Here is a 172556-nt window from a genome sequence, read left to right on the forward strand (position 1 = left end):
TGTGGGTCGGGCTGCGCCCGAAGCTGGCCGAGAAGCTGCAGCCGCTCGCGCAGTTCCTCGCCGCGTTCCCGGCGAACCTGCTGTTCCCGGTGTTCGTGATCGTGATCGCGCGCTTCCACCTGAACGCGGATATCTGGCTGTCGCCGCTGATCGTGCTCGGCACGCAGTGGTATATCCTGTTCAACGTGATCGCCGGCGCAACGTCCTACCCGAACGACTATCGCGAAGCGGCGACCAACTTCCGCATTCGCGGCTGGCAGTGGTGGCGTCAGGCGATTCTGCCCGGCATCTTCCCGTACTACGTGACGGGCGCGATCACCGCATCGGGCGGCGCGTGGAACGCGAGCATCGTGTCGGAAGCCGTGCAGTGGGGCAGCACCAGGATCGAGGCGCACGGCCTCGGCGCCTACATCGCGCAGACCACCGCCGCCGGCGATTTTCCGAAGATCATCCTGGGCATCGCCGTGATGTCCCTGTTCGTCACCTTGTTCAACCGCCTGCTGTGGCGCCCGCTGTATGCCTTCGCCGAAGCGAAGCTGCGGCTCGACTGAGACCGATTGAGAGCGAAACGCGATGCACAATCCGAATGCTGTAAACGCCCCCGTCCAGACGTCCCAGCCGCCGCGCCTCGGTGAAGAGATCCTGCGCGTCGATCACGTCTGCCGCGGCTTCAACAAGACGCAGGGCGAATTGCTCGTGCTCGACGATGCGAACCTGTCGCTGCGTGAAGGCGAGATCGTCGGCCTGCTCGGCCGATCGGGCTCGGGCAAGTCGACGCTGCTGCGTATCATCGCCGGCCTGATCGAGCCGACCGACGGCGAGGTGACCTATCTCGGCAAGCCGTTGCGCGGCCCGGCCGAGGGCGTCGCGATGGTGTTCCAGACCTTCGCGCTGTTCCCGTGGCTCACCGTGCTGCAGAACGTGGAAGCCGGGCTCGAGGCGCTCGGCGTCGGCGCGCGCGAACGGCGCGAACGCGCGCTGGCCGCGATCGACCTGATCGGCCTCGACGGCTTCGAGAACGCGTATCCGCGCGAGCTGTCGGGCGGGATGCGCCAGCGCGTGGGCTTTGCGCGCGCGCTCGTCGTCGATCCGACCATTCTGCTGATGGACGAGCCGTTCTCCGCGCTCGACGTGCTGACCGCCGAAACGCTGCGCACCGACTTGCTGGATTTGTGGACGCAGGGCCGCATGCCGATCAAGTCGGTGCTGATCGTCACGCACAACATCGAGGAAGCGGTGTTCATGTGCGACCGGATCCTCGTGCTGTCGTCGAACCCGGGCCGCGTGATCGCCGAGATCAAGGTGCCGTTCAAGCACCCGCGCAATCGTCTCGACCCGGCGTTCCGCAAGCTGGTCGACGACATCTACGCGAAGATGACCGCGCGCCAGACCGGCGAGGCGACGAAGAAGGGGCTCGAGCTCGGCAGCTGGTTGCCGCAGGTGTCGACCAACCTGATGGCCGGCCTGATCGAGACGCTCGCGATGGCGCCGTACCACGGTCGTGCCGACATGCCGGAAATCGCGCGCACGCTGCATCTGGAGGTCGACGACCTGTTCCCGATCGCGGAAGTGCTGCAGTACCTCGGCTTCGCGGACGTGCGCGAAGGCGACGTGTTCCTGACGCCGCCGGGGCGCGTGTTCGCGGAATTCGGCACGCAGGAGCGCAAGCTGATGTTCGCGGATCACCTGCTGAAGCACGTGCCGCTCGCCGCGCGGATCAAGAAGGTGCTGAACGAGCGTCCGGGCCACCGCGCGCCGCGCGTGCGCTTCGAGCAGGAGCTCGAGGACTTCCTGTCGGACGGCGCGGCCGAGGAGACGCTCGACGCGGTGATCGACTGGGGCCGTTACGGCGAGATCTTCTCGTACAACGACCAGACCGAAATCTTCAGCCTGGAGGACGTCGAGTCCTGATCGCGCCGGGCCGGGCCGTGCGACCCGGCCCGGTATTCGCGTGCTTCGAGCATCACGCGCCGCGCACCACGCACCACGTATCGCCCCGTTACTGCAAATTTCCCCACCGATCGACGGCCGGTTCCGCCGACGCCCACTTCCAGTGCGTGCCTTGCTGGCACGCATTCGCGAAATACCAGTCGGCCTTGTCGCCGTCCTTCACCGAGAACGCGAATTCCTTGCACAACGCGAGCGCCGACGAGTACGCGCGTGTGACCCGCACCTCGCCTTCGCCGTTTTCGAGCGGCAGCGTGTTCTTCACCTTCCACGGCTTCACTTCGCCGACGGCGAGACTGCCGGCCGTCTTCGCGATCGCGTCCTGCTGGTTCTGATGGAGCTGCTTCATCGTGCGGTTGACGGCTTCGTCGGTCGCGGCCTGCACGGCGATCCCGACACCGACGCCGACCGCCGGGTTCGCGGTGACGAGGCCCGTCGCCGCACCGGCCAGCGCGCCGCTCGCCGCGCCGACCGACCCGCAGCCCGACAGCACAACCGTCGCCGCGCACAGCGCACCGATCGCCGCGATACGAATCGCGACGCTCATTGCAGCGCGCCCCAGCGTTCGGTCGCCGGTTCGGCCGACGCCCATTTCCACACGGGCCCGTCGCGGCAGATGGTGGCGACGTAGAACGCCGATTGCGCGGCCTTGTCGGCCTTCGCCGGCGTGTCGACCGCGAACACGATTTCCTTGCAGTCGAGCGGACCGACGCTGATCATGCGGCTGACCGTCACGCGGCCCTGCTCGTCGTCCTCGATCGGGAACGAATGGTGCGTCGACCACGGCGCGACGCCGCCGACGTCGAGCGGGCCGGCCGCCTTCGCGATCTGCTCCTGCGTGTAGCGGTGCGCGACGCGTTGCGTATACTGGACGCCGGCCCGCGCGCCGGCGACGGCGCCGAGGCCGATGCCCGTCGCGACGGCGGCGTTGTTGGTGACCTTGGAGGCGATCGCGGCGCCCGCGATACCGGCGCCGGCCGTCGCGCCTTCGCTGTACAACGAATTGCAGCCGGACAGCAGTGCGGCCGTGGCGATCGCGGCCAGCACGACGCGCGCCGGCGTGGCCCGGCGCGGCGATTCGAAACAAATGTTCATCCCTGAGTGCAAGTCCTGTCTGGGTGAGCGGCGACGCGTGCACGCCTGATGCCGCGTCATTGTTTCGCAATTGTCATGGGAAAACTGCAAAGCTTTGACAAATCGCCGTGCGGCAGGCCGCGTGCGCGCGGGCGGCGTTATTGTCGGATAGATGCTCGACGAAGGGTCGAAACGTTACAAATTGAAGGTAATTGTTACCATCGGCCGCGATGACGCGACCTAGACTGTTTTGTTATGGAATGTTTCTACGACGGCCTCGAGCCGCGCCGCATATGAGACACCCAGCCATGCGCCGTTCGAAACGGTTGTCACACCGGCCGCCTGACGCGGCGGCCGGCCATCCGGAAGACCGCCCGCGTCCGCAGACCGACGCGCCATCGGCACCGCCTGCGGGCGCGCCGGACGAGACGCCGTCGGACGGCGATCACAACCAGGGTGGTGCTCGCCCGGAAGGGCTCGACTATCAACGCGACCTCGGTCAGGAGCAGGACGCTTGATACGGTCGTCGCCGCATTCCACCGCCGTATTTCATTGCAATTCTCGGAACTGAGTCGCCGCGCGGCCGCCTTCGGGCCGCCGCGCCTGCTTCGGCGTGCGTTGCGCGCCAGCCAATCGAATCGAGGAGGGGAAGTCGCATGAGCAGATTGATCGTGGTATCGAATCGTGTCGCCGCCGGCGAGGACACGCGCCCGAGCGCGGGCGGTCTGGCCGTCGGCGTGATGGACGCGCTGAAGGAAACGGGCGGCGTCTGGTTCGGCTGGAACGGCGAGATCGTCGGTACGCCGGATGCCGAGCCCGCGATCCAGCGGGACGGCAACGTGACGTATGCGACGGTCGGCCTGACCCGGCGCGACTACGACCAGTACTACCGCGGCTTCTCGAACGCGACGCTGTGGCCGGTGTTCCATTACCGCGGCGATCTCGCGCGCTTCGATCGGCAGGAGTACGCCGGTTACCTGCGCGTGAACGCGATGCTCGCGAAGCAGCTCGCCGCGCTGCTGCGGCCGGACGACCTGATCTGGGTGCACGACTACCACCTGCTGCCGTTCGCGAACTGCTTGCGCGAACTCGGCGTGAAGAACCCGATCGGCTTCTTCCTGCACATCCCGTTTCCGTCGCCGGACATGCTGCGCCTCGTGCCGCCGCACGAGGAACTCGTGAAGTTCATGTGCGCGTACGACGTCGCGGGTTTCCAAACGGAGGCCGACAAGCAGGCCTTCACCGACTACATCGAGCGGCGCGGCATTGGCGCGGCGAGCGACGACGGGATGCTGCACGCGCATGGCCGCGTCGTGAAGGTCGCGGCCTATCCGATCGGCGTGCATCCCGACGCGATCGCGCAGGCGGCCGTCCAGTACGGCACGCGCAAGCCGGTGAAGATGCTGCGCGAGGCGCTGGGCGACCGCAAGCTGGTGATGAGCGTCGACCGTCTCGATTACTCGAAGGGGCTCGTCGAGCGCTTCCAGTCGTTCGAGCGGATGCTCGCGAATGCGCCGGGCTGGCAGGGGCGCGTGTCGCTCCTGCAGATCGCGCCGCCGACGCGTTCCGACGTGCAGACCTATCAGCACATCCGCGAAACGCTCGAAGGCGAGGCCGGCCGGATCAACGGCCGCTTCTCGCAGCTCGACTGGACGCCGATCCAGTACCTGAACCGCAAGTACGAGCGCAACCTGCTGATGGCGTTCTTCCGGATGTCGCAGGTCGGCTACGTGACACCGCTGCGCGACGGGATGAATCTCGTCGCGAAGGAATACGTCGCGTCGCAGGATCCAGCCGATCCGGGCGTGCTCGTGCTGTCGGAATTCGCGGGCGCGGCGGCCGAGCTGACCGGCGCGCTGCTCGTCAATCCGTACGACCTGTCGCAGATGGCCGAGGCGCTCGAACGCGCGCTGTCGATGCCGCTCGCGGAGCGGCAGGCGCGTCACGAGGAGAACCTCGCGCGGCTGCGCGAGAACGACCTGTCGGTCTGGCGCGACACCTTCGTCGCCGACTTGCGCAGCGTCGCCGCCGCGGCGTCTGTCACGCGGCGGGCAGGCCGGCGGGTCGCGCATGCGTGAGTTCGCGCCGGGCGCCGCCGCGCCGGGCGCCGCTGCGCCGCGCGCCGCCGATCGCGACGACGAAGCGGTCGACGACACGACCGGCCGCTTCTTCGTCGTGACGGGCGGCCCGGGTTCGGGCAAGAGCACGTTGCTCGATGCGCTCGAGCGCGCCGGGTTTGCGCGCTCGCAGGAGGCCGGGCGCGGCGTGATCCGCGACCAGATGGCCGTCGACGGCCCGGCGCTGCCGTGGCGCGACCCGGCAGCGTTCGCCGAGCTGATGCTGAGCTGGGAGATGCGGTCCTACCATCTCGCGCGGCAGGCGCGCGGTCCGGTGTTCTTCGACCGCGGCGTGCCGGACGTGATCGGCTATCTGACGCTGACCGGGTTGGCGGTGCCCGCGCACGCGGAAGCCGCGGCGCGGCGTTTCCGCTATCACCGGCGCGTGTTCATCGCACCGCCGTGGCCCGACATCTATGCGCAGGACACCGAGCGGCGGCAGGATTTCGCGGAGGCGGTGCGGACCTACGACGCGATGGTCGATTGCTATACGTCGTACGGCTATCGGCTGATCGAGTTGCCGCGCGTGAGCGTGAAGGCGCGTGTGCGCTTCGTGATGGATACGCTCGACGCCGCATGACGCCCGCCGCCTGTGCGGCGCGCGACGGTGTCAGGCTGCCGTGTCCGGCCGCGGCGATGCGATGCGCAGCACGCTGACGACCGCGGCCACCGCCGCGAACGCCGTGGCGACATAGAGTGCGATCGTCGGCCCGCGGTCCGGCGCGAGCCCGAAAATCAGCGCGACGAGCGCGGCGCCGAGCGTCTGGCCCGTCAGGCGTGCGGTGCTCAGCATGCCGCCGGCGCCGCCGCTGCGTGCGCGCGGCGCCGACGACAGCATCGCGCGATTGTTCGGCGACTGGAACAGCCCGAAGCCCGCGCCGCACAGCGCCATCCGCCATACGATGTCGACCGTGCCCGGGTGCGCGCCGATCGTCGCGAGCGACAGCAGCCCGGCGGCGAACAGCGCGAGCCCGATCCCGCCGAGCATGCCGGCCGAATAGCGGTCCGACAGCACGCCCGCGAGCGGCGCGGCGAACACGATCACGAGCGGCCACGGCGTCATGTAGAGACCCGTCTCGACCTGCGAGAACCCCAGCGAATTCTGCAGCCAGAACGGCAGCGCGACGAACGCGAGCATCTGCGACGTGAACGACGCCGTCGACGTGTAGACCGACAGCGCGAACATCGGGATGCGCATCAGATCGACCGGCAGGAGCGGCGCCGGCTGCGACAACTGACGCTTCACGAAGAAATAGCCGACCACGAACGCGACGGCCAGTTCGGCCGCGACGTACGCATGACCTTCGCCGTGACCGAGCCCGTCGACGGCCGTGATCAGCAGGCCGAATACGCATGCGTTCATCAGCGCGCTCGGGAAGTCGTACGGCGCATCGTGCAGCGGGTTGGCCGGCAGCGCGCGCAGGCTGCCGAGCACGGCCGCGATGCCGATCGGCACGTTGACCGCGAAGAGCCACGGCCACGACGCGAACGACAGGATCGCCGACGCGACCGTCGGCCCGATCGCCGACGACAGCGCGACCACCATCGCGTTGATCGACAGCCCGCGCCCGAGCATCGACGACGGGTAGATCATCCGCACGAGCGCCGCGTTGACGCTCATGATGCCGGCCGCGCCGAACCCCTGGATCACGCGCATCGCGGCCAGCATCGGCAGCGAGCCGGCGAGCGCGCAGCCGAGCGACGCCGCGGTGAACAGCGCGAGCCCGGCGATGTAGATGCGGCGATAGCCGATACGTTCGCCGAGCGACGCGAGCGGCAGCAGCGTGATCGTGACCGCGAGCTGATACGCGTTGACGATCCAGATCGACGCGGCGTCGGACGCGCGCAGGTCGCGCGCGATGGTCGGCAGCGCGACGTTCGCGATGGCGCCGTCGAGCACGGCGAGCGTGATGCCCAGGGCGACGCAGACGATCGCCCAGTAGCGTTGCGGAAGCGGCAGGCCGGTATCGGCGTTCATGACAGGAGCGAGAGCATGGTTGTCCGCGCGCCCGCTTGCCGGTTGCGTGCGCAACCATGTGCAGGGGTGGAGGCGGCGATGAACGGCCCGGCCGGCGCGGCTGCACCGGGACGGGGCCGGTCGAGTGTATCACCGGGCCGCATCGCGCGACGTCGCGCCGCGCGGCCGTCGGCGGGCGCGCGCATTCAGCCTTCGAAGTCGAGGCCGCCGAGCCGCACGAGCGGGTCGGCCTGCGTGCGCGATGCGAGATCGATGTCGCGCGCGCCCTGCCACGCGCCCAGCTTTCTCGGCAGCGCGGCGAGGTAGTGCTCGAAGCGCTGCGGGCCATCGGGTTCCATCAGCCGCTCGATCTCGTCGGTGTCCCACGTCAGTTCGAGATTCAGCGGATGCACGAAGCCACTCACGTGCGCGTGCGGCGCGCTGCGGATCTGCACGCGCGTCGGCTGCCCGTGCCCGCCATAGGGGACGACGTCGGTCTGCACGTGATCGGCGAAGAACGCGGCGATGGCCTGCGCGATGCGCGGTGCGAATTCGGTATCGAAACGGCGGGCGGTTTCGGGCTGCATGACGGCGTCTCCTGTATGCCGAAAATCGTAGCACGGCGACGCCGCGTTTCGGCGGGTGCGATACCGGTAATCGCACGTTACCACTTGCTGCATCTATTACGGTCGCGGACCGCCACAATGCATCGCATCCAGTACCACTTCGCGTGGGAGTCCATCATGAAAAAGATTGCCGCAGTATGTGTCCTTGCCGGTTCGCTCGCGGTCGCGGGCCCGGCGTCCGCGCATGGCCGCGATGGCGGCGCCGTCATCGGCGCATTGATCGGCGGCGCGGTGCTGGGTGCGATCGTGACGTCGGCGATGAATCCGCCCGTCGCATATCAGGCACCCGCGTACCAGGCGCCGGCCTATCAGCCGCCGACCTACTACCAGGCGCCCGCGTACCAGCAGCCTGCCTACCCGACCTATCAGCAGGCGCAGTACCAGGACGACGGCCCGAACTATTGCTACGACCGCTACCAGCGTGCGTATGTGTGTGGGGCGCCGGTGCAGGGTGGCTACGCGCAACCGGCGGGCTGGTAAGCGGCGGCGCGCGAGCGGGTTTGGTGCCCGGCGGCCACGCTCTCGCCGACGTTCGCTTCGACCGGCCGGACGACGAAAGGCCCTCGCTCGATGCGAGGGCCTTTGTCTATTGCGTGGCTGTCCGTTCGCCGGTGTGATGCGCCGCCGGCCATCGGCGGGCCATGCATGGATACAAACGGTTGCAATTGCGCGTCAGTGGCGATGACCGCCGCCGTCGCCGCGACCGTGTCCGCCGCCACCGCCGCCTTCGTTCCAGTCGCCGCGGCGTCCGCCGCCGCGCCACCAACCGTTGCCGCGGTTGCCGCGATCGCCGTCCCAGTGATGGTAGTCGCGCCGGCCGCGATCCCAGTCGCGTCCACCGCCTCCGCCCCAGATGTTGACCGTGCCGTACACGGGAGACGGGGCATACGCATAGCCGGGATCGGAATAGTAGGGCTGCCCGTAGCCGTATCCGGCGTCCGGGGCGACGACGCAGCCGGCCAGCAGGGTGGCGACGCCGGCGGCGGCAATGAGCTTCAGCATGATGTTCTCCGTTGGTTCCGCTATAAGTACCGCGCCCGGGGATTGCCGGCTGTTTGCAATTGTGTCGCCAAATTACAGCCTCGTAAGGTCTTGAGACGAAAGTGTTAGCATCCGGGGCTCATTTGTTTTTCAGGAGCACATCGATGAAATTCGCGATCCGGGCCGCGCTGGCCGCCTTCTGCGTGACGACGGCCGCCGCATGCGTGGCCGCGCCGGCATCCGCACCCGCCGTGCCGGCCGAGTCGATCAAGATGTTTCCGCAGGCAGCCGCCGGCCAGCAGCGCGCCGTGATCGCGCTGCCCGCGCTCGAGAACGAGGGCGATGCGCGCGTCGAGCTGATGATCGGCAAGACGCTGCAGACCGACTGCAACCAGCAGTGGTTCGGCGGCGAGCTGACCGCCGAGGACGTGAAGGGCTGGGGCTACACGTATTACCGGCTCACCGACGTGAAGGGCCCGGCATCGACGCTGATGGCGTGCCCGGGCCAGGCGCCGCAGCAACGATTCGTGCAGGTGCGCGGCGACGGTCAGCTGCTGCGCTACAACAGCCGTCTGCCGCTCGTCGTGTATGTACCGGATGGTTTCGACGTCCGCTATCGCGTGTGGCATGCGTCGAAGGACGTGCAGCAAGCCGCGAAACAGTAATCTCCCCGCGGCGTCCTGCCGCTATCCGCCAGTCGCGCCGGCCGCGCCGCGCGCGCCGACGAGCGCCGGCCATGCGGCCAGCGCGGCCTGCGCGACGGCTTCCAGATCGCGGCGGCTCGCGCCGTCGCGCGCCTGGATCGACATCCCCTGCTGAACCGTCACGTAGTAGCGCGCGATCGCATCGACGTTCGCGTGCGCCGATATTTCGCCGGTCGCGACGCCTTGCGCGAGGCGTTCCCGCAGCGCGTCGACCGTGCCCTCGCGCATCGCGATCAACGTCTGCCGGACCATGTCGGAACGTTCGGCCGGATGCAGCGCCGACAACACGATCAGGCAGCCGGCCGGCTTCGAACGCCGCGTGAACACGCGTGCGGTATCCATCAGGTAGTTCTGCACGGCGTCGTACGCGCTGGCCGCCTGTTCGACGCCCCCCCAGATTTCCCGCCCCTCGGTTGCGCGGTAATGCTCGAGGGCTTGCCGGAACAGCGCTTCCTTGCTGCCGAAGGCCGCATACAGGCTCGGCGACGCGATGCCCATCGCGGCCGTCAAGTCCGTCATCGACGCCCCTTCGTAGCCGAGACGCCAGAACACCTCCATCGCGCGATCCAGCGCCGCTTCCTTGTCGAAGCTTCTCGGTCGGCCTCGTTCAGCCATTGCGTCCGTTCCTTCGTCGATATCTGTATCGATCGATAAAATAAATCAATTGACTGTGCGACGCAACTTGCCACATTCTGTGTCGGTCGTTACATAAATGAGGAAAGGAACCGACATGAACCGACTTCAGGGCAAGCGTGCACTCATTACCGGCGGCAGCCGCGGCATCGGCGCGGCGATCGCCAAACGGCTGGCAGCCGACGGCGCCGACGTGGCGATCACGTATGAAAAATCGGCCGAGCGGGCGCAGGCCGTCGTCGCCGGCATCGAAGCGCTGGGCCGTCGCGCCGTGGCGATCCAGGCCGACAGCGCCGATCCGGTGGCCGTGCGCAACGCGGTCGATCGTGCCGCGCAGGCGTTCGGCGGCCTCGACATCCTCGTCAACAACGCGGGGATTTTCCGGGCCGGCGCGCTGAACGACCTCACGCTCGACGATATCGATGCGACGCTGAACGTGAACGTGCGTGCGGTGATCGTCGCGTCGCAGGCGGCGGCGCGTCATCTCGGGGAGGGCGGGCGCATCGTGTCGACCGGCAGTTGCCTCGCGACGCGTGTGCCCGATGCGGGGATGAGCCTCTATGCGGCGAGCAAGGCCGCATTGATCGGCTGGACGCAAGGGCTCGCGCGCGATCTCGGCTCGCGCGGCATCACGGTGAACATCGTGCATCCGGGCTCCACCGATACCGATATGAATCCGGCCGATGGCGAGCACGCCGATGCGCAGCGTTCGCGGATGGCGATTCAGCAGTACGGCAAGGCCGAAGACGTGGCCGCGCTCGTGGCGTTCGTCGTCGGGCCGGAAGGACGATCGATCACCGGAACCGGGTTGACGATCGACGGCGGGGCGAATGCGTAAACGCCGATGCCCGGCGTAAGTGAGCCGGGTGACGGAGGGTTCGTCGTTGTTCGTTATCGGCAGCCGAGGCGCTGGTGCTCGGCTTCCAGGTCGGCCCGTTTGTCGTAGGCCCGCAGTTCGTTGCGCGGCTTGCCGTCCGGGCCCATCCCGCGCGCGACCTTCCGGCCGCGGTCGGGCGAGTGCATGACCGCGTCGATGCCGGCGGCCAGTTCCCGGCAGCGGGTGTCGGGGGACGTGTTGTCCGGACGCGGGGCTGCCGACGCAGTGACGTTGGCGATGCCCGGGCTGACGTAGCGCTGTTTGGCCGAGGCCGTGTCGGTGTCGGCGGCGTTGGCCGTGCCGGTCATCGCTGAAAGCGCGGCGAGCGCCGCGATCGTCCGAAGCATGGGCGAAGTCCGTGTGCCGAACTGAAGAAAGTTCGGAATTCTACGCAACGTTCAGTGCATATCAGCGGCGAACGGGCGAGGTGCGCGCGTGTGTCGCATATCGTAGTGAATGCTCGATTGCACACATCATTCGTGTGCCGCCTGCGCGCGCCAGCAATATCCCGGACCGTCGAATGAAAAAAAGCCCGCTTGCTTTCGCAAAGGGGGCTTTTTTCGGTATTTGGTTGCGGGGGTAGGATTTGAACCTACGACCTTCGGGTTATGAGCCCGACGAGCTGCCAGACTGCTCCACCCCGCGGCGCGAAGTGTACTTGGGTCGGTGCGCAGAGTCAAACGATTCGTGCGAAGACGGCCCGACTCATATCGGGCCTGTTCCTTGAAACGACTGCAACGCAGGGAGCCGACGCGTACGACCGGAAATTTTTCACCTTCGCCACAATATTCGCGCGCCTGAAACGTCTTCAGACGCATGGAACCGCCACCCACTTCGCACACGATGACCGACCCAGACCGCGACATCACTGCGACGGTGATGCGTGAACGAACGAGGCTAGGGAACTTCATTCGGCGCCGGATACGCGACCCGGACGATGCCGAGGACGTTCTGCAGGATGTGCTTCACGAATTCGTCCAGGCTTATCGGCTTCCTGCGCCGATCGAACAGGCGAGTGCGTGGCTGTTCCGTGCCGCGCGCAACCGCATCATCGATCGTTTTCGCAAAAAGAAGGAGCAGCCGTTGACCGATCTGCTCGATGCCGACGACGAAGCGGACAGCGAGTATCGCCTGGATCTCGCGTTACCGGCGCACGATGCCGGCCCTGAAGCGCGCTACGCTCGCACGCTGTTGCTGAAGGCGTTGCAGGACGCGCTTGACGAGTTGCCGGCGAATCAGCGCGAGGTTTTCATCGCACACGAACTGGAGGGGCTGTCCTTCAAGGAGATGGCCACGCAAAGCGGCGTCACGCTCAATACGCTGCTGGCGCGCAAACGCTACGCGGTCTTGCATCTGCGTGCTCGACTGCAGCCCATTTATGACGAACTGGATAGCTAGAGGAGTCGACGGATGAATTTTCGAATCAGATGTGCGGGCAAGGCGCTGCTCGTGGTGGTAGCCATAGGCGTGCTCGGATGGGTCGTCATGATGCTGTGGAACTGGGTGGTGCCAGCGCTGTTCGTCGGCGCCCGGACGATCGACTTCGCGCATGCGCTGGGCCTGCTCGTATTGAGCCGCATCCTGTTCGGCGGATTTCGCGGACACCGCGGCTGGCACGGCCGGCGCCACTGGCGCAAGTGGGAAGCCATGACACCCGAAGAGCGCGAGCATTTCCGGGCCGCATGGCGATCGCGCGGCAGCCGGCGCACGGAGGAGTGAACATGCGCGAAAAATCAACGGCCGACTGCAAGCAGAAGGCGGGCGTGATCGCGCCGGTCGTCGATCTGAAACGTTGCGAAGGCAAGGGGGATTGCGTCACCGTTTGCCCGGAAAACGTGTTCGAGGTGCGGCGCGTCGATGAGGCCGATTACCTCGACCTCGGGCTGATGCATCGCTTGAAACTGCGCGTGCATGGAATGAAAGTCGCCTACGCGCCGAATGCGCAAGCCTGCCGGTCATGCGGGCTTTGCGTGACTGCGTGTCCCGAACGGGCGATCACGCTTGCCAGAAGGGCATAGCGTCGGCCGTGCTCGCCGATGACGGCACGGTGTCGCAGGCAGTCTGACGGATGGCAGTCGCTGGATACGCCGTTCACATGATCAATCTCGTCAAGGAATGCACTTGGCTTCAACTACCGACGTTCTTTTGCAACGGCTTCATGAAGAAAGCCGGAGCGAAATCATCGCCCGCGCCCGCGCGCAGTTCCAGGGGCCGAACGAGGCGTTTCCGACGCTCGTCGACGAATACGAAACGCTCGTCCCACGGTTGCGAGGGCGCTTTCTCGAAACGTTCGGCCTGTTCAGCGACGACTTCGAATCGTCGGAAAGCGGTGCGCTATCGTTGGCCGTGTCGGCGGAGACGGGAAGATTCTTGCGCAACATCGTGCTGTCGCAACGGTCGGCCAGAATCCTCGAGCTTGGTAGTTCCTGCGGTGTGTCGACCCTGTATTTGGCCGACGCGCTGCGTATGCTGGGCCGTGGCGTGGTCATCGCGACCGAACGTGATGCGCTCAAATGCGCGCGCCTGCGGGCTCACGTCGAAACAGCGGGGCTGGATGCCTATGTCGACGTGCGGGAGGGCGATGTATTCGAGACGGTTGCCGAACTGGACGGGACCGTCGACATGGTGTTTATCGACGTGTGGGCTGACGCGTATCTGAAGCTGTTCAGGCAGATCGAGCGCTTGTTACGGCCGGGATCGGTCGTGCTTGCCGACAATATGTACACGGCCGAGGACGCCGTTCGACCGTACAAGGCTTACCTCGACGAGGATCCGCGTTTTTCGACCACGACGCTGGATTTCGAGTCGGGGGTCGAGTTTACGGTGGTCGTTGCTTGAGCGGGGGGCTGTGAGTCTTGGGGGCGGTTTGGGGCTTGACTGGTCCCCGACAGAATTCATGGTGGTATAGCGGGCGCGCCTTCCGGTTGAATTCGCGCGGCATATGCCCCCCCAAAATGCCCCCAAAGGACGGGCGTGGAGAAGCGGATCTGACCGATTGTGATCGGTATCGACCCCTTATACTAGGTAAACACGCATACCTAGAATTGCCCAATACGGTATGTTTCTGGCAAACCAACAAACGGCATAGACCAACGAGGGGTATGAACTCGAGAGACCAAGGCGCGACGGCAGCGCAGATTAAGAAGGAATTGATCCAGTACCTGGAAGCACTGCGCGCGCGTTCAGATTGCTATCCAGTAAGGTTTGTTACCGCTCGGCTGCGTGCTGCGGCAATGCCGACCGCTCAAGGTTGGCCGCCGCTCTTGGCCAAGTACAACGACGTGGTCATGTCACAGGACAGCCTTATCGCGTGTCGGGATCTGGTTAAGGAAATATATCTAGATTCGCTGCTTGTCGGTGAACGCGCTGTTTCGGTGTTTAAGGTTTCGCCCGCGGAGGCGGTAGAGGCTGGGAAGCGCGTTGTTGCGCTTGTCGATTCCGATTCCGAGTATGCCGAACGCTTTCCTCTGCCGCTGTCGGAATCAAAACTTCGCCGCGCATCGTTTAACGGCGTATTCTGCCATGCGGTAACGCAGGCGGACAAATCGGTACGTGTGTTCGCTTGCTGTAAGCGCGCGTTCCGCATGCGTGAGCCGATTGACTTGACCGAGCTTGATGGCGACGCTCGATCTGCACTGGATGGGTATGACGAGGTGATCGGGGTGCGTAGCGGGTTCGTCCAAGCATTCGATTCGATCATATTTCGACCATCCGGTAGTGTCGAGGTCCAAATCGACATCTCCTGCCGTCTGACAAGGGACGATTTCGCGAAAGCGCGCAATTTCTATACCGAACGGCTGAATAGCTTTTTTGGGGAACGCTTTCAGAATGAGAAGTGGCTGCTACATGCCGAGAACTTTTTTCCGTTGATCGCTAAGCTCTATGCTCAGAACGATGGATTTGTGAACAGTCTTGGTCACGCGACAACTACGCAATCGATCAAAGAGGAGCGTATGCGAGGACGAAAGTCCGATCTCCGTCGAGAACAGTTTCATGAAGAGGGGATGAAAGCGATCAGCGGAGACACGGATGAGTATTCGATCCGAAAAGCGTGGCTTTCGAACGATGGCGCGAGGGCACCAACGGTATCGATTTCCGGGCACTTCTCGATAGCCGGGGGCGCGGACGCACACGTGAGCTATGCTATCGTAGATGGGTGCGCGAATGAGGATGACTTCGCGCTGGTCATGGGCAAACTTGAGTGAATAGGGTTGTGGAAAAGGACATTGCTATCGCACGCATCGAAGAGGATCTCGGGCGCTTGCCCGAGGTTCGTCGCGCGTGCCTTGCGATAGTCGAATATTTTTCACTGCAGAATAAAAGTTACCTTGAACGGATTACATTTGGTCAGCTTAGTAAGATCGCTGGCCTAGCAGATGTGGCGGATATCCTTCCATCTGTCGAGTATCTTTCTGGTGGACGACTGCACCTGCTTGATCCTCGGTTTGAATTCATTGATCAGAAGAGCGATTACATTGAGGAATTGTCGATAGAGGACGTGGCGCAAGCCCGGGATGAATCAATTTTTTACCATCCTAAAACGGGAGAGCCGGTGCCGGATTTCGAACATTCGCTGTTCATGTTCTTCGTGCTTAGCGACGACGCGCGATCATTGGGGCGTGTGTCGTGAGTCTTGACTCAATGTCGCTTGCGGATATCCAGAAATTTGGCGCTATCCGGCCAGACTGGGCGTTGTTTGCCGAGCGGTTGCTTGTTAAGTCTTATGGTGATTTTGTACGGGTTCTGTACAAGGATATCGATCAATGTATCGCAAAGATTGAAGAGGATCCGGGTGTGCGTGCGGATGACGGCGAAGATCGATTGACGGCTGAACTGATCGGAATGCTGTGTTCTCGCACATACGATGCTTCACACGACGAGAAGATCGGTGGTCATTCAGATATCGTCATTCGGCATCTCAATGGATATATCTGGGTTGGTGAGGCAAAAATTCACAAAGATTATGCGTACACCGAGAAAGGATTCAATCAGCTCACTACTAGATATTGTCCGGGCACGCCGAACGCAGACGAGGGGGCATTGATTCTGTATGTGCGAGGCGCAAACTGTTCCGGCGTTCTTGCTAAGTGGCGTGAGCGACTGCAGGGACTAAAGCTGCCGGCATATGAAGAGGCTGAATGCTCCAGCCGTGCCGAGTTGGCCTTCTTCTCGACGCATACTCACGAGGGGTCCGGACGTCCAGTGCGAGTGCGCCACATCGTGGTAAAGCAGTATTTTGACCCGAAGGACAGGAAACCTGTTGCTGATGCCGCATAACACGGACATACCCCACCCGTTGGATCAAGAACGACGTGAAGAAACTCGCAGTCGCTCTCGTTGCATCGATGTTCGTTACAGCCGTATTTGCGCAGGCGATGACGCCGGCTGCGGCACCCGCGAAGACCGGCGCCAAGGCGAAGAAGCACAAGGGTCATAGCAGCAAGCCGTTCACCTTGGACAAGTCGAAGCTCGACAGCGGCGACAAGCTGCCGTGAGTGCGATCTGGCCGAAATGAAGCCCCGCCCCGAGCTGGCCTTTCATTTCTGATCGGGCATGGTTCATGAGCGTGCTACGATCCCTCGGCGGAAAGAGGAGCGAAAGTGACAATCGCGGACGTGGCCGCCCTCGTGCAAGCGGTCGGATCGATTGCAGCGATCATTGCTGCCTTCTGGATCGGAGGAGCCCAAGGGCGCCTGGCCGTGCAGATGCGCCAAGCCGACCGAGCGGAGCGGTTCAATGCGATCGAGAAGATTTTAGCCATGACGCATGAGCGCGCCGAATCATTGCAAGCAGTGATTTTGCGGCTTCCAGCAATCAATGGAGTGAAGCATCCGGACATGCATCTAGTTGACCGACTGCGGATCGTAATGTCGGCAATTGATGAGCTATCTATCGACGGAGTCGCGTCGGCCGATGTTGCAGAAGCACTGATCGAGGCCAAGACCGCGAACGTGCGAGTAGACAGTCACTTGCCCAATACTAATGTCAGGAACCCAGGCGCATACTTTGTCACATCCGACGGAGAGATCGCGGCCTACGTTACGGCGATCGACGGAGCCGCAAAGAAGGTTCGGCATGAGGTCCGGCGGTTAATGTCTACTTTCCCCAAGTCATAACATCAGCTTCATACAACGAGTGCTGAGGCATCCGGTTTCACCTTGGCAGTACACAAGTTGAACGCAGCGGCGTTGGTGAGCGACAGTGTGTCGATCCCAACGACCGCCGCATGCGGTTTTTATGTCTGTTCGTTTCAGGGGCACGGAATGATTGCAACCGAGTTTCTAGAGAAAGCACGGGATCCGATCGCATGGCGCAAACATTCGCGTGCACTCCGCCGCTCGGCAATTGCTCTTTGGAACGTGTTCGAAAGAACGGTCGTCGACGAGGTCGAAGCCGCGGCCGAATCCAAAACCGAGCCGACCTTTGCTGCTGCACTTGAGGCTCTAGAAACGACGAAGCTTCTTTACGGACTCGCTCTCGAGACTGCTCTAAAGGCCTGGATTGTCGAACATCATCCGGCCAAAATCGAGGTGCGAGTTGTGATGGATGGGAAAGGCGAGGCCACCGGGGCTGAACTGCGAGCCTTAGGAGTTCCGACGTCAAACGGACACAATTTGCTTGCGCTTGCCGAGGCCGCCGAGCTTTTTGGCGATCGATTTCGTACCGTCATCCGAACCGATGGTGACGTCCGAACCGTCAAGAATATTTGCAGAGACCTTGGAGAGGTCGTCGTTTGGCGGGGGCGGTATCCGGTACCGCTCACGTCTTCTCAGCCGCAACGATTGGATCCGAATGCGCCGGTAAGGGCGTTGGCGCACTATATGCTTGATTGGCTAGATCCCGTCTTAGATGCGCTCTTGGTTGATGATTCTGAGGTCGGCCGACAGGGCCGCACGAACGACTGACCAAACTATACGACGGCGACAATGAGAAAAATCACTGCATCGATTGCAGCCATGTCCGGTGCGGGCCTCGTGGGATGCTTGCTGTTCCCGCCTTTTGCAGCCCAAGCTGCTCCAATGATGGGGCGGCAACTGGAAAGCTGGATCAATTCGAACGACGGCGCTCTTCATTTGGCCGCCAGTATGTATGTCATGGGAGTCGTAGATGACGACGCGGTGCTGCAGGCCGGCGAGAATCAAAGGCTGACAGAACGATCAAGCGTCGTGCATATGTGCGCCGCTGGCAAAGCAAACGCGACCAAGTTACGACAGATTGTCGGCATGGCGCTCCAGCGAGATCGAGAATTCGGTGCTCAGCCCGCAGTCATTGTCATTCGAAAGGCCGTCGCGGAAGCTTACCCCTGCGACTAGGTCCCTAGTCGTGTGCACGGGAAGCGGTCACATGAACGGCCTGATCAAATTTTGATGGTTTTCAATTTAAGAGTACTGCTCCCACGAAAGTTGTCGTAGTGCTTTTATCTGTCATACGAATAATCTAGCATCGCCCGATGCACCCTAGATCGAGTACCGGGCACTGCGCCCGGCTATCGTTGCCGAAGAATTTCTGCGCTGCCGATGCGGTAGCCGGTAAGACGTCCCCGGCCGGTCGGGAGGGCCTTTGAACCGGGCCTTTGCATTCTTCCAGCGAGTCATCGGCCTAATTCGCAAGCAGCTCGAGCGGATCGCTGGATCGTCCCAGGGCGATCACTCCGTGGAGGATCTGACGAACGAGGCTTGGCTGATCGTTGACGAATTGCACGTTGAGCCGGATGCAAACCCTGACCCTGAAGACGAAGGTGTGCGTGAACTGATCGTCACGCGCCTACAGCGAGAGTTCGGCAGGTTCGTCAACCGTCAGGAGCGCTTCGCCACACGTATCGACCGAGATGATGTCGACGACGACGGCGACTTCATGCCAAACGCCATCGCTGCCCGGCTCTCGGCGCCGGAAAAATATGAGCCGTTGGCATCGATGGAGATGCGCGAGGAGGCCGCCGCAGCGGCGCGCATAATCGGGGAGCGGTTTTCCGAAGCGGTTGCGTATCTGCGGACGTTCGAGCGATTTGACGGCGATAAGGTCGGTGTGGCCCGGCACCTCGCCATTGGCTTGCGGGCGCTCGACCGTCGCGTATCCCGAGCATCACACGTCGAATGGACACAGCCGTCAATGTTCGATGGCATCGAGGCGCTTCCAGCTGATTTCATGCCACACCCTGGCCGTTGGAATGCGCCGCCGCTCGCGCAACAGTATCGGGGTGCGTGTGCGATTGCGTGGCCTGTGCAACTGCAGTTGTTCGTGCGTTCGTGCAAGCTGTTCTTCAGTCGACGATGGAAGGGGTGATGACAAGCAGCGATGGATATGACGAACTGATTCGACGTTTGCGTGCGCGGATGCCCCCTTGGCTTGTATTGGGCAACCTTGGGCAATGATGGCAGCAAAAGTCCAGGCGACACAAGGCTGTGCGCGACTTTTGGGGCAAACTTGGGAGGTATTGGGAACTTAGATGGTCCCCCCGACAGGAATCGAACCTGTATCTAGCGCTTAGGAGGCGCTTGTTCTATCCATTGAACTACGGGGAGAGCCAAGTCCGGGCATTCGCGCAAAAGATGGCGAACCGGACGGCGGTGTGGACAGCGCGCAGAGTATAGCAAACGCGCGGCGCGTCGGCGGGGCGGAATGCACACCGACGCGCGTATCGCGTAATCAACCGCGATCGGAACGGAAAATCAGAAATCGACGACGACGAAATCTTCCTTGCCCACGTCGCACAGCGGGCAGCGCCAGTCGGCGGGAATGTCGGCGAAACGGGTGCCGGCCGCGATACCTTCATCGGGCAAGCCTTCCGCTTCGTTGTAGACCCACCCGCAAATCAGGCAGACCCAGCTCTGGTATTCGGTTACTTCGCTCATGTTGCGCTCGGGACAATGAAAATTCGGCGATGCCGTCCGCAGCCTCGCCGGCGGACGAAAGGCGCAATGGTACCGGAATTTCGCCGAACACCTGCGCAACGTCGTTTTAAACGTACGCATCGCGAACAACCGACGCCGACGCGTCGGCCGGGCACGCGGTGTATGCTTCGTGGGCCTGTCAATCAGAAGGAGGTAACGATGCTCAACAGAAAGTGGATCGCGGGTGCAGTCTGTGTCGCGGCGCTGGCCGTGTCGACGCTCGCGCGCGCCGAAGCGCGTGTGTTCTTCGTCGAGCCGCAGGACGGCGCGACAGTGTCGAGCCCCGTGCACGTGAAGTTCGGTCTCGAAGGCATGGCGCTCAAGCCGGCCGGCGACATGACGCCGGATACCGGTCACCATCACCTGTTGATCGACGGCAAGCCGGTGCCGAAGGGCGACGTGATCCCGGCGACCGACCATTCGCTGCATTTCGGCAAGGCCCAGACCGAAACCGACGTGAAGCTGCCGCCCGGCCAGCACACGTTGACGCTGCAGCTCGGCGACGGCGCGCACCGTTCGTACGGCCCCGAAATGAGCTCGACGATCACGGTCAACGTGAAATAACGGAATAACGGCGCATCCCGCGCAGGCGCCCGATGCGCCGCGCGCGGGATCTGCCGATCGGCCGGCCGCGCGGGCATCCGGCCGGCATTCGGTCGTTTTCGCGGGACGCAAACCGCGGCCGGCATCCGCAGCGGAATCCGGCCGCAACCCGCTCACGGCGGCGCGCCGGCGCGCTTCGAGCGCGACCCGTGGCCGTCGTCCGTCCGGCCGAGCCGATACCGGCCTCCGCGACCGGTACAATGGGCGCTTCCGATTTCTCTCATCGCCGTCCCCCCATGTCGCTCTATTCCATTACCGGCGCGCAGCTCGCGTTCGGTCACGTCGCGTTGCTCGATCACGCGGATTTCTCGCTGGAGGCCGGCGAGCGCGTCGGCCTGATCGGCCGCAACGGCGCGGGCAAGTCGTCGCTGCTGAAGATCGTCGCCGGTCTCGCGAAGGCCGACGACGGGCTGGTCACGCGCCAGCAGGAGCTCGTGACCGTCTACGTGCCGCAAGAGCCCGAATTCGAGCCGGGTGCGACGGTGTTCGACGCGGTCGCGTCGGGGCTGGCGCACACGCGCGAACTGCTCGAAGAATACGATTCGATCGCGCACCGCCTCGCGGAGATACCGGAAGGCGCCGAGCACGATGCGCTGCTCGCGCGGATGAACGCACTGCAGTCGGCGCTGGACGCGCACGACGCATGGAACTGGCGCACGCGCGTATCGATGACGCTCGCGCAGATCGGCCTGCAGGACGGCGACGCCCGCGTCGACGCGCTGTCGGGCGGGATGCAGAAGCGCGTCGCGCTGGCGCGCGCGCTGGTGCTGCAGCCCGACGTGCTGCTGCTCGACGAACCGACCAACCACCTCGATTTCGACGGTATCCGCTGGCTCGAAGAGCTGCTCGTCGCGCAGCGCGCGGGGCTGCTGTTCATCACCCACGATCGCGCGTTTCTCGACCGCGTCGCGACGCGCATCGTCGAGCTCGATCGCGGCCGGCTGCTGTCGTATCCGGGCAATTTCTCCGCGTACCAGACGCGCAAGGCACAGCAGCTCGAAGTCGAGCGCGTGGAGAACGAGAAATTCGACAAGCTGCTCGCGCAGGAAGAAGTGTGGATCCGCAAGGGCGTCGAAGCGCGCCGCACGCGCAGCGTCGGCCGCATCGCGCGGCTCGTGCAGATGCGCAACGAGCGCGCCGAGCGCCGTAATGCGCAGGGCAACGTGAAGCTCGACGTGGCGCAGGGCGAGAAGTCGGGCAAGATCGTCGCGGAGCTGACCGACGTGACGAAGCGTTACGGCGGCCGCACGGTGGTCGACCGTTTCTCGACGACGGTCATGCGCGGCGACAAGATCGGCTTCGTCGGCCCGAACGGCGCCGGCAAGACGACGTTGCTGAAGCTGATCCTCGGCGACCTGAAGCCGGACGAAGGCACGGTGCGCACCGGCACGAACCTGCAGGTCGCGTATTTCGACCAGATGCGCGCGCAGCTCGACCAGGAGAAGAGCCTCGCGGATACGATCAGCCCCGGCAGCGAATGGGTCGAGATCGGCGGCGTGCGCAAGCACGTGATGAGCTATCTCGGCGATTTCCTGTTCGCGCCGGAACGCGCGCGTTCGCCGGTGAAGTCGCTGTCGGGCGGCGAGCGCAACCGGCTGCTGCTCGCGCGCCTGTTCGCGCGCCCGGCCAACGTGCTGGTGCTCGACGAACCGACCAACGACCTCGACATCCCGACGCTCGAACTGCTCGAAGAGCTGCTGGCCGACTACGACGGCACGGTGCTGCTCGTCAGCCACGATCGCGCGTTCCTCGACAACGTCGTGACGTCGGTGATCGCGGCCGAGGGCGACGGCAAGTGGCGCGAATACGTCGGCGGCTTCACCGACTGGCAGATTCAGAGCGCACGTTCGGAGCAGCTCGCGCAGCAGGAGGCGGCGAAGCGCGCGGTCAAGGAAGCGGCACCCGCGAAGGACGAGCCGGCGAAGAGCGCGGCGGGCCGCAACGCGCAGCGTACGGTGAAGCTGTCGTTCAACGAGCAGCGCGAACTCGATTCGCTGCCGGAGAAGATCGCCGCGCTCGAAGCGGAGCAGAAGACGATCAATGCGCAGCTCGAGGACGGCTCGATTTTCGCGAAGGATCCGCAGGAGGGCACGCGCCTGACCGAGCGGTTCGCGGCGATCGACGACGAACTGCTCGCCGCGCTCGAACGGTGGGAAACGCTCGAGGCGAAGCGCAAGCCGGCGTGACGCGTGCGGCGCGCGTCGATCCCGCGATTGGCGCGCCACGCGGAACCAGTAAAATACCGCGCGTTCAGGAGCGCGCCGCGCACGCCGCGCGCCCGCTTTCGGAGCAGTCCAAGCACACCGTTGTTTCGATTCGCTTTTTTACGGAACTCAACGTTTTGTCCACGACGTTATCCACACGAGGTGTGGACAACGTCCCGATGAATGACGAAATTCAGCGCCTATGTCAACGAAGAAACCCAGCGCGGCCTATAGCGAAGCATCGATCAAGGTGCTCAAGGGTCTCGAGCCGGTCAAGCAGCGGCCCGGCATGTACACCCGTACCGAAAATCCGCTGCACATCATCCAGGAAGTCATCGACAACGCGTCCGACGAGGCACTCGGCGGCTACGGCAAGCAGATCACGGTCACGCTGCACACCGACCAGTCGGTGTCGGTCGAAGACGACGGCCGCGGCATCCCGTTCGGCATGCACCCGGAAGAAGGCGTGCCGGTGGTCGAGATCGTGTTCACGCGCCTGCATGCGGGCGGCAAGTTCGACAAGGCCGCCGGCGGCGCGTATACGTTCTCGGGCGGCCTGCACGGGGTGGGCGTGTCGGTGACGAACGCACTCGCGACGCGTCTCGACGTGACGGTCTGGCGCGACGGCAAGATCGCCGAGCTCGGCTTCGCCGACGGCGACGTCGTGAAGCCGCTCGCGACGCAAGCCGCGGGCCGCAGCGAGAAGAAATCCGGCACGCGCGTGCAGGTGTGGCCGAATCCGAAGTATTTCGATTCGCCGAACCTGCCGCTCGGCGAGCTGCAGCGCCTGCTGCGCTCGAAGGCCGTGCTGCTGCCGGGCGTCGAGGTCGTGCTCGTCAACGAAAAGACCGGCGAGCGCCAGACGTGGAAGTATGAAGACGGCCTGCGCGGCTACCTGCTCGACGAAATGAACGGCAGCGAGCTCTTGATCCCGCTGTTCGAAGGCGAGCGTTTCGCCGATTCGCGTTCGACCGACGAAACCTTCGCCGAGGGCGAAGGCGCGTCGTGGGTCGTCGCATGGAGCGAGGAAGGCTCGCTCGTGCGCGAGTCGTACGTGAACCTGATCCCGACGCCGGCAGGCGGCACGCACGAGTCGGGCCTGCGCGACGGTCTCTATCAGGCGGTGAAGAGCTTCGTCGAGCTGCACAACCTGCAGCCGAAGGGCGTGAAGCTGCTCGCGGAAGACGTGTTCGCGCGCGTGTCGTTCGTGCTGTCCGCGAAGGTGCTCGATCCGCAGTTCCAGGGGCAGATCAAGGAGCGGCTGAACAGCCGCGACGCGGTGAAGCTCGTGTCGTCGTTCTCGCGTCCGGCGCTCGAACTGTGGCTGAACCAGCACGTCGAGCACGGCAAGAAGCTCGCGGAGCTCGTGATCAAGCAGGCGCAGGCGCGCACGCGCGCGGGCCAGAAGGTCGAGAAGCGCAAGAGCTCGGGCGTCGCGGTGCTGCCGGGCAAGCTGACCGATTGCGAGACGGAAGATATCGCGCGCAACGAGCTGTTCCTCGTCGAAGGCGATTCGGCGGGCGGCTCTGCGAAGATGGGGCGCGACAAGGAATACCAGGCGATCCTGCCGCTGCGCGGCAAGGTGCTGAACACGTGGGAAACCGAGCGCGACCGCCTGTTCGCGAACAACGAGGTGCACGACATCTCGGTCGCGATCGGCGTCGATCCGCACAGCCCGGACGACTCCGTCGACCTGTCGAACCTGCGCTACGGCAAGATCTGCATCCTGTCGGACGCGGACGTCGACGGCTCGCACATCCAGGTGCTGCTGCTCACGCTGTTCTTCAAGCATTTCCCGCAATTGATCGAGCGCGGCCATGTCTATGTGGCGCGCCCGCCGCTGTTCCGCGTCGACGCGCCCGCGCGCGGCAAGAAGCCCGCGCAGAAGCTCTATGCGCTCGACGACGGCGAGCTCGAAGCGATCCTCGACAAGCTGCGCAAGGACGGCGTGCGCGACACGCAGTGGAGCATCAGCCGCTTCAAGGGTCTCGGCGAAATGAGCGCGGAGCAGCTGTGGGACACGACGATGAACCCCGATACGCGCCGCCTGATGCCCGTGAAGCTCGGCGAGCTCGACTACGAGGCGACCGTCGCGCGGATGACGATGCTGATGGGCAAGGGCGAGGCAGCCGCGCGGCGCGGCTGGCTCGAGGAAAAGGGCAACGACGTCGAAGCGGACATTTAAGCGGATCTGCCGCGCGGCCGGGCATGACGCCCGGTCCGGCCTCACGCCACTTACGAATACGGAATTCAGATGGACGACAATACTTCCGATCTCTTTGCCAGCCCCGACGCGCCGGAGAGCGACGCGCTGACGCTCGGCAACTACGCGGAGCAGGCGTATCTCAGCTACGCGGTCAGCGTCGTGAAGAGCCGCGCGCTGCCCGACGTGTGCGACGGCCAGAAGCCGGTGCAGCGCCGGATTCTCTACGCCATGAACGAAATGGGCCTTGGGCCCGACGCGAAGCCGGTGAAGTCGGCGCGCGTGGTCGGCGACGTGCTCGGTAAATACCATCCGCACGGCGACCAGTCGGCGTACGACGCGCTCGTGCGTCTCGCGCAGGATTTCTCGCTGCGCTATCCGCTGATCGACGGGCAGGGCAACTTCGGCTCGCGCGACGGCGACGGCGCGGCGGCGATGCGTTACACGGAAGCGCGCCTCACGCCGATCGCGAAGCTGCTGCTCGACGAGATCGACCAGGGCACGGTCGACTTCATGCCGAACTACGACGGCTCGTTCGAGGAGCCGAAGACGCTGCCGAGCCGCATGCCGTTCGTGCTGCTGAACGGCGCGTCGGGCATCGCGGTCGGCCTCGCCACCGAAATCCCGTCGCACAACCTGCGCGAAGTGGCGGCCGCGGCGGTCGCGCTGATCCGCAATCCGAAGCTCACGCACGCGGAGCTGATGAACCTGATTCCCGGGCCGGATTTCCCCGGCGGCGGCCAGATCATCTCGAGCGACACCGAAATCTCGGCGGCGTACGAAACGGGCCGCGGCAGCCTGAAGGTGCGGGCGAAGTGGAAGATCGAGGATCTCGCGCGCGGCCAGTGGCAGCTCGTCGTGACCGAGCTGCCGCCGAACACGTCGGGCCAGAAGGTGCTCGAGGAAATCGAGGAGCTGACCAACCCGAAACTCAAGCTCGGCAAGAAGACGCTGACGCCCGAGCAGCTCAACACGAAGAAGGCGATGCTCGACCTGCTCGACGCGGTGCGCGACGAGTCGGGCAAGGAAGCGGCGGTGCGGCTCGTGTTCGAGCCGAAGTCGCGCACGATCGACCAGACGGAATTCGTGAACACGCTGCTCGCGTACACGAGCCTCGAATCGAACGCGACGCTGAACCTCGTGATGATCGGCGCCGATGGCCGGCCGGGCCAGAAGGGCCTGCTGACGATCCTCGACGAATGGGTGAAGTTCCGCCAGTTGACGATGACGCGTCGTTGCCGCCATCGTCTCGCGAAGGTCGACGACCGCATCCACATCCTCGAAGGGCGGATGATCGTCTTCCTGAACATCGACGAGGTGATCCGCATCATCCGCGAGTCGGACGAGCCGAAGGCCGCGTTGATGAGCGCGTTCGGGCTCAGCGAGCGGCAGGCCGAGGACATCCTCGAAATCCGCCTGCGCCAGCTCGCGCGGCTCGAGAAGATCAAGATCGAGAAGGAACTCGAAGCGCTGCGCGACGAGAAGGCGAAGCTCGAGGAACTGCTCGCGAACGAAAGCGCGATGAAGCGGCTGATGATCAAGGAGATCGAGGCCGATGCGAAGCAGTACGGCGACGATCGCCGCACGCTGATCCAGCAGGAAAAGCGCGCGACGTTCGAGGCGAAGGTGGTCGACGAGCCGGTGACGGTGGTCGTATCGCAGAAGGGCTGGGTGCGTGCGCTGAAGGGCCACGGGCTCGACCCGGCCGGCTTCACGTTCAAGGCGGGCGATCACCTGTACGCGGCCTTCCAGTGCCGCACGCCGGATCGGCTGATCGCGTGGGGCAGCAGCGGCCGCGTGTATTCGGTCGACGTGTCGGTGCTGCCGGGCGGGCGCGGCGACGGCGTGCCGGTCACGTCGCTGATCGAGCTCGAGTCGGGCTCGCACCTGATGCACTACTATGCGGCGCCGGCCGACCAGCAACTGCTGCTCGCGTCGAGCAACGGCTTCGGCTTCATCGCGAAGGTCGGCGACATGGTGAGCCGCGTGAAGGCCGGCAAGTCGTTCATGACCATCGATGCGGGCGCGGTGCCGCTCGCGCCGATGCCGGTGCTGCCGAACGCGACGCAGGTCGCGTGCCTGTCGAGCGGCGGGCGCCTGCTCGTGTTCGGGATGGACGAGATGAAGACGCTGTCCGGCGGCGGGCGCGGCGTGATTCTGATGGCGCTCGACGACAAGGAAACGCTCGTGCAGGCGCTGGCGATCGATCCGGCGGGCGTCGTGCTGATCGGCACCGGCCGCGGCGGCAAGGCGCAGGACGACACGCTGTCGTACGCCGGGCTCGCGCCGCACATCGGCAAGCGCGCACGCAAGGGCCGCGCGCCGGAGACGAAGCTCAAGGTCGTCAACGAGCTGCGTCCGCTGCTCGGCTGACGCCGCGCGCGATCGCCCGGTTCAGCCGCGATAGAAGGCCGCACGTCCGCTTCGGCGGGCGTGCGGCCTTTTCTTTTCGGTGCGGGGATGCGGGTAAGCAAGCGTGGCGTTGTCACGCGGAACTTGCAAAATAATGTGAAATCGCGCCGAGGGCCTGAACCGCGACGCGGCTGGCGGGTCGAACGTCGCTTGATGCCGCGTGCGACGCGGCCGTTCGTTGCACCCCACTCATCACAGGATCGTCCCCATGTCCCACGCCGTTGCCGTCGCGCTGTTTCTTCACCTGCTGGCCGTCGCCGTGTGGGTAGGCGGGATGGTCTTCGCCAACTTCTGCCTGCGCCCGGCGCTGTCCGACCTGTCGCCGCAGCTCCGGTTGCCGCTGATCGAAGGCGTGTTCGGCCGCTTCTTCAACTGGGTGTCGGGGGCCGTGATCGTGATCCTGCTGTCCGGCGGGTTCCTGCTGATGAACTTCGGCGGGGCGCACGCGACGTGGTCGCTGCATGCGATGGCCGGGCTCGGCGTCGTGATGATGCTGATCTTCGGGCACATCCGCTTCGCGCTGTTCCCGCGCATTCGCCGTGCGGTGCAGGCGCAGAACTGGCCGGACGGCGCGCGCGCGGTAAACGCGGTGCGCCTGCTCGTCGTCGTGAATCTCGTGCTCGGCGTCGTCACGATCGGCGCGGCCGTGCTGTCGCGCGGTTTCTGAGCGGCCGGCGCCCGCCGCGGCCGCAGGCCGCTGGCCTGGCCGCATGCGCCGCTACGCGGCCAGCATCGCGTCGAGCAGCCATGAGCCGGCCGGCCCGAGCGGCCGGTTGCGCGACCAGACCGCGTCCACCCGCACGCGGCGCGGCCAGCCGCGCGAGCGTAGCTCGCACAGGCGGTCGCGCGCGAAGTGCTCGACCATCCAGCGCGGCAGCTCCGCCCAACCGAACCCCAGTACGGCCATCTCCAGCAGCATCAGGTAGCTCGGCGCCAGCCAGTGCTGCGTGCCGACGACGATCCGGTCGTCGGTGCCGCGGCCTTCCGCCTTCACGTACGTATTGAGGCGCAGTTCGCGCACGTCACGCAGCGCCGCGTGCGGCACCTCGGCGTCGCCGTATTCGGCGAGCGCGTGCTTGCGGCCCACGAACAGCCCGATCTCCGATTCCTCCGCCACCGTCGCCGCGCCGATATCGGCCGGGTAGGCGGCGCGCGCGGCCATCAGCCCGAGTTGCGCGCGGCCTTGCTGGATCAGGTCGAGCACGTCGTCGTGCTCGGCGATCTGGCATTCGAGCTCGAGCGCCGGAAAGCGCCGTTCGAGCGCCATCAACGTCTCTTCGTAGCGCTTCGACTGGTACGTATCGGACACGACGAGCGTGAGCCGCGCTTCCTCGCCGTGCGCGAGCCGCGCGGCCGTGCGGTCGATCGCCGCGCTGGCTTCGAGCGCGCGCTGCACCTGCGGCAGCAGTGCGCGCCCGGCGTCGGTGAGCGTCGGCGTGCGCGTCGAGCGATCGAACAACTGCACGCCGAGATCGATTTCGAGGTTCGCGATCGCCTCCGACACGGTCGACTGACGCTTGCCGAGCTTGCGTGCGGCGGCCGTAAACGAGCCGAGCAGCGCCGCCTCGGCGAATGCGAGCAGGGCTTCCGGGGCGTGGTGCATGCAGTGCTCCTGGCGGCTTCATATCGGTGAAACCGATGATATCAAACTGGATTCATCCGGTATCGCCGATCAAAATGGCCGCCATGAATCAGGTCATGCCTTGGAGGACATCATGAAACAGACGAATAAAACGGTGACGGAACGCCTGCTGCACGCGCTGACGTTCGAACTGGTGGCGATCGCGCTGTGCGCGCCGATCGGCGCGTGGCTGCTCGACATGCCGGTGTCGCACGTCGGTGTGCTGACGGTGATGGTGTCGCTGATCGCGATGGCGTGGAACATGACCTTCAACGCGCTGTTCGACCGCTTCGAGCGGCGAGCCGGGTTGTCGCGCACGCTCGGCATGCGGATCGCGCACGCGGTGACGTTCGAGCTCGGCCTCGTCGCGATGGTGGTGCCGGTTGCCGCGTGGTGGCTGAACGTGAGCCTCGTCGAGGCGCTGCTGCTCGACCTCGGCATCGTGCTGTTCTTCCTGCCTTACACGTTCTGCTTCAACCTCGCATACGACGCGCTGCGCGCGCGCTGGATGGCACGCCGGGTCGCGATGCAGGCCGGTTGACGGAGCCGGGCACGCAGGGCGTTGGCGGGTTGGAGGCGGCCGCCCGTCAGTGCGCGGCGGCCCACAGCCACACGCTGCACGCGACGGCGACCGCGCCGTACACGGCATAGACGGGCACCTTGAAGCGCGTGAAGCACAGCGTCGCGAAGGCGCCCGTCAGCCAGTAGACCGGGTCGGCGGGCTCGCGATGCAGGATCTTCACGACGGCGACCACGAGAAAGCCCGTCGTCGCCGCGCGCAGCAGGCGCATCCCGTGCTCGAAGCGCGAATGGCGCTTGAGCCGGAACAGGTGGTTGTGCGCGAACACGACGAGGCATCCCGACGGGATGAACAGCGCGGCGGTGGCGAGCAGCGCGCCGACCCAGCCGTCGGTCAGGTAGCCGAGAAACGGCACCACGTTCAGCAACGGCCCCGGCGCGACCGGCGACAGCGCGAATGCCAGCGTGAAGTCGTGATCGGAGATGCCTGTTGCCGGCGAGACGAACAGCGTCTTGAGCACCGGCAGCGCGGAGAAGCCGCCGCCGAACAGCGTCATGCCGGCGCCCGCGAGGCGCGGCCACAGCAGCTCCGCCTGGTAATTGCCGGGCAGCGGCACCGCGAACAGCAGGACGAGCACGCCGAGCAGCACGAGCAGGCCGCGGTCGCGCTTGGACAGCGTGAAATCGACCGCGTCGCGTTGCGACGGCCCCGTCAGCCAGCCCGCTGCAAACGCGGCGAACAGAATCCCGACGAAAGCGGCCGGACTATGCGCGAAAGCAAGCAGAATCGTCGATAGCGCGGCAATCGACTGTTCGAGCCGCGTGCGCGCGAGCGAGCGCAACTGCTTGACCCACGTGACGCCGATCAACGCGGCGAGCACCATCCCGAAGTGATTGATCAGCATCGGCGCCGCAAGCGAGCGCACGAGCGGCGTCCGATAGAAGATCGCGAACAGCGTCATCAGGATCGAGAACGGCAGCACGCTGGCAAGACCGGCGACCCATGCGCCGGCACGGCCGTGCAGCGTTTGGCCGACCTGCACGGCGACGTTGCAGCCGACGGGGCCCGGGACGAGCCACGCGAGCGCGACGAGATCGCCGAAGACGTGCGGCTCGATCCGCTGCAGCCGCTCGACGTAATGGCGTTCGAGTTGCGCCATCATCGAAAGCCCGCCCCACGAGACGGCCGAAATGCCGGCGACGACCTTGAACAAGGCCCATAGGGATGCCGGTGCCTCTTCGACACGAGCGGTCGCTTCGATTTCGACGGTTGTCATGATTGTGTGGTTGGCACAGGGCCGGATCTCTCGCGTATGGCCATGCCGGCGGCCCGCCGACACGTAGGCCCTCCCGATTTTCCGCCGCGCATCATGACACTGCCATGCGCGAAAACGCTAGTTAATGAACTCGACGATCGGATCGGAAAACGAAACAATTGCGACGGCGCGCAACGCGCGCCACGGTGCTCAGGCGCCCGTGCTGCCGGTCGCGCGATGCGCGACGACGTTCGGATGATCGCCACGCACGCCGAAGCGTGCGATCAGCGCGGGAATCGCATCGGCCGGCACCGGGCGCGAGAACAGGAAGCCCTGCGCCTCGATTTCGCCGAGCGTGGACAGCCACGTGATCTGCTCCTCGGTCTCCGTGCCCTCGACGACTACGGTCAGCCCGAGCGAGCGCGCGAGATGTACGATCGACGACACCATCACGCACACGCTGCGATCGGTCGGAATCGCCTGCACGAACGAGCGGTCGACCTTCAGCGTGTCGACGGAGAAGCGGTGCAGGTACGACAGCGACGAATAGCCGGTGCCGAAATCGTCGAGCGCGATCCGGATGCCGAGCTTCTTCAGCGCGACGATCTTCTCGGATACGAGTTCCGGATATTCCATCATCGCGGTTTCGGTGATCTCGATCTCGAGCCGGTTCGCGTCGATGCCGGTGTCCTGCAGCGCCTGCGAGATCGTCTCGATCAGGTCGCCGCGCCAGAACTGCACCGGCGAGATGTTGACCGCGAGCGTCAGCGTGTCGTGGCCCTCGTCGCGCCAGCGCGCGATCTGCTCGCACGCGGTGCGGATCACGAAGTCGCCGATCGGCACGATCAGGCCGGTCGATTCGGCGATCGAGATGAACTCGTTCGCGGAGATGACGCCGTGTTCCGGATGATCCCAGCGCGCGAGCGCCTCGAAGCCGGTGATATAGCGGTGCGTGAGGTCGATCTTCGGCTGGTACGCGAGGAACAATTGCCCTTCGGCGAGCGCGACGCGTAATTGCTGTTCCCAGCGCATCAGGTGGTCGGCGCGGTGCGACAGATGCGGCGCATAGAACTGGTAGCAGTTCTTGCCGGCATCCTTCGCGCTGTACATCGCGAGGTCGGCCTTCTTCAGCAGGTCGATCTCGCTCTCGTTCGCGACGGTGTGCAGCGCGATGCCGATGCTCGCATGCAGCACGAACGAACTGCCGCGTACGTCGAACGGCTCGCTGAACATCCGGATGATCGCTTCCGCGAGCCGCACCGCACGCCGCTCGACGTCGTCGCCCTTCATCACGACGACGAACTCGTCGCCGCCGATGCGTGCGAGCGAGCCTTCGTCGCCGACCGCGTCGGCCAGGCGCGACGCGGTCATCTGCAGCACGATGTCGCCGGCGTTGTGGCCGAGCGTGTCGTTGACGGTCTTGAAGTTGTCGAGATCGATGAACAGCAGGCCGAGCCGCGACAGGCTCGCGGGCATCGACACGTCGTTGCGCAGCCCGCGCAGCGTCGCATAGCGGTTCGCGAGGCCGGTGAGCAGATCGTATTCGGCGAGCTGCGTCATTTCGCGCTCGCGGCCGAGCAGCTTGCCGATCAGGCCCGTCGCGACGCCGAAGAACGCGAGCATCGCGAGCGTGATGAAGCTCGTCATCAGCAGGTAGACGTTGCGCGTGTGGTAGTAGTCCGCGAACTCTTCCGTCTGCGACAGCCCGACCATCACCGCGAGCGGGTAGCCGTCGAGGTGGCGGTACGACACGATGCGCGTCACGCCGTCGATCGGATCGATGATCGTGCCCGTCACGCGCTCCGCGATCGGGTAGACGCCCGAGGCCGAAAACGCGCCCGGCGCGTTGCTCACCGAACCCGTGCGCCGTGCGAGCACCGCGCCCGTGTCGGATACGACCGCGATCACGCCTTCCTTGCCGATCGCCGCGTTGTTGTAGAAATCGTTCGTGAAGTAGCTCGGGTCTTCCGACACCACGACGATGCCCGCGAAGCTGCCGTCCGGGTTGTTCAGGCGCCGCGTCATCTGCAGCGTCCAGTGGCTCGACACGCGGCCGAGCACGGGCTTGCTGATGAAGAGGCGGTCGTCGTTGTGCGCGAGATGGACCTTGAAGTGCTCGCGATCGGACAGGTTGATCGGTTGCGGATGGAGTTCGGCGGTGTTCGCGAACAGGATGCCCTTCGCGTTGACGAGCGACACCTGGATCAGCGTGTCGCTCGGCACGACGCCTTTTTCGACGGCGCTCGCGAGATTGAAGCGCGCCGGCGATTTCTCGAATTCGAACTTGACGAAGCGGGTGATCTGGTCGACCTGGTGGATCGCCTTGACCGTATGCTGCTCGAGCGCGGACGACAGGATCGCCGCGGAGGCCGCCGCTTCCTTGTAGGCGCTGTCCTTTTCGACGGACAGACGCGCGATGATCACGGCCCACAGTAGCGCGAGCGCCAGCATCCCGAGCAGCGGGATGGCAAACAACGCACGCCGGCGCGATTTGCGCGGCGCGCGCAGCGGCCGGTTCGGCGGCGTGTGGTTGGACCGGGCGGAGCTCATCGAAGAGGGCGGCGTCCTGCTCGCGTGCGCCATCCGTCTGGATGGCCGGCTATGGTTCGGATTGTCCCGACGTCTGTTCGTTCGCGGGACGCGCAACCATGGACAGACCTCCGAAACAACGGATTAGGCCCGATATTACTGGCTGGAACGTTTTTGCGATAGTTGGGCGAAGCGTAGGGCGCCGGACGAGCCGGCGCCATCGCACATCGCGAAATGTCAGGCGGGCGACCGGAACGTGCCGTCGACGACCGTGACGACGTGGCCGCCGATCCAGGTCGTGCCGTCTTCGTCGTAGCTGACGAAGATGCGGCCGTCGCGACCGATCGCCGTGCCCTGGCGGGCCGTGTACGACTGGCCGGGGCGGCGTTCCTGCCGCGTCAGCAGCCCGGCCAGCGCGGCGTTCGCGCTGCCGGTGACGGGATCCTCGCCGGGGGTGCCGAACTGGCCTCCCGTCATCAGGCAGCGGATCTCGAACGTCGCGGGGCCGCCTTCGGCGTGCGGCGCGTAGGCCGCCACGCCGTGTACGCCGTAGCGGTGCGTAAGCGCCGCGAGCGCGGCCGGATCGGGCGACAGGCCGATGCACGCGTCGGCCGACTTCAGCCGCACGACCAGCCACGGCGCGCCGTTGTCCACCGCGCACGGCTCGGCGTCCAGGTCGAGCGCGTCGCTGTGCAGCGCGGCGGCCAGTGCCGGGTAGTCCGAACGGTCGAGCGGCGTGACGCGCGCCGGCGGCGCGGCGAATGCCCAGCCGCCGGCCTGCTCGCGCAGCGCGACCCGGCCGACCCCGCATTGCTGGATCAGCCGGCCCGGCGTGCGCGGCCGCGCACCGCTTTCCAGGAACGCATGCGCGGTGCCGAGCGTCGGGTGGCCGGCGAACGGCAGTTCGCCGCCCGTCGTGAAGATCCGCACGCGATAGTCGGCTTGCGGATCGGTCGGCGTGCAGAGGAACGTCGTTTCCGACAGGTTCGTCCAGCGGGCGATCTCGAGCATCGCGTCGTCGCCGAGCGCGTCGGCGTCGAACACCACGGCAAGCGGATTGCCCTTGAACGGCACCGACGTGAACACGTCGACCTGCTTGAAGCGAACGAGACGGCCGGGCATCGCGGTGCGTCCGTTACGCGACTTCGGCGATCAGTTCGATTTCGACGCACGCGCCGAGCGGGATCTGCGCGACGCCGAACGCCGAGCGCGCATGCTTGCCCGCATCGCCGAACACTTCGGCGATCAGCTCCGATGCGCCATTCGTCACGACGTGCTGTTCGGTGAAGTCGAGCGTCGAATTGACGAGGCTCATCAGCTTGACGATGCGCGTGACCTTGTTCAGGTCGCCGGTGTGCGCGTGCAGCGTCGCGAGCAGATCGATCGCGATCGAGCGGGCGGCCGCCTTGCCGTCTTCCGTTTGCAGATCCGCACCGAGCTTGCCGGCCCAGACCTTGCCGTCCTTCTTCGCGATATGGCCCGACAGATAGACGGTGTTGCCGCTTTGCGCGCTCATCACGTAGGCGGCGGCCGGTGCGCCGGCGGTCGGGAGCTCGATGCCGAGCGACTTCAGTTTGTCGTAGACGTTAGCCATGCGTTCGATTCCTCGTAGAGAGTCGTGACAGGGAAAAAGGGGATCAGAGGCGCTCGCGCAGCAGCTTGCCGAGGCGCGCGACGCCTTCCTCGATCTTCTCGGGCGGCACCGTCACGAACGACAGACGCAGCGTGTTCTGCTGCGCGTTCTCCGCGAAGAACGGCGCGCCCGGCACGAAGGCGACGTGGTTGTCGACGGCCGCGGCGAGCAGCTTCATGCTGTCGATCTGCGCGGGCAGATTCACCCAGATGAACATCCCGCCTTCCGGACGGTTCCACGTGACGCCTTCCGGCATGTGGCGCGCGAGCGCGCCGAGCATCGCGTCGCACTGCGAGCTGTACAGCTCGCGGATCGTCGGGATGTGCTCGTCGAGGAAGCCGTCCTTGATCACTTCGTGCGCGATGCGCTGCGTGAGCGTCGGCGTGTGCAGGTCGGTGGCCTGCTTGGCCTGCACGAGCTTGAAGTGGAGTTCTTCGGGCGCAATGATGTAGCCGATCCGCAGGCCCGGCGCGAGCACCTTCGAGAACGTGCCGAGGTGCACGACGTGATCGGGCGCCATCGACAGCATCGTCGGCAGCGGCTCGCCCCGGTAGTTCAGCGCGCCGTACGGATCGTCCTCCAGCACCGGAAACGGGCTCGACTGCGCGAACGCGGCGAGCGCGCGGCGGCGCTCGACGGGCAGGCGGCGGCCGGTCGGGTTCTGGAAGTTCGGCTGCGCGTACAGCAGGCGCGCGCCTTGCGTGAGTTCAGGCGTGAGGCCTTCCGGCAGCAGGCCCTGCTCGTCGGTGGGCACCTGCACGTAGCGCGGCTCGTACAGCGAGAACGACTGCAGCGCGCCGAGGTAGGTCGGCGTTTCGACGAGGATCGGGCTGCCCGGGTCGACCAGCGCCTTGCCGAGCAGGTCGAGCGCCTGCTGCGAGCCGGTCGTGATCAGCACCTGCGACACGCGCACGCTGTAGCGTTCGGCGATCCACTCGCGCAGCGGCAGGTAGCCTTCGGTCGCGCTGTACTGGAGCGCGGCGGCCGGCGCGTCGCGCAGCACACGGTCGGCGGCGGCGCGCATGCGTTCCGCCGGGAACGTCGCGGGGGCGGGCAGGCCGCCGGCGAACGAGATGACCTCGGGGCGCTCCGTGACCTTCAGGATCTCGCGGATCGCAGAGCTCGTCAGCTTGCGGGCGCGTTCGGAAAGCTGCCAGTGCGGCGGATGCAGGTCGCTCGGATTCATAGTCTCCTCGTTCGGGTATCGTGGTCAGTCAAGAAAGGTCGCTCGGGCGGATCGTTTCGACGCCGCCGGGTGGGCGAACGCGAGCGCGATCGAGCCTTCGCGGCTGGGTGGGCACGGCCAGTCTGGCAAACCGATCAGGCAAAGCAGCCATTATGGCGTACCTGTTCAGCCGGCGCGAGCGGGATGCGGCGCCGTGGCGACCGCCGAGCGGCGCCCGAGCACCACGGTCGCGATCACGGCGGCGGCGAACAGCCACGTCGACGACGTGACCGTTTCGCCGAACAGCAGTGCGGAAAACGCGATCGTGAAGAAAATCTGCAGCAGTTGCACCTGGCCCACGCGCGCGGTGCCGCCCATCGCGAGCCCCGCGTACCACGCGAAAAAGCCGATGAACTGCGAAAAAAGGGTCACGTAGCCGAACGCGAGCCACGTGCGCAGCGCGAGCGGGCCCGGATGCGCGGCGTGCTGCAGCCACGCGAGCCAGCCGACCGGCAGCACGAGGAACGGCGCCGATACGACGAGCGCCCAGCAGATCACCTGCCAGCCGCCGATCTGGCGCGCGAGCCGCGCGCCTTCCGCATAGCCGAGCGCGCCGATGCCGACCGCGACGAGCATCAGCGCGTCGCCGGCCTGCACTGCGCCGCCGCCGTCGCGCAGCGCGAATGCGATCACGAGCGCGCTGCCGGCCACCGCGCTGGCCCAGAACGCCTTCGACGGCCGTTCGTGCGACAGCCATGCCGCGTACAGCGCGACGAACAACGGCTGCAACCCGTTGACCACCGCGCCGTGCGATGCCGGCACCGATTTCATCGCCCAGGCCGAGAACACCGGATACGCGATGATCACGCCGGCCGACGTGATCGCGAGGCTTTTCAGTTGCGTGCGCGTCGGCAGCGGCTCGCGGCGCCACCACAGCAGCAGGCCGGCCGGCACGGCGGCGGCGAGCGCGCGGCCGAGCCCGTTGAGCAGCGGGTTGAGTTCGGATACGACGATCCGCGTCATCGGCAGCGTCAGGCTGAAAATCATCACGCCGATGAGGCCGAGCAGCATGCCCCGGGTTTCGCGCGAATTCATGTCGAGGGTGTCTCCGTCTTGCAGGGCGGTTACGATCGGGTGGGCGTTCAGCGCAGCGTGCGCGGGCCCTGCGGCGTGTCGAATTCGGCGACGAGCGCCGGCGGACCGTCGGTCGATTCGACGTCGATCAGGTGAGCGGCGCCGAGCCAGTCGAGCTGTTCGCGGATCGCATCCGCGCGCGGGTGGGCGCCCTTGAGTGCCTTCAGCGCGATGCCGTCGCCGGGCAGCGATTCGGCCGGATGGCGCGGGCTGTCCCACTGGATCAGCGACGGCACGAGGCCGTCGCCTGCGCCTTGCCAGGCGGGGAAGCTGCCGTCGTCGGGCACCGTGAGGCCCCAGCTCAGGTCGCCGCGTCGCATCGCGACGACGGGCGCGATACGGGCCGGATACTGGCGCTGCCACAGCGCAAGCTGGCGCGGGCGGTCGACGCGCGCGACCCAGTGCGCGAGAAACGGGCCCTGCGCGAGCCGCGCGTGGAGCGCCGGATCGTCGAGGCCGAACAGCCGCGCGCGCGGCGGCTTTGCGTCGTCGTCCGGCGCGGGCGCGTCGGGGTCGATCGCGATCACTTCGAGGTAAAGCCCGCCCCACGCACCGAACAATGCATTGTGGGTCCGCATCAGCGGGTGGCGGCCGCCGCCGGCCGGTTCGATGCCGAGCGCATCGGCGACATGGCGCACGCCTTCGTCGAGGGTGCGCGCGGCAATCACGAGGTGGTCGAGTGTCAGGGAGCGAGCTGGCATGAGCGTCGGGCGGGAAGCGTAAGTGTCATGGTAAGCGGGCGAGGCGCCGGGCGGGGGCCGGACCGGCCGGCGCCCGGCCGCGATGCGGGCCGGCAGGCGCGGCGCCACGTGCGGCGGGGCCGAACCGGCGGCCGCACGATCGCCATTCCGGTCAACTGTAATCGTCGCTACCAGCACAGTAACGGTACAATCGGCGCGATAGCCTTCGGTACAGTTGGAGCCGCCGCCCATGTCCACCGTCCCACTCGCCCAGATTCCCGCGCCGCACGACACGGCCACGCTCACGCTCGTCGACCAGTTGGTCCAGTGGGCGCGGCGGCGTATCGACGAACGCGTGTTCCGTCCCGGCATGCGCATGCCGTCGATCCGCAAGCTCGCGCTCGACAAGAGCGTGTCGCGCTTCACCGTCGTCGAGGCCTACGAGCGCCTCGTCGCGCAGGGCTACCTCGACTCGCGGCGCGGCTCCGGCTTCTACGTGCGCGAGCGCACGGGCACCGGCCCGCAGCCGGCCGACGGCGCCGCGCGCGTAGCCGAGGCCGCGCCCGTGCACAACACGATCGACGTCGTCTGGCTGCTGCGCAACATGCTGCACACCGTCAGCCCGGAGAAGGGCCCGGGCCTCGGCTACCTGCCGGGCCGCTGGCTCGACGGCGAGCTGATCACCGGCGCGCTGCGCGCGCTCGGGCGCCAGTCGGGCGCACAGATGCTCGGCTTCGGCACCGCGCAGGGCTTCCTGCCGCTGCGCCAGCAACTGCAGACGCGCCTCGCCGAAGTCGAGATCGGCGCGAAGCCCGAACAGATCGTGCTGGTTTCCGGTATCACGCAGGCAATCGACCTGATCTCGCGGATCTACATGCGGCCGGGCGATGCGGTGATCGTCGGCGATCCCGCTTGGTTCCAGATGTTCGGCCGTTTCGCGGCGCAGGGCGCGCAACTCGTCGGGATGCCGTATACGCCCGACGGCCCCGACCTCGATGCGCTCGAAACCCTGGTGCAGATGTGGAGGCCGAAGATGCTCGTGATCAATTCGGTGCTGCAGAACCCGACCGGCACGTCGCTGTCGGCCGCGCAGGCGTTCCGGATCCTGAAGCTCGCGGAGGCCTACGATTTCCTCGTCGTCGAGGACGACGTGTACGGCGACCTGTGCCCGCCGAGCTATCCGGCCACGCGCCTCGCGAGCCTCGACCAGTTGAAGCGGGTCATCTACCTCGGCAGCTACTCGAAGACGCTCGCGGCGAACTTGCGGGTCGGGTACGTGGCCTGCGCGCCGGAGATCGCGAAGGCGGTCACCGACCAGAAGATGCTGGTCGGGATGACGACGCCCGAGCTCAACGAGCGCGTGCTGTACAAGATCCTGACCGAAGGGCATTACCGGCGCCATGTCGAGCGGCTGCGCGCGCGGCTCGACGGCGTGCGCGACAAGACCGCCCGGATGCTCGAGCGCACGGGGCTCGGGCTCTTCACGATGCCGGCGGCCGGGATGTTCCTGTGGGCCGACACGGGCGTCGATTCGGACGCGCTCGCGGCGGTCGCGCACGAGGCCGGCTTCCTGCTGACGCCGGGCAGCCTGTTTTCGCCGCAGCAGTCGCCGTCCACGTGGATGCGCTTCAACGTCGCGAACTGCGGCGATCCGGCGCTGCCGGGGCTGCTGGCGCGCTATATCGATTCGGCGGTGCGGCGCGCGTCGTGACGCGGCGCCGCGGGCCGGCTCTTGAAATGCCGCGCACCGTCCCCAGATACGCGCGCAAACCGCCGGCGCCCGGCGGTCGTCCTTCGTGGGGCCGCCGGCATCGCGCGCCGGGCGCCGGCGTCACCCCTTTTCAGTTCAAGTAAGAGGAAACAGTATCCATGGCACACGAAACGATGAGCTTTCAGGCAGAGGTCAAGCAACTCCTCCACCTGATGATCCATTCGCTCTACAGCAACAAGGAAATCTTCCTGCGCGAACTGGTGTCGAATGCGTCCGACGCAGCCGACAAGCTGCGTTTCGAAGGGCTCGCGGACAACGCGCTGTACGAGAACGATCCGAACCTGCGCATCCGCATCGGCTACGACAAGGCCGCGCGCACGATCACGATCGACGACAACGGCATCGGCATGAGCCGCGACGAGGCGATCGCGAACCTCGGCACGATCGCGCGTTCGGGCACCAAGGAGTTCTTCACGAAGCTGTCCGGCGACCAGCAGAAGGACGCGGCGCTGATCGGCCAGTTCGGCGTGGGCTTCTACTCGGGCTTCATCGTCGCCGACAAGATCACCGTCGAAACGCGCCGCGCGGGCCTGCCGGCGAATGAAGCCGTGCGCTGGGAAAGCGCCGGCGAGGGCGATTTCACGATCGACGCGATCGAGCGCGCGCAGCGCGGCACGACGATCACGCTGCACCTGCGCGAAGGCGAGGACGACCTGCTGTCGTCGCATCGCCTGAAATCGATCATCCAGAAGTACTCCGACCACATCGCGCTGCCGATCCTGATGCGCAAGGAAGAGTGGGATCAGGAGAAGGGCGAGATGGTCCTGAAGGACGAGGACGAGACCGTCAACCAGGCGAGCGCGCTGTGGACGCGTTCGAAGGGCGAAATCACCGACGAGCAGTACACGCAGTTCTACCAGCACATCGCGCACGATCACCAGGATCCGCTCACGTGGACGCACAACCGCGTCGAGGGCCGCAGCGAATACACGCAGTTGCTGTTCGTGCCGGCGCGCGCGCCGTTCGACCTGTGGAATCGCGACTACCGCGGCGGGCTGAAGCTGTACGTGAAGCGCGTGTTCATCATGGACGACGCCGAGCAGCTGCTGCCGCAGTATCTGCGTTTCGTGAAGGGCGTCGTCGATTCGGCCGACCTGCCGCTGAACGTCTCGCGTGAAATCCTGCAGGAAAGCCGCGACGTGAAGGCGATCCGCGAAGGCGTGACCAAGCGCGCGCTGTCGATGCTCGAAGAGCTCGCGAACGCGGAAGACGACGCCGGCAAGGAGAAGTACAAGACGTTCTGGAGCGCGTTCGGCCAGGTGCTGAAGGAAGGCGTCGGCGAGGATCACGCGAACCGCGAGCGCATCGCGAAGCTGCTGCGCTTCGCGTCGACGCACGGCGACACCGACGCGCAGGACGTGTCGCTCGCCGACTACGTGTCGCGCATGAAGCCGGAGCAGAGCAAGATCTACTACGTGACCGCCGACACGTGGCAGGCCGCGAAGAACAGCCCGCATCTGGAAGTGTTCCGCAAGAAGGGCGTCGAGGTGCTGCTGCTGACCGACCGCGTCGACGAATGGATGCTGTCGTTCCTGCACGAATTCGACGGCAAGCCGCTCGCGAGCGTGGCCCGCGGCGATCTCGACCTCGGCGAGCTGAACGACGAGGAGAAGAAGGCGCAGGAGCAGGCGGGCGAGGCGATCAAGCCGGTCGTCGAGAAGATGAAGGAAGCGCTCGGCGACAAGGTGAAGGAAGTGCGCGTCACGTTCCGCCTGACCGATTCGCCGTCGTGCCTCGTCGCGGACGACAACGACATGAGCGGCTACCTGCAGCGGATGCTGAAGGCCGCCGGCCAGAATGCGCCGGCGATGCAGCCGATCCTCGAGATCAATCCCGAGCACGCGCTCGTGAAGCAGCTGAAGGCCGACAGCGCCGATTTCGGCGACTGGTGCCATCTGCTGTTCGATCAGGCGCTGTTGGCCGAAGGCGGCATGCTCGACGATCCGGCGAGCTTCGTGAAGCGGACCAACGCGCTGCTGCTGTCGCGCGCCGCGTGAACGTGCGCATGCGATTCGACGGCGCCCGGGCCGGCTGGCGCGAGACGCCGCGTCCTGGCTGCACGCTCGACCAGCGCGACTGGCTGACGCGCGGCGGATCGCTGACCGCGCACCTCGCGCGGCTCGGCCGCGTGAACGTGCGCGTGACGCGCGAGGCCGTCGGCTCGCCGTGGTTCGACGAGCCGGACGCGCTCGCCAGTTCGCCGCGCGCGCCGATGTGGGTGCGCGAGGTGATTTTGTCGGTCGACGGCACGCCTTACGTCGCCGCGCACAGCATTGCGCCGCTCGCCGCCAGCAAGGGCGTGTGGCAGGCGATGCGGCGGCTGCGCACGCGGCCGCTTGCGGAGCTGCTGTACAGCGATCCGCAGGTCGAGCGCTCGGCGCTCGTGAGCCGGCGCGTGATCGCCGGTCATCCGTTGTATGCGCTCGCGAGCCATGCATTGCAGGGCGCGCGCGCGCCGCATGCGTTTGCCGCGCGGCGCTCGGTGTTCCAGCGTCACGGCAAGCCGTTGATGGTCACCGAGTGCATGCTGCCGGCGCTGTGGCGCCATCTCGATGCGTACGGCGACGGGCCGCAATCGGGCGGGCCGCGATCGGCCGGGCCGCACGGAGGCGCGTGATGTTGCAGGGCTTTCCGCCCGTCGTCGCGGCGAATACGCACACGATGATTCTCGGCAGCTTTCCGGGCGAGGCGTCGCTCGACGCCGCGCAGTACTACGCGCATCCGCGCAACCAGTTCTGGCGGCTGCTCGGCGCGGTGCTCGGCGAGCCGATGCTGCACGAATTGCCGTACGACGCGCGGCTCGAGCGCGTGCTGTCGCACGGCATCGGCATCTGGGATGTGCTGGATGCGTGCCATCGCCAGGGCAGTCTCGATTCCGCGATCAGGAATGCAAAGCCGAACGACTTCGATTCGCTGCGCGCGCATGCGCCGTTGCTCAAGCGCGTGTGCTTCAACGGCAAGACGGCCGGGCGATTCGCCGACGTGATCGGCCAGGCCGGGTACGAGACGCTCGTGCTGCCTTCGTCGAGCCCGGCGAATGCAATGCTGTCGTTCGAGCAGAAGCTCGAGCACTGGCGTCGCATCGTGCTTTGATCGACCGGGCGCTGCCGGCGGCATGTGCGGCCAGCGCATCGGTGCGATCGAAACGACGCCGCCGTCAGGCGGCGAAAACGACTTCGATGTGTCCTGCGGCTTCCGACCGCCGGTCTGGCCCGACGACAATCTGCACGTCGCGTCCGAGCTTGGCGAGACATTCGAGCATCTTCGTCTCGCTCACGCCGCGAAACTGACCGCGCAACATGTTCGACAGCTTCGGCTGAGGGATGCCGAGCAATCGTGCCGCGTGCTGCTGCGTCCATTTGCGCGCCTTGATGATTTCCGCGATCTTCGCGGCGAGCTGGGCCTTCACCCGCATTTCGTCGGCATTGCGCATGCCCAGATCAGCGTAGACGTTCCCGCTGCCCTGTTCGATTGCGATCATCGCCTTTCTCCTGTTGCGTGTGCTTCGGCCGCTTTCAGACGTTCGCGGACGAGGTCGCTGTCCGGCCTGGGTGTCGCGACGCCGCTCGACGATTTCTTCTGGAAACAGTGCAGCACGTAGACGCTGCTACCCAGCTTCACCGTGTAGACCGCGCGGTACGTGCCGTTGTCTTCGGAGTCCACGATCTCCAGCACGCCTGCCGATCCGAATCCCTCAAGGGCTTGGCCCGATCGTGCTTGCGTCCCGTCTGCGCCAGATACAGCGCATACCCGAACGTGTCCTGCACGGCTTCGGGCATCGCCATCAAATCCTTGCGCGCCGAGCCAGTACAGCGGATCAATTTATCCCTATTTGGGTATAGATGGAAGGGCCGCCGAGGCATTCGGCGTGGCCGTTCAAATGCGGTGCCAGGAGCGGGGCAGACATGCGGCGGCCACCGAGGGGGCAGGGCCGGTTGTCGAGTGCCGCCGACGGGAAACGCGATGTGAACTTCCGGCCAGGAGGCCGCTGCTTCACAGTGTTGCGTCGCGTGGAGAGTCGAGACAATTCAGCCGTTTGACAGAGTGCTGTCGCGACGTATCGATGACGAAAGGAGGGCGTTGCTGACGAACCGCGATCACATGGGCTGGCGTGTCGCGTCGAAGCTCAATCGTCGTTGCCCCATCGCCAGCGGGGCTTCTCGCCCTTGATCCAGCACACGGCCGTCAGCAGCGCGACCAGCACCACGATGCACGCGCCGTACGCCACCGGCGATCGTTGCGGCGGCACCAGCCACGCGCTCGCGACGATCCCGATCGCGAACAGCAGCAGCACGACCCAGCCCTGCCACGCTACCGGTAATCCCCATCCCCATCCCCAGCCGTAGCGCTTCGCCGGGAACCAGATCTTCTTGTCGTTCGAAGTCATACGCGCTCCTGTGGATCCACGAACGCAGCGTAGCGCCGACGGGGTCCGGCGTCACGCGTGGCGGGATGCGCGTCGCGGCCTCCGTCTTCCGCCAATGCTATCCTCTCGTCCGCTCATCCAGCGTCACCCAGCGAGATTCAACCATCATGACCCGACTGATCAAGCGCGCGTCCGCCGAGGCACGCGCGTTCAAGCAACGCAAGCCGTCCGCCTACAACGGCTCCGAAAAGCTCCAGCCGCCGCGCGTGAAGCGCCGCCCGGACATCGACGAACACGACGACGTGCCGGTGCTCGAAGCGCCGCGCAAGCCGCGCTTCGCGCCCGTTACGTTCTCCGAAGAAGGCGGCGTGCGCTTCCTGCACTTCGGTACCGAGTGGGTGCAGGGCGCGATGCGGATTTCGAAGCCGCTGCATATCGAGCTCGAATACGCGCAGCAGATGATGGCGTGGCTGCTGTTCCTCGAAACGCCCGAGCGGATCGTCCAGCTCGGGCTCGGCACCGGCGCGCTGACCAAGTTCGCGCATCGTTTCCTGCCGCACGCGAAGGTCGAGGCCGTCGAGCTGAACCCGGCCGTGATCGTCGCCGCGCGCACGATGTTCGCGCTGCCGCCCGACGACGCGCGCCTCGTCGTGCACGAAGCCGACGCCTGGGACTTCGTCAACGATCCGGCCAACCGCGGCACGACCGGCGCGATTCAGATCGACCTGTACGACGCGACCGCGCGCGGCCCCGTGCTCGACAGCGTCGCGTTCTACCGCGCGGTGCGCGGCTGCCTCGCCGACGCCGGCATCGCGACGATCAACCTGTTCGGCGATCATCCGAGCTTCGTGCGCAACATGAAACACCTGAACGCGGCGTTCGATCACCGCGTGATCGCGCTGCCCGAGGTGCACGACGGCAACCGGATCGCGATTGCGTTCTCGGGCCCCGCGCTGGAGGTGTCGTTCGCTCAGCTCGACACCCGCGCGAAGCTGATCGAGGACACGCTGAAGCTGCCCGCGCGCAAGTGGGTGAAAGCTTTGAAAGAAACGACGGGCGCACGCGACGCCGCGTTCGCGATCTGACGGCGGATGCATCGGCGGCAGGCCGGTGCAACCGCGCGACAAGGGGCGGATCACCTCGGGTTCGCCCCTGCTTGACCGCGTGCTCGCGGCTCCTATACTGGCGCGAAGCCAGGGGAGCCGCAGCCTACCCGTTTTGCCGCTCCTCTCGGTGCCGTACCCGCTCAACAAGATCGATAACCGGGATAGAAGAGGAGACGTCATGGCTCACGATGTCGACGCCAACCGAGCCGCCAAGCGCTGGCTCTGGCTGCTGGTACTGCCGCTGATCGCGATGGTCTGGGTGCCGTCGTACAGCAAGATCGAACCGCAATGGTTCGGTTTTCCGTTTTTCTACTGGTACCAGTTGCTGTGGGTCTTCATCAGCGCGGTGATCACCGCGTTCGTGTATTTCAAGACCAAGAACGCATGGAAGGCGAGCGGCCCGCAAGGAGGTGCGCAATGAATCTCGGCGCGACCTTCGTCTTCGTCCTGTTGTTCATCGGCGTCACGATCATCGGCTTCCTGGCCGCGAACTGGCGGCGCGGCGATCTTGCCCATCTCGACGAATGGGGCCTCGGCGGCCGCCGCTTCGGCACGATCGTCACGTGGTTCCTGCTCGGCGGCGATCTCTACACGGCCTACACGTTCGTCGCGGTGCCCGCGCTCGTGTTCGGCGCCGGCGCGATGGGCTTCTTCGCGCTGCCGTACACGATCCTGATCTATCCGTTCGCGTTCGTCGTGTTCCCGAAGCTGTGGAGCATCGCGAAGCGGCACGGCTACGTGACGGCTGCCGATTTCGTCAACGCACGCTACGGCAGCCGCATGCTCGCGCTGGCGATCGCGGTGACGGGCATCGTCGCGACGATGCCGTACATCGCGCTGCAGCTCGTCGGCATCGAGGTGGTGATCGGAGCGCTCGGCTTCGACACGACCGGCTTCGTCGGCGATCTGCCGCTGATCATCGCGTTCGCGATCCTGGCCGCGTACACGTACACGTCGGGGCTGCGCGCGCCGGCGATGATCGCGATCGTGAAGGACGTGCTGATCTACGTCACGATCGCCGCCGCGATCATCGTGATCCCCGCGAAGCTCGGCGGCTTCGGGCACATCTTCTCCGCGGTGCCGCCCGCGAAGCTGCTGCTGAAGGCACCCGACGCGACGAGCCTGAACGGCTACAGCGCGTATGCGACGCTCGCGATCGGCTCGGCGCTCGCGCTGTTCCTGTATCCGCACTCGGTCACGGCGATCCTGTCGTCGTCGTCGGGCAATTCGATCCGCCGCAACATGGCGATGCTGCCCGCGTACTCGTTCGTGCTCGGTCTGCTGGCGCTGCTCGGCTACATGGCGCTCGCCTCCGGCGTGAAGGACATGCCGCAGTACGCGCCGTACTTCAAGGCGTTCGGCCCGAACTTCGCGGTGCCCGCGCTGTTCCTCGAGTATTTCCCGTCGTGGTTCGTCGGCGTCGCGTTCGCGGCGATCGGCATCGGCGCGCTGGTGCCGGCGGCGATCATGTCGATCGCGGCCGCGAACCTGTACACGCGCAACATCCATCGCGAGTTCGTCAACCGCAACATGTCGCATGACCAGGAGACGCACGTCGCGAAGCTCGTCTCGCTGATCGTGAAGGTCGGCGCGGTGGCGTTCATCCTCGGGTTGCCGCTGACCTACGCGATCCAGTTGCAGCTGCTCGGCGGGATCTGGATCATCCAGACGCTGCCGGCGATCGTGCTCGGCCTGTACACGCGCGTGCTCGACCATCGCGGCTTGCTGGCCGGCTGGGCGGCCGGCATCGTCTGCGGCACATGGATGGCGATCTCGCTGAAGCTGGCCAGTTCGATCTTCACGATCCACCTGTTCGGCCTCGCGATCCCCGGCTATGCGGCCGTGTGGTCGCTGATCGTGAACCTGGTGGTGTCGGTGGCGGTGAGCGTGCTGGTGCGCGCGATGGGCATGGCGCATGCGGAGGATCGCACGCGGCCGGAGGATTATCTCGACGTCGTCGAGGGTTGAGACGGCGTCGTGCGCGGCCGTGTGCCGCGCACGACGCTTTGCTCAGGAGCGAAAACGCCCGCCACCGCGAGGTGGCGGGCGTTTCCTTTGCGTCAGCCCTGCGCGCGTTTCGCGAGATCCTCGCGCTGCGACGGATCCTCGACGTTGACCATCCAGTGCACGCCGAAACGATCCTTCGCCATCCCGAAGCCGAGCGCCCAGAACGTCTTGCCGAACGGCATCGTCACTTCGCCGCCGTCGGCGAGCGCATTGAACAGCTTCTGGCCTTCGTCGACGGTCGCCGGGTTCAGCGACAGCGAATAGCCGGCGTGCGCGGCGCCGGTCGGCTGGCTGCAATCGCCGTCCGAGCACATGATCATCGAGTCGCCGATCGTGAAGCTCGCATGCATCACCTTGTCGCTCATTTCCGGCGGCATCGGGTAATCGGAATTCGGCGGTGCGTCCTTGAAGTGCATCTTGAACACGGTCTTTGCGCCGAGTGCTTTTTCGTAGAACTGAAGGGCTTCGTCGGCACGGCCGTAGAACGTCAGGTACGGTTGAACTTGCATCGTTGTCTCCTGGGATGAGCCGTGCCGGCGCGTCGGCGCTGGCTTGGCGTCGTGCAAGATTGACTGGGGAAAGGGCGCATCGGGAGGCGGCCGTCGCACCCGTGACGTGGATTGTAGTGCGCGCGCTTGACGATGGAATGAAAAATAAAAACGGCCGCGAACATCGCGTTCGCGGCCGTTGCAGCGCACGTACTGACGGCTGTTGTCAGTCTTGCTGACAGCCGCTGACGCGCGGCGCGGCTCAGCGCAGCGCGTCGATCAGCTTCTCGAGCTTCACCGCGTCGGCGGCGAATACGCGGATGCCTTCGGCGAGCTTTTCGGTCGCCATCGCTTCGTCGTTCAGCTGGAAGCGGAACGATGCTTCGTCGATCGCGACGCGCTCGGCCGGCTTGTCCTGCAGCGTTTCCGGGGACAGCTTGCGTGCGACCGTCTCGTTGCTCTCGTGCAGCTTCTGCAGCAAGTCGGGACTGATCGTCAGCAGGTCGCAGCCGGCGAGCTCGATGATCTGGCTCGTCGTGCGGAAGCTCGCGCCCATCACTTCGGTCTTGTAGCCGAACGTCTTGTAGTACGTGTAGATGCGGCGCACCGATTGCACGCCCGGATCGTTCGCGCCGCCGTCGCGCGCTTCGTTCCATTCCGCGCCGGCCTGCTTCTTGTACCAGTCGTAGATGCGGCCGACGAACGGCGAGATCAGTTGCGCGCCGGCTTCCGCGCACGCGGCGGCCTGCACGAGCGAGAAAAGCAGGGTCATGTTGCACTTGATCCCTTCCTTCTGCAGCACCTCGGCTGCGCGGATGCCTTCCCACGTCGACGCGAGCTTGATCAGGATGCGCTCGCGGCCGACGCCGGCGGCTTCGTACAGCTTGACGAGCTCGCGGCCCTTGTCGATCGAGCGCTGCGTGTCGAACGACAGGCGCGCGTCGACCTCGGTCGACACGCGGCCGGGGATCAGCTTCAGGATTTCGGTGCCGAATGCGATCAGCAGGCGGTCGATGATGAAATCGGTGCTTTCGTTGCGATGATCGCGGACGGTTTTCTCGAGGATCGGCTTGTACGCGTCCTTCTGGACGGCCTTCAGGATCAGCGACGGGTTCGTGGTCGCGTCCTGCGGCTTGTATTGCGCAAGCTGCTGGAAGTCGCCCGTGTCGGCGACGACGGTCGTGTACTGCTTCAGCTGGTCGAGTGCGGTAGTCATGGCGATTCGGAAGAAGAGCGCGGGGCGCCGGGTTCTCACGGGCCGCGCGAGCGCGGCGGCGAAGCGAAGCGGCGCCGGGCGCCGCTTCCGATCCATCATTTTAGGCCCGATTCGTGTCGGGCACGTTTTGGCGTGCCGGGCGCGCGCCGCGGCGGGCGGCGAGCCGCGTCACGCGGGGCGCCGCGCGTTCAGGATCACCTGCGTGACGACGCCCGCGACGAGCCCCCAGAACGCCGAGCCGATCGACAGCAGCGTGAGGCCCGACGCGGTCACCATGAACGTGACGAGCGCCGCTTCGCGCTGCTTCACGTCCTGCATCGCGTTCGCGAGCCCGCTCATGATCGAGCCGAACAGCGCGAGCGCCGCGACCGACACGACGAGCGCCTTCGGCAGCGCCGCGAACAGCGCGGCGATCGTCGCGCCGAAGATGCCGGCGACCAGGTAGAACGTGCCGCACCACACGGCGGCCGTGTAGCGCTTCGCATGATCCTCGTGCGCTTCGGGGCCGGTACAGATCGCGGCCGTGATCGCCGCGAGATTCACGCCGTGCGAACCGAACGGCGCGAGCAGCAGCGACGCGAGGCCGGTCGTCGCGATCAGCGGCGACGACGGCGTCGGATAGCCGTCCGCGCGCAACACCGCGATGCCCGGCACGTTCTGCGACGCCATCGCGACGACGAACAGCGGAATGCCGATGCTGACGATCGACGCGATCGAGAACGCGGGCATCGTGAACACGGGCTGCGCGAGCGCGATGTGGAAGCGGCTGAAATCGAGCAGCCCGAGGCCGCCGGCCACCGCGGTGCCGACGAGCAGCGTCGTGACGATCGCATAGCGCGGCGCGAGCCGCTTGACGATCAGGTAGGTGAAGAACATCGCGAGCACGAGCGCGGTCTGGAACTGCGCGGCGTGGAAGATCTCGATGCCGATCTCGAACAGGATGCCCGCGAGCAGCGCGGCCGCGATGCCGGCCGGGATGCGCTTCATCAACGTGTCGAACAGCCCGCTCACGCCGACGGCCGTCAGCAGCAGCGCGCATACGACGAACGCGCCGATCGCCTCGGGGTACGGCACGCCGGGCAGCGACGCGATCAGCAGCGCGGCGCCGGGCGTCGACCATGCGACGACGACGGGCGCGCGAAAGCGCAGCGACAGGCCGATCGTCGTCACCGCCATGCCGATCGACAGCGCCCAGATCCACGACGAGATCTGCGCATCGGTGAGGTGGGCGGCGCGGCCGGCCTGGAACATCAGTACGAGCGAGCTCGTGTAGCCGGTCATCATCGCGACGAAGCCGGCGACGAGCGCGGACACGGACGTATCGGCGAAAAAGCGGCGGCCGCCGGCGCGGCCGGCGCTCGCGGTGGACGAAGGGTTCATGCTTTCTCCGGGGCGGCCGCTCGGACGCGGCCTGTGTATCTGCGGGTGGGTGTCGTTACTTGCTGAGTGCGCGCATCGCGGTTTCGAGGCCTGCGAGCGTAAGCGGATACATGCGCTGGCCGAGCACGTCGCGAATGATCGCGATCGACTGCCGGTACTCCCATAGCCGCTCCGGCTCGGGGTTCAGCCATGCATGATGGGGGAACTGATCGGCGAGGCGGCGCAGCCACACGGCGCCGGCTTCCGGGTTGTTGTATTCGACCGAGCCGCCGGGCTGCAGCACTTCGTACGGGCTCATCGTCGCGTCGCCGACGAAGATCAGCTTGTAGTCGGGCGTGAACTTGTGCAGCACGTCCCACGTCGCGGTGCGTTCCGAGTGGCGGCGGCGGTTGTTCTTCCACAGGTGGTCGTACACGCAGTTGTGGAAGTAGAAGAATTCGAGGTGCTTGAATTCGGCCTTCGCGGCCGAGAACAGCTCTTCGGTGCGCTTGATGTGGTCGTCCATCGAGCCGCCGACGTCGAGCAGCATCAGCACCTTCACGTTGTTGTGGCGCTCGGGCACCATCCGCAGGTCGAGCCAGCCCGCGTTCGCGGCCGTGCTGCGGATCGTGCCGGGCAGGTCGAGTTCCTCGGCCGCGCCTTCGCGCGCGAAGCGGCGCAGCCGCCGCAGCGCGACCTTGATGTTGCGCGTGCCGATCTCGACCGAATCGTCGTAGTCGCGATAGGCGCGCGCTTCCCACACCTTCACCGCCGTGCGGTTGCCGTTCGACGGGCCGCCGATGCGCACGCCTTCCGGGTTGTAGCCGCCGTGCCCGAACGGCGACGTGCCGCCGGTGCCGATCCATTTGTTGCCGCCTTCGTGGCGCTCCTTCTGCTCGTCGAGCAGCGCCTTCAAGCGCTCCATCAGCTTGTCGAGCCCGCCCAGCGCTTCGATCTGGGCCTTTTCCTCCGGCGACAGCTCGCGCTCGAGGCGCTTCTCGAGCCAGTCGAGCGGGATGTCGAACGCCTCGGACGGCAGCGCGGACACGCCGTGGAAATACGCACCGAACGCCTGGTCGAACTTGTCGAAGTACTGCTCGTCCTTGACGAGTGTCATCCGCGCGAGGAAGTAGAACGCGTCGATCGACGGCGAGATCAGCCCGGCCTTCAGCGATTCGAGCAGCGTCAGGTATTCCTTCACCGAGACGGGCAGCTTGGCTGCGCGCAGCGCGTAGAAGAAATTGAGCAGCATGGCCGGGCCTTCGCGGGTGAGGGAGGATTACCGGTTGTGCCGGTTCATGTAGACGAGCCGTTCGAGCAGGCTCAAATCCTGCTCGTTCTTCAGCAGCGCACCCGCGAGCGGCGGCACGATCTGTTTCGCGTCCGCGCCGCGCAGCGCGTCGGCCGGGATGTTCTCGGCGAGCAGCAGCTTCAGCCAGTCGAGCAGTTCGGACGTCGACGGCTTCTTTTTCAGGCCCGACACGCCGCGCAATTCGAAGAAACTCTCGAGCGCCGCGCGCAGCAGCTCCTCGCGGATGTCGGGGAAGTGCACCGCGACGATCTTCTGCATCGTCGACGGGTCCGGAAACTGGATGTAGTGGAAGAAGCAGCGGCGCAGGAACGCGTCGGGCAGCTCCTTCTCGTTGTTCGACGTGATGATGACGAGCGGGCGGTGCTTCGCGCGGACCGTCTCGCGCGTCTCGTACACGTGGAACTCCATCCGGTCGAGCTCGCGCAGCAGGTCGTTCGGGAATTCGATGTCGGCCTTGTCGATCTCGTCGATCAGCAGCACGCTCGGGCGCTCGGCGTCGAACGCCTGCCACAGCACGCCCTTGACGATGTAGTTCGCGATGTCCTTCACGCGCTCGTCGCCGAGCTGCGAGTCGCGCAGCCGCGACACCGCGTCGTATTCGTACAGGCCCTGCTGCGCCTTGGTGGTCGACTTGATGTGCCACTGCAGCAGCGGCATGTCGAGCGCGGCGGCCACTTCCTCGGCGAGCATGGTCTTGCCGGTGCCGGGCTCGCCCTTGATCAGCAGCGGGCGTTGCAGCGTCAGCGCGGCATTGACCGCGAGCTTCAGATCGTCGGTGGCGACGTAGTGCGAGGACCCTTCGAAACGCATGGCGGCGCTCTTCTTTCTCGGGAAAAAAACCCAGTATAAGTCAGAAGGGCTGTGCGGTTGAGCCGCGCCCGCGTATCGTAGCGGGGCTGTGGCGGGGCGGACCGGGGCGCCTTATGGACGCGTTCCCCGCCGACGCGGTACAATCTGGCCGTTTTTTTTGGCCTGCGTGGCGATCCGATAAGCAAAACGGCGCGGGCCGTTGCCGCTTAGGCGCCAGTTTCCCCTCAAGCTAGGTTACAAGAGCTATGAACAAATTCGTCGGCAAACACGTCGTTGTCGCAGCGCTCGTGGCGCTCGCGGGCAGCGCGCAGGCGGCCGGTGTGGTCGGCAACCCGAAGGACGGGGCGAGCAAGGCCGCCATGTGCATCGGTTGCCACGGCATCCAGGACTACCGCGCGGCGTATCCGGAGGTCTACCGGGTGCCTGTCCTCGGCGGCCAGAACCAGCAATACCTCGAGAACGCGCTGAAGGCCTACCGCAAGAAGGATCGTCACTTCCCGTCGATGAATGCGATCGCCGGTTCGCTGACCGACCAGGACATCGCGGATCTGTCGGCGTACTACGCCGCCCAGAAGGCCGACACGAAGGACAACCCCTACAAGTAAAGCGCGCGCCGCCGATCTCCCCGGCGGGACAGGAGCATTCATGAACAACGCATTCAAGACGGCGGCGGTGGCACTGGCGGCCGGCCTCGCGATCGGTACCGCGCACGCCGCGGACATCTCGAAGGGCAAGGAACTGGTCGAATCGCACAACTGCGCGGCCTGCCACGGCGCGCAACTGAACAAGCCGATCAACGCGGAGTACCCGCGCCTCGCCGGCCAGCACGCCGACTACCTCGTGTGGGCGATGCGCCAGTACCAGATGGGGCTGACGAACCCGCTGCTCGGCCGCAACAACGCGATCATGCAGGCGCAGGTGCAGAACCTGTCGGTCAGCGACATGAAGGACATCGCGTCCTACATCGAGTCGCTGAAGGAAACCGACCTCGTGTTCAAGAAGTAAGCGCGACGGGCCTCACGGGCTCGTGCAGCAAGAATGCCCCGCCTCGGCGGGGTATTTTTTTGTCCGCGGCCCGGCGCAGGTCGACGTGCCGGGCCGCGCGCTCAGTCGCGCGACGCGCGGCGCAGGATGCGCTGCAGGTACGCGTCGGTATCGGGCGGCGTGTTCGTGCGCTGCGCTTCCCAGATCGTCTCGCCGAGGCATTCCATGATCGCGTGCTGCGCGTCGTGGGTCGAGTCGAGCTTCGCGGCCAGCTTGTCGTGCGCGGCGCGGATGCCGGGCGGCTGGTCGATCGACAACTGCTCGCTGATCGCGAGGTGCATCGACAGGTGCAGGAACGGGTTCGTGCGGCCTTCTTCGGGCGTGTAGTCGCGCGCGGTCGCGCCGTCGGCGTCGGCCAACTCGTCGTGGTATTCGGGATGCTCGACGATCCAGTCGGCTGCGATCGCTTCCAGCGGCGTCAGGATTTCGCCCGCGCGCTGCTTGCGCCAGGTCTCGGTGAAAAAGCGACGCACGTCGTCGCGGCTTGGATTGAACATGGTGGGGAAACGTCGTGATTCGGGCGGCGTCATGCCGCGTCGCGCATTGTACGCCGGAGCGGCGGACGGCGCTGGTGGCCGCCGCGGGGCGGCTGGACGCAGGCGACGCGGGGCGTTGCGGCCGCCCGCTGCGCAACGGGCAAGCGCGGGCCAGGCTCGCCGCCGCCGCGCCGCTACACGCCGACGGTTCCGTCACGGCGCCTGGGTAGCTCGTTTCATCATGACCGACGTCGTTCGCCTTTCGCCCTCCGCCCTCCGCCCTCCGTCCTCCGTCCTCCGTCCTCCGTCCTCCGTCCTCCGCCCTCCGCCCTCCGCCCTCCGTCCTTCGTCCGCCGCCCTGCAGGGCGCGCTCAACGTCGCATTGTCTGCCGCCGCGTTCGGCGCGATGGCGATCGTCGGCCCTTACGCGTATGCGGCCGGCGTCGACGCGACGGCGACCTCCACCGCGTGACCGGGAAGGGGAGGAGCGGGCGTCGCGACGGCGCGTGCGGCGCTCGCCCATGCGGCGCGGCGCTTATTCGTCGGGCGGCGGCGTCTTCGGCCGGAACTCGCACAGCGGTTCGATCGCGCAGTGCCAGCATTCGGGCCGCCGCGCCTTGCACACGTAGCGCCCGTGCAGGATCAGCCAGTGATGCGCGTCCTGCAGGAATTCCTTCGGCGTGAACTTTTCGAGCGCGGCCTCGACGGCCCGCACGTCCTTGCCCGGCGCGAGCCCGGTGCGATTCGCGACGCGGAAGATATGCGTGTCGACCGCGATCGTCGGCTGGCCGAACGCGGTGTTCAGCACGACGTTCGCGGTCTTGCGGCCGACGCCCGGCAGGCCTTCGAGCGCTTCGCGATCGGCCGGCACCTCGCCGCCGTAGCGCTCGAGCAGGATCCGGCACGTCGCGACCACGTTCTTCGCCTTGGTGCGATAGAGGCCGATCGTCTTGATGTATTCGGTGACGCCTTCCTCGCCAAGCGCGACGATTTGTCGCGGGGTATTCGCGACCGGAAACATTTTCCGCATCGCCTTGTTGACCGACACGTCGGTCGCCTGCGCGGACAGCATCACGGCGATCAGCAGTTCGAACGGCGTCGAGTATTCGAGTTCGGTGGTCGGATGCGGATTGAGGCTCTGCAGCGTTTCGTAGATCGCGCGTCGTTTGCTGGCGTTCATGGAGCGTTCTGGTCGGGCGGCGCGGACGGGCCGTCCGGATCGTCGCCATCTGTGTCGTTGTCGTGGTCGTGGCCGCCCGATGCCGCTTCGGCGTCGCGCTGCGCCTGCTGCTCGGCGAGTCGCTTGCGGCGGGCCTCGGCCGCGTCGATCTGCGCCTGGACGGCCGCGCTCACGCCTTCGGTGTTCTTCGGCCCGGCGCCTTGCCCGGACAGTTCTTCCTTCTTCTTGCGTGCGCGTTCGAGCGCGGCGGCGATGATCGCGCGTTTCTTCGCTTCGGCGTCGTCGGCGGCCGGCGCATCCGGCTGCGCCGCAGCGGGGCCTGCGGCCGGCTTTGCCGCACTGGCCGCGCGGCGGGCGGCGGCGCGCGCTTCGGCAGCCTCGCGCTCGCGGCGCTGACGCGCGAGCCGCAGGTCGTGGCGTTCGCGTGCGGCGTCGGCCTGTTCCTGCGACCACGCATCCCAGCCCGTGCGATCGCCGGTCACCGGCAGCATCGCGATGCAGTCGACCGGGCACGGCGGCACGCACAGGTCGCAGCCCGTGCACAGCGACGCGACGATCGTGTGCATCTGCTTCGGTGCGCCGACGATCGCATCGACCGGACACGCCTGCATGCACAGCGTGCAGCCGATGCACAGGTTTTCGTCGATGAACGCGATCGCGCGCGGATGTTCGCTGCCGTTGACGGGATTCAGCGGAATCACCGGCTTGCCGAGCAGGTTCGCGAGACGCGCGATGCCTTCGGCGCCGCCGGGTGGGCACTGGTTGTAGTTCGCGTCGCCGGCGGCGATCGCCTCGGCGTACGGACGGCAGCCGTTATAGCCGCACTTCGTGCATTGCGTCTGGGGAAGCAGATCTTCGATGCGATCCGCGAGTGTTTTGGAGTCGGTCACGGTGACAACGGGCGCAACGGCGCCGAATGGCTCTCGGCCGCGTCGGGCGCGGCCGGAAAGGTTTGCCAAAGCTCGATTATCGCCGATTTCCCGCATTGCGCTGGACGCCGTCTATGCGCATAATCGAACCGCTTTTTTGCAGGGGCTCAGCAGGAGGGCGGCCGCCCGCGGGGCGCCCGTTCCAGGGCGGCCGGCGCCGAGGCGGTGGGGGTGCCGGTCCGGATCAAGCGGCTCACGTAGCAAAACGCCACCATGAATCAGCCAAAAATCAAAAGAGATCCTGAAGGTACGCGCCGCCGCATCCTGATGGCGGCAGCCGAAGAGTTCGCGAATGGAGGGCTGTTCGGCGCGCGCGTCGATCAGATCGCGCGCCGGGCCGAAACGAACGAGCGCATGCTCTATTACTACTTCGGCAGCAAGGAACAACTCTTCACGGCGGTGCTCGAACACGCGTTCTCCGCGCTGACGGAGGCCGAGCGCGTGCTGGATCTCGACGGCGTCGCGCCGGTCGAGGCCGTCACGCGGCTCGCGCATTTCGTTTGGGACTACTACCGCGACCATCCGGAGCTGCTCAGGCTCATCAACAACGAGAACCTGCACGAAGCGCGCTATCTGCACAAGTCGACGCGGATCCGCGAGATGATGTCGCCGATCGTCGCGAAGCTCGGCAACGTGCTGATGCGCGGCCAGAAGGCCGGGCTGTTCCGCGGCGACGTCGATCCGCTGCGCTTCTACGTGACGCTGTCGGGGCTCGGCTATTACATCGTCTCGAACCGCTTCACGCTCGCGGCGACGCTCGGCCGCGACTTCACCGACACCGACGAGCGCGCGGAGATGGTCCGGATGAGCACCGAGGTGCTGCTCGCGTATCTGCTGCGGCGCTGACGCGACGAACGGACGAGCCGATGAGCCGCCCGCTCGCGGCCACCGCATAAAAAAACGCCGCCGTACGCAAGAACGGCGGCGTTTTTGCGTCGGAACGCGGCGCGTCAGGCGGCCTTGCGGGCCCGCACGGTTTTTGCGCGCGAACCGCCTGCCGCGCGTTTCGCAGCGGGCGCGGCTTTCGCAGCGGGCGTTTTGGCGGGCGCGACCGTCACGGCCGGCGTTTTCGCGCGCGCGCGTTTCGCGGCAGTGACGCGCGCTGTCGTTTCCGGCTGCGGCTTGGCGGCCGGCACGGCGCCGATCGTGGTCGCATCCTGGGCGTCGGCGGGCAGCTTCGTCGCGCCGTGCTTCGGTTCCGGCGCATGCTCGCGGATGAAGTCGCGCAGTTGCGGGTAGATGATCGTGCGCCAGCGGCGGCCCGAGAAGATCCCGTAGTGGCCGCACTTCTCGGCGGTCAGGCTGCGGCGATCGTCTTGCGGGATGCCGGTGCACAGCTCGTGCGCGACGTGCGTCTGGCCGCTGCCCGAGATGTCGTCGAGTTCGCCCTCGATCGTCATCAGCGCGGTGTGCTTGATGTCCTGCGGCCGCACGCGCTCGCCTTCGACGTCCCACGTGCCTTCCGCGAGCCGGAATTCCTGGAACACGACGCGGATCGTCTCGAGGTAATACTCGGCGGCCATGTCGAGCACCGCGTTGTACTCGTCGTAGAAGCGGCGGTGCGCTTCGGCGTCGTCCTCGTCGCCGCGCAGCAGGCTCTGGTAGAAATCCCAGTGCGATTGCGCGTGCCGCTCCGGGTTCATCGCGACGAAGCCCGTGTGCTGCAGGAAGCCCGGATACACCTGGCGGCCTTCGCCCGGATAGTTCGCCGGCACCGTGTGGATCACGTTGTTCTCGAACCACGCGGTCGAGTGCTGCGTCGCGAGCGAATTCACGGAAGTCGGGCTGCGGCGCGCGTCGATCGGGCCGCCCATCATCGTCATCGTGAGCGGCGTGTCCTCGCCGCGGCTCGCCATCAGCGAAATCGCCGCGAGCACCGGCACCGTCGGCTGGCATACCGAGATCACGTGCAGGTTGCGCGCGCCGATGTGACGGATGAATTCCTGGATGTACGCGATGTAGTCGTGCAGGTGGAACGGGCCGGTCTCGACCGGCACCATCCGCGCGTCGATCCAGTCGGTGATGTAGACCTTGTGATCCTGCAGCAGCGTGCGCACCGTGTCGCGCAGCAGCGTCGAGTGGTGGCCCGACAGCGGCGCGCAGACGAGCACGACCGGCTCGTCCTTCAGTTGCGTGACGGCGTCGGCGTCGTCCGAATAGCGCTTGAAGCGCAGCAGCCGGCAGAACGGCTTCTCGATGATCGTCTGCTCGACGATCGGAATGTTGTGGCCGTCCTTGACGATCTGATGGATGTTGAATTCCGGCTTTTCGTAATCCTTGCCGAGCCGATACATCAACTCATAGGCGGCCGCCATCCGCGGCGCGCCGGGGATCAGCGAGAACGGGCTGGACGGATTCGCGAACGACTTCGAGGCGGCCTGGGCCCAGGCCGTGAGCGGGCTCAGCATTGCCCGCTGGAATTCGTGCAGTTGGTAAAGCATGCAGGCTACTCCCGCGTGGGGGGACGGTGCGCGAGGGCGGCGTGGGGCGTCGCGGCGTGCCGTGTGGGTCAGCGGCCGGCCATGTTGCATTGCAGCCGGACAATCTCGTCGATCATATCGGACAACGATCGGTTGTGCAATGCAACATTTCCCGGTTTTTTCATCAAATTTTTGCGATTTGACGATCCATGAACAACGGCGCGCGCCGCGCCGCTCAGCGGCCGGTCGCGACGGCCGGCGCGGGCTGGCCGGCCGCGCGCGCCATCGCGTCTTCATGGTGCATCAGGTTCATCGCGGTATGCACGAGCGCCACGTGCGAGAACGCCTGCGGGAAGTTGCCGACGAGCCGCCCGGCCACCGGGTCGTACTCCTCCGCGAGCAGCCCCAGGTCGTTCGACAGCGCGAGCAGGCGGCTGAAGAGCCGATGCGCGTCGTCGATCCGGCCGAGCAGCGCATAGCTGTCGACCAGCCAGAAGCTGCACGCGAGAAACGTGCCTTCGCCCGGCGGCAGGCCGTCGTCGTATTCGGTCGTGCGGTAGCGCATCACGAGCCCGTCGTGCAGCAATTCCCGCTCGATCGCGTCGACCGTGCCGACGATGCGCGGATCTTCCGGCGGCAGGAAGCCGAGCTGCGGCAGCAGCAGCACGCTCGCGTCGAGCTCGTCGCTGCCGTAGCTCTGCGCGAACGCCTGCTTGCCTTCGTGCCACGCGTTGGCGCAGACGTCCGCATGGATCCGCTCGCGCAGCGCGCGCCAGCGGTCGAGCGAGCCGGGCAGCCGGAACATTTCCGCCGACTTGATCGCGCGGTCGAACGCGACCCACGCCATCACCTTCGAGAACGTGAAATGGCGGCGGCCGCCGCGCGTTTCCCAGATGCCTTCGTCGGGCTCCTGCCAGATCTTCTCGAGATGGTCGAGCAGCGCGCACTGCACGGACCAGACCGTGTCGTCGGCCTGCAGGCCGCCCACGCGCGCGAGGTGCAGCGCGGCCATCACCTCGCCGAACACGTCGAGCTGGAGCTGGTTCGCGGCGCCGTTGCCGACGCGCACCGGCTTCGAATCCTGGTAGCCGGGCAGCCAGTCGAGCTCCATTTCCGGCAGCCGGCGCTCGCCGGCGATCCCGTACATGATCTGGATCTGCTCGGGCGAGCCGGCCATCACGCGGCCGAGCCACGTGCGCCATGCGCGCGCCTCGTCGTAGTAGCCGCCGCGCATCAGCGCGAGCAGCGTGATCGTCGCGTCGCGCAGCCAGCAGTAGCGGTAGTCCCAGTTGCGGTTGCCGCCGATCTTTTCGGGCAGCGACGTGGTCGGCGCGGCGACGATGCCGCCGGTCGGTTCGTACGCGAGCGCCTTCAGTGTGATCAGCGAGCGGCGCACGGCGGCCGCGTAGCGGCCCTGCACCTGGCAGCGGCCCGACCATTCGAGCCAGTAGTTCTCGGTGCGCGCGAGCATCGACAGCGGGTCGCGCGCCGGCGGCAGCCGCATGTGCGACGCCGCGTAGCCGAGCGAGAACGGCACGCGCTCGTCGGCGCTCACCGTGAATTCCGCGAGCGTATGGAGATTCTTGCCGGTGAGCGGCACCGGCGTGCGCAGCACGACGGTATCGGGGCCGGCGATGGCCTTCATGCCGTCCTCGCGGGTCAGTTGCGTGACCCACGGAATCGAGAAACCGTAGTCGAAGCGCAACACGAGCTCCATGCGCATCTTCATCGTGCCGTGGCGGCCGACGACGATCCGCACCAGTTCGGACCAGCCGTTGCCGGGCGGCATGAAATCGATCACGGTGACGGCGCCGTCGGCGCTTTCGTAATCGGTTTCGAGAATCAGCGTGTCACCGCGATAGCGGCGGGTCGTGTGCGTGATCGCGGCGTCGGCGGCCGGAGCAAGCAGCCAGCGGCCGTGCTCGGGCGTGCCGAGCAGCGCCGCGAAGCAGGCGCCCGAATCGAAGCGGGGCCAGCACAGCCAGTCGACGGAGCCGTCTTTTGCGATCAGCGCGGCCGTGTGGCCGTCGCCGACGAGGGCGTAGTCTTCGATCAGGGCGGGCATGGGCAGGCGATCCTTGGGTATTCGAGTTCACAATGCGGACGCCGGCGGCCCGGACTTCACGCCCGGGCGCCGCGCCCCGTATACTCGGCCGGGCGGCGGAGCGCATGAACGGCCGGCGTTTCGTCCTATCTCAACACTTGAAGCGACTCGATGCAAGGAGGATTCAATGCCCAACCGTTTACGCGAGCGTGACGCACGCGCTTCGACACGAGGGTTCCCGCTTAGGTTCGCTCACTGGATGAAAGGTTTCGCGATCGTGCTTTCCCTGTCCGCGACCCACGCATTCGCGCAGCAATCGTCCGCCCCGGCCGACGGCGTCTACAACCTGCTCGTCGGCACCTATACGGGCGGCGGCAGCGACGGGATCTACGTTTACCGCTTCGATACGAAAACGGGCAGCGTCGCGCCGGTGTCGTCGGCGAAGACCGAGAATCCGTCGTATCTGTTGCCGAGCCGCGATGGTCGCACCGTATACGCGGTCAACGAACTGCCCGGCGACAACGGACCGGCGACGCAGCGCGGCGGCATCAGCGCGTTCGGCTTCGACGCGAAGACGGGCGCGCTCACGTTCATCGACCGCGTATCGTCGGAAGGGAACGATCCTTGCTATCTCGCGCTGTCGCCGGACGGCAAGTACCTCGTCACCGCCAACTACTCGGTTGCGGCCGATCCGGGCGGCAGCTTCGCGGTGTTCCCGATCCGCGACAACGCCGCCGTCGGCCCGGCCGTACTGACGGTCCATCACGAAGGCACGGGGCCCGTGAAGGGCCGCCAGGACGGCGCGCACGTGCATTCGACGGTATTTTCGCCGGACGGCCGCTACCTGTTCGTGCAGGATCTCGGCGCGGACAAGATCTACGGCTACCGCTACACGGTGGACGGCAGCCGCGGGCTGATCAGCCCGACCGACACGCGCTACACGCCGGTGAAGGCCGGCTCGGGCCCGCGTCACATGGTGTTCGGCGCCGACGGCCGCTTCGCGTACGTGACGAGCGAGCTCAACGCGTCGGTCGAGGTGTTCGGCTATCACGACGGCAAGCTGACGCCGGTCGAGACGGTGCCGATGACGGCCCCGGGCTTCAAGGGCAAGGTCGGCGGCGGCGCGATCCACCTGTCGCCGGACGGGCGCTTCCTGTACGTGAGCAACCGCGGCGACGCGAACGACCTCGTGATCTACGCGGTGAACAAGGCGGACGGCCGGCTGAAGTACGTCGGCCGCCAGTCGAGCCTCGGCAAGACGCCGCGCGAGTTCCTGATCGATCCGACCGGCAAGTGGCTGATCGTCGGCAACCAGGACAGCGACACGTTCTACGTGTTCAGTCGCGACGTCGAAACGGGGCAGCTCGGCGCGAATCCGCAGAAGGTCGCGGTCGGCAAGCCGGTCGATTTCAAGCTGGTGCCGGTGCAGTAAACGAGAAAGGCGCTGCTGAGGCAGCGCCTTTTTTTGCGGGCGGCCGGTTGCGCGGCGCGCCCGTCTCGATGAATCGCGGCCGGCGGGCCGCCGGCCTCAGTCGGCCGCGGCCGGCACGAGTACCTCGCGGCTGCCGTTGATGCCCATCGCCGACACGAGGCCGGCCGCTTCCATCTGCTCGACGAGGCGCGCCGCACGGTTGTAGCCGATGCGCAACTGACGCTGCACCGACGAGATCGACGCGCGCCGCGTGCGCACGACGAACGCGACGGCTTCGTCGTACAGCGGATCGGCTTCCGCGTCCGGCGTATCGCCGAACAGGTCCTGCGTCGCGCCGTCGGTGGCCGGGCCGTCGAGAATCCCTTCCTCGTATTGCGGCTCGCCGAACTGCTTCAGATACTCGACGATCCGGTGCACTTCCTCGTCGGCGACGAACGCGCCGTGCACGCGCTGCGGATAACCGGTGCCCGGCGGCAGGAACAGCATGTCGCCCATCCCGAGCAGCGACTCCGCGCCCATCTGGTCGAGGATCGTGCGCGAATCGATCTTCGACGACACCTGGAACGCGACGCGCGTCGGAATGTTCGCCTTGATGAGGCCGGTGATCACGTCGACCGACGGCCGCTGGGTCGCGAGGATCAGGTGGATGCCGGCCGCGCGCGCCTTCTGCGCGAGGCGGGCGATCAGCTCCTCGATCTTCTTGCCGGCGACCATCATCAGGTCGGCCAGCTCGTCGATCACGACGACGATCAGCGGCAGCTTCGACAGCGGCTCCGGGTCGTCGGGCGTCAGCGAGAACGGGTTGCCGATCTTCTTTTCCTTCGCTTCCGCGTCGCGGATCTTCTGGTTGAAGCCCGCGAGGTTGCGCACACCGACGGCCGACATCAGCCGGTAACGCTTCTCCATTTCGCCGACGCACCAGTTGAGCGCGTTCGCCGCGAGCTTCATGTCGGTGACGACCGGCGCGAGCAGGTGCGGGATGCCTTCGTAGACCGACAGCTCCAGCATCTTCGGGTCGATCATGATGAGCCGCACGTCTTCCGGCGTCGCCTTGTACAGCAGCGACAGGATCATCGCGTTGATCGCGACCGACTTGCCCGAACCCGTCGTGCCCGCCACGAGCATGTGCGGGGCCTTCGCGAGATCGGTGACGACCGGGTGGCCGGTGATGTCCTTGCCCATCGCGATCGTCAGTTGCGACGGCGAATGCTGGTACGGGCGCGATTCGAGGATCTCCGACAGTCGGATCATCTGGCGCTTCGCGTTCGGCAGTTCGAGGCCCATGCAGGTCTTGCCGGGGATCGTCTCGACGACGCGGATCGACGTGAGGCCGAGGCCGCGCGACAGGTCCTTCATCAGGCCGACGATCTGGCTGCCGCGCACGCCGAGCGCGGGTTCGATCTCGAAGCGCGTGATCACGGGGCCGGCCGATGCGCCGACCACCGTCACCGGCACCTTGAATTCCTGCAGCCGCTGTTCGATCACCTGCGCGGTTTGCGCGAGGTGTTCCTCGGTGATCGTTTCGACGTCGTCGGATGCGGGCTCGAGCAGGTCGAGCGTCGGCAGTTCGACGCTGAACGACGCGGGTGCGTGGAATTCGAACGCGTTCGGGTGCGGCGGGCGGGCGGGGGCGACCGGGGCCGGTTCGGCTGCGTCGATGGCTTCGGCGGCTTCGGTGGCCGGTGCGCCGATCGACGGGGTAGCGGGCAAGGTCGGCGCGCAAACCGCGGCTGCCGGCGTGGGCGAGAGGTTCGCAGCGGGGATGGGCGCCGCTTGCGGTGTCGCGCTCGGCGTTGCGCCCGCGTCATGCGACATCGACCAGCTCGCCGACGACGCGGCCGGGGCGGGCTGTGTCGTCAACGTCTGGGCTGCGACTGCGGCGGGGACGAACGCGATCGACGGAGCCTGCGTCGCAGCGGTCGCACCTATCGACGTCGGCGACCCGGTGGCCGCGGCAGGCGAGCCCGCGATCGAGTGGATCGGCGTGGCGGCGGCCGTGGTCGTCGACGCGATCGTGCTGAAGGACGGCGACGCCGGTGCGGACGCGGTGGGCGACGCGGGCAGGCCACTTGCCGGCTGCGGAGCGACTGCGCTCGATGAGCCCGATGAGCCCGATGAGCCCGATGAGCCCGATGTCGCGAAAGTCGTGGTACCGGTCGACGGGGTTGCCGTGTCGACCGGAAGCGTCGATGCCGGCGCGGAAGACGGTGCGGCGACGGGCGCGGACGCGAAAGTCGCGGGTGTCGCGGTGACGGGCGCCGGCGTTGTTGGCGCCTGCGCAGTCGAACCGAACGGCGAACCCGATGCGCCGGTCGCCGATGGCGTCACGGCGGGCGCATCGGTCGATGCGGGCGTCGAAGCGCGGGAAAGCGAACCGTAGGGCAGGTCCGTCACACCGGCCGGCGACGCCGACGCGGCGGAAGTAGCGGGTGGTGCCGACGCGGCCGGTTGCGACGGCGACGCGGACGCCGTACCGGTTACGCCGACCGACGAAACTGCGGCGTCGACAGGCGCGATGCTCGACGTGGAGGCGGGTGCGGACGCGTGTGCAGTCGAACCGTCAGCCGTGCCGGTCAGCGGCGACGCAGCGGCGGTCGAAGCCGTCGATGTCGCGGCAAACGGCTGAGCCGCCGGTGATTTCGGCAATTGGGCGGAGACGGCCGACGGGGCCGCGGCGGGCTGTACCGTCGAAGGTGTCCAATACGTCGCGGCGGGCGTCGCGCGTGGAGCGACAGCCGGCAACGACGCGGCAGGTTCCGCCTCGACCGGCTTGGCAGCGTCCGGTGCGGGATGCGATACGGCCGGTGCGGACGTTGCCGCAATCGACGAAGCGGGCAGGGCAGCGAACGAAACGATGCTGTCGGCCGACGGCTTCACGTCGGCGTGCGCATCGGTAGCCCCTCGATGCAAGTGGACCGGTGCCGCACGATCGATTGCAGGCGCCGGTCGTGCGTCGTCCTCGTCGTCGACATCGACGGACGCGGTCGGCTTGCCGGCACCGAGGTCGCGAACCGCTGCATTGCCTGCTTGCGCGAACGCCGAATGAGCGGACTCCGATCCCGTGGCGTGCACGGGCGCATCGGCCATCGGGTTTTCGGTCGACACGTCGAGCGCGGAAATCGGCGGGCTGACGACGTCGTCCCAAGGTGCGACGTCGAACGACGGCGCAGCAACCGCATCGTCCACGCGACGGATGTCGTCGTCGGCGCGATGCGCGAACGCGCGATCGTCGATGCCGGTATCCGGCCGCGTGGACGGTGCGGCGTCGTCGAGCGCCCGGGTGGGCGAATCGACACGCGGGGCCTGCGCGATACCGGATTGCGCAGGCATGAAGGCGTCGAGCACGATCGGCGCGCCGTCGTCGCGAGCAGGCGCGGCATCGCGTGCGGCCGGGACATCGGCGTCCTGGGCTGCGATGTCCTGCGCCGCGGGGACGAACGCGTTCGACGCGGCCGCGGATGCCGGCGCGGCCACGCTGCCTGCCGTCGCGGCGACGCCGGCTACGGCGGCGGCAGCGGTCGCCGCGCGCGTTGCATCGGCCGATTGCGCGCCGCCCAGCGATGCCCATTGCGCGGTGCTGGCCTCGATCGAACGCAGCGTGTCGTGAACGCTCGGCGCCGGCGTGATCGGCGCGGCCGGCTTCTCGTTCCATGCATAGAGCGGTGCGCGCGCCGGCGCGGGCGGCGCCGGGCGGCGTCGTGCCGCGTCCGACGGGCCGGCTGCCGCCGTGCCCGCGCCCGGCCGCACCGGCGGACGCTGCGGCGGCGTACCGGCCGGGCGCGGCGTGACCGTCGCGCGCGGCGCCGTCTGCGTCAGCGCGGCTGTGGCCGGTCGCGCGGCGGTCGGACGCGGCCGGACGGGTTCGAATCCGACCGGAAGCGGGGCGGGCGCGGGGCGCGGCACTTGCGCGTTCGCCGCGGCGCGCGCGAGGCTGGCGGTGCTGCCGGTAGTCGGCGGCGGCATCGCACTGGCCGGGATCGGCGCGGGCGGCGGGGCGGTCGGTTTCAGCCAGCCCGACGGCGCGACGGGCTCCACGAGCGGGCGGGGCGGCGTCTTGCTGCGCGGCTTCGGTCGCGCCTGCGGATCGGGTTTCCACACCGTCGGGCGCGAATACCGGCCGTTCTGGCGCGGCGCCATCGAGTTGACGGTGTGCGCGGTGGTCGGCTGCACGACGTCGTCGTCGCGATGCAGCGCGCTGCGCGGCAGGTCGGCGATCCCGCGCGCGTCGTCGTCGCCGCCGTCGCGCGACAGCTTGACGCCGAACGACGTGTCGACCCACGCGGCGAACTGCCGCCAGCCGATGCCGGTCAGCCACGGCAAGCCGGCGAAGAACAGCACGACCATCGCGATCGGCGTGCCGATCGGGCCGAGCACGTGGGCGAAGCCTGCCGAGCACGCATGGCCGAGCGCGTTGGTGTCGGGGCCCGATAGCGGGCTCGTCAGCGTGCAGCTTGCGACGAACACCGCCGCGAAGCCGAGCCACAGGCGGATCGAGCCGCGGCCGGCGAGCCCGCCGCCGCCGGGCAGCATCGCCTGCACGAGACGCCAGAAGAGAAGGAGAAACCAGACGGCGGAGATGCCGAACCAGCCGAAGACAACCGTGTGCATGCTTTGAAACAGGAGTGGGGAGGGGCGCGCGGGGCGCGACCCGCCGAGTTTAACCGGCCGGCGAACAAGACTCTAACGCGGCGTGATTCCGGTTCACGCCGCGCGACGCACGTGGATGGCACATGCGCGTGGCGCGCCACACGAAGGCGGTCGGTCGGCCTTCGCGCGCGCCGGACATCAGGGGCTCCGCTGCGTGAACGTCAGCGTTGCGCCGGCTTGGGTCACGATCTGCAATTGCTGTGGCGCGCGCATCTGCACGCCGGTTTTCTCGATGTGGGCGAGCGCGTCGAGGTACGCGGATTCGAGCTGGCCGCCGAGCGTGTTCGGGCAGGCCATTCGCGTGCCGGCGAGCGGGCCGAAGCTCAGCAGGCCGTTCTTGATCGCGTAGGTGCCCATGTAGCGGTTGCAGCCCGAGAACCCGCTCGCGCGGCGGATGCCCGAGTCGGTCGACAGCGCGAGCTTGATCGGCTCGCCGTTGTCGCCGTGCGGGATCGCGCGTGGCGTGCCGTCGGCGTTCACCCAACTGGTGAGCTCCCAGCTCGTGTCGTCGAGCAACTGGACGGCGGCCGGATTGTACGGATCGGGCGCGGGGGCGGCGGAATCGGGATGGGTCGGCATCGCACAGGCGGCGAGAAGCGTGGCAAGCGTCAACGCGCAGAGCGGCGCGCGCAACGGGCGAAGCAGGCCGGTGCGTGCGCGTGCGGCCGCGGACAGGTGGGACATGAGCCTCGTTCCTCTTCGGATTCTGATCAAGGCGTAAGAGTAACGCACCCGCCCCGCGGCAGGCGAGCCGACACTTCGCGCGCGAAAACGTTCGCGGCCCGCCCGCGGGCCTCGCGCGACCGGGCGCCGGCGCGGCCAAACCGCCCGAACCGGCCCGGATGCCCGTGTTAACATCGAAGCCGTTTTCGTCCTCCAACAGAACCAGCGGGAAATCACATGCAGATCGGTCAGCGGCTCGGTACGCCGCTTTCACCCTCGGCCACGCGCGTCATGCTGCTCGGCGCCGGCGAACTCGGCAAGGAAGTCATCATCGCGTTGCAGCGTCTCGGCGTCGAAGTCGTCGCGGTCGACCGCTATCGGGACGCGCCGGGCCACCAGGTCGCGCATCGCGCGCACGTGATCGACATGACGGACCCGGCCGCGCTGCGGGCCATCGTCGAAGCCGAACGGCCGCACCTGATCGTCCCCGAAATCGAGGCGATCGCCACCGACGCGCTCGCGGCGATCGAGGCGGCCGGCCTCGCCGAGGTGATCCCGACCGCGCGCGCGACGCAGCTCACGATGAATCGCGAAGGGATCCGCCGGCTCGCGGCCGAGGCGCTCGGCCTGCCGACTTCCCCGTATGCGTTCGCGGATTCGTTCGAGGCCTTCGGCGCGGCCGTCGCGAAGATCGGCATGCCGTGCGTCGTGAAGCCCGTGATGTCGTCGTCGGGCAAGGGGCAGTCGGTCGTGAAGACCGATGCCGACGTGAAGCCCGCGTGGGACTACGCGATGGCGGGCGGGCGCGTGAACCACGGCCGCGTGATCGTCGAGGGCTTCGTCGATTTCGACTACGAGATCACGCAGCTGACCGTGCGCGCGATCGACCCCGCGACGCTCGACACGCGCACCTATTTCTGCGAACCGGTCGGCCACGTGCAGGTGGCGGGCGACTATGTCGAATCGTGGCAGCCGCAGCCGATGAGCGCGGCGGCGCTCGAGAAGTCGCGCGAGATCGCGCACAAGGTGACCGAGGCGCTCGGCGGGCGCGGGCTGTTCGGCGTCGAGCTGTTCGTGCGCGGCGACGACGTATGGTTCTCCGAGGTGAGCCCGCGGCCGCACGATACGGGCCTCGTCACGCTCGCCTCGCAGCGCCAGTCGGAATTCGAGCTGCACGCGCGGGCGATTCTCGGCCTGCCGGTCGATCCGGCGCTCGGCACGCCGGCCGCGTCGGCGGTGATCTACGGCGGGCTCGACGAGCGCGGGATCGCGTTCGAAGGCGTGCGCGACGCGCTCGCGGTGCCGGGCGCGGACCTGCGCCTGTTCGGCAAGCCGGAAAGTTTCGCGAAGCGGCGCATGGGCGTCGCGCTGGCGACCGGCGCGACCGTCGACGAAGCCCGCGAACGCGCGAAGCGCGCTGCCGCGGCCGTTCGGCCCGTGTCGGCGCGCTGACGGAACGAGGAGAGGACGATGGCGTCGCGATGGTTGCGTATCGGAAAGCTGGGCGCCGCGCTGGCGCTCGTCGCGAGTCTCGCCGGCTGCGGCGTCGCGGCCGCGCCGTGCCGGGTGGCGTCGGCCGGACTCAAGATCGTGCCGCTCGTCGGCCATCTCGCCGCAGCGCCGACCGATGCGTGCGCGGACGTGATCGATCCCTGATTCTGGCGATCGGCGCGATTTCCCGCCGATCCTGCAAACAATAACCGCGCGTCCCGCACGGGCGCGTTTCCACCGTCTCGTGAGAGGACCTGCATGATTCGCCCAACCCTCGCCGCGCTTGCGCTCGCCGGCACCGCCGTTTCGGTCGCGCATGCCGCGCAACTGACCGTCGAGGAGATCGACGCCGACGCGCGCCAGCAAACCATCTATCAGTGCGCGAACCACAAACAGCCGGTGCGCGTGTCGTATTGGCTCGCGGGCAACGGCCAGAGCTTCGCGCTCGTGCCGGTGGACGGCAAGCAAATGCTGTTCGTCGATACGGTGTCGGCGTCGGGCGCACGCTACCAGGCCGGCCGCTATACCTGGTGGACGAAGGGCAAGGAAGCGACGCTGCGCGACGAGATCGCCGACCCGCAGTCGCCGCCGCTGCTGGGCGACTGCGTGCAGGTCGAGAAGAAAAAGAAGAAGGGCTGAGCGGTGGACGCGCGCGCAGCGCATATTCGCCTGCGTGACCTGCCGTCGGGTTGACGGGCGGGCATGCCGGTGTGGGATTTCAGGATCGAGCCCCTAATATGGTTCACTGGCCGATACGGATAGTCCGTTCGGCCAATCGCCCGGTCGCGCGGGGCGGACAGGCACGCCCCGCGAACCGCGGTCGCGGCCGTTCGCGGCGTTGTCACGGACAGACGCCCGCACGGTGCTACAATACGGCCCTTTCCGCCGGCATTCGCGCCGAACGGAGTCCGCACGGCCTGGCGTCCGGCGTTCGCATCGAACCGGTCCCAAGCACCAGAGCGGCGCCGCGCGGCGCGCCGCGGCTCCGTCTATTTCCGAATTGTGATGAGCGCAGGCCCGGCCGGCCTGACGCACGATGTCCCCGCCGCGCCTTTTGAGCGAAACGCCACCATGTCCGATTCTGTCGCCAAGCCCGTCGACGCAACCTTCGACCAATTCGGCCTTGCCGCCGATATCCTGAAAGCCATTGCGGAGCAGGGCTATACGACGCCGACGCCGATTCAGGCTCAGGCCATTCCGGTCGTGCTCGCCGGCCGCGACGTCATGGGCGCCGCGCAAACGGGCACCGGCAAGACCGCGAGCTTCTCGCTGCCGATCATCCAGCGTCTGCTGCCGCAAGCCAATACGAGCGCGTCCCCGGCGCGCCACCCCGTGCGGGCGCTGATCCTCACGCCGACGCGTGAACTCGCCGACCAGGTTGCCGCGAACGTGCACGCGTATGCGAAGCACACGCCGCTGCGCAGCGCGGTGGTGTTCGGCGGCGTCGACATGAACCCGCAATCGGCCGAACTGCGCCGCGGCGTCGAGATCCTGATCGCGACGCCGGGCCGCCTGCTCGACCACGTGCAGCAAAAGACGGCGAACCTCGGCCAGGTGCAAATCCTCGTGCTCGACGAAGCCGACCGGATGCTCGACATGGGCTTCCTGCCCGATCTGCAGCGCATCCTGAACCTGCTGCCGAAGGAGCGTCAGACGCTGCTGTTCTCGGCCACGTTCTCGGGCGAAATCAAGAAGCTCGCATCGACCTACCTGCGCAACCCGCAGACGATCGAAGTCGCGCGCAGCAATTCGACGAACGCGAACGTCACGCAGATCGTCTACGACGTCGCCGAAGGCGACAAGCAGGCGGCCGTCGTGCAATTGCTGCGCGATCGCGGCCTCAAGCAGGTGATCGTGTTCTGCAACAGCAAGATCGGCGCGAGCCGCCTCGCGCGCAACCTCGAGCGCGACGGCGTGGTCGCGTCGGCGATTCACGGCGACAAGACGCAGATCGAGCGGATGCAGGCGCTCGACGCGTTCAAGCGCGGCGAAATCGAGGCGCTGGTCGCGACCGACGTGGCCGCGCGCGGTCTCGACATCGCCGAACTGCCGGCCGTGATCAATTTCGACCTGCCGTTCAGCGCCGAAGACTACGTGCACCGGATCGGCCGTACCGGTCGTGCGGGGGCGACGGGCGACGCGCTGTCGCTGTGCAGCCCGAACGAGCGCAAGCAACTCGCCGATATCGAGAAGCTGATCAAGCGTCCGCTCGAAGTGCAGACGCTCAAGCTCGACAAGCCGGCGCGCCAGCGTCACGACGAGCGCGGCGGTGAGCGCAGCAGCGAGCGCGGTGGCGAACGGGGCGGCCGGCGCGAGCGCGACGAGCATCGCGGTGCAGCAGGTCGCCGGTCGGGCAGTTCCGAGCGTGGTGGCCATCATCGCCGGCACGAAGCGCCGGTCGACGATTTCTTCCTGAAACCGTACGAGCCGTCGGCGCCGGCGAAGCAGCCGGACGACACGCAGGCCGCGCAGCAGCCCGAGAAGAAAGGGCCGAAGCGTCAGGTCGCCGCGCTGCTCGGCGGGTTCGGAATGCCGCGCAAGCCGTCGGCGTAAGCTGGGCGAAGCGGCAGGGCGGCGCGTGAGCGCTGCCGGACAGGCGGGCACATGCGACGGGCATGTGCCCGTTTTTCATTGGGCGACGCGATCGGGACGGGGCGTGCGTGCGCGGGCGATTGCGTGCCGCGCGGGGGCGGATATTTCGATACGGTGCCGTAGCGGACGTGGTGCTCAGCCTTCTGTCACGCTTTCATGCGATCCGATTCGCCGCCGACGGATGCAGGAACTCGTCGGCATGGGCCGGTGTCCTGTCGGCGCTTCAACCGGCGCGCGGCCCGAAGCGACGCGCCCACGCATCGGTGGCGGCCGCGTAGAACGCGTCGATCGTATCGCCCGGCAGTTCGCCATCGTTCGACAGTCCGAGATGCGCGGCCGCGGCCCGCAGCGCCGGCAGCGGATCGTTGCGTTGGAGCGCCGTCGCGCCGGTCTGCTTGCTGAGCTTTTCGCCGTTGGCGTCGACGACGACCGGCACGTGCAGGTACGCGGGAGTCGGCACGCCGACGCAGCGCTGCAGATGGATCTGGCGCGCGGTCGAATCGAGCAGGTCGGCGCCGCGCACGACGTGCGTGATGCCGGCGTCGGCATCGTCGACGACGACCGCGAGCTGATACGCCCATTGGCCGTCCGCGCGTTTGAGCACGAAATCGCCGACTTCGGTCGCGAGGTTCTGCGATTGCGTGCGCTGCCAGCGATCGTCGAACGCGATGAGCGCGTCGTCGCCGTCCGGCACGCGCAGCCGCCATGCGCGCGCGGGTTTGCCGTGCAGGCCGGTGCGGCAGGTACCCGGATACGCAAGCGTCGTGTGGCGTTCGTGGGCGGCGCGCAGCGAATCGGCGATTTCCTTGCGCGTGCAGCCGCACGGATACACGAGCCCCGCCGCGACGAGCCGCTCGAGCGCGGCCGTGTAGGCCGCGTCGCGCGTACTCTGCCAGACGGGCCGCTCGTCGGGCGTCATGCCGAAATGTGCGAGCGTCGCGAGGATGTCGTCGGCCGCGCCGGGCACCGTGCGCGGGCCGTCGAGATCCTCGATGCGCACGAGCCAGGTGCCGCCGTGCGCGCGTGCGTCGAGCCAGCTCGCGAGCGCGCCGACCAGCGAGCCGAAGTGCAGCGGGCCGGTGGGCGACGGCGCGAAGCGGCCGCGATAGCCGTGGTTCATCGGCGGGGCGCGGTGCGACGCGCGGTTACGCGGCGGCGCTGGCGGCCTGCGCGCAGGCCGGGCACGACTTGCCGGGCACGTAGCTCGGCGATTGTTGCGCTTGCGGTGTGACGACCGCGCGGCACGCGAAGCACGTGACGTTCTCGGTGGGCTGGAGCTGCGGGTTCAGCGCGGTGCGGTAGTCGAACACGAAGCAGTCGCCGTGATAGTGCGCGCCGCCGACTTCCTCGAAGTACTTCAGGATCCCGCCTTCGAGCTGGTACACGTTCTCGATGCCGATTTCCTTCATGTGGATCGCGGCCTTCTCGCAGCGGATGCCGCCGGTGCAGAACGACACGACCGTCTTGCCCTCGAGGTCGGCGCGATGCGCGTCGATCACTTCCGGGAATTCGCTGAACTTGTCGATCCGGTAGTCGAGCGCGTTGTCGAACGTGCCGACGTCGACTTCGAACGCGTTGCGCGTGTCGAGCATCACGACCGGGCGGCCCGTATCGTCGTGACCGCGGTCGAGCCACACCTTCAGCGTGCGGGCGTCGACGAACGGCGCACGGCCGAGTTCCGGCTTGATCGCCGGCTTCTTCATCGTGATGATCTCGCGCTTCAGGCGCACGAGCATGCGGCGGAACGGCTGCGAGTCGGACAGGCTTTCCTTGAACTGCAGCGTCGCGAACTTGCCTTCGAACAGCGGATCGTGGCGGATGTATGCGATGAACGCGTCGGTGGCTTCGCGCGTGCCGGCGATGAACAGGTTGATGCCTTCCGGCGCAAGCAGGATCGTGCCGCGCAGGCCGAGTTCGTTGCAGCGGGCGGTGACGAGCGGGCGCCATTGCTCGTTCGCGTCGAGCGAGACGAAGTGGTAGGCGGCGAGGTTGACGATGGTCATGATGGTCCGACGGGAAAACGGCCGCACGGCGGCCCGCAAAAAAGGGTGCGAAGCCGGGGCGTTGATTCGAAAAACCGTATTATCCCGCAAACGGCGCGGGCATCGGTACCCGGCCGACCGGCCAACCGCGCGACGCGTCGCCGCGTGCATCGGCCGAACGGCCAAAGCGGGCATTTTTTGGGCAGCCTGCGCGGCGAGGCGGCTACAATAGCGCCCATGTCAGATCCTCGCTTCGTCCATCTTCGCGTTCACTCCGAGTTCTCGATCGCCGACGGCATCGTGCGCATTGACGACATCGTCAAGGCAGCCGCCGCGGACGGTCAGGGTGCGCTCGCGCTCACCGATCTCGGCAACGCATTCGGTCTCGTCCGTTTCTACCAGGAAGCCCGCGGCAAGGGCATCAAGCCGATCGCCGGCTGCGACGTCTGGATTGCCAATCCCGACGACCGCGACAAGCCGTCGCGGTTGCTGCTGCTGGTCAAGGACAAGGTCGGTTACCTGAATCTCTGCGAGCTGCTGTCGAAGGCGTGGCTCACGAACCAGTACCGCGGCCGAGCGGAGCTCGACGCGAGCTGGCTCGACGGCGAGCGCGCGCAGGGGCTGCTCGCGCTGTCGGGCGCGCAACAGGGCGATATCGGGCTCGCGCTGGCCGCGGGCAACGAAGACGCCGCGCGCCGCCACGCCGAGCGCTGGGCGCGGGTGTTCCCGGGCGGCTTCTACATCGAGCTGCAGCGTTACGGCCAGCCGGGCGCCGAGGCGTACATCCAGCAGGCCGCGACGCTCGCCGCGTCGCTGAAGCTGCCGGTCGTCGCGACGCACCCGACGCAGTTCATGACCGACGACGATTTCACCGCGCACGAGGCGCGCGTGTGCATCTCGGAAGGCGACATCCTCGCGAACCCGCGGCGCCAGAAGCGTTTCACGACCGACCAGTATTTCCGCACGCAGGACGACATGGTCGCGCTGTTCGCCGACCTGCCGTCGGCGATCGCGAACACGGTCGAGATCGCGAAGCGCTGCAACCTGAAGCTTGAACTCGGCAAGCCGAAACTGCCGCTGTTTCCGACGCCGGACGGCATGTCGCTCGACGACTACCTGGTCCAGTTGTCGAAGGAAGGGCTCGAGACCCGCCTCGCGCAGTTGTATCCGGTCGAAGCCGAGCGCGACGCGCAGCGCGACACGTACTACAAGCGCCTCGAATTCGAGTGCGGGACCATCACGAAGATGGGCTTCCCCGGCTACTTCCTGATCGTCGCGGACTTCATCAACTGGGCGAAGAACAACGGCGTGCCGGTCGGCCCGGGCCGTGGCTCGGGCGCCGGCTCGCTGGTCGCGTACGCGCTCGGCATTACCGACCTCGATCCGCTGCGCTACAACCTGCTGTTCGAGCGCTTCCTGAACCCGGAACGCGTGTCGATGCCCGACTTCGACATCGACTTCTGCCAGCACGGCCGCGATCGCGTGATCCAGTACGTGAAGGAGAAATACGGCGCGGACGCCGTGTCGCAGATCGCCACCTTCGGCACGATGGCCGCGAAGGCGGCCGTGCGCGACATCGGCCGCGTGCTCGACCTCGGCTACATGTTCACCGACGGCGTCGCGAAGCTGATTCCGTTCAAGCCCGGCAAGCACGTGACGATTGCCGACGCGATGAAGGAAGAGCCGCAACTGCAGGAGCGCTACGACAACGAGGACGAAGTCCATCAGCTGCTCGACCTCGCACAGCGCGTCGAGGGCCTCACGCGCAACGTCGGGATGCACGCGGGCGGCGTGCTGATCGCGCCCGGCAAGCTGACCGATTTCTGCCCGCTGTACACGCAGGGCGACGACGGCGGCGTGGTCAGCCAGTACGACAAGGACGACGTCGAAGCCGTCGGCCTCGTGAAGTTCGACTTTCTGGGTCTCACGACGCTGACGATCCTCGACTGGGCCGAGCGCTACATCCGCCGCCTCGATCCGTCGAAGGCCGACTGGTCGCTCGCGCAGGTGCCGCTCGACGATCCGGCCTCGTTCCAGATTCTGAAGAAGGCCAACACGGTCGCGGTGTTCCAGCTGGAAAGCCGCGGGATGCAGGGCATGCTGAAGGATGCGCAGCCCGACCGCTTCGAGGACATCATCGCGCTCGTGTCGCTGTACCGTCCGGGCCCGATGGACCTGATCCCGAGCTTCTGCGCACGCAAGCACGGGCGCGAGAAGGTCGACTATCCGGATCCGCGCGTCGAACCCGTCCTGAAAGAGACCTACGGCATCATGGTCTATCAGGAGCAGGTGATGCAGATGGCGCAGATCATCGGCGGCTACTCGCTCGGCGGTGCGGACTTGCTGCGTCGCGCGATGGGCAAGAAGAAGCCCGAGGAGATGGCCAAGCACCGCGAGATCTTCGCCGAGGGTGCGGCGAAGAACGGCCTCACGCGCGAGAAGTCCGACGAGATCTTCGACTTGATGGAGAAGTTCGCGGGCTACGGCTTCAACAAGTCGCACGCGGCCGCGTATGCGCTGCTCGCGTATTACACCGCGTGGCTGAAGGCGCACCATCCGGCCGAATTCATGGCGGCCAACATGACGCTCGCGATGGACGACACCGACAAGGTGAAGATCCTGTTCGACGACTGCGTCCTGAACAACCTCACCGTGCTGCCGCCGGACATCAACCAGTCGCATTACCGGTTCGAGCCGGTCGCGGAAGCCGACGGCAAGCGCTCGCGCACGATCCGCTACGGTCTCGGCGCGGTAAAGGGCAGCGGCCAGAACGCGATCGAGGAAATCCTGCGTGCGCGTGAGGAAAAGGCGTTCACCGACCTGTTCGACTTCTGCGAGCGGATCGACCGGCGCGTCGTCAACCGCCGCACGGTCGAGGCGCTGATTCGCGCCGGCGCGTTCGATTCGCTGAACCCGAACCGTGCGCAGTTGATCGCGTCGGTGCCGCTCGCGATGGAAGCGGCCGAGCAGGCCGAAGCGAATGCGATGCAGGCCGGCCTGTTCGACATGGGCGCCGAGTCGCCGCATGCGCATGCGCTCGTCGACGAACCCGCGTGGGACGACAAGCGTCGCCTGCAGGAAGAAAAGGCCGCGCTCGGTTTCTACCTGTCCGGCCACCTGTTCGACGCGTATCGCGACGAAGTGCGCCGCTTCGTGCGGCAGAAGGTCGGCGACCTGAAGGAAGGGCGCGACAAGCTCGTCGCCGGCATCATCGCGTCGCTGCGCACGCAGATGACCCAGCGCGGCAAGATGTTGATCGCGTTGCTCGACGACGGCACGGGCCAGTGCGAGATCACGATCTTCAACGAACAGTTCGAGGCGAACAAGGCGCTGTTCAAGGAGGACGAGCTGCTGATCGTGCAGGGGCAGGCGCGCAACGACGCGTTCACCGGCGGCATTCGCTTCACGGCCGATACCGTGATGGATCTCGAACGCGCGCGCAGCCGCTATGCGCAGGCCGTGCGGCTGACGATGAACGGCAACGCCGACGCGCTCGCGCTGCGCCGCGTGCTCGAGCCGCACGTGTCGAAGGACGATCCGGTCGCGGCGAACGGGGTCGAAGCGCCCGCGCCGCGCGGCGGCGGCCGCGATGGCGGTCGGCGTCCGCAGCCGCCGCTGCCGAACGGGCTCGCAGTTCAGATCCACTACAGCAACGCGCGCGCGCAAGGCGAGATGCGCCTGGGCGACGCGTGGCGCGTGAAGCCGAGCGACGTGCTGCTGGCGGAGCTGCGTGCGGCGTTCGACGGCAGCGTCGTCGAAATCACGTACTGACCGCGCCCGCTTCGGCTCGCGTATAGGCGGCCCGTCGCATCGCCATCGTGCGGTGCGGCGGGCCGTTTTTACGTGCGAGGTAATCGGAGTCTTGGGCTGGCCATCCGGACGCTATACAATCCCGCGCTGACCGTCCGAACGCCGCGCCTGCCGCGGGTTCGCACGGCGAGTGGCGCCGCGCCGGTGGCGCGCGAATAAACAGGGGCGGGTCCATACGGGGTGCGGCAACGCGCGGCAGTGTAGCCTCCGAACGGGATGCCGTGGAACGGCCCGTCGCGACGATAAAAAACGGATTGTCACCACATGACTATGGCCGATGGGAACCCGACGCAGCGGATCCTCGTGATCCGGATTGATTTTCTGGGCGACATGCTGTGCACGACGGCGTTTCTCCGCGCGCTGAAGGCGCGTTGGCCGAGCGCGGAGCTGCATGTGGTCGCGAACCGCTACAACGCGGCCGCGCTGGCCGGAAACCCGAACGTGCACACGGTCCATACCTACGTGTACAGCCGTCAGTGCGAGCGCAACGACCGTCCCGGGCGGATGCGCGCCTTCTTCGACCGGTTGCGACTCGTACGCCGTTTGCGCCGTTTGCGGTTCGACCTCGTGATCGTGCCGAACGGCGGCATGCATCGCAGCAGCATGCAGTTCGCGCGCCAGCTTCGCGCGAAGGATTGCCGCTGGCACGATGCCAGGACCGAATTCGACGATCGCAAGCCCGAGCATGTCGCGCAGCGGCCGATGTGCCATGAAGCGTTGTCGGGCTTCCGGCTCGTGCCCGAACTCGGCTGCGCCGATCTCGACCGTCTCGAGCTGTCGGTGCATCCCGATCGCACGCTGCAGGAGGCGTGGCATCGCCTGCTCGGCGCGCGGACGAAGCCGCGCGTCGGGCTGTTCGTGTCGAACAAGGCGGTCGAGCGCCGCTGGCCCGCCGACCGCTGGCGCGACCTCGGCGAGCGGCTCGCACCGGTCGCCGACGTGATCGTGTTTCGCGATCCGGCCATCGGCCCGGCTGTCGAAGACGAGGTATGGCGCGACGTGAATGCACGGCATGTCGCGCCTGCGTCGATCGCCGAACTGGTGGCGGCCGCGAGCCTGCTCGATATGATCGTCTCGGCCGACAGCGCACCCGTCCACCTTGCGTCGGCGCTCGGCGTACCGGTGGCCGCACTGTTCGAGGACCGTCCCGAGAAATACCTGCGCTGGCATCCGCTGGGCGTGCCGCACGTGATTCTGCGCGCGGGCCCGACCGTCGATGCGATCGGCGTCGATGCGGTCGAGCGCGCGGTGCACCACCTGCTGCCGCAGGCCGGTCATCGCGACGACGCTGCGGCCGACGCGGCGCTTGAGCAGCCGGCCGCCGCCACGGCGGCCGCGATCGTCACGACCGCTTCGTAGCGCCGGGGGCGCATCGCGGCCGCGTACCGCACGACGCCCCCGCTGGCGGGGCCGCATCGCGGCTGCCGGCGCGGCCGGTGCGCGATGCCGCGCCGGCTGCTGCAAAATCCTGTACATTGCCAGCCTTGTTCAGCCAGCCAGACGATCGCCGTGGCCCTGTTTTCTTCCGCCCGTCCGCCCAGAACCATCCTCGTTGCCGCGCCGCGCCGTATCGGCGACGTGCTGCTGACGACGCCGCTCGTCCGATCGCTGAAGGCTCGCTGGCCGGACGCGCAGATCGACATGCTGGTGTTTCGCGGCACCGAGGGCGTGCTCGAGCACAATCCGGACGTGCGGCGCGTGATCGTGGTCGCGCAGCGCGCGGGGTTTGGCGAGCGGCTGCGCGACGCGCTGTCGATGTGGCGCCGCTACGATCTCGCGTGCGCGGCGTTGAGTTCCGACCGGCCGCGTTTCTATAGCTGGTTCGCCGGCCGCAAGCGGGTCGGTCTCGTCGACCCGAACCGCGTCACGTGGCTCACGCGGATGATGCTGAACGGGATCGCGATCAATCACCACGAATCCGCGCATACGGTCGTCAGTACGCTCGCACTCGCGCCGGTGATCGGCATCGAGCCGGTGTCCGAGGTCATCGCACCCGGCATCGGCGACGATCCCGCGCGGCGCGCGCGGTTCGACGCGTGGCTCGCCGAGTCGCCAGCGATCCGCGCCGGCAAGCCGCTGGTCGTGCTGCATCCGTATCCGATGTTCCGTTACAAGCAATGGCGGCTCGACGGCTGGGTCGAAATGATCGGCTGGCTGCGCGAGCAGGGCTTCGCGGTCGCGTTGTCGGGCGGGCCGGCCGACCGCGAGCGCGAGTATGCGGAGCAGATCGCGAACGAGGCGGGCGGCGACCTGCTGAACCTGGTCGGGCGCCTGACATTCGGCGAGAGCGCGGAGCTCGTGCGGCGCGCACGGCTCTTCATCGGGCCCGACACCGGCGCGACGCACGTCGCGGCCGCGACCGGCACCGACACGATTGCACTGTTCGGGCCGTCCGATCCCGTGCGCTGGGGGCCGTGGCCGCAGCACTGGCCCGCGACCGAGAATCCGTGGTCGCTGCGCGGCTCGGGCCGGCACGGGAACGTGTGGCTGCTGCAAGGGGACGGCGATTGCGTGCCGTGCCGGCACGAAGGCTGCGAGCGTCATGTCGACAGCCGCAGCGACTGCCTCGTCCATCTTGGGGCGCAGCGCGTGAAGGCCGCGGCTGCCGAAATGCTCGGGCTGAATCCGCCGGGCCCGGCCGACGTCGTCGTCGACACGTCGCGACTGCGCCGCGCCGGATCCGACTGACGCACGGCAAACGCGCGTTTTTCTTCGTTGGCAGGGGCTTCGTTTCGCGGAGAACCACGCGGCTCGCCCGCATCGACCGGGGATGTCCGCTGCCGCCGAACTGGTCGGCGTGGGCAGCGGAACGTATGCAGGCGTGCGTTACACGCTGCGGCGGATCGCCGACGTTTCGCGCGGCAGCGCTTCGCTACGCTCGCCGCAACCGAGCAGGATGCCGGCCAGCAGCACGATCAGGTGCCCTTCGGCGAAATCCAGCAACAGCGAATTCGCGAGACTGCCGATCGCGAAGATCGTGAGCCACGCGAGCAGCAGGTGTCGCGAGCGCGGATCGAGCGCACGGCTGCCGCGCGCGATCTGCACGATCAGGTTGATGAACAGCAGCACGCCGAGCGAGCCGAGCTGCACGGCCATCAGCAGGTATTCGTTGTGCGGGTTCGACGTGAGCTGACCTTCGGCCGCCGTCTTGCCGGCCGTGAGCTTCTCGAATTCGGATTCGAGGCCGCCTGCGCCGTAGCCGAGCACCGGGCGCTGGCGATACAGCTCGAATCCCTTCTTGTACCACTCGAGGCGCAGCCCGGTCGACGTGGCCGCATCGCTCTGTCGGTATTGCTGCACTTCCGTCACGACCTTCGTCAGCCGGCCGTTGTGAACCGTGCAGGCGGCGACCACGAGCGCGGCGCCGGCGAGGACGAGCATGCCGGCGGCGAGCCCTGCGCGCAACGCAGACTGCCGGCGCAGCAACAGCACGAAACGCACGGCGACGACGAGGATCAGCAACAGCGCGATAACCTGCCCCGTGCGTCCTTGCAGCATCACGAATACGTTGACGAGCGACCACGCAGCGATGCCCGCATACGCGGCGCGGGACAGCATCGTGCGGGCTGCCAGCGCGAGATCGGCTGCCTGGTAGAAGAGCAACGCTCCGAACATGCCGGCGGCGATATGGTTCTTGAACACCCACGCGCGCGACAGCGGCAACTGGGTCGCATGCGCCGGCCCGATCGCGGTCAGCCCGAGGTAGTTGGTCGTCGACAGCAGCAGGATCACGCACAGCGTGGCGAACCAGCAGCGCCGCACGATCGGCGCCCAGTTCGAATGACGGAACGCGAGCACGGCGAACGGCAGCAGCAGCAGCTTGTCGTACTTCGCGACCCAGTTCCACGCCTTGTTGTGCGGCGCGACCGTATAGGCGACGCTCACGGCTAGCGCGACCAGGATCAGCAGCGCCGCCAGCGAAGCCGGGTCGGCGACGAACGAGCGCAGGTTGCGCCAGAATTCGGGGGAGATCACGAGCGCGACCGCGAACAGCCCGCAGAACACGTTGGTCAGCGCGGTCGAGACGGGCACCATGCAGAGCGCGGCGACGGCGAATGCACGGGCGGCGGTCAGGCGCCGCGTGGCGGGAGTGGAAAACGAAAGCATCGGAACCTGGCGTATGGACGAATGCGGCGCGCGAGCGGCGTGCACCGCGCCGCGTCGCGCCCCCGGCGAGAGACCCGGGACGAACGGCGCAGTATACGCGAAGCAGGACAGGTTTCCGTGCGGTTTTTGGGGCTCGATCAGCTGAGCGCGCGCTTGATCCGCGAGCGCAGCAGCGCACGCTTCAGGCGGCCTTCCACGGTCGGCGTATCGAGCGCGATTCGGGTGCCGACCGGCTCGCCGCGATGCAGGTAATAGCGATCGAACGTCGCCTGGGTCATGCCCCATTTGTTCAGGAACTGACGGCGGCCGTCGTTCTTGACGATCTTGCCGGTGCTCTTCTGCTGGAAGTGATACACGAGGCTGTCGCCGACGCCGATGAAGATCCGGCAGCCGGCGTCCCAAAATTTCATCGAGAAGTCGTTGTCGCTGCTCATGCCCGGCGACAGCTCGCTGCTGTAGCCGCCGATGCGGTTCCACCAGTCGCGGTGCACGAGCGTCGGCGGCCAGGTCGACCCGAGCCAGTCCGCGCGCGCCAGCTTCGGCGTCGCGGCGACGAGGCCGGCCGCATCGAATTGCTCGGCGTCGCGGCCGAAATCGCTGACGACCACGCACGGGTTGCGCGTGTCGACCGGCTCGATCATCGTGCCGGACAGCATGAACAAGTCGGTCGGCATCCGTTCGATGCGGCGCACGAGCGCCGTGTCCCAGCCCGGGCAGCAGAACATGTCGTCGTTCATGTAGACGACATAGTCGCGCACGGCGCGCGCGGCGGCCAGGTTGACCGCATGGCAGATGCCGATGTTGGTCGGCGACGCGGTGTGTTCGATCCCTTCGTTGCGCACCCAGTCGAGCGTGCCGTCCGAGCCGTCGTTCACGTGCACGACGATCTGGTGGTCGTACGCGGAATGCCGGCGCAGGCTATCGACGACGAGCTTGAGGTACGGCAGGTTGTTCCAGGTCGGGATGATGATGGAGAACATGGCGGTCGGATTCGGTGGTCGTCGTGGCGGGCGGCGCGCGGCGCAGCCGTTCGGGCGGGCACGCGCGGTGCGCGCAACCCGGCATTGTAACGCCGGGCCGGCCGCGCGCCGGCGCTCGCCTAGCGGGCCGGTTCGTGGCCGAGCTTCAGGAAGCGGTAATACACGGTTTCCGCGTTGAACACGGCGATCATGAAGCCCGCGCGGCCGTCGAGGAACCCGCGCCGCAGCACGTAGGTGCGCACGAACGCCCAGGCGCCGCGGCCGAGCGCCTTGCCGAAGCCGCCGCGCTGGCCGGCCGCGCGGCGCTGACGCGCGCCGGCCGTCGAATACGCGTCGAGCTTGCGCACGACCGTTTCGAAATCCTCGTACGAGTAGTGCATCAGCTTGCCGGGCAGGCGCTGCGCGGCTGTCTCGAACACGAGGCGTTCGTGCACGAGATCGTCCGAGAACCGCGCGGCGCCGCGCCTGAACAGCCGCGGCACCCAGTCCGGATACCAGCCGCTGTGATGGATCCACTGGCCGCAGAAGCTCGACAGCCGATCGAGCGCATAGACCTGCGCGGCCGGCGCGCGGATCGCATCGCGGATCGATTGCGCGAGTTCCGGCGTGACGACTTCGTCGGTATCGAGCGACAGGATCCAGTCGGTACCGAGCGCGTCGAGCGCGCGGTTCTTCTGCGGGCCGAAACCCGGCCAGTCGCGCTCGACGATCACGCGCGCGCCGTGCGCCTGCGCGATCGCGACGGTATCGTCGGTGCTGCCGCCGTCGATGACGACGATCTCGTCGGCGAACGACAGCGCATCGAGACACTGGGCGAGCCGCGCGGATGCGTTGAGGGCGATGAGGGCGACGCCGAGGGAGGGTTCAGCCATGAAATCGTCGGAAAGGCGGAGAAAACGGTGAGCGGCAGTATACCTTCGGGCCGGCCGCGGGCAGCATCGGCGACGGCCGTGCCGGCGAGGGCGGTGCAGCTATAATGTTGAGCCCTTTTCGGCACCCGCCCGACCAGGGCGCACACCCGGGCGGCCGCGCGCCGGGCGCCGCATCGCGGCTCAAGAAGGATTGCCTTGGAAACCCAGAATACTCTTCGCAAACCGATGGACGGCAGCGGCACTTCGCCGGTGACGGTCCTCAAGCGCCTGTGGCCGTACATCCGGCCGCTCATCGGCATCGTCGTGCTCGCCGTGGTGACGATGGGCGTCGTCGCAGCCACCGAAGCCGGTATCCCGGCGCTGCTCAAGCCGCTCCTCGACCACGGCTTCGGCTCGCACGGCAGCGACCGCGCGAAATGGTACGTGCCGATCGCGGTGATCGGCCTCGCGCTCGTGCGCGGCGTATCGCAGTACGCATCGAATTACCTGCTCAACTACGTATCGAACCGCATCCTGCTGCAGCTGCGGCTCGAGATGTTCCGGCGGATGATCCATACCGGCGCGTCGTTCTTCCAGCGCGAAACCGCGAGCACGGTGATCAACGCGATCGTGTTCGAGGTCAACCAGATCCTGTCGGTGCTGACGGGCGTGATGGTCACGCTCGTGCGCGACTCGCTGACGGTGATCTTCCTGCTCGGCTATCTGTTCTACCTGAACTGGCGGCTCACGCTGATCGTCGCGGTGATCCTGCCGGGCATCGGCTGGCTCGTCAGCAAGATCAACCGCCGGCTGCGCCGCCTGAACCGCGAGCACCAGACGCTGACCAACGAACTGTCGTACATCGTCGAGGAGACGGTCGGCGGCTACAAGGTCGTCAAGGTGCACAACGGCGAAGCGTACGAGATGGACCGCTTCACGACGATGAGCAAGCGCCTGCGCGGCTACGCGATGCGCATGACGATTTCGGGCGGCCTCGCGCAGCCGCTCACGCAGTTCCTTGCGTCGATCGCGCTCGCGGTCGTGATCACGATCGCGGTCGTGCAGTCGTCGAACGACCAGACGACGGTCGGCGGTTTCGTCGCGTTCGTCACGTCGATGCTGCTGGTGATCTCGCCGCTCAAGCACCTGATCGACGTCAACCAGCCGCTGCAGCGCGGGATGACGGCCGCCGAGCTGATCTTCGGGCTGATCGACGAGCCGGCCGAGCCGCAGGGCGGCGGCCGGCCGCTGCCGCACGCGCGCGGCGAGATCGAATTCCGCGCGGTGTCGTTCGACTACGGCGCGGCCGAACGGCCGACGCTCGAGCGCATCTCGTTCAAGGTCGCGCCGGGCGAAATGATCGCGCTGGCCGGCCCGTCCGGAAGCGGCAAGACGACGCTCGTGAACCTGCTGCCGCGCTTCTTCGACCCGACGGACGGCACGATCCTGGTCGACGGCGTGCCGGTGTCCGACTACGATCTCCACGCGCTGCGCAGCCAGATGGCGATGGTCAGCCAGGACGTCGTGCTGTTCAACGACACGATCGCCGCGAACGTCGCATACGGGCAGACACCCGACCGCGCGCGCGTGCAGGCCGCGCTCGAGGCCGCGAACCTCGCCGATGCGGTCGCCGCGATGCCCGACGGGCTCGATACGCTGGTCGGCGGCAACGGGATGCGCTTGTCCGGCGGCCAGCGCCAGCGGCTCGCGATTGCGCGCGCGATCTACAAGGACGCGCCGATCCTGATTCTCGACGAAGCGACGTCGGCGCTCGATTCGGAGTCGGAGCGCCACGTGCAGGCCGCGCTCGAGCGGCTGATGGAAGGCCGCACGACGCTGGTGATCGCGCACCGGCTGTCGACGATCGAGCGCGCGGACCGCATCCTCGTGCTCGAGGGCGGCAAGATCGTCGAAGAGGGCAGCCACGACGAGCTGCTGCGCCACGGCGGCCTCTACGCGCACCTGCACCGGATCCAGTACCAGCAGCAGGCGGCGTAACGCGCGGTGAGGCAGCCGCGATGCCGTGTGCTAGTCTTCGTCGGGCAGTCCCGGTCGTTTCTTGTTCGACGTGACACCACGGAGGGAAGGACAATGAAGAGGATGCACGGCATGATGCTGGCCGCACTGATCGCGGCAGGTTGCGCTGCTACCGCGGCAATGGCGCAGGACCACGACAATCGCGATGACCGTGGCGGCCACGGGATGCAGCACGGCCGTGGCCCGAAACACGTACCGCCCGGCCACGCGATGCATCGCGAAGACGACGTCCCGCCACGCTGGGCCGACGGGCCGCGCCGCGACTGGCACAAGGGCGACCGGCTGCCGGCCGAGTTCCGCGATCGCCAGTATGTGGTCGACGACTGGCGCGGCTACCATCTGAGTGCGCCGCCGCGCGGCTACCATTGGGTCGGCGTCGGCGGCGACTACCTGCTCGTGCAGATCGGGTCGGGCATCGTGCTGCGGGTCGGTCCGTAACCCGGTCCGTACCCCCGTACCCGTTACGCAGCGGTTCGATACGCAGCGGTCCGATCATTCATCCGGCTGCCGGGCGCGTTGCCCGGCGCCGCGTCACTTTGCCGCCGCGCGGCGGAACCAGCGCCGCTCGATTCTCGACATCAGCCAGCACACGCCCAGCGCGCACACCGTGCCGAGCGTCACTTCACCGAGCCGGATCAGCGGAACGTCCCACAGCGGGCCGTTGCCCGGAAACAGCAGCACGATCGTCGCGGTCACGCCGCCGAGCCGTGCGGCGCTGCCGACGTTCAGGCACCAGCAGCAGACGATCGCGACCGCGACCGTGATCGCATACGCGACGAGGCGATCGCCGCCCAACGCCGCACCGGCGAAGCCGAGGATGCCGCCGACCATCGCGCCGATGAACTGGTCGCGCGACAGCGACATCGTGTCCGAGTAGTTGTGCTGCGTGACGGCGATCGCGGTGATCGCCGCCCACACGGCCTGCTCGGTATGCATCGCGCGGCCGATCGCATACGCGAGGCACGCGCCGCAGACGGCCTGCAGCGCCATCAGCGCGCCTTGCGCGAGCCGCTCGCCGAATGACAGCCCCTTGAACAGATCGAAGATCGACTGCTGGATCTGCTGGCGGGCTTCGTTGAGTGTCCTGATCGTATCCATCGTGCGTCGGCCAAGAAGCGGGTAGCGGCGGCGCTTCGCCGTCAATGCGCCTGTTCGGGCGAGGCGGCCGCCGGTTCGGCGGCCGTCGCGTCGCCGTTTTCGACGCGGGTTTCGGGCATCACGAGCCAGACCAGCAGCGCCGCGAGCGCGCCGGCGGCCGCAAGCCCGAAGAAGCTGACCGCGTTGCCGAAGTGATCGGCGACGTAGCCGGCCACGGCCGTGCTGAGCGTCGCGCCAATCCCGGCCGCGAGCCCGAACAGCCCGATACAGAGGTTGTAGCGGCCTTTGCCGCCCGCGACGTCGGCCGCGATCAGCGGCAGCATCACGCCGAACACGGCCGCGCTGATGCCGTCGAGCATCTGCACCGGCACGAGCAGGTACGGGCTGCTGACGCCGGCGAACAGCAGCGCGCGCACCGGCAGCGCGGAGAAGCCGAGCAGCAGGATCGGCCGGCGCCCCCAGCGCTGCGCGGAGCGGCCGACCCACGGCGACAGCATCGCGACGATCGCCTGCGGCACGATGATGCACGCGGCGATCACGAGCTGCACGTTCTCGCCCATCCCGGCCGTGACTTCGCCGGCCGCGAGGTTCAGCATCGCGGCGTTCGACAGGTGGAACAGCACGACGCAGGCCGCGAAGATCAGCATCCGGCGGTCGCGCAGCAGCTCGAGCAGCGTTTCGCGTTCCTCGCCTTCGTCGGCGTCGTCGTGCTTCGACGATTGCGGAATCACCTCGTGCGTCGGCTGGATCATCGCGAGCGCGAACAGCGCGGGCAGCGCCAGCACGGCGGTCAGCCAGAACACCGCGCGCGCGGAGAAATATTCGCCGGTCAACCCCATCAGGCCCGCCGCGACCGCACTGCCGATCGACGCCCAGCGCGCGTTGCGGCCGAGCCGGTCGCCGAGATCGGCGCGGCCGACGAGCGAGAACGAGATCGCGGCCATTGCCGGCACCAGCATGCAGCTCGCGAAGCCGTGGAACACCTCGGCGGCGATCACCGGCACGATCGTCGGGCTCGACGCGAGCAGGACCGCGGACAGGATGATGGCCGCGATCGCCCACGCGGCCGCGCCTTTCTTGTTCTTCAGCGCGTCGACGGCCGCGCCGCCCGGTACCTGGCTGACCATCGCGCTGATCGTGCCGATCGACAGCACCATGCCGATCTCGCCCTGCGTCCACTTGTGCGACGCGAGATAGGACGCGATGAACGGACCGAACCCGGTTTGAACGTTTGCAACGAAAAAGTTGAGCCAGTCGAGGGAGCGCAGACTGCGAGCGCTGACGGAATGCTTGATCGTCATCGGGTGGCACTCGCAGACGAAGCCGGCGCGGCCGGGGCGACAGGCGGGAAGACGGCGACGATCGGCTTGTCGGCCGCGTACGGCGGCGATGCCTTGATCTGGGCGTCGTTCAGGTCGAGCTGCGGGTGCAGCGCCTTGTCGCGCGTGACGAAGCGCAGCGCGCCCCAGCTCGCGGCGATCGAACGGCGGTCGGTATTGACGAGCCCGCCGAGGTCGAGCACGACGGCCTGGGGCTGGGCGCCGCGGTCGATCAGCACGTCGACGATGCGGCCGATCTTCGTGCCGTTCGGGCGTTCGACATCGCTGTCGAGCATCGGCAGTCGCGTCGCCGGCGACGCCGCGGCCGAGCCCGACAGCGGCGCCGCCTTCGGCCGCGCGGCCGGCGGCAGGTCGCCCGACGGCACGTCGAGCACGATCGGCTCCTGTTTGCCGCCCGGCGTGAAGCGGAACACGTTCCACGGGAAGATGACCTTGCGGTCGCCGATCCCCATGAAGCCCTGCAGGTTGACGATCATCTCGCGCGGCTTGCCGCTCGCGTCGACCACCATGTCGACCGCGCGGCCGACCACCTTGCCGTTGCGGCGCGCGACCTCGCTGTCGAGCAGCGCATGGATCTGGGTGCGGTCGAGCGCGCGCGTCGCGACGAGCGGCGCGGGCGGCGGCGGGGGCGGGGTCGGCGATTCGGGGCGCTGCACGGGCTTCGGCCGCGTCACCTCTCGGTGCGGCTTCTTCGGCGCTTCCGGTTCCTCCGGTTGCGTCGGCGCAGGCACGGGCGGCATCGTCAGCGGCTCGCCGGCGGTCTCCTCGACGGGCTCGACGAGCGCCTCGCTGATCGGCGCGGGCGGATTCTGGACCGGCAGCAGCCCGCAGCCGGACAGCAACGCGGCGACGGCGAGAATCAGGAAGACCGTCGAGGACGGCAACGACTTGCGGGATGCGGGAAACGGGAGTCCGCCGCTCATTGACACTCACTCCATGGGTCGGGGGCGGCACGAGGGCACGCGGCTGGCGATGGATGGCGGGTGCGGGCGGCGCACCACGCGAGGTGAGAGTTTAACGTGTCTTGCTTTCAGGACCGATTTCGATGGCCGGTTGCAAGCGGATCGTGCGGAAAAGGAAGGGATCGGAGGCGGGTGGCGGTCCGGCTGCGGCGCGCGGGCCACGACGACGTGGGGCAGGCGCCGCCGCCATTGCCCTGGCTCAACGAGCCTGAGCCGCCATACGCGGACGGCAACGTCGGCCCGGCGACGCGGGCGGCCGTCACGATCGTTCGGAAGAAGCGGCGCCGGCCTGGCTCGCCGTGATGGGGGCAGGCTCGGGCGCCGTTTGAAGCAGCGTGAAACCGGGCAATCAGGCGTCCGGATACCACGCGTCGGTGAATTCGCTGACCTTGACGTCGGTCAGCTCCGGACGGGCGGCCAGCCATCCGCGCACGAGTTCGCGGTCGGCGTCGGTCGTCGTGCCGCGCGGCGCGCCGGAGATCACGTACGCGCCGATGCCTTCATCCGCGGACGCGACGGTCAGCAGCCCGTTCGCTTCGACGAAGTCGATGAACGCATCGATCAACTGGCCGCGCTCGAGGTCGGTCATGTCGTTGCGGTAATGCGCGGTGGCGTTGAACGCGAGTTCCTGGAATTCGCCGATGTGGAGTTTCTTGCGCTGGCGGCGGTTGTGGCGTTGGCTCATGGTGTGGGGTGAATGCGAAAAGGATCGATGAAAGGGCGGCGGCGGTGCTGGCGCGGGATACGCGAACGGCCCGGCCGCCGCATCGGGACGCCGCGCGGCGCTGCCGGCGGCGGATGGCGCAACGTTACATCAGCACGATGTCGTACTGCTCCTGGCTCAGGTTCGACTCGACCTGCAGCGACACCGGCTTGCCGATGAAGTCGATCAGCATCGCGAGATGCTGCGACTCCTCGTCGAGGAACAGGTCGATCACCTGCTGCGCGGCGATCACGCGAAACTCGCGCGGGTTGAACTGCCGCGATTCGCGCAGGATCTCGCGCAGGATGTCGTAGCACACGGTGCGCGACGTCTTCACCTGGCCCTTGCCCTGGCAGGTCGGGCACGGTTCGCACAGCACGTGCGCGAGCGACTCGCGCGTGCGCTTGCGCGTCATCTCGACGAGCCCGAGCTGCGAGAAGCCGTTGACCGTCACGCGCGTGCGGTCGCGCGACAGCGCCTTCTTCAGCTCGGACAGCACCGCGTCGCGATGCTCGGCGTTCTCCATGTCGATGAAGTCGATGATGATGATCCCGCCGAGGTTGCGCAGCCGCAACTGCCGCGCGATCGTGTGCGCGGCCTCGAGGTTGGTCTTGAAGATCGTGTCGTCGAAGTTGCGCGCGCCGACGTAGCCGCCGGTGTTCACGTCGATCGTCGTCATCGCCTCGGTCTGGTCGATCATCAGATAGCCGCCCGACTTCAGGTCGACGCGGCGCGACAGCGCGCGCTGGATCTCCGTCTCGATGTTGTACAGGTCGAACAGCGGTCGCTCGCCCGTGTAGTGATGCAGCTTCGGGCTCACGGCCGGCGTGAACTCGCCCGCGAATTCCGCGAGGCGCTGGTACGTCTCGCGCGAATCGACCTGGATGCGCGTCGTGTCGTCGTTCGCGAAATCGCGCAGCACGCGCTGCGCGAGATCGAGATCCTGGTACAGCAGGCTCGTCGCCGGCAGCCGCTGCGCTTGCGCGACGATCGTCGCCCAGGTCTTGCGCAGGTAGGCGACGTCGCCGGCCAGCTCGTCGGAGGTGGCGTCCTCGGCGATCGTTCGCACGATGTAGCCGCCTTTCTCGTCCGGCGGGATCACGGCCGTCAGGCGCGCGCGCACGGCCTCGCGCTCGGCCTCGCTCTCGATCTTCTGCGAGATGCCGATATGCGGCTCCTGCGGCAGGTAGACGAGCGTGCGGCCCGCGATGCTGACCTGCGTCGACAGCCGCGCGCCTTTCGTGCCGATCGGATCCTTGATCACCTGCACCATCAGCGTCTGCCCCTCGAACACGATCTTCTCGATCGGCTGGTGCGGCGCGCCCGACTGCGGTTCGCCCGCGAGGCGCGGATGCCAGATGTCGGCGACGTGCAGGAACGCCGCGCGCTCGAGGCCGATGTCGATGAACGCCGACTGCATGCCGGGCAGCACGCGCACGACCTTGCCGAGATAGATGTTGCCGACCCGCCCGCGCGACAGCGTGCGCTCGACGTGAAGCTCCTGCACCGCACCTTGCTGGACGAGTGCGACGCGCGTTTCCTGCGGCGTGAGGTTGATCAGGATTTCTTCGTTCATGGTGCGGTTCAGAAGGCGACGCGTGCGGTACGCAGCAGCGCGGCAGTCTCAAAAAGGGGCAGACCCATGATACCTGAATGGGATCCGTCGATTCGCTCGATGAATTCGGCCGCGCGGCCCTGGATCGCGTACGCGCCGGCCTTGCCGAACGGCTCGCCGGTTTCGACGTAGCGCGCGTACGCGTCGCGCGACGCGGCCGCGAAGCGCACCGACGAGCGCGACAGCGCGGGCGGCAGCAGTTCGCCGCCGGCGTCGATCACGGCGACGGCGGTCAGCACCACGTGTTCGCGGCCGGCGAGGCGGGTGAGCATCGCGAGCGCATCGTCGGCGTCGGCCGGCTTGCCGAGGATGGCGCCGTCGATCGTCACCGTGGTATCGGCCACCAGCACCGGCGCGGCCGGCTTGCCGCTCGCGACGAGGCGCGCACGCGCGGCCTCGGCCTTTGCGACGGTCACGCGCCGCACGTATGCGTCGGCGGCTTCGCCGGGCAGTTCGGCCTCGAGCGCCTCGGCGTCCTCGTCGGGGCGCGGCAGCAGCAACTCGAAACGAACGCCGATCTGCTGCAGCAGCTCCTGGCGGCGCGGGCTTTGCGAAGCGAGGTAAAGGATCGGGAAAAGCGCGGGGGACGTGCTGGACGGCATGGTGTCGTTATCTCGTTGAGCGCGCGCGGCGCGCGTCTCGAGGACGACGCGTCATGCGCGGTGGTAGGGGTGATTCTGCGTGATGCTCCACGCCCGGTAAAGCTGTTCGGCGAGCAGCACGCGCACCATTCCGTGCGGCAGCGTCATGCTCGAGATGCGCAGCAGCACGTCGGCGCGCGCTTTCAGGTCCGGATCGAGCCCGTCGGCGCCGCCGATCACGAACGCGACGTCGCGGCCGTCCTGCTGCCAGCCGGGCAGCGCCTGCGCGAGCTGCATCGTGGTCCAGTCGCGGCCGCGCTCGTCGAGCGCGACGATGCGCGCGCCCTTCGGCAGCGCGGCCTCGATCTTCTGCCGCTCGGCCGCCATCACGCTTTCGGCGCTGCGGCCGCCCGAACGCAGTTCAGGCTTGATTTCGCGCAACTCGATGCGCAGCTCGGGCGGCATCCGCTTCGTGTATTCGTCGAAGCCGGATGCGATCCAGCCCGGCATCTTGTGGCCGACCGCGAGGATGAAAAGCTTCATCGGGAGACGCGTGACGGCTTAGCGGCGCCGGGCGGCCGTCTTGCGCGCCGGGCGTGCGGGCGCTTCTTCCTCTTCGTCGTCGTCTTCGCTCGCCGTGGCGAAGCCGTTGCCCTTGCCGCCGCCGAGCTTCATCCGCACGGGCTTGTCGCCCCAGATTTCCTCGAGGTTGTAGTACTGGCGCAGCGCCGGTTGCAGGATGTGCACGACCGCGTCGCCGCAGTCGACCAGCACCCATTCGCCGGTGTCCTCGCCTTCGGAGCTGACGACGTCGCCGCCGGCTTCCTTGACCTTGTCGCGCACGTTCGACGCGAGGGCCTTGGTCTGGCGGTTGGAGGTGCCCGAGGCGACGACCACGCGGTCGAACAGTTCGGTCAGGTGGCTGGTGTTGAACACCTTGATGTCTTGCGCCTTGACGTCTTCGAGGGCGTCGACGATCACGCGCTGCAGTTTGCGAATATCCATGGATTCAGGAATGGTAGAGGCGATGTTGAAGAATATAGGCCCATACGGCGGCCGGCACATGTTCGGCCGACGCGTCGGGCATTTGCGCATGGCGTGCGATGCATTCGCGCAGGTGCGCGCGGATGTCGGTCGCGGCGATGTCGAACGAAAGGGTCGTATCGATCAGCAGGTGGCCCGCCGGCGTGGCCTTGAGCACGTCGGCGCCGGCCTGCCGCGCGGCGATTTCGCGCGCGACGTCCGGCGGCGCCGCGTCGAGCTCGAAGCCCGGGCGCGTCGACACGCCGATGTGCGCGTAGTCGAACAGCGTGCGCCAGTCGCGCCACGTATCGAGGCGCACGAGTTGGTCGGCGCCGATCAGCAGCGCCAGCGACGCATCCGGGCCGATCCGCTCGCGCCAGCGCGCGAGCGTCTCGACCGTGTAGGTCGGGCCGGCGTGCTCGATCTCGTCGGTGGCGACGGTCACGGTCACGCCCGGCATCGACAGCGTGCCGGCGGCCGCGCGTGTCATCGCGAGCCGGTGCTCGGCGGCCGACACGTCGCGCTTCTGGTACGGCTGCCCGGCGGGCAGCAACACGAGTTCGGTGAGGTCGAGCAGCCCGGCGAACCGGCGCGCGAGCGCGAGATGGCCGTCGTGGATCGGGTCGAAAGTACCGCCCAGCAAGCCGATACGACGCGGCAGCGGGGCGGGGCGGGCGGTGGTGTCCAGAAACGCGTCCTCTCGTTGGGGCAGCGGGGCGCGCGGGCTCAAACCCAGTCGCGCGGCACGAGGAAGTCGCTATACAGGCGCGCTTCCGGCGAACCCGGCTCGGGCTGCCAGTTGTAGCGCCAGTTCGCGACCGGCGGCATCGACATCAGGATCGACTCGGTCCGGCCGCCGCTTTGCAGGCCGAACAGCGTGCCGCGGTCGAACACGAGATTGAATTCGACGTAGCGGCCGCGGCGGTATGCCTGGAAGTCGCGCTCGCGCTCGCCGTACGGCAGCCCGGCGCGGCGCTCGACGATCGGCAGATAAGCGTGCAGGAACGCATCGCCGACGCTTTGCATCATGTCAAACGAGCGTTCGAAACCGGGTTCCGAGAAATCGTCGAAGAAGATCCCGCCGATGCCGCGCATCTCGTTGCGGTGCTTCAGGAAGAAATATTCGTCGCACCATTGCTTGAAGCGCGGGTAGAGCTCGACGCCGAACGGGTCGAGCGCGTCCTTGCAGGTCTGGTGGAAATGCCGCGCGTCGTCCTCGAAACCGTAAACCGGTGTCAGATCCATGCCGCCGCCGAACCAGAACACGGGCGCCTCGCCCGGTTTCGTCGCGATCAGCATCCGCACGTTCATGTGCACGGTCGGGCAGTACGGATTGCGCGGGTGCAGCACGAGCGACACGCCGAGCGCCTCGAAGCCGCGGCCCGCGAGCTGCGGGCGCGCCGCGCTCGCCGACGGCGGCAGCGCGTCGCCCGCGACGTCGGAAAAGCCGATTCCCGCGCGTTCGAACACGCGGCCGCCTTCGAGAATCCGCGTGCAACCGCCGCCGCGCAGGCGTTCGGCCGGCCCGCGCTGCCACGTGTCGGTCGCGAGCGGCGTGCCGTCGAGCGCGCCGAGCGCGTCGGCGATACGTGTCTGCAGGCCCTGGAGGTACGTGCGCACACGCGCCACGTCGTAGGTCGAATCGGTCATGTCTGGACTGGCTGCCCCCGCGCTGAGCGAGGGCCGTAAAAAAAGCGTCTGCCGGGCATTCTATCGAACCCCGGCAGACGGGCCGCCGCCGCGAGGGCGCGGGGCGGCGATGGCGACGTCACGCGCTCTTGCGGTTGAGCGCGCGAAAGCCGATGTCGCGGCGGTACTGCATGCCTTCGAAATTGATCTGGTTGATCGTGTCGTACGCATGCTGCTGCGCTTCGCGCACCGAATCGGCGAGGCCGACCACGCACAGCACGCGGCCGCCGGACGTCACGAGCTTGTCGCCGTCGGCGAGCGTCGTGCCTGCATGGAACGTCACCGCTTGTTCGGTCTCGGCCGGGATCCCGTTGATGCGGTCGCCCTTGCGCGGCGCGTCCGGGTAACCGTGCGCGGCCAACACGACGCCGAGCGCGGTGCGGCGATCCCAGTCGAGCTCGACCGTGTCGAGCGTGCCCGCGATCGCCTGTTCGACGACCTTCGAGAAATCGCTCTTCAGGCGCGCCATGATCGGCTGCGTTTCCGGGTCGCCCATCCGGCAGTTGAACTCGAGGGTACGCGGATTGCCGTCCTTGTCGATCATGAGGCCCGCATACAGGAAGCCGGTGAAGCGGATGCCGTCCTTCTCCATCCCGCGCACGGTCGGCATGATGATTTCGCGCATCACGCGTGCGTGCATCTGCGGCGTGACGATCGGCGCGGGCGAATACGCGCCCATGCCGCCGGTGTTCGGGCCGCGATCCTCGTCGAGCAGGCGCTTGTGGTCCTGGCTGGATGCCAGCGCCAGCGCGTGCTTGCCGTCGACCATCACGATGAAGCTCGCTTCCTCGCCGTCGAGGAATTCCTCGATCACGACGCGCGCGCCGGCGTCTCCCAGCTTGTTGCCCGACAGCATCATGTCGACGGCGGCGTGCGCCTCTTCGAGCGTCATCGCGACGACGACGCCCTTGCCGGCCGCGAGGCCGTCGGCCTTCACGACGATCGGCGCACCCTTCGCGTCGATGTACGCGTGGGCAGCCGCCGCGTCGGCGAAGGTTTCGTAATCGGCGGTCGGGATGCCGTGGCGCTTCATGAACGCCTTCGCGAAATCCTTCGAGCTTTCGAGCTGCGCGGCTTCGCGGGTCGGGCCGAATACCTTCAGGCCGCGTGCGCGGAACAGGTTGACGATGCCGGCCGCGAGCGGGGCTTCCGGCCCGACGAGCGTGAACGCGACGCCTTCGCGTTCCGCGAAATCGGCGAGTTCGTCGAGCGACGTGATATCGACGTTCTTCAGACGCTCGTCCTGCGCCGTGCCGCCATTGCCGGGCGCGACGTAGACCATCTGGACGCGCGGCGACTGCGCGAGCTTCCACGCCAGCGCATGTTCGCGGCCGCCGGAACCGACGACGAGTAGTTTCATGGGATTCCCCGCAGACTAGAAAACAGGGCGGCCGGCACGCTCAGGCGCGCCGGCCGCGGAATCGGTCGGGCCGCCGCCGCGACAGGTGCGGCGGCCGGCATTTCATTCCTCGACGATGACGGCGTTCGTATACACGTCCTGCACGTCGTCGAGGTTCTCGAGCGCGTCCAGGAGCTTTTGCATCTTTACCGCATCGTCGCCGGCGAATTCGACTTCGTTCTGCGGCTTCATCGTCACTTCGGCGAGTTCGGCCTTGAAGCCTGCGGCTTCGAGCGCATCCTTCACCGCCGAGAACGCCTGCCAGTCGCACAGCACTTCGATCGAGCCGTCGTCGTTCGTGTTCACGTCGTTCGCGCCGGCTTCGAGCGCGGCTTCCATCAGCGCGTCTTCCGACGTGCCGGGCGCGAACAGGAACTGGCCGACGTGATCGAACATGAACGCGACCGAGCCGTCGGTGCCCATGTTGCCGCCGAACTTCGAGAACGCGTGACGGACTTCCGCGACCGTGCGGGTGCGATTGTCGGTCAGCGTGTCGACGATGATCGCCGCGCCGCTGATGCCGTAGCCTTCGTAACGGATCTCTTCGTAGTTCGCGCCGTCCGCGCCGCCGACGCCGCGGTCGATCGCGCGCTTGACGTTGTCCTTCGGCATGTTCGCGTCGGCGGCCTTGTCGACCGCGAGACGCAGGCGCGGGTTCGAGTTGACGTCGCCGCCGCCGAGGCGCGCCGCGACCTGGATTTCCTTGATCAGGCGGGTCCAGATCTTGCCGCGCTTCGCGTCGGCCGCAGCTTTCTTATGCTTGATGTTGGCCCATTTCGAATGACCAGCCATACCTTTCTCCGTGCCCGGGCGCGCAGCGCGGGCGATTGTTGCAATGTGTCGTTGAATCGGCGGCCGTGTCGGCGGGCATGAAGCCGCGGGGCCGCGCGTGTCGAGTGGATCGTGATTTTATCACGCGGCGACCGCCGGTTCGGGGCCGCCGCGCATGGCCGAACGACCAGGGCGGCCGTTGCGGCCGCTCGTTTCGGTCAGTTCTTGGTGCCGAACAGGCGGTCGCCGGCGTCGCCCAGGCCCGGCACGATGTACGCGTGCTCGTTCAGGTGCGAATCGAGCGACGCGACGAACAGCTTCACGTCGGGGTGCGCGTCCTGGAACACCTGCACGCCCTCGGGCGCGGCGACGAGCGCGACGAACATGATGTTCGCGGCCGGCACGTTGCGGCGCTTGAGCACGTCGACCGCGTGCACGGCCGAATAGCCGGTCGCGACCATCGGGTCGCACAGGATGAAGATGCGGTCTTCCAGATCCGGCAGGCGCACCAGGTATTCGACCGGACGGTGGTCGTCGGCGCGGTACACGCCGATGTGGCCGACGCGTGCGGACGGCACCAGATCGAGCAGGCCGTCCGACATCCCGATGCCCGCGCGCAGCACGGGCACGATTGCGAGCTTCTTGCCCGCGATCACCGGCGCGTCGACCGCCACCAGCGGGGTTTCGACCCGCTTGGTCGTGATCGGCAGGTTGCGGGTGATCTCGTAGCCCATCAGCAGCGTGATCTCGCGCAGCAACTCGCGAAACGTGCGCGTGGACGTGTCCTTGTCGCGCATGTGCGTGAGCTTGTGCTGGATCAGCGGGTGATCGGTGATGAAGAGGTTCGGGAAACGGCTGTCCTGTTTCATGACGGGGTGCCTTGGCGGCGAAAGGGGATCGGGGGCGGCGGCGGGCACGGGCCGGCCGTCGCCGATGGCCGCAATTTTACCAAGGCGCGCCGCGCGATCCGGATATTATCGACGTCTCACGACAATCCGCGTGCCGCGCACGCCCGTTCGCCTGCCCGCCGGCGGCGACGCGGGGCCGCGCCGGCACGCGCACCACCAGGGAAGCGACGATGGATCTCGGCATCGAAGGAAAGACCGCGCTCGTGTGCGCGGCCAGCAAGGGCCTCGGGCGCGGCTGCGCGGAAGCGCTGGCCGCGGAGGGCGTGAACCTCGTGATCGTCGCGCGCACGCGCGACACGCTGGAGGAAACCGCGGAAGAGATCCGCGCCGGCGCGAACGTGTCGGTCACGGCGGTCGCCTGCGACATCACGACGCCGGACGGCCGCGCGGCCGCGCTCGCCGCGTGCCCGCAGCCGGACATTCTCGTGACGAATGCCGGCGGCCCGCCGCCCGGCGATTTCCGCGATTTCTCCCACGACGACTGGATCCGTGCGCTCGAGTCGAACATGCTGACGCCGATCGAGCTGATCCGGGCGACCGTCGACGGGATGATCGGCCGCGGTTTCGGCCGGATCGTCAACATCACGAGTTCGGCCGTGAAGGCGCCGATCGACGTGCTGGCGCTGTCGAACGGCGCGCGCTCGGGGCTGACCGGCTTCGTCGCGGGGCTGTCGCGCAAGGTCGCGGGGCAGGGCGTGACGATCAACAACCTGCTGCCGGGGCTGTTCGACACCGACCGGATCGCGACGACGCTAGCCGCATCGGCGAAGGCGCAGGGCGTGACGGTCGACGAGATGCGCGCGCGGCGCACGAAGGACATCCCGGCCGGGCGCCTCGGCACGCGCGCCGAATTCGGCGCGGCCTGCGCGTTCCTGTGCAGCGTGCACGCCGGCTACATCACCGGGCAGAACTGGCTGCTCGACGGCGGCGCGTATCCGGGCACGTTCTGATCCGCGCTTTTCGATTCACGACGACGACACAACGACCGAACAACCGAACGACGAAGGAAACGGAGATGAGCAAACCCCGCATCGCATTGATTGCGCACGACGCGAAAAAAGACGAGATCGTCGCGCTCGCGGGCCAGTATCGCGAGACGCTCGCGCAATGCCGGCTGGTCGCGACGGGCACGACGGGCGGCCGTATCGCCGCCGCGCACGGGCTCGACGTCGAGCGCAAGCTGTCGGGGCCGCTCGGCGGCGACCTGCAGATCGGCGCGGAACTGGCCGACGGCCGCGTCGACATCGTCGTGTTCCTGCGCGATCCGATGACCGCGCAGCCGCACGACCCCGACATCACCGCGCTCGTGCGCGCCTGCGACGTACACGACGTGCCGGTCGCGACCAACGTCGCGACCGCGCGGATGCTGCTCGACGATCTGGCGCGGAACATGCAGGACGTTTGCTAGGCGCGGACCGCGGCCGATTGTCCCTGCCGGCGGCAGGGCCATGCACGGCGGGCCGCGACGCGCGAGAATCGTGCGTCGCCATGCGCTTCTGCCGGCTCCTGTACGAATCGGTGCGACGCGCGCATCGGCGATCCGGATTTTCCTGACCGACAGACAGACGAGGAGCAAAACGATGCCGAAAGCAATCCGATACGACCAGCCGGGCGGCCCGGACGTGATGAAGTGGGTCGATGTCGACGTCGACGCGCCGAAGGCCGGCGAGGTGCGCATCCGCCAGCACGCGGTCGGGCTCAACTACATCGACGTGTATTTCCGCACGGGCCTGTATCCGCAGCCGCTGCCGGCGGGCCTCGGGATGGAGGCGGCCGGCGAAGTGACGGCCGTCGGCGACGGCGTGAGCGTGCTGAAGGTCGGCGATCGTGTCGCCTACGTCGCGCAGCCGCCGGGCGCGTACGCGCAGGAGCGCGTGCTGCCGGCCGAGAAACTCGTGAAGCTGCCCGACGGTATCGGGTACGACGACGCGGCGTCCGTGATGCTGCAGGGCCTGACCGCGCACTATCTGCTGCGTCGCACGTACCCGGTGAAGGCCGGCGACACGATCCTGATCCATGCGGCGGCCGGCGGCGTCGGGCTGCTCGTGTGCCAATGGGCGAAGGCGCTCGGCGCGACCGTGATCGGCACGGTCGGCTCCGACGAAAAGGCCGAACTCGCGAAGGCGCACGGCTGCGATCACCCGATCGTCTACACGCGCGAAAACTTCACGCAGCGCGTGAAGGAGATCACCCACGGCGCGGGCGTGCCGGTCGTCTACGATTCGATCGGCAAGGACACCTATGTCGGCTCGCTCGACAGCCTCGCGCCGCTCGGCTACTTCGTCAGCTTCGGCAACGCGTCCGGCCCGCTGCCGCCGATCGACTCGAAGGAATTTTCGTCGCGCGGCTCGCTGTTCTTCACGCGGCCGACGCTGTTCTCGTACATCGCGAAGCGCGCCGATCTCGAAACCGCGGCCGCCGAGCTGTTCGACGTGATCCTGTCGGGCAAGGTGAAGACGAGCATCAACCAGCGCTATCCGCTCGCGGAAGTCGGCCGCGCGCATGCGGATCTGGAAGCGCGCAAGACCACCGGCTCGACGGTCCTCGTTCCCTGACCGTTCCTTGCGTGCCGGCGCCATGCCGGCATGCGCCTTCGCGGGCGGCGCTGCGGCGCCGCCCGTCCTGCCTGCGTTCTTCTCCCGCCTCGCGTTTACACGTTTTTTATATCCGCCGCGATACCTTTGACCCGCCCTTTACGCGCGTTCCCATAACGTTCCAGTCGTCTGATTTCGACGACGGAGAACACAAAAAATGGATGGGGTATTCATCGGCGCCCTGGTGCTTTTCACCGTGCTGATCCTCGGTTTGGTTGCCGGTTGCGAGAAGCTCGCGCAATACGGTCGCGGGGGGCGGGCATGACCTGGATGCTTTGGCTGGCGGGCGCGTCCACCGCGCTGCTGTTCGCGTATCTCGTCTTTGCGCTGCTGCGCGCGGAGGACATCGAATGAACGCGAACAACCTGTTGCAGACGCTGCTGTTCATCGTCGTGCTGCTGGCGGCGGCCGTGCCGGTCGCGCGCTATCTGACGGCGGTGATGGACGGCAGCGCGCGCGTCGTGCGTGTGTTCGGGCCGCTCGAACGTGTGCTGTACCGCGTCGCCGGCGTCGACGCCGGCACCGAGATGAACTGGAAGCAATACGCGGTCGCGACGATCGCGTTCAACGCGCTCGGCGTGCTGTTCCTCTACGGGTTGCTGCGCCTGCAGGGCTTCCTGCCCGGCAACCCGCAGCAGTTCGGCGCGATGACGGCCGACGGCGCGTTCAACACGGCCGTCAGCTTCGTCGCCAACACGAACTGGCAGGACTACACGCCCGAGCAGACCGTCAGCTACCTGACGCAGATGCTCGGCCTGACGGTGCAGAACTTCCTGTCGGCGGCGACCGGCATCGTCGTCGTGATCGCGCTGATCCGCGGCTTCGCGCGCCACACCGCGCAGACCATCGGCAACTTCTGGGTCGACCTGACGCGCGTGACGCTGTACGTGCTCGTGCCGATGGCGGCGCTCGTCGCCGCGCTGCTGATGAGCCAGGGCGTGCTGCAGAACATGAAGGCGTACCAGGACGTGCCGGTGTTGCAGGCGAGCACCTATGCGGCGCCGAAGCTCGACGCGCACGGCAACCCGGTGAAGGACGACAAGGGCAACGCGGTCACGGTGCCGACCCCGTTGACGAAGCAGACGCTCGCGATGGGCCCGGTCGCGTCGCAGGAAGCGATCAAGATGCTCGGCACCAACGGCGGCGGCTTCTTCAACGCGAACTCCGCGCACCCGTACGAGAACCCGACGCCGTTCTCGAACTTCGTCGAGATCTTCGCGATCCTGATCATTCCGGCCGCGCTGTGCCTCGTGTTCGGCCGCATGATCGGCGACCGCCGGCAGGGCATCGCGGTGCTCGCGGCGATGACGGTCGCGTTCGCGGTCGCGACCGGCGTCGAGGTGAGCGCCGAGCAGGCCGGCAACCCGACGCTCGCCGCGCTGCACGTCGACCAGTCGGCGAGCGCGCTGCAGCCGGGCGGCAACATGGAAGGCAAGGAAACGCGCTTCGGGATCGCGCAGACCGGCATCTTCACGGTCGCGACGACGGCCGCGTCGTGCGGCGCGGTCGATGCGATGCACGATTCGCTGACGCCGGTCGGCGGCCTCGTGCCGATGCTGCTGATGCAGCTCGGCGAGGTGATCTACGGCGGGGTCGGCTCCGGCCTCTACGGGATGCTCGTGTTCGCGCTGCTCGCGGTGTTCGTCGCCGGCCTGATGATCGGCCGCACGCCGGAATACGTGGGCAAGAAGATCGAGTCGTACGAGATGAAGATGGTGTCGATCGTCGTGCTGCTCACGCCGCTGCTCGTGCTGGTCGGTACGTCGATCGCGGTGTTGGCGGACGCGGGCAAGGCCGGCATCGCGAACCCCGGCCCGCACGGCTTCTCGGAAATCCTCTATGCGTTCAGCTCGGCCGCGAACAACAACGGCAGCGCGTTTGCGGGCCTGACGGTCGGCACGCCGTTCTACAACTGGATGACCGCGATCGCGATGTGGTTCGGCCGCTTCGGCACGATCGTGCCGGTGCTGGCGATCGCCGGCTCGCTCGCCGCGAAGAAACGCATCGCGGTGACGAGCGGCACGCTGCCGACCCACGGCCCGCTGTTCGTCGTGCTGCTGCTCGGCACCGTGCTGCTGGTGGGTGCGCTGACCTACGTGCCGGCGCTCGCGCTGGGCCCGGGTGTCGAGCACCTGATGATGTGGCTGGGCGCGTGACGCGCGCCCGCATGGCGACACATTGAAAAGACTGAAGAGCTTGAAGAGATCGCAATGACTCAACATTCCGCAACACGGTCCATGTTCGATCCGGCGCTGCTGCGCCCGGCGATCGCGGATTCGTTCAAGAAACTCACGCCGCGCACGCAGTTGCGCAACCCGGTGATGTTCTGCGTGTACGTCGGCAGCATCCTGACCACGATCCTGTGGATCGCGGCGCTCGCCGGCCAGGCCGAGGCGCCCGCCGGCTTCATCCTCGCGGTCGCGCTGTGGCTGTGGTTCACGGTGCTGTTCGCGAACTTCGCCGAAGCGCTCGCGGAAGGACGCTCGAAGGCGCAGGCCGCGTCGCTGCGCAGCGCGAAGAAGGACGTGATGGCGAAGAAGCTCAACGAGCCGCATCCGAAGTCGCCGATCCGCATCACGACCGCGTCCGACCTGCGTAAAGGCGACGTCGTGCTCGTCGAGACAGGCGACGTGATCCCGGCCGACGGCGAGGTGCTCGACGGCGTCGCGTCGGTCGACGAATCGGCGATCACCGGCGAATCCGCGCCGGTGATCCGCGAATCGGGCGGCGACTTCTCGTCGGTGACGGGCGGCACGCGCGTGCTGTCGGACTGGATCGTCGTCAAGGTCACCGCGAATCCCGGCGAGGCGTTCCTCGACCGCATGATCGCGATGGTCGAAGGCGCGAAGCGCAAGAAGACGCCGAACGAAGTCGCGCTGACGATCCTGCTCGTCGCGCTGACGATCGTGATGCTGCTCGCGACCGCGACGCTGCTGCCGTTCTCGATGTTCTCGGTCGAAGCGATGAAGGCCGGCCACGTGGTGACGATCACCGCGCTCGTCGCGCTGCTCGTGTGCCTGATCCCGACGACGATCGGCGGCCTGCTGTCCGCGATCGGTGTGGCCGGGATGAGCCGGATGATGCAGGCGAACGTGATCGCGACGTCGGGGCGCGCGGTGGAGGCGGCCGGCGACGTCGACGTGCTGCTGCTCGACAAGACCGGCACGATCACGCTCGGCAACCGCCAGGCGTCGACATTCGTGCCGGCGCCCGGCGTGGCCGAGGAAGCGCTGGCCGATGCCGCGCAACTGTCGTCGCTCGCCGACGAAACGCCGGAAGGCCGCAGCATCGTCGTGCTCGCGAAGGCGCGCTTCGACATTCGCCAGCGCGACATGGCGCAACTGCACGCGACGTTCCTCGGTTTTTCCGCGCAGACGCGGATGAGCGGCGTCGATCTGCCGGGCCGCGAAATCCGCAAGGGCGCGGCCGATGCGATTCGCCGCTACGTCGAGACGCACGGCAGCCGCTTTCCGGAAGAGGTGCGCCGCGCGGTGGACGACGTCGCGCGCCGCGGCAGCACGCCGCTCGTCGTGGCAGACCTGCAGGAAGGGGCGGCGCGCGTGCTCGGCGTGATCGAGCTGAAGGACATCGTGAAGGGCGGCATCAAGGAGCGCTTCGCGGAGCTGCGCAAGATGGGCATCAAGACCGTGATGGTGACGGGCGACAACCGGTTGACGGCCGCGGCGATCGCGGCGGAAGCGGGCGTCGACGATTTCCTCGCGGAAGCGACGCCGGAAACCAAGCTCGCGACGATCCGCGAGCACCAGGCGGCCGGGCGCCTCGTCGCGATGACGGGCGACGGCACCAACGACGCGCCGGCGCTCGCGCAGGCGGACGTCGCGGTCGCGATGAACACCGGCACGCAGGCGGCGAAGGAAGCCGGCAACATGGTCGACCTCGACTCGAACCCGACGAAGCTGATCGAGATCGTCGAGATCGGCAAGCAGATGCTGATGACGCGCGGGTCGCTGACCACGTTCTCGATCGCGAACGACATCGCGAAGTACTTCGCGATCATTCCGGCCGCGTTCGTGACGACGTACCCGCAACTGCGCGTGCTCGACATCATGCACCTGAGCTCGCCGGCGTCCGCGATCCTGTCGGCGGTGATCTTCAACGCATTGATCATCGTCGCGCTGATTCCGCTCGCGCTGAAGGGCGTGACCTACCGGCCGCTCGGCGCCGCGTCGCTGCTGCGCCGCAACCTGCTGATCTACGGCCTCGGCGGCGTACTGCTGCCGTTCCCGTTCATCAAGCTGATCGACATGACGCTCGCCGCGCTCGGCTGGGCCTGAGCCGGCCGCACCTAGCCGGCCGCACCTGGCCGGCCGCACCCGAAGGAACCATCATGAAATCGTTGATTCGCCCGCTCGTCGTACTGTTCGTCATCCTGACCGCCGTGACGGGGCTCGCTTACCCGGCCGCGATGACCGTGTTCGGTCAGGCCGTGTTCCCGTCGCAGGCCAACGGCAGCCTGATCGAGCAGGACGGCAAGGTCGTCGGCTCCGCGCTGATCGGCCAGCCGTTCGATGCGCCGAAGTATTTCTGGGGCCGGCTGTCGGCCACCGCGCCGATGCCGTACAACGCAGCCGGCTCCGGCGGCTCGAACCTCGGCCCGCTGAACCCGTCGCTCGCCGATCAGGTGAAGGCGCGCCTCGCCGCGCTGCGCGATGCCGGCACCGACCTGTCGAAGCCGGTGCCGGTCGATCTCGTGACGGCGTCGGCGAGCGGCCTCGATCCGGAGATCACGCCGGCCGCCGCCGCGTACCAGGTCGAGCGCGTCGCGAAGGCGCGCAACCTGGCGCCGGACGCGGTCGCGCGACTCGTCGCCGCGAACACGACGGGCCGCCAGTTCGGCGTGCTCGGCGAGCCGCGCGTGAACGTGCTGAAGCTGAACCTCGCGCTCGACGCGGCGCAGGCCGCGCACTGACCGATCGCGCGTAGCGGCCGGCATCCGGCGCGCCTGAACCGCGCCGGATGCGCTTTTGCCGACGGCGCGCGCGCCGTCTTTGCCTTTTGCGGTGATTTGGAACCACAATGCTCGTACCCGCGCGCATCCGGGCGCTCCGCTTTCCTCACGCATGAACCGTCCCGATCCCGACCAACTTCTCGACAAGCTGCAGCGAGACGAAGAAAAGCAGCGGCGCGGCCAGCTCAAGGTCTTCTTCGGCGCGTCCGCCGGCGTCGGCAAGACCTACGCGATGCTGCAGGCCGCGCGGCAGCGCCGGCAGGAGGGCGTCGACGTCGTCGTCGGCATCGTCGAGACCCACGGCCGCGGCGAGACCGCCGCGCTGCTCGACGGCCTCGACGTGCTGCCGCCCGCCCGCATCGACCATCGCGGCCGCACGTTCGCCGAATTCGATCTGGACGGCGCGCTCGCGCGTGCGCCGCAACTGATCCTCGTCGACGAGCTCGCGCATTCGAACGTGCAGGGCGCACGGCACCTGAAGCGCTGGCAGGACGTCTACGAGCTGCTCGACGCGGGCATCGACGTGTATACGACCGTCAACGTCCAGCACCTCGAAAGCCTGAACGACGTGGTCGGCGCGATCACCGGCATCCGCGTGTGGGAGACCGTGCCCGATCGCGTGTTCGACGCGGCCGACGAAGTCACGCTCGTCGACCTGCCGGCCGAGGAGTTGCTCGAGCGCATGCGCGACGGCAAGGTCTATCTCGCGCAGCAGGCCGAGCGCGCGGTGCGCAACTTCTTCCGCAAGGGCAACCTGATCGCGCTGCGCGAGCTGGCGCTGCGGCGCACGGCCGATCGCGTCGACGCGCAGATGCGCGAGTACCGCGCCGATCGTTCGATCCAGCGCATCTGGCAGGCGCGTGAGCGGCTGCTCGTGTGCGTCGGCCCGGGCGCCGAAGCGCCGACGCTCGTGCGCGCGGCGGCGCGCCTGGCCGCGAGCCTGAAGGCCGACTGGATCGCCGTGTACGTCGAGACGCCGCGCCTGCAGCGGCTGCCCGACGCGCGGCGGCAGCGCACGCTCGACGCGCTGAAGCTCGCGGCCGAGCTCGGCGCGGAGACGGCCACGCTCGCCGGCGCCGACGCGGTCGCCGCGCTGATCGGCTATGCGAAGGTGCGCAACGTATCGAAGCTGGTCGCGGGCGGCTCGCCGAAGGTCGGGCTCGCGCGCCGCCTCGCGCGGCCGTTCGGCGAGCAATTGGCGGAACGCGCGGGCGACGTCGATCTGATGCTGATTCGCGCGTCCGCGAGCGACGAGGCGCGCGCCGCGCCGCTCGACGCGCGGGCGCGCGACTGGCGCGATGCGTTCGCGCAGTTCGGCACGCATCGTTCGCCGCCGCGCCATTACGCGTATGCGGCCGCGATCTGCGCGGCGATCACCGTCGTCGCGAGCGTCGTGTCCGGGCGGCTCGACCTCACGAATCTCGTGATGCTGTACCTGCTCGGCGTGGTGTTTTCGGCCGTACGGCTCGGGCGCGGCCCGGGCGTGCTGCAGTCGTTCCTGTCGGTGGCGGCGTTCGATTTCTTCTTCGTGCCGCCGCGCATGTCGTTCTCGGTCAGCGACACGCAATACCTGCTGACTTTCTTCGGGATGCTGCTGACCTCGCTCGTGATCAGCCACCTGACGTCGACGCTCACGCGCCAGGCGAGCGTCGCGCAGCGCCGCGAGCGACGCACCGGTGCGATCTACGCGATGGCGCGCGAGCTTGGCGCGGCGCTGACGACCGAGCAGATCGTCGAGATCGGCAGCCGCCACGTGGGCGAGGTGTTCCGCGCGCGCGTCGCGTTCCTGCTGCCCGACAGCGCGGACCAGGTACGGCAGAAGATCGAGGAGCCCGATGCGGCCGTCACGCTGGCGGGCGCGGAGCTCGACCGCGACGTCGGCCAGTGGGTGTACGACCAGCAGAAGCCGGCCGGGCGCGGCACCGATACGCTGCCGGCGACGGCCGCGCTGTACCTGCCGCTGAAGGCGCCGATGCGCACGCGCGGCGTGCTCGCGGTCGCATCGCGCGAGCCGCGCGAACTCGAGGTGCCCGAGCAGCAGCGGATGCTCGACGCATTCGCCGCGCAGATCGCGCTCGCGCTCGAGCGCGTGCATTACGTCGAGATCGCGCGCGACGCGCTCGTCAACATGGAGTCCGAGCGGCTGCGCAACTCGCTGCTGTCGGCGATCTCGCACGACCTGCGCACGCCGCTCACGACGATCGTCGGCTTTTCGTCGATGCTCGCGAACGGGCGCGCGGTCGCGCAGGCGGGCGACGCCGCGGCGGCTGCGCGGCTCGCGCAGCGCGAGGGCGAACTCGTCGACGCGATTCACGACGAGGCGCTGCGCATGACGGGCATCGTCACGAACCTGCTCGACATGGCGCGGCTGCAGGCCGGCAGCCTGCAGCTCAAGCGCCAGTGGTCGCTCCTCGAGGAAACCGTCGGCGCCGCGCTCGCCGCATGCCGGCGGGTGCTCGCGCGTCATCCCGTGCGCGTCGCGCTGCCGGCCGACCTGCCGTTGCTGCAGATGGACGCGGTGCTGATGGAGCGGCTGTTCACCAACCTGTTCGAGAACGCGGCGAAGTACACGCCGCCCGATACGTCGCTCGACATCGGTGCGGAGCGCGTGACCGACGACAACGGGAACCCGTTCGGGAACCCGTTCGTGCGCGTGCACGTCGACGATCACGGCCCCGGCTTGCCGGCCGGCATGGAGGCGCGGATCTTCGAGAAGTTCACGCGCGGCGAGAAGGAGTCGGCCACGCCCGGCATCGGGCTCGGGCTCGCGATCTGCCGCGCGATCGTCGAGGCGCACGGCGGTAAAATCGGCGCGCTCAACCGCGTCGCGCCCGACGGCCGCGTGACGGGTGCGCGCTTCTGGTTCACGCTGCCGGTCGACACGCCGCCGGCCGCGCCGGCCGTGCCCGACGACGAATCCGACCTGCCGGGCGCATCGCCCCCATCCGAGTCATTGCCAGACCATGAGTGAACCCAGCCTGACCGTCGTCCTGATCGAGGACGAAAAGCAGATCCGCCGCTTCGTGCGCGCCGCGCTCGAGGAGGAGGGCATCGCGGTGTTCGAGGCCGAGACGGGCAAGCAGGGGTTGATCGACGCGGCGACGCGCAAGCCCGACCTCGTGATCGTCGACCTCGGCCTGCCCGACACCGACGGCCTCGACGTGATCCGCGAGCTGCGCGGCTGGTCCGAGGTGCCGGTGATCGTGCTGTCCGCCCGCACGCAGGAGGAGGAGAAAGTCGCGGCGCTGGACGCGGGCGCCGACGATTACCTGACCAAGCCGTTCGGCGTGTCCGAACTGCGTGCGCGGATTCGCGCGCAACTGCGCCGGCGCAACCAGGGCGGCGCGAACGCGTCGCCGAAGGTGGCCTTCGGCACCGTGACCGTCGATCTCGCGCTGCGCCAGGTGTGGCGCGATGACGCGATCGTGCACCTGACGCCGCTCGAGTACCGGCTGCTCGCGACGCTCGTGCGTCACGCGGGGCGCGTGCTCACGCACCGCCAGTTGCTGCGCGACGTGTGGGGACCATCGCACGTCGAGAGCCATCATTACCTGCGTATCTACATGGCGCACCTGCGCCAGAAGCTCGAGGCCGATCCCGCGCAGCCCGAGCACATCGTCACCGAGACGGGCGTCGGCTATCGGCTCGTCGGCGCGGTGTGACGGGCGATGCGCGGCGGGGCACGCGGCCGAGGTGCCGCGCACCGGCAGGGTTGCGCCGGCGCGACAGTTTCGCGACCGCGGCCGCCCTTGCACACCGGCTGCGCAATCCCCGCTATCCTGACCGTTCCCCGAACGAAAACGAGGAGCGTGCAATGTCCGTCTGGTCGTCAGCTGTGCGCTGGCGCTGGCTGCGCCCGGCGCGTTCGCCCAGCCGCTGCCGCCCGGGCAGCAGCCGCCCGCGCAGGCGGCGCTGGCCAATCCCGCATCGGTCAACTGCGAGAAGCTCGGCGGTCGCCACGTGATCCGCAGCCTGCCGCGCGGGCAGGTCGGCATGTGCATGTTCAAGGATGGCCGCGTGTGCGAGGAGTGGGCGCTGTACCGGGACGACCGCTGCGTCGGCGGCGTCGCGCCCAAGCGCGTGGCGAACTGACTGCGTCCGGCCGGTCGCGCCCCGCATCGGCCGCCGCCGCGGCCCACAGCCGGCAGGTCCGTCAGCCTCTTGTTATACTCGGCGCCGCCCGGGGACGACCCCGGGTCATTCGCTTCAACGGGGACGGCCCCATCCGATATGGAGTACGTCGAGATGGCGTGGGTATGGTTGTTGATCGCCGGTTTGCTGGAAGTGGCCTGGGCGGCCGGCTTGAAATCGTCGGACGGCTTCACGAAGCTCGGTCCGTCGCTGTTTACGATCGTGACGGCGCTGGCCAGCTTCGGGCTGCTCGCGGTCGCGATGCGCCAGTTGCCGCTCGGCACCGCGTACGCGGTGTGGACGGGCATCGGCGCGGTCGGCGCGTTCGTGTTCGGCATCGTGATGATGGGCGAGGCGCTGACCGTCGCGCGTGTCGCGAGCGCGGCGCTGATCGTCGCGGGGCTGGTCGGCCTGAAGCTGTCGTCGGCCGCCTGACGACGGTGTCCCGGGCGCGGCCCCGCCGCGGAATTGCGCCGGCCGCCCGTCCGGCCTGTCTATAATGGAACGCATTCGGGCCTGAATACCGTCGTGCTGCTCGCGGTACGCGGTGCCGGTCGCCACGCGCCGCGCGGCCGGTCTGTCCGACCCGATCCGATCAATCGGCAAAACGCACGGAAAGTGCAAGGAGAGGGCCATGATCGAAGCCATTTCGCTCGGCGCGGGACTCGCGTGGGCGAGCGGCCTGCGCCTGTACCTGACGGTGCTGATCGCCGGCGTGCTGGCGCGGTTCGGCTGGCTCCACCTGCCCGACACGCTGGCCGTGCTGACATCGCCGTGGGTCATCGGCGCCGCAGCCGTGCTCGCCGTGACCGAATTCCTTGCCGACAAGATCCCCGCGTTCGACTCGCTGTGGGATGCCGTGCACACCTTCATCCGCATTCCGGCCGGCGCCGTGCTCGCGGCCGGCGCGCTCGGCCATGCCGATCCGACCATGCTGGCGGTCGCGGGGCTCGCCGGCGGCTCGCTTGCCGGCGCCGCGCACGTCGCGAAGGCCGGCACGCGCGCGCTGATCAACCTGTCTCCCGAACCGATTTCGAACTGGGTCGCGTCATCGACCGAGGACGGTCTCGTGGTCGGCGGGCTGGTCCTCGCGTTCTTCGTTCCGCTCGCATTCCTCGTGCTGCTCGCCGCGTTCGTCGCGGCGTCGGCATGGGCGCTGCCGCGCCTGTGGCGCGGCGTGTCGGGCGGTTTTCGCGGGATGGCGAATCACATGGTGTCGCGGCTCAACTCGATCGGAGGAAAACGCGATTGAAGGGGCCGCAACACGCGGTGCAGCCGCCGGCCGGGCAACCCGGCCATGACGGGCGCGCGCATGCGGGCCGCTTCGGCCTGCGCGACCTGATCCGCCAGGCTGCCCGGATGACCGCGCGCGACTGGCGCGCGGGCGAACTGACGCTGCTGGTCCTCGCGCTGGTGCTCGCGGTCGCGGCGCTGACGAGCGTCGGCTTTCTCGCCGACCGGCTGCGCCAGGGGCTCGAGCGCGACGCGCGCCAGATGCTCGGCGCCGATTTCGTCGTGCGCGCCGATCGCCCCGTCGATCCGTCGTTCGACCGGCAGGCCCGCGCGCTCGGCCTGCGTACCGCGACGACGGCCATCTTTCCGAGCATGATCGCGTCCGCCGCGGGCGGGCAGGCCGCCGACGCGGCGCCGTCGCGCCTCGCGGCCGTGAAGGCCGTGTCGCCCGGCTATCCGCTGCGCGGCGCGGTCGAGATCCTGCCGGCCGGCGCGGCCGTCGCGCGGAAGGCGACCGCGATTCCCGCGCCCGGCACCGTATGGGCCGACCCGGCGCTGCTCGACGCGCTGCACCTCAAGGCGGGCGATACGGTGCGCGTCGGGCTGCGCACGTTTACGGTCGCCGCCGCGATTGCCCGCGAGCTCGATCGCGGCTTTTCGTTCGTCAATTTTTCCCCGCGGCTGATGATGCGCGCGGACGAGCTCGCCGCGACCGGGCTCACGGGCTACGGCAGCCGCGTCACGTACCGGCTGCTGGTCGCCGGCGACGCACCGGCCGTCGCGCGCTTCGAAGCGTATGCACACGCGCGCGTCGACGGCGGGAAACTGCGCGGCGTCGGGCTCGAGTCGTTGCAGGAAGGGCAGCCGCAGGTGCGGCAGACACTGGATCGCGCACGCCATTTCCTGACGCTCGTCGCCTTGCTGACCGCGCTGCTCGCGGCGGTCGCGATTGCGATGGCCGCGCAGCGCTACATGCGGCGCCATCTCGACGGCTGCGCGACGATGCGCTGCCTCGGCGTGAGCCGCCGCACGCTCGGCGCGCTGTTCGCGCTCGAATTCGCCGGCGTCGGCATCGTGTCGGGCGCCGCAGGCGCGGTGCTCGGCTATGGCGGCCACTGGGCGTTGCTGGCCGCGCTCGGCAGCCTGATCGACGTCGTGCTGCCGCCGCCGACGCTGTGGCCGGCGCTGATCGGCATGGGCACCGCGCTCGTGCTGCTGCTCGGTTTCGCGCTGCCGCCGCTCGTGCCGCTCACGCGCGTGCCGCCGGTGCGCGTGCTGCGGCGCGAGTGGGGCGACGCATCGCGCACCGCGTGGGCCGCGTATGCGATCGGTGTCGTGCTGTTCGCGGGGCTGCTGATCGCGGCTGCCGGCAACCTGAAACTCGGCCTGATCGTCGCGGGCGGCTTCGCCGGCGCGCTGGTCGGGTTCGCGCTGATCGCCCGGCTCGTGCTGTTCGCGGCCGCGCGCGCGGTGCGCGATGCGCGCGTGGCCGCGGGCGTCGGCTGGCGATACGCGCTGGCGTCGCTGCACCGGCGCGGCACGGCCAGCGCGCTGCAGATCACCGCGCTCGCGCTCGGCCTGATGTGCCTGCTGCTGATCGCGATCACGCGCAACGACCTCGTGGCGGGCTGGCGGCAGTCGACGCCGCCCGACGCGCCAAACCAGTTCCTGATCGACATCCAGCCAGACCAGCGCGCCGATGTCGCCGCCTATCTGGCCGCGCACGGCGTGCGTGACGCCGTACCGGCGCCGATGGTGCGCGGCCGCCTCGTCGCGATCAACGGCAAGCCGGTGAATCCGGACGCGTACCCGTCCGAAGAGGCCCGCCGGCTCGTCGATCGCGAATTCAACTTGTCGTATACGACCGAGCTGCCGTCCGACAACCGGATCGTCGAAGGCGACTGGTTCGGTACTGCGGCCACGCCGCAGATCTCGATCGAAGCCGGCCTGGCGAAGACGCTGAACGTGAAGCCGGGCGACACGCTGCGCTTCGACGTGACGGGGCTGACGGTCGATGCGCCCGTCACGAGCGTGCGCAAGCTCGACTGGGGCTCGTTCCGCGTCAACTTCTTCGTGCTGATGCCGCCGCCGGTGCTGAAGGATTTTCCGGCCGTCTATCTGACGAGCTTCCATCTGCCGGCATCGGACGCCGCGTTGCTCGATCCGCTGATCGCGCGCTACCCGAACCTGACCGCGATCGACGTCGCGCCGATCCTCGCGCAGTTGCAGCGGATGATGCTGCAGGTGGTCGGGGCGGTGCAGTTCCTGTTTGCGTTCACGCTCGCAGCCGGCGTGCTCGTGCTGTATACGGCGCTCGCTGGCTCGCGCGACGAGCGCGTGCGCGAGGCCGCGCTGCTGCGCGCGCTCGGCGCGTCGCGCGCGCAGGTCAATGCGGTGCAGCGCGCGGAATTCATCGTGGTCGGCGCGCTGGCCGGCGCGCTCGCGTCGGCGGGCGCGATCGCGGTCGGCTGGGTGCTCGCGTCGCGCGTGTTCGACTTTCAGCTCGCCGTCGATCCGTGGCTCGTACCGGCCGGCATCGCGGCCGGCGTCGTCTGCGCCGGTGCGGCCGGCTGGCTGAGCCTGCATAATGTGTTGCGGCGCCCCGCGCTGCAGTCGCTGCGCGACGCCTGAGCGTCGCCGCAGCCCGAAGATCCCGTTTTCCGACAATCCGTATGACCGATGTGAATGACGATGCGCCGTCGCAGCCGACGGCGTTCGAACTCGTGGGCGGCGAAGCCCGCGTGCGCGAAATGGTGGACCGCTTCTACGACCTGATGGACCTCGAACCCGAGTTCGCGCAGATTCGTGCGCTGCATCCTCAGTCGCTCGACGGGTCGCGCGACAAGCTGTTCTGGTTCCTGTGCGGCTGGCTCGGCGGCCCCGACCACTACATCAGCCGGTTCGGCCATCCCCGGCTGCGCGCGCGGCACCTGCCGTTCCCGATCGCGTCGGTCGAGCGCGACCAGTGGCTGCGCTGCATGGCGTGGGCGATGGAGGATGTCGGGTTGCCGGAGCCGCTGCGCGAGCGGCTCATGCATTCGTTCTACGACACGGCCGACTGGATGCGCAACCGGCCCGGTTGATCGACCGGTACGCCGCTGCCCGCGTGCGGGGCGATCTGCGTCTGGGCGCCCGTGCAGCCCGGCGCGACACTGGCCGTTTCCCCCATCGATACGAGGTTCCCTCGATGACGACACAAGCGCTGTTTCGCGAAGACGCGTACCTCACGCAATGCGAGGCGATCGTCCAGGCCGTCGGCGACGATGGCATTCGGCTCGATCGCACGGTGTTCTATCCGCTCGGCGGCGGCCAGGCCGGCGACGCCGGCACGCTGACGCTGCCCGACGGCAGCACGATCGCGATTGCCGATACGCGCAAGGCGAAGTTCGACGGCGCGACGCCCGACGACGCCGTGCACGTGCCCGCGCCGGGCCAGGAGGCGCGCGTGGCGACGCTTGCTCCCGGCACGCGCGTGGTCGCCGCGATCGACTGGCTGCGTCGCTACCGGCACATGCGCCTGCACACGGCCGCGCACCTGATGTGCGCGGTGCTGCCGTACGCAGTCGACGGCTGCAGCGTGACGGCCGACTACGTGCGGCTCGATTTCGCGACGTCCGACGCGATCGACCGCGACGACGTCGAGCGGCGCCTCGCGAGCCTCGTCGGCGGCGCGCATCCGGTCACGACCGAATGGATCACCGACGACGAGATGGCCGAGCGGCCCGAACTCGTGCGCACGATGAGCGTGAAGCCGCCGATGGGCCTCGGCCGCGTGCGGCTGCTGCGCATCGAAAACGTCGACCTGCAGCCGTGCGGCGGCACGCATGTGCGCAACACGTCCGAAATCGGCGGGCTGCGGGTCGCGAAACTGGAAAAGAAGAGCGCGCGCACACGGCGCCTCGTACTGGAGTTTGCATGACGATCGATACCGGGAAAGCGGGCGCGGCGGCGCTCGATCCACAGGCACGGGAGATTCTCGATTTCTGGTTCGGTGAGCCGGGCTCGGCCGAATTCGGGCACGAACGCAAGATCTGGTTCAACGGCGGTGCGGCGTTCGACGACGTGCTGCGCACGCGTTACGGCGCGCTGCTCGACGCCGCGTGCGACGGCGCCTGCGATCACTGGGCCGGTTCGCCGGAGGGCGCGCTGGCGTTGATCGTCGTACTCGACCAGTTCTCGCGCAACATCCATCGCGGCACGCCGCGCGCGTTTGCCGCCGATCCGAAGGCGCTTGCGCTCGCCCGTCGCGTCGTCGCGGCTGGCTGGGACGCGCAGTTGCCGAGCGGACATCATCGTGCATTCGCGTATCTGCCGTTCGAGCACGACGAATCGGTCGAGAGCCAGCGCGAGGCCGTGCGCCTGTGCGCGGGCATCCGCGACGAGGCCGGGTGCGAGGGTTATCACCGCTTCGCGTTGCTGCATGCGGCGGTCGTCGAGCGCTTCGGCCGCTTTCCGCACCGGAACGCGATTCTCGGTCGCGCGTCGACCGACGAGGAAACGGCGTTTCTGCGGGAGCCCGGTTCGTCGTTCTGACGATCGGGTGTGACGACGGAAGGGGCGGCGAGAGCGCGGCGGATTCGTGCCGCCGGCCGGCCTCGCGCAAAGCGCGCGGCCAGTGCCGAAGAGGAAAGTAACGGCGGGCAGGACGGCGCATCGCGCCGCCCCGTGTCACTGCAGGTGCTGTTCGGGCGTGCGTACGTAGACGCGCAGCAGTTCCGCGTTGTCGCCCGGGCGGGCGCCGGTCCAGAACAGCTTCCATTCGTTGCCGGGCGCCGGATCGACGGCCCGTACGCCCTGCACGATCATCCACGTGCAGCGCGTCGTCTTCGCGTCGTCGATCGGCGTGTGCTGGATGCCGGAGAAGTAGTACAACATCGGCGCTTCCGATTCGCCGAGCCCGTGCAGGCTCGCCATGCAGTCGCCGTCGTTCCATTCGAGCGCGAGATGCGCGTTCAGGTCGTCGAACACCGAGCGATAGCTCTTCGCGATGTCGAGCCACGGAAGCAGCAGCGTATAGATCAGCCCCCACGCGACGAGCGCGCCGGCGCCCCACGACAGCGCGCCGCGCCACAGGCCCGTCGTGCGCAGCGACGGCAGCAGCGTCAGCCAGCCGACCGTCAGCGCGAGCGCGCCGGTCACGAGCGCGGGCTGGATCGGCATCGTCCAGTCGAGCGGCAGCCAGCGGCCGAGTAGCGCGAGATCGGCATGCGACGCAGCCGGATCGGCCATCACCGCCCAGATCGCCCATGCGAGCACGACGACCGTGCCGAACAGGATGCGGCTCAGGTAATCCCACGCGAGATGCAGCCGGCGCGGCAGGCGGTCGATCGCCTGCGCGGCGACCAGCGCGAGCGGGGCGAAGAACGGCAGGATGTAGAGCTGGCGCGACGTCGCGGACACCTGCAGCACCACGAGCCCGATGCTGGCGAACAGCACGGGCAGCGCGATGCGCGGCGCGCGCCAGTCGCGCCATGCGCCGCGGGCGAGCGCGACGATCGCGAGCGGCGCGACCGGGAAGCCGACGAGCAGGAACGCACGCAGGATGAAGAACGGCTTGTCGTTTTCGGCGCCCAGTTCGGGAACGGAGAAGCCGAAGAAGCGGCCGACGTTGTTGTCCCAGAACCACGTCATGAACAGCGTTTCCGAGCGCAGGAACAGGGCGGTCGGCCAGATCAGCGCGAACGGCGCGAACACGAGTGCGGCAATGCCGAGCGCGCGTGCGAACGAGCGGGTGCGGCAGGCCGGATAGAGCGCCAGCGTGCAGGAAAGCGTGGCCGCGAATACGAGCGGCACGAACAGCCCTTTCGCCATCAACGCGACGCCGACGCCCGCGCCGAAGATCGGCGCGGCCCAGCGGCTCGCCGGATGCGCCGGCAGCCCGTGCCGCATCTGCTGCGCACGTGCGACGTGCTGCATCACGAGTTCGAGCAGCCCGCAGAACCCCATTGCCGTGCCGGCAAACAGCGCGACGTCCGTCATCATGTCGTGCACGTGCTTGATGACGACGAGCGTGCCCGCGCTCAGCACGACCGGGCCGAGCACGCGCAGGTCGAACCAGTCGTCCGCCCGGCTGGCCACGCGGGCCGCGCGCGCGATGAAGCCGAACGCGAGCGCGGCGAACAGCGCGCTCGCGAGGCGCGCCGCGTCGTGCAGCGGCATCACGCGCTGCAGCAGCCACGCGAGGCTGGTCGCGACCCACGCGTAAAGCGGCGGCTTTTCCATGAACGGCAGGCCGGCATTGGTCGGCACGACGAAGTCGCCGGTCTCGAGCATGTGCTGGATGATGCCGAACGTATAGGTTTCGTCCTGTTTCCACGGATCGTGCCCGAGCACGCCGGGCAGCGTGTACGCACACACCAGTGCGACGACGAACAGCCATGTGCGCCAGCCGAGCAGCAGCGAGCGCTCGCGTGGGGTGTGGGTGACGGCGATCGACGCGGCGACGGGCGTGCCGGCGACGTCCAGCGTCGCGATGACGTCGGTATCGGCGGTCGAGCGGGTGTGCGCAGCCGGGGCGGGCACGGGCGTGCGTCGCCGGCTGGGCGCTGCGGTTCCAGGCATGGAAAAGATCTCGGGTCGAGCGAGCCGGTCCGGCGACATGGGCAGGACCGATAAGGGGCTATATCCGGGTAACGGACAGCGTGTTCAAGACACCTGTCCGAATGCCCGCTAGTAAAACACGGAATTGTTACGGACGTTTACTGAAACTGTCACGGAATTGTGGAGATTTGTGGCGCTGTGACCACGGGGCGGTTTCGACCGCCGTATTGTTGCGCCGCGCGTCAGCTTAGCGGCCGCCGCCGACGTCGAGCAGGGCGCCTGTCGTGTAGGACGCCGTATCGCCGAGCAGCCACACGATCGCCTCGGCGATCTCCTGCGCTTCGCCCGCGCGACCGAGCGGTGTCTGCGCGCCGAGACGGGCCGCACGGTCCGGCTGGCCGCCGCTTGCATGAATGTCGGTCTCGATCAGGCCGGGGCGCACCGCGTTCACGCGCACGCCGTGCGGGCCGAGTTCCTTTGCCAGACCGATCGTCAGCGAATCGACCGCGCCTTTCGAGCCCGCGTAGTCGACGTACTCGTTCGGCGAGCCGAGCCGCGACGCGATCGACGACACGTTGACGATCGCGCCGCCGCGGCCGCCGCGGTCGGTGGACAGCCGGCGCGCGGCTTCGCGCGCACACAGGTAGGCGCCGAGCACGTTGGTATCGAACATCCGCCGCAGCCGGTCGACCGGCATGTCGGCGAGCGGCATCGACGGCGCGACGATGCCTGCATTGTTGACCAGCGCGTCGAGCCGCCCGAATTCGGCGGCAACGGTGTCGAACATCGCGACGACGTCCGCCTCGTTCGCGACATCGCCCGCGACGATGCACGCGCGGCCACCCGCGTCGCGCACGGCCTGCGCGGTCCGTTCGGCCGCCGCCGCGTCGCGCGCGTAGTTGATGCCCACGTCCCAGCCGCGTTCGGCCGCGAGCACGGCGGTCGCGCGGCCGATGCCACGGCTCGCGCCGGTAATGAGGACGGCCTTGCGGTCGGACGGTGCGGTCATCGCGTGCGGGTTCCGGTGAGGGTTACTTCGCTGCGTCGGGTGCCCACTTGTCGCGGGCGGGCGGCTGGTAGCGGCGCAGCCGCTCGATCAGCCCGGCGGGTTCCGATTCGACGCACAGCGCGTCGAAGTAGGCCGGCCGCATGAAGCCTTCGTCGACCGTATGGCGCAACAGCGCGATCAGCGGATCGTAGAACGCATCGATGTTGTAGAGCGCGACGGGCTTGCGGTGATAGCCGAGCTGCGCCCACGTGTAGACCTCGAAGAGCTCCTCGAGCGTGCCGGCGCCGCCGGGCATCGCGACGAACGCATCGGAGAGGTCGGCCATCATCTTCTTGCGATGGTGCATGTCGGGCACCACGTGCAGTTCCGACAGCCCCGTATGGCCGACTTCCTTGTCGACGAGCAGCTCGGGGATCACGCCGACCGCACGGCCGCCGGCCGCCATCACTTCGTCGGCGATCACACCCATCAGGCCGACGCGGCCGCCGCCGTACACGAGCGTGAGGCCCTCGTCGACCAGCGCGCGGCCGAATGCGCGCGCGGCATCGGCATAGACGGGCCGCACGCCGGACGACGAGCCGCAGTAAACGCAGACCGCCTTCATTGCTTGGCGTCCTTGGCGGCGGCTTGACCGGTGGCGACGGGCCCGCCGGCCGGGCGCGGCGAACCGTCGCGCGGCGGCAGGTAGTCGGAGAACTGGCGCTTGGGCAGCTTGCCGGAGACCAGATCGTCGAACAGCTGGCGCGAGCGGCCGCGCAGGTACGGGGCCATGATCGAGATCACGTGCATGCTCACCTGGTGCAGCTCTTCGCGGATCGCGTCCTGGTCGTTGTATTTGCGCGGATGCATCACGTACTGGTACGACAGCCAGTACGTCGAGATCACCGCCATGTTGGTCGCGATGACTTCGATCTCGGCGGGCGTCGCGACCATTTCGGCGTCGGAGACGAGCAGCTCGCACATGTCGTGCGCGAAGCGCACCTTGTGGCTGATGATCTGCTTGAAGTGCGTCTCGAGCGTGCGGTTGCGTGCGAGCAGGTCGTTGAGGTCGCGATACAGGAACCGGTAGGTCCACATGAAATCGGCCATGTACTGCAGGTACGACCAGGTTTCGTCGATCGTCGGACGGTGATCTTCGGGGAAGCGCAGCCGCCGTTCGATCTGCTGCTCGAACTGCGCGAAGATGCTGTTGATGATGTCGTCCTTGTTGCGGAAATGGTAGTACAGGTTGCCTGGACTGATTTCCATTTCCTCGGCGATCGTCGTGGTGGTGACGTTCGGCTCGCCGATCTCGTTGAAGAGTTTCAACGACAACTCGAGAATCCGTTCGCGGGTGCGGCGGGGAGGTTTCGCTTCCATGTCGTCCGGCCCTGTGTGTGCCGGACTGGCGGGCGCTGCAATCGATGCTGCGTGATTCGTCCGGCGCGGGTTGCTGTTCTATGTCTAGCGGACGATTATAAACCGGGGTTTCGCCACATCGGGGCATTTCGTGATCGCGGCCCCGCGCGGCGCATGGTGCGTCGCCGCATGCGGGTGGCGGGGCAGGCGCCCGGCAGGGCTAGAAGCCGAGCCAGCGTGCGACGACCGGGCCGAGCACGAAGCCCCAGGTCGTCACGCACGCGAACAGCGCGACCGTCACGGCCGCGCTGCCGAGGTCCTTCGCGCGCTTCGAGAGTTCGTGGCGCTCGAGCGAGATGCGGTCGATCGCGGCTTCGACGCTCGAGTTCAGCAGCTCGACGATCAGCACCAGCAGCACCGAGGCGATCAGCAGCGCGCGCGACGCGGCCGGCACCGGCGCGAAGGCGCCGATCGGCAGCATCAGCGCGGCGAGCGTGAGCTCCTGGCGAAACGCGCTTTCCTCGCGGATCGCGACGCGAAAGCCATTCAGCGAATGCTTGAGCGCGAACCACGCACGCGTGATGCCGCGGTGGCGCTTGTACGGGTTCGGCGGCAGCGGCGTCAGCCGATCGTCGGGGCCGAGCGGCTCATGCGGATGCGCGTCCGTTTCGGCGTGCGGCTCTTCCTCGTCGAACGGCCGGTGCCGTTGCGGCGTTGCGTTAAAGGGCGGGGTCTTGTCGTTCAGGTCTCGTTTCAAACGGCGGCACCTTCGGCGGGCGAGTACGCGGTCTTCGGCAGCGGCTTCAGGTGCGACGCGAACTGCTCGGATGCCGCGCGCCACGAGAAGCGTTCCGCCCACGCGCGCGCAGTCGTGCGTTCGATCTTCAGCGCCTCGAGGCAGGCTTCCTGCAGGTCCTCGTGCATCGCGCCGGCGTCGCCTCCGCTGAGCACGTCGATCGGGCCCGTGACGGGATACGCGGCCACCGGCGTGCCGCAGGCGAGCGCCTCGAGCAGCACGAGGCCGAACGTGTCGGTGCGACTCGGGAACACGAACACGTCGGCCGCAGCATACACCTTCGCGAGTTCGGCCTGCGACAGCACGCCAAGATAGTTCGCCTCCGGGTAGCGCGACTTCAGCTCCGCGAGCGCGGGGCCTTCGCCCGCGACCCATTTCGAGCCGGGCAGATCGAGGCGCAGGAACGCCTCGACGTTCTTCTCGATCGCGACGCGGCCCACGTACAGGAAGATCGGCCGCGCGGTATTGAGCACCTTCGACTCCATCGGATGGAAGATGTCGAGATCGACGCCGCGCGTCCACAGCACCACGTTCGTGAAGCCGTATTTCTCGAGATCCTGCTTGACGACCGGCGTCGGCGCCATCACCGCGAGCGACGGGCCGTGGAACCAGTGCAGGAAGCGGTAGGTCGCGGCGAGCGGAATACCGAAGCGCGCCTGCACGTATTCCGGAAAGCGCGTGTGGTAGGCGGTCGTGTACGGCAGCTTGCGGGCGCGTGCATAGCGCCGGGCGGCCAGTCCGAGCGGGCCTTCGGTCGCGATGTGCAGCGCGTCGGGCGCGAACGCATCGATCCGCGCGCGCAGCTTGCGGTACGGCAGGATCGACAGGCGGATCTCGGGGTAGGTCGGGCAGGGCACCGTGCGGAATTCCAGCGGCGTCAGCAGTTCGACGCGGTGGCCGAGCGCCGTGAGTTCGCGCGACGTGCTTTTCAGCGTGCGCACGACGCCGTTGACCTGCGGTTCCCACGCATCGGTGACGATCATGATCTTCATCGCGGCATCTGTCCTGTAAGTAAGGTTGTGTCAGGCAGCGGCCTTGGCCTTGCGCGACGTGGTCTCCGACGGCGCGGAGCGCATCACCGTCCAGTAGACGATCTTCAGTTCGCCTTCCATCGTTTCGACGAGCGCGGACAGGCTTTCGACCCAGTCGCCGTCGTTGCAGTACAGCACGCCGTCGATGTCGCGGATCTCGGCCTTGTGGATATGGCCGCACACGACGCCGTCGCAGCCGCGGCGGCGGGCCTCGTCGGTCATCACGGTCTCGAATTGCGAGATGAAGTTGACCGCGTTCTTCACCTGGTGCTTCAGGTACTGCGACAGCGACCAGTACTGGAAGCCCAGCCGGCTGCGGATCCGGTTGAACCAGCGGTTCAGCACGAGGATCAGCGTGTAGAGCGTGTCGCCGAGGTACGCGAGCCATTTCGCGTGCTGGATCACGCCGTCGAACAGGTCGCCGTGCACGATCCACAAACGTTTGCCTGCGAGCGTCGTGTGGAATGCCTCGCCGCGCACCTGGATGTCGCCGAACGCGAGATCGCAGAACTGCCGCGCGCCTTCGTCGTGGTTGCCGGGGATGTAGACCACCTGCGTGCCCTTGCGCGCCTTGCGCAGGATCTTCTGCACGACGTCGTTGTGCGCCTGCGGCCAGTACCAGCCTTTCTTCAGCTGCCAGCCGTCGATGATGTCGCCGACGAGGTACAGGTATTCCGAGTCGTTGTGACGCAGGAAGTCCAGCAGGTAGGGTGCCTGGCAGCCGCTCGAGCCGAGGTGGATGTCGGACAGCCAGATGGTGCGGTAGCGATGGGCGGACGGTTCAGGGTCCTCGTGCTGCGTGGTGTGCGCGACGGGCGGCTTTTGCGACACCACGCCGTCGGTTGCCCCCGAGCCGGACAGGAACGCAGTGGCGGCGCGAGCGCCGATGGGGTGACGAAACAGTGAGGTCGCGGACGTTTTCTGGCCCATGCATGACTCGCGCCGGTTGACATTACCGGCATTCCGCCATGCGGGCGTGACTGTGCCGTGACAGTCACGAGACGTTCTTATTACGGCCGTTGAAGGGTGTTTAGCAGTGAATGGACAGGCGTTGCGTAACCTGCCGCACCGAACGATCGTCGCTTGTCCGGCACGGCCGTCCGGCTCGACGAGCGCACCGGACGAGCGGATTTCATCTGACGAATGCGGTGCGTCAGCGCGGTATCGCGACGACGCGCGTGCGCGCGATCCGGTCGTGCAGGAACTGGCGATCGGCGTGCAACCGGGCAGCGCCGGCCCACACGACGATCCATGCGGCGGTGAGCGCGAGCGTGACGGGTACCGACAGTCCGAGGAGCGGGTGCAGCGCGAGCGGCGGCAGGAACCACAGCCAGCCGAGCACGTAGCGGACGAGCGCGTGGCCGGCGCTCAGCGGCCGGCCGCTCGACGATTCGAGCCGTAGCCGCCAGGTCTTCATCGGCAGCGTCTGGCCGCCGTGCGTCCAGAACCACACGAAATACGCGCCGACGACGAGCGCGATCCACACGGCAAGCAGGTTGTGATGGACGAGGCCGTTGCGTTGCCGTGTCGCGAGGCTGAACGCGAGCCCGGCGAAGAACACGACGCCGAACAACAGTACGCCTTCGTAGAGCAGCGCGGCGAGGCGCCGCCGTACGGGCGGCGCGATGGCCGGGGTTTCGGGGGCGCGGGCGCTCGCCACGGCCGCTCAGGAGCCCTTGAACAGCGAGGGCGCGTCGGCGGGCGACACCGGCGCCACGGCGGCCGGTGCGGATGCGGTGCCGGAGGTCGACGACGCGGGCGCCGGCTGCGCGGCGGCACCGGCCGACGCGGGCGCCGCGGCGGCCGCCGCGCCGCTCGCCGGGTGTTCGTGCGCGTTGACGAGGCGGCGCACGTCACGGTCGGCGACGGTCGGCGGCGCGCTGACGACACTCGGCTTGCGACGGCGCTCGGCGGCGGCAAGCCGTTCCTTCTGCTCTTGGGGGAGTTGCTGGTAGGCCTTCCACGCGCGCTCGCGCGCCTGAGCGGACAGCTCCTTCGCACTCTGGTAGTTCTCGCGCGCGACGCGGCGCTGCTCGGGCGTCATCTTCGCCCATTCGGTCATCCGCTCCTGCAGGCGTTTCTGGTCATCCGGCGATAACTTCGCGAAACGCGATGCGATCTTCAGCCATTTGCGCTTGCGGGCGTCGCTGAAGCCGTCCCACTGGTCGGCGAACGGAGCGAGGGCTGCGTGCTGCGCCGGCGTGAGGCGCGCCCACGACAGCGGGCCCGCGGCGGCCGGCAGCGGCAGGGGCAGCGGGGGGAGTTCGGTGGTCAGGCCGGTTGCGGTCGACGCGGGCGCGGCGGGGCTGGTGGTCGCGACGGGAGCCGTCGCGGGGGCCGGGTGAAATCGGGGATACGTGGCGACGTAGGAAACGGCGATCGCGATCACGCATCCGAAAAATACGGCCAGGCCGCGCTTCTGACTCACCCGTACGATCCCCTCGTTATTGTCTGTTAGTGAGCGCGCGAAAGATACGCGTTGAACCCGTGGTCGAGATACGCGTTGAGCGGCAGGTCGTCGCTGAGCATCGCCGCGTCGATGTCGGCGAGTTCGGCGGTGCGCTGCATGTCTTCCCAGTACGCGATGCCGACGAGCCCCGCGAGCAGCAACGCGAGCGGCCATGCGCGCAGCAGCCGGCGCGCGAACGACAGGCGGCCGGCCTGCGGGCGGTTCGCGGGCGTCGGGCCATAGGCGCCGGCCGCGCCGGCGAAGGCCGGCACGAACACCGGCGCACTCGCGGCTTCGGGCTTCTTGCGCGCGAGCGCGGCCCGGCGGGCGACGGCCAGCCGGTCGGTGGTCGCGGCAGGCAGGGCGGCGGCGCGCTCGTCCAGCGCGCGGCGCACCTTCAGCGCGAATTCGTGTTCTCGGTTTGCGGGAGCGGAGCTCATAGCGTGATTCCTTTGGCCTTGAGCGCTTGCGCCAATGTGTGGGTGGCTCGCGAACAGTGCGTCTTGACGCTGCCCTCGGAGCACCCCATCGCGGCGGCAGTCTCGGCGACATCCATATCTTCCCAATAACGCATCAGGAACGCTTCCCGTTGACGCGTCGGAAGTTTCTGGATTTCCTCGTCGATCAGGGCCAGAACCTGCTCTCTTTCGAGGCGGTGCTCGCTGCTCTCGACGCCGGCGTTGTCGTCCGCGGATTCGAGCGTCTCGAGCGGGTCGAAGTCGTCGTCGTCGGTGTTGTTCAGCGACGAGAAGAGCGTCACCCACGTGTTGCGGACCTTCTGTCGGCGGAACCAGTCGTGGATCGCGTTCTGCAGGATCCGCTGAAAAAGCAGCGGCAGCTCGGCCGCCGGCCGGTCGCCGTACTTTTCAGCGAGCTTGATCATCGCGTCCTGCACGATGTCGAGCGATGCATCGTCGTCACGCACGGCGTACGCGGCCTGCTTGAACGCGCGCCTTTCGACGCCCGCCAGAAAGTCGGCGAGTTCCTTGTCTGATGCCATTCCGTGAAGGTATGCGCTGCGGCCCGCTGCGTGGTGTAAAAGGTCGAAAAATTTCGTAAAACCCGCGGATGCTATCAAATTTTCGCGCGGCTTGGCACCGGTTCGGGCGCCGCACGTTGCGCGCGAACCGCGCCGGCGGGGCGTCGGGCGGCGCGCATGATGCGCTGCGGGATATTTTGCTTGACGGCTCAATCGCTACCCGCTATCGTCGGCGATTCGCAACATGAAGTGATGGTCTCATTTGAGGCTGGCCCAAGAAGCCCGCCCTTCAAACTAGACGCGCCGCTTGAACCCGAGCCACAAGCCCGGCAGAGAGCACCCGATCAATTTTTTGCCGAAAATTCGAAAGGTCAACATGAACATGCCCAGCGCGGAATTCTCCACGTCGGAACCCCTTTCCCCTCCCGATAGCGACTCCATCGGCGGTACCGTGCTCATGAAGGCACTGGCCGACGAAAACGTCGAATTCATCTGGGGCTATCCCGGCGGCTCGGTTCTCTACATTTACGACGAGCTGTACAAGCAGGACAAGATTCAGCACGTGCTGGTGCGCCACGAACAGGCGGCCGTGCACGCAGCCGATGCGTATGCGCGCTCCACCGGCAATGTCGGCGTCTGCCTCGTGACGTCGGGCCCCGGTGTCACCAACGCGGTGACCGGCATCGCAACGGCGTACATGGATTCGATCCCGATGGTCGTGATCAGCGGCCAGGTGCCGACGGCCGCGATCGGTCAGGACGCATTCCAGGAATGCGACACCGTCGGCATCACGCGTCCCTGCGTGAAGCACAACTTCCTCGTGAAGGACGTGCGCGACCTCGCGGAAACCGTCAAGAAGGCGTTCTACATCGCCCGCACCGGCCGTCCGGGCCCGGTGCTGATCGACATCCCGAAGGACATCTCGAAGACGCCGTGCCAGTACGAGCCGATCAAGAGCGTGTCGCTGCGTTCGTACAACCCCGTCACGAAAGGCCATTCGGGCCAGATCCGCAAGGCCGTGTCGCTGTTGCTGACGGCGAAGCGCCCGTACATCTACACGGGTGGCGGCATCATCCTCGCCGACGCGTCGCGCGAACTGAACCAGTTCGCGGACCTGCTCGGCTACCCGGTCACGAACACGCTGATGGGCCTCGGCGGCTATCGCGCGTCGGACAGGAAATTCCTCGGCATGCTCGGCATGCACGGCACCTACGAAGCGAACATGGCGATGCAGCACTGCGACGTGCTGATCGCGATCGGCGCGCGCTTCGACGACCGCGTGATCGGCGATCCGGCCCACTTCGCGTCGCGTCCGCGCAAGATCATCCATATCGACATCGACCCGTCGTCGATCTCGAAGCGCGTGAAGGTCGACATCCCGATCGTCGGCGACGTGAAGGAAGTGCTGAAGGAGCTGATCGAGCAACTGCAGACGGCCGAGCACGGCCCCGACACCGAAGCGCTCGCGCAATGGTGGAAGGACATCGAGAGCTGGCGCGCGAAGGACTGCCTGAAGTACGACCGCGAAAGCGAGATCATCAAGCCGCAATACGTGGTCGAGAAGGCGTGGGAACTGACGGACGGCAACGCGTTCGTGTGCTCGGACGTCGGCCAGCACCAGATGTGGGCCGCGCAGTTCTACCGTTTCAACAAGCCGCGTCGCTGGATCAACTCCGGCGGCCTCGGCACGATGGGCTTCGGCCTGCCGGCGGCGATGGGCGTCAAGATGGCCCATCCGGACGACGACGTGCTGTGCATCACGGGCGAAGGCTCGATCCAGATGTGCATCCAGGAACTGTCGACCTGCCTGCAGTACGACACGCCCGTGAAGATCATTTCGCTGAACAACCGCTACCTCGGCATGGTCCGCCAGTGGCAGCAGATCGAATACAGCAAGCGCTATTCGCATTCGTACATGGATGCGCTGCCCGATTTCGTGAAGCTCGCCGAAGCGTACGGCCATGTCGGCATGCGGATCGAAAAGACTTCGGATGTGGAGCCGGCGCTGAAGGAAGCGCTGCGCCTGAAGGACCGCACCGTGTTTCTCGACTTCCAGACCGATCCGACCGAAAACGTCTGGCCGATGGTACAGGCCGGCAAGGGCATCACCGAGATGCTGCTCGGATCGGAAGATCTGTAACGGCGCGACGCGCGCAGCGCGCGATGCGGCCGCCTTCACGAAGGGCGGCGCGGCACGCGACGGCGCGCGGCGCGAGTGAATCGACACGGACACATTCTGGAAGAAGCGAACATGAGACACATCATTTCCGTCCTGCTGGAAAACGAACCGGGCGCGCTGTCGCGCGTGGTCGGTCTCTTTTCCGCACGCGGCTACAACATCGAAACCTTGACGGTGGCGCCGACCGAAGACCAATCGCTGTCGCGGCTGACCATCGTTTCCATTGGCTCGGACGACGTGATCGAACAGATCACGAAGCATCTGAACCGCCTGATCGAGGTGGTGAAAGTGGTGGACCTGACCGACGGTGCACACATCGAACGCGAGCTGATGCTGATCAAGGTACGTGCAGTGGGCAAGGAGCGCGAAGAAATGAAGCGGATGTCGGACATTTTCCGCGGCCGCATCATCGACGTGACCGAGAAGACCTACACGATCGAATTGACGGGCGCGAGCGACAAGCTCGACGCATTCATCCAGGGGCTGGACGCCACCGCGATCCTCGAGACCGTGCGGACCGGCAGCTCCGGCATCGGACGCGGCGAGCGCATCCTGAAGGTGTGATGCCGATATTGCAAGAAGGCACGCCGGGTGCGCCGTCATGTCCCGGCCCGCAGTACCCCATCCGAACGAATTGTTGAATTTTTGAATTAGCGAAGGAACCATCATGAACGTTTTCTACGACAAAGACGCCGACCTCTCCCTCATCAAGGGCAAGCAAGTCACGATCATCGGCTACGGCTCGCAAGGCCATGCGCACGCACTGAACCTGAAGGACAGCGGCGTGAACGTGACGGTCGGCCTTCGCAAGGGCGGCGCGTCGTGGAGCAAGGCCGAGAACGCCGGTCTCGCAGTGAAGGAAGTCGCGGAAGCGGTGAAGGGCGCGGACGTCGTGATGATGCTGCTGCCGGACGAGCAGATCGCCGACGTGTACGCGAAGGAAGTGCACGCGAACATCAAGCAGGGCGCGGCGCTGGCATTCGCGCACGGCTTCAACGTCCACTACGGCCAGGTGATCCCGCGCGCCGACCTCGACGTGATCATGATCGCGCCGAAGGCCCCGGGCCACACCGTGCGCGGCACGTATGCACAAGGCGGCGGCGTGCCGCACCTGATCGCGGTTGCGCAGAACAAGTCGGGCGCGGCACGCGACATCGCGCTGTCGTATGCGGCGGCGAACGGCGGCGGCCGTGCCGGCATCATCGAGACGAACTTCCGTGAAGAAACCGAAACCGACCTGTTCGGCGAGCAGGCCGTGCTGTGCGGCGGTACCGTCGAGCTGATCAAGGCGGGTTTCGAGACCCTGGTCGAAGCCGGCTACGCGCCGGAAATGGCGTACTTCGAGTGCCTGCACGAACTGAAGCTGATCGTCGACCTGATCTACGAAGGCGGCATCGCGAACATGAACTACTCGATCTCGAACAACGCCGAGTACGGCGAGTACGTGACCGGCCCGCGCGTCGTCACGGAAGAGACGAAGAAGGCGATGAAGCAGTGCCTGACCGACATCCAGACGGGCGAGTACGCGAAGAGCTTCATTCTCGAAAACAAGGCAGGCGCGCCGACGCTGCAGTCGCGCCGCCGCCTGACGGCCGAGCACCAGATCGAGCAGGTCGGTGCGAAGCTGCGTGCGATGATGCCGTGGATCGCGAAGAACAAGCTCGTCGACCAGACGAAGAACTAAGCACCACGTGCTGTTCCGGCCCTTCGAGTGAAGGGCCGGCATCAAAAAGCCGTCCGAAGGCAGCAGTGCCCCGGGCGGCTTTTGTTATGCTACGGGCTTTGCAATTCACCGAACACAGAACGAATCCATGAACTATCCTCATCCGATCATCGCGCGCGAAGGCTGGCCGTTCATCGCGATTGCAGCCGTCATCGCGCTGTTGATCCATGCCGTCGGGGGCTTCGGCTTCGCGTGGCCGTTCTGGCTGCTGCTCGTCTTCGTCGTCCAGTTCTTCCGCGATCCGCAGCGCCCGATCCCGGCGCAGCCGAACGCGGTGCTGTGCCCGGCAGACGGCCGCATCGTCGCGGTCGAGACCGCGCAGGATCCGTACGCGAACCGCGAAGCGCTGAAGATCAGCGTGTTCATGAATGTCTTCAATGTCCATTCGCAGCGTTCGCCGGTCGATGGCGCGATCAGCAAGGTCGAGTATTTCCCGGGCGCGTTCCTGAACGCGGCGATCGACAAGGCGTCGACCGAGAACGAGCGCAACGCGGTCGTGATCCAGACGGCGAGCGGCAAGACCGTCACGTCCGTGCAGATCGCCGGCCTGATCGCGCGCCGGATCCTCTGCTACGTCCGTGCCGGCGAGCCGCTGTCGCGCGGCCAGCGCTACGGTTTCATCCGCTTCGGTTCGCGCGTCGACGTGTACCTGCCGCTCGGCAGCCGCGCGAAGGTGTCGATCGGCGAGAAGGTCTACGCGTCGTCGACGATCCTCGCCGAGCTCGAGCAGTAACGGGCGGGGCGCACGATGGCCGCATTCAAACCGCGTCGGCCGCGCAATGGCTCCAGCCAGACGCCACGCCCGTTCCGCCGCAACAAGGTGATGGCGCCCGATCAGGCGCCGCTCGAAAGCCGCCGCGCCGCGCGCCAGCGGTTCCTGAAGACGCGCGGCATCTATCTGCTGCCGAACGCATTCACGACCGCCGCGCTGTTCTGCGGCTTCTTCGCGGTCGTGCAGGCGATGAACGTGCGCTTCGAGATCGCCGCGATCGCGATTTTCGTCGCGATGGTGCTCGACGGGATGGACGGGCGCGTGGCGCGCATGACGCATACGCAGAGCGCGTTCGGCGAGCAGTTCGACAGCCTGTCGGACATGGTGTCGTTCGGCGTGGCGCCCGCGCTCGTGATGTACGAGTGGGTACTGAAGGATCTCGGCCGCTGGGGCTGGCTCGCCGCGTTCGTCTATTGCTCGGGCGCTGCGCTGCGTCTCGCGCGCTTCAACACGAACATCGGCGTGGTCGACAAGCGCTTTTTCCAGGGGCTGCCGAGCCCGGCCGCCGCCGCGCTGATCGCGGGCTTCGTGTGGCTCGCGACCGACAACCGCGTGCCGATGAAGCTCGGCTGGCTGCCGTGGGTCGCCTTCGTGCTGACGATCTACGCGGGCGTGACGATGGTGTCGAACGCGCCGTTCTACAGCGGCAAGGCGCTCGACGTACGGCACCGCGTGCCGTTCGCGGCGATCCTGCTCGTCGTCGTCGCGTTCGTGCTCGTGTCGTCCGATCCGCCGCTGATGCTGTTCTGCCTGTTCGTGCTGTACGGGTTGTCCGGCTATGTGTTCTGGGCCTACACGGCCGTCCGCGGGCGCGCGAATCCGGCGCGCTCGTCGCAGCGCGATCACTGACGCCGACGCTGCGATTTGCCCGGAAGCGGCGGCCTCGGGGCCGCCGTTTTCATTTGGCCCTTTTTCGAGCCCGGCCACGTCGATTCCCGGGTGCCGTCCGATTGCGCGGCCAACGGAATGTCGCTATAGTCTTCGGCATGACTGCTTTTTCCCACCTCTCCCTCCTTCTAGCCGGTGCGCCGCTACGCGCGCTAGCTTTGGCGCGCCTGCCGCGCTGACCGTTCTCGCCCTCCGTCTCAAGCCTCGTCTGTTGTTGAACGTCGCCAGCGGTGGCGCGATCTCGTTACGTTTGACTTCCGTATAAAAGAGCCCTGGAGCCCCCATGACAGACAAGCTGATCATTTTCGATACGACGTTGCGTGACGGCGAGCAATCGCCTGGTGCGTCGATGACGAAGGAAGAGAAAATCCGCATCGCGAAGCACCTCGAGCGGATGAAGGTCGACGTGATCGAGGCCGGCTTCGCCGCCAGCTCGAACGGCGATTTCGACGCGATCCACACGATCGCCGGTCTCGTGAAGGACAGCACGATCTGCTCGCTGGCGCGGGCCAACGACAAGGACATCCAGCGCGCGGCCGACGCACTGAAGCCGGCCAACAGCTTCCGGATCCACACGTTCATCGCGACGTCGCCGCTGCACATGGAAAAGAAGCTGCGGATGACGCCCGATCAGGTGTTCGAGCAGGCGCGCCTCGCGGTGCGTTTCGCGCGCAAGTTCACCGACAACGTCGAGTTCTCGCCGGAAGACGGCAGCCGTTCGGACATGGATTTCCTGTGCCGCGTGCTGGAAGCCGTGATCGCCGAAGGCGCGACGACGATCAACATCGCCGACACGGTCGGCTACGGTGTGCCGGAGCTCTACGGCAACCTCGTGAAGACGCTGCGCGAGCGCATTCCGAACTCGGACAAGGCGATCTTCTCGGTGCACTGCCATAACGACCTCGGGATGGCGGTCGCGAATTCGCTCGCCGGCGTGAAGATCGGCGGCGCGCGTCAGGTCGAGTGCACAATTAACGGTCTCGGCGAACGCGCGGGCAACACGTCGCTCGAAGAAATCGTGATGGCGGTGAAGACGCGCAAGGACTACTTCGGTCTCGACGTCGGTATCGACACGTCGCAGATCGTGCCGACGTCGAAGCTCGTGTCGCAGATCACCGGCTTCGTCGTGCAGCCGAACAAGGCGGTGGTCGGCGCGAATGCATTCGCGCACGCGTCGGGCATTCACCAGGACGGCGTGCTCAAGGCGCGCGACACGTACGAGATCATGCGTGCGGAAGACGTGGGCTGGACCGCGAACAAGATCGTGCTCGGCAAGCTGTCGGGCCGCAACGCGTTCAAGCAGCGCCTGCAGGAGCTTGGCGTATCGCTCGACAGCGAAGCCGAATTGAATGCCGCGTTCATGCGCTTCAAGGATCTGGCCGACCGCAAGGCGGAGATCTTCGACGAGGACATCATCGCGATCGTGTCCGAGGAATCGGCGCTCGCGCAGGAGCAGGAGCACTTCAAGTTCGTGTCGCTGTCGCAGCGTTCGGAAACGGGCGAGCAGCCGCAGGCGAAGGTCGTGTTCGCGGTCGAAGGCAAGGAAGTGACCGGCGAGGCGCGCGGCAACGGTCCGGTCGATGCGACGTTCAATGCGATCGAGGGCGAAGTCGGCAGCGGGTCCGAGCTGCTGCTGTACTCGGTGAACGCGATCACGACCGGCACGCAGGCGCAGGGCGAAGTGACCGTCCGTCTGTCGAAGAGCGGGCGGATCGTCAACGGCGTCGGTACCGATCCGGATATCGTCGCCGCGTCCGCGAAGGCATATATTTCGGCGCTGAACAAGCTGCATTCGAAGGACGACAAGGTCAACCCGCAGCGCTCGTAAGCGCCGCGCGTGACGCGCCCCCGAAACGCCCCGTGCGGCCCTGTGCCGCCGGGGCGTTTTTTATCGGCCGCTCATTCGGCGGCCGGCGCACGGAACAGCCAGCGGCGCGCAGCCGCGCGTGGCGCGGGATGGCGCCGGCGGAACTCGACCGCGATCCCGCGCCGTGGCGCATCGGCGACGAACGCATCCAGCAGTTCGAGCACGTCGTGATCGATGTAATCGGCGCGCGTCGCGTCGATGATCACCGCCGCCCGGTCCGGAATGTGCCGCAGGTGGTGCTTGACTTGCACCTTGCCGAGAAACGACACGTCCTTGCGGAACGACAGCAGGAAGTGGTCGTCGTGCTGCGCGAGCGTGACGGGGCTCTTCAGGTTCGCGACGGCGACGGCCAGCACGCTGCACGCGAGACCGAGCGCGATACCGAACAGCAGGTCGACCGTCAGCACGCCGGCGATCGTCGCGGCGAACGGCACGAACGCGGCCGGCCCCTGTTTCATCACCGAGCGGAACAGCGCCGGCTTCGCCAGCTTGAAGCCCGTATGGATCAGGATCGCGGCCAGGCTCGCGAGCGGGATCAGGTTGATCAGCCCGGTGAGTGCGAACACGCTGGCGAGCAGCAGCACTCCGTGGATGATCGCCGACATCCGGCTTTGCGCGCCCGCGTTGACGTTCACCGAGCTGCGCACGATCACCGACGTGATCGGCAGGCCGCCGACCGCACCCGCGACGAGGTTGCCGACGCCCTGGGCCTTCAGTTCGCGATCGGGTTGCACCGGCCGGCGCTTGGGGTCGAGCTGCTCGACCGCCTCGAGGCTCAGCAGCGTCTCGAGGCTGGCGACGACCGCAAGCGTGATCGCGACGCGCCATACGTCCGGATTGACGAGCTGCGCGAAGTTCTGGCCGAGCTCCGCGTGCTTGAGCGATGCGGCGAAGGCGGCGAACGATCCGAGTTCGGGCAGCGTGACGCGATGGGCGGCGCCCGGCGCGACCGCGGGCGCGACGACACCCAGCACGAGTGTCGCGCCGATGCCGAGCACGACCACCGCGAGCGGCGCGGGCACCGAGCGCACCAGCGCGAAGCGGCGCAGCGCGGGGGTGTCCCACGCCACGAGCAGCGCGAGCGAAACGAGCGCGATGGCCGTGGCGGCCCATGCGACAGGCAGGCCCGGCCAGTTCGCAAACGATTGGGCGGCCTGGCCGCCAATGCCGAATGCGAACGGAATCTGCTTCACGATCAGCAGCAGGCCGATCGCGGCGAGCATGCCCTTGATGACGGGCGACGGCACATAGGCGGCGAAGCGGCCCGCGCGCAGCATGCCGAAGCCGAACTGGAGCACGCCGGACAGCAGCACCGCGAGCAGGAACGCGGAGAAGCTGCCGAGTTGCGCGATCCCTTCGACGACGATCACGACGAGGCCGGCGGCCGGCCCGCTGACGGACAGCGACGAGCCGCTCAGCAGCGCGACGACGATGCCGCCGACGATGCCCGACACGAGCCCGGCGAACGGCTCGACGCCTGAGGCGTTGGCGATGCCCAGACAGAGCGGCAGCGCGACGAGGAAAACGACGATGCCGGCGACGATGTCGCGCGGCAGGGTGGATAGGCGCTCGTTCAGTTTCATGGTTGGGAGTGGTTTCGTTGGCATGGAGGACGGGGCGCGGATCAGCCGAGCGCGGCGGCCGCGGCAGGCTCGGCCTCGGCTTCGGCCGGCGGCGCCGTGTAGCCGGAATCGAGCTCCTTCAGGCGCCCGTCGGCGAGCGAAAAGATCCAGCCGTGCACGAGCGGCGGCCGTTCGCGGCCGCGTACGATCGGCGACGCGCGCAGCAGCCGCACCTGTTCGAGCACGTTCAGCTCGGCGAGGCGGTCGGCGGCGGCCAGGTCGTCGAGCCCGTCGAGCGCGTCGCGATGACGCCGCGCGAGCGCGCAGAGCGGCGCGATGCGGCGCGCGACGTGCGGCAGGTCGGCGGGCGGCGGCAGCAGCGACGCGCGGACCCCGCCGCACCCGTAATGGCCGCATACGATCACGTGATCGACCTTCAGCACTCGCACCGCGTACTCGAGCACGCTGGCGGAATTGTCGTCGTCGGGGTGGAACAGGTTCGCGATGTTGCGATGGACGAACAGCTCGCCGGGTGCGCAGTGCGTGATGGTTTCGGCCGGCACGCGGCTGTCGGCGCAGCCGATCCACAGCACGCGCGGGTTCTGGCCGCGCGCGAGCGCGTCGAAGAAGCCGGGCGTGTGTTCGCGCGTCTCGCGGGCCCAGGCAATGTTGGCAACCAGCATGCTCTTGGGGCGATTCATGAGGACTCCTTTCCGATAAAGGCAAATAAATACCGAACGAAATGGCGCAATGGCATTCTTTCTAAATTGAAAGGTTTGGTTTCGGTGATATTAGGGGTATGCCCTAGCAGTCCGGGTGAGTTGAAACAAATTGTTTCAAATTGATTGGGCGTAGTGCATTGCATGCACCAGCCCGACGCATGACATGCACTGCCCATGCCTGTTTACGCGCCACGGCCCGCATGACGGGGCGTTCAGCGTATTGCCATCGCAATGTCATCGATCGGAAAAGTTTTCCGTCTTATTCGTTAAATCAAATAAGGCGACGGAAAAAATGAAATGGCCATTCAGCAATAATTCGTGAATGGCCATTGCGATAATTGCGCGTAAATGCGCAATCGGTCAGAACAGGTTGCGGCGATCGGGGTCGTGCAGCGGGTCCGGCGTTTTCTGCGTGGTGCGCAGGATGCCCTGCGGATCGAAGTAGAAGCTGTACATCATGTACCAGACGTTGTCCTCCAGATACCGGTACGTCCAGACCTCGCGCTTCATCAGCGGGAAGTAGGAGGTCTCGACCGGGCGTCCGAAATTGACGAGGACGTCGGTCTTCGTCCACTTGCCGATCTCCGCGCGATAGAACTCGCTCGGCTGCAGCACCTGGCGCACGTTGACGATCCGGTGGGCTGCATCGACGTCGGCCGCGACCGTGATCTCGCCCATCGGCTGAGTCGGCCACATCAGGCGCTTGCCGCCGCCGGGCAGGTCGTAGATCTCGCGCGGTGGCCCCATGCGCGCGACGATCGCCGATTCGTCCTGGCCGGCCTGGTATTGCTGCCACGGTTGCGCGCAACCGGCCAGCAGCGCGGCGGCGCAGGCGGCCAGCACCGGCAGGCGCGCAGGAATGCGAATGCGCATCGGATTTCTCCAGAACACGGAAACAAGCCCCGTTTTATCACGGACGGCGCGCGATCGCGCATCGCGCAGAAAAAAATCGGTGCGGATCGCGCACCGCCGCGCTTGCGGGCGGCGGGCGCGGGAGCCTATGATCCGCGCTTCTCGGGCAGATTGAAGGGCAGGTGGCCGATGCAGGGGTGGAAGCGATGCGCGCTCGCGTGGAGCGCGGGGTGGATGCTGATGTCGTCCGTATTTGCCGGTGGCGAGCCGGTGCGGATCGCGCTGATCGAAGGGATGTCGGGCCCGTTCGCGAACGCGGGCGCGGCGGTCGAGCGCAACCTGCGCTTCGGCGTCGAGCAGGTCAATGCGGCGGGCGGCGTGAAGCTGCGCGACGGCGCTCACCGGCTCGAACTCGTGGTGCTCGACAGCAAGGGCAGCCCGGAGGAGGCGCTCGTGCAATTGCGCGCGGCCGCCGACCGCCGTATCGGCTTCGTCGCGCAGGGCAACAGCTCGGCCGTCGCGGCCGCGCTCGTCGCGGCGCTCGACAAGCTGAACGCGCGCGATCCGGACCGCCGGATGCTGTTCCTGAACTATTCGGCCGACGATCCGGCGCTGACGGGCGCGCGCTGCAGTTTCTGGCATTTCCGCTTCGACGCGCATGCCGGCATGCGGATGGCCGCGCTCGCGGACGTGATGGCGCGCGATCGCGCGCTGCGCAAGGTCTATCTGTTGAACCAGGACTACAGCTTCGGCCACGACGTCAGCGCCCTCGCGCGGCAGGCGCTGGCCGCGCGACGCCCGGACGTGACGATCGCCGGCGACGAATTTCACCCGATCGGCCGGATCAAGGATTTCTCGCCGTATATCGCGAAGATCCGCGCGAGCGGCGCGGACGCAGTCGTGACCGGCAACTGGGGCAACGACCTCACGTTGCTCGTGAAGGCGGCGCGCGAACAGGGGCTCGACGCGAAGTTCTATACGTTCTACGGCAACAGCCTCGGCGCGCCGGCGGCCTTGGGCGACGCGGGCGTAGGCCATGTCGTGGCCGTTGCGGACTGGCACCCGAACGCGGGCGGCGTCAGATCCGACGCGTTCTACCGCGCGTTCCGGGCCCGTTTCCCGGCCGCGCAGGACGACTATCCGGTGCGGCGGATGAGCCAGATGATCGAAATGCTGGCCGCCGCGATGACCCGCGCGGGTTCGGCCGACCCGGTCGCAGTTGCGCGTGCGCTCGAGGGCCTGTCGTTCGACGACGGCTTTCACGCGTCGCGGATGCGCGCGCAGGATCACCAACTGATCCAACCCCTTTACGTGATGGAAATGGACAAGGCCGGTACGCCGGGCGTGCGCTTCGACAACGAAGGGTCGGGCTACGGCTTCCGGACGGTGCTCGCGGTGCCGGCGCCGCGTACGGAGATGCCGTCGACGTGCTCGATGACGCGCCCGTGACAGGAGGCGGTAAGAACGGCACCGAGTTGTGCTACAATGCGCGCCGGTTGTAAATCACGGCACGGCCATTCTTCCGTGTCCGCCTGTTCAGTTAGAAAGGAAATCACATGTCTGTTGCAGATATCAAGAAGTCGGAAGTCGTTGCTCAGTTCGCCCGCGGTACCAACGACACGGGGTCGCCCGAAGTCCAGGTCGCACTGCTGACCGCACGTATCGTCGAACTGACGGGTCACTTCAAGACCCATGCGAAGGATCACCACAGCCGCCGCGGCCTGCTGCGCATGGTGAGCCGCCGCCGCAAGCTGCTCGACTACCTCAAGGGCAAGGATGCCGACCGTTACCGCGCACTGATCGAGAAGCTGGGTCTGCGTAAGTAATCGAGGCGATTGCCGCCAGCAAGATGCCTGTGTCAGTCCGCTGATACAGGCATTTTGTTTTTGCGCGGTGCGTAGCGTCACACGCATCGCAGGCTGTCCGGCACGTTCGTGCGGGGCCGCCGCCACGACCGATACCGGGGCGGGATTTGTGTCATTCCAGCGCGTCGCTGCATGAGCGCCGCGCTGGAATGGCATAAAAAACACACCTTGCTCCGGGTGATTCGGTCGGGACGCCGCCGCGCGGGATCGCCGGCGCGGCGAACGAAATGCATGAATACAAAGGAGCAACCATGTCCATGTTCAACAAGGTCGTGAAGGAATTCCAATGGGGCCAGCACAAGGTGCGCCTCGAAACCGGTGAAGTCGCCCGCCAGGCGAGCGGTGCCGTGATCGTCGACGTCGAAGACACCGTCGTGCTGGCAACCGTCGTCGGCGCGAAGTCGGCGAAGCCGGGCCAGGATTTCTTCCCGTTGACCGTCGACTATCTCGAGAAGACCTACTCGGCCGGCAAGATCCCGGGCGGCTTCTTCCGCCGCGAAGGCCGTCCGTCGGAACACGAGACGCTGACGTCGCGCCTGATCGACCGTCCGCTGCGCCCGCTGTTCCCGGAAGGCTTCTACAACGAAGTCCAGGTCGTGATCCACGTGCTGTCCGTGAACCCGGAAATCCCGGCGGACATCCCCGCGCTGATCGGCGCATCGGCTGCGCTCGCCGTGTCGGGCCTGCCGTTCAACGGCCCGGTCGGCGCCGCGCGCGTGGCGTACATCGACAACGCGTACGTGCTGAACCCGACGCGTGAGCAGCTCAAGGCATCGCGCCTCGACCTCGTCGTCGCGGGTACGGAGCGCGCCGTGCTGATGGTCGAATCGGAAGCCGATCAACTGTCGGAAGACGTGATGCTGGGCGCCGTGGTGTTCGGCCACGAGCAGATGCAGGTCGCGATCGACGCGATCCACGATCTGGTCCGCGACGGCGGCAAGCCCGAGTGGGACTGGCAGCCGGCGCCGAAGAACGAGGCGCTGATCGCACGCGTGACCGAGCTGGCGCAGAACGATCTGCTCGCCGCTTACCAGCTCCGCGACAAGCAGGCGCGTTCGGCGAAGCTGAAGGAAGTCTACGCGGCGACGTCGGCGAAGCTCGAGGAAGAGGCGCTGGCGGCCGGTACGGTCGCGGCCGACAAGGCCACGGTCGGCAACGTGCTGTTCGACATCGAAGCGAAGATCGTCCGCTCGCAGATCCTGAACGGCGAGCCGCGCATCGACGGCCGCGACACGCGCACCGTGCGCCCGATCGAGATCCGCACCGGCGTGCTGCCGCGTACCCACGGCTCGGCGCTGTTCACGCGCGGCGAGACGCAGGCGCTGGTCGTCGCGACGCTCGGCACCAAGGGTGACGAGCAGATCATCGACGCGCTCGAAGGCGAATACCGCGAGCGCTTCATGCTTCACTACAACATGCCCCCGTTCGCGACCGGCGAAACGGGCCGCGTCGGCTCGCCGAAGCGCCGCGAAATCGGCCACGGCCGCCTCGCGAAGCGCGCGCTGGTCAAGTGCCTGCCGAGCGCCGACGAATTCGGCTACTCGATCCGCGTCGTGTCGGAAATCACCGAGTCGAACGGTTCGTCGTCGATGGCGTCGGTGTGCGGCGGCTGCCTCGCGCTGATGGACGCCGGCGTGCCGATGAAGGCGCACGTCGCGGGTATCGCGATGGGCCTGATCCTCGAAGGCAACAAGTTCGCGGTGCTGACCGACATCCTCGGCGACGAAGATCACCTCGGCGACATGGACTTCAAGGTGGCCGGCACGGAGCAGGGCGTGACGGCGCTGCAGATGGACATCAAGATCCAGGGCATCACGAAGGAAATCATGCAGGTCGCGCTCGCGCAGGCGAAGGAAGGCCGCATGCACATCCTCGGCAAGATGACCTCGGCGGTGTCGGGTGCGAACACGCAACTGTCGGAATTCGCGCCGCGCATGATCACGATCAAGATCAACCCGGAAAAGATTCGCGACGTGATCGGCAAGGGCGGTTCGGTGATCCGTGCGCTGACGGAAGAAACGGGCACGACCATCGACATCTCGGACGACGGCGTCGTGACGATCGCGAGCACGAGCAGCGACGGCATGGCCGAAGCGAAGAAGCGCATCGAGCAAATCACGGCTGAAATCGAAGTCGGCCAGGTGTACGAAGGCACGGTGCTCAAGCTGCTCGATTTCGGCGCGATCGTGAACCTGCTGCCGGGCAAGGACGGCCTGCTGCACATCTCGGAAATCGTCAACGAGCGCGTGAAGGACATCAACGACTACCTGAAGGAAGGCCAGCAGGTGAAGGTCAAGGTGATCCAGACGGACGAGAAGGGTCGCGTGCGTCTGTCGGCCAAGGCGCTGCTGAATGAAGCAGCGGCGGCAGCGCAGTCGGATACGCCGCCGCAGCAGTAAGCGGACAGGCGGACCAACGGCCGGCAGTGCGAAAGCGTGCCGGCCGTTTTTTCTGTAGCATCGTTGTGCGGCGCAGCAGCGCCGGCCAGGCGCCCGCGCCGTGCGCATGGGCGTGCCATCCGATTCCGATCCTGGAGCGACTCTCACCATGAAAGCCATCGAAATCACCGAATTCGGCGCCCCCGACGTGCTGAAGCTCGCGGAGCGTCCGCGGCCTGAACCGAAGCGCGGCGAGGTGTTGATCAAGGTGGCGGCTTCCGGCGTGAACCGGCCCGACGTGTTCCAGCGCAAGGGCGCCTATGCGCCGCCGCCGGGTGCGTCGGATCTGCCGGGCCTCGAGGTCGCGGGCGAGATCGTCGGCGGCGATTTGTCCGATGCGGCGCTGAATCCGTTCGGCCTGAAGCTCGGCGATCGCGTGTGCGCGCTGCTCGCGGGCGGCGGCTATGCCGAATACGCGGTCGCGCCGCTGCCGCAGTGCCTGCCGGTGCCCGACGGCCTCACCGATATCGAGGCCGCATCGTTGCCCGAAACGTTCTTCACCGTGTGGAGCAACGTGTTCGACCGTGCGCAGCTCGGCGCGGGCGAGGGCGGCGAACAGGAGACGCTGCTCGTGCAGGGCGGCTCGAGCGGCATCGGCGTCACGGCGATCCAGATTGCGCATGCGCTCGGCTTTCGCGTGTTCGCGACGGCAGGCACCGCCGACAAGTGCCGTGCGTGCGAGGCGCTCGGCGCCGAGCGCGCGATCGACTACAAGACGGAAGACTTCGTCGAAGTCGTGAAGTCGCTGACGCACGATCGCGGCGTCGACGTGATCCTCGACATGGTGGCGGGCTCGTACGTGCCGCGCGAGCTGTCCGCGCTCGCGGACGGCGGCCGTCTCGTGCTGATCGCGCTGCTCGGCGGCGCGAAGGCCGAGGTCAACCTGAACGAGATCCTGCGGCGCCGGTTGACGGTGACGGGTTCGACGTTGCGCCCGCGCCCGGTCGAGTTCAAGGCGCGCATCGCCGCGCAGCTGAAGGCGCGCGCGTGGCCGCTGCTGGCCGACGGTCGCATCAAGCCCGTGATCTATCGTGTGCTACCGGCCGGCGAGGCTGCGCAGGCGCATGCGCTGATGGAGAGCGGCGAGCACATCGGCAAGATCGTGCTTGATTGGGGCGCGAACGCATGACGGCCCGCGCGGCGGGCTTGACATACGCGGTTTGACCGGTTCAAGCCGCGCGCAGTAAAATCGCGGGTTTGCTTCGCCAGATCCAACCTGACGGCCGGGTTCCGGCACGTTAATGACAAGATAGTGACGAGACAGACACGATGTCGAAACAACGAACAAAGCGAGTGATCGGCAACTGGAAGATGCATGGCCGGCTGGCCGGCAACCAGGCGCTGCTGAGCGAAGTGGTGCAGGGTGCGGGCGCGGTGGCGGCTGAAACGTCGATCGGCGTGTGCGTGCCGTTCCCGTATCTCGCGCAGGTTCAGGCGCAGCTCGGCGGCGGCCGTGTCGCGTTCGGTGCGCAGGACGTGTCCGCGCACGAGCAAGGCGCGTTCACCGGCGAGGTGGCGGCTGCGATGGTGGCGGAGTTCGGCGCGCAATATGCGATCGTCGGCCATTCGGAGCGTCGCGCGTATCACGGCGAAAGCAGCGAGACGGTCGCGGCGAAGACGCAACGCGCGCTCGCGGCCGGCCTCACGCCCGTCGTGTGTGTCGGCGAGACGCTCGACGAGCGCGAGTCGGGTGCGACCGAGCAGGTCGTCGGTGCGCAGCTCGACGCGGTGCTGGCCGTGCTGACGGCTGACGAAGCCGCCCGCATCGTCGTCGCGTACGAGCCGGTCTGGGCGATCGGCACGGGCAAGAGCGCGACGTCGGCGCAGGCACAGGACGTGCACGCGTTCCTGCGTGCGCGTCTCGCGGCAAAGGGTGCGGAGGGCGTGTCCGTGCTGTACGGCGGCAGCGTGAAGCCGGACAACGCGGAAGAGCTGTTCGCGCAGCCGGACATCGACGGCGGCCTGATCGGCGGCGCGTCGCTGAAGGCGGAAGATTTTCTGGCGATCTGCCGGGCTGCGCGTTGAGCGGTCCGAGATCGAATTGAACCATGACGGCGGCCGGTCGGTCCGGTCGCTTGATCCAATCGGGTGGGTGTGATGCTGTTATTCAAGACGCTGATTATTGTGGTGCAGGTGCTGTCGGCACTCGGTGTGATTGGGCTCGTGCTGTTGCAGCACGGCAAGGGCGCCGACATGGGCGCCGCATTCGGCAGCGGCGCGTCGGGCAGCCTGTTCGGTGCGACGGGCTCGGCGAACTTCCTGTCGCGCACGACGGCCATTCTCGCGGCGATTTTCTTCGTCGCAACGCTCGCGCTGACGTACCTCGGTTCGTACAAGTCGACGCCGTCGGCGGGCGTGCTCGGCACGGCGGTGACCGCGCCGGCATCGGCTCCGGCAGCATCGACGCCGGCCGTCGCGGCGTCTGCCGCCGCCGGTTCGGCCGCAAGCGCGCCGGGCCAGGATGTCCCGAAATAAAAAGTTAATTTTTTTGCGGTTGTGCGTTGAACAAATCCGGAACTCGGGTTAGAATTTAATTCTTGAAGCGATTCGCGGGAACAAGCAGCACAACCCGAGTTGCATGCAGTGCCGACGTGGTGAAATTGGTAGACACGCTATCTTGAGGGGGTAGTGGCGAAAGCTGTGCGAGTTCGAGTCTCGCCGTCGGCACCAAAGTTACTCAATGCCAGCCGCTTCTAGTGGCTGGCATTTTTCATTTCTGGGGTGTGCTTGCGGTTGTCTTGCGATCGCCTGCACTCCGAAATGATTCCTTCCGCCGGAAGTGGTATTCTCCGGACGCTCAGAACCAACCGATAGAGGATTGCCTTGAACCTCGCAGCCTATTACCCCGTCTTGTTGTTCCTCCTCGTGGGCACTGGTTTAGGTATAGCGCTGGTCAGCATCGGCAAGCTCCTTGGTCCCAACAAGCCGGACGTCGAGAAGAACGCACCGTACGAGTGCGGCTTCGAAGCCTTTGAAGACGCCCGGATGAAATTCGACGTACGGTATTACCTCGTCGCCATCCTGTTCATCATCTTCGATCTCGAAACCGCATTCCTGTTTCCGTGGGGCGTCGCGCTCCGGGACATCGGCTGGCCGGGTTTCATCGCAATGATGATTTTTCTGCTCGAATTCCTGCTGGGCTTTGCCTATATCTGGAAGAAAGGCGGCCTCGACTGGGAGTGATGGGTTAATCGCCGGTTTGCATGGGCGGCCGCGCTCGGTCGCTCGTCTGGAGTGGAAAGCAAATGAGTATCGAAGGGGTCTTGAAGGAAGGGTTTGTCACCACGACGGCTGACAAGCTGATCAACTGGACGCGTACCGGCTCGCTGTGGCCGATGACGTTCGGGCTCGCGTGTTGCGCCGTCGAGATGATGCATGCGGGCGCGGCCCGTTACGATCTGGACCGGTTCGGCGTCGTGTTCCGTCCGAGTCCGCGTCAGTCGGACGTGATGATCGTCGCCGGCACGCTGTGCAACAAGATGGCGCCCGCGCTGCGCCGCGTGTACGACCAGATGGCCGAGCCGCGCTGGGTGATCTCGATGGGGTCGTGTGCGAACGGCGGTGGTTACTACCACTACTCGTACTCGGTGGTCCGCGGCTGCGACCGGATCGTGCCGGTCGACGTCTACGTGCCGGGCTGTCCGCCCACGGCCGAGGCGCTGGTCTACGGCGTGATCCAGCTTCAGGCGAAGATCCGCCGTACCAATACCATCGCCCGTCAATAAAGCCCCGAGCGTCCCCTCAATATGGCAAGCAAAATCGAGACCCTCAAGGCCAACCTCGAAGCCGCGCTCGGCGCGCGCGTGGTGAGCCTCACCGAAGCAATCGGTGAACTGACGCTCGTCGTGAAGGCGAGCGATTACCTCGAAGTCGCAAAGACGCTGCGCGACGATCCGAAGCTCCGTTTCGAGCAACTGATCGACCTCTGCGGCGTCGACTACCAGACCTTCGGCGATGGCGCCTACGACGGCCCGCGCTTCGCGGCCGTGTCGCACCTGCTGTCGGTCACGAACAACTGGCGCCTGCGCCTGCGCGTATTCGCGCCGGACGACGATCTGCCGATCGTGGCGTCGCTGGTCGACATCTGGACCTCGGCGAACTGGTACGAGCGAGAAGCGTTCGACCTGTACGGCATCGTGTTCGAAGGCCACCCCGACCTGCGCCGCATCCTCACCGACTACGGCTTCATCGGTCACCCGTTCCGCAAGGACTTCCCGGTGTCGGGCTACGTCGAAATGCGTTACGACCCGGAAGAGAAGCGCGTTGTGTACCAGCCGGTGACGATCGAGCCGCGCGAAATCACGCCGCGCGTGATCCGCGAGGATCGCTATGGCGGTCTGAAACATTAAGGGGGCGTCATGGCAGAAATCAAGAACTACACGCTCAACTTCGGCCCGCAGCACCCGGCAGCGCACGGCGTGCTGCGCCTCGTGCTCGAGCTCGACGGCGAAGTCATCCAGCGTGCCGATCCGCACATCGGCCTGCTGCACCGCGCGACGGAAAAGCTCGCGGAATCCAAGACCTTCATCCAGTCCGTGCCGTACATGGACCGTCTCGACTACGTGTCGATGATGGTCAACGAGCATGGCTACGTGCTCGCGATCGAAAAGCTGCTCGGCATCGACGTGCCGGAGCGCGCGCAGTACATCCGCGTGCTGTTCGACGAAATCACGCGCGTGCTGAACCACCTGATGTGGATCGGCGCGCACGCGCTCGACGTTGGCGCGATGGCCGTGTTCCTGTACGCGTTCCGCGAACGCGAGGACCTGATGGACGTGTACGAAGCGGTGTCCGGCGCCCGGATGCACGCGGCCTACTATCGTCCGGGCGGCGTCTATCGCGATCTGCCTGACGCAATGCCGCAATACAAGGCGTCGAAGATTCGCAACGAGAAGGCGCTCGCGAAGATGAACGAAGCGCGCAGCGGCTCGGTGCTCGACTTCATCGACGATTTCTTCACGCGCTTCCCGAAGTGCGTCGACGAATACGAAACGCTGCTGACCGACAACCGGATCTGGAAACAGCGTCTGGTCGGGATCGGCGTCGTGAGCCCGGAGCGTGCGTTGCAGATGGGCCTGACCGGCCCGATGCTGCGCGGCTCGGGTATCGCATGGGATCTGCGCAAGAAGCAACCGTACGAAGTGTACGATCGCATCGATTTCGACGTGCCGGTCGGCGTGAACGGCGATTGCTACGACCGCTATCTGGTGCGCGTCGAGGAAATGCGCCAGTCGGTCCGCATCGCGAAACAGTGTATTGAGTGGCTCCGCAAGAATCCGGGCCCGGTGATGACGGACAATCACAAGGTTGCCCCGCCGTCGCGCGTCGGCATGAAGACCAACATGGAAGACTTGATTCACCACTTCAAGCTCTTCACCGAAGGTTTCCATGTGCCGGAAGGCGAAGCGTACGCGGCGGTCGAGCATCCGAAGGGTGAGTTCGGCATCTACCTCGTGTCCGACGGCGCCAACAAGCCGTATCGCCTCAAGATTCGCGCGCCGGGTTTCGCGCACCTGGCGTCGCTCGACGAAATGGCGCGCGGTCACATGATCGCCGACGCCGTCACGATCATCGGTACGCAGGACATCGTGTTCGGCGAAATCGATCGCTAATGGTTGCGCCGCCCGCGAGCGTGGGCGGCGAGCAGTCAGTCACATGCGAAGTCACATGCGGTATGCGCCGAACCGGCGCGGCTTCGCAAGCTGTCAACAGAGTGAGCGCCAGGTCTGCCGTCCATGCACCCCGATGTGCGGCAGGTTGTTCGTTCGGTAGGAATTGAAAGAGTCGTGTCTGAAAATGATCTCAGCTGAAGGCCTGAAGGAAATCGATCGCGCGTTGACGAAGTATCCCGCCGATCAGAAACAGTCCGCCGTGATGTCGGCGTTGGCCGTTGCTCAGGAAGAGCATGGCTGGCTGTCGCCCGAACTGATGCAGTTCGTCGCGGACTATCTCGGCATGCCGGCCGTTGCCGTGCAGGAAGTCGCGACGTTCTACACGATGTACGAGCTCAAGCCGGTCGGCAAGCACAAGATCACGCTCTGCACGAACCTGCCGTGCCAGCTCGGCCCGCACGGCGGCGCGGAAGCGGCTGCCGATTACCTGAAACAGAAACTGGGCATCGACTTCGGCGAGACCACGCCCGACGGCAAGTTCACGCTGAAGGAAGGCGAATGCATGGGCTCGTGCGGCGATGCGCCGGTGCTGCTGGTGAACAATCACAGAATGTGCAGCTTCATGAGCCGCGAGAAGATCGACCAGCTGCTTGAGGAGCTCTCGAAATGACGTCCCTCCACGACCGTCACATCAAACCGCTGATCCTCGCTGGTCTGAACGGCGAGAACTGGCATCTCGAAGACTACGTTGCGCGCGGTGGCTACAAGCAGCTGCGCCGCATTCTCGAAGAAAAGATCCCGCCCGAGCAGGTGATCGCCGACGTGAAGGCGTCGGGCCTGCGCGGCCGCGGCGGTGCGGGCTTCCCGACCGGCCTGAAGTGGAGCTTCATGCCGCGCCAGTTCCCGGGGCAGAAGTACCTCGTCTGCAACTCGGACGAAGGCGAGCCGGGCACGTTCAAGGATCGCGACATCCTGCGCTGGAACCCGCACGCGCTGATCGAAGGCATGGCCATCGGCGCGTACGCGATGGGCATCACCGTCGGCTACAACTATATCCACGGCGAAATCTTCGAAGTGTATCGACGCTTCGAAGCCGCGCTCGATGAAGCGCGCGCGGCCGGGTTCCTCGGCGACAACATCATGGGCTCGGAATTCTCGTTCCAGCTGCACGCGCACCACGGTTACGGCGCGTACATCTGCGGCGAAGAGACGGCGCTGCTCGAGTCGCTCGAAGGCAAGAAGGGCCAGCCGCGCTTCAAGCCGCCGTTCCCGGCGAGCTTCGGCGTGTACGGCAAGCCGACCACGATCAACAACACCGAGACGTTCGCGGCGGTGCCGTTCCTGCTGTCCATCGGGCCGCAGAATTACCTCGAGATCGGCAAGCCGAACAACGGCGGCACGAAGATTTTCTCGGTGTCGGGCGACGTCGAGCGTCCGGGCAACTACGAGGTGCCGCTCGGCACGCCGTTCGCGACGCTGATGGAGCTCGCCGGCGGGATGCGCGGCGGCAAGAAGATCAAGGCCGTGATTCCGGGCGGGTCGTCGGCGCCGGTGATCCCGGGCGACATCATGATGCAGACGGATCTCGACTACGATTCGATCGCGAAGGCGGGCTCGATGCTCGGCTCCGGCGCGGTGATCGTGATGGACGAGACGCGCTGCATGGTGCGCTCGCTGCTGCGCCTGTCGTACTTCTACTACGAGGAATCGTGCGGCCAGTGCACGCCGTGCCGTGAAGGCACCGGCTGGCTGTATCGCGTCGTGAACCGTATCGAGCACGGCGAAGGGCGCCAGGAAGATCTGGACCTGCTGAATTCGGTGGCCGAGAACATCATGGGCCGCACGATCTGTGCGCTCGGCGATGCGGCAGCGATGCCGGTACGCGGGATGCTCAAGCACTACTGGGACGAATTCGCGTACCACGTCGAGCACAAGCACTGCATGGTCGGCGGCCACGCGCACGCGGCGGCAGCCTGAAGCGCACCCGGTTGCGGAATTTGAGCGCACGGTCGGGCCAAGGCGCGAACGGGCGGAAATAGGTTAAGGACCATTCACCATCATGGTTGAACTTGAAATAGACGGCAAGAAGGTCGAGGTGCCCGAAGGCAGCATGGTGATCCAGGCTGCGCACAAGGCGGATACGTACATTCCTCACTTCTGCTATCACAAGAAACTGTCGGTAGCGGCCAACTGCCGGATGTGCCTCGTCGAAGTCGAGAAGATGCCGAAGGCCGTGCCTGCCTGCGCGACCCCCGTGTCGGCCGGCATGATCGTCCGCACGCAGTCCGACAAGGCTGTGAAGGCGCAGCAGTCGGTGATGGAATTTCTCCTCATCAATCACCCGCTCGATTGCCCGATCTGCGATCAGGGCGGCGAATGTCAGCTGCAGGATTTGGCGGTCGGCTACGGCAAGTCGTCGTCGCGCTACTCGGAAGAAAAGCGCGTGGTGTTCCACAAGAACGTGGGCCCGCTGATCTCGATGGAAGAAATGTCGCGCTGCATCCACTGCACGCGCTGCGTCCGCTTCGGCCAGGAAATCGCCGGCGTGATGGAGTTCGGCATGCTGGGCCGCGGCGAGCATTCGGAAATCACGACGTTCGTCGGCAAGACGGTCGACTCCGAAATGTCGGGCAACATGATCGATCTGTGCCCGGTCGGCGCGCTGACCAGCAAGCCGTTCCGCTACAGCGCCCGTACGTGGGAACTGTCGCGCCGCAAGTCGGTGAGCCCGCACGATTCCGTCGGCGCGAACCTCGTCGTGCAGGTGAAGAACAATCGCGTGATGCGCGTGCTGCCGTTCGAGAACGAAGCCATCAACGAATGCTGGATCTCGGACAAGGACCGCTTCTCGTATGAAGGCCTCAACAGCGAAGAGCGTCTGACGAAGCCGATGCTGAAGCAGGGCGGCCAGTGGATCGAAACCGACTGGCAGACCGCGCTCGAATACGTCGCGAAGGGCCTGAAGGGCATCGCCGCGGATCACGGCGCGAACGCACTGGCGATGCTCGCGAGCGCGCACAGCACCGCGGAAGAGCTGTTCCTCGTGAAGCAGCTCGCCAACGAACTGAAGACGCCGAACGTCGACTTCCGTCTGCGTCAGCAGGATTTTTCGGCGCCGGTCCAGGGCGCGCCGTGGCTCGGCATGCCGATCGCCGACCTGTCGAACGTGGACGCCGCGTTCGTCGTCGGTTCGTTCCTGCGCCGCGACCACCCGCTGTTCGCGTCGCGCCTGCGTCAGGCTGCGAAGAACGGCGCGAAGCTGCACTTCCTGCACGCGACCGGTGACGATTCGCTGATCCCGACCGCGCAACGCATCGTCGCCGCGCCGTCCGCCTGGCTCGACGAGCTGGCCGGCATCGCCGCGGCCGTCGCGCAACTGCGCGGCGTCGCGCTGCCCGACGCGCTCGCAGGCGTCGCCGCATCGCCGGCCGCGCAAGCCGTCGCGCAGTCGCTCGCGAACGGCGAGCGCCGCGCGGTGCTGCTCGGCAACGTCGCGGTCCGTCATCCGCAATTCGCGAAGCTGCACGCCGTCGCCCAGTGGATCGCCGACAACACCGGCGCCACGTTCGGCTTCCTGACGGAAGCGGCGAACACGGTCGGCGCGCACGTCGTCGGCGCACTGCCGGGCGAAGGCGGCCTGAACGCACGCGAAGCGTTCGCGCAGCCGCGCAAGGGCTACGTGCTGCTGAACGTCGAACCGGAATTCGACACCGCCGATCCGGCACAGGCACTGGCCGCGCTGAACCAGGCGGAGATGGTCGTCGTGATGTCGCCGTTCCAGCACGGCCTCGACTACGCCGACGTGCTGCTGCCGGTCGCGCCGTTCACGGAAACGGCCGGTACGTTCATCAACGCGGAAGGTACCGTGCAGAGCTTCAACGGCGTCGTGCGCCCGCTCGGCGACACGCGTCCGGGCTGGAAGGTGCTGCGCGTGCTCGGCAGCCTGCTCGGCCTGCCGAACTTCGAATACGAGACCGCGGAAGAAGTGCGTGTCGCCGCGCTCGGCGACGCCGGCGTCGCGGGCCGTCTGTCGAACCGCACGTCGGTCGCGCCGGCTCGTGCCGCGGCGAATGCCGCGAACGGCGGGTTCGAGCGCCTGGCCGACGTGCCGATCTATCACGCCGACGCGCTCGTGCGCCGCGCAGGTGCGCTGCACCTGACGGCCGCCGCGAAGGCGGCGAATGCCGCAGCCCTGCCGGCCGCGCTGTTCGACAAGCTGGGCTTGAAGGAAGGCGACGCCGTGCGCGTGCGCCAGGGCGAGCGTGCGGTGCAGTTGCCAGCCGTGCGCGACGCGAATCTTGCGGAGACGGTCGTTCGCGTGTCGGCGGCGACGCCTGCCGGCGCAGCGCTCGGCAGCCTGTCCGGTGAACTGGTGGTGGAGAAGGCGTAAATGAGCTTGTTCGATACGATCAACGCGGGCGGGGCCGAGCTTCTCGGCTTCGCGTGGCCGACGGTGTGGGCAGTCGTGCGCATCCTCGTCGTCTCCGTCGTCATCCTGCTGTGCGTCGCGTACCTGATTCTGTGGGAGCGCAAGCTGATCGGCTGGATGCACGTGCGTCTCGGCCCGAACCGCGTCGGCCCCGGCGGCCTGCTGCAGCCGATCGCCGACGTGCTGAAGCTGCTGCTGAAGGAAGTCATTCAGCCGAGCGCCGCCAGCCGCTGGCTGTACCTGATCGCGCCGGTGATGACCGTCGTGCCGGCGTTCGCCGTATGGGCCGTGATTCCGTTCCAGGCCGAAGCCGTTCTCGCGAACGTGAACGCGGGCTTGCTGTACGCGATGGCGATCTCGTCGATCGGCGTGTATGCGGTGATTCTCGCCGGCTGGGCGTCGAACTCGAAGTACGCGTTCCTCGGCGCGATGCGCGCCGCGGCACAGATGGTGTCGTACGAAATCTCGATGGGCTTCGCGCTGGTGCTCGTGCTGATGACCGCCGGCAGCCTGAACCTGTCGGAAATCGTCGGTTCGCAACAGCACGGCTTCTTCGCCGGCCACGGCGTGAACTTCCTGTCGTGGAACTGGCTGCCGCTCCTGCCGGCGTTCGTCGTCTACTTCATCTCGGGTATCGCCGAAACGAACCGTCACCCGTTCGACGTGGTGGAAGGGGAGTCGGAGATCGTCGCGGGTCACATGATCGATTACTCGGGCATGGCGTTCGCGCTGTTCTTCCTCGCCGAGTACATCAACATGATCGTGATCTCGGCGCTGGCGGCGACGCTGTTCCTCGGCGGCTGGGACGCACCGTTCGAATTCCTGTCGTTCATTCCGGGCATCTTCTGGCTGGTGCTGAAGGTCTTTGCGCTGCTGTCGGTGTTCATCTGGGTGCGCGCGACGTTCCCGCGCTTCCGTTACGACCAGATCATGCGTCTGGGCTGGAAGGTGTTCCTGCCCGTCACGGTGGTCTGGGTGGTCGTGGTCGGCTTCTGGATGATGTCGCCGCTGAACATCTGGGTGAAGTAAAGATCGGACGAAATCATGACGGCTATCCAACACTTCTTTAAGACTTTCTTCCTGACCGAGCTGCTGAAGGGGCTCGCGCTGACCGGTCGTTACACGTTCAAGCGCAAGTTCACCGTGCAGTTCCCGGAAGAGAAGACCCCGATTTCGCCGCGTTTTCGCGGGCTGCACGCACTGCGCCGCTACGAGAACGGCGAAGAGCGCTGCATCGCGTGCAAGCTGTGCGAGGCCGTGTGCCCCGCGCTGGCGATCACGATCGAATCGGAAACGCGCGCGGACAACACGCGCCGCACGACGCGCTACGACATCGACCTGACGAAGTGCATCTTCTGCGGTTTCTGCGAAGAGAGCTGCCCGGTCGATTCGATCGTCGAGACGCAGATTCTCGAGTACCACGGCGAAAAGCGCGGCGACCTGTATTTCACGAAGGAAATGCTGCTCGCGGTGGGCGATCGCTACGAGAAGGACATCGCCGCGGCGAAGGCTGCCGACGCGCCGTATCGTTGATTGTGTTTGCAGTGCCGGCCCGGCATGAACGGGCCGAGCCGCCGCGACGGGTGCGGGCGTCCCGCAAGCCGCGCCTGACTATGGCCTAACGATGAACCGGTAATCATGGAATTCACGACCGTACTGTTCTACATCTTCGCGCTGCTCCTGGTGGTATCAGGGCTGAAGGTGATCACTTCGCGCAACCCGGTGGCGTCTGCGCTTTTCCTTGTGCTGGCGTTCTTCAACGCCGCCGCGATCTGGATGCTGCTGGAGGCGGAATTCCTCGCGATCCTGCTGGTTCTGGTCTACGTGGGCGCGGTGATGGTGCTGTTCCTGTTCGTCGTGATGATGCTGGACATCAACATCGACTACCTGCGCCGCGACTTCAAGCGCTTCGTGCCGATGGCAACCGTGGTCGGCGCGATCATCGTGATCGAAACCGCGCTGATCCTGTGGCGCGGTTACGGCGACACGCACACCGTGCATGCGATGGCGACGGGCGAGATGGCCAACTGGTCGAATACGCGCCTGATCGGCAAGGTGATCTACACCGACTACATCTTCGCGTTCGAAATCGCCGGCCTCGTGCTGCTGGTCGCGATCATCGCCGCGATCGGGCTGACCGAGCGCAAGGGCAAGGACAGCAAGCGCCAGCGCGTGTCGGATCAGGTCAAGGTGCGCCGCGACGACCGTGTGCGCCTCGTGAAGATGGAAGCGGACAAGCCGCAGCCGGAAACGGCGCAAAGCGAAGCCGGTTCGGGCACCAACGGCTAAGCGGAGGAAAAGAAAACCATGCTGACTCTTGCTCACTACCTTGTGCTCGGCGCGATCCTGTTCGCGATCGCGATCGTCGGGATCTTCCTGAACCGCCGCAACGTCATCATCATCCTGATGTCGATCGAACTGATGCTGCTGGCGGTGAACACCAACTTCGTCGCGTTCTCGCATTACCTCGGCGACGTGCACGGCCAGATCTTCGTGTTCTTCGTGCTGACCGTCGCCGCAGCGGAAGCCGCGATCGGTCTCGCGATTCTGGTGACCCTGTTCCGTAAGCTCGACACGATCAATGTCGAGGATCTCGATCAGCTCAAAGGTTAATTTCAGGCAACGCTGTTATGTCAACGACACTCAATGAAAACCTGCTGCTGGCGATTCCGCTCGCTCCGCTGGCCGGCTCGCTGATCGCGGGGCTGTTCGGGAACGCAGTCGGGCGCAAGGGCGCACATCGGATCACGATCCTCGGCGTATTGATCGCGTTCCTCCTGTCGGCGAAAGTCTTCTTCGACGTGATGGGCGGCGCAAGCTTCAACGCGACCGTCTACGAATGGATGAACGTCGGCTCGCTGAAGCTCGAAGTCGGCTTCCTCGTCGATTCGCTGACCGCGATGATGATGGTCGTCGTGACCTTCGTCTCGCTGATGGTGCACGTGTACACGATCGGCTACATGGCGGAAGAAGATGGCTACCAGCGCTTCTTCTCGTACATCTCGCTGTTCACGTTCTCGATGCTGATGCTCGTGATGAGCAACAACTTCCTGCAGCTGTTCTTCGGCTGGGAAGCGGTGGGTCTGGTGTCGTACCTGCTGATCGGCTTCTACTTCACGCGTGAGAGCGCGATCTACGCGAACATGAAGGCGTTCCTCGTGAACCGCGTGGGCGACTTCGGCTTCCTGCTCGGCATCGGCCTGCTGCTCGCGTTCGCCGGCTCGATGAACTATGGCGAAGTGTTCGCGAAGCGCGCGGAGCTCGCGAGCCTGCACTTCCCGGGCACCGACTGGGGCCTGCTGACCGTTGCCTGTATCTGCCTGTTCATCGGCGCGATGGGCAAGTCGGCGCAATTCCCGCTGCACGTGTGGCTGCCGGACTCGATGGAAGGCCCGACCCCGATCTCGGCGCTGATTCACGCGGCGACGATGGTGACGGCCGGCATCTTCATGGTGTCGCGCATGTCGCCGCTGTTCGAACTGTCGGACACCGCGCTGTCGTTCATCACGGTGATCGGCGCGATCACGGCGCTCTTCATGGGCTTCCTCGGCATCGTCCAGAACGACATCAAGCGCGTGGTCGCGTACTCGACGCTGTCGCAGCTCGGCTACATGACCGTCGCGCTCGGCGTGTCCGCTTACCCGGTCGCCGTGTTCCACCTGATGACGCACGCGTTCTTCAAGGCGCTGCTGTTCCTCGGCGCCGGCTCGGTCATCATGGGCATGCACCACGACCAGGACATGCGCAACATGGGCGGCCTGCGCAAGTACATGCCGATCACGTGGATCACGTCGCTCATCGGGTCGCTCGCGCTGATCGGTACGCCGTTCTTCTCGGGCTTCTACTCGAAGGACTCGATCATCGATGCGGTGAAGCTGTCGCACCTGCCGGGTTCGGGCTTCGCGTACTTCGCGGTCGTCGCGAGCGTGTTCGTCACGGCGCTGTACTCGTTCCGCATGTACTTCCTGGTGTTCCACGGCGAAGAGCGCTTCCGCAATCCGAAGCATCCGGAATCGCCGATGGGCATGGCGGCCGCGCACGGCCACGACGATCATGGCCATGGCCACGGTCATGACGACCACGCGCACGAGCCGCACGAGACCCCGTGGGTCGTGTGGGTGCCGCTGGTCCTGCTGGCGATCCCGTCGGTGATCATCGGTGCGATCGCGATCAGCCCGATGCTGTTCGGCGACTTCTTCCAGCACGGCGTCGCATTCGACAAGGTGATCTTCATCGGCGAAAACCATCCGGCGCTGGCCGAGATGGCCGAAGAGTTCCACGGCTGGGTCGGCATGGGCCTGCACTCGGTGTCGGGCCTGCCGGTGTGGCTGGCGCTCGCCGGTGTCGTCGTCGCGTGGTTCCTGTATCTGAAGCGTCCGGAGCTGCCGGCGTCGATCCGCCGTGCATTCGGCCCGATCTACACGCTGCTGGACAACAAGTACTACATGGACAAGATCAACGAAGTGGTGTTCGCCCGCGGTTCGGTGGCGATCGGCCGCGGCCTGTGGAAGGAGGGTGACGTCGTGGTGATCGACGGCCTCGTCAACGGCAGCGCCCGGTTCATCGGCTGGTTTGCCGGCGTGATCCGCTTCCTCCAATCCGGTTACATCTATCACTACGCGTTCGCCATGATCATCGGCATGCTGGGGCTCCTGACCCTGTTTGTAACGCTCGGCGGCAAATAAGGCGGGGGGACAACACTAATGCACGCTTTTCCGATTCTCAGTACCGCGATCTGGCTGCCGATCGTTTTCGGCCTCCTCGTGCTTGCGGTGGGTAACGACAAAAATCCGGGGACGGCCCGCTGGGTCGCGCTGATCGGTGCGCTGCTCGGCCTCGCGGTCACGATCCCGCTGATCACCGGCTTCGACTCGAGCACGGCTGCGCTGCAGTTCGTCGAGAAGTCGACCTGGATCGAACGCTTCGATATCGCGTATCACCTCGGCGTCGACGGCATTTCGATGTGGTTCGTCGTGCTGACCGCGCTGATCACGGTGATCGTCGTGATCGCCGCATGGGAAGTGATCACCGAGAACGTCGCGCAGTACCTCGCGGCGTTCCTGATCCTGTCCGGGATCATGATCGGCGTGTTCTCGGCGGCTGACGGCCTGCTGTTCTACGTGTTCTTCGAGGCGACCCTGATCCCGATGTACATCATCATCGGCGTGTGGGGCGGCCCGAATCGCGTGTATGCGGCGTTCAAGTTCTTCCTGTACACGCTGGCCGGTTCGCTGCTGATGCTGGTCGCGTTGATTTACCTGTACACGGAAACGCACTCGTTCGACCTTGCGACGTGGCAGAACGCGAAGATCGCGATGACGCCGCAGATCCTGCTGTTCATTGCGTTCTTCCTCGCGTTCGCGGTGAAGGTGCCGATGTGGCCGGTGCACACGTGGTTGCCGGACGCGCACGTGGAAGCGCCGACGGGCGGCTCGGTCGTGCTGGCGGCGATCATGCTGAAGCTCGGCGCATACGGTTTCCTGCGTTTCTCGCTGCCGATCACGCCTGACGCGAGCCATTTCCTGGCGCCCGTCGTGATCACGCTGTCGCTGATCGCGGTGATCTACATCGGCCTCGTCGCGATGGTGCAGGCCGACATGAAGAAGCTGGTCGCGTATTCGTCGATCGCGCACATGGGCTTCGTCACGCTGGGCTTCTTCATCTTCAACCAGCTCGGCGTCGAAGGCGCGATCATCCAGATGATCTCGCACGGCTTCGTGTCGGGCGCGATGTTCCTCTGCATCGGCGTGCTGTACGACCGCGTGCACTCGCGCCAGATCGCCGATTACGGCGGCGTCGTCAACGTGATGCCGAAGTTCGCGGCATTCGCGATGCTGTTCTCGATGGCCAACTGCGGCCTGCCGGGTACGTCGGGTTTCGTCGGCGAGTTCATGGTGATTCTCGCGGCCGTCCAGTACAACTTCTGGATCGCATTCGGCGCGGCATTCACGCTGATCCTCGGTGCGGCCTACACGCTGTGGATGTACAAGCGCGTGTATTTCGGCGCGGTGGCGAACGATCACGTCGCCAAGCTGAAGGACATCGGCCGTCGCGAATTCCTGATGCTGGCCGTGCTCGCCGCGTTCACGCTGCTGATGGGCCTGTATCCGAAGCCTTTCACCGACGTGATGCACGTTTCCGTGGAAAACCTCCTCTCCCACGTCGCGCAGTCGAAGCTGCCGCTGGCCCAGTAATCGCGAGCGGAGGAACTCAAGATCATGCAAAACGCCTCTATGAATGTCCTGTTGCCTGACGCGCTGGTGCTGGCCGCCATCGTCGTCGCATGGCTGAACGACACCTTCACCGGTGCTTCCGGCCGCCGCCTGACCTATCTGATCGCGGTCGTCTCGTCGGTGGTCGCCGGCGTGTGGTTCGCGGTCCAGGCGCTCGACCCGCAGCAGTACTACTTCTTCTCGAAGATGGTCGTCGTCGACTCGTTCGCGAGCATGATGAAGGCTGTCGTGTCGTTCGGGTTCGCGGTCTCGCTCGTCTATTCGCGCAAGTACCTCGAAGACCGCGACATGTTCCGCGGTGACGTGTTCCTGCTCGGCATGTTCTCGCTGCTCGGTCAGCTGGTCATGGTGTCGGGCAACAACTTCCTGACGCTGTATCTCGGCCTCGAACTGATGTCGCTGTCGCTGTATGCGGTGATCGCGCTGCGTCGCGATGCAGCGCAGTCGAGCGAAGCCGCGATGAAGTACTACGTGCTGGGCGCGCTCGCGTCGGGCTTCGTGCTGTACGGCATCTCGATGCTCTACGGCGCGACCGGCTCGCTCGAACTCGGCGAAGTGTACAAGGCGGTCGGCGGCAACACCGACGCGGCCGTGCTGATGTTCGGCGTGATCTTCATCGTCGCCGGTATCGCGTTCAAGCTCGGCGCCGTGCCGTTCCACATGTGGGTGCCGGACGTCTACCAGGGCGCACCGACCGCGATGACGCTGTTCGTCGGCGGCGGCCCGAAGGTTGCCGCGTTCGCGTGGGGCCTGCGCTTCCTGGTGATGGGCCTGCTGCCGCTCGCGCAGAACTGGCAGACCGCGCTCGTGATCCTTGCCGCGCTGTCGCTGATCGTCGGCAACATCACCGGTATCGTCCAGCGCAACATCAAGCGGATGCTCGCGTACTCGGCGATCTCGAACATGGGCTTCGTGCTGCTCGGCCTGCTCGCGGGCATCGTGAAGGGTGACGCGGCGGCGCCGGCGAACGCGTACAGCTCGGCGATGTTCTACGCGATCGTCTACCTGATCACGACGCTCGGCTCGTTCGGTGTGGTGATGCTGCTCGCTCGCCGCGATTTCGAAGCCGAAACGATCGACGACTTCAAGGGCCTCAACAAGCGCAGCCCGGTGTTCGCGTTCGTGATGATGGTCATGATGTTCTCGCTGGCCGGCATCCCGCCGACCGTCGGCTTCTACGCGAAGCTCGCCGTGCTCGAGGCGACCGTCAACGCGGGCCTCACGTGGCTGGCCGTGCTGGCCGTGATCACGTCGCTGTTCGGCGCGTTCTACTACCTGCGCATCGTCAAGGTGATTTACTTCGATGCGCCGCAGGATTCGACGCCGATCTCGGGCGATTTCTGCAAGCGCACGATCCTCGTGCTGAACGGCGTGGCGGTCGTCGTGCTCGGCCTGATCCCGAGCCCGCTGCTGACCGCCTGCCTGCAGGCAATCCGTCACACGCTGCCGCTGTAATGTCGGCAGCCGGCTGGTTCATCGTGCTGTTGGCGCTCGTCTGCGCCAACCTGCCGTTCCTGAACCAACGCCTCTTCGCCGTCGTGCCGTTCGGCGCGACGAAGAAGAATGCGTGGGTGCGGATCGGCGAGCTGATCGTGCTGTACTTCGTCGTCGGCGCGCTCGGCTTCTGGCTCGAGTCGCGTGCCGGCAACCGCTTCGAACAGGGCTGGCAGTTTTACGCGATCACGTTCAGTCTTTTCGTCGTGTTCGCGTTTCCCGGCTTCACGTTCCAGTATCTCGTCAAACGACGCTGACGGCTTCGGCCGTCCGTCGTGCTCATTCAGGAGCCGCCGATGGCCGAACTACCCAATCACGACGCCGCACTAACCGAAACCTGCCTCGAGAGCGAGGCGATCTTCGACGGCGCGTTCCTCAAGCTCAAGCGCGACACCGTCCGTCTGCCGGACGGCAAGAAGGCCACGCGCGAATACGTGCAGCACCCGGGTGCGGTGATGGTGATCCCGCTGTTCGACGACGGCCGCGTGCTGATGGAAAGCCAGTTCCGCTATCCGATCGGCAAGGTGATGGCCGAATTCCCGGCCGGCAAGCTCGACCCGAACGAAGGCGCGCTCGCGTGCGCGATGCGCGAGCTGCGCGAGGAAACGGGCTACACGGCGCGCGAATACGTGTTCCTGGCCCGCATCCATCCGATCATTTCCTATTCGACCGAATTCATCGACCTGTATCTCGCGCGCGGGCTGACGGCCGGCGAACGCAAGCTCGACGACGGCGAATTCCTCGAAACCTTCACGGCGACGCCGGCCGACCTGCAGGAATGGGTGCGCACGGGCCAGATCACCGACGTGAAGACGATCATCGGCGCGATGTGGCTCGACAAGGTGCTGTCCGGCACGTGGCCGCTCGGGCCGGTCGTCACGTCCTGAGCACGGCGTCGGCGGCGGCCGGGGCGCCGCGTTACAATTCCGTGACGCGGCGCGTTCGTGCCGCGCGATCCGGATTTAGCACGATCGTTCACAAAACCGCTTTTTGCGCTACACTCGTCACACGCCCTGATTCAGCATGAAGGTCCTCGATTTACAGTGTCCGCACGGTCATCGGTTCGAAGGCTGGTTCGCTTCCGCCGATGAATTCGAAGCGCAGTTGTCCCGCAAGCTGGTCGAATGCCCGGTGTGCGGAACGACGGAGATCAACCGGATGCCGTCGGCGCCGCGCCTGAACCTGTCGGGCGCGACGCAGGCGCAGCCGGTCGATCCGCGTGCGCTGCAGGCGCAGGTGATGCGCGCGCTGCGCGAGGTGCTGGAGAAGACCGAGAACGTGGGCGAGCGCTTCGCCGAGGAAGCGCGGCGCATCCATTACAACGAGGCGCCGGCACGCAGCATTCGCGGCGTCACGACGCCGGAGGATGCGCAGTCCTTGGTCGAAGAAGGCATCGACGTGATGCCGCTGCCGATTCCAGCCGCGCTGAAAGAACCGCTGCAATAACGTACGCAGTGTGTCCTTGCCGGGCCGGACGGTCGCGGCGAGCCTTGCATGGGATCAGAGTAAGCGCTGAAGCGCCGATGCTGATCGACCGCGAAGCATGGGACCGGAGTAAGTGCTGAAGCACTCACTCCGGTCGACAGGAGACACTGCGCATGGATCTGGATTATTCCCCCGCCGACGACGCGTTCCGCGCCGACGTCCGCGCCTGGCTTGAGGCCAACCTGCCTCACGCGCTGCGCGCCAAGGTACTCGATCACAAACGACTCGACCGCGAAGACTTCGCGAGCTGGCACCGGATTCTCGGCCAGCGCGGCTGGTCCGCGCCCGCCTGGCCGGTCGAATATGGCGGCCCGGGCTGGAACGCGACGCAGCGACACATCTGGGACGAGGAGTGCGCGCGGATCGGTGCGCCGACCGTGTTGCCGTTCGGGGTGTCGATGGTCGCGCCGGTCCTGATGAAATACGGCAGCGAAGCGCAGAAGCGCCGCTATCTGCCACGTATTCTCGACGGCTCGGACTGGTGGTGCCAGGGGTATTCGGAGCCGGGTTCCGGGTCCGACCTCGCGTCGCTGCGCACGCGCGCCGAGCGCCACGGCGATCACTACGTCGTCAACGGCCAGAAGACCTGGACCACGCTCGGCCAGTACGCCGACATGATGTTCTGCCTCGTGCGCACCGATCCGGCTGCGAAGAAGCAGGAGGGCATCTCGTTCCTGCTGATCGACATGAAGACGCCCGGCATCACGGTGCGCCCGATCGTGATGCTCGACGAGGATCACGAGGTCAACGAGGTGTTCTTCGAGGACGTGAAGGTGCCGGTCGAGAACCTCGTCGGCGACGAGAACCGCGGCTGGACCTACGCGAAATATCTGCTCGGCCACGAGCGCACCGGCATCGCGCGCGTCGGCGCGTCGAAGCGGGAGCTCGCGTTCCTGAAGCGCGTCGCATCGAATCAGCGCAAGAACGGCAAGCCGTTGCTCGCCGATCCCGTGTTCGCCGCGAAGGTCGCGGCGCTCGAAGTCGAGTTGATGGCGCTGGAAGTGACGGTGCTGCGCGTCGTCAGCCGCGAGACGAGCGGCAAGGGGCCCGGCCCCGAGGCGTCGATGCTGAAGATCAAGGGCACCGAGGTGCAGCAGGCGCTCACTGAGCTGATGGTCGAAGCGATCGGTCCGCTGGCCGCCCCGTTCGACGTGCCGTTCCTCGACGGCGAGCGCGAACACAGCATCGCGGGCGACGACGATGCGGCGCCGCTCGCCGCGTACTACTTCAATTACCGGAAGACGTCGATCTACGGCGGTTCGAACGAGATCCAGAAGAACATCATCGCGCAGATGATTCTGGGGCTGTGATCAGGGAACGGAGACAACCATGGATTTCAGCTTTACCGATGAGCAGCAGCAGTTCGCCGACGCGCTGCGCCGGTATCTCGGCGAGCAATACGGCTTCGAAGCGCGCCAGGCGATCGTGCGCAGTGATGCCGGTGTGTCGGATGCGCAGTGGAGCGCATTCACCGAGCTGGGATTGACCGCGTTGCCCGTGCCGGAGGCACAGGGCGGCTTCGGCGGCGGCCCGGTCGACATGCTGGTCGTGATGCAGGAGCTCGGCCGCGCGCTCGTGATCGAGCCGTACTGGGCGACGGCGGTCGGCGTCGAAGCACTGCGGATCGCCGGCTCGGGCGCAGGCGCCGACGCCGCGCTGCTGGAGGCGATCGCGCAGGGGCAAAAGCGCGTGGCGGTCGCGTTCCACGAACCGCGGGCGCGCTATGACCTGTACGAACTCGACACGCGCGCGCGCGAGCAGGGCGGCACGTACCGGCTGACCGGTACCAAGTCGGTGGTTCAGCACGGCGCCCAGGCGCATGCGTGGATCGTGCCGGCGCGGGTCGACGGCGGCGGCATCGACCTCTTCGTCGTCGAACGCGATGAGGCCAACGCGAAGGTGGTCGACTACCGGACCATCGACGGCCAGCGTGCCGCGACGATCGCGTTCGACGACACGCCGGCCCGACTGCTGACGGGCGGTGCGCGCGACGCGGCGGCACTCGAGCAGATCGCCGATTACGCGACTTTCCTGCTGTGCGCGGAAGCGGTCGGCGCGCTCGACGAACTGAATCGCGCGACGGTCGAATACACGAAGACGCGCGAGCAGTTCGGCGTGCCGATCGCGCGTTTTCAGGCGCTGCAGCACCGGATGGTCGACATGCTGATTCATGCCGAGCAGGCGCGTTCGCTGACCTATCTCGCGGCGGTGCGCTACGCGAACGGCGATGCCGATGCGCGGCGCAAGGCCGTGTCGGCCGCGAAGGCGCGGGTCGGCGCGGCCGCGCGCTTCGTCGGCCAGCAGGCCGTCCAGTTGCACGGCGGTATGGGCGTGACCAACGAAGTGGCCGCCGCGCACCTGTTCAAGCGGCTGTCGATCATCGAGACGACGCTCGGCGATACCGATCATCACCTCGCCCGCATCGCGGCGCTGCCCGATTTTGCGCAGACCGACGTAGCATGACGGCGACGCGCGAGCGCGCCAGACAAGGAGACTTATCCGTGGGCATCAGTTACGAAGACCTGGTGGTGGGCAGTACGACCGAAGTGGGCCGCTACACGTTCGAGCCCGACGACATCAAGACGTTCGCGAAGCGCTACGATCCGCAGCCGTTCCATGTCGACGAGGAAGCGGGGAAGGCATCGCATTTCGGCGGCCTCGTCGCGAGCGGCTGGCATACGTGCTCGGTGTTCATGAGCCTGCTGGTCCGCAAGCTCGGATCGGATTCGACCAGCATGGGCTCGCCGGGCATCGATTCGATCCGCTGGCTGAAGCCGGTCCGCGCCGGCGATACGATCACGATGTACCAGAAGGTGCACGACAAGCGCGTGTCGGAGAGCAAGCCCGATCGCGGCATCGTGTCGACCGAATGGGTCGGCGTGAACGAAGCCGGCGAGACGGTGATCACCGTCCAGACCAAGGTGATTTTCGGGCTGCGCCATCCGGGGGGCGCGAACCCATGACTGACGTGACCTTGCCGCTGATCGCATCGGCGCAGGCGTTGCGGGCGCGAGTCGGTGCGGAGCCGCTCGCGAGCGGCTGGAGCGAGATCGATCAGGCGCGCGTCGACGGTTTCGCCGACGCGACCGGCGATCATCAATGGATTCACGTCGACCCCGAGCGCGCGCGACGCGAGTCGCCGTTCGGCGGGCCGATCGCGCACGGGTTCCTGACGCTGTCGCTGATTCCCGCGTTGATGACCGACGCAATGCGCTTCGAGCAAAAGATGGGCGTGAACTACGGGCTGAACCGCGTGCGGTTCTTGAAGCCGGTGCCGGTCGGGGCGCGCGTGCGTGCGCTGTTCGCGGTGAAGGAAACCGCCGACGCCGCACGCGGCGGCATCCAGGTGACGTGGTCGGTGTCGATGCAGGTCGAGCGCCCCGACGCGCCGCTGCCGGTATGCGCGGCGGAGTTCATCACGCTGCATTACTTCTGACGCACGGAGCGGCATGCACGAATGCCGCTCCGCTCGTCATACGCTCGTCAGCGTTTCGCGTATTGCGTTGCGCCGAACAGCACTTCGCGCGCCTTGTCGTCCTGCAGCGCCTTGCGCATCGACGCGAGCACCTCGACGCCGCGCTGCACGGCCGGTCGCGCGGCGATCGCCTCGTGCCAGCGCTTCACGTTCGGCAACTCGTCGAGCACGATGCCCTGGTTCTGCCACGAGCGCGTCCACGGGAACGTCGCAATGTCCGCGATCGTGTACGCATCGCCCGCGAGATACTCGGATTCGCCGAGGCGCTTTTCCATCACGTTGTACAGGCGCTTCGCTTCGTTCGTGTAGCGGTTGACCGCATATTCGATCTTCTCCGGCGCATACAGGCGGAAGTGGTGCGCCTGCCCGAGCATCGGACCGACACCGCCCATCTGGAACATCAGCCACTCGAGCGTCGCATAGCGCGCGGCCGGATCGGTCGGCAGGAACTTGCCGGTCTTTTCCGCGAGGTAGATCAGGATCGCGCCCGATTCGAACAGCGAGATCGGTTGGCCGCCGGGGCCGTCCGGATCGACGATCGCGGGGATCTTGTTGTTCGGGCTGATCTTCAGGAACTCGGGCTCGAACTGGTCGCCCGCGCCGATATCGACCGGATGCGCGCGATACGCGAGGCCCGTTTCCTCGAGCATGATGTGCACTTTGTGGCCGTTCGGGGTCGCCCAGCTATAGACGTCGATCATCGTCAACTCCTGTATGGCAAGCGCGAAAACGGCGCCGGCGGCGCCGCGACAGGCGGTCATTAGAGCATGGATCGACACGGGCTGCTGGCGACGGAAACGCGCGCGCCGACGCGCATGCGCGGCCGGCCCGGAGAGCGCCGCGACGTTGCGCGCGGCGGCGACGGGCCGCATCGGATGGACGCGGCGGCGTGGCGCCGGTTCGAAGGCCGACGCGGCGGATCAGCGCTTGTAGCGTGGCTGGCGCTTCTCGAGAAAGGCAGTGATGCCTTCGAGGCCGTCCGCATGATGCAGCGACGCGACGAAATGATCGCGCTCGGTGCCGAGGTGCGCATCCAGCGGTTGCGCGGTCGCGTCGTCGAGCAGCGACTTGATGCGCGTGAGCGCATTCGGCGAGATGCCGGCGAGCGCGTCGGCCCATGCCAGTGCGTCGCCAAGTGCCGAGCCGGGCGCGGCAAGCCGGTTGACGACGCCGAGCGCATGCAGCCGTTCGGCGGCCACCGGCTTGCCTTCGAACAGGATCTCGGCCGCGATCGCACGCGGCAACGCGCGGGCGAGAAACCACGAGCCGCCGCCGTCGGGCGTCAGACCGACGCGCGCATACGACATCACGAATTTCGCGTCGTGTGCCGAGACGATCAGGTCGCACGCGAGCGCCAACGAGAAGCCCGCGCCGGCCGCGGCGCCTTCGACGGCTGCGATCACCGGCTTCGTCGACGCGCGGATCGCCGTGACCCATGCCGCGAGCTGATCGATGCTGTCGGCCTGGAAGGACGGATCCTTCGAGCGATTCTCGAGCAGCCGGTTCAGGTTCCCGCCTGCGCAGAAGAAACGATCGGCACCCGTCAGCACGACGGCGCGAATCGCCGGATCGCGCTCGGCGGTGGCGAGCGCTTCGATGCCGGCCGCGTACATGTCGGGATGCAGCGCGTTGCGCGCGCCGGGATTGGACAGCGTGAGGACGAGCGTCGATTCGCTTTCGGGCGGACGCGAGGCCAGCAGTTCAGCACTCATGCGAGTGTGTCTCCATCGGGTGGCGCGGCGGCGCCGCCGCGTGTGTCGCGCGGACGGGCGGAACTGACGCCGCAGCGGAGGTAATGTTGTCGTGACGAACGCACGACTTGCTTTAGACTAGCACGAACGTGCTTTTCAGCGCGATGAATCCCGATGCGGCCGGCGTCGATGCGGCCGCGCTTCAGCAAGGAAGGAGACGCCAATGCTACAGCTGTGCGGTATTCCGTTGTCCAACTACTACAACAAGGTGAAGTTCGTCCTGCTCGAGCACGACATTCCGTTCGAGGAGGCGGCGTGTGGTTTGCCGATCAGCGATCCGGCCCGGCTTGCCGATTCGCCGCTCGGCAAGATTCCGTTCCTGAAGACCGAAGAGGGGGCGCTGTTCGAGTCGCAGGTGATCGTCGAGTACCTGGCGGCGCGCTATCCCGAAAAAGGCATTTTCCCCGCGAGCCCGTTCGCGGCGGCGAAGGTGCGTGAACTGGTCGAGACGCTCGAGCTGTATCTCGAATGGACGGCGCGCGAGGTGTACACGGAAGCGTTTTTCGGCGGGAAGGTGAGCGACGGGATGAAGGCGCACGTCGAGAAGCGGCTGCCGCGCGCGATCGATGCATTCAAGCAGATGACGCGGTTTTCGCCGTATGCGCTCGGCGAATCGTTCGGCCTCGCGGACATTGCCGCGTGGGTTCATCTGCCGGTCATCGGGATGGCGACGAAGGCCATATTCGGCCGCGACTTCCTGCTCGAGGCAGGCATCGACTGGAAGGCACACGCGAAGACGGTGGGTGAACGCCCGGCCGCGCAACGCGTGGCAGCCGAGCGCAAGGCGTATGTCGAAGCGGCGAACGTCGCACGTTCGTAAGCACGGTTCCCGAAGGGCGGCGCGCGGCCGCCCGTGCGGCGCTTACAGGCGAGCCAGCCGATCGAGCGCGGACGCGAGCGTGCTTTCCTGCTTCGCGAAGCAGAAGCGGACGACGCCCGACTCGTGCGGCTCGTGATAGAACGCCGACACCGGAATGGCGGCCACGCCGATCTCCGACGTGAGCCATTTCGAGAATTCCGCTTCGGGCAGGTCGCTGATCGCCGAGTAATCGACGCACTGGAAGTACGTGCCCGTGCACGGCAGCAGCTTGAAGCGCGTGCGCTCGAGGCCAGCCCGGAAGAAGTCGCGCTTCTGTTGATAGAAGCCCGCGAGCGACAGGTACGGCGCCGGGTCGCGCAGATAGTCGGCGAGCCCCATCTGCATCGGCGTGTTCACCGTGAACACGTTGAACTGGTGGACCTTGCGGAATTCCGCGGTCAGCGCGGCAGGTGCCGCGACGTAACCGACCTTCCAGCCCGTCACGTGGTAGGTCTTGCCGAAGCTCGACACGATGAAGCTGCGCGCGGCGAGTTCCGGGTAGCGCGCGACGCTCTCGTGGCGCGCACCGTCGTAGACCATGTGTTCGTAGACTTCGTCGGACAGGATCAGCACGTTGGTGCCGCGCACGATGTCCTCGAGCTTGCGCATGTCCGCCTCGCGCCACACGGTGCCCGTCGGGTTGTGCGGCGTGTTGATCATGATCATCCGCGTTTTCGGCGTGATCGCTGCCGCGAGGCGGTCGAACGGGATCGCGTAGTCGGGCGCTTCCAGCGTGACGAACACGGGCTTGCCGCCGGCGAGCTCGATCGACGGCAAGTAGCTGTCGTAGGTCGGCTCGACGACGATCACCTCGTCGCCCGGATGCACCGCGCACAGGATCGCCGTCAGCAGCGCCTGTGTCGCGCCGGCCGTCACGGTGATTTCGGTGGCCGGATCGTAGCGCCGGCCGTACACCTGCGCGATCTTGTCGGCGATCGCGTCGCGCAGCGGCGCGACGCCGGCCATCGGCGGATACTGGTTGTGCCCGTTGCGCATCGCGGTTGCGACCGCATCGACGATGCGCGGATCGCAATCGAAATCAGGAAAACCCTGGCCGAGGTTCACCGCACCTTTTTCGGCGGCAAGCGCGCTCATGACCGTGAAGATCGTCGTGCCGACGTTCGGCAGGCGCGAGGGGAAAACGGGCGTCGTTGGCATATCTGAAGGAGCGTTCATCGATACGGTCGGATTCGGATGGGTTGCGTCAGGCGGGCGTCGCCGTGGCGGGCGGCGCGGCGTCGAGTGCGCAGGCTTCCACGAACGGCGCGGGTTGCGCGATCCTGAAACCGAAGTCGCGTGCGGTGCGCTTCGCGAGCTTCAGCAGCGCGCGGTCTTTCGACACGAGCCACTCGGCCTGCGCGGCGCGGGCGAGTTCGAGAAATTTCTGATCGTCGCGGTCCTTGCACTTCGGCAGCGGCGGCGCGTCGGCGTCGACGGGCGGTGGTTCGACGAGGCTCGCGAGCCGGGCGACCGTGGCGAGCGCGTCGGCCTTGTCGATCGCACGCGACTGGAACTGCGGATAGTCGAGCACGTATTCGAGTTCGGTCAGGCAGCGGCCGTCGATCACGGCGGCAAGCATGCCGTGCTCCAGCGCGGCACGGATCGGGCGCGTAGCGGGGTCGTCGAATACGAGGATGTCGATCCAGACGTTCGAGTCGAGCACGACGCGGTGTGCGGCATGCGGGGCGAGAGAGCGGGCCATTCGTTACAATCGGAGGTTTTCGTCTGACCGCAAGGCACGGCGTGCCAGCGAGCCTCTATGATAATCGTTCTCTCTCCCGCCAAATCCCTCGACTACGATACGCCCCCGCACGTCCAGTCTTACACGAAGCCTGCATTCGTCGACGACGCATCGGAGCTGATCGACGGCCTGCGCAAGCTGTCGCCGCAGGACATCGCGACGCTGATGGATATCTCCGATCCGCTCGCGCACCTGAACTTCCAGCGCTACGCCGACTGGTCGCCGACGTTCACGCCGGCCAACGCCAAGCAGGCCGTGCTGGCGTTCAATGGCGACGTCTACGAGGGTTTCGACGCGAAATCGCTGTCGTCCGCCGATCTCGACTATGCGCAGCAGCACGTGCGCGTGTTGTCGGGCCTGTACGGGCTGCTGCGTCCGCTCGATCTGCTGCAGCCATACCGGCTCGAGATGGGCACGCGGTTCGCGAACGCGCGCGGCAAGGATCTGTATGCGTTCTGGGGCGACCGCATCACGCGGGCGCTGAACGAGCAACTCGAGACGCGCAGCGGCGCCGCGCGCGTGTTGATCAACTGCGCGTCGACCGAATACTTCAAGTCGGTCAAGCCGAAGCTGCTGGCCGCACCGGTCATCACGCCGGTATTCGAGGACTGGAAGGGCGGCCGCTACAAGATCATCAGCTTCCATGCGAAACGCGCGCGCGGCCTGATGGCGCGTTTTGTCGTCGAGAACCGTATCGCCGACCCGAAGGCGTTGAAGGCATTCGCGACCGAAGGCTATGCGTTCGATGCGGCCGCATCGAACGATTCGACTTACGTATATCGCCGGCGCGTCGGCGAGTGACCCTGCGGGCCGTTCACGAGACGGCCTGCGCATGCATGAGACTGGATGGGCGGGATACCGTCTGCTTCGGGCTTCGCATGGGACCGGAGGTAAGCGCTGAAGCGCTAACTCCGGTCGACAAAGGAGAGATAGATGGCCCTTTCGATTACCAGTAATTTCGACGCAGGCGCAATCGACGTCGTGTCGTGCGACCGCCCCGATGCAATCCGGCTGCGCGTGCGCGGCGACAATCGTTCGGAATTCGCGCAATGGTTTTACTACCGCTTGACGGGAGCGCGCGGCGAGCGATGCGTGATGACGTTCGAGAACGCAGCCGAATGCGCGTATCCGTCCGGCTGGCGCAACTACCACGCGGTGGCGAGCTACGACCGGGTCGACTGGTTCCGCGTGCCGACGACGTTCGACGGCAAGACGATGACCATCGACCATACGCCGGAGTTCGACAGCATCTACTACGCGTATTTCGAACCGTACTCGGAAGAGCGTCACGCGGCGTTTCTCGGCGCGGTCCAGCAGTTGCCGCAGGCGAGCGTCGTCGAGCTCGGCCGCACGGTCGAAGGCCGTCCGATGTCGCTGCTGACGCTCGGCACGCCGGAAACCGATGGTGCGCCGAAGAAGAAGGTGTGGATCATCGCGCGCCAGCATCCGGGCGAGTCGATGGCCGAGTGGTTCGTCGAAGGCCTGGTCAAGCGGCTGGCCGGCTGGGGCGACTGGGCCGGCGATCCGGTGGCGCGCAAACTCTACGATCGCGCGACGTTCTACATCGTCCCGAACATGAACCCGGACGGCAGTGTGCACGGTAACCTGCGCACCAATGCGGCCGGCGCGAACCTGAACCGCGAGTGGATGGCGCCCGATGCCGAGCGCAGCCCCGAGGTGCTGGCCGTGCGCGACGCGATCCATGCGATCGGCTGCGACATGTTCTTCGATATTCACGGCGATGAGGATCTTCCGTACGTGTTCGTCGCCGGCTCGGAGATGCTGCCGAGCTTTACCGAGCAGCAGGGCAAGGAGCAGGCTGCGTTCATCGACGCGTTCAAGGTCGCAAGCCCCGATTTCCAGACCGAGCATGGCTACGCGGCGAGCAAGTACAAGGAAGATGCGTTGAAGCTCGCGTCGAAGTACATTGGCCACCAGTTCGGCTGTCTGTCGCTGACGCTCGAAATGCCGTTCAAGGACAACGCGAACCTCCCCGACGAGCGCGTCGGCTGGAACGGGGAGCGCAGCGCGGCGCTCGGTGCGGCGATGCTGGCCGCGATCCTGGTGCACGTCGACACGTTCGCGTAAGCGCAGCCGTCGTCGCATGTAAAAAACCGACGCATCTCGCGATGCGCCGGCTTTTCTGCTGCTGTCGTTGCCGCTCCGCCGTATCAGGACTTCTTCGCGGTTTTTTTCTTCACGGCTTTGTGCTGGCCGCTTGATTTCTTCGTTGCGACGGCCTTCTTGCTGCCGGTGCGGCCCGATGCCTTCGCCTTGGCTTTGCCGCGGTGCGACTTGCCCTTGAACTTCTTCGTCGAAGACGACGAACGCTCGACGCGCGGCTTCAGCGGCGGAACCGGATCGTTCCAGCTGAACGCGAGCATTTGCTGGCCGACATAGCCGCAACGGAATTTCAGCGGCGTCGGATCGCTGCCGTCGCTGTGGATGCCGAGCCCGTCGACGGTGACGATATTGTCGACTTTCACGCGCTGCTTGCCTTGGTCGAACGAGTCGTTCCACGGCGTGATCGTCGCGTTGCCGCTGTCGAATGCATTCGGCGCGAAGTCGACTCGGTCGAAGGCCGTCGACGTGCTGGCGATGAAGCTGCCGTGCGCCGCACAATCGGCAGCGAGCGGATCGGCATGCATCTCGTTGACGAATTTGTTGATCAGTTCGGAGCGCTGGTCGAGCAGGTCGGCGAATACCGGAGCGGGAAGCGCAAGCGACAGGCCCGCGATACAGGCTGCCAGCTTGCCGAGCGCCCGGAAAATCCGGAGCGAGGCAGGTGAGCTGTCCATCTGGTTATTGGTGAGGAGCGAAGGAGACATCGGGCACGTATAGATGCCCGATGAAGAACAGGAGTTCAATCTTAGCGTAAAAAAGTTGTGCGGCAGTAGGTGACGTATTCGGCGCGCGCCGCGGAAGCCCGTCGGTATGCGGGTGCGCCGAGCCGATCCGGAGGAAATTCAGGCGCGCGGGCCGCCGAGGCGGTAGCGCCGGACGTCGAAGGTCGTGACCCACGCAGGGCGATAGACGGCGATGAGTGCCGTTGCCATGCCGGTGAACCATGCTTCGCCGAGCGCGAGCAGCGCGGTGTTCAGCAGATAGCCGGCCGGAATCACGACGGGCACGCCGTCCGCGAGCGCGAGCTGGACACCGGCTGCCGCGGCGGCGACCGCGACGATCGCGATGGCCGGCGACAGGAAGCCCTGCCCGGTGATGAACGACGCGAGGTTGTGCGGCAACCACGCGAGCGCGGCGCGTTGCAGCAACGCCGACACGCCGACAGGCAACGCACCGTAGATCAGATAGGTCAAGCCGATGCCTTGCCACGGTGCATCGAAGATGACCGCGGCAATCGCCGTGACGGCGCCCATGGCGACCAGTGCGAGTGTCCAGTCGAACAGCGTGACGAGCAGCGTTGCGCCAAGCAGATGCATGACGATGCCATCTTCGAGCCATGCGTTCGAGGCCCACAGGACCGTGATCGCAGTGACGAGCGCAAGCCACACGTGCTGAAGCGTGGCGTCTTGCAGACGGACGAAGGGGCGATTCCAGATCGCGAGCGCGAGCAGGGCCACGGCGGCGATCCAGCCACCGATGCCAACCCAGAGCGGAAGCGGTGTGAAAAGAAAACCCATGCGTCCATATTACTCGTTGAGCATCAAAGGTGGGAGCCTGCGCATGCCCGACCGTCGCAATATCGAGACTGTTTGCCTAGCGTCCGCGCCGGAACCGTGCCGGCGGCTCGGCGGCGAGCGGCAGGTCCTGCGTGCCGGCATTCGCGATGGGCAACGGGTACGGATGGTCGTGCCGTTGCGTACGCAGCGGAGCCGGGCCGTGTTCGCCGACGGCCGGCTTGCGGGCGCGGTTGCGGTTCGCCAGCAGCACCTCGAGATGGGGCGACAGCCAGCCGTTGTAGATCGCGACCGCGGCGGCGCGGTTTGCGGCGCCGAGCTGCTGGAAGATGCTCGCGAGGTGGATTTTCACAGTGCCTTCGCTGATGCCGAGCGTACGCGCGATCATCTTGTTCGTGCTGCCCATGTGGACGAACCGCATGATCTGCGCTTGGCGCGGCGACAGGAGGCCGCTCGGCGGGCGCCGGGGCAGCGAGCCGGCGAGCGTCTGGAAATGGGCGTCGTGGCGCGCCGTCGCCGTCGCCGTGGACGGCAGCAGGCTGAGGGCGATCGGCGGAATGTAGTATCCGCCCAGCAGGACGATCTCGAGCGCTCGCACGATCAGGTGCGGCCGCGTGGAGTGCGGGATCACGCCCGCGACGCCGTAATTGAAGAAGCGTTGGATGGCGTCGGGCGAGATGTCGTCGACCAGAACGGCGACCGGTGTCGGCGAGCACGCGTTGCCGAGTGCCTGAAGCTCGCTGAGCCGACCCACGTCCAGCCAGTCGATCGCGACGAGGTCGAAACGCTGGGTGCGCAGCAGCCGGCGCGCCTGGAAACCGTCAGGCGCATCGTTGATGCTGGCGTGCCGGTCGATCTGCCGCAACAGGGTCTTCAGTCCGTCACGCCGTTCGGCGTCTGAGTTAAGTACCAAGAACCGCATATTCAACCTCCGTAAAGTGAGTCATTCACTGCTGTCGGGTATTAGCTGGCCCCGATAATGACAAAGACCTTACACGATGTCTGCTTGGCTGAAAGGCTTAGGAAAAGTTCGAAATTTTGGACGACCGGCGTCGGATAAGAAAAAAGCCGCTTCGGTAGGCACCGGAAGCGGCTTTAAGCAGGGCAGGCCATCGAGGCCTGCGGGGTGGGTCAGTGGAAGTGCGGCTGGGCGGGCGACGCGTCTTCCGGCATTTCCGCATGGACGATTTCGCCGAGCGGATCGGCGTAAAGTGGCACGCCGCAGTCGTCGCAGTATTCGGGTTCGAAGCGACCCGCGTGCCGGCGGATGTCGGTTACGCCGCATTCTTTCAGCAGGCTCACGATTTCCTCGAGCGGCCCTTCGATCGGGGCTTCGCCTTCGAGCGTCGCGTTGTCGATCGATACGTCGCCGTTTTCACGGCCGTAGAGCGGCCACACGACGCCGTAGATCACGTCGTTGCTGGCACGCCGCGTGAAGCCGACGCGATACTCGTCGATACGACGTTCGCCGAAGCCGGCGACCACCGCGCGCAACTCCTGCGGCGCCGCACCAAGTGTGTCGAATAGATAACGAATGGCCGTTCGGACGGTGTGCGGACGCACGCGTTCGTCCGCATCGCGACAGGCCGAGTAGTACGCGTCCGGAAGCAGGCATTCGAACTCGCAGCCGGGCAACGCGATCGACAGGTTCGGGCCGCCTTGAGCCGTCCATTGTTCGAGGCACTGGCCGCGCTCGATCCGGCTGCCGTTTTCTTCCTCCTGCCAGCGGAACAGCGGCGAGCCGGCCGGCGCGGCGACGACCGCCAGCAGGAAGCGCGGATCGGCCAGGATCGGTGAGGTTTCCGGCAGATCGCCGAAGCTCAGCTTCGGGGGCTGCTGGCCGATCGCCGCATGGGCGAGTTGCTGAGCGAGCCGATAGGTTTCCACGTGATGCCGCGGCAACTGGTCGATGCTGTAGAGGAACGGTGCGAGGCCGACGAGGGTGCCGTTCGCGAGCACATGCGCCTGCAGGTGCGTTCGCAGCGCGTCGGCAACGTCGCTCTTGAGCGGGCCCGACGGAATCATGTAGCGCGTCCAGGCGAGAACCGGGACGGCGACCAGCAGCGCATCGTAGGGTTGGCCGTCGTGTTCGATCATCATCGACTCGCTGTGCGTCTCGGCCATGTCGGCGAGCGCGCCGTAGGCGTCGGGATGATTTTGCTGAAGATGGTCGAGCGCGGCGTCGAGCGTGGTCTGATTGCCGTTGCGGACAATCTTGGCGAGCAGCGCATCGAGCTTCGCTTCCCAGAAGCGATCCTCGATGCGGCTGCCCGACGCGAAGAGCGCAAGTGACAGACCGACCAGTTTGTCGGCATCGGGGGGGAGGCGTTTGGCGATTCGCTGGCGCATATTAAAGACGTATATAGAAAGAGGCGAAGAACCTCACATTCTAGTCCGTTCTTTGCACCATAAGCGGCATTGTGCCCAGGCATGGCCGGACGGCCGAATTCCGGCGTTTGTAAAAAAGTTGCTTCAAACCCCTTGCGCTCACGGTGTGGGCTGAATAGAATCACGCCTCTTTCGCGCTAACGGAAACGCGGCGCGGGAGGAAGGGAAGCAGTGCTGTTGGGGTTCGGAGTAACGAGCCCGACGGCGCAGGAAGATGGCCCCGCAGTCGCAACGATGTCGTGCAGAAAGTTGTTGACGCGCTGCGAAACACGGTTCATAATCTCGCTTCTCTGCTGCTGAAAACGCAGCGCTGCCGGGAAACTTCAGGATCCCTCGCAGAATGCTCTTTAAAAATTAACAGCCGATAAGTGTGGGCGCTTGATGAAAGCGAGCTGATCCTCGGATCAGATAGCAAAAGTATCAAGAGTCTCACACTAAAGTAAGTCAGGTTTATGAAGTGATTCATATTCCTGTCAGCTTTGAGTGAGCGACCGGTTCTTAACTGAACCGAAAACAGTAACAGGTTTGAACTGAAGAGT

At 66.8% G+C, this 172556-nt stretch carries 168 protein-coding genes, 3 tRNA genes and 1 pseudogene (1 of these 172 running past the window's edge); 99 read left to right on the forward strand and 73 right to left on the reverse strand.

Annotation, left to right across the window (positions count from 1 at the left end; all coding sequences use genetic code 11):
• Both WT97_RS23840 and WT97_RS23845 read left to right on the forward strand, forming a co-directional pair.
• Positions 1 to 551, forward strand: partial view of an ABC transporter permease subunit gene (locus WT97_RS23840; RefSeq protein ID WP_059504874.1) — the end only. Its footprint begins 1207 nt before the window's first position; only the last 551 of its 1758 coding nucleotides appear in the window; its start codon lies off the left edge, out of view; the stop codon is at positions 549 to 551.
• A 22-nt stretch (positions 552 to 573) separates the two neighbouring features.
• The gene (locus WT97_RS23845; RefSeq protein WP_034208090.1) at positions 574 to 1911 is read left to right on the forward strand and encodes an AAA-associated domain-containing protein; all 1338 of its coding nucleotides are present in this window, start codon (positions 574 to 576) and stop codon (positions 1909 to 1911) included.
• An 88-nt stretch (positions 1912 to 1999) separates the two neighbouring features.
• Here WT97_RS23845 and WT97_RS23850 read toward each other — a convergent pair whose 3' ends face one another.
• Both WT97_RS23850 and WT97_RS23855 read right to left on the reverse strand, forming a co-directional pair.
• Entirely contained in the window at positions 2000 to 2494 is a 495-nt protein-coding gene (locus WT97_RS23850; RefSeq protein ID WP_059795994.1) for a hypothetical protein, read from the reverse strand.
• Complete coding sequence (locus WT97_RS23855; protein ID WP_059795837.1) at positions 2491 to 3042, reverse strand: hypothetical protein; 552 nt, start codon at positions 3040 to 3042, stop codon at positions 2491 to 2493. The genes WT97_RS23850 and WT97_RS23855 overlap by 4 nt, the downstream gene beginning before the upstream one ends.
• A gap of 287 nt (positions 3043 to 3329) precedes the next feature.
• Between WT97_RS23855 and WT97_RS33400 the strand changes: the two genes are divergently transcribed.
• From WT97_RS33400 to WT97_RS23865, 3 genes are all read left to right on the forward strand, one after another.
• Complete coding sequence (locus WT97_RS33400; protein ID WP_082742018.1) at positions 3330 to 3539, forward strand: hypothetical protein; 210 nt, start codon at positions 3330 to 3332, stop codon at positions 3537 to 3539.
• A gap of 138 nt (positions 3540 to 3677) precedes the next feature.
• Positions 3678 to 5099 (forward strand): alpha,alpha-trehalose-phosphate synthase (UDP-forming), encoded by a 1422-nt coding sequence (otsA, locus tag WT97_RS23860; RefSeq protein ID WP_059795839.1) that lies wholly within the window; start codon positions 3678 to 3680, stop codon positions 5097 to 5099.
• Entirely contained in the window at positions 5092 to 5718 is a 627-nt protein-coding gene (locus WT97_RS23865; RefSeq protein WP_059795841.1) for an AAA family ATPase, read from the forward strand. Before otsA ends, WT97_RS23865 begins: the two co-directional genes overlap by 8 nt.
• Before the next feature lie 30 nt (positions 5719 to 5748).
• Here the strand turns inward: WT97_RS23865 and WT97_RS23870 are convergent, their stop codons facing one another.
• Complete coding sequence (locus WT97_RS23870) at positions 5749 to 7116, reverse strand: MFS transporter (protein WP_059795843.1); 1368 nt, start codon at positions 7114 to 7116, stop codon at positions 5749 to 5751.
• Between the two features lie 185 nt (positions 7117 to 7301).
• Complete coding sequence (locus tag WT97_RS23875; protein WP_059795845.1) at positions 7302 to 7682, reverse strand: DUF5594 family protein; 381 nt, start codon at positions 7680 to 7682, stop codon at positions 7302 to 7304.
• 117 nt (positions 7683 to 7799) lie between these two features.
• On the opposite strand from WT97_RS23875, the gene WT97_RS23880 reads away from it, so the two are divergent.
• On the forward strand, positions 7800 to 8201 hold the full coding sequence (locus WT97_RS23880) for a hypothetical protein (RefSeq protein ID WP_059499108.1): 402 nt from the start codon (positions 7800 to 7802) through the stop codon (positions 8199 to 8201).
• 192 nt (positions 8202 to 8393) lie between these two features.
• Here WT97_RS23880 and WT97_RS23885 read toward each other — a convergent pair whose 3' ends face one another.
• A complete protein-coding gene (locus WT97_RS23885) occupies positions 8394 to 8723 on the reverse strand; it encodes a hypothetical protein (protein ID WP_059499109.1) in 330 nt (109 codons plus the stop codon).
• A 143-nt stretch (positions 8724 to 8866) separates the two neighbouring features.
• On the opposite strand from WT97_RS23885, the gene eco reads away from it, so the two are divergent.
• Complete coding sequence (gene eco / locus WT97_RS23890) at positions 8867 to 9367, forward strand: serine protease inhibitor ecotin (protein ID WP_059499110.1); 501 nt, start codon at positions 8867 to 8869, stop codon at positions 9365 to 9367.
• A 21-nt stretch (positions 9368 to 9388) separates the two neighbouring features.
• Here eco and WT97_RS23895 read toward each other — a convergent pair whose 3' ends face one another.
• Positions 9389 to 10021 (reverse strand): TetR/AcrR family transcriptional regulator, encoded by a 633-nt coding sequence (locus WT97_RS23895; protein WP_060036834.1) that lies wholly within the window; start codon positions 10019 to 10021, stop codon positions 9389 to 9391.
• Between the two features lie 115 nt (positions 10022 to 10136).
• Here WT97_RS23895 and WT97_RS23900 point away from each other — a divergent pair, with 115 nt between their 5' ends.
• Positions 10137 to 10877 (forward strand): SDR family NAD(P)-dependent oxidoreductase, encoded by a 741-nt coding sequence (locus WT97_RS23900; protein WP_060354537.1) that lies wholly within the window; start codon positions 10137 to 10139, stop codon positions 10875 to 10877.
• A gap of 53 nt (positions 10878 to 10930) precedes the next feature.
• Here the strand turns inward: WT97_RS23900 and WT97_RS23905 are convergent, their stop codons facing one another.
• Positions 10931 to 11263 carry a hypothetical protein gene (locus tag WT97_RS23905; protein WP_059795851.1) on the reverse strand — a complete coding sequence of 111 codons (333 nt, stop codon included), beginning with the start codon at positions 11261 to 11263 and terminating at the stop codon, positions 10931 to 10933.
• 221 nt (positions 11264 to 11484) lie between these two features.
• Positions 11485 to 11561: transfer RNA gene (locus WT97_RS23910), tRNA-Met, on the reverse strand.
• A gap of 171 nt (positions 11562 to 11732) precedes the next feature.
• On the opposite strand from WT97_RS23910, the gene WT97_RS23915 reads away from it, so the two are divergent.
• The 12 genes from WT97_RS23915 (at position 11733) to WT97_RS23960 (ending at position 19199) form a co-directional block, all read left to right on the forward strand.
• On the forward strand, positions 11733 to 12314 hold the full coding sequence (locus WT97_RS23915) for an RNA polymerase sigma factor (RefSeq protein WP_082742019.1): 582 nt from the start codon (positions 11733 to 11735) through the stop codon (positions 12312 to 12314).
• Between the two features lie 12 nt (positions 12315 to 12326).
• Positions 12327 to 12635: a hypothetical protein gene (locus WT97_RS23920; protein WP_059795854.1), complete on the forward strand. Its 309-nt coding sequence runs from the start codon at positions 12327 to 12329 to the stop codon at positions 12633 to 12635.
• Positions 12636 to 12637: 2 nt separating this feature from the next.
• The gene (locus WT97_RS33405) at positions 12638 to 12934 is read left to right on the forward strand and encodes a 4Fe-4S dicluster domain-containing protein (protein ID WP_082742029.1); all 297 of its coding nucleotides are present in this window, start codon (positions 12638 to 12640) and stop codon (positions 12932 to 12934) included.
• A 97-nt stretch (positions 12935 to 13031) separates the two neighbouring features.
• Positions 13032 to 13754, forward strand: a complete 723-nt coding sequence (locus tag WT97_RS23930) for an O-methyltransferase (protein ID WP_059795857.1) — start codon at positions 13032 to 13034, stop codon at positions 13752 to 13754.
• Positions 13755 to 14017: 263 nt separating this feature from the next.
• Positions 14018 to 15121 (forward strand): hypothetical protein, encoded by a 1104-nt coding sequence (locus WT97_RS23935; protein ID WP_156440316.1) that lies wholly within the window; start codon positions 14018 to 14020, stop codon positions 15119 to 15121.
• 8 nt (positions 15122 to 15129) lie between these two features.
• Positions 15130 to 15546: a hypothetical protein gene (locus tag WT97_RS23940; protein WP_060354538.1), complete on the forward strand. Its 417-nt coding sequence runs from the start codon at positions 15130 to 15132 to the stop codon at positions 15544 to 15546.
• On the forward strand, positions 15543 to 16193 hold the full coding sequence (locus WT97_RS34300; RefSeq protein ID WP_156440317.1) for a hypothetical protein: 651 nt from the start codon (positions 15543 to 15545) through the stop codon (positions 16191 to 16193). The genes WT97_RS23940 and WT97_RS34300 overlap by 4 nt, the downstream gene beginning before the upstream one ends.
• A 35-nt stretch (positions 16194 to 16228) precedes the next feature.
• The gene (locus tag WT97_RS23945) at positions 16229 to 16411 is read left to right on the forward strand and encodes a hypothetical protein (RefSeq protein WP_060354539.1); all 183 of its coding nucleotides are present in this window, start codon (positions 16229 to 16231) and stop codon (positions 16409 to 16411) included.
• A 105-nt stretch (positions 16412 to 16516) separates the two neighbouring features.
• Positions 16517 to 17032 (forward strand): hypothetical protein, encoded by a 516-nt coding sequence (locus WT97_RS23950; protein ID WP_059795864.1) that lies wholly within the window; start codon positions 16517 to 16519, stop codon positions 17030 to 17032.
• A gap of 42 nt (positions 17033 to 17074) precedes the next feature.
• The gene (locus WT97_RS34305; protein ID WP_156440318.1) at positions 17075 to 17821 is read left to right on the forward strand and encodes a hypothetical protein; all 747 of its coding nucleotides are present in this window, start codon (positions 17075 to 17077) and stop codon (positions 17819 to 17821) included.
• Positions 17822 to 17842: 21 nt separating this feature from the next.
• Entirely contained in the window at positions 17843 to 18229 is a 387-nt protein-coding gene (locus WT97_RS23955; protein ID WP_156440319.1) for a Rap1a/Tai family immunity protein, read from the forward strand.
• Between the two features lie 247 nt (positions 18230 to 18476).
• Entirely contained in the window at positions 18477 to 19199 is a 723-nt protein-coding gene (locus WT97_RS23960; protein WP_059795867.1) for a hypothetical protein, read from the forward strand.
• 164 nt (positions 19200 to 19363) lie between these two features.
• Here the strand turns inward: WT97_RS23960 and WT97_RS23965 are convergent.
• Positions 19364 to 19438 (reverse strand) — tRNA-Arg (locus WT97_RS23965).
• A 147-nt stretch (positions 19439 to 19585) separates the two neighbouring features.
• A complete protein-coding gene (locus WT97_RS23970; RefSeq protein WP_034190709.1) occupies positions 19586 to 19768 on the reverse strand; it encodes a rubredoxin in 183 nt (60 codons plus the stop codon).
• 198 nt (positions 19769 to 19966) lie between these two features.
• Here WT97_RS23970 and WT97_RS23975 point away from each other — a divergent pair, with 198 nt between their 5' ends.
• The 5 genes from WT97_RS23975 (at position 19967) to WT97_RS23995 (ending at position 27896) form a co-directional block, all read left to right on the forward strand.
• Complete coding sequence (locus WT97_RS23975) at positions 19967 to 20371, forward strand: DUF4399 domain-containing protein (protein WP_059499160.1); 405 nt, start codon at positions 19967 to 19969, stop codon at positions 20369 to 20371.
• Positions 20372 to 20610: 239 nt separating this feature from the next.
• Positions 20611 to 22596 (forward strand): ATP-binding cassette domain-containing protein, encoded by a 1986-nt coding sequence (locus WT97_RS23980; protein WP_179949807.1) that lies wholly within the window; start codon positions 20611 to 20613, stop codon positions 22594 to 22596.
• Between the two features lie 220 nt (positions 22597 to 22816).
• Positions 22817 to 24799 carry a DNA topoisomerase IV subunit B gene (parE, locus tag WT97_RS23985; protein WP_059499161.1) on the forward strand — a complete coding sequence of 661 codons (1983 nt, stop codon included), beginning with the start codon at positions 22817 to 22819 and terminating at the stop codon, positions 24797 to 24799.
• A gap of 69 nt (positions 24800 to 24868) precedes the next feature.
• A complete protein-coding gene (gene parC, locus WT97_RS23990) occupies positions 24869 to 27190 on the forward strand; it encodes a DNA topoisomerase IV subunit A (protein WP_060354541.1) in 2322 nt (773 codons plus the stop codon).
• Positions 27191 to 27437: 247 nt separating this feature from the next.
• On the forward strand, positions 27438 to 27896 hold the full coding sequence (locus WT97_RS23995) for a CopD family protein (protein WP_060354542.1): 459 nt from the start codon (positions 27438 to 27440) through the stop codon (positions 27894 to 27896).
• Between the two features lie 51 nt (positions 27897 to 27947).
• On the opposite strand, the gene WT97_RS24000 is transcribed toward WT97_RS23995, so the two are convergent.
• A complete protein-coding gene (locus tag WT97_RS24000; protein ID WP_060354543.1) occupies positions 27948 to 28832 on the reverse strand; it encodes a LysR family transcriptional regulator in 885 nt (294 codons plus the stop codon).
• Positions 28833 to 28944: 112 nt separating this feature from the next.
• On the opposite strand from WT97_RS24000, the gene WT97_RS24005 reads away from it, so the two are divergent.
• Positions 28945 to 29391, forward strand: coding sequence for a multidrug/biocide efflux PACE transporter (locus WT97_RS24005; RefSeq protein ID WP_060354587.1), 447 nt, complete (start codon positions 28945 to 28947; stop codon positions 29389 to 29391).
• A 46-nt stretch (positions 29392 to 29437) separates the two neighbouring features.
• Here WT97_RS24005 and WT97_RS24010 read toward each other — a convergent pair whose 3' ends face one another.
• The 7 genes from WT97_RS24010 to WT97_RS24040 all read right to left on the reverse strand — a co-directional run bounded on the left by WT97_RS24010 (position 29438) and on the right by WT97_RS24040 (position 37787).
• On the reverse strand, positions 29438 to 30646 hold the full coding sequence (locus WT97_RS24010; RefSeq protein ID WP_060354544.1) for a chromate transporter: 1209 nt from the start codon (positions 30644 to 30646) through the stop codon (positions 29438 to 29440).
• Positions 30647 to 30835: 189 nt separating this feature from the next.
• Positions 30836 to 33175: an EAL domain-containing protein gene (locus tag WT97_RS24015; RefSeq protein ID WP_060259654.1), complete on the reverse strand. Its 2340-nt coding sequence runs from the start codon at positions 33173 to 33175 to the stop codon at positions 30836 to 30838.
• A 216-nt stretch (positions 33176 to 33391) separates the two neighbouring features.
• Positions 33392 to 34276: a PhzF family phenazine biosynthesis protein gene (locus tag WT97_RS24020; RefSeq protein ID WP_060036818.1), complete on the reverse strand. Its 885-nt coding sequence runs from the start codon at positions 34274 to 34276 to the stop codon at positions 33392 to 33394.
• Positions 34277 to 34289: 13 nt separating this feature from the next.
• The gene (locus WT97_RS24025; protein WP_006478174.1) at positions 34290 to 34748 is read right to left on the reverse strand and encodes a RidA family protein; all 459 of its coding nucleotides are present in this window, start codon (positions 34746 to 34748) and stop codon (positions 34290 to 34292) included.
• 43 nt (positions 34749 to 34791) lie between these two features.
• Positions 34792 to 35973: a PLP-dependent aminotransferase family protein gene (locus WT97_RS24030; protein WP_059795953.1), complete on the reverse strand. Its 1182-nt coding sequence runs from the start codon at positions 35971 to 35973 to the stop codon at positions 34792 to 34794.
• Between the two features lie 165 nt (positions 35974 to 36138).
• Positions 36139 to 37047 (reverse strand): DMT family transporter, encoded by a 909-nt coding sequence (locus WT97_RS24035; protein WP_059499169.1) that lies wholly within the window; start codon positions 37045 to 37047, stop codon positions 36139 to 36141.
• A gap of 47 nt (positions 37048 to 37094) precedes the next feature.
• Positions 37095 to 37787, reverse strand: a complete 693-nt coding sequence (locus tag WT97_RS24040) for a VOC family protein (protein ID WP_060354545.1) — start codon at positions 37785 to 37787, stop codon at positions 37095 to 37097.
• Between the two features lie 229 nt (positions 37788 to 38016).
• On the opposite strand from WT97_RS24040, the gene WT97_RS24045 reads away from it, so the two are divergent.
• The 4 genes from WT97_RS24045 to WT97_RS24060 all read left to right on the forward strand — a co-directional run bounded on the left by WT97_RS24045 (position 38017) and on the right by WT97_RS24060 (position 42630).
• Positions 38017 to 39477 carry a PLP-dependent aminotransferase family protein gene (locus WT97_RS24045; protein ID WP_059795958.1) on the forward strand — a complete coding sequence of 487 codons (1461 nt, stop codon included), beginning with the start codon at positions 38017 to 38019 and terminating at the stop codon, positions 39475 to 39477.
• A gap of 158 nt (positions 39478 to 39635) precedes the next feature.
• On the forward strand, positions 39636 to 41534 hold the full coding sequence (gene htpG, locus WT97_RS24050) for a molecular chaperone HtpG (protein WP_060354546.1): 1899 nt from the start codon (positions 39636 to 39638) through the stop codon (positions 41532 to 41534).
• A gap of 8 nt (positions 41535 to 41542) precedes the next feature.
• Positions 41543 to 42154 (forward strand): chorismate lyase, encoded by a 612-nt coding sequence (locus WT97_RS24055; protein ID WP_060354588.1) that lies wholly within the window; start codon positions 41543 to 41545, stop codon positions 42152 to 42154.
• Complete coding sequence (locus tag WT97_RS24060; protein WP_059499173.1) at positions 42154 to 42630, forward strand: DNA-deoxyinosine glycosylase; 477 nt, start codon at positions 42154 to 42156, stop codon at positions 42628 to 42630. Before WT97_RS24055 ends, WT97_RS24060 begins: the two co-directional genes overlap by 1 nt.
• A gap of 64 nt (positions 42631 to 42694) precedes the next feature.
• Here the strand turns inward: WT97_RS24060 and WT97_RS24065 are convergent, their stop codons facing one another.
• From WT97_RS24065 to WT97_RS24075, 3 genes and pseudogenes are all read right to left on the reverse strand, one after another.
• Complete coding sequence (locus tag WT97_RS24065; RefSeq protein ID WP_060354547.1) at positions 42695 to 43018, reverse strand: helix-turn-helix domain-containing protein; 324 nt, start codon at positions 43016 to 43018, stop codon at positions 42695 to 42697.
• Positions 43015 to 43316, reverse strand: a pseudogene (locus WT97_RS24070) (type II toxin-antitoxin system RelE/ParE family toxin). The gene WT97_RS24065 and the pseudogene WT97_RS24070 overlap by 4 nt, the downstream one beginning before the upstream one ends.
• 347 nt (positions 43317 to 43663) lie before the next feature.
• Positions 43664 to 43924 (reverse strand): hypothetical protein, encoded by a 261-nt coding sequence (locus WT97_RS24075; RefSeq protein ID WP_060354548.1) that lies wholly within the window; start codon positions 43922 to 43924, stop codon positions 43664 to 43666.
• Positions 43925 to 44070: 146 nt separating this feature from the next.
• Here WT97_RS24075 and WT97_RS24080 point away from each other — a divergent pair, with 146 nt between their 5' ends.
• From WT97_RS24080 to mctP, 3 genes are all read left to right on the forward strand, one after another.
• Entirely contained in the window at positions 44071 to 44988 is a 918-nt protein-coding gene (locus WT97_RS24080) for a hypothetical protein (protein ID WP_060354549.1), read from the forward strand.
• Between the two features lie 199 nt (positions 44989 to 45187).
• Complete coding sequence (locus tag WT97_RS24085) at positions 45188 to 45430, forward strand: DUF3311 domain-containing protein (protein ID WP_060354550.1); 243 nt, start codon at positions 45188 to 45190, stop codon at positions 45428 to 45430.
• Positions 45427 to 46977, forward strand: a complete 1551-nt coding sequence (gene mctP / locus WT97_RS24090) for a monocarboxylate uptake permease MctP (RefSeq protein WP_060354551.1) — start codon at positions 45427 to 45429, stop codon at positions 46975 to 46977. The genes WT97_RS24085 and mctP overlap by 4 nt, the downstream gene beginning before the upstream one ends.
• A gap of 92 nt (positions 46978 to 47069) precedes the next feature.
• Here the strand turns inward: mctP and WT97_RS24095 are convergent, their stop codons facing one another.
• The 5 genes from WT97_RS24095 to WT97_RS24115 form a co-directional block, all read right to left on the reverse strand.
• Complete coding sequence (locus tag WT97_RS24095; protein ID WP_060354552.1) at positions 47070 to 47525, reverse strand: VOC family protein; 456 nt, start codon at positions 47523 to 47525, stop codon at positions 47070 to 47072.
• A 241-nt stretch (positions 47526 to 47766) separates the two neighbouring features.
• Positions 47767 to 48720, reverse strand: a complete 954-nt coding sequence (gene tal, locus WT97_RS24100; protein ID WP_059499273.1) for a transaldolase — start codon at positions 48718 to 48720, stop codon at positions 47767 to 47769.
• A gap of 168 nt (positions 48721 to 48888) precedes the next feature.
• A complete protein-coding gene (locus tag WT97_RS24105) occupies positions 48889 to 50100 on the reverse strand; it encodes a benzoate/H(+) symporter BenE family transporter (protein ID WP_060354553.1) in 1212 nt (403 codons plus the stop codon).
• A gap of 55 nt (positions 50101 to 50155) precedes the next feature.
• Positions 50156 to 51331 carry a VWA domain-containing protein gene (locus tag WT97_RS24110; RefSeq protein ID WP_059781264.1) on the reverse strand — a complete coding sequence of 392 codons (1176 nt, stop codon included), beginning with the start codon at positions 51329 to 51331 and terminating at the stop codon, positions 50156 to 50158.
• Positions 51332 to 51358: 27 nt separating this feature from the next.
• On the reverse strand, positions 51359 to 52201 hold the full coding sequence (locus WT97_RS24115; RefSeq protein WP_059499181.1) for a MoxR family ATPase: 843 nt from the start codon (positions 52199 to 52201) through the stop codon (positions 51359 to 51361).
• 245 nt (positions 52202 to 52446) lie between these two features.
• Here WT97_RS24115 and WT97_RS24120 point away from each other — a divergent pair, with 245 nt between their 5' ends.
• Together WT97_RS24120 and WT97_RS24125 are read left to right on the forward strand one after the other, a co-directional pair.
• Positions 52447 to 52806, forward strand: coding sequence for a cytochrome c (locus WT97_RS24120; protein WP_006478192.1), 360 nt, complete (start codon positions 52447 to 52449; stop codon positions 52804 to 52806).
• Between the two features lie 40 nt (positions 52807 to 52846).
• Positions 52847 to 53206 (forward strand): cytochrome c, encoded by a 360-nt coding sequence (locus WT97_RS24125; RefSeq protein ID WP_006490657.1) that lies wholly within the window; start codon positions 52847 to 52849, stop codon positions 53204 to 53206.
• A gap of 101 nt (positions 53207 to 53307) precedes the next feature.
• Here the strand turns inward: WT97_RS24125 and WT97_RS24130 are convergent, their stop codons facing one another.
• From WT97_RS24130 to rsxB, 3 genes are all read right to left on the reverse strand, one after another.
• The gene (locus WT97_RS24130) at positions 53308 to 53775 is read right to left on the reverse strand and encodes a DUF1841 family protein (protein WP_373557106.1); all 468 of its coding nucleotides are present in this window, start codon (positions 53773 to 53775) and stop codon (positions 53308 to 53310) included.
• A gap of 481 nt (positions 53776 to 54256) precedes the next feature.
• Positions 54257 to 54901, reverse strand: a complete 645-nt coding sequence (gene nth / locus WT97_RS24135) for an endonuclease III (protein ID WP_059795968.1) — start codon at positions 54899 to 54901, stop codon at positions 54257 to 54259.
• On the reverse strand, positions 54898 to 55791 hold the full coding sequence (rsxB, locus tag WT97_RS24140) for an electron transport complex subunit RsxB (RefSeq protein WP_373558404.1): 894 nt from the start codon (positions 55789 to 55791) through the stop codon (positions 54898 to 54900). Before rsxB ends, nth begins: the two co-directional genes overlap by 4 nt.
• A gap of 252 nt (positions 55792 to 56043) precedes the next feature.
• Here rsxB and WT97_RS24145 point away from each other — a divergent pair, with 252 nt between their 5' ends.
• Positions 56044 to 56676 (forward strand): TetR family transcriptional regulator, encoded by a 633-nt coding sequence (locus WT97_RS24145; protein WP_034208032.1) that lies wholly within the window; start codon positions 56044 to 56046, stop codon positions 56674 to 56676.
• 104 nt (positions 56677 to 56780) lie between these two features.
• Here WT97_RS24145 and WT97_RS24150 read toward each other — a convergent pair whose 3' ends face one another.
• Together WT97_RS24150 and WT97_RS24155 are read right to left on the reverse strand one after the other, a co-directional pair.
• The gene (locus WT97_RS24150) at positions 56781 to 58271 is read right to left on the reverse strand and encodes a polyhydroxyalkanoate depolymerase (RefSeq protein ID WP_059499186.1); all 1491 of its coding nucleotides are present in this window, start codon (positions 58269 to 58271) and stop codon (positions 56781 to 56783) included.
• 214 nt (positions 58272 to 58485) lie between these two features.
• A complete protein-coding gene (locus WT97_RS24155) occupies positions 58486 to 60315 on the reverse strand; it encodes a glycoside hydrolase family 15 protein (protein ID WP_059499187.1) in 1830 nt (609 codons plus the stop codon).
• Positions 60316 to 60481: 166 nt separating this feature from the next.
• Here WT97_RS24155 and WT97_RS24160 point away from each other — a divergent pair, with 166 nt between their 5' ends.
• Positions 60482 to 61726, forward strand: a complete 1245-nt coding sequence (locus WT97_RS24160; protein WP_095211575.1) for a lactonase family protein — start codon at positions 60482 to 60484, stop codon at positions 61724 to 61726.
• Between the two features lie 96 nt (positions 61727 to 61822).
• Here WT97_RS24160 and WT97_RS35000 read toward each other — a convergent pair whose 3' ends face one another.
• The gene (locus tag WT97_RS35000; protein ID WP_060354554.1) at positions 61823 to 66334 is read right to left on the reverse strand and encodes a DNA translocase FtsK; all 4512 of its coding nucleotides are present in this window, start codon (positions 66332 to 66334) and stop codon (positions 61823 to 61825) included.
• A 177-nt stretch (positions 66335 to 66511) separates the two neighbouring features.
• Positions 66512 to 67057, reverse strand: a complete 546-nt coding sequence (locus WT97_RS24170) for an META domain-containing protein (RefSeq protein WP_059781278.1) — start codon at positions 67055 to 67057, stop codon at positions 66512 to 66514.
• 216 nt (positions 67058 to 67273) lie between these two features.
• Here WT97_RS24170 and purT point away from each other — a divergent pair, with 216 nt between their 5' ends.
• From purT to WT97_RS24190, 4 genes are all read left to right on the forward strand, one after another.
• Positions 67274 to 68488, forward strand: a complete 1215-nt coding sequence (purT, locus tag WT97_RS24175; RefSeq protein ID WP_060354555.1) for a formate-dependent phosphoribosylglycinamide formyltransferase — start codon at positions 67274 to 67276, stop codon at positions 68486 to 68488.
• A gap of 18 nt (positions 68489 to 68506) precedes the next feature.
• On the forward strand, positions 68507 to 68692 hold the full coding sequence (locus WT97_RS24180; protein ID WP_034208025.1) for a DUF6726 family protein: 186 nt from the start codon (positions 68507 to 68509) through the stop codon (positions 68690 to 68692).
• Positions 68693 to 68785: 93 nt separating this feature from the next.
• Positions 68786 to 69166 carry an MliC family protein gene (locus tag WT97_RS24185; RefSeq protein WP_059499192.1) on the forward strand — a complete coding sequence of 127 codons (381 nt, stop codon included), beginning with the start codon at positions 68786 to 68788 and terminating at the stop codon, positions 69164 to 69166.
• A 366-nt stretch (positions 69167 to 69532) separates the two neighbouring features.
• Positions 69533 to 71080 (forward strand): DEAD/DEAH box helicase, encoded by a 1548-nt coding sequence (locus WT97_RS24190; RefSeq protein ID WP_034208023.1) that lies wholly within the window; start codon positions 69533 to 69535, stop codon positions 71078 to 71080.
• Positions 71081 to 71342: 262 nt separating this feature from the next.
• Here the strand turns inward: WT97_RS24190 and gluQRS are convergent, their stop codons facing one another.
• Both gluQRS and WT97_RS24200 read right to left on the reverse strand, forming a co-directional pair.
• Complete coding sequence (gluQRS, locus tag WT97_RS24195; RefSeq protein ID WP_060354556.1) at positions 71343 to 72239, reverse strand: tRNA glutamyl-Q(34) synthetase GluQRS; 897 nt, start codon at positions 72237 to 72239, stop codon at positions 71343 to 71345.
• A 25-nt stretch (positions 72240 to 72264) separates the two neighbouring features.
• Positions 72265 to 73122: a sulfurtransferase gene (locus tag WT97_RS24200; RefSeq protein ID WP_060354557.1), complete on the reverse strand. Its 858-nt coding sequence runs from the start codon at positions 73120 to 73122 to the stop codon at positions 72265 to 72267.
• Positions 73123 to 73338: 216 nt separating this feature from the next.
• Between WT97_RS24200 and dnaE the strand changes: the two genes are divergently transcribed.
• The 3 genes from dnaE to WT97_RS24215 all read left to right on the forward strand — a co-directional run bounded on the left by dnaE (position 73339) and on the right by WT97_RS24215 (position 79599).
• Positions 73339 to 76872 (forward strand): DNA polymerase III subunit alpha, encoded by a 3534-nt coding sequence (gene dnaE, locus WT97_RS24205; RefSeq protein ID WP_060354558.1) that lies wholly within the window; start codon positions 73339 to 73341, stop codon positions 76870 to 76872.
• Positions 76873 to 77181: 309 nt separating this feature from the next.
• The gene (locus tag WT97_RS24210) at positions 77182 to 78270 is read left to right on the forward strand and encodes a glycosyltransferase family 9 protein (protein WP_059499196.1); all 1089 of its coding nucleotides are present in this window, start codon (positions 77182 to 77184) and stop codon (positions 78268 to 78270) included.
• Positions 78271 to 78420: 150 nt separating this feature from the next.
• Entirely contained in the window at positions 78421 to 79599 is a 1179-nt protein-coding gene (locus WT97_RS24215; protein ID WP_060354559.1) for a glycosyltransferase family 9 protein, read from the forward strand.
• Between the two features lie 138 nt (positions 79600 to 79737).
• Here the strand turns inward: WT97_RS24215 and WT97_RS24220 are convergent, their stop codons facing one another.
• The 3 genes from WT97_RS24220 to WT97_RS24230 form a co-directional block, all read right to left on the reverse strand.
• A complete protein-coding gene (locus tag WT97_RS24220) occupies positions 79738 to 81018 on the reverse strand; it encodes an O-antigen ligase (protein WP_060354560.1) in 1281 nt (426 codons plus the stop codon).
• Positions 81019 to 81155: 137 nt separating this feature from the next.
• Positions 81156 to 81998 (reverse strand): glycosyltransferase family 2 protein, encoded by an 843-nt coding sequence (locus WT97_RS24225; RefSeq protein WP_060354561.1) that lies wholly within the window; start codon positions 81996 to 81998, stop codon positions 81156 to 81158.
• Positions 81999 to 82117: 119 nt separating this feature from the next.
• Positions 82118 to 82870, reverse strand: coding sequence for a glycosyltransferase family 2 protein (locus WT97_RS24230; RefSeq protein ID WP_060354562.1), 753 nt, complete (start codon positions 82868 to 82870; stop codon positions 82118 to 82120).
• A 225-nt stretch (positions 82871 to 83095) separates the two neighbouring features.
• Between WT97_RS24230 and msbA the strand changes: the two genes are divergently transcribed.
• Positions 83096 to 84847 carry a lipid A export permease/ATP-binding protein MsbA gene (gene msbA / locus WT97_RS24235; RefSeq protein ID WP_059791322.1) on the forward strand — a complete coding sequence of 584 codons (1752 nt, stop codon included), beginning with the start codon at positions 83096 to 83098 and terminating at the stop codon, positions 84845 to 84847.
• A 93-nt stretch (positions 84848 to 84940) separates the two neighbouring features.
• Entirely contained in the window at positions 84941 to 85324 is a 384-nt protein-coding gene (locus tag WT97_RS24240; RefSeq protein WP_059499202.1) for an RcnB family protein, read from the forward strand.
• Between the two features lie 93 nt (positions 85325 to 85417).
• Here WT97_RS24240 and WT97_RS24245 read toward each other — a convergent pair whose 3' ends face one another.
• From WT97_RS24245 to upp, 13 genes are all read right to left on the reverse strand, one after another.
• Positions 85418 to 85984, reverse strand: coding sequence for an aromatic acid exporter family protein (locus tag WT97_RS24245; RefSeq protein ID WP_034208013.1), 567 nt, complete (start codon positions 85982 to 85984; stop codon positions 85418 to 85420).
• A gap of 41 nt (positions 85985 to 86025) precedes the next feature.
• A complete protein-coding gene (locus tag WT97_RS24250; protein WP_060354563.1) occupies positions 86026 to 87285 on the reverse strand; it encodes an MFS transporter in 1260 nt (419 codons plus the stop codon).
• Positions 87282 to 88247, reverse strand: coding sequence for a PRC-barrel domain-containing protein (locus WT97_RS24255; RefSeq protein ID WP_059499205.1), 966 nt, complete (start codon positions 88245 to 88247; stop codon positions 87282 to 87284). Before WT97_RS24255 ends, WT97_RS24250 begins: the two co-directional genes overlap by 4 nt.
• A 388-nt stretch (positions 88248 to 88635) precedes the next feature.
• A complete protein-coding gene (locus WT97_RS24260; RefSeq protein ID WP_034208010.1) occupies positions 88636 to 88971 on the reverse strand; it encodes a YggL family protein in 336 nt (111 codons plus the stop codon).
• Between the two features lie 124 nt (positions 88972 to 89095).
• Positions 89096 to 90565 (reverse strand): ribonuclease G, encoded by a 1470-nt coding sequence (rng, locus tag WT97_RS24265; RefSeq protein WP_059499206.1) that lies wholly within the window; start codon positions 90563 to 90565, stop codon positions 89096 to 89098.
• Positions 90566 to 90573: 8 nt separating this feature from the next.
• Complete coding sequence (locus WT97_RS24270; protein ID WP_059499207.1) at positions 90574 to 91206, reverse strand: nucleoside triphosphate pyrophosphatase; 633 nt, start codon at positions 91204 to 91206, stop codon at positions 90574 to 90576.
• Positions 91207 to 91257: 51 nt separating this feature from the next.
• On the reverse strand, positions 91258 to 91728 hold the full coding sequence (gene rlmH / locus WT97_RS24275) for a 23S rRNA (pseudouridine(1915)-N(3))-methyltransferase RlmH (protein ID WP_034208007.1): 471 nt from the start codon (positions 91726 to 91728) through the stop codon (positions 91258 to 91260).
• An 18-nt stretch (positions 91729 to 91746) separates the two neighbouring features.
• Positions 91747 to 92190, reverse strand: coding sequence for a ribosome silencing factor (gene rsfS, locus WT97_RS24280; protein WP_059791316.1), 444 nt, complete (start codon positions 92188 to 92190; stop codon positions 91747 to 91749).
• 4 nt (positions 92191 to 92194) lie between these two features.
• The gene (locus WT97_RS24285; RefSeq protein ID WP_060354564.1) at positions 92195 to 92938 is read right to left on the reverse strand and encodes a nicotinate-nucleotide adenylyltransferase; all 744 of its coding nucleotides are present in this window, start codon (positions 92936 to 92938) and stop codon (positions 92195 to 92197) included.
• Complete coding sequence (gene hemF / locus WT97_RS24290) at positions 92935 to 93858, reverse strand: oxygen-dependent coproporphyrinogen oxidase (RefSeq protein ID WP_059499209.1); 924 nt, start codon at positions 93856 to 93858, stop codon at positions 92935 to 92937. Before hemF ends, WT97_RS24285 begins: the two co-directional genes overlap by 4 nt.
• Positions 93859 to 93976: 118 nt before the next feature.
• Positions 93977 to 95257, reverse strand: a complete 1281-nt coding sequence (gene purD, locus WT97_RS24295; RefSeq protein ID WP_059781304.1) for a phosphoribosylamine--glycine ligase — start codon at positions 95255 to 95257, stop codon at positions 93977 to 93979.
• 102 nt (positions 95258 to 95359) lie between these two features.
• Positions 95360 to 96088: a YebC/PmpR family DNA-binding transcriptional regulator gene (locus tag WT97_RS24300; RefSeq protein WP_059499211.1), complete on the reverse strand. Its 729-nt coding sequence runs from the start codon at positions 96086 to 96088 to the stop codon at positions 95360 to 95362.
• A gap of 197 nt (positions 96089 to 96285) precedes the next feature.
• A complete protein-coding gene (gene upp / locus WT97_RS24305; RefSeq protein ID WP_006481871.1) occupies positions 96286 to 96936 on the reverse strand; it encodes a uracil phosphoribosyltransferase in 651 nt (216 codons plus the stop codon).
• A gap of 209 nt (positions 96937 to 97145) precedes the next feature.
• On the opposite strand from upp, the gene WT97_RS24310 reads away from it, so the two are divergent.
• From WT97_RS24310 to WT97_RS24390, 16 genes are all read left to right on the forward strand, one after another.
• The gene (locus WT97_RS24310; RefSeq protein ID WP_059499212.1) at positions 97146 to 97925 is read left to right on the forward strand and encodes an SDR family oxidoreductase; all 780 of its coding nucleotides are present in this window, start codon (positions 97146 to 97148) and stop codon (positions 97923 to 97925) included.
• A 65-nt stretch (positions 97926 to 97990) separates the two neighbouring features.
• On the forward strand, positions 97991 to 98383 hold the full coding sequence (locus tag WT97_RS24315) for a methylglyoxal synthase (RefSeq protein WP_034208002.1): 393 nt from the start codon (positions 97991 to 97993) through the stop codon (positions 98381 to 98383).
• A gap of 172 nt (positions 98384 to 98555) precedes the next feature.
• Positions 98556 to 99530 carry a quinone oxidoreductase gene (locus tag WT97_RS24320; RefSeq protein WP_060354565.1) on the forward strand — a complete coding sequence of 325 codons (975 nt, stop codon included), beginning with the start codon at positions 98556 to 98558 and terminating at the stop codon, positions 99528 to 99530.
• A gap of 300 nt (positions 99531 to 99830) precedes the next feature.
• Positions 99831 to 99923: a K(+)-transporting ATPase subunit F gene (kdpF, locus tag WT97_RS24330; protein ID WP_006752209.1), complete on the forward strand. Its 93-nt coding sequence runs from the start codon at positions 99831 to 99833 to the stop codon at positions 99921 to 99923.
• Positions 99920 to 101725 (forward strand): potassium-transporting ATPase subunit KdpA, encoded by a 1806-nt coding sequence (gene kdpA, locus WT97_RS24335; RefSeq protein ID WP_060354566.1) that lies wholly within the window; start codon positions 99920 to 99922, stop codon positions 101723 to 101725. The genes kdpF and kdpA overlap by 4 nt, the downstream gene beginning before the upstream one ends.
• A 54-nt stretch (positions 101726 to 101779) precedes the next feature.
• Positions 101780 to 103864, forward strand: a complete 2085-nt coding sequence (gene kdpB / locus WT97_RS24340; protein WP_060354567.1) for a potassium-transporting ATPase subunit KdpB — start codon at positions 101780 to 101782, stop codon at positions 103862 to 103864.
• Positions 103865 to 103917: 53 nt separating this feature from the next.
• The gene (gene kdpC, locus WT97_RS24345; RefSeq protein ID WP_060354568.1) at positions 103918 to 104499 is read left to right on the forward strand and encodes a potassium-transporting ATPase subunit KdpC; all 582 of its coding nucleotides are present in this window, start codon (positions 103918 to 103920) and stop codon (positions 104497 to 104499) included.
• 151 nt (positions 104500 to 104650) lie between these two features.
• Positions 104651 to 107509 (forward strand): DUF4118 domain-containing protein, encoded by a 2859-nt coding sequence (locus WT97_RS24350; RefSeq protein WP_060354569.1) that lies wholly within the window; start codon positions 104651 to 104653, stop codon positions 107507 to 107509.
• Positions 107502 to 108200 carry a two-component system response regulator KdpE gene (gene kdpE, locus WT97_RS24355; protein WP_059499219.1) on the forward strand — a complete coding sequence of 233 codons (699 nt, stop codon included), beginning with the start codon at positions 107502 to 107504 and terminating at the stop codon, positions 108198 to 108200. Before WT97_RS24350 ends, kdpE begins: the two co-directional genes overlap by 8 nt.
• A gap of 160 nt (positions 108201 to 108360) precedes the next feature.
• The gene (locus WT97_RS24360) at positions 108361 to 108630 is read left to right on the forward strand and encodes a DUF333 domain-containing protein (RefSeq protein WP_082751478.1); all 270 of its coding nucleotides are present in this window, start codon (positions 108361 to 108363) and stop codon (positions 108628 to 108630) included.
• Positions 108631 to 108783: 153 nt separating this feature from the next.
• The gene (gene sugE, locus WT97_RS24365; protein ID WP_034208737.1) at positions 108784 to 109104 is read left to right on the forward strand and encodes a quaternary ammonium compound efflux SMR transporter SugE; all 321 of its coding nucleotides are present in this window, start codon (positions 108784 to 108786) and stop codon (positions 109102 to 109104) included.
• Between the two features lie 199 nt (positions 109105 to 109303).
• Positions 109304 to 109921: a DUF4126 domain-containing protein gene (locus WT97_RS24370; RefSeq protein WP_034207994.1), complete on the forward strand. Its 618-nt coding sequence runs from the start codon at positions 109304 to 109306 to the stop codon at positions 109919 to 109921.
• Complete coding sequence (locus WT97_RS24375) at positions 109918 to 112533, forward strand: ABC transporter permease (RefSeq protein WP_060354571.1); 2616 nt, start codon at positions 109918 to 109920, stop codon at positions 112531 to 112533. The genes WT97_RS24370 and WT97_RS24375 overlap by 4 nt, the downstream gene beginning before the upstream one ends.
• A 41-nt stretch (positions 112534 to 112574) precedes the next feature.
• The gene (locus WT97_RS24380; protein WP_059499221.1) at positions 112575 to 112985 is read left to right on the forward strand and encodes a group II truncated hemoglobin; all 411 of its coding nucleotides are present in this window, start codon (positions 112575 to 112577) and stop codon (positions 112983 to 112985) included.
• Between the two features lie 104 nt (positions 112986 to 113089).
• Positions 113090 to 113821: an alanyl-tRNA editing protein gene (locus WT97_RS24385; protein WP_059791295.1), complete on the forward strand. Its 732-nt coding sequence runs from the start codon at positions 113090 to 113092 to the stop codon at positions 113819 to 113821.
• Positions 113818 to 114435, forward strand: coding sequence for a DUF924 family protein (locus WT97_RS24390; protein WP_059499223.1), 618 nt, complete (start codon positions 113818 to 113820; stop codon positions 114433 to 114435). Before WT97_RS24385 ends, WT97_RS24390 begins: the two co-directional genes overlap by 4 nt.
• Before the next feature lie 135 nt (positions 114436 to 114570).
• On the opposite strand, the gene WT97_RS24395 is transcribed toward WT97_RS24390, so the two are convergent.
• The 11 genes from WT97_RS24395 to WT97_RS24445 form a co-directional block, all read right to left on the reverse strand.
• Entirely contained in the window at positions 114571 to 116463 is a 1893-nt protein-coding gene (locus tag WT97_RS24395) for a glycosyltransferase family 39 protein (RefSeq protein WP_060354572.1), read from the reverse strand.
• Between the two features lie 226 nt (positions 116464 to 116689).
• Complete coding sequence (locus WT97_RS24400) at positions 116690 to 117451, reverse strand: SDR family oxidoreductase (protein ID WP_059499225.1); 762 nt, start codon at positions 117449 to 117451, stop codon at positions 116690 to 116692.
• Between the two features lie 22 nt (positions 117452 to 117473).
• A complete protein-coding gene (locus WT97_RS24405) occupies positions 117474 to 118055 on the reverse strand; it encodes a TIGR00730 family Rossman fold protein (RefSeq protein WP_059499226.1) in 582 nt (193 codons plus the stop codon).
• The gene (locus WT97_RS24410) at positions 118052 to 118810 is read right to left on the reverse strand and encodes a TetR/AcrR family transcriptional regulator (protein WP_034207986.1); all 759 of its coding nucleotides are present in this window, start codon (positions 118808 to 118810) and stop codon (positions 118052 to 118054) included. The genes WT97_RS24405 and WT97_RS24410 overlap by 4 nt, the downstream gene beginning before the upstream one ends.
• A 199-nt stretch (positions 118811 to 119009) precedes the next feature.
• Positions 119010 to 119546 carry a diacylglycerol kinase gene (locus WT97_RS24415; protein ID WP_059499227.1) on the reverse strand — a complete coding sequence of 179 codons (537 nt, stop codon included), beginning with the start codon at positions 119544 to 119546 and terminating at the stop codon, positions 119010 to 119012.
• A complete protein-coding gene (locus tag WT97_RS24420) occupies positions 119543 to 120577 on the reverse strand; it encodes a glycosyltransferase family 1 protein (RefSeq protein WP_059499228.1) in 1035 nt (344 codons plus the stop codon). The genes WT97_RS24415 and WT97_RS24420 overlap by 4 nt, the downstream gene beginning before the upstream one ends.
• 30 nt (positions 120578 to 120607) lie before the next feature.
• Entirely contained in the window at positions 120608 to 121546 is a 939-nt protein-coding gene (locus WT97_RS24425; protein ID WP_059499229.1) for a UDP-2,3-diacylglucosamine diphosphatase, read from the reverse strand.
• Positions 121547 to 121769: 223 nt separating this feature from the next.
• Positions 121770 to 122276: an RDD family protein gene (locus tag WT97_RS24430; RefSeq protein WP_060354573.1), complete on the reverse strand. Its 507-nt coding sequence runs from the start codon at positions 122274 to 122276 to the stop codon at positions 121770 to 121772.
• Positions 122277 to 122282: 6 nt separating this feature from the next.
• Positions 122283 to 123044: a DUF3106 domain-containing protein gene (locus tag WT97_RS24435; RefSeq protein WP_059499231.1), complete on the reverse strand. Its 762-nt coding sequence runs from the start codon at positions 123042 to 123044 to the stop codon at positions 122283 to 122285.
• A 26-nt stretch (positions 123045 to 123070) separates the two neighbouring features.
• Positions 123071 to 123505 (reverse strand): DUF3619 family protein, encoded by a 435-nt coding sequence (locus tag WT97_RS24440; protein WP_059499232.1) that lies wholly within the window; start codon positions 123503 to 123505, stop codon positions 123071 to 123073.
• Positions 123502 to 124065 carry an RNA polymerase sigma factor gene (locus WT97_RS24445; protein ID WP_027784998.1) on the reverse strand — a complete coding sequence of 188 codons (564 nt, stop codon included), beginning with the start codon at positions 124063 to 124065 and terminating at the stop codon, positions 123502 to 123504. Before WT97_RS24445 ends, WT97_RS24440 begins: the two co-directional genes overlap by 4 nt.
• A 355-nt stretch (positions 124066 to 124420) precedes the next feature.
• On the opposite strand from WT97_RS24445, the gene WT97_RS24450 reads away from it, so the two are divergent.
• The 6 genes from WT97_RS24450 (at position 124421) to WT97_RS24475 (ending at position 131434) form a co-directional block, all read left to right on the forward strand.
• A complete protein-coding gene (locus tag WT97_RS24450; protein WP_059499233.1) occupies positions 124421 to 126184 on the forward strand; it encodes an acetolactate synthase 3 catalytic subunit in 1764 nt (587 codons plus the stop codon).
• Between the two features lie 111 nt (positions 126185 to 126295).
• The gene (gene ilvN / locus WT97_RS24455; protein WP_034207977.1) at positions 126296 to 126787 is read left to right on the forward strand and encodes an acetolactate synthase small subunit; all 492 of its coding nucleotides are present in this window, start codon (positions 126296 to 126298) and stop codon (positions 126785 to 126787) included.
• Positions 126788 to 126890: 103 nt separating this feature from the next.
• Positions 126891 to 127907, forward strand: a complete 1017-nt coding sequence (gene ilvC / locus WT97_RS24460) for a ketol-acid reductoisomerase (RefSeq protein ID WP_059791285.1) — start codon at positions 126891 to 126893, stop codon at positions 127905 to 127907.
• 127 nt (positions 127908 to 128034) lie between these two features.
• Positions 128035 to 128679, forward strand: coding sequence for a phosphatidylserine decarboxylase (locus tag WT97_RS24465; RefSeq protein ID WP_006491035.1), 645 nt, complete (start codon positions 128035 to 128037; stop codon positions 128677 to 128679).
• 15 nt (positions 128680 to 128694) lie between these two features.
• Positions 128695 to 129567, forward strand: coding sequence for a CDP-diacylglycerol--serine O-phosphatidyltransferase (gene pssA / locus WT97_RS24470; protein WP_059499235.1), 873 nt, complete (start codon positions 128695 to 128697; stop codon positions 129565 to 129567).
• Between the two features lie 322 nt (positions 129568 to 129889).
• Positions 129890 to 131434 carry a 2-isopropylmalate synthase gene (locus WT97_RS24475; protein ID WP_034207975.1) on the forward strand — a complete coding sequence of 515 codons (1545 nt, stop codon included), beginning with the start codon at positions 129890 to 129892 and terminating at the stop codon, positions 131432 to 131434.
• A 71-nt stretch (positions 131435 to 131505) separates the two neighbouring features.
• Here WT97_RS24475 and WT97_RS24480 read toward each other — a convergent pair whose 3' ends face one another.
• From WT97_RS24480 to WT97_RS24490, 3 genes are all read right to left on the reverse strand, one after another.
• Complete coding sequence (locus WT97_RS24480; protein WP_059499236.1) at positions 131506 to 133056, reverse strand: SulP family inorganic anion transporter; 1551 nt, start codon at positions 133054 to 133056, stop codon at positions 131506 to 131508.
• 41 nt (positions 133057 to 133097) lie between these two features.
• Entirely contained in the window at positions 133098 to 133736 is a 639-nt protein-coding gene (locus tag WT97_RS35225; RefSeq protein WP_059499237.1) for a carbonic anhydrase, read from the reverse strand.
• Positions 133737 to 134117: 381 nt separating this feature from the next.
• A complete protein-coding gene (locus WT97_RS24490; protein WP_027784990.1) occupies positions 134118 to 134630 on the reverse strand; it encodes a hypothetical protein in 513 nt (170 codons plus the stop codon).
• Between the two features lie 168 nt (positions 134631 to 134798).
• Here WT97_RS24490 and WT97_RS24495 point away from each other — a divergent pair, with 168 nt between their 5' ends.
• The 28 genes from WT97_RS24495 to WT97_RS24630 all read left to right on the forward strand — a co-directional run bounded on the left by WT97_RS24495 (position 134799) and on the right by WT97_RS24630 (position 161601).
• A complete protein-coding gene (locus WT97_RS24495) occupies positions 134799 to 136058 on the forward strand; it encodes a branched-chain amino acid ABC transporter substrate-binding protein (RefSeq protein ID WP_060354574.1) in 1260 nt (419 codons plus the stop codon).
• Between the two features lie 107 nt (positions 136059 to 136165).
• Positions 136166 to 136435 (forward strand): 30S ribosomal protein S15, encoded by a 270-nt coding sequence (gene rpsO / locus WT97_RS24500; protein ID WP_006398792.1) that lies wholly within the window; start codon positions 136166 to 136168, stop codon positions 136433 to 136435.
• Between the two features lie 290 nt (positions 136436 to 136725).
• Positions 136726 to 138873 carry a polyribonucleotide nucleotidyltransferase gene (gene pnp, locus WT97_RS24505; RefSeq protein ID WP_059499239.1) on the forward strand — a complete coding sequence of 716 codons (2148 nt, stop codon included), beginning with the start codon at positions 136726 to 136728 and terminating at the stop codon, positions 138871 to 138873.
• Positions 138874 to 139021: 148 nt separating this feature from the next.
• A complete protein-coding gene (locus WT97_RS24510) occupies positions 139022 to 140041 on the forward strand; it encodes an NAD(P)H-quinone oxidoreductase (RefSeq protein ID WP_060354575.1) in 1020 nt (339 codons plus the stop codon).
• A gap of 140 nt (positions 140042 to 140181) precedes the next feature.
• Positions 140182 to 140937, forward strand: a complete 756-nt coding sequence (gene tpiA / locus WT97_RS24515) for a triose-phosphate isomerase (RefSeq protein WP_059499241.1) — start codon at positions 140182 to 140184, stop codon at positions 140935 to 140937.
• A 72-nt stretch (positions 140938 to 141009) separates the two neighbouring features.
• Positions 141010 to 141387 (forward strand): preprotein translocase subunit SecG, encoded by a 378-nt coding sequence (gene secG / locus WT97_RS24520; protein ID WP_059499242.1) that lies wholly within the window; start codon positions 141010 to 141012, stop codon positions 141385 to 141387.
• Positions 141388 to 141497: 110 nt separating this feature from the next.
• Positions 141498 to 141582 (forward strand) — tRNA-Leu (locus tag WT97_RS24525).
• Positions 141583 to 141735: 153 nt separating this feature from the next.
• A complete protein-coding gene (locus WT97_RS24530) occupies positions 141736 to 142095 on the forward strand; it encodes an NADH-quinone oxidoreductase subunit A (RefSeq protein WP_006398798.1) in 360 nt (119 codons plus the stop codon).
• A gap of 62 nt (positions 142096 to 142157) precedes the next feature.
• On the forward strand, positions 142158 to 142637 hold the full coding sequence (locus WT97_RS24535) for an NADH-quinone oxidoreductase subunit B family protein (protein ID WP_006398799.1): 480 nt from the start codon (positions 142158 to 142160) through the stop codon (positions 142635 to 142637).
• A 21-nt stretch (positions 142638 to 142658) separates the two neighbouring features.
• Positions 142659 to 143261 (forward strand): NADH-quinone oxidoreductase subunit C, encoded by a 603-nt coding sequence (locus WT97_RS24540; RefSeq protein ID WP_034207966.1) that lies wholly within the window; start codon positions 142659 to 142661, stop codon positions 143259 to 143261.
• Positions 143262 to 143270: 9 nt separating this feature from the next.
• Positions 143271 to 144524 carry an NADH-quinone oxidoreductase subunit D gene (locus tag WT97_RS24545; protein ID WP_059499243.1) on the forward strand — a complete coding sequence of 418 codons (1254 nt, stop codon included), beginning with the start codon at positions 143271 to 143273 and terminating at the stop codon, positions 144522 to 144524.
• 184 nt (positions 144525 to 144708) lie between these two features.
• Positions 144709 to 145194: an NADH-quinone oxidoreductase subunit NuoE gene (gene nuoE / locus WT97_RS24550; RefSeq protein ID WP_059499244.1), complete on the forward strand. Its 486-nt coding sequence runs from the start codon at positions 144709 to 144711 to the stop codon at positions 145192 to 145194.
• The gene (gene nuoF, locus WT97_RS24555) at positions 145191 to 146501 is read left to right on the forward strand and encodes an NADH-quinone oxidoreductase subunit NuoF (RefSeq protein WP_006478267.1); all 1311 of its coding nucleotides are present in this window, start codon (positions 145191 to 145193) and stop codon (positions 146499 to 146501) included. Before nuoE ends, nuoF begins: the two co-directional genes overlap by 4 nt.
• 82 nt (positions 146502 to 146583) lie before the next feature.
• Positions 146584 to 148914 (forward strand): NADH-quinone oxidoreductase subunit NuoG, encoded by a 2331-nt coding sequence (gene nuoG / locus WT97_RS24560; protein ID WP_060354576.1) that lies wholly within the window; start codon positions 146584 to 146586, stop codon positions 148912 to 148914.
• Positions 148915 to 149982 carry an NADH-quinone oxidoreductase subunit NuoH gene (gene nuoH, locus WT97_RS24565; protein ID WP_059499246.1) on the forward strand — a complete coding sequence of 356 codons (1068 nt, stop codon included), beginning with the start codon at positions 148915 to 148917 and terminating at the stop codon, positions 149980 to 149982.
• Positions 149983 to 149997: 15 nt separating this feature from the next.
• Entirely contained in the window at positions 149998 to 150486 is a 489-nt protein-coding gene (nuoI, locus tag WT97_RS24570; protein ID WP_006478270.1) for an NADH-quinone oxidoreductase subunit NuoI, read from the forward strand.
• Between the two features lie 105 nt (positions 150487 to 150591).
• A complete protein-coding gene (locus tag WT97_RS24575; RefSeq protein ID WP_059499247.1) occupies positions 150592 to 151242 on the forward strand; it encodes an NADH-quinone oxidoreductase subunit J in 651 nt (216 codons plus the stop codon).
• An 18-nt stretch (positions 151243 to 151260) separates the two neighbouring features.
• The gene (gene nuoK, locus WT97_RS24580) at positions 151261 to 151566 is read left to right on the forward strand and encodes an NADH-quinone oxidoreductase subunit NuoK (protein WP_006478272.1); all 306 of its coding nucleotides are present in this window, start codon (positions 151261 to 151263) and stop codon (positions 151564 to 151566) included.
• 17 nt (positions 151567 to 151583) lie between these two features.
• Entirely contained in the window at positions 151584 to 153638 is a 2055-nt protein-coding gene (gene nuoL / locus WT97_RS24585; protein WP_034207962.1) for an NADH-quinone oxidoreductase subunit L, read from the forward strand.
• 18 nt (positions 153639 to 153656) lie between these two features.
• Positions 153657 to 155147, forward strand: coding sequence for an NADH-quinone oxidoreductase subunit M (locus WT97_RS24590; RefSeq protein ID WP_006484881.1), 1491 nt, complete (start codon positions 153657 to 153659; stop codon positions 155145 to 155147).
• 39 nt (positions 155148 to 155186) lie between these two features.
• On the forward strand, positions 155187 to 156641 hold the full coding sequence (nuoN, locus tag WT97_RS24595) for an NADH-quinone oxidoreductase subunit NuoN (RefSeq protein ID WP_059499249.1): 1455 nt from the start codon (positions 155187 to 155189) through the stop codon (positions 156639 to 156641).
• Positions 156641 to 156937 (forward strand): DUF2818 family protein, encoded by a 297-nt coding sequence (locus WT97_RS24600; RefSeq protein WP_006478276.1) that lies wholly within the window; start codon positions 156641 to 156643, stop codon positions 156935 to 156937. The genes nuoN and WT97_RS24600 overlap by 1 nt, the downstream gene beginning before the upstream one ends.
• A 39-nt stretch (positions 156938 to 156976) precedes the next feature.
• A complete protein-coding gene (locus WT97_RS24605; protein ID WP_060354577.1) occupies positions 156977 to 157567 on the forward strand; it encodes an NUDIX domain-containing protein in 591 nt (196 codons plus the stop codon).
• Between the two features lie 136 nt (positions 157568 to 157703).
• A complete protein-coding gene (locus tag WT97_RS24610) occupies positions 157704 to 158126 on the forward strand; it encodes a DUF1178 family protein (protein WP_059499251.1) in 423 nt (140 codons plus the stop codon).
• Positions 158127 to 158278: 152 nt separating this feature from the next.
• A complete protein-coding gene (locus tag WT97_RS24615; RefSeq protein WP_059499252.1) occupies positions 158279 to 159475 on the forward strand; it encodes an acyl-CoA dehydrogenase family protein in 1197 nt (398 codons plus the stop codon).
• Between the two features lie 19 nt (positions 159476 to 159494).
• Entirely contained in the window at positions 159495 to 160628 is a 1134-nt protein-coding gene (locus WT97_RS24620) for an acyl-CoA dehydrogenase family protein (protein WP_060354578.1), read from the forward strand.
• 38 nt (positions 160629 to 160666) lie between these two features.
• A complete protein-coding gene (locus WT97_RS24625) occupies positions 160667 to 161128 on the forward strand; it encodes a MaoC family dehydratase (protein ID WP_059499254.1) in 462 nt (153 codons plus the stop codon).
• Complete coding sequence (locus WT97_RS24630) at positions 161125 to 161601, forward strand: MaoC family dehydratase (protein ID WP_059499255.1); 477 nt, start codon at positions 161125 to 161127, stop codon at positions 161599 to 161601. Before WT97_RS24625 ends, WT97_RS24630 begins: the two co-directional genes overlap by 4 nt.
• Positions 161602 to 161648: 47 nt before the next feature.
• Here WT97_RS24630 and WT97_RS24635 read toward each other — a convergent pair whose 3' ends face one another.
• Both WT97_RS24635 and WT97_RS24640 read right to left on the reverse strand, forming a co-directional pair.
• On the reverse strand, positions 161649 to 162341 hold the full coding sequence (locus WT97_RS24635) for a glutathione binding-like protein (protein ID WP_059499275.1): 693 nt from the start codon (positions 162339 to 162341) through the stop codon (positions 161649 to 161651).
• Positions 162342 to 162560: 219 nt separating this feature from the next.
• The gene (locus WT97_RS24640; RefSeq protein WP_059499256.1) at positions 162561 to 163352 is read right to left on the reverse strand and encodes an oxepin-CoA hydrolase, alternative type; all 792 of its coding nucleotides are present in this window, start codon (positions 163350 to 163352) and stop codon (positions 162561 to 162563) included.
• A 202-nt stretch (positions 163353 to 163554) separates the two neighbouring features.
• Between WT97_RS24640 and WT97_RS24645 the strand changes: the two genes are divergently transcribed.
• Positions 163555 to 164211: a glutathione S-transferase gene (locus tag WT97_RS24645; protein ID WP_059499257.1), complete on the forward strand. Its 657-nt coding sequence runs from the start codon at positions 163555 to 163557 to the stop codon at positions 164209 to 164211.
• Positions 164212 to 164253: 42 nt separating this feature from the next.
• On the opposite strand, the gene WT97_RS24650 is transcribed toward WT97_RS24645, so the two are convergent.
• Together WT97_RS24650 and WT97_RS24655 are read right to left on the reverse strand one after the other, a co-directional pair.
• Positions 164254 to 165426 (reverse strand): pyridoxal phosphate-dependent aminotransferase, encoded by a 1173-nt coding sequence (locus WT97_RS24650; RefSeq protein WP_060354579.1) that lies wholly within the window; start codon positions 165424 to 165426, stop codon positions 164254 to 164256.
• 28 nt (positions 165427 to 165454) lie between these two features.
• Entirely contained in the window at positions 165455 to 165952 is a 498-nt protein-coding gene (locus tag WT97_RS24655) for a putative toxin-antitoxin system toxin component, PIN family (RefSeq protein WP_059499259.1), read from the reverse strand.
• Positions 165953 to 166009: 57 nt separating this feature from the next.
• Between WT97_RS24655 and yaaA the strand changes: the two genes are divergently transcribed.
• Together yaaA and WT97_RS24665 are read left to right on the forward strand one after the other, a co-directional pair.
• The gene (yaaA, locus tag WT97_RS24660; protein WP_059499260.1) at positions 166010 to 166792 is read left to right on the forward strand and encodes a peroxide stress protein YaaA; all 783 of its coding nucleotides are present in this window, start codon (positions 166010 to 166012) and stop codon (positions 166790 to 166792) included.
• 132 nt (positions 166793 to 166924) lie between these two features.
• Positions 166925 to 168079 carry a M14-type cytosolic carboxypeptidase gene (locus WT97_RS24665; RefSeq protein WP_059499261.1) on the forward strand — a complete coding sequence of 385 codons (1155 nt, stop codon included), beginning with the start codon at positions 166925 to 166927 and terminating at the stop codon, positions 168077 to 168079.
• An 83-nt stretch (positions 168080 to 168162) separates the two neighbouring features.
• Here WT97_RS24665 and WT97_RS24670 read toward each other — a convergent pair whose 3' ends face one another.
• The 4 genes from WT97_RS24670 to WT97_RS24685 all read right to left on the reverse strand — a co-directional run bounded on the left by WT97_RS24670 (position 168163) and on the right by WT97_RS24685 (position 171978).
• On the reverse strand, positions 168163 to 168819 hold the full coding sequence (locus WT97_RS24670) for a BspC domain-containing protein (RefSeq protein ID WP_059825086.1): 657 nt from the start codon (positions 168817 to 168819) through the stop codon (positions 168163 to 168165).
• Between the two features lie 138 nt (positions 168820 to 168957).
• Positions 168958 to 169632, reverse strand: a complete 675-nt coding sequence (locus tag WT97_RS24675) for an energy-coupling factor ABC transporter permease (protein ID WP_011545801.1) — start codon at positions 169630 to 169632, stop codon at positions 168958 to 168960.
• Positions 169633 to 169708: 76 nt separating this feature from the next.
• Positions 169709 to 170551, reverse strand: a complete 843-nt coding sequence (locus WT97_RS24680; RefSeq protein WP_060354580.1) for a response regulator transcription factor — start codon at positions 170549 to 170551, stop codon at positions 169709 to 169711.
• A gap of 209 nt (positions 170552 to 170760) precedes the next feature.
• Entirely contained in the window at positions 170761 to 171978 is a 1218-nt protein-coding gene (locus WT97_RS24685; RefSeq protein ID WP_060036738.1) for a DUF2863 family protein, read from the reverse strand.
• Positions 171979 to 172556: the final 578 nt, after the last annotated feature.

Origin of the sequence: Burkholderia sp. MSMB1459WGS (assembly GCF_001534535.1) — a bacterium.
Lineage (GTDB): Bacteria > Pseudomonadota > Gammaproteobacteria > Burkholderiales > Burkholderiaceae > Burkholderia.

Bases quoted from the DNA above. Each gene is read 5' to 3' on its own strand.
- WT97_RS23845 (WP_034208090.1), top strand. From the start codon at position 574: ATGCACAATCCGAATGCTGTAAACGCCCCCGTCCAGACGTCCCAGCCG.
- WT97_RS23850 (WP_059795994.1), bottom strand. From the start codon at position 2,494: ATGAGCGTCGCGATTCGTATCGCGGCGATCGGTGCGCTGTGCGCGGCG.
- WT97_RS23855 (WP_059795837.1), bottom strand. From the start codon at position 3,042: ATGAACATTTGTTTCGAATCGCCGCGCCGGGCCACGCCGGCGCGCGTC.
- WT97_RS33400 (WP_082742018.1), top strand. From the start codon at position 3,330: ATGCGCCGTTCGAAACGGTTGTCACACCGGCCGCCTGACGCGGCGGCC.
- otsA (WP_059795839.1), top strand. From the start codon at position 3,678: ATGAGCAGATTGATCGTGGTATCGAATCGTGTCGCCGCCGGCGAGGAC.
- WT97_RS23865 (WP_059795841.1), top strand. From the start codon at position 5,092: ATGCGTGAGTTCGCGCCGGGCGCCGCCGCGCCGGGCGCCGCTGCGCCG.
- WT97_RS23870 (WP_059795843.1), bottom strand. From the start codon at position 7,116: ATGAACGCCGATACCGGCCTGCCGCTTCCGCAACGCTACTGGGCGATC.
- WT97_RS23875 (WP_059795845.1), bottom strand. From the start codon at position 7,682: ATGCAGCCCGAAACCGCCCGCCGTTTCGATACCGAATTCGCACCGCGC.
- WT97_RS23880 (WP_059499108.1), top strand. From the start codon at position 7,800: ATGCATCGCATCCAGTACCACTTCGCGTGGGAGTCCATCATGAAAAAG.
- WT97_RS23885 (WP_059499109.1), bottom strand. From the start codon at position 8,723: ATGCTGAAGCTCATTGCCGCCGCCGGCGTCGCCACCCTGCTGGCCGGC.
- eco (WP_059499110.1), top strand. From the start codon at position 8,867: ATGAAATTCGCGATCCGGGCCGCGCTGGCCGCCTTCTGCGTGACGACG.
- WT97_RS23895 (WP_060036834.1), bottom strand. From the start codon at position 10,021: ATGGCTGAACGAGGCCGACCGAGAAGCTTCGACAAGGAAGCGGCGCTG.
- WT97_RS23900 (WP_060354537.1), top strand. From the start codon at position 10,137: ATGAACCGACTTCAGGGCAAGCGTGCACTCATTACCGGCGGCAGCCGC.
- WT97_RS23905 (WP_059795851.1), bottom strand. From the start codon at position 11,263: ATGCTTCGGACGATCGCGGCGCTCGCCGCGCTTTCAGCGATGACCGGC.
- WT97_RS23915 (WP_082742019.1), top strand. From the start codon at position 11,733: ATGGAACCGCCACCCACTTCGCACACGATGACCGACCCAGACCGCGAC.
- WT97_RS23920 (WP_059795854.1), top strand. From the start codon at position 12,327: ATGAATTTTCGAATCAGATGTGCGGGCAAGGCGCTGCTCGTGGTGGTA.
- WT97_RS33405 (WP_082742029.1), top strand. From the start codon at position 12,638: ATGCGCGAAAAATCAACGGCCGACTGCAAGCAGAAGGCGGGCGTGATC.
- WT97_RS23930 (WP_059795857.1), top strand. From the start codon at position 13,032: ATGCACTTGGCTTCAACTACCGACGTTCTTTTGCAACGGCTTCATGAA.
- WT97_RS23935 (WP_156440316.1), top strand. From the start codon at position 14,018: ATGAACTCGAGAGACCAAGGCGCGACGGCAGCGCAGATTAAGAAGGAA.
- WT97_RS23955 (WP_156440319.1), top strand. From the start codon at position 17,843: ATGAGAAAAATCACTGCATCGATTGCAGCCATGTCCGGTGCGGGCCTC.
- WT97_RS23970 (WP_034190709.1), bottom strand. From the start codon at position 19,768: ATGAGCGAAGTAACCGAATACCAGAGCTGGGTCTGCCTGATTTGCGGG.
- WT97_RS23975 (WP_059499160.1), top strand. From the start codon at position 19,967: ATGCTCAACAGAAAGTGGATCGCGGGTGCAGTCTGTGTCGCGGCGCTG.
- WT97_RS23980 (WP_179949807.1), top strand. From the start codon at position 20,611: ATGGGCGCTTCCGATTTCTCTCATCGCCGTCCCCCCATGTCGCTCTAT.
- parE (WP_059499161.1), top strand. From the start codon at position 22,817: ATGTCAACGAAGAAACCCAGCGCGGCCTATAGCGAAGCATCGATCAAG.
- parC (WP_060354541.1), top strand. From the start codon at position 24,869: ATGGACGACAATACTTCCGATCTCTTTGCCAGCCCCGACGCGCCGGAG.
- WT97_RS23995 (WP_060354542.1), top strand. From the start codon at position 27,438: ATGTCCCACGCCGTTGCCGTCGCGCTGTTTCTTCACCTGCTGGCCGTC.
- WT97_RS24000 (WP_060354543.1), bottom strand. From the start codon at position 28,832: ATGCACCACGCCCCGGAAGCCCTGCTCGCATTCGCCGAGGCGGCGCTG.
- WT97_RS24005 (WP_060354587.1), top strand. From the start codon at position 28,945: ATGAAACAGACGAATAAAACGGTGACGGAACGCCTGCTGCACGCGCTG.
- WT97_RS24010 (WP_060354544.1), bottom strand. From the start codon at position 30,646: ATGACAACCGTCGAAATCGAAGCGACCGCTCGTGTCGAAGAGGCACCG.
- WT97_RS24015 (WP_060259654.1), bottom strand. From the start codon at position 33,175: ATGAGCTCCGCCCGGTCCAACCACACGCCGCCGAACCGGCCGCTGCGC.
- WT97_RS24020 (WP_060036818.1), bottom strand. From the start codon at position 34,276: ATGCCCGGCCGTCTCGTTCGCTTCAAGCAGGTCGACGTGTTCACGTCG.
- WT97_RS24025 (WP_006478174.1), bottom strand. From the start codon at position 34,748: ATGGCTAACGTCTACGACAAACTGAAGTCGCTCGGCATCGAGCTCCCG.
- WT97_RS24030 (WP_059795953.1), bottom strand. From the start codon at position 35,973: ATGAATCCGAGCGACCTGCATCCGCCGCACTGGCAGCTTTCCGAACGC.
- WT97_RS24035 (WP_059499169.1), bottom strand. From the start codon at position 37,047: ATGAATTCGCGCGAAACCCGGGGCATGCTGCTCGGCCTCATCGGCGTG.
- WT97_RS24040 (WP_060354545.1), bottom strand. From the start codon at position 37,787: ATGCCAGCTCGCTCCCTGACACTCGACCACCTCGTGATTGCCGCGCGC.
- WT97_RS24045 (WP_059795958.1), top strand. From the start codon at position 38,017: ATGTCCACCGTCCCACTCGCCCAGATTCCCGCGCCGCACGACACGGCC.
- htpG (WP_060354546.1), top strand. From the start codon at position 39,636: ATGGCACACGAAACGATGAGCTTTCAGGCAGAGGTCAAGCAACTCCTC.
- WT97_RS24055 (WP_060354588.1), top strand. From the start codon at position 41,543: ATGCGATTCGACGGCGCCCGGGCCGGCTGGCGCGAGACGCCGCGTCCT.
- WT97_RS24060 (WP_059499173.1), top strand. From the start codon at position 42,154: ATGTTGCAGGGCTTTCCGCCCGTCGTCGCGGCGAATACGCACACGATG.
- WT97_RS24065 (WP_060354547.1), bottom strand. From the start codon at position 43,018: ATGATCGCAATCGAACAGGGCAGCGGGAACGTCTACGCTGATCTGGGC.
- WT97_RS24075 (WP_060354548.1), bottom strand. From the start codon at position 43,924: ATGACTTCGAACGACAAGAAGATCTGGTTCCCGGCGAAGCGCTACGGC.
- WT97_RS24080 (WP_060354549.1), top strand. From the start codon at position 44,071: ATGACCCGACTGATCAAGCGCGCGTCCGCCGAGGCACGCGCGTTCAAG.
- WT97_RS24085 (WP_060354550.1), top strand. From the start codon at position 45,188: ATGGCTCACGATGTCGACGCCAACCGAGCCGCCAAGCGCTGGCTCTGG.
- mctP (WP_060354551.1), top strand. From the start codon at position 45,427: ATGAATCTCGGCGCGACCTTCGTCTTCGTCCTGTTGTTCATCGGCGTC.
- WT97_RS24095 (WP_060354552.1), bottom strand. From the start codon at position 47,525: ATGCAAGTTCAACCGTACCTGACGTTCTACGGCCGTGCCGACGAAGCC.
- tal (WP_059499273.1), bottom strand. From the start codon at position 48,720: ATGACTACCGCACTCGACCAGCTGAAGCAGTACACGACCGTCGTCGCC.
- WT97_RS24105 (WP_060354553.1), bottom strand. From the start codon at position 50,100: ATGAACCCTTCGTCCACCGCGAGCGCCGGCCGCGCCGGCGGCCGCCGC.
- WT97_RS24110 (WP_059781264.1), bottom strand. From the start codon at position 51,331: ATGCTGCTCAATTTCTTCTACGCGCTGCGCGCAGCCAAGCTGCCCGTC.
- WT97_RS24115 (WP_059499181.1), bottom strand. From the start codon at position 52,201: ATGCGTTTCGAAGGGTCCTCGCACTACGTCGCCACCGACGATCTGAAG.
- WT97_RS24120 (WP_006478192.1), top strand. From the start codon at position 52,447: ATGAACAAATTCGTCGGCAAACACGTCGTTGTCGCAGCGCTCGTGGCG.
- WT97_RS24125 (WP_006490657.1), top strand. From the start codon at position 52,847: ATGAACAACGCATTCAAGACGGCGGCGGTGGCACTGGCGGCCGGCCTC.
- WT97_RS24130 (WP_373557106.1), bottom strand. From the start codon at position 53,775: ATGACGCCGCCCGAATCACGACGTTTCCCCACCATGTTCAATCCAAGC.
- nth (WP_059795968.1), bottom strand. From the start codon at position 54,901: ATGAACGCCAGCAAACGACGCGCGATCTACGAAACGCTGCAGAGCCTC.
- WT97_RS24145 (WP_034208032.1), top strand. From the start codon at position 56,044: ATGAATCAGCCAAAAATCAAAAGAGATCCTGAAGGTACGCGCCGCCGC.
- WT97_RS24150 (WP_059499186.1), bottom strand. From the start codon at position 58,271: ATGCTTTACCAACTGCACGAATTCCAGCGGGCAATGCTGAGCCCGCTC.
- WT97_RS24155 (WP_059499187.1), bottom strand. From the start codon at position 60,315: ATGCCCGCCCTGATCGAAGACTACGCCCTCGTCGGCGACGGCCACACG.
- WT97_RS24160 (WP_095211575.1), top strand. From the start codon at position 60,482: ATGCCCAACCGTTTACGCGAGCGTGACGCACGCGCTTCGACACGAGGG.
- WT97_RS35000 (WP_060354554.1), bottom strand. From the start codon at position 66,334: ATGCACACGGTTGTCTTCGGCTGGTTCGGCATCTCCGCCGTCTGGTTT.
- WT97_RS24170 (WP_059781278.1), bottom strand. From the start codon at position 67,057: ATGTCCCACCTGTCCGCGGCCGCACGCGCACGCACCGGCCTGCTTCGC.
- purT (WP_060354555.1), top strand. From the start codon at position 67,274: ATGCAGATCGGTCAGCGGCTCGGTACGCCGCTTTCACCCTCGGCCACG.
- WT97_RS24180 (WP_034208025.1), top strand. From the start codon at position 68,507: ATGGCGTCGCGATGGTTGCGTATCGGAAAGCTGGGCGCCGCGCTGGCG.
- WT97_RS24185 (WP_059499192.1), top strand. From the start codon at position 68,786: ATGATTCGCCCAACCCTCGCCGCGCTTGCGCTCGCCGGCACCGCCGTT.
- WT97_RS24190 (WP_034208023.1), top strand. From the start codon at position 69,533: ATGAGCGCAGGCCCGGCCGGCCTGACGCACGATGTCCCCGCCGCGCCT.
- gluQRS (WP_060354556.1), bottom strand. From the start codon at position 72,239: ATGAACCACGGCTATCGCGGCCGCTTCGCGCCGTCGCCCACCGGCCCG.
- WT97_RS24200 (WP_060354557.1), bottom strand. From the start codon at position 73,122: ATGACCATCGTCAACCTCGCCGCCTACCACTTCGTCTCGCTCGACGCG.
- dnaE (WP_060354558.1), top strand. From the start codon at position 73,339: ATGTCAGATCCTCGCTTCGTCCATCTTCGCGTTCACTCCGAGTTCTCG.
- WT97_RS24210 (WP_059499196.1), top strand. From the start codon at position 77,182: ATGGCCGATGGGAACCCGACGCAGCGGATCCTCGTGATCCGGATTGAT.
- WT97_RS24220 (WP_060354560.1), bottom strand. From the start codon at position 81,018: ATGCTTTCGTTTTCCACTCCCGCCACGCGGCGCCTGACCGCCGCCCGT.
- WT97_RS24225 (WP_060354561.1), bottom strand. From the start codon at position 81,998: ATGTTCTCCATCATCATCCCGACCTGGAACAACCTGCCGTACCTCAAG.
- WT97_RS24230 (WP_060354562.1), bottom strand. From the start codon at position 82,870: ATGGCTGAACCCTCCCTCGGCGTCGCCCTCATCGCCCTCAACGCATCC.
- msbA (WP_059791322.1), top strand. From the start codon at position 83,096: ATGGACGGCAGCGGCACTTCGCCGGTGACGGTCCTCAAGCGCCTGTGG.
- WT97_RS24240 (WP_059499202.1), top strand. From the start codon at position 84,941: ATGAAGAGGATGCACGGCATGATGCTGGCCGCACTGATCGCGGCAGGT.
- WT97_RS24245 (WP_034208013.1), bottom strand. From the start codon at position 85,984: ATGGATACGATCAGGACACTCAACGAAGCCCGCCAGCAGATCCAGCAG.
- WT97_RS24250 (WP_060354563.1), bottom strand. From the start codon at position 87,285: ATGACGATCAAGCATTCCGTCAGCGCTCGCAGTCTGCGCTCCCTCGAC.
- WT97_RS24255 (WP_059499205.1), bottom strand. From the start codon at position 88,247: ATGAGCGGCGGACTCCCGTTTCCCGCATCCCGCAAGTCGTTGCCGTCC.
- WT97_RS24260 (WP_034208010.1), bottom strand. From the start codon at position 88,971: ATGAGCCAACGCCACAACCGCCGCCAGCGCAAGAAACTCCACATCGGC.
- rng (WP_059499206.1), bottom strand. From the start codon at position 90,565: ATGAACGAAGAAATCCTGATCAACCTCACGCCGCAGGAAACGCGCGTC.
- WT97_RS24270 (WP_059499207.1), bottom strand. From the start codon at position 91,206: ATGCCGTCCAGCACGTCCCCCGCGCTTTTCCCGATCCTTTACCTCGCT.
- rlmH (WP_034208007.1), bottom strand. From the start codon at position 91,728: ATGAAGCTTTTCATCCTCGCGGTCGGCCACAAGATGCCGGGCTGGATC.
- rsfS (WP_059791316.1), bottom strand. From the start codon at position 92,190: ATGGATATTCGCAAACTGCAGCGCGTGATCGTCGACGCCCTCGAAGAC.
- hemF (WP_059499209.1), bottom strand. From the start codon at position 93,858: ATGACCGATTCGACCTACGACGTGGCGCGTGTGCGCACGTACCTCCAG.
- purD (WP_059781304.1), bottom strand. From the start codon at position 95,257: ATGAAACTACTCGTCGTCGGTTCCGGCGGCCGCGAACATGCGCTGGCG.
- WT97_RS24300 (WP_059499211.1), bottom strand. From the start codon at position 96,088: ATGGCTGGTCATTCGAAATGGGCCAACATCAAGCATAAGAAAGCTGCG.
- upp (WP_006481871.1), bottom strand. From the start codon at position 96,936: ATGAAACAGGACAGCCGTTTCCCGAACCTCTTCATCACCGATCACCCG.
- WT97_RS24310 (WP_059499212.1), top strand. From the start codon at position 97,146: ATGGATCTCGGCATCGAAGGAAAGACCGCGCTCGTGTGCGCGGCCAGC.
- WT97_RS24315 (WP_034208002.1), top strand. From the start codon at position 97,991: ATGAGCAAACCCCGCATCGCATTGATTGCGCACGACGCGAAAAAAGAC.
- WT97_RS24320 (WP_060354565.1), top strand. From the start codon at position 98,556: ATGCCGAAAGCAATCCGATACGACCAGCCGGGCGGCCCGGACGTGATG.
- kdpF (WP_006752209.1), top strand. From the start codon at position 99,831: ATGACCTGGATGCTTTGGCTGGCGGGCGCGTCCACCGCGCTGCTGTTC.
- kdpA (WP_060354566.1), top strand. From the start codon at position 99,920: ATGAACGCGAACAACCTGTTGCAGACGCTGCTGTTCATCGTCGTGCTG.
- kdpB (WP_060354567.1), top strand. From the start codon at position 101,780: ATGACTCAACATTCCGCAACACGGTCCATGTTCGATCCGGCGCTGCTG.
- kdpC (WP_060354568.1), top strand. From the start codon at position 103,918: ATGAAATCGTTGATTCGCCCGCTCGTCGTACTGTTCGTCATCCTGACC.
- WT97_RS24350 (WP_060354569.1), top strand. From the start codon at position 104,651: ATGAACCGTCCCGATCCCGACCAACTTCTCGACAAGCTGCAGCGAGAC.
- kdpE (WP_059499219.1), top strand. From the start codon at position 107,502: ATGAGTGAACCCAGCCTGACCGTCGTCCTGATCGAGGACGAAAAGCAG.
- sugE (WP_034208737.1), top strand. From the start codon at position 108,784: ATGGCGTGGGTATGGTTGTTGATCGCCGGTTTGCTGGAAGTGGCCTGG.
- WT97_RS24370 (WP_034207994.1), top strand. From the start codon at position 109,304: ATGATCGAAGCCATTTCGCTCGGCGCGGGACTCGCGTGGGCGAGCGGC.
- WT97_RS24380 (WP_059499221.1), top strand. From the start codon at position 112,575: ATGACCGATGTGAATGACGATGCGCCGTCGCAGCCGACGGCGTTCGAA.
- WT97_RS24385 (WP_059791295.1), top strand. From the start codon at position 113,090: ATGACGACACAAGCGCTGTTTCGCGAAGACGCGTACCTCACGCAATGC.
- WT97_RS24390 (WP_059499223.1), top strand. From the start codon at position 113,818: ATGACGATCGATACCGGGAAAGCGGGCGCGGCGGCGCTCGATCCACAG.
- WT97_RS24395 (WP_060354572.1), bottom strand. From the start codon at position 116,463: ATGCCTGGAACCGCAGCGCCCAGCCGGCGACGCACGCCCGTGCCCGCC.
- WT97_RS24400 (WP_059499225.1), bottom strand. From the start codon at position 117,451: ATGACCGCACCGTCCGACCGCAAGGCCGTCCTCATTACCGGCGCGAGC.
- WT97_RS24405 (WP_059499226.1), bottom strand. From the start codon at position 118,055: ATGAAGGCGGTCTGCGTTTACTGCGGCTCGTCGTCCGGCGTGCGGCCC.
- WT97_RS24410 (WP_034207986.1), bottom strand. From the start codon at position 118,810: ATGGAAGCGAAACCTCCCCGCCGCACCCGCGAACGGATTCTCGAGTTG.
- WT97_RS24420 (WP_059499228.1), bottom strand. From the start codon at position 120,577: ATGAAGATCATGATCGTCACCGATGCGTGGGAACCGCAGGTCAACGGC.
- WT97_RS24425 (WP_059499229.1), bottom strand. From the start codon at position 121,546: ATGGGCCAGAAAACGTCCGCGACCTCACTGTTTCGTCACCCCATCGGC.
- WT97_RS24440 (WP_059499232.1), bottom strand. From the start codon at position 123,505: ATGAGCTCCGCTCCCGCAAACCGAGAACACGAATTCGCGCTGAAGGTG.
- WT97_RS24445 (WP_027784998.1), bottom strand. From the start codon at position 124,065: ATGGCATCAGACAAGGAACTCGCCGACTTTCTGGCGGGCGTCGAAAGG.
- WT97_RS24450 (WP_059499233.1), top strand. From the start codon at position 124,421: ATGAACATGCCCAGCGCGGAATTCTCCACGTCGGAACCCCTTTCCCCT.
- ilvN (WP_034207977.1), top strand. From the start codon at position 126,296: ATGAGACACATCATTTCCGTCCTGCTGGAAAACGAACCGGGCGCGCTG.
- ilvC (WP_059791285.1), top strand. From the start codon at position 126,891: ATGAACGTTTTCTACGACAAAGACGCCGACCTCTCCCTCATCAAGGGC.
- WT97_RS24465 (WP_006491035.1), top strand. From the start codon at position 128,035: ATGAACTATCCTCATCCGATCATCGCGCGCGAAGGCTGGCCGTTCATC.
- pssA (WP_059499235.1), top strand. From the start codon at position 128,695: ATGGCCGCATTCAAACCGCGTCGGCCGCGCAATGGCTCCAGCCAGACG.
- WT97_RS24475 (WP_034207975.1), top strand. From the start codon at position 129,890: ATGACAGACAAGCTGATCATTTTCGATACGACGTTGCGTGACGGCGAG.
- WT97_RS24480 (WP_059499236.1), bottom strand. From the start codon at position 133,056: ATGAAACTGAACGAGCGCCTATCCACCCTGCCGCGCGACATCGTCGCC.
- WT97_RS35225 (WP_059499237.1), bottom strand. From the start codon at position 133,736: ATGAATCGCCCCAAGAGCATGCTGGTTGCCAACATTGCCTGGGCCCGC.
- WT97_RS24490 (WP_027784990.1), bottom strand. From the start codon at position 134,630: ATGCGCATTCGCATTCCTGCGCGCCTGCCGGTGCTGGCCGCCTGCGCC.
- WT97_RS24495 (WP_060354574.1), top strand. From the start codon at position 134,799: ATGCAGGGGTGGAAGCGATGCGCGCTCGCGTGGAGCGCGGGGTGGATG.
- rpsO (WP_006398792.1), top strand. From the start codon at position 136,166: ATGTCTGTTGCAGATATCAAGAAGTCGGAAGTCGTTGCTCAGTTCGCC.
- pnp (WP_059499239.1), top strand. From the start codon at position 136,726: ATGTCCATGTTCAACAAGGTCGTGAAGGAATTCCAATGGGGCCAGCAC.
- WT97_RS24510 (WP_060354575.1), top strand. From the start codon at position 139,022: ATGAAAGCCATCGAAATCACCGAATTCGGCGCCCCCGACGTGCTGAAG.
- tpiA (WP_059499241.1), top strand. From the start codon at position 140,182: ATGTCGAAACAACGAACAAAGCGAGTGATCGGCAACTGGAAGATGCAT.
- secG (WP_059499242.1), top strand. From the start codon at position 141,010: ATGCTGTTATTCAAGACGCTGATTATTGTGGTGCAGGTGCTGTCGGCA.
- WT97_RS24535 (WP_006398799.1), top strand. From the start codon at position 142,158: ATGAGTATCGAAGGGGTCTTGAAGGAAGGGTTTGTCACCACGACGGCT.
- WT97_RS24540 (WP_034207966.1), top strand. From the start codon at position 142,659: ATGGCAAGCAAAATCGAGACCCTCAAGGCCAACCTCGAAGCCGCGCTC.
- WT97_RS24545 (WP_059499243.1), top strand. From the start codon at position 143,271: ATGGCAGAAATCAAGAACTACACGCTCAACTTCGGCCCGCAGCACCCG.
- nuoE (WP_059499244.1), top strand. From the start codon at position 144,709: ATGATCTCAGCTGAAGGCCTGAAGGAAATCGATCGCGCGTTGACGAAG.
- nuoF (WP_006478267.1), top strand. From the start codon at position 145,191: ATGACGTCCCTCCACGACCGTCACATCAAACCGCTGATCCTCGCTGGT.
- nuoG (WP_060354576.1), top strand. From the start codon at position 146,584: ATGGTTGAACTTGAAATAGACGGCAAGAAGGTCGAGGTGCCCGAAGGC.
- nuoH (WP_059499246.1), top strand. From the start codon at position 148,915: ATGAGCTTGTTCGATACGATCAACGCGGGCGGGGCCGAGCTTCTCGGC.
- nuoI (WP_006478270.1), top strand. From the start codon at position 149,998: ATGACGGCTATCCAACACTTCTTTAAGACTTTCTTCCTGACCGAGCTG.
- WT97_RS24575 (WP_059499247.1), top strand. From the start codon at position 150,592: ATGGAATTCACGACCGTACTGTTCTACATCTTCGCGCTGCTCCTGGTG.
- nuoK (WP_006478272.1), top strand. From the start codon at position 151,261: ATGCTGACTCTTGCTCACTACCTTGTGCTCGGCGCGATCCTGTTCGCG.
- nuoL (WP_034207962.1), top strand. From the start codon at position 151,584: ATGTCAACGACACTCAATGAAAACCTGCTGCTGGCGATTCCGCTCGCT.
- WT97_RS24590 (WP_006484881.1), top strand. From the start codon at position 153,657: ATGCACGCTTTTCCGATTCTCAGTACCGCGATCTGGCTGCCGATCGTT.
- nuoN (WP_059499249.1), top strand. From the start codon at position 155,187: ATGAATGTCCTGTTGCCTGACGCGCTGGTGCTGGCCGCCATCGTCGTC.
- WT97_RS24600 (WP_006478276.1), top strand. From the start codon at position 156,641: ATGTCGGCAGCCGGCTGGTTCATCGTGCTGTTGGCGCTCGTCTGCGCC.
- WT97_RS24605 (WP_060354577.1), top strand. From the start codon at position 156,977: ATGGCCGAACTACCCAATCACGACGCCGCACTAACCGAAACCTGCCTC.
- WT97_RS24610 (WP_059499251.1), top strand. From the start codon at position 157,704: ATGAAGGTCCTCGATTTACAGTGTCCGCACGGTCATCGGTTCGAAGGC.
- WT97_RS24615 (WP_059499252.1), top strand. From the start codon at position 158,279: ATGGATCTGGATTATTCCCCCGCCGACGACGCGTTCCGCGCCGACGTC.
- WT97_RS24620 (WP_060354578.1), top strand. From the start codon at position 159,495: ATGGATTTCAGCTTTACCGATGAGCAGCAGCAGTTCGCCGACGCGCTG.
- WT97_RS24630 (WP_059499255.1), top strand. From the start codon at position 161,125: ATGACTGACGTGACCTTGCCGCTGATCGCATCGGCGCAGGCGTTGCGG.
- WT97_RS24635 (WP_059499275.1), bottom strand. From the start codon at position 162,341: ATGATCGACGTCTATAGCTGGGCGACCCCGAACGGCCACAAAGTGCAC.
- WT97_RS24640 (WP_059499256.1), bottom strand. From the start codon at position 163,352: ATGAGTGCTGAACTGCTGGCCTCGCGTCCGCCCGAAAGCGAATCGACG.
- WT97_RS24645 (WP_059499257.1), top strand. From the start codon at position 163,555: ATGCTACAGCTGTGCGGTATTCCGTTGTCCAACTACTACAACAAGGTG.
- WT97_RS24650 (WP_060354579.1), bottom strand. From the start codon at position 165,426: ATGAACGCTCCTTCAGATATGCCAACGACGCCCGTTTTCCCCTCGCGC.
- WT97_RS24655 (WP_059499259.1), bottom strand. From the start codon at position 165,952: ATGGCCCGCTCTCTCGCCCCGCATGCCGCACACCGCGTCGTGCTCGAC.
- yaaA (WP_059499260.1), top strand. From the start codon at position 166,010: ATGATAATCGTTCTCTCTCCCGCCAAATCCCTCGACTACGATACGCCC.
- WT97_RS24665 (WP_059499261.1), top strand. From the start codon at position 166,925: ATGGCCCTTTCGATTACCAGTAATTTCGACGCAGGCGCAATCGACGTC.
- WT97_RS24670 (WP_059825086.1), bottom strand. From the start codon at position 168,819: ATGTCTCCTTCGCTCCTCACCAATAACCAGATGGACAGCTCACCTGCC.
- WT97_RS24675 (WP_011545801.1), bottom strand. From the start codon at position 169,632: ATGGGTTTTCTTTTCACACCGCTTCCGCTCTGGGTTGGCATCGGTGGC.
- WT97_RS24680 (WP_060354580.1), bottom strand. From the start codon at position 170,551: ATGCGGTTCTTGGTACTTAACTCAGACGCCGAACGGCGTGACGGACTG.
- WT97_RS24685 (WP_060036738.1), bottom strand. From the start codon at position 171,978: ATGCGCCAGCGAATCGCCAAACGCCTCCCCCCCGATGCCGACAAACTG.